Origin of the sequence: Amycolatopsis sp. EV170708-02-1, assembly GCF_022479115.1 — a bacterium.
GTDB lineage: Bacteria > Actinomycetota > Actinomycetes > Mycobacteriales > Pseudonocardiaceae > Amycolatopsis.
Map to the genome: position 1 here is coordinate 4386612 of NZ_CP092497.1, position 230686 is coordinate 4617297.

160 protein-coding genes and 7 pseudogenes (2 of these 167 only partly in view) are annotated in these 230686 nt (G+C 66.3%); 81 read left to right on the forward strand and 86 right to left on the reverse strand.

What is annotated here, in order from left to right:
• From MJQ72_RS20085 to MJQ72_RS20135, 11 genes are all read left to right on the forward strand, one after another.
• A protein-coding gene (locus MJQ72_RS20085; protein WP_240600902.1) for a hypothetical protein crosses the window boundary here: on the forward strand, positions 1-3641 show its final stretch. 5188 nt of this gene lie to the left of the window's left edge; the window shows 3641 of its 8829 coding nt (coding positions 5189-8829); the start codon falls outside the window, past its left edge; the stop codon is at positions 3639-3641.
• Between the two features lie 106 nt (positions 3642-3747).
• Positions 3748-13089, forward strand: coding sequence for a hypothetical protein (locus tag MJQ72_RS20090; RefSeq protein ID WP_240600903.1), 9342 nt, complete (start codon positions 3748-3750; stop codon positions 13087-13089).
• A 35-nt stretch (positions 13090-13124) separates the two neighbouring features.
• Positions 13125-21614, forward strand: coding sequence for a hypothetical protein (locus MJQ72_RS20095; protein ID WP_240600904.1), 8490 nt, complete (start codon positions 13125-13127; stop codon positions 21612-21614).
• Positions 21596-22111, forward strand: coding sequence for a hypothetical protein (locus MJQ72_RS20100; protein WP_240600905.1), 516 nt, complete (start codon positions 21596-21598; stop codon positions 22109-22111). The genes MJQ72_RS20095 and MJQ72_RS20100 overlap by 19 nt, the downstream gene beginning before the upstream one ends.
• 847 nt (positions 22112-22958) lie before the next feature.
• Entirely contained in the window at positions 22959-24530 is a 1572-nt protein-coding gene (locus MJQ72_RS20105; RefSeq protein WP_240600906.1) for a hypothetical protein, read from the forward strand.
• Positions 24531-25469: 939 nt separating this feature from the next.
• Positions 25470-27113, forward strand: coding sequence for a toxin glutamine deamidase domain-containing protein (locus tag MJQ72_RS20110; RefSeq protein WP_240600907.1), 1644 nt, complete (start codon positions 25470-25472; stop codon positions 27111-27113).
• A 111-nt stretch (positions 27114-27224) separates the two neighbouring features.
• Complete coding sequence (locus tag MJQ72_RS20115; protein ID WP_315860885.1) at positions 27225-27854, forward strand: type VII secretion system-associated protein; 630 nt, start codon at positions 27225-27227, stop codon at positions 27852-27854.
• Between the two features lie 269 nt (positions 27855-28123).
• The gene (locus MJQ72_RS20120; protein WP_240600908.1) at positions 28124-28723 is read left to right on the forward strand and encodes a type VII secretion system-associated protein; all 600 of its coding nucleotides are present in this window, start codon (positions 28124-28126) and stop codon (positions 28721-28723) included.
• Between the two features lie 244 nt (positions 28724-28967).
• Positions 28968-30959 (forward strand): hypothetical protein, encoded by a 1992-nt coding sequence (locus MJQ72_RS20125; RefSeq protein WP_240600909.1) that lies wholly within the window; start codon positions 28968-28970, stop codon positions 30957-30959.
• 361 nt (positions 30960-31320) lie between these two features.
• Positions 31321-32580, forward strand: a complete 1260-nt coding sequence (locus MJQ72_RS20130; protein ID WP_240600910.1) for a hypothetical protein — start codon at positions 31321-31323, stop codon at positions 32578-32580.
• A 65-nt stretch (positions 32581-32645) separates the two neighbouring features.
• The gene (locus tag MJQ72_RS20135) at positions 32646-33281 is read left to right on the forward strand and encodes a response regulator transcription factor (protein WP_240600911.1); all 636 of its coding nucleotides are present in this window, start codon (positions 32646-32648) and stop codon (positions 33279-33281) included.
• A 55-nt stretch (positions 33282-33336) separates the two neighbouring features.
• Here MJQ72_RS20135 and MJQ72_RS20140 read toward each other — a convergent pair whose 3' ends face one another.
• A complete protein-coding gene (locus MJQ72_RS20140) occupies positions 33337-33969 on the reverse strand; it encodes a response regulator transcription factor (protein WP_240600912.1) in 633 nt (210 codons plus the stop codon).
• 916 nt (positions 33970-34885) lie between these two features.
• Here MJQ72_RS20140 and MJQ72_RS20145 point away from each other — a divergent pair.
• The 5 genes from MJQ72_RS20145 (at position 34886) to MJQ72_RS20165 (ending at position 46440) form a co-directional block, all read left to right on the forward strand.
• A complete protein-coding gene (locus MJQ72_RS20145) occupies positions 34886-38515 on the forward strand; it encodes a type I polyketide synthase (protein WP_240600913.1) in 3630 nt (1209 codons plus the stop codon).
• 26 nt (positions 38516-38541) lie between these two features.
• Entirely contained in the window at positions 38542-41925 is a 3384-nt protein-coding gene (locus MJQ72_RS20150; protein WP_240600914.1) for an SDR family NAD(P)-dependent oxidoreductase, read from the forward strand.
• 35 nt (positions 41926-41960) lie between these two features.
• Positions 41961-43277 carry an NAD(P)/FAD-dependent oxidoreductase gene (locus MJQ72_RS20155; protein ID WP_240600915.1) on the forward strand — a complete coding sequence of 439 codons (1317 nt, stop codon included), beginning with the start codon at positions 41961-41963 and terminating at the stop codon, positions 43275-43277.
• A gap of 53 nt (positions 43278-43330) precedes the next feature.
• Positions 43331-44416, forward strand: coding sequence for a radical SAM protein (locus MJQ72_RS20160; protein WP_240600916.1), 1086 nt, complete (start codon positions 43331-43333; stop codon positions 44414-44416).
• 461 nt (positions 44417-44877) lie between these two features.
• Positions 44878-46440, forward strand: a complete 1563-nt coding sequence (locus MJQ72_RS20165) for a glycosyltransferase family 2 protein (RefSeq protein ID WP_240600917.1) — start codon at positions 44878-44880, stop codon at positions 46438-46440.
• Here the strand turns inward: MJQ72_RS20165 and MJQ72_RS20170 are convergent.
• The 3 genes and pseudogenes from MJQ72_RS20170 to MJQ72_RS45130 all read right to left on the reverse strand — a co-directional run.
• The gene (locus tag MJQ72_RS20170) at positions 46437-47351 is read right to left on the reverse strand and encodes a hypothetical protein (RefSeq protein WP_240600918.1); all 915 of its coding nucleotides are present in this window, start codon (positions 47349-47351) and stop codon (positions 46437-46439) included. The two genes, MJQ72_RS20165 and MJQ72_RS20170, sit on opposite strands and share 4 nt — an antisense overlap.
• Positions 47291-48673 carry a BTAD domain-containing putative transcriptional regulator gene (locus MJQ72_RS20175; protein ID WP_396426967.1) on the reverse strand — a complete coding sequence of 461 codons (1383 nt, stop codon included), beginning with the start codon at positions 48671-48673 and terminating at the stop codon, positions 47291-47293. The genes MJQ72_RS20170 and MJQ72_RS20175 overlap by 61 nt, the downstream gene beginning before the upstream one ends.
• Positions 48583-48858, reverse strand: a pseudogene (locus MJQ72_RS45130) (winged helix-turn-helix domain-containing protein); the annotation flags it as partial. The gene MJQ72_RS20175 and the pseudogene MJQ72_RS45130, both read right to left, overlap by 91 nt.
• Positions 48859-49028: 170 nt before the next feature.
• On the opposite strand from MJQ72_RS45130, the gene MJQ72_RS20180 reads away from it, so the two are divergent.
• Complete coding sequence (locus MJQ72_RS20180) at positions 49029-49634, forward strand: LuxR C-terminal-related transcriptional regulator (RefSeq protein ID WP_240600920.1); 606 nt, start codon at positions 49029-49031, stop codon at positions 49632-49634.
• 40 nt (positions 49635-49674) lie between these two features.
• Here MJQ72_RS20180 and MJQ72_RS20185 read toward each other — a convergent pair whose 3' ends face one another.
• Together MJQ72_RS20185 and MJQ72_RS20190 are read right to left on the reverse strand one after the other, a co-directional pair.
• On the reverse strand, positions 49675-49968 hold the full coding sequence (locus MJQ72_RS20185) for a hypothetical protein (RefSeq protein WP_240600921.1): 294 nt from the start codon (positions 49966-49968) through the stop codon (positions 49675-49677).
• 200 nt (positions 49969-50168) lie between these two features.
• Positions 50169-50891, reverse strand: coding sequence for a response regulator transcription factor (locus tag MJQ72_RS20190; protein WP_240600922.1), 723 nt, complete (start codon positions 50889-50891; stop codon positions 50169-50171).
• A 652-nt stretch (positions 50892-51543) separates the two neighbouring features.
• On the opposite strand from MJQ72_RS20190, the gene MJQ72_RS20195 reads away from it, so the two are divergent.
• Entirely contained in the window at positions 51544-54324 is a 2781-nt protein-coding gene (locus tag MJQ72_RS20195; RefSeq protein WP_396426994.1) for a BTAD domain-containing putative transcriptional regulator, read from the forward strand.
• On the opposite strand, the gene MJQ72_RS20200 is transcribed toward MJQ72_RS20195, so the two are convergent.
• Entirely contained in the window at positions 54302-57673 is a 3372-nt protein-coding gene (locus MJQ72_RS20200; protein WP_240600923.1) for a hypothetical protein, read from the reverse strand. The two genes, MJQ72_RS20195 and MJQ72_RS20200, sit on opposite strands and share 23 nt — an antisense overlap.
• Positions 57674-61679: 4006 nt before the next feature.
• On the opposite strand from MJQ72_RS20200, the gene MJQ72_RS20205 reads away from it, so the two are divergent.
• From MJQ72_RS20205 to MJQ72_RS20215, 3 genes and pseudogenes are all read left to right on the forward strand, one after another.
• A complete protein-coding gene (locus MJQ72_RS20205) occupies positions 61680-62105 on the forward strand; it encodes a cold-shock protein (protein WP_240600924.1) in 426 nt (141 codons plus the stop codon).
• Between the two features lie 460 nt (positions 62106-62565).
• A pseudogene (locus MJQ72_RS20210) lies at positions 62566-63126 on the forward strand (BTAD domain-containing putative transcriptional regulator); the annotation flags it as partial.
• Between the two features lie 143 nt (positions 63127-63269).
• On the forward strand, positions 63270-65264 hold the full coding sequence (locus MJQ72_RS20215; RefSeq protein ID WP_240600925.1) for an NB-ARC domain-containing protein: 1995 nt from the start codon (positions 63270-63272) through the stop codon (positions 65262-65264).
• A gap of 23 nt (positions 65265-65287) precedes the next feature.
• On the opposite strand, the gene MJQ72_RS20220 is transcribed toward MJQ72_RS20215, so the two are convergent.
• From MJQ72_RS20220 to MJQ72_RS20265, 10 genes are all read right to left on the reverse strand, one after another.
• Entirely contained in the window at positions 65288-66601 is a 1314-nt protein-coding gene (locus MJQ72_RS20220) for a cytochrome P450 (protein WP_240600926.1), read from the reverse strand.
• A gap of 35 nt (positions 66602-66636) precedes the next feature.
• A complete protein-coding gene (locus tag MJQ72_RS20225) occupies positions 66637-67833 on the reverse strand; it encodes a cytochrome P450 (RefSeq protein ID WP_240600927.1) in 1197 nt (398 codons plus the stop codon).
• Positions 67833-68114, reverse strand: a complete 282-nt coding sequence (locus MJQ72_RS20230; RefSeq protein WP_240600928.1) for an acyl carrier protein — start codon at positions 68112-68114, stop codon at positions 67833-67835. Before MJQ72_RS20230 ends, MJQ72_RS20225 begins: the two co-directional genes overlap by 1 nt.
• Positions 68111-69727 (reverse strand): AMP-binding protein, encoded by a 1617-nt coding sequence (locus MJQ72_RS20235; protein WP_240600929.1) that lies wholly within the window; start codon positions 69725-69727, stop codon positions 68111-68113. Before MJQ72_RS20235 ends, MJQ72_RS20230 begins: the two co-directional genes overlap by 4 nt.
• Positions 69720-70688: a hypothetical protein gene (locus tag MJQ72_RS20240; protein ID WP_240600930.1), complete on the reverse strand. Its 969-nt coding sequence runs from the start codon at positions 70686-70688 to the stop codon at positions 69720-69722. The genes MJQ72_RS20235 and MJQ72_RS20240 overlap by 8 nt, the downstream gene beginning before the upstream one ends.
• Positions 70689-70995: 307 nt before the next feature.
• The gene (locus tag MJQ72_RS20245) at positions 70996-73371 is read right to left on the reverse strand and encodes a PEP/pyruvate-binding domain-containing protein (protein WP_240600931.1); all 2376 of its coding nucleotides are present in this window, start codon (positions 73369-73371) and stop codon (positions 70996-70998) included.
• A 2-nt stretch (positions 73372-73373) separates the two neighbouring features.
• Positions 73374-74951: an alanine racemase gene (locus tag MJQ72_RS20250; RefSeq protein WP_240600932.1), complete on the reverse strand. Its 1578-nt coding sequence runs from the start codon at positions 74949-74951 to the stop codon at positions 73374-73376.
• A 515-nt stretch (positions 74952-75466) separates the two neighbouring features.
• The gene (locus tag MJQ72_RS20255; protein ID WP_240600933.1) at positions 75467-76192 is read right to left on the reverse strand and encodes an aspartate/glutamate racemase family protein; all 726 of its coding nucleotides are present in this window, start codon (positions 76190-76192) and stop codon (positions 75467-75469) included.
• Between the two features lie 21 nt (positions 76193-76213).
• Complete coding sequence (locus MJQ72_RS20260) at positions 76214-77218, reverse strand: aKG-HExxH-type peptide beta-hydroxylase (protein ID WP_240600934.1); 1005 nt, start codon at positions 77216-77218, stop codon at positions 76214-76216.
• 79 nt (positions 77219-77297) lie between these two features.
• Complete coding sequence (locus tag MJQ72_RS20265; protein WP_240600935.1) at positions 77298-77516, reverse strand: hypothetical protein; 219 nt, start codon at positions 77514-77516, stop codon at positions 77298-77300.
• A 636-nt stretch (positions 77517-78152) separates the two neighbouring features.
• On the opposite strand from MJQ72_RS20265, the gene MJQ72_RS20270 reads away from it, so the two are divergent.
• The 4 genes from MJQ72_RS20270 to MJQ72_RS20285 are packed head-to-tail and all read left to right on the forward strand — an operon-like array spanning position 78153 to position 81757.
• Positions 78153-79712 (forward strand): phenylacetate--CoA ligase family protein, encoded by a 1560-nt coding sequence (locus MJQ72_RS20270; RefSeq protein WP_240600936.1) that lies wholly within the window; start codon positions 78153-78155, stop codon positions 79710-79712.
• A complete protein-coding gene (locus MJQ72_RS20275; protein ID WP_240600937.1) occupies positions 79709-80176 on the forward strand; it encodes a hypothetical protein in 468 nt (155 codons plus the stop codon). The genes MJQ72_RS20270 and MJQ72_RS20275 overlap by 4 nt, the downstream gene beginning before the upstream one ends.
• A complete protein-coding gene (locus tag MJQ72_RS20280) occupies positions 80173-81384 on the forward strand; it encodes a cytochrome P450 (protein ID WP_240600938.1) in 1212 nt (403 codons plus the stop codon). Before MJQ72_RS20275 ends, MJQ72_RS20280 begins: the two co-directional genes overlap by 4 nt.
• A gap of 25 nt (positions 81385-81409) precedes the next feature.
• Complete coding sequence (locus MJQ72_RS20285) at positions 81410-81757, forward strand: hypothetical protein (protein WP_240600939.1); 348 nt, start codon at positions 81410-81412, stop codon at positions 81755-81757.
• A gap of 98 nt (positions 81758-81855) precedes the next feature.
• Here the strand turns inward: MJQ72_RS20285 and MJQ72_RS20290 are convergent, their stop codons facing one another.
• Both MJQ72_RS20290 and MJQ72_RS20295 read right to left on the reverse strand, forming a co-directional pair.
• Positions 81856-83091, reverse strand: coding sequence for a hypothetical protein (locus MJQ72_RS20290; RefSeq protein ID WP_240600940.1), 1236 nt, complete (start codon positions 83089-83091; stop codon positions 81856-81858).
• A gap of 366 nt (positions 83092-83457) precedes the next feature.
• The gene (locus tag MJQ72_RS20295; RefSeq protein WP_240600941.1) at positions 83458-84435 is read right to left on the reverse strand and encodes an FkbO/Hyg5 family chorismatase; all 978 of its coding nucleotides are present in this window, start codon (positions 84433-84435) and stop codon (positions 83458-83460) included.
• 113 nt (positions 84436-84548) lie between these two features.
• Between MJQ72_RS20295 and MJQ72_RS20300 the strand changes: the two genes are divergently transcribed.
• Complete coding sequence (locus MJQ72_RS20300; RefSeq protein WP_396426968.1) at positions 84549-92243, forward strand: SDR family NAD(P)-dependent oxidoreductase; 7695 nt, start codon at positions 84549-84551, stop codon at positions 92241-92243.
• On the opposite strand, the gene MJQ72_RS20305 is transcribed toward MJQ72_RS20300, so the two are convergent.
• The 6 genes and pseudogenes from MJQ72_RS20305 to MJQ72_RS20330 form a co-directional block, all read right to left on the reverse strand.
• Positions 92240-95119, reverse strand: coding sequence for a BTAD domain-containing putative transcriptional regulator (locus MJQ72_RS20305; protein ID WP_396426969.1), 2880 nt, complete (start codon positions 95117-95119; stop codon positions 92240-92242). The two genes, MJQ72_RS20300 and MJQ72_RS20305, sit on opposite strands and share 4 nt — an antisense overlap.
• 138 nt (positions 95120-95257) lie before the next feature.
• Positions 95258-97207, reverse strand: a complete 1950-nt coding sequence (locus tag MJQ72_RS20310) for a tetratricopeptide repeat protein (RefSeq protein ID WP_240600943.1) — start codon at positions 97205-97207, stop codon at positions 95258-95260.
• A 210-nt stretch (positions 97208-97417) separates the two neighbouring features.
• Positions 97418-97987 (reverse strand): annotated as a pseudogene (locus MJQ72_RS45135) (BTAD domain-containing putative transcriptional regulator); the annotation flags it as partial.
• Positions 97988-98359: 372 nt separating this feature from the next.
• Positions 98360-99802 (reverse strand): MFS transporter, encoded by a 1443-nt coding sequence (locus MJQ72_RS20320; RefSeq protein WP_240600945.1) that lies wholly within the window; start codon positions 99800-99802, stop codon positions 98360-98362.
• Entirely contained in the window at positions 99802-100890 is a 1089-nt protein-coding gene (locus MJQ72_RS20325; protein WP_240600946.1) for an FAD-dependent monooxygenase, read from the reverse strand. The genes MJQ72_RS20320 and MJQ72_RS20325 overlap by 1 nt, the downstream gene beginning before the upstream one ends.
• 44 nt (positions 100891-100934) lie before the next feature.
• Entirely contained in the window at positions 100935-102335 is a 1401-nt protein-coding gene (locus MJQ72_RS20330) for an FAD-binding oxidoreductase (RefSeq protein ID WP_240600947.1), read from the reverse strand.
• An 801-nt stretch (positions 102336-103136) separates the two neighbouring features.
• On the opposite strand from MJQ72_RS20330, the gene MJQ72_RS20335 reads away from it, so the two are divergent.
• Positions 103137-104006 carry an ACT domain-containing protein gene (locus MJQ72_RS20335; RefSeq protein WP_240600948.1) on the forward strand — a complete coding sequence of 290 codons (870 nt, stop codon included), beginning with the start codon at positions 103137-103139 and terminating at the stop codon, positions 104004-104006.
• A 64-nt stretch (positions 104007-104070) separates the two neighbouring features.
• Here MJQ72_RS20335 and MJQ72_RS20340 read toward each other — a convergent pair whose 3' ends face one another.
• Positions 104071-104832 (reverse strand): DeoR/GlpR family DNA-binding transcription regulator, encoded by a 762-nt coding sequence (locus MJQ72_RS20340; protein WP_240600949.1) that lies wholly within the window; start codon positions 104830-104832, stop codon positions 104071-104073.
• 654 nt (positions 104833-105486) lie between these two features.
• Here MJQ72_RS20340 and MJQ72_RS20345 point away from each other — a divergent pair.
• From MJQ72_RS20345 to MJQ72_RS20425, 17 genes are all read left to right on the forward strand, one after another.
• Positions 105487-106302 (forward strand): 1-phosphofructokinase family hexose kinase, encoded by an 816-nt coding sequence (locus tag MJQ72_RS20345; protein ID WP_240600950.1) that lies wholly within the window; start codon positions 105487-105489, stop codon positions 106300-106302.
• A gap of 160 nt (positions 106303-106462) precedes the next feature.
• Positions 106463-107617, forward strand: coding sequence for a PTS mannitol transporter subunit IICB (mtlA, locus tag MJQ72_RS20350; RefSeq protein ID WP_240600951.1), 1155 nt, complete (start codon positions 106463-106465; stop codon positions 107615-107617).
• Between the two features lie 36 nt (positions 107618-107653).
• Positions 107654-107962 (forward strand): PTS lactose transporter subunit IIB, encoded by a 309-nt coding sequence (locus MJQ72_RS20355; protein ID WP_240600952.1) that lies wholly within the window; start codon positions 107654-107656, stop codon positions 107960-107962.
• Positions 107940-108407 (forward strand): PTS sugar transporter subunit IIA, encoded by a 468-nt coding sequence (locus MJQ72_RS20360; RefSeq protein ID WP_240600953.1) that lies wholly within the window; start codon positions 107940-107942, stop codon positions 108405-108407. The genes MJQ72_RS20355 and MJQ72_RS20360 overlap by 23 nt, the downstream gene beginning before the upstream one ends.
• Entirely contained in the window at positions 108404-108571 is a 168-nt protein-coding gene (locus tag MJQ72_RS20365) for a hypothetical protein (protein WP_240600954.1), read from the forward strand. The genes MJQ72_RS20360 and MJQ72_RS20365 overlap by 4 nt, the downstream gene beginning before the upstream one ends.
• On the forward strand, positions 108568-109461 hold the full coding sequence (locus MJQ72_RS20370) for a zinc-binding dehydrogenase (RefSeq protein WP_240600955.1): 894 nt from the start codon (positions 108568-108570) through the stop codon (positions 109459-109461). Before MJQ72_RS20365 ends, MJQ72_RS20370 begins: the two co-directional genes overlap by 4 nt.
• 46 nt (positions 109462-109507) lie before the next feature.
• Positions 109508-111163, forward strand: coding sequence for a phosphoenolpyruvate--protein phosphotransferase (gene ptsP, locus MJQ72_RS20375; RefSeq protein ID WP_396426995.1), 1656 nt, complete (start codon positions 109508-109510; stop codon positions 111161-111163).
• Positions 111164-111207: 44 nt separating this feature from the next.
• Positions 111208-111480 (forward strand): HPr family phosphocarrier protein, encoded by a 273-nt coding sequence (locus tag MJQ72_RS20380; RefSeq protein ID WP_240600957.1) that lies wholly within the window; start codon positions 111208-111210, stop codon positions 111478-111480.
• A 405-nt stretch (positions 111481-111885) separates the two neighbouring features.
• On the forward strand, positions 111886-112881 hold the full coding sequence (locus MJQ72_RS20385; RefSeq protein ID WP_240600958.1) for a trans-aconitate 2-methyltransferase: 996 nt from the start codon (positions 111886-111888) through the stop codon (positions 112879-112881).
• Between the two features lie 4 nt (positions 112882-112885).
• Entirely contained in the window at positions 112886-113584 is a 699-nt protein-coding gene (locus MJQ72_RS20390; RefSeq protein WP_240600959.1) for a GntR family transcriptional regulator, read from the forward strand.
• A 254-nt stretch (positions 113585-113838) separates the two neighbouring features.
• Positions 113839-114543, forward strand: a complete 705-nt coding sequence (locus tag MJQ72_RS20395; protein WP_240600960.1) for a response regulator transcription factor — start codon at positions 113839-113841, stop codon at positions 114541-114543.
• 397 nt (positions 114544-114940) lie between these two features.
• Positions 114941-116320, forward strand: coding sequence for a hypothetical protein (locus tag MJQ72_RS20400; RefSeq protein WP_240600961.1), 1380 nt, complete (start codon positions 114941-114943; stop codon positions 116318-116320).
• Complete coding sequence (locus MJQ72_RS20405) at positions 116317-117069, forward strand: hypothetical protein (protein WP_240600962.1); 753 nt, start codon at positions 116317-116319, stop codon at positions 117067-117069. Before MJQ72_RS20400 ends, MJQ72_RS20405 begins: the two co-directional genes overlap by 4 nt.
• 96 nt (positions 117070-117165) lie before the next feature.
• On the forward strand, positions 117166-117612 hold the full coding sequence (locus MJQ72_RS20410; RefSeq protein ID WP_240600963.1) for an SsgA family sporulation/cell division regulator: 447 nt from the start codon (positions 117166-117168) through the stop codon (positions 117610-117612).
• Positions 117613-117972: 360 nt separating this feature from the next.
• Positions 117973-118563, forward strand: a complete 591-nt coding sequence (locus tag MJQ72_RS20415; protein ID WP_396426970.1) for a TIGR00730 family Rossman fold protein — start codon at positions 117973-117975, stop codon at positions 118561-118563.
• Between the two features lie 589 nt (positions 118564-119152).
• Positions 119153-119599 (forward strand): hypothetical protein, encoded by a 447-nt coding sequence (locus tag MJQ72_RS20420; protein WP_240600964.1) that lies wholly within the window; start codon positions 119153-119155, stop codon positions 119597-119599.
• On the forward strand, positions 119589-120293 hold the full coding sequence (locus tag MJQ72_RS20425) for a GNAT family N-acetyltransferase (RefSeq protein WP_240600965.1): 705 nt from the start codon (positions 119589-119591) through the stop codon (positions 120291-120293). Before MJQ72_RS20420 ends, MJQ72_RS20425 begins: the two co-directional genes overlap by 11 nt.
• Positions 120294-120442: 149 nt before the next feature.
• Here MJQ72_RS20425 and MJQ72_RS20430 read toward each other — a convergent pair whose 3' ends face one another.
• On the reverse strand, positions 120443-121024 hold the full coding sequence (locus tag MJQ72_RS20430; RefSeq protein WP_240600966.1) for an SsgA family sporulation/cell division regulator: 582 nt from the start codon (positions 121022-121024) through the stop codon (positions 120443-120445).
• A 647-nt stretch (positions 121025-121671) separates the two neighbouring features.
• On the opposite strand from MJQ72_RS20430, the gene MJQ72_RS20435 reads away from it, so the two are divergent.
• A complete protein-coding gene (locus MJQ72_RS20435) occupies positions 121672-123678 on the forward strand; it encodes an NB-ARC domain-containing protein (RefSeq protein ID WP_240600967.1) in 2007 nt (668 codons plus the stop codon).
• Here MJQ72_RS20435 and MJQ72_RS20440 read toward each other — a convergent pair.
• Positions 123635-125143, reverse strand: coding sequence for a hypothetical protein (locus MJQ72_RS20440; protein ID WP_240600968.1), 1509 nt, complete (start codon positions 125141-125143; stop codon positions 123635-123637). The genes MJQ72_RS20435 and MJQ72_RS20440 overlap by 44 nt on opposite strands.
• 485 nt (positions 125144-125628) lie before the next feature.
• Positions 125629-126183: a hypothetical protein gene (locus MJQ72_RS20445; protein ID WP_396426996.1), complete on the reverse strand. Its 555-nt coding sequence runs from the start codon at positions 126181-126183 to the stop codon at positions 125629-125631.
• Positions 126184-126212: 29 nt separating this feature from the next.
• Between MJQ72_RS20445 and MJQ72_RS20450 the strand changes: the two are divergent.
• A pseudogene (locus MJQ72_RS20450) lies at positions 126213-126668 on the forward strand (aldo/keto reductase); the annotation flags it as partial.
• A 163-nt stretch (positions 126669-126831) separates the two neighbouring features.
• Here MJQ72_RS20450 and MJQ72_RS20455 read toward each other — a convergent pair.
• The 8 genes from MJQ72_RS20455 to MJQ72_RS20490 are packed head-to-tail and all read right to left on the reverse strand — an operon-like array spanning position 126832 to position 134323.
• A complete protein-coding gene (locus tag MJQ72_RS20455) occupies positions 126832-127755 on the reverse strand; it encodes an ABC transporter substrate-binding protein (RefSeq protein ID WP_240600971.1) in 924 nt (307 codons plus the stop codon).
• A gap of 11 nt (positions 127756-127766) precedes the next feature.
• Positions 127767-128474: a class II aldolase/adducin family protein gene (locus MJQ72_RS20460; protein WP_240600972.1), complete on the reverse strand. Its 708-nt coding sequence runs from the start codon at positions 128472-128474 to the stop codon at positions 127767-127769.
• Between the two features lie 14 nt (positions 128475-128488).
• On the reverse strand, positions 128489-129655 hold the full coding sequence (locus MJQ72_RS20465) for an LLM class flavin-dependent oxidoreductase (protein ID WP_240600973.1): 1167 nt from the start codon (positions 129653-129655) through the stop codon (positions 128489-128491).
• Entirely contained in the window at positions 129652-130692 is a 1041-nt protein-coding gene (locus tag MJQ72_RS20470; RefSeq protein WP_240600974.1) for an LLM class flavin-dependent oxidoreductase, read from the reverse strand. The genes MJQ72_RS20465 and MJQ72_RS20470 overlap by 4 nt, the downstream gene beginning before the upstream one ends.
• Positions 130689-131708, reverse strand: coding sequence for an ABC transporter substrate-binding protein (locus MJQ72_RS20475; RefSeq protein ID WP_240600975.1), 1020 nt, complete (start codon positions 131706-131708; stop codon positions 130689-130691). Before MJQ72_RS20475 ends, MJQ72_RS20470 begins: the two co-directional genes overlap by 4 nt.
• The gene (locus tag MJQ72_RS20480) at positions 131692-132441 is read right to left on the reverse strand and encodes an ABC transporter ATP-binding protein (RefSeq protein ID WP_240600976.1); all 750 of its coding nucleotides are present in this window, start codon (positions 132439-132441) and stop codon (positions 131692-131694) included. Before MJQ72_RS20480 ends, MJQ72_RS20475 begins: the two co-directional genes overlap by 17 nt.
• Positions 132438-133283 carry an ABC transporter permease gene (locus MJQ72_RS20485; protein WP_240600977.1) on the reverse strand — a complete coding sequence of 282 codons (846 nt, stop codon included), beginning with the start codon at positions 133281-133283 and terminating at the stop codon, positions 132438-132440. Before MJQ72_RS20485 ends, MJQ72_RS20480 begins: the two co-directional genes overlap by 4 nt.
• Positions 133280-134323, reverse strand: a complete 1044-nt coding sequence (locus tag MJQ72_RS20490; RefSeq protein WP_240600978.1) for an NrtA/SsuA/CpmA family ABC transporter substrate-binding protein — start codon at positions 134321-134323, stop codon at positions 133280-133282. Before MJQ72_RS20490 ends, MJQ72_RS20485 begins: the two co-directional genes overlap by 4 nt.
• A 183-nt stretch (positions 134324-134506) precedes the next feature.
• Between MJQ72_RS20490 and MJQ72_RS20495 the strand changes: the two genes are divergently transcribed.
• Entirely contained in the window at positions 134507-135259 is a 753-nt protein-coding gene (locus MJQ72_RS20495; RefSeq protein ID WP_240600979.1) for an IclR family transcriptional regulator, read from the forward strand.
• 30 nt (positions 135260-135289) lie between these two features.
• On the opposite strand, the gene MJQ72_RS20500 is transcribed toward MJQ72_RS20495, so the two are convergent.
• Complete coding sequence (locus MJQ72_RS20500) at positions 135290-135859, reverse strand: TetR/AcrR family transcriptional regulator (protein ID WP_240600980.1); 570 nt, start codon at positions 135857-135859, stop codon at positions 135290-135292.
• A gap of 73 nt (positions 135860-135932) precedes the next feature.
• Here MJQ72_RS20500 and MJQ72_RS20505 point away from each other — a divergent pair, with 73 nt between their 5' ends.
• Both MJQ72_RS20505 and MJQ72_RS20510 read left to right on the forward strand, forming a co-directional pair.
• Complete coding sequence (locus MJQ72_RS20505; RefSeq protein ID WP_240600981.1) at positions 135933-136817, forward strand: SDR family oxidoreductase; 885 nt, start codon at positions 135933-135935, stop codon at positions 136815-136817.
• Positions 136818-136836: 19 nt separating this feature from the next.
• On the forward strand, positions 136837-137523 hold the full coding sequence (locus tag MJQ72_RS20510; RefSeq protein ID WP_240600982.1) for a hypothetical protein: 687 nt from the start codon (positions 136837-136839) through the stop codon (positions 137521-137523).
• Between the two features lie 60 nt (positions 137524-137583).
• Here MJQ72_RS20510 and MJQ72_RS20515 read toward each other — a convergent pair whose 3' ends face one another.
• Genes MJQ72_RS20515 through MJQ72_RS20565 form a run of 11 tightly spaced genes read right to left on the reverse strand, consistent with a single transcriptional unit; the run spans position 137584 to position 145389 of the window.
• Positions 137584-137883 (reverse strand): putative quinol monooxygenase, encoded by a 300-nt coding sequence (locus tag MJQ72_RS20515; RefSeq protein ID WP_240600983.1) that lies wholly within the window; start codon positions 137881-137883, stop codon positions 137584-137586.
• Positions 137884-137905: 22 nt separating this feature from the next.
• Positions 137906-138640 carry an uL22 family ribosomal protein gene (locus tag MJQ72_RS20520; protein ID WP_240600984.1) on the reverse strand — a complete coding sequence of 245 codons (735 nt, stop codon included), beginning with the start codon at positions 138638-138640 and terminating at the stop codon, positions 137906-137908.
• Between the two features lie 23 nt (positions 138641-138663).
• The gene (locus tag MJQ72_RS20525) at positions 138664-139878 is read right to left on the reverse strand and encodes an NAD(P)/FAD-dependent oxidoreductase (RefSeq protein ID WP_240600985.1); all 1215 of its coding nucleotides are present in this window, start codon (positions 139876-139878) and stop codon (positions 138664-138666) included.
• Positions 139875-140207 carry a Rieske 2Fe-2S domain-containing protein gene (locus MJQ72_RS20530; protein WP_240600986.1) on the reverse strand — a complete coding sequence of 111 codons (333 nt, stop codon included), beginning with the start codon at positions 140205-140207 and terminating at the stop codon, positions 139875-139877. The genes MJQ72_RS20525 and MJQ72_RS20530 overlap by 4 nt, the downstream gene beginning before the upstream one ends.
• The gene (locus tag MJQ72_RS20535) at positions 140204-141244 is read right to left on the reverse strand and encodes a toluene hydroxylase (protein ID WP_240600987.1); all 1041 of its coding nucleotides are present in this window, start codon (positions 141242-141244) and stop codon (positions 140204-140206) included. The genes MJQ72_RS20530 and MJQ72_RS20535 overlap by 4 nt, the downstream gene beginning before the upstream one ends.
• Complete coding sequence (locus MJQ72_RS20540) at positions 141241-141549, reverse strand: MmoB/DmpM family protein (RefSeq protein ID WP_240600988.1); 309 nt, start codon at positions 141547-141549, stop codon at positions 141241-141243. Before MJQ72_RS20540 ends, MJQ72_RS20535 begins: the two co-directional genes overlap by 4 nt.
• Positions 141549-141848 carry a toluene-4-monooxygenase system B family protein gene (locus MJQ72_RS20545; protein WP_240600989.1) on the reverse strand — a complete coding sequence of 100 codons (300 nt, stop codon included), beginning with the start codon at positions 141846-141848 and terminating at the stop codon, positions 141549-141551. Before MJQ72_RS20545 ends, MJQ72_RS20540 begins: the two co-directional genes overlap by 1 nt.
• A complete protein-coding gene (locus MJQ72_RS20550; protein WP_240600990.1) occupies positions 141848-143374 on the reverse strand; it encodes a toluene monooxygenase in 1527 nt (508 codons plus the stop codon). Before MJQ72_RS20550 ends, MJQ72_RS20545 begins: the two co-directional genes overlap by 1 nt.
• Positions 143375-143389: 15 nt before the next feature.
• The gene (locus tag MJQ72_RS20555) at positions 143390-143866 is read right to left on the reverse strand and encodes a nuclear transport factor 2 family protein (RefSeq protein ID WP_240600991.1); all 477 of its coding nucleotides are present in this window, start codon (positions 143864-143866) and stop codon (positions 143390-143392) included.
• 10 nt (positions 143867-143876) lie between these two features.
• Positions 143877-144353, reverse strand: a complete 477-nt coding sequence (locus tag MJQ72_RS20560; RefSeq protein WP_240600992.1) for a nuclear transport factor 2 family protein — start codon at positions 144351-144353, stop codon at positions 143877-143879.
• A 1-nt stretch (position 144354) separates the two neighbouring features.
• Entirely contained in the window at positions 144355-145389 is a 1035-nt protein-coding gene (locus MJQ72_RS20565; RefSeq protein ID WP_240600993.1) for a DJ-1/PfpI family protein, read from the reverse strand.
• A gap of 249 nt (positions 145390-145638) precedes the next feature.
• Here MJQ72_RS20565 and MJQ72_RS20570 point away from each other — a divergent pair, with 249 nt between their 5' ends.
• Positions 145639-146352, forward strand: a complete 714-nt coding sequence (locus MJQ72_RS20570; RefSeq protein ID WP_240601376.1) for a type 1 glutamine amidotransferase domain-containing protein — start codon at positions 145639-145641, stop codon at positions 146350-146352.
• 69 nt (positions 146353-146421) lie between these two features.
• Here MJQ72_RS20570 and MJQ72_RS20575 read toward each other — a convergent pair whose 3' ends face one another.
• Both MJQ72_RS20575 and MJQ72_RS45140 read right to left on the reverse strand, forming a co-directional pair.
• Positions 146422-147381, reverse strand: coding sequence for an AraC family transcriptional regulator (locus tag MJQ72_RS20575; RefSeq protein ID WP_240600994.1), 960 nt, complete (start codon positions 147379-147381; stop codon positions 146422-146424).
• 367 nt (positions 147382-147748) lie between these two features.
• A pseudogene (locus MJQ72_RS45140) lies at positions 147749-147902 on the reverse strand (IS1380 family transposase); the annotation flags it as partial.
• 1883 nt (positions 147903-149785) lie between these two features.
• On the opposite strand from MJQ72_RS45140, the gene cas3 reads away from it, so the two are divergent.
• The 7 genes from cas3 to cas6e are packed head-to-tail and all read left to right on the forward strand — an operon-like array spanning position 149786 to position 157098.
• Positions 149786-152128 (forward strand): CRISPR-associated helicase Cas3', encoded by a 2343-nt coding sequence (cas3, locus tag MJQ72_RS20580; protein ID WP_240600995.1) that lies wholly within the window; start codon positions 149786-149788, stop codon positions 152126-152128.
• Complete coding sequence (locus MJQ72_RS20585; protein ID WP_240600996.1) at positions 152125-152445, forward strand: hypothetical protein; 321 nt, start codon at positions 152125-152127, stop codon at positions 152443-152445. Before cas3 ends, MJQ72_RS20585 begins: the two co-directional genes overlap by 4 nt.
• Positions 152442-154028 (forward strand): type I-E CRISPR-associated protein Cse1/CasA, encoded by a 1587-nt coding sequence (casA, locus tag MJQ72_RS20590; RefSeq protein ID WP_240600997.1) that lies wholly within the window; start codon positions 152442-152444, stop codon positions 154026-154028. The genes MJQ72_RS20585 and casA overlap by 4 nt, the downstream gene beginning before the upstream one ends.
• Positions 154025-154615 carry a type I-E CRISPR-associated protein Cse2/CasB gene (gene casB, locus MJQ72_RS20595; protein ID WP_240600998.1) on the forward strand — a complete coding sequence of 197 codons (591 nt, stop codon included), beginning with the start codon at positions 154025-154027 and terminating at the stop codon, positions 154613-154615. The genes casA and casB overlap by 4 nt, the downstream gene beginning before the upstream one ends.
• A gap of 17 nt (positions 154616-154632) precedes the next feature.
• The gene (cas7e, locus tag MJQ72_RS20600) at positions 154633-155763 is read left to right on the forward strand and encodes a type I-E CRISPR-associated protein Cas7/Cse4/CasC (RefSeq protein ID WP_240600999.1); all 1131 of its coding nucleotides are present in this window, start codon (positions 154633-154635) and stop codon (positions 155761-155763) included.
• A gap of 16 nt (positions 155764-155779) precedes the next feature.
• Entirely contained in the window at positions 155780-156457 is a 678-nt protein-coding gene (cas5e, locus tag MJQ72_RS20605) for a type I-E CRISPR-associated protein Cas5/CasD (protein ID WP_240601000.1), read from the forward strand.
• Positions 156448-157098 (forward strand): type I-E CRISPR-associated protein Cas6/Cse3/CasE, encoded by a 651-nt coding sequence (gene cas6e, locus MJQ72_RS20610; RefSeq protein WP_240601001.1) that lies wholly within the window; start codon positions 156448-156450, stop codon positions 157096-157098. The genes cas5e and cas6e overlap by 10 nt, the downstream gene beginning before the upstream one ends.
• 1442 nt (positions 157099-158540) lie before the next feature.
• Here cas6e and MJQ72_RS20615 read toward each other — a convergent pair.
• Entirely contained in the window at positions 158541-159011 is a 471-nt protein-coding gene (locus MJQ72_RS20615; RefSeq protein ID WP_240601002.1) for a nitroreductase/quinone reductase family protein, read from the reverse strand.
• Positions 159012-159093: 82 nt separating this feature from the next.
• Between MJQ72_RS20615 and MJQ72_RS20620 the strand changes: the two genes are divergently transcribed.
• Positions 159094-159711: a TetR family transcriptional regulator gene (locus MJQ72_RS20620; RefSeq protein WP_240601003.1), complete on the forward strand. Its 618-nt coding sequence runs from the start codon at positions 159094-159096 to the stop codon at positions 159709-159711.
• A gap of 1777 nt (positions 159712-161488) precedes the next feature.
• Here the strand turns inward: MJQ72_RS20620 and MJQ72_RS20625 are convergent.
• The 7 genes from MJQ72_RS20625 to MJQ72_RS44660 form a co-directional block, all read right to left on the reverse strand.
• Positions 161489-162694 carry an IS110 family transposase gene (locus tag MJQ72_RS20625; protein WP_240601004.1) on the reverse strand — a complete coding sequence of 402 codons (1206 nt, stop codon included), beginning with the start codon at positions 162692-162694 and terminating at the stop codon, positions 161489-161491.
• Positions 162695-162969: 275 nt separating this feature from the next.
• A protein-coding gene (locus MJQ72_RS20630) for an IS5 family transposase (RefSeq protein WP_240601005.1) occupies positions 162970-163838 on the reverse strand; the annotation gives its coding sequence in 2 pieces (ribosomal slippage) (positions 162970-163464 and positions 163467-163838; 867 coding nt in all).
• A 2267-nt stretch (positions 163839-166105) separates the two neighbouring features.
• Positions 166106-166309 (reverse strand): hypothetical protein, encoded by a 204-nt coding sequence (locus tag MJQ72_RS20635; protein ID WP_240601006.1) that lies wholly within the window; start codon positions 166307-166309, stop codon positions 166106-166108.
• Positions 166251-166805, reverse strand: a complete 555-nt coding sequence (locus tag MJQ72_RS20640) for a hypothetical protein (RefSeq protein WP_240601007.1) — start codon at positions 166803-166805, stop codon at positions 166251-166253. The genes MJQ72_RS20635 and MJQ72_RS20640 overlap by 59 nt, the downstream gene beginning before the upstream one ends.
• A 202-nt stretch (positions 166806-167007) precedes the next feature.
• Entirely contained in the window at positions 167008-167742 is a 735-nt protein-coding gene (locus MJQ72_RS20645; RefSeq protein ID WP_240601008.1) for a trans-aconitate 2-methyltransferase, read from the reverse strand.
• Positions 167739-169289 (reverse strand): asparagine synthase-related protein, encoded by a 1551-nt coding sequence (locus MJQ72_RS20650; protein ID WP_240601009.1) that lies wholly within the window; start codon positions 169287-169289, stop codon positions 167739-167741. The genes MJQ72_RS20645 and MJQ72_RS20650 overlap by 4 nt, the downstream gene beginning before the upstream one ends.
• Positions 169290-169363: 74 nt before the next feature.
• The gene (locus MJQ72_RS44660; protein ID WP_256464208.1) at positions 169364-169489 is read right to left on the reverse strand and encodes a hypothetical protein; all 126 of its coding nucleotides are present in this window, start codon (positions 169487-169489) and stop codon (positions 169364-169366) included.
• A 273-nt stretch (positions 169490-169762) separates the two neighbouring features.
• Here MJQ72_RS44660 and MJQ72_RS20655 point away from each other — a divergent pair, with 273 nt between their 5' ends.
• Together MJQ72_RS20655 and MJQ72_RS20660 are read left to right on the forward strand one after the other, a co-directional pair.
• Positions 169763-171037: a helix-turn-helix domain-containing protein gene (locus tag MJQ72_RS20655; RefSeq protein ID WP_396426971.1), complete on the forward strand. Its 1275-nt coding sequence runs from the start codon at positions 169763-169765 to the stop codon at positions 171035-171037.
• A 13-nt stretch (positions 171038-171050) separates the two neighbouring features.
• A complete protein-coding gene (locus MJQ72_RS20660; protein WP_240601010.1) occupies positions 171051-171410 on the forward strand; it encodes a hypothetical protein in 360 nt (119 codons plus the stop codon).
• 70 nt (positions 171411-171480) lie between these two features.
• Here the strand turns inward: MJQ72_RS20660 and MJQ72_RS20665 are convergent, their stop codons facing one another.
• Positions 171481-171813 carry a hypothetical protein gene (locus MJQ72_RS20665; RefSeq protein WP_240601011.1) on the reverse strand — a complete coding sequence of 111 codons (333 nt, stop codon included), beginning with the start codon at positions 171811-171813 and terminating at the stop codon, positions 171481-171483.
• 1010 nt (positions 171814-172823) lie between these two features.
• Positions 172824-175943 (reverse strand): family 43 glycosylhydrolase, encoded by a 3120-nt coding sequence (locus MJQ72_RS20670; protein WP_240601012.1) that lies wholly within the window; start codon positions 175941-175943, stop codon positions 172824-172826.
• A 310-nt stretch (positions 175944-176253) separates the two neighbouring features.
• Here MJQ72_RS20670 and MJQ72_RS20675 point away from each other — a divergent pair, with 310 nt between their 5' ends.
• A complete protein-coding gene (locus tag MJQ72_RS20675; RefSeq protein WP_240601013.1) occupies positions 176254-176685 on the forward strand; it encodes a hypothetical protein in 432 nt (143 codons plus the stop codon).
• Between the two features lie 113 nt (positions 176686-176798).
• On the opposite strand, the gene MJQ72_RS20680 is transcribed toward MJQ72_RS20675, so the two are convergent.
• Positions 176799-177038, reverse strand: a complete 240-nt coding sequence (locus MJQ72_RS20680) for a hypothetical protein (RefSeq protein ID WP_240601014.1) — start codon at positions 177036-177038, stop codon at positions 176799-176801.
• Between the two features lie 12 nt (positions 177039-177050).
• On the opposite strand from MJQ72_RS20680, the gene MJQ72_RS20685 reads away from it, so the two are divergent.
• Positions 177051-177284: a hypothetical protein gene (locus tag MJQ72_RS20685; protein ID WP_240601015.1), complete on the forward strand. Its 234-nt coding sequence runs from the start codon at positions 177051-177053 to the stop codon at positions 177282-177284.
• An 18-nt stretch (positions 177285-177302) separates the two neighbouring features.
• Here MJQ72_RS20685 and MJQ72_RS20690 read toward each other — a convergent pair whose 3' ends face one another.
• Entirely contained in the window at positions 177303-177929 is a 627-nt protein-coding gene (locus tag MJQ72_RS20690; protein WP_240601016.1) for a helix-turn-helix domain-containing protein, read from the reverse strand.
• Positions 177930-178005: 76 nt separating this feature from the next.
• On the opposite strand from MJQ72_RS20690, the gene MJQ72_RS20695 reads away from it, so the two are divergent.
• Positions 178006-178803, forward strand: a complete 798-nt coding sequence (locus tag MJQ72_RS20695; protein WP_240601017.1) for an alpha/beta fold hydrolase — start codon at positions 178006-178008, stop codon at positions 178801-178803.
• 110 nt (positions 178804-178913) lie between these two features.
• On the opposite strand, the gene MJQ72_RS20700 is transcribed toward MJQ72_RS20695, so the two are convergent.
• Entirely contained in the window at positions 178914-179282 is a 369-nt protein-coding gene (locus MJQ72_RS20700; protein WP_240601018.1) for a VOC family protein, read from the reverse strand.
• 122 nt (positions 179283-179404) lie between these two features.
• Here MJQ72_RS20700 and MJQ72_RS20705 point away from each other — a divergent pair, with 122 nt between their 5' ends.
• Positions 179405-179797 carry a hypothetical protein gene (locus tag MJQ72_RS20705; protein ID WP_240601019.1) on the forward strand — a complete coding sequence of 131 codons (393 nt, stop codon included), beginning with the start codon at positions 179405-179407 and terminating at the stop codon, positions 179795-179797.
• A gap of 773 nt (positions 179798-180570) precedes the next feature.
• Here MJQ72_RS20705 and MJQ72_RS20710 read toward each other — a convergent pair.
• Positions 180571-184788, reverse strand: a complete 4218-nt coding sequence (locus tag MJQ72_RS20710; protein WP_240601020.1) for an RHS repeat-associated core domain-containing protein — start codon at positions 184786-184788, stop codon at positions 180571-180573.
• 168 nt (positions 184789-184956) lie between these two features.
• The gene (locus MJQ72_RS45145; protein WP_396426972.1) at positions 184957-185751 is read right to left on the reverse strand and encodes a helix-turn-helix domain-containing protein; all 795 of its coding nucleotides are present in this window, start codon (positions 185749-185751) and stop codon (positions 184957-184959) included.
• On the opposite strand from MJQ72_RS45145, the gene MJQ72_RS20720 reads away from it, so the two are divergent.
• Complete coding sequence (locus MJQ72_RS20720) at positions 185738-186616, forward strand: VCBS repeat-containing protein (protein WP_240601022.1); 879 nt, start codon at positions 185738-185740, stop codon at positions 186614-186616. The genes MJQ72_RS45145 and MJQ72_RS20720 overlap by 14 nt on opposite strands.
• A gap of 13 nt (positions 186617-186629) precedes the next feature.
• Here the strand turns inward: MJQ72_RS20720 and MJQ72_RS20725 are convergent, their stop codons facing one another.
• Positions 186630-189320, reverse strand: coding sequence for an AAA family ATPase (locus MJQ72_RS20725; protein ID WP_240601023.1), 2691 nt, complete (start codon positions 189318-189320; stop codon positions 186630-186632).
• Between the two features lie 76 nt (positions 189321-189396).
• Here MJQ72_RS20725 and MJQ72_RS20730 point away from each other — a divergent pair, with 76 nt between their 5' ends.
• The 4 genes from MJQ72_RS20730 (at position 189397) to MJQ72_RS20745 (ending at position 193470) form a co-directional block, all read left to right on the forward strand.
• Complete coding sequence (locus MJQ72_RS20730) at positions 189397-190761, forward strand: MFS transporter (RefSeq protein WP_240601024.1); 1365 nt, start codon at positions 189397-189399, stop codon at positions 190759-190761.
• Between the two features lie 14 nt (positions 190762-190775).
• Positions 190776-191627 (forward strand): SDR family oxidoreductase, encoded by an 852-nt coding sequence (locus MJQ72_RS20735; RefSeq protein WP_240601025.1) that lies wholly within the window; start codon positions 190776-190778, stop codon positions 191625-191627.
• On the forward strand, positions 191624-192037 hold the full coding sequence (locus MJQ72_RS20740; protein ID WP_240601026.1) for a Dabb family protein: 414 nt from the start codon (positions 191624-191626) through the stop codon (positions 192035-192037). The genes MJQ72_RS20735 and MJQ72_RS20740 overlap by 4 nt, the downstream gene beginning before the upstream one ends.
• A 179-nt stretch (positions 192038-192216) precedes the next feature.
• Positions 192217-193470 carry an HNH endonuclease signature motif containing protein gene (locus MJQ72_RS20745; protein WP_240601027.1) on the forward strand — a complete coding sequence of 418 codons (1254 nt, stop codon included), beginning with the start codon at positions 192217-192219 and terminating at the stop codon, positions 193468-193470.
• A 475-nt stretch (positions 193471-193945) separates the two neighbouring features.
• On the opposite strand, the gene MJQ72_RS20750 is transcribed toward MJQ72_RS20745, so the two are convergent.
• Together MJQ72_RS20750 and MJQ72_RS20755 are read right to left on the reverse strand one after the other, a co-directional pair.
• Positions 193946-196297 carry an NB-ARC domain-containing protein gene (locus tag MJQ72_RS20750; protein ID WP_240601028.1) on the reverse strand — a complete coding sequence of 784 codons (2352 nt, stop codon included), beginning with the start codon at positions 196295-196297 and terminating at the stop codon, positions 193946-193948.
• A 30-nt stretch (positions 196298-196327) separates the two neighbouring features.
• A complete protein-coding gene (locus MJQ72_RS20755; RefSeq protein WP_240601029.1) occupies positions 196328-197317 on the reverse strand; it encodes a YafY family protein in 990 nt (329 codons plus the stop codon).
• A 77-nt stretch (positions 197318-197394) separates the two neighbouring features.
• Here MJQ72_RS20755 and MJQ72_RS20760 point away from each other — a divergent pair, with 77 nt between their 5' ends.
• The gene (locus MJQ72_RS20760; protein ID WP_072028190.1) at positions 197395-197733 is read left to right on the forward strand and encodes a nuclear transport factor 2 family protein; all 339 of its coding nucleotides are present in this window, start codon (positions 197395-197397) and stop codon (positions 197731-197733) included.
• A gap of 51 nt (positions 197734-197784) precedes the next feature.
• Here the strand turns inward: MJQ72_RS20760 and MJQ72_RS20765 are convergent, their stop codons facing one another.
• From MJQ72_RS20765 to MJQ72_RS20780, 4 genes are all read right to left on the reverse strand, one after another.
• Positions 197785-198519 (reverse strand): hypothetical protein, encoded by a 735-nt coding sequence (locus tag MJQ72_RS20765; protein ID WP_240601030.1) that lies wholly within the window; start codon positions 198517-198519, stop codon positions 197785-197787.
• Positions 198520-198833: 314 nt separating this feature from the next.
• Positions 198834-200231, reverse strand: coding sequence for an amino acid permease (locus MJQ72_RS20770; protein WP_240601031.1), 1398 nt, complete (start codon positions 200229-200231; stop codon positions 198834-198836).
• Between the two features lie 42 nt (positions 200232-200273).
• A complete protein-coding gene (locus tag MJQ72_RS20775) occupies positions 200274-200888 on the reverse strand; it encodes a DUF2238 domain-containing protein (protein ID WP_240601032.1) in 615 nt (204 codons plus the stop codon).
• 34 nt (positions 200889-200922) lie between these two features.
• Positions 200923-201702 carry an isocitrate lyase/phosphoenolpyruvate mutase family protein gene (locus MJQ72_RS20780; RefSeq protein WP_240601033.1) on the reverse strand — a complete coding sequence of 260 codons (780 nt, stop codon included), beginning with the start codon at positions 201700-201702 and terminating at the stop codon, positions 200923-200925.
• 368 nt (positions 201703-202070) lie between these two features.
• On the opposite strand from MJQ72_RS20780, the gene MJQ72_RS20785 reads away from it, so the two are divergent.
• Complete coding sequence (locus MJQ72_RS20785) at positions 202071-202403, forward strand: effector-associated constant component EACC1 (protein ID WP_240601034.1); 333 nt, start codon at positions 202071-202073, stop codon at positions 202401-202403.
• Positions 202404-202599: 196 nt separating this feature from the next.
• On the opposite strand, the gene MJQ72_RS20790 is transcribed toward MJQ72_RS20785, so the two are convergent.
• Both MJQ72_RS20790 and MJQ72_RS20795 read right to left on the reverse strand, forming a co-directional pair.
• Complete coding sequence (locus MJQ72_RS20790; protein ID WP_240601035.1) at positions 202600-203514, reverse strand: hypothetical protein; 915 nt, start codon at positions 203512-203514, stop codon at positions 202600-202602.
• Positions 203515-203984: 470 nt separating this feature from the next.
• Entirely contained in the window at positions 203985-205229 is a 1245-nt protein-coding gene (locus MJQ72_RS20795) for a CdaR family transcriptional regulator (protein ID WP_240601036.1), read from the reverse strand.
• A gap of 89 nt (positions 205230-205318) precedes the next feature.
• Here MJQ72_RS20795 and MJQ72_RS20800 point away from each other — a divergent pair.
• The 3 genes and pseudogenes from MJQ72_RS20800 to MJQ72_RS20810 all read left to right on the forward strand — a co-directional run bounded on the left by MJQ72_RS20800 (position 205319) and on the right by MJQ72_RS20810 (position 208554).
• Positions 205319-206813: pseudogene (locus tag MJQ72_RS20800) on the forward strand (flavin-containing monooxygenase).
• Positions 206810-207709, forward strand: a complete 900-nt coding sequence (locus MJQ72_RS20805; protein WP_240601037.1) for an alpha/beta fold hydrolase — start codon at positions 206810-206812, stop codon at positions 207707-207709. Before MJQ72_RS20800 ends, MJQ72_RS20805 begins: the two are co-directional and overlap by 4 nt.
• Positions 207706-208554: an SDR family oxidoreductase gene (locus tag MJQ72_RS20810; RefSeq protein WP_240601038.1), complete on the forward strand. Its 849-nt coding sequence runs from the start codon at positions 207706-207708 to the stop codon at positions 208552-208554. The genes MJQ72_RS20805 and MJQ72_RS20810 overlap by 4 nt, the downstream gene beginning before the upstream one ends.
• Here the strand turns inward: MJQ72_RS20810 and MJQ72_RS20815 are convergent.
• The 3 genes from MJQ72_RS20815 to MJQ72_RS20825 form a co-directional block, all read right to left on the reverse strand.
• Positions 208551-209195, reverse strand: coding sequence for a TetR/AcrR family transcriptional regulator (locus tag MJQ72_RS20815; RefSeq protein ID WP_240601039.1), 645 nt, complete (start codon positions 209193-209195; stop codon positions 208551-208553). The genes MJQ72_RS20810 and MJQ72_RS20815 overlap by 4 nt on opposite strands.
• Before the next feature lie 88 nt (positions 209196-209283).
• A complete protein-coding gene (locus MJQ72_RS20820; RefSeq protein WP_240601040.1) occupies positions 209284-210594 on the reverse strand; it encodes a lipase family protein in 1311 nt (436 codons plus the stop codon).
• An 88-nt stretch (positions 210595-210682) separates the two neighbouring features.
• Positions 210683-211858, reverse strand: a complete 1176-nt coding sequence (locus MJQ72_RS20825; protein WP_240601041.1) for an MFS transporter — start codon at positions 211856-211858, stop codon at positions 210683-210685.
• A gap of 54 nt (positions 211859-211912) precedes the next feature.
• On the opposite strand from MJQ72_RS20825, the gene MJQ72_RS20830 reads away from it, so the two are divergent.
• Complete coding sequence (locus MJQ72_RS20830; RefSeq protein ID WP_240601042.1) at positions 211913-212656, forward strand: helix-turn-helix transcriptional regulator; 744 nt, start codon at positions 211913-211915, stop codon at positions 212654-212656.
• A gap of 55 nt (positions 212657-212711) precedes the next feature.
• Here MJQ72_RS20830 and MJQ72_RS20835 read toward each other — a convergent pair whose 3' ends face one another.
• A complete protein-coding gene (locus tag MJQ72_RS20835; RefSeq protein WP_240601043.1) occupies positions 212712-213866 on the reverse strand; it encodes a thioester domain-containing protein in 1155 nt (384 codons plus the stop codon).
• 735 nt (positions 213867-214601) lie between these two features.
• On the opposite strand from MJQ72_RS20835, the gene MJQ72_RS20840 reads away from it, so the two are divergent.
• Positions 214602-216692 (forward strand): tetratricopeptide repeat protein, encoded by a 2091-nt coding sequence (locus MJQ72_RS20840; RefSeq protein ID WP_240601044.1) that lies wholly within the window; start codon positions 214602-214604, stop codon positions 216690-216692.
• A 311-nt stretch (positions 216693-217003) separates the two neighbouring features.
• On the opposite strand, the gene MJQ72_RS20845 is transcribed toward MJQ72_RS20840, so the two are convergent.
• Entirely contained in the window at positions 217004-218221 is a 1218-nt protein-coding gene (locus MJQ72_RS20845; protein ID WP_240601045.1) for a hypothetical protein, read from the reverse strand.
• Between the two features lie 282 nt (positions 218222-218503).
• Between MJQ72_RS20845 and MJQ72_RS20850 the strand changes: the two genes are divergently transcribed.
• A complete protein-coding gene (locus MJQ72_RS20850) occupies positions 218504-221470 on the forward strand; it encodes a tetratricopeptide repeat protein (protein ID WP_240601046.1) in 2967 nt (988 codons plus the stop codon).
• Positions 221471-221861: 391 nt separating this feature from the next.
• On the opposite strand, the gene MJQ72_RS20855 is transcribed toward MJQ72_RS20850, so the two are convergent.
• Positions 221862-222359: a helix-turn-helix domain-containing protein gene (locus MJQ72_RS20855; RefSeq protein WP_240601047.1), complete on the reverse strand. Its 498-nt coding sequence runs from the start codon at positions 222357-222359 to the stop codon at positions 221862-221864.
• Positions 222360-222702: 343 nt separating this feature from the next.
• Between MJQ72_RS20855 and MJQ72_RS20860 the strand changes: the two are divergent.
• Both MJQ72_RS20860 and MJQ72_RS20865 read left to right on the forward strand, forming a co-directional pair.
• Positions 222703-223895: pseudogene (locus tag MJQ72_RS20860) on the forward strand (PQQ-dependent sugar dehydrogenase).
• A gap of 118 nt (positions 223896-224013) precedes the next feature.
• Positions 224014-225267 (forward strand): SON protein, encoded by a 1254-nt coding sequence (locus MJQ72_RS20865; protein WP_240601048.1) that lies wholly within the window; start codon positions 224014-224016, stop codon positions 225265-225267.
• Positions 225268-225274: 7 nt separating this feature from the next.
• Here MJQ72_RS20865 and MJQ72_RS20870 read toward each other — a convergent pair whose 3' ends face one another.
• Positions 225275-225505 (reverse strand): hypothetical protein, encoded by a 231-nt coding sequence (locus MJQ72_RS20870; protein ID WP_240601049.1) that lies wholly within the window; start codon positions 225503-225505, stop codon positions 225275-225277.
• Positions 225506-225593: 88 nt separating this feature from the next.
• Positions 225594-227042 carry an argininosuccinate synthase gene (gene argG, locus MJQ72_RS20875; RefSeq protein WP_240601050.1) on the reverse strand — a complete coding sequence of 483 codons (1449 nt, stop codon included), beginning with the start codon at positions 227040-227042 and terminating at the stop codon, positions 225594-225596.
• A gap of 232 nt (positions 227043-227274) precedes the next feature.
• On the opposite strand from argG, the gene MJQ72_RS20880 reads away from it, so the two are divergent.
• Both MJQ72_RS20880 and MJQ72_RS20885 read left to right on the forward strand, forming a co-directional pair.
• A complete protein-coding gene (locus MJQ72_RS20880; RefSeq protein ID WP_240601051.1) occupies positions 227275-228831 on the forward strand; it encodes a molybdopterin-dependent oxidoreductase in 1557 nt (518 codons plus the stop codon).
• 88 nt (positions 228832-228919) lie between these two features.
• Complete coding sequence (locus tag MJQ72_RS20885) at positions 228920-229597, forward strand: fasciclin domain-containing protein (RefSeq protein WP_240601052.1); 678 nt, start codon at positions 228920-228922, stop codon at positions 229595-229597.
• Positions 229598-229657: 60 nt separating this feature from the next.
• Here the strand turns inward: MJQ72_RS20885 and MJQ72_RS20890 are convergent, their stop codons facing one another.
• The 3 genes in view from MJQ72_RS20890 to MJQ72_RS20900 are tightly spaced (each overlapping or abutting the next) and all read right to left on the reverse strand, a layout consistent with a single transcriptional unit that may run on beyond the window.
• A complete protein-coding gene (locus MJQ72_RS20890) occupies positions 229658-229963 on the reverse strand; it encodes a hypothetical protein (protein ID WP_240601053.1) in 306 nt (101 codons plus the stop codon).
• On the reverse strand, positions 229960-230361 hold the full coding sequence (locus MJQ72_RS20895) for an Asp23/Gls24 family envelope stress response protein (protein ID WP_240601054.1): 402 nt from the start codon (positions 230359-230361) through the stop codon (positions 229960-229962). Before MJQ72_RS20895 ends, MJQ72_RS20890 begins: the two co-directional genes overlap by 4 nt.
• Positions 230351-230686: the 3' portion of an Asp23/Gls24 family envelope stress response protein gene (locus MJQ72_RS20900; protein ID WP_240601055.1), read on the reverse strand. The gene runs 231 nt beyond the window's last position; 336 of the gene's 567 nt are visible here — the last part of the coding sequence; the start codon falls outside the window, past its right edge; it ends in the stop codon at positions 230351-230353. The genes MJQ72_RS20895 and MJQ72_RS20900 overlap by 11 nt, the downstream gene beginning before the upstream one ends.

Consider the following 230686-nt stretch of genomic DNA (forward strand, 5'->3'; position numbering starts at 1 on the left):
AGCGTGTGAAGTGGGTCGAGCCGACTTTCCATGCTTACATCAAATTGGCCGAGACCGACCCGAATGCGCGGGCGTTGATAACCGAACTGCGCGGCCTGGTGTATAGAAGGATCGACGCGCGGTTGGCGCAGTTCGCGAACGTCCTGCCGGACGCGATGTTGCCGACACTTGATGAGATGTGGGCGGCGGGGGCGGTTGTGGTGGGGGGTGAACGTACCGCGGTGGGTGATCCGGGATACGGGGGGATGTCTGTGTGGGTCCAGGGGCAGCGTCCGGTGTATGGCCCGGAGTTCGGCCCGGAAACATTCACCACCGCCGAGGATCCGTTGCCGTGGCGGCAGGAGGAATACGGTCAGGCACACGCGTGGTTCAGCCAGTTGACCGACGCCGAGCAAGGGGACTGGACCCGGAATGCGGAGACGATCCTCACCAGGGATCACCGGCCGATCATGCATCTGGGCGGTGACGACCCCACCGTGATCGTGAGCCGTGATCCGGTGACCGAACGGGCCAAACAGCGGTATGACGCGGCCCTGGAGTTGGTCGCCTACACACAACACACCCAAGGCCACACCGCCGCGACCACTCTGTCCCGAAACCTCATCCCCGACGTCATGAACCCACGCCCCAACAACACCGGCACCCTCTCCGGCGGCACCCGGAGCAACATCCCTGACAAACCCCCCTGGCGAGAACAAGGCGAACCATCAACCAACCCCACTCAACGCCAACCACACGACGCACCCCCCAACGCACCACCCCACACCACCGAAACCCACCTCCCACAAATCACACAACCCAGCCAACCAACCACCGACACCGGCATCCACCTCAGCAACGACACCGACGAACAAACCGGCCGCGGGCCCTACCGGCAGTTTTTCCCTCCAGGTACGCGGGTTCAAAGCATCCGTTTCCGCGGGCGGCTGCAGCCGACGGTCGAGTCCAGGTGGAAGGGCGATCTCGGCTCGGTTGACGCACCTGGGGCTTCGTCGGGAGAGCAGCAGAGTAGAGATCAGAGGTTGTTTGACGAGTTCGCCGAGGACTACGCCAAGGATGTTGTCCGGCTTGAGGAGGCGGGCCGGGAGTTGCCTGAGACCCGGCTGCTCGGCAGGACGGCTTCCGAGGTGCAGCGTCTGGAGAACGACCTGGGCAAGGTGGTGAAGAAGCGTGCCGGCAGGACGATACCGTTGCTCTTCACTCGTGAGACCGATCCTCGGTCCCGTAATGCCAAGGTCGAGAGGTATACGACGCCGGCGCGGACTCTGGACAGCTACCGCCAGGCGGACAGCCTGAACGTATTGTTCAAGCCAAATGGACGGCATGAGTTTTGGGCCGCGGAGAAGAAGCGGGTGACGTTGATGCTGGGCGGTTTCGTCCGGGAGGCCGTGGCGAAACCGAAGGGATCGAGGCCGAAACTCACCGTTGATGTGCGCTCGATTGGGACATACATGAAGAGCCGTGCGGAGTCTACAGCCGCTCTGATCTATGAGGTGCTCGAGGAAGAGCTGGCTGTGAACGCCCCTGACATCTCGGTTGAGGATTTCATTGAGGAATTGATCGGTTTCGTCGAGACGGAATCAAGAAACATGACTGGGCTTCTTCTGGATATTACCGACCCAGTAACCGTCGCCCCCGTTCAGGTGCCGTCGTGGGTGGTGAATCGGCTTCGTACTTCGCGGGATCGGGAGTTGTTGAGATGGGATGGGCATTTCACGAGTCGGTCGCAGCCGTCTCTTGTCGAGCAGGAGACCGGGCGGCGGAAGCCTGGGCGACGTCTGGACCAGGCGGGGATGGTGGGGAGTGCGGTAGATCGGATCCTGGCGCGTGCGGGGGACGGTTCGCCGGGGTCGCCTGTTCTGCAGATGTCGGACATCCGGGTGTCGATCAGGTCCGACCTTGACGAGGGTAGTGAGGTTCTTGATGGGATGTTCGAGCATGTCGAGGACCTGTTCCGTAAGGCGATCCGGTCCAGGCACCGGGATCCGGAAGCCTTGGGTCTCCACTTCACCCGGGAGGTCACGGTTGTCAGAAGTGGTTCGTTCGGCCTCGAGGGAGATGTCGGGATTTCTCTGCATAGGACCCCTAAGCGGGCTTTGGCGGACTACCGGCGGAAGAAACATCTCACCGAGCACGTTTTGGCCGAGGCGGCGCGGGAGCGAATCATGCCGATGCTGGACGGTTTCGTGGAGTCATGGATAGACAGCGAGAATGGCAAGCCGGTTCTGGAATTCGGCATAGTCACCACCTCGCCATCCAGCTCGGTATTCAGCATTTCGGCAGACGGGAATTTTCACCTGTCTTCGGTGACTACGGTGTCTTATGTGCGACTGGTCCGAAATTTGGTGTGGGCGGGGATTTTCGAGGCACTTGCGAAGCGGGGGAAGCCCGGATTGGCTGGAAAGATCTGGGCCGATTATGTCCACTTCACCCCGTATTACAATGCCCGGTTATCCAGCCTGGTGTTCGATGTGCTCGAACCCGGCCAGACGTTGGAAACCAAGTACGCGGAGGTCGAGGGCGAGGCTGAGGAGGAAGAGGAGGAGGATGGGGCGCTGTCGGACGATGTTGATGTCTGGGAAGGAGATTTCAGAATCCTGAAGCCGGACGCTGCGGTGATTTTCGATGTTGATCTGCCTGAGCTCAAGAAGCTGGTAACGCGCGTTAAAGGTGAGATCGAAAATCAGCGTCATGGGAGCGAGGATCGGGACATTCAGGCCAGGGTGTTCGGCAAGGAGCTCGTCAACGGTAAGGGCGAGTTGACGAAGCGCGGTGAAGCCGCCGTGAATTATATTCAGGAACGGTTCAGTGAGTACCTGGGTGCTATTATAGTGCCCATCACCGTGGATGTCGTCAACGGTCCGCCTAGAAATGGGCATGCAGCGAGTGTTTCGGTCGTGGTGTATCCCGCGACAGGTCTGACCGAGAACGACTATCGGAAAGATTGGCCGCTGCCATTGTCTTTCCTGCATCAGCAGAGCAAACGTATGCCTGTTGTGGTTGAGAAGCGTTTGTTGTCGAGGGCTCAAGGTTATGTTTCCAGATATATGTCGAGTACCGCAGAGATCGATTTGTTGATCGATCTCAAGGATAACCAAACCTTTGCTCCTCGCTCGGCGTCGGTCAACGATGTGGTAGCGAAAGCCGTCGCCGCATATCAAGTGAATATGCCGGAAAGCCTGATCGAAGAAATTCTGCGGCACGTGAAATTCCGTAAGGTGCCTTCGAGACGTTTCATCGGTGTCACCGAGCTGCCTGCGCAGTCGTTCCAGATCGCCGGGCTCGCCGACGTCGCAGGGCCGGAAGTCCCTGGTGACCTGCGGCCGCCGGGTGTTGCGGGTGCTGCGGCGGTCGAGGAGGAGTTGCCGGTTCTTGAACTCGACCCGGCTCCGATCCGGCCGGCCGAACCAGACGTGCCGGAGGAGCCCGCTCGGGATGTGTCGTGGTGGGTCGATCCGGTGGGTGAGGCAGGTGTGCAAAGTCCTGCGGCTGGGGTGTCGGGGGTTTATGAGATGAGAAATGATGAGGAGTTGGCGCAGTGGCTTTTGTTCGAGGATGAGCCGGTGGGGGAGAGAACGGAGGAAGGGGGGTCGGTGGGGCCGGTGCCGGATTCGCCGGGGCGGGTTCTGCGGGCGGAATAAATGATGATTCTTGGGCGGGGTGGATGGTCGATCCGGGGGCGGGGTGGTTGTTGGATCCGGGTGTGCTGGGGATGGATGTGGTGGGGGTGGGTTGGTGGTGTCTGGGGTGGGTGGGGAGGTGGTGGCGCGGGGCCGGGTGGAGGTGGGTTCGGGTGATGGTCGTGGTCTGGTGTTGTCGTCGGTGGATCGTGGGGTGTTGGTGGAGGCTGCGGAGCTGTTGGTGGGCCGGGCGTCGCGTGAGCTCAACACCGGGTTTGAGGGGGTTGGTCTGCAGTTCCTGGTGCAGGTGTCGCTGGATGAGGTGAACGGTCGTTTCCGGGTGATGGGGAATCTGCTGATACGGGAGCTGAGGACCGCGATCGTGGGTGTCTTGCGGGGCCTGGCGGCTGACCAGGCTGGTGATCTGCCGCTTTCGTGGAAGATCACCGCGGTGCCGGTGGATGACGGGGTGCAACGCGGGGGTAGCTGGGAGCTGGTGGCGGAGCCGGGCCCGCGTCGTCTGCTTGACGATTACCGGTCGCTGGACGAGTTCGAGGCCCCGCTTCTGGGGCTGGTGCGGTTGCCGTCGGCGAGTGATGTGCGGCGTATCGAGCTGATGGCCGAAGGCTATGTACCCAAACTGCTGAGCGCCCGGGACGACGAGCCGGACCTCGTCGCCGTCGTCCAGGTCGCCGGGACCGACGGTGTCCCCGGCTCCGGAAACGGTGCCGCCACGGTGCTGGAGAACGCGATCAAGACCGGTGTCACTCATGGCCTGGCCGCCGCACAAACAGCCGGGTGGACCGGTTTGCCCACACTCGAACAAGTGATGACCGCCCGCGTCACCATCCACACCGAACAACTATCCGAACCCGCCACCACCGACGTCGGCCGGGTCCGGGTCGAGGTCCGCTATCCCGGCGGCGACGCGATGGACCTCGACGACGAGGCCCCGCCGAGGGCACCACCACCGCACCAGGATGCGTCACCAGGGGTCGTGCTGGACACTTCCGCAGCGGGTGTGCGGGACGGGGCCGGGTCGCCGGTTGATGTGTTGTTGGTGGATTTGGTGGGTCCGGGTTTCGAGTGGTCGAAGGTTCTGCATGAGCCGTTGATCGATCCGGTGTCGGGTGTGACGGCGGGGGTGTTCTTCCCGAGGCCGGGTGAGGTGGGTGTGCTGCGGGCGGTGCCGCAGCGGAGGGCGTATACGGCGGCGGTCCACGGGAACGGGCGGGGAAGGTTCTCGTATTGGCTGACATCGGGGGACGAGGTGTGGATCGACACGGCGGGGCTCTTCCGGATCTTGCTGAGTGCCGGGCTGCCCGGGCGCGAGCACTGGGAACAGGTATCGGAGGTGTGGTTGCTCAGCTGCCGGGTGGCCGACCTCAGCCTCGGCAACCGGCTCGAGGAATTCGCCGGCCTGCTGACCGACGCCGGACACCCACGGCTGGTACGTGGCCCGGACACACCCGTGGAAATGCTCCCCGACGGATCACTGCGATTCCCCGACGGCGGCACCCTGAAAACCATCACACCACAACATTCGATAGAGACCCGCCTCCCACAGATCAAACAACCCAGCCAGACATCCACCGACACCGGCATCCAACTCAACAACGACACCGACGAACAAACCACCACAACCACGAACCAGACAGAACCCACAACAACCGGAGCGGAAGCCGGTGGCGCCTCGGTCGAGGCTGTTCCCCTGTTCACTGAAGGGTTGTCAGGCACTGCCCGAGATATTCGTCCAGGGGCGGTTGTTCGAACGTGGAGCGGCGATTTTTCAGTCAAAGGCAAACCGGAGCTTTCGGAGAGTGACCTGCTGGCGCTGGTCAAGCTCGCTACGGAATATGCTCGTGAGGTTGTCCGGCTTTGGCGTTCGGGGCGTGAACTGCCTGATATCCGGTTGCATCTCATTAGTCGTGGCAGGGTTCTGACAAAGGATGATGTTCTCTTCGTCTATCTGGAGAGTTTGTTGACTCGTGCGGTGAATGCTCTTGGTGGCGTGTCGATACCACTACGATTCACTCGTGTCGTTCACCCCGAGGGCGACTCGATCAAGGTGCGCGCCGAGATCAAGATTCACGCATCGCCCGCGCGGACCGTGGCCGGCTACCGCGCGGCGGACAGGCTGGAAGCGTCGTTCCTGGAAAGTCGTCCCGAATTTGCCGCCGTGGAGGCGGAGCGTGTGAGGTTGCAGGTAGGTGGTTTCGTCCAGGAGCTCGAGAGACTCCGGAAGGACCATGCGCTTCCCCTGGATCTCAGGCCGAAGCTCGCCATTGACGTGCACGCGCATGCCACGAGTATGGCCATGAGTATGGAGGCGGTTTCAGGTTTGACCCATTCGGTGGTCAAGGACGAGTTGGGCGACGACGCGGGAATCACGGCTGCGGATCTTATCCGGGAATCAATTGTTTTTGGTCAGGTCGAAAGTAGGGGTTCGGGAGTCTTCTTGGAGGTCACGGAGCCTGCGGGGATGGCCGTGGTTCGGCTGCCGCCGTGGATGAGTGGCCGGCTGATTCGGCGGGACAAAGAGGCTTTGAAGTGGGAAGGGCATTTCGGGAAGCGGTGGCCACCTTCGCTCGTCGAGTCTGAGCCTGGGCCTGAGTCTGAGCCGGGGCAGGATTCCGGGCGGCCGAAGGTGGAAGAGGTGGTGCGGAGCGCTGTGAAGGTAGCGATGGCGTGTAAGGCCGCCTCGCCTGCTTGGCAGATGCCGGACATCCGGTTGTGGATCAGGGCAGATCTCGAGGCGGGCAATGAAGTGCTTGATCGGATGTTCGAACATCTCGAAGGGCTCTTCCGGAATGAGATCAGGGCCCAGGGCGGTGACCCGGAGACGCTGGGGCTCCGTTTTACCCGGGAGGTCGCCGATGCGAAGACGCCCTCGTTCCGTCACGAGGGGGACGTCCGTATCTCTGTTCGTGAAACTCCGGAGCGGACTCTGCTGGAGTACGAAAATGTGAAGACGCTCACCGAGTATTTCGTCCCGAGCACGTCAGTTTTGCCGGTGACCGCGCAGGAACATATCGCGGCGATGCTGCTCGGATTCGTCCGGCAATGGCTGCAGGCCGGCGACGATGAAAAACCGGTTCTGGAGTTCGGTACGGCTAAACGGCGCCCCCGGCTCCGTTCGGCTTATGCGCGGGCGGTCTGGCATTTGGTGCGGCAAGGAGTCGCGGCAGCGCTTCAAAAGCTGGGGGACTCCACGCCTGCCGGGGAGATCTTGCGCAATTCGGTCCGATATACCCCGTACTACGACGCCAAACAGGCATGTGCCGTGTTCGATGTGCGCGAGCACGGTCAGACGTTGGAAGAAGGTCATGTGGCGGCCGCGCAGGCAGTCCGGGAATTGTGGGCTGACGAGAAGTGGGTTGTCAGGCGGGATGCCAAGCGGGTTGTCAAGCGGGTTGTCAGGCGGGCTGAAGGGAAGTTGTTGGCGGTGTGGAAGGGACAGTTCAAGGGGTTGGGGCCGAAGTCGACGGCGGTGTTCAGCGAAGCGATGGCGGAGCTTGAGGAGCAGGCGGGTCGTCTTAAGCGTGAGATCGAGCAGCAGCGTCCGGGGAGTGAGGATCGGGATATCCGGATAGTGGTGACTGGTTCTGGTCTTGTTGACAAGAAGGGAAAGTGGACCGCACGCGCGAAGACCGCTTTGAGCCATCTTGAGGGTCGGCTTGTTGAGTTCTTGGGAGGGATCGTGGTGCCCGTAACCAAGGCAGCCTATGGCAGCAAGAGTAGTGCTGAGGAAGCGGATGCTTCGATCATCGTGTATCCCGAGACGGGGATGACCGAGGATGATTATCGGAGCGATAGGCCGTTGGGATTGTTCTTTCTGCACTCGCAGAGTGCGCGCCTGTCTGTCGTGGTCGAGAGGCGTTTGCGGTTGAGAGTTCAGGGGTTTGTCTCCAGGTTCCTGCAGAGCGGCGATGGTGAACTGTCGATCGTGGTCACGGGTAAGGACATGTTCCTGCCTGGCCGCTTGGCGCGGGTGCGGGAGTTGGTCGAGGCGGCGGTCAGCGCGTATCCGGCGGACATGCGGAATTCTGTGATCGAGAAGATCATGCGGCATGTGCGATTCGTGAGTGATGCTGGGCTCGTCCTCGATGGAGGCGCGCATGTATGGATTGCCGAAACCGCCGGGGTCGACGAAGCTTCGATCGAACAGCAGGCACCCGCCACGACACACCCGGCGCGGCGCCCTGAGCGAGTTGCCGCCGAACGACCGGAGATTTCCGATGAGTTCGATCTGCCGGTCCTTGATCTCGGTTTGGCCCCCCAAGTCGATCCGGATGGAGATGACGTGCTGGTTGAGCACGCCGGAGATGAAACTTGGCGGGTTGCTCCAGGGGAGGAGGTGGGTCCGGGAAGTCCGGCAGCCGAGGTCGAACCGACTCCCGAGATCGATGATGTGGCGATGGGGGAATGGATCGACTTCGGGGGCGACGCACAGAACGCGCGATCGGCCGCCGAGGCGGAGGTAAACGACATGTCGGCGTTTGAACCGTTCATGGATCAGTGGGACGAGGGGATGGCTGCGCTCGTCGCCGAGCTGGCGGCTCAACTCGGCGTGACCACGGGCAACGCCGAGTTGCCGGAGCACACAGGCGGGCCGGTCGATTCGCCGGGGCCGGGCGGAGAGGAGGCCGCCGGGACCGGTGCAGTGGTACCTGCAGTTTCGCAGACTGCCCAAGAAGTGCGAGGGCCGCCAGTGTCCGGCGCCGAGGCCGGTCAACCTGGGTCTCGTGAGTCGTCCGAAGGCCTGTACGACGATAGTCCGGATCGCGAGCCGGGGCCGGCCGGGGCCGGGCCGTCCTCCGTCATGGGGCCGGACGACGAGAGGTCGGCCCCGCCTGCGCATCCGGCGGTCCCGGCGATTCCCGATGCGGCAGCACCCTGGCCCGGCGTGCAGCCCGTTCGGCTGGCGCAGGGCAAGATCATCGACCCCCATTCGCCGATCTTGTACCGGGAGGGCCTCGAAGCACTGGTCGCAGGTGCTCGGGCACTGGTGCACGGGGCGATGACCGGGCCCAACGCCGGACGGGAAGCTCTCGACGTGCGGTTCACGGTGAATATCCCGCCGAGCCGGCAGGCGGACAGGTATTTCGCGAACGTGGTCACGATCATCAAACGAGAGCTCTCTGCCGCCATCGAGGCTGTCCTGCTCAGGGATTTCCCGGTTGATCACGATCGACCGTCCAGCTGGAATTTCACGCCAGTGCAACTCCGGGGTACAAAGGAGAGCCGTGGTGATTGGGAGCTCGTCGTGCATCCGAGCCCCCGTCATCCGATCGCTTACTACCGGTCGCTGACCGAGTGGACGGCGCAGGGAATCGGACCTGCGTCCGTGCTCACCGAGGCCGATCGAATGCGCGTCGAGTGGATCGGTGAAGGGCTTGTCGACGCGGCCTTGTCCGCGCCCGCCGACAGGCAGCCGAAGTTGCTCGGCAAGGTTCACGTCTACGCAACCGGGGCCCAGGCCATACCTGAGGACGACCCGCGGACCGCGATCGTGCGTTCGGCCATCGCGACGGGCGTCCGGCGCCGGCTGGCCGAGACGAGTCCGGCGGGTGGAGGGTCCCGGACGGCTGAGCAGATCCTGGCTCGTGTCGATGTGAGGGCGATCGAGCACCGCGACGCGAATCCCAGACTTGGCACGTACCAACTCAAGGTCGAACGTGCCCAGACTGGTTCCGTGGACCGACGTGTCCCTGCCGAGTCAGGGCCAGTCGATCGTCTTATCGAGTCCGAGGTCCTGGCGAGCGGGCAGTTCGCAGACATCATGTCTCCGCGTTTCGCACCCAGCGAGCTCGAAGCCTTGGCTGAAGCCGCTCAGCAAGTCCGGGCCCTGGTCGAAGCCGGGTTCAGGTCGATGGACGTGCTGGTCGTTCTGTTCGAGGAGGACAGGGCGACGGAGGTTTACCGGCGGGCGTCGGTTGCCATTGGGCGTGAAATGACTCGGCTTGTCGACGATGTCCTGACCGCGGCCGGATCTCCTCTCCGAGCAGAGGATTTGACATGGAACGTGACGCCTCGGCTTGCTCGGGAAGTCGGGCCGGACCAGCGCGGCCGGTGGGAGGTTCGGCTTCTCCCCACCGCCCTCTCCGAGGAACGGTCATCGCTGAATCAAGACGTGCCCAGACCTGGCCTGACCCCGCGGCTGGCCGAGGAGGCAGAGGAGTTTCGAGCGCATCGTGCTCGAAGGAGCCGCGACGGAAATGCGATCGATCGCTCGGAGTCACAGCGTCGGTTCACAAGCCGATCTCGCCGTGACGAAACGGAGCCGTCGGCGCCCGAGGTTCCCAGATTCACGCGGCGCAGTGGTACCGATGAAGTGATCGATTCGAGTCCGGAGTTGCTCGAATCCTCGGGCATTATCCTGGATTCGCCTTCGGCGGAGCCGCTGGAGGATGGTTCGATGCCGACTCCGAGCAACGACGAGCGTGAGGAGATCGCGCCCGGGCGAGCGGCCGCGGAATTCGAACCGATCGGCAATAACGCCGGCGGTATCGCGTTCTCGTCCGATCCGGCCACGATCGCCGCCTGGCGGGCGCTCTATGACAGGATGCACACCTCTGAACCGCTTGGCATTTCGAAAGTTTTCTATGTTTTCGTTGATGCTGTCCCCGGCGGAGTCGGTTTCGACGGCCAGGTGTTCACTGAGGCGGAGTTAGGTGAGCGTGTCGCGCGTTCCGCGGCGTTCCAGGTGGTGTCCCAGCGGCCGAACGTGTCGGTAGTGGTGGTGGGAGCCTCCTCGGATCGCTTGGGTGAGTTCCGGAAGTTCGCCGACGCGTTGCGTGGCGACGGCCCGTATCGCGACGTCGAAGTGGTGAACGACGACATCGGCGCGATCGAACAGGTGTCGATTCCTCGGGCCGGTGACGTGCGGTGGAAGCAACTGGGGAACGCCGATGGCGAGAACGTCGGCATGGGCTTCGTGACCGCCGGATGGGGCGGCAAGATGGACTCCTCTGTGCGGGCGTCCTCCCGCTATACGGATCCTTTCTTGGTCGAGCAAGACCCCGTGTCGAGGACCGACGCAGCGGTCGTGCAACCGTGGGCACCGACCACCGAAGCCTCCCGGACGTCCGCGGTACGGATCTACCTGCAGAGTGACGGCACCCGTTACGTCGTACCTCTCGCCGGTGGCAGGAAGGCCCGGCTGGCACCGGAGGTGTACGCGGAGTGGTTACTGAGCGTGGAGTACTTCCGGAAGGCGACCGGTGGCCCGGTCCGGCCGCCGTTGATCGTGCTGACCCACTTCACCCGAGCCGCGAAAGCAGACGGCGGTCTCAACGCGCGGTTCCTGGCAAAGCTGGGGCCATGGCAGAGCTTCCACTATTCCGGTGCGATCGGCTTCCAGACAGAAGTCGGTATGCCGGTCATCATCAAGGGCGGGCACGTCGTCGAGAGGCACCTTGAGTTCGGCGACGTCGCGTTTGTTTCGGCCGAGCCGGTTTTCGGATTCCCCACAGACGGCAGCGGGTTTGCCCGTCATCCTGGCGTGATGGGGCAGAACGGCCCCGTCGTTGCGCACGGTGACGCTGACAGGCTGGCGGCCTTCGGCACCGCATTGGCCGTGGGAACCCACCGGTTCCCCGGTCCATGGGGTGACCGGCTACCGCTGATCATCTCGGTCGAGGGACATGGCAGATACGCGAACTTCAGACTGCCCAATGGACAGCTCGTTGAAGTCGGGGGGCGCGAGGCCGCCGAACTATGGTTGGCTGCCCCCGGTATCCGTCGCGCCCTGGGTGAGAATCCAGGCCGGCCGGTGGTGATCATCGGTGACGATACGGGCATTCCAGCGGCGATCGGCGGGTTCGGATACGACTTTGCGGGAGCCATGCGGAGGGCGGGCTTCTTTAACGACGTGTTCGCACACTCAGGACCCGCAGCGGACATGGATACAGGCTTCTCCCTGGTGTCGCTACCGCGCGCGGGCGATGTCAAGACCTTGGCGCTGCGAAGTGCCGCGGGCCGGCTGCTGGCGATACTTGTGCGTTTCCCTGGCGATGACGCCATTGTGCGAGAGCTGCAGGCGTGGGCATGGAACTCCACGCCCGAGTCTCTGTGCAAGGTCACGAAACTCGACGGAGATTGGGCAGGTTCGCGGCAGGTCAAGACTCCCTGGGAAACAATCCCGGGTTTCATTTTCACCGGCGACAGGTTCATCCTCAACGACAAGGACAGTACGGACGCCCCGCTGTCACAGCGGGCGCTGGCCCGCGTGCTGGCGGACGACCCGGAGGTGAGGGAACTCCTCGGCTACACGGTGGAGAAGCCGATTGTGATCGCAGACCTGGTCGGTGACACACCCCGGTTGGAAGAGCTCTCCGAGGTGCTGCATTCCGTCGGCGGTTACGCGCGTGAGATCTATCGTCCTCTCGGTGACATGTTCTTCGAGGCCTCCGGTGGAATCTTGGTTGACGACCAGGGTTTCGACAAGGTCGCTGCCCCGGACCCTTCGTCTTACCAGGTGGTGAGCTACGAGTTGGCCAACCGGGAGCTCGGCACGTTCGGACAGTTCTTCATCAGAGACATTTTCGACGCCGGCATCATGTACGTCAGCGGATTGCTGTCCACGGCCGCTTCGTCGCGGTACTACGTGCGCGAGGTGCTGGAACCGGACGGTCGAGGCGGCTGGCGACGCCGGGCCCGGGCGGTCAAAATGCCGTATGAAAGGCAACCGTGGGTAGTTGATGGTCATGGGGAGGCCGAGGGGCTGGATTTCCGGCTCCGCACCGATGATCCCTTCCGGCATGGTGATGAGGTGTCCGCCCCGGGCGGCCCCAGCGCGAACATCATCAAGAACAGCAGAGTCTTCAGAGAAGCGGGGCCGAAGACGGGACACGCGGAACTGTTGTTCCTCAACTGCTTGATCAACAAGATCGGTGCGGATGGTGCCTCGGCTGCCTACCGGCTCCATCAAGCTTGGACGAGATCTGGTGCAACGGCCAACGTCTGGGCGGCCAATACGGTCGTCGCCGTGGGGGGGAAGGTGCGATGGGTTCAGCAGGGAGGCTTCTTTGGCAAAGCCGTCGCGCCCGGCGAGCCACAGACACAGCCGGTTCTTTCCTCCGCTCCAGAAGCGCTCCGCGCCGCCGCCTTGGTGCAGACCAAGATCCACATAGCGGAGGCGGAGAGGGCCCTCGCGGCTCTCGATGCAGCTGATGGTATTGGGGCGTCGGCAATGGTCTCGTCCGGCACCAGGTCTGGCGAACCGCCCGAGGCCGGCACCAAACGGACCTTCGTGGATCTGCTGATCGAGGAGGTGTTCGGGAATCGGTCTCGGTTCGGCGAACAGGTGCCGCCGGAGTTGGTGGATGAGGTCTATTCGGCGCACCGGGATCTGGTCGACGAGTGGTTGCGCCGGCACGCCGGCACCCCCGGGCAGGCGACGAGTTCGCACAGATTTGGGCGGGTCCGAGACTGGCGGCGTCGCGGGCAGAGCTGGAGCAAGCGCTGACCGGATCGGCGGCACGGGCGGCGTCGGCCGAGCGTGTGATCGAGTTCCGCGAGAAGTCGTCCTGGAGTGAGGAGCTGCTGGCCACGGCCGAGTGGAGTCAGAAGCCGGGGGTGTCGGGTAGCCTGCGGGACGCCGCACGCGAACTGCTTGATCTGCCGGATATGGGACTTTCCGGTGAGGCCGCCGTACGTGCCGACGTGATGGCGGAGAATCTGGAACTCCTGGTCATCAACGAAGGGTTGCGGCAGGACCCGAATCTCGGCCGCGTGACCGACGGGAGCGGCGAGTTCTTCACAGCGCCCACGATGGCCGCGTTCGCCGACGACCTCCGGCGTCGATACCAACGGGCGAACGGCGAGGAATCCGGCTCACACGAATTCCACCGGGACGATGGGCCTGCGCTGTGGCAGACGCGCGAGTGGCTGGCCGAACTGGACGCCGAACGCAACCAGGCGATGAGCGCCGCGAGGACCGCGGTGCGCTCGTTGTTCGGCCCGGATTTCGCCCGTGGTGATGTGGAACGCGGTCTGCTCGACGACCTTGTCGACCTGGTGGTGGGCAGATTCGGAGTGGCGGCTTCGGCGGACCTTTCCGCCGAAGTGCGCCGACTCGCCGTCGAGTTGCGTGCGGAGTTCGCAGCGCTGCGAAACGAGGTGGATATCCCGGCTTTCCTCGCTCAGGAACGGGTTCTGAGCCTCCGAGGTACGCGGGACCGCGCGGTGGAGCTCTTCTCCGTCCGCTCCCCGCGATGGCTTTCGGAGCTTCGGGCTGCCGTACCGGGTATCGCACGGACGTCTGGTGGTGCGGCGGAGCGGTGGCGCGCTGAAGCAAGGGAGAAGCTCGGCTTCGGTGTGGCGGGAGTGCCGCTCGCCGGCGACGTGGCACGGCGCCGGATTCGGATGCAGCGGTCGATGGTGGATCGGGTCGCGTATAACTCATACCGGCTCTCCCCGAGGTCCGGCCACCGGTTCGAGGCTGCCGACGCGGCGCGGGAATTGGACGCATTCCGTGCCCAGGCTCAGGAGCTGGAGGGGATCGCGGCGTCCGGGGCCACTCCGGAGGAGCTGAGCGACTGGTTCGACGCGTACGACACCCGGAACGAAGCCGCGTCGATATCGGCCTTCCTCGCGGTGGAACTGGTCGGCTCCGCCGATGCGGGGCGTGGTCAGGCATTGTTGGAGGAGGCGCGGACCGGCCTGGCGAAGCCGCCGTACACCCCAGCCGAAGCGAGTTTGTTCGAGGAAATGGGCAACGTCGTCACGGCGCGGATGCGCAACGGCATGCCGGAGGCTGACGCGCGCGCCCTCGCGGAGTCACTGATGAGCGAGTTCGGCGCGTTGCGTGGCGGGACGGACCCACCAGGCTTCGCTCCGTCGGCGTCGGTGGAACGACAGGTGAGTGGGCCAGCGGAGCTCAGCTCGCTGCACCGGCGGCCCAGCGCAGCGCTCGACCGGCTTTGGGTCACGGTGGGTGGGCAATCGCTGGCAGAGTTCGAAGCCGCGGATGAGCTGGCGCGTTCGGTGTTCGGGGATGTGAACGCCGTCGAAGGTCCGCTCCGGGCCTTCGCCGAAGACCTGGTACAGGCACACGGGCAAGCCCTTGCTCTCCTGATGAACTCGATCCGCGCCGAACCGGGCCGAACCGATGTATGGCTCCGGCGGTTCGCGGAGCAGTGGAGCAGTCCGGAGCTGAGAAATCTCCGGACGCTGGCCGAGCGGGTGCTACCGGAAGGGCAGGCTCCAGCTGTCCGGGTGATGATATTCCGGGCGGCCGATGACTGGCGTACCGAGTTCGAGGAGGCTGAATCGGAGTTGGCGCGGCCGTGGCGTGACGACGCGCGAACCGCGCTCCGGCTGCCGGTGCCGCATCTCGCCGGCCGGGTGGCACGGCGGGCCGCGGCTGTGCGCGCGGACATGGTGGACACAGTCGCGCTCCTGGCCTCGCGGACGCGTACTAGGGAGCAGCTGGGTAAGCCGACGAAGGACGAGAACGCCCTGGTGTGGCTGGCGGACGGGCTGCGGCGGCTGTTCGAGTCCTTGCTCGAGGACGAGGACTTGTTCGATCGCGGGCGCGATCTGGTTGATGCGTTCAAGACACAGCTGGTTGAGGGCGCGGTCAAGCTCAAGACGCTGAACGAATCGCTGTGGTCGCTACGTGAGGAACTGTCCGGGGTTCAGTTCGAATACAGCGGGGTTCCAGCCCTCGCCGCCCCGACGGCGGAGGTCGTACGCGGATTGGCTTCGCTTCGGGGGATGCCGCCGGCGTCGGCCAAGTCGTTGGAGAAGGTAGCGAGTGGCGTACGAGGGTGGGAGGAGGCGCTACCCGACCTTGTGGAACCGTCCAGGAATTTGGCTGTCCAGGCGGCCGGGTTGCGGGCAGCGGTGCTGGCGCTCGCCCAAGAGCTGGGCCGAGACGAAGCCCACGCCGAGTTGCTGGAGCTGGCCGAATCGTTGGCACGGGTCGGGCGTGGCGCGGGTGAGTTCCAAGCGATGCTGCTCTCCGTCACCCGAACCCTTGAGGCCGAGGCGGCCGAGTTCCGGGCAGCGCTGCCCGGACTCACAGCGTCCTCGAGGCAGGCCATGGTGAACCAGGGCAGGCGATGGCTGGGTATCGGTGAGGCCGTCCCGGAGTACAGCGCCGACGAGCGAGAACTGCTGGACGACCTGTCTCTGGCCGTGGGGCGTCGCTTGCACGCCACGGAGGAGTTCCGAAGCCGTGCTTCGGCGGAAGCTCAGTGGCTGCTGACGAACCCGCAAGCCGCCGGGTGGATGGCCGATGTCGCCGGCGGCAACGGGGCGACCAGCGGAGTGCGTGCGGTCCGGATGGCGGTGAGCGCGCTGGCTGGACCCGAAGCCGAGACGCCGTCGAGCAGAGCGGAGCGTCTGGAGCAGGTAGAGCGCTGGCGGCAGGAAGGACACCGGCTGCTCGCGGCGGCCGGGCACTCACCCCAGCCGGATACGGTTGCCGCTGTGGTCGGTTACAGTGCCCTGCACTACCCCTTCGAGCCTCAGTTGCACAACTTGGTGCAGGCCTCGCGGAAGGCGTTCAGCGCACTCCGAACCGGCAGGTTCCACCCGACGAGGGCGGTACTGTCGGAGATCGTGGGCACCCCGGTGCCGGGGCCAAGCCGGGAGACTGCTTCCTCGGAGGTAGTGCCGCCTCCACAGGCGGCGACGGTTGAGGAGGCACCGCCGCCGGCGCCTCCTCCCTCTCCCCAGACATCGGAGGGCGGCTCTGATCCGAGGGCCGGTCCGGAGGGGCCAGGCCTGCACAGGACGCAAGGGACCAGGCGTCTTCGGGACCTGTACATCGATGCCGGTTCCGACGCGGAACGGGGCGGGCCGGAAGGCGCAGTGGAAACGCGTGAGTTCGCGACGTCGACGGGGGCTGAGAGTGGGCTCGACCCGCTGCGGCTGAGCTACGAAACGATGGCTCGCGAGCAGGTCGCCGTCGCGACGGCACAGCTGGCGCGGATCGAGGACCCGGATGAGGTCTCGGCCTTGCGTGACGAGGCCAAGGTGCTGCTTGACGAACCGCCCGAGGTCATCCCTGGGGTCGGGGTAGCCGCAGAAGAACAGCGGGCCATGTACGACGCTCTCGTCACCGTCTTGGCTGGACAGTTGCATACCGCCCGCTCTTCGCAGCGATCGGAGCCGGACGGGGCCGAGCCGACCGCGTGGCTGGTGTCCGCGCCGATCCGCGGACTGGCCGAAAGGTTGCGGGTGTGGACGCCGAATGGGCCGGTGCCCGCTGCCAAGGGTGAAGGTTGGACCGCGGAATGGACGCTGGGGCCCGGACTGCGTTGGGAAAGCGCCGGTTTCACCGCGTGGCGCCGTCATCTCCAGGAGTCGGTGGATGAGTTCCGGCAGCACTGGCGTAATCAAGTCGCTTCAGGACAGGAAGTGCTGCGTAAACATCTGGCCGAGGACAGGGACCGCATTCTCGATCTTGCCACGAGGCGGCTGGGGCCGCGGCCGGCGCCGAGCCAGCGGCCGTTCGTGGATGTCCTGGCCGATCTCGCGCGGCAGGCCAATGACGTCGAGGAGCCGGCTACCCGGTGGGAGCACGCGCGGGCGGATGCCGTGGTGTTCCACGCCACGAAAGATGTTCCGGCGGACCTCGTGTGGCGGACCGGCATCTCTCGACAGCAGATCGGGCAGTTGTGGGAGTACATGGCACTCGCGCTGGTTCCGTTCGCTGCGCAGCTGGACGATTTGTCAGTCAAGGCGGCTGAGGCACGTGCGGAATTCGAGACCCGGGCGGCGGCTGATCGCCGTAGTTTCGAAGAGCGGATAGCGACCGACCCGACAAGTCTCGCGGATCAGACCTCGGCCGCGCGAGACAAGCTCGAGGAGCGGATCGCGGCCGATCGGACGAGTCTTGAGGAGCGCATAGCGGCCGACCGCTCGGGCCCTGCGTTACAGCTGGATACCAGGCGCGACCAACTGCTGAACGGCAGCGAGTTCGCCCCGGAGATCAGCTTCGCCGGGCTCCTGGAACACATGGCGACGGCCTGGCCAAGGGGCCGTGCCGACCGGCTGCGAGCCCTGTGGCGCGACGATTATCCGAAGTACACGCAGGAAGTGGAACGTCCGCCGTACTCAGGTCCGGTCTGGCCGAAAGCCGGGGCACCGGGTTCCACGGCCGTCTTGAACCAACTGTTCGACCGATGGTCGGCGGCGTTCGAGCAGGCCAGGGAATCCCTTGATGACCCTGACAATGTCAACGCACAGGAGTGGCGTACGCGGGCGGACGAGATGTGGGGGATCGAGCGCCGGGGGGTCCTTGATCCGGTAGCCGAGCGGGCATGGGGCTTGCTGTACGACGGGATGGTCGATCTCGTGGCGGACGCGGGCCGGGCGCGGGGGCAGCAGGCGGCGGACGCGGTAATGGCCCGCGTGTGGGTCGATCTCGTCGCGCACGGCGTGAACCGGTTCGTGAGCGGTGGCCCGGATGCTCGGACGGTGAGCGAGTATGCCTATCAATTGCCGGAGGAGGTCGCGCCGTTCTGGCGACACCGGGTGCTGGGTTGGGTAATACCGCCTGAAGGGGCGAGCCGCGCGCGGTTGCGGCGGTTGCGGGACGCACACCACGTGATACTGGACGCCTTGGCGAACCTCGCTTATGAGGACCGCGACTTGGCGGTCTCCAGGGTCGTCCGATTCGCCCCCACCGCCCTGGCCGTCGAGCCCGCCGAGCTGCTGCGGCTGATTCCCGTCGAGGATCTGGGAATGCAGGGGGACAGCGCGCACCAGACTCTGGATCGGCTGTTCGACAACGCCATCCAGCGTGCCCCCGATGAGGGCCCTGGCGAGGGCGGCCCATCCGGCCCGGCTCCCGGCCCGACCGGGCCACGGTATCCGCCGGATTCCGGTGATCGCCGCGTCGAGTCTCCGGAACCGGATCTGTACACCGCGAGTCCTTCTGGAAGGTCGAGTCCGGGCTTGGAACGGGGCGACGGGGGTCCTGTTGAGTCTTCGGAAGGCCAGGTGCCGGAGGCGCCGACGGACGAGAATTTGGGTCTGGCCGTTGGTGTGTCTGGTCCTGTTTCGGTGGAGGTGGTTGTCGGGGAGTTGGATCGGCTTGCGGGTGAGGAGTTCGCCAGAGGGCGGGGTGGTGTCGAGGGTTTGCTGGGGCGTGATCTGTTTGGTTTGCGGCGGGCTCCGCGGGCGCCGGTGAGTTTGCTGGGGTTGGATTATTCGGTGTTGGACGCGGCGCAGGGTATGACTCTTCTGGATCGGGTCGACATGCTTCGTTCGATGCCTGGTGCGGAGGAGGTGACTCCGGCGGCGTTGGCAAGTGTCGAGCAGAGGGTGTTGAGTGCGGACTGGCGGCCGGAGGAGTTGCTCCGGTGGGAGTCGCGGGGTGTCGATCCGAATACCTTGCCGGACAGGCGGGAGATTCCGAATACGTTGCACGAGATCTGGCTGGGTGGGCCGCTGGCGGGGTCGGAGGACGCTCGTGTTCGTCAGCGGAATCTCGTGGAGTCCGCCGCGAGGCTGGGGGGCCAGGGGGTGTTGTGGACCGACGTGCCGCGGGCGCAGATCAAGGCCGTGCTGGACGGTGATCCGGCGGAGTCCCTTGCCCGGGTGCGGGAGATGGTCGAGTGGGCGCGAGTGAACGGGGTCCGCCTGGTCAATGTCGACGAGGTGTTCAACGCCGACTCACCGATGCGGCTGGACCCCTATTTCCGCACCGAAATGCACAAGCTGTCCGTTCGTGGGTACGTCACGGCGTCGGATATTCTTCGGGTCGAGATCCTGCATCGGTTCGGCGGCCTCTATCTCGATGGTGACGACCTCGTGCAGGACGCGAGTGTCCTCGAACAGGTCAACAGCTCGCCGGACGGCTACGCCATAACCACGAACAAATCTGTTGTCGACGGCGTCGAAAGATGGGAGAACAACAACAACGCGATCGTCTTGGCCATGGGCCATCCGTTCGCCCGGGCCTATCTCGCCCAGATCGAGGAGAACTACGGACTGTCGCAGCACAACCTTTTGCCGCCAAAGATCATCTTCATGCGAAAGCAGATCTTTGACACGTCGGGCGGCAGGATGCGGCAGGACGAGGTCATGTGGTTGGCAGGGCCGGAGTTGTTCACGAAGCTCAGGAAGCGTATCGGCGTGGCATGGCTTCCGATAGTGCAAGGCGTTTCGATGAACAGCACTCTGAGCTGGGTGCAGCCCATGGGAGCCGAGAGGCGTTCCGCCGGTCCGCCGCTCGCCGCGTCGGAGGACTTGGCGGCGACTGTCGGGCTGACCGCGAAAGTTGTGCACACGCTGGTCCGCCAACTGTATAACCGCCCTGGCACCCTGCATCTGACCGCGGTGCGCGATGCGATCGCCCGGCATGCTGATCCCGATCTGGTCTTGACCGCCGCGGTGTCGTACCTGGCGAGCGTGCCGGAGTTGAGGTCCCGGGTCCGCACGGTCACGTTCCATCGCTTCGAGGGGGGCCGGTATGTGGCGATGCCGGTGCCCGGCGCCGTGGCGGCCCTGCTGACTCGTACGCCGGGGCCGGCCGTCGAATTCCTCGGTGAAGCCCTCTTTTCCGCGTCACTGGCTTCCGTCACGGCGAGCCAGGCGGGGCAGTCGCAGCGTTCCACCAGGCCTGTCGAGGAGCCGGGCGACATGGCCGCCGACATCGTGGCCAGGATCCCCGTCTTGCACGCGGAAACGTTGGCGAAGCGCCGACGCGAGTCCGAACCGGACCGGGAGAGTGGGGAGCGCTCGTCGAAGCGTCCGCACGGCGGACAGCCGGAAGGCCCGGTGCAGGAGGAGCCATCGCACATGCCGGAGCCCGATGCGCGTGAGGTCGTGGCCGACCTGCGGGGTCCGGTCGGGCCGGCAGAGGGAACTGATCCGGACGACGGCGGTTGGGTGCGTGTTGCGAAGGATCCGGTTCGGTGGGAGCGACCGGGCGAAAAGCAGTCCGATGCCTCGCCCAGCGGTGACCGCGCTGGGCAGGACTCGGTGCACGCGCGTGCGCTGCAGCTGGCGTTAGAATCCGATGTGGACGGTGCGGATCTGACGCCGGCGCAGGTGGAGGCGTTGGATTCGCGGGCGCGGTATCTGGTTGATCAGGCGATCGCCCGTATCGATCAGGGTCTCAAGCCGTCGTTGGTCACCGTGTTCGCGCTAGAAGGGGTCGCCCAGGCCACTGGAGTGGCTTCAGTGCTGTCCGAGCGGATCGCGGATCACGCGAGCCGGGTGCGGGGTGTGCCGACGACAGCGGCCGAGCTCGGTCTGGCGCCTCGGGTCGAGGTAGTGCCGGAGACGCCTGTTCCGTTGCCGCATCCGATTCTCGACGATCGGGGGTGGGCGCACAGCGTCGAGCGGTCGGCGGAGTGGATGGTGGACCCGGCGCCCCCGACCGCGGACCAGGTCGACGCCGCGCGGGCTGGGGTTGATCCGGCTGTTGTGTCGGCGGAGGATGTCGGGCCGACCGAAGCGCTTGTCAGGCCGGCGGTTGATGGTGGCCGCAAGGTGAAGTTACCGAGACCGTTCTGGCAGCCGATTGCTTATGATCTGCGCCGACTCGAGGTGTCGCCGGGCAAGTGGGTTCAGGAGTACACCGTGCGGCTGAACTTCGTGGCCGGCGACGGCAAGACCGATGTCACCGCGATGCTCGCCCGCACTGAGGCCGCGGTGGACCGGTTCTACAACAAGCCCGGCTATAGGTTGCCTGGCGGGGATGGATTCCGGGTGCGGGTGGAGCACGACCCGTCGGCGAGAACCATCACGGTGGACGCCGCGGGGACCAACAGCGATCAGCTCAGGTGGGCTGTCGATGCCGACGAAAGTGTGTTGGCTCATGAACTGGGTCATTTCCTGGGGTTGTACGACGAGTACGTCCGTGTGGTTCGTGACGCTGCCGGGAAGGTGGTCGGTACCTGGGTTTTCCGGGGAGCCGGTGCGAGTTGGGTTATCCGGGGCGGGAAGGTGGATGGTACGGGGGTCCTACGGGGGCTGGTGCGGGCCGGGTCGTCGATGACGGTGGAGGATTGTTCACCGCGTACCTGAACACCTATCTGCGAGATCGGAAGATGAAGGGTTCGAGTAGTGATCTTGCCGAGCCTGTGTTGATGCCACGCAACCTGTGGTTGCTGGAGAACCGGATGAGGACGTTCACCACACCGGTCGACGCTCCCGGTGGTTTCTTGTCTCGATCAGGGAACGCGCCCGTGAAGTCGACAGTCGACACCGAGCAGTTGCCGGAGCAACCGGATCAGGACGCCGAGGCGCCGGCCGACCGCGCTCCTGGCGACGGCGTGGAGTCGTCATACCCGGGTACGGAGCCAAAACTGGAATGGACGGGGAAATTTGACAATAGGGACGGACTGAAAACCAACGCTGGTCTGCTCGCACGTGTGAAGCCGCTCGCTCGAGAGTTGTTGCGGCTCGCCAACGAAGGGCGCGAGCCGCTCGATATCCGGGCGGTTCTGTTCATCGGGGGCATTACAACCGAGAAACGATCGACGGGTTCCTTCGATCGATCGACGAGCGCCTGCGTGCTCTGATCGACGAGGAACTCGACGCGCTGCAGGATGGCGTTCCGAATAGGCATACGACCGAGAGCATGCGTCTGTCTCTCACGGTCACCAGTTCCCGTGCCGGTGCCACTCGTCTCAGGCGGGTCGAGTTGTGGACGCATCCCGGTCCGGGAAGGCTGATCGCTGAGTACGGCGAACTGCGCGAGCTCGACGACTTGGAGTTCGCCGACCTGTCGGTGGTGCCGGTGGCACACGCCGAGCGCCTTCGGCGCATGGTCCGCGGTGCCGCGGCGGAGACGCTACTGTCAGGCGCCTGGCCCATGCCGACGTTGAGGATCCCGATCCGTAGCTTTGCCGACGAGTCGGAGCGTTCACTCGCCAATCGGAGAAAAGCTGTTACCGCGGTGGTCGGCTCCGCGGTCGAGGACGCACTCGCGGAGGCCAAACGGTCAGCGGGGACTCATCCGGAAGGCGAGCCAGGGCAGTTGGTCCCGGCCGATACCGTCTTGCCCAGCGCGGCGCACCTCCTGCCTCGTGTGGAGGTCATCCTCGATCGTGACAGGCCGTCGGAGCCGGGGAAGACGACGTTCAAGGCCACATTCGCGCCGGACACACCACAGACGCCGGAATCCGTCGGCGACGGAGATGCCGCTGTGCCGGACGTTCCGCCGATTCCCACAGGGATGCGCGTTCGTCCACTGAGAATGCACTGGGACGGTGAGCCGGCACGGGCCGTCACCTGGGGCGGGGACCGCCTTGATGTGTACTTCACCGCCGACAAGAGCAGCCTTCCTGATGAGGCGCCGCAGCAAGTGGACCGGATGGTGCGTGAATTCGTCAAGGAGTTACTGGCCGCCCCGAGGGACACGAGCCGATGCTCACCCTCGATGTGCGGTCCACGACCGGTCTCATGCCTGAGAGGGTGGAGACGGTCACTGATCTGGTGCGCGCTGCGATCGCGGCGGAGTTGGGTGATCGCCAAGATGTTTCCGTCGACTCCGTCATTCAGAAGTCAGTCCGTCTCGCCCAGCTCGCCGGTGAGACCGAGCAAGCCGTGCTCTATCTGGATGTCACGCGGCTCGCGGACTCGTCACGGGTGGGCCGGCTTCCGGTGTCCATGATCCGCAGGGTCACGGCACGGTATGACACCGCGACCGGACCAGGGTTGAAAAGCCACTTCGTCTCTCGTCTACCTCCCAAGCTGGACCTTACGCGGAAGGAAGACCTGCTGGCGTTTCGCGAGACCGTCGTGGACGAAGTCATGGAGCGTGCCGAGGCGGGCCGAGAGCTGGGCCAAATGATGCAGATGCCGGACATCAGGTTGGTGATCCACTCGAATCTCGAGTACGGCAGTGAAGTACTCAATGGGATGTTCAACGTTCTGGAGGACTTCATCCGACGTGCGGTCGTAGCCAGGGGCGGTGACCCGGAAGCGCTGGGAGTCCTGTTCACTCGTCGGATTGGCGGCGGATCGTACCGTTACGCGGCCAATGTCGGTATCACGCTGCACGCGACGCCTAAGCGGACCGCGGAGGACTATCGCGCGATCTCGTTCCATGAGGATGCGCAACAACGTCAGCTCGATGAATCTTTCATTCAGCACCAGCGCACGCTGTCAGAAGCGGCACGGCAGCGCATCACTTGGATGGTGGAAGGCTTCACTCGCCGGTGGCTCGACAGCGACGAGGACAACCGGCCCATGCTTGTAGCCAGTGTGTTCCAAGAGACCAGCGTCGGCTTCGACTGGGGGTACATGTATGAGGTCCTGGGTGTGGTGCGGGAGGCGATCGCCGGAGTGCTCTACAGGATGCGGGACCCCCATGCGGCGGTGACGTTCAAGACCATCCTGGCCAACTCGGTCCAGTTCACCCCCTACGCCTATAGGCATAGTGCGGCATCCGCTGTCCTCTTCGATGTGCTCGACCCTGGGCAGTCACTGGAAGATGCCCAGCCCCCGATGCGGGCACAGTGGACTGAAGCGACCAGGCAGGCCATGGCGGCGGCGCGGAAGGCGCGGGCAGCGGCCGTCAAGTCGGCACGGGCAGGGCGGGCTGAGGCCCTCGAAACCGCACGGGAGGCGCGGGCCGCGGAGCGAGCTGAGGAGGAGCAGACCGAAGCCCGTTCGCAGGAAGAGGAGGCGCGGGCTGAAGCCCGTTTGCGGGAAGAAGAGGCGCGGGCTGAAGCCCGTTTGCGGGAAGAAGAGGCACGGACTGAAGCCCGTTTGCGGGCTGAGGAGCTAGGACTCCTTGCCGAACGGGTGAATCAGCGGCCGGTTGACACTGCTTCGCCTGAGCGGATCGAAGAAGCACCGGTCAGGCAGTCCACTTCTCAGTCTGGCCCTCAGACGGAGCCGCCGGCTGAGGACGAATCGGTGCGGGGCATCGATCTGGAATTCCTGGACTTCGAATCCACAGCGCCCGAGGGGCGGGCTGGGAGGATGAGCTGAGACCGTTGGTCGCCCAGTTGATGGAGGGCGTCGGTGATCAATGGCAGTCATGGCTGGGTGACGACGGTCCCGACCTCGGCGCCCAGAGCCCAGGTGCTGTTTTCGGCGAGGCGGGCGACGCGGAGCGCGCCGGACCTTCCGGGGACCAGTGGGCGATCGATCCCCTCGGCATCGGCGAGTTACCGGAGTATCTTTGGGATCCGGGACAGCCGTCGGCTGCCGGGCCGGTGCCGGGCGAGTCGAATCCCGGCCAGGCCGGGGGGCCCGCCGGGTCGCCGGTGTCTTCGGAGGATCTGTACGAGGCGGGTACGCCCGAGCCGAGGCAGGTCGGCTCGGCCCGAGCCGAGGACGCTCAGCGGGATGCCGATGCCGGGATCTTCCGTGGAAGGTTCGCGGACGCCGAGAACCCGGGGCTTGTTCCTGGTGAGTTGTCCGGTGCCGCTTTGCAGATGGTGGAGGCGGTCGAGCGTGGTCAAACCTCGTTCGACGTGCTGGTCACCTTGCGTGGTGAGTCTTCTGAGCCGACGCCCTCCAACATGCGGATGTTGGAGGCCCTGGGGGAGGGGCTGGCCCAGGCGGTCAGTGCCTTGCTGATCGCGCGGGGGTCCCGGGTCCGTATGGGGAGTTTGGGCTTGACTGTGGCGCACGATATCGCTCTGGCGACCGAGGAGCACCCTCTCGGCGAGTGGAGCATGCAGATCATGCCCGACTCGGAGGTCCCGGAACGTGCGCCGGAGTATCTTCGGGATTCGGGTCAGCCGTCGGCTGCCCGGCCGGTGCTGGGCGAGTCGAATCTCGGCCAGGCCGGGGGCCCGCCGGGTCACCGGTGTCTTCGGAGGATCTGTACGGAGCTGGTACGCCGGAGCCGGGGCAGGTCGACTCGGCCCGAGTCGAGGACGCTCAGCGGGCCCGGGGCATCGGGCCCAACGGAGCCGGGACATGGCAGAGGAGCATTCAGAGTTTCGGCGCCGCGTTCCTGCACGGGATGCCGATGCCGGGATCTTCCGCGGAAGGTTCGCGGACACTGAGAACCCGGGGCTTGTTCCTGGTGAGTTGTCCGGTGCCGCTTTGCAGATGGTGGAGGCGGTCGAGCGTGGTCAAACCTCGTTCGACGTGCTGGTCACCTTGCGTGGTGAGTCTTCTGAGCCGACGCCCTCCAACATGCGCATGTTGGAGGCCCTGGGACAGGGACTGGCCCAGGCGGTCAGTGCCTTGCTGGCCGCGCGGCGGTCCCCGGTCCGTATGGGGAGTTTGGGCTTGACTGTGGCGCACGATATCGCTCTGGCGACCGAGGAGCACCCTCTCGGCGAGTGGAGCATGCAGATCATGCCCGACTCGGAGGCCCCGGAACGTGGCGGCGGCGATCAAGGTGCCTCTTCGGAGAACTTGGTACCCGAAGCTCCGACAGACGAGAATATGGGTCTGTCCGACGTGGACATGGTTTCGGGCCCGGGCGAAGACGGCCCGGCTGTGGTACTCGAGGTGCCCACCATCGTCACTCCTGGCGAGTCGCGGACACAACCGACTGCCTCACCGGCTCCCGAGGCGATCGGGTTGGACTACCAGGTTCAGGAACAGCTGAAAGCCGAGAAGGAAGCTTTCCTCGCGCTAGATGGGGCCGCAGGCGGATCGGTGGTGGTACTGGGCGCATTCAGAGGCAATGAGACGTTCGCAGCCGACGTGACCGCCGTCGACGACTCGAATGCCGCGACATCGCCGCGACCGCCCGATCATGCCGCTGCAGAAGCTGACTTTTTCGAGGTTGCGCCTCCCGGCGTGTCGCTTGCCGGCCCGGCGCAGCTGATCGACTCGCGCGGTGAGGGCATGGTCGATCACGACGAGGCCTGGGACTTGGAGTACGACAGTGGTGTCGATACGGAAGAGCCGGGCGCGGAGGCGTTGGGATTTGGTCAGCTCGCTCATGGTGGGCTCAATGACGACGAGGGATACCCGCCGACACTGCGAGGTGGCATGCCGCAGGGAGAGGACCTGTGGGTGTCGTCAGTCCAACAGGGTCCGGTGGTGCGGGTGGTGTCGTATAGCAGCTTCCTCACTGTCGAGGGCGCGGTTGACTTCATGCGTGCGCATTTTCCCCTGATTCTACAGGTGAATTCGGCGGCCTATCATTACTATGCATATAGGATGAACTGTGCCGCAGCGGCGATAGCGACCTACAATACCATCGTTCAAGGTCGCGTCTTCATCGCCGGACCGGAGGATTGGGGGCGAGAGCAAAGCGATTTGGAGCGAGCTTTCCGTTTACGGTTCCGCCGGTTAAGGGATTTCGACTCCGTCGCGCGCCATATGTTGTCTCTCTCGACAGAGGCGCACGGTGTGCTGCAATTTCAGGCGACAGGCGGGCGGAACTCTCACATCGTGAATGTGCATCGAAGTCATGATGGGATCGTCACATTCTTGGACGGTCAGACGGGCCTCCCCGCGAAGTTGCCCGCTGACGTAGAGCTGGTTTTCCTGATGATGGTTCCGCTGCCCGGGCCGGGCGCCAAGCCGATCTCGTTCCTGGATGATGATGCTATCGATGAGGTGAACGCAGCGGCCGAGGCAGCGGAAGACGGTGAGTAGGGGAACGCTGCCCAGGCGACCACTGCGAGCCGACGGTGCTCCGCGTCAACTGATCGGCGAACCCCGGCATCCAGGTGTCGGGAACCAAAGAAAGGCAGCATGATGGACGCCATGACCGAAGTACCGGAAGAGCAGGCCGGTGGCCCACTCGAGAGCTGGTTCCTGTTGATGGACCCGGCGTGGCGGCCGGCGGCGGAGAACGAGCCACCGCCGATCGAGGCCGTGGTGGGCTTGTGGCCGTTGGAGGACGGCGTCAGCGTCGGGAAGTTCCGGCCGAATCCGGAGTATGTACCCGCCGACGAGGACTCGCCGTCGGATCCGCTGGACGCGGTGTTGCGGCTGGTGCTGCGAGGAAGGGCGAAGATCGAACATATCCGGTTGATGCTGCGGGACACGTTGTTCGATATCGCGATGAATGGTGACGGAAGGCCGTTGGTCACCAAGTCGCCGGACGACATCGCCTGCGTGGTGGTGGCGACGGGGGAGCAGCATCGTGCGCGGGTACGGGCGCCTGATTGGCGACGGATAGATCTTGACGAGCTGGTGGAGTTGCTGGCCGACGAGATCGACGTCCTGTTCAACCCGGCCGGCCCCGCATCGGTGCGGTTGACCGGTGACTTCATCCGTGAAACGACCTTGCTGGACGAAGAAGAGGTTGCGGAGCTCTATAAAGGACTTCCCGACGCCGGCGGACTGCAGGTGATCCCTTGGACACCGGAGGCCGGAGCCGATGACAGCTGATCCGGGCGGTGCCGTGACGCTCTTGGTGGGATGACTGGTGACGGAGATGGGCGGCATCCGCCACCAGCCTCCCTCCCAGTAGACCAAGCCCGCACGGCGTTGTCAGTGCTTCAGGTGATGTCTGCCTCATCAGGCGCGCCCGGTTGGCCGAGCTTCCCTGGCCGTTTCGTGAGGGAAATTCAGCAGAATCGGCCCCAAATGTCCTTTCCACGGCCGGGCAGGCCCGGATCGGCGATGGTGGTCCGCGATCCAAAGGAAGGTGTCGCGCGATGACCGAGGACCCCGATGCGGCGGCGCCGGTGGAGGACCAGTCCACGCCAGACACCGTGATGCTCTTGATCGATCCGGCCTGGGAAGCGACCGACGAGGCACCTGAACCGCCTGTATCGGCGTTGCTCGGTGTCTGGGCGCTGACCGAAGCCGGGGACAGAGGCAGGTTCCAGTCGAACCCGGTCTATCAGCCCATCACAGCCGACTCGCCACTCGATCCGGTGGATGCCGTGCTTCGGCTGCTCGCCCGTGATGACCAGGACCAAGCTCTCCCCGCCTCGATGCTGGAGTCCGTTCTGCGTGACGTCACGCTCTCGATCGCGCTGAACGAGCAAGGTGCCGCGCTGGTCCGGCCTGCTCCTGACGGTGTCCCGTCGGTGCTGGTGACCACCGCGGCCGGGCACAGCAGACGACTGGCCGTGCCGGGATGGCGGGCGCTGACCGTGGAACAGCTGGCCGAGGCGCTACCGGCTCGCGGCGTGGACGTTCTCCTCAATCCGGGTGCGCCGGCGTCCATGCGGGTGCTGGCGGACGTGATTCGCCGTGCCGCCGAAGGCGCCGACGACAGCGCGGTGGACGACGGCGATCCGGCGAGCTGACCCGGCGCGGCCGTGGCCGGTATCACTCGTGAGGGATGTACGCCGAAGTCGGCCCCGAATCGCCGACGACGGTCCTGGGATGGCCCTGGCGGACGACCATATGCGTCCGGAGAAGCGTACTGAGGCCGATCGAAAGCGATAGCTGATGTCCCTGCTCACCAGAGGTCGAACCCGTCGCCGAGCCGGTGTGACGCTCGCCTCCGAGCAGGTGGGTAGCGCACTGGTGGTGCGTAGCGCGGACGACATGACCATCGAAGCCAAATCGCTGGCGAGTTCTCTCGCCGAGGATGACGACAACCTCCTCGTCGTCGCCGATCTGCCGATCGACTCGTCGGCGGTGATCTGGGAAGCGCTCGCCTCGGCCTTGCCCAAAGAACGGCGCGGCATCCGGCTGGTCCTCGTCCACCAACCGGTCGAAGTCGGTCCGATGGCGGCGAAATGGCTCTGCGATCGACTCGGGCGCCCGGTGGTGGTGCCCGACGGCCACGTCTTCCGTGCCGCCGAAGGCTCCCTGTTCGTCCACTCGGGATGGGCAGGTGGCTGGGTACGGTTCCGGCCGGGACACGAGCCACAGTGGGAGTCGAAGCGGTTTCCCCGCCCCGCTTGGGACTCCCAGGAGATGGCCGAGCTCCGCCGGACAGGGCCGCACAGCGTCGCCGAACCCCTTCCCGCGGGTATGTGGATTCGTACACATGGACCGGAGGCTTGGCTCGACCCGAGTCGGACGAGGCTGCGACGGACGCTGCCGTGCCGGCCCGATGGGATGACGATTGTCCTTGGCGGCCAAGGAATCCCCGAACTGCCACTCGCGGACGTGGCGCACTTCTGGGCGACCGTGCCGCCTGCGCACAGGCAAGGAGCGCGATTCGTCCACTACGGCGCGGTGACACTTCCGGCCGGTGTCCTGATCGGACAGGCTCTCGCGGACTTGCTCGAGGACGAGGTGACCTGCTACTCGGGCATCCCGGTCGGCGACGTCGAGACGCCCCAAGTGTTCACTCTGCGACCCGATGGCTCTCACGGCTGGAATACCTACGCCCAGCAGTACGTGTACCAACCGCGGAATTCCGCCGCTCCGCGGCTGAGCGCGTTCCGTCCGCCGGCCGCGGATCTGCCGGAGACCGGACCCGCGGTTTATACCTGCGCGCCGGACGCCGTTGTCGAAGTCGTCCGGACGGGACTGTGGGTCCGTCCGACACCCGAGCCCGCGCACGCTACCGCGGTCCGGGCCGAGGCGCTCGATCCCAAGGTGCACATGCTGCGCTACGAAGCGGCGGACGACGCACAGGCGGAACGCATGCGGACGATCGCGGAAACGCTCCTCGGTGAACTCGACTATTCGACCCGGTTGGTCACGCGGCTAGAACCTGTCACGGTCGCCAGCCCGGCGGAAACACAGTTGCCGTGGCTGTCGAGCTTGCTGGAAACACAGCATCTGGAGCTGGTGGAGAAAGTGAATCCGGACCTCGAGGCGGAGGCTTCAGTACCGGTCGAGGACGGCGATGACCGAAGCCTGCTGAAAGCCACCTTCGAGCGGGAATTCGCCGAGCACACCTCGACCGTCGAGGCGGTCCTTGCCAGGAACTCGAAGCTGGTCGTCAAGGCATCCGAAGACGCCAGCGCCGTCGTGACCGACGCCGTCGCGCTGCGCATGTACCTGGCAGGTCAGGGGCCCCCCGATGTCGATCGGGAGCTGCGGGCCGCCCGCCCAGGCGTGCATGCCGCACTCGGCCGGTGTGTGGCCGCCGGTCTGCACCGGCTGCCGGTCCATCGGGGCACCGCGGTGTCCTGTTTGACACCGACGCCGGTGGAGTGGGAGTTCTACGGCAGGACTCCGGTACTCACCGAGCGGGGTTTCCTCCACCTGTTGGCCGCTCCCCGGTCCGGCGGCGACACCGATCTGCTCGTCTGGTCGATGACCGGACGCCGGACCGCTCTGCTCGAACCAGATGATGATCGCCCGGCCGACCGGATCGTCTTCCTGCCCGGAACGAGCTTCAAGGTGCTTGAACTCATCGAACCGTCCGGTGACGCCCGCGGCCGGATCTTCCTCCGTGAGCTTTCGCCCACGGAGATCGACGCCGATGGCACGTTCGCCTCGAACCGCGTTTCGCTGGACAAACTGGCGTCGACCGCGATGCGACGCAGTGTCGAGCGATGGGCCGGTGACCAGCCGGCTCCACCTGTTCCCCGTGATGAAGCCGGAAGATTCCGCACCCTTCCGGGGGTCCCCTGATTCAGGTCCGATCCCCGCCCGCCCTCCGGGGCGGTGTTGCCACCAAGACAGGACGCCGACAACGAGAATGGATCGACGGATGTCACGTTTCCGCAGGCTCGGTCTTCGTGAGCGCGCCACTGACGGCCTTGTCCGGCACACCGTGGGCAATGCCTTCGTGCTGTGTTCCGAGGACGTCATGTCACCCGGCACGAAGGCCCTCGCGTTGTCACTCAGCGCTGATCCGGACCACCACCTGATGGTCGTGGACCTACCGCCCGACTCGCCGGTGAGCGCATGGGAGTCGTTGGCGGCCTCGATGCCCAAGGGGCGGCGGCCCGTGCGTCTCGTGATCGGCGGCCGGTCGCGTGAGGCGGTCGCGATGACCGGGCAGTGGCTTTCCACCCGGCTGAAGCGAACCTTCGTGGTACCCGATGGCGTCGTCTCCTTGGGCGCAGGAGGATCGCTCCTGGTGCATTCCGGCCCGAACAGCGGCTGGGTCCGCTTCCGGCCCGGTCGCGCACCGCGGCTTGAAGGTAAACGATTCCCCAAGCCGCAATGGGAGAGCGCGGAACTGAACGGGATCGAAACCGGCAATCCCGCCGTGGTGACGGAACCACTGCCTGGCGGACTGTGGATCCGGCCAGGCGGTGAGACGGAAGCGGTGGCACTGAGCCGCTCCCGGTTGATCAGCGGTATGGCTTTCCAGCCGGAGGTGTTGTCGATCGTCGTGGGTGGCCCGGACCTCCCACCGGTGGCGCCGGCCGACGTAGCCGAGGTTTGCCGGTTGTTGCCGGTGGCCTGCCGGGCGCAGGTGCGGTTCGTGGAGTACGGCCCGAGTCCGGCGACCGGTGTTGCCACGTTCGGTCACAGCCTGGCGAACCTGCTCGGCGGCGACATCGTGTGCTACGGCGGGATGCCGATCCACACGGCCGCCGGCTGCGAGGTGTTCACCGTTCGCCCCGACGGCACGCTCGGCTGGAACATGTTCGCGCAGCAGTTGGTCTACCGGCCGCAAGCCACCCCGATCCTTGCCGGCGCTCCCGAGGTGTACGGATATCGCCGCCCGGCGGGCGACGGACTGACGGAGGTCGCGCCGGCGGTCTATGCACGTGAACCCGACGTCGTGGTCGAAGTCGTGCGCTCCGGGCTGTGGGTCCGCCCCGCCAACGGTGTTGCCAACGCCGGTCGTATCCGGTCGATTCCGGCTGATCCGTTGGCGCATTTCATCACCTTCGAGGCCGCTGACGTGGAGCAAGCCGGGCGGATGCGAGCGGTGGCGGAGGACGTGTTAGCACAGATCGATCCGCCGACTCGGGACGTGACGAGGCTGGTTCCCGCAACTACGGTGCACTCGGCCAGGGTCAAGGACATCAGCCGAGAGCTGACCGAGACCGACCTCGCGGCACTGGACCTGAGCGTGCCGACGACGGTGGTCGCCTCACCGGCCCTTCCCTTGCCGGAAGCGCCTGGTGTGTCCGAGGATCCGGAGATCAGCGAGATCGATCTGGCGGAAGACAACTTCTTCGCTGAGAACGCGACCGTTGTCGACTCTCCGCTGACGTTGACCCGGATGCCGTCCGAAGACCTCGTCGCCTCGGATCAGCCTGTGATCTTGGACGGAGGAGGACGATTGAGATGAAATGAAGGCACCCGGCCCACACTTTGTCTGGTACTCGAACCATTCGAAGTCGGCAGGGGTAGGCGATGACACCGGTCAACGTTCTCGTCCAGGCTGAGGACGCCGTCAGTCGTCTCGGCACGGTAGACCTGCTGACGCAGTCTCCCTACCTGGAGATCATCGACGAGGATCGGCTCTCCGATGTCCAGGTCGTGGTATTGGTGGCGACCAAGATCAGCTGCCTCGACCTCGAGTCGCTACGTAGGATCCGTGCCGAGGGGAACCCGGCACAGTTGTCCGGATCCGTTGTCGTCTCCGACAATCTCGAGCCCGCGTTGGCCATGACCGCGGTCGATTGTGGCGTCGTGAGTGTGCTTCCCCGCGCGACGATCACCGCTGACCGACTTGGCGCCGCGGTCGTCGGCGCGACCAATGGCCTGGCCTACCTGCCCGACCGGCTGCAGCGTGCGTTTCTGGAGCAGCTGTCCGATCTGCGGCGTGGTGTACTCGAACCGAACGGGTTGTCGTTCGCCGGCCTGACACAGCGAGAAATCGACGTACTTCGACTGGTTGCCGAGGGCAGGCCGACCGACCAGATCGGTGCCGAGCTCGCGTACTCGGTGGGAACGGTGAAGAACGTCCTGAGCGGATTATGCGAGCGGTTCGGCCTGCGTAACAGGAGTGAGGCCGTGGCTTATGCGATCAAGGCCGGCGTGCTCTGATTCCTGGCTGGAACAAACAAAGGCGTCGTGCTGTTCGCGAACAATTGATCGAAATTCAGACGACACCACAGCGGATCGCGTATGCCACGGCGTGTGACCGGTTCTTCAGCTTCAGTCGCGTCATCATGCTGCGGATCACGTTCTTGATAGTGCGTTCCGAGTAATTGAGCCTGCTCGCGATCTGCGCGGTGTCGAGGCCTTCGGAGAGCAACTGCAGGACTTCGATTTCGCGTTCGTGCAGCCCGGCCGGGGTGAAGCCGTGCACGCTCGACATCTGCTGCTGCGTCGCACGGACACGCTCGAGCAAGGTGTACAGGAGGTGGTCGGGCATGTGTGAGCGCGCCTGGTGGGCGTTGATGGCCTCCTGCGCGATGGTGTCGTAAGTCGTGCTCTCACGATGAATGACGCTGGTCAGGCCGATCTCGATGGCTCGAAGCAGGTAGTAGTCAGGCAGTCTGTTCGCGACCAGAACCACCCGGGTGGGTGAACCATTGGCGTGTTCGTTGAAGTGCTCGATCCTGGACAGGAGTGCACCGTCGACATCGTTCGCCAGCGCGACCAGCACGTCCGCCTGGGACTCCGAGCCGTTGTCGACCACGCGGATTCCTGGCCTGTGGTGCAGTGCCGCAGTCGCGCCGTCTCGCATCATCGGTTCACTGGACATGACTGCTACCTGGACGAGGGGCATGGTGTCTCCAGCGTGTCGGCGCCCGTCCGGGCCGCGTGACGACGTCGCCCGGCCAGGCATTCATGGCGACGTGATGCTCGCCTGTCCGGGTAGAGTGCATTCAGTTCGGATATTCGCCCTCACTGTAAATGCCCTGGTCAACCGATGCAAGTTCTTGAAATTCAGGCAAGCGGATCTGGACCTTCGGGCAAACTGGGGAGGTTGTCACGCCGTTCAGTTGCGAGACTCAGGGCTGGCGGGCCGGCGAGATGTGCGCTAGCAGAGGATGTTGATTAGGTACATGGTTGCACGTTCGAACGTGCATCATCAACTACCCTTCCATGCTCCGTGGCGGCATCAGGGTGGACTTGCCGGTTGGCCTGGTGGTGAACTGTCTGCCGGGTAAGAGAGCTTCTGGTTGTTGGATATCGTGGAAGCTTGTTCGATTTTGAGAATGAGCATTTCGCTGCCAAGGAAGAAGTGACCTTGGTCGGCTTGGTGCGGGCTCGTAGCTCGATGGCGGCCGTTCGTCGGGCTGCTTGGCGAGGTCGAGTTCACCGTGTTCGTAATCCAAAAGGACCCGACCCCCTCAATTCAGCTTGCCGGTGCCCGGTCATGTTCCGGCATGCCCGAGGACGCTTTGTATTCTGATCGCTGATCAAGACCGGTATTCCTCACTTTCGGCTACGACGCCCTCGAAGTCGCATCTTCGCAGTCCACCTGTCGAACCATTTGTGCACTCTTATGCCCGTTTGCTGCCCGATCGGCTCGCGCTGGACACGGATCTGTTGTGTGTCAACTGCTTAATTGATCTCCTCAGGGTACTCATGCGATACAAGGCTGGGTGAAGTCTTCTTCGCCGCGGTTCGGCAGCTGGGCGTGAGTGGGGGTCTTCTGTGCGCCGGGTTCCCATAGCCGCTATGGAAGGACTATCGACTTGAAACGACGTTCCGACTATGAGGCGATCGCGATCATCGGTGTCGGCTGCCGGTTTCCCGGTGGGGTCCGAGGCTTGCGGAGCTTCTGGGAGCTGCTTACCTCTGAAGTCGACCCGATCGGCGATGTGCCATCGAACCGATGGGACGCGAACGCCCACTTCAACGCCGACTCCAGTGCCCCGAATCGGATGACGATACGCCAAGGCGGATTTCTTCCCGACTCGCCTGAAGAGTTCGACGCGGCGTTCTTCGGTATGACACCGCGAGACGCCGCAGGTCTGGACCCGCAACAGCGGGTGTTGCTCGAAGTCACCTGGGAGGCATTCGAGGACGCGGGTCTGCCGATCAGTACAACCGCGGGTACGTCCGTCGGAACATACATCGGCGGTTTCACCCTCGACGCGATGACGCTGCAACTGTCGGAGTCGAACCGTGTTCTCACCAGTGGATCGACCGCGACCAGCGTGGGGCTGGCGATGCTTTCGGCGCGGCTGTCCCACACTTTCGACTGGCGCGGGCCGTGCTTCACGGTTGATACGGCGTGCTCGTCGTCCCTGGTGGCGCTCCATCAGGCCTGCGTCGCTCTCGCTCGCGGTGAGTCCGGCATCGCCGTCGCCGGCGGCGTGAATGTCATGTTCAACCCGGTCACCACCGTGCTGATGTCGAAGGGACGGTTTCTGTCGCCGGACGCGCGGTGTAAGTCGTTCGACCATCGTGCCAACGGGTATGTCCGGAGCGAAGGTGCCGGCGTCGTCGTGTTGAAGCCGCTTTCAGCCGCGCTCCGTGACGGAAACCATGTGCACGCGGTCGTCCGCGGCAGTGCCGTCAACCAGGACGGGAGGACGCCCGGCGTCACCGTACCCAGCGGAGAAGCCCAGATCGCCGTGATCAACCGGGCTTTCCAGGAGGCGGGTGTGACGCCGGACTCGGTCGGCTACTTCGAGGCCCATGGAACCGGTACCGCGGTAGGGGATCCGATCGAGGCCGAGGCGATCGGGTCGGTTCTGCGTGATTCGGATCGAGCTCACTGGCTCGGTTCGGTGAAGTCGAACATCGGCCACACGGAGGCCGCCGCAGGCGTGGCCGGATTGATCAAGGCGGTGCTTTGTGTCCAGCATGGACAGATCCCGCCGAATCTCCACTTCGAGCGCCCCAATCCGGGAATTCGTTTCGAGGAACTGCCCTTGCGGGTGCCGACGTCGGTCGTGCCTTTCCCGGCCCTCCCTGGACCGCGCCGCGCGTCGATCAACTCCTTTGGTTTCGGGGGCACCAACGCGCATGCCGTGATCGAGCAGGCGCCGATCTCACCTGAGCCGGAGCGCGGCGCTTTCGACGGCAGCGACGTCCCGCTTCTGCTCCCGCTCTCCGCTCGCACGCCCGAGGCGCTTGCCGCCACCATCAAGTCGTACGAGGAGGTTTTCGGGCGATCGGCCGCGCCCTCGTTCCGAGAGGTTTGCCGCGCCGCCTCTCGGCAACGGGACCACCATGCGGTGCGCACGTTCGTCGTCGCGGAGAACAGCGGGGAAGCGGTCACCGGCCTTGCGAACTTGAACGGTGCGCGATCTGCCCACAGCCGTGAGCGCGGGGTCGCCTTCGTCTACCCAGGGATGGGACCGCAGTGGTGGGGGATGGGCAGAGAACTTCTGGAGGAGGAACCGCGTTTCCGCGACGTCGTGAGGGCTTGCGACGAGGTGCTCGCGCGATTCGGGATCAGCATGGCCGAGGAACTGGCCCGCCCCGAGCACGAGTCCAAACTCACCCGGACACGGTACGCGCAGGTGGCGAACTTCGTCGTGCAGGCAGGCCTGACCGCGGTGTGGCGTGGGTGGGGCATCGAACCCGTGGCGATCGTGGGGCACAGTGTCGGTGAGGTCGCCGCGGCCTACGCCGCCGGTGTGTACTCGCTCGAGGACGCGCTCACCATCAGTTTTCATCGGGCTCGCTTGCAAGCGGGACTCGCAGGCATGGGGGTGATGGCCGCGGCCGGCGCGTCCGAGGCCGAGATCCGCCCTCACCTGCTCGGTGGCGTCGAGGTCGCGGCGGTCAACAGTTCTTCCACGACGACCTTGTCCGGCGATCCACAGGTGATGGATGTTGTCGCAGAACGGCTTCGCGACGCAGGCGTGAATGTGCAGCCGTTGCGGGTGGAGGTCGCCTATCACAGCCATCAGATGGACGGCATCCGTGAGCAACTGTTGTCGGCGCTCGCCGCCATCACTCCGAGCGAGGCCGTGGTTCCGCTCTACTCCACGGTGACGGGTGGTCAGGTCGGCGGGGAGGAGTTGAACGCCGCGTATTGGTGGCGGAACGTCCGGCAGCCGGTGCGGTTCGCGGACGCGTTCCGCCGGCTGCTGGCACGTGAACCCGGCCAGGTGCTGGAGGTGGGGCCGCATCCGGTGCTGGCAACGGCGATCGACGAGGCGATCGCCGGAAGTGGTTCGAGTGCGGGCAGGTTCGCGTCGCTCGTCCGGAACCAACCGCAGCGGCGGCAGCTCGCGGAAACCCTGGGCGCACTTTACGTCGCCGGTGCGGATCCGGACTGGTCGGGCGTATATCCGGGTGCACTCGGGCGGGTGGAACTGCCTGCCTACCCTTGGCAGCGCGAACGTCATTGGCTCGAGACCGAGGAATCAGCGCGGGCACGCCTCGGATCCGGAGGTCTCGCGCTCGCCGGCCGGGTGGTGGCGGCGACCAGCCCGACCAGGGATGTCGACCTGTCCACCGGTGAGTTCCCTTACCTCGAAGACCACAAGGTCGACGGTGCCGTGGTTTTCCCGGGCACCGGTTATCTGGAGGTGGCGCTCGCGGGGTTCGCGGACGAGACCCCGTGTGTGCTGGAGGACATCAGCTTCGATCATCCACTGGTGCTGGGAAAGGGGTCCGTCACGACGCTGCGCGTCGAGCACGACCTCGAACGACGCTCGGTGCTGATGCACAGCCGCGAGTACGGAGACAACGTGCCGTGGACGTTGCACGTTCGCATGCGCAAGCCCCAGCTGGCGAAACCGAAGACCCCGTCTGTCCATACCGAGTCCTTGACGCGGCTGACCGCACGGTTGACCGAGGTCGGCCAGGAGGACATATACGCTCACTTGAAGAACCGGCGTCTGGACTATGGCCCGGCGTTTCGCGCGGTCGAGCGGCTCTGGTGCCACAACGAGGCAGGCGAGATCTATGCCTCGCTGCGTACGGACACCGTCGTTCCGGACGGTCATCGTTTGCACCCCGCGTTACTCGACGCGGCGTTGCACGCGATGATCGTCGGCGCGTCACTGCTCTCCGGCGAGCAGGATGACAAGACCTATGTGCCGGAGAGGATCGACACCCTGCGTTTCCATCGCTCGGTCGGACAAAAGCTTTGGGTGCGAGGAAGACAACGACAGAGTGGCGCCGACCGGCTGACCTGTGACATGACGCTGATCACCGACGACGGGGAAGTCGTCGCCGAACTGCTCGGCGTACACGCGCGGGCGTTGACCCGTGACAAGGGGGAGGGTGTCGCTGAAGCCACGCCGCAGCACTACGAATCTTCGTGGCACGCAGCCGACTTCGGCGACTGCGACGATCGGAAGGGAACCTGGATCGTCGTCGGCTCGGGGCTGGGGCGGACTCTCTCGAGCAAACCCTGACCGGGCGGCAGGAGAAGGTTCTGCGGGTGCCGACCAGCGAGCCGTCTTGGGTCGACCGGGTCGTCGCGAACGCAGGCGCGGGAAAATGCCGCGGCGTGGTGTTCGTCGACTCCTCGCTTCAGCCACTCGAGTCCGTCTGCGATCCAGTAGCCGCTCCGCTGCGGCTGGTGCAGGCACTTCCTCCTGACTCGGCCGGCTTGTTCTTGATCACGAGAGGCGCGCAGGGCGTCGACGACGAGGATGTGACCACCGCGCCCTGGGCGTCCGCGTCGTGGGGCTTCGGCAGGGTGGTCGCAGCCGAACGGCCGGAGCTGCGCTGCCGGCTGATCGACATCAGCGGCGAGGCCGACGGAGAGTTCGACGCGCTCGTCCGCGAGCTCGGCCAAGACTCGGCCGACGAGGTGAAGCTGCGGGGATCCAGCCGATACGTGCGGCGGCTCGAGCGAGCAGATCCCTTGTCCCCGACGCGCAATGTGCTCGTCCGGACCACCGTGACCCCGGTTGGGCTGCACAGTACCGGCAGCGGTGCCGACGGACTGCGGTTCACCTCTATTCCTCGCCGGGAACCCGGTCCCGGTGAGGTCGAGATCGAGGTGGCGTACGTCGGTGTCAACTTCAAGGACGTGCTGAAGGTATCCGGACTACTGACCCCGGAGGCACTGCGCAACAGCTTGTCGGGGAACTTCCTCGGGTTGGAGTGCTCGGGAACCGTGGTGCGAACGGGCGAGGGCGTCACCGGGCTGGCTGCCGGTGACGAAGTGTTCGCTCACGGCGCGGACATGTTCCGTTCGCACGTCACGGTGGACGCGCGACGCGTGGTGCCGAAGCCGGGCACGCTGTCCTTGGCGCAGGCCGCGTCGCTGTTGCCGGTCGTGACTGCTCATCACGCGTTGGTGAGGCTCGCGAACGTGCGTCCTGGCGAGCGGGTGCTGATCCACTCCGCAGCGGGTGGGGTGGGGCTCGCGGCCGTCCGGATCGCGCGGAGTCTGGGTGCGCAGGTGTACGCGACAGCCGGCAGCGAACAACGCCGCGAGTACCTGCAGAAGGAAGGCGTACAGACGATTTCCGACTCACGGTCGACCGCTTTCTTCGATGACGTCCTCGCCTGGACCGAGGGAGAAGGGGTCGACGTCGTCGTCAATTCGCTGTCCGGGGAACTGCTCGAGAAGAGCGTCGCGCTCCTGCGCCCGTTCGGCAGGTTCGTCGAGATCGGAAAGGCGGACATAGCGGCGGATCGGTCGTTGGGGCTGGCCGCGTTCGGCAAGGCGTTGTCCTTCCACGCCTTCGACTACGACCAGATGCTGTTGATGCGCCCCGAGGTGGCGCGCGGCTGCATGCTGGACGTCTCCGAGCTGTGCGTCCGACGATCCGTCGAACCGCTGCCCGTCTCGGAGGTATCCGCCGGTGCGGTCCGGGAAGCGATCAAAGGGATGACGGCGGCCGGGCACGTCGGCAAGATCGTGGTGCGGATGGGCGGTGAGGAGCTCACCGTGCCGGCTGACTCAATGACCGATCCGGTGGTCCGGCCCCAGGCGACTTACCTGATCACAGGCGGGTTGGGCGGGCTCGGCCTGGAGGTGGCGCGCTGGCTCGCGCTCAACGGCGCCACACACCTCGTCTTGGTCGGCCGTAGCGGGGTCTCGACCGATGACGCCCGCCGCACGGTGACCGAACTGACGAACCGCGGCGTCGAGGTCCGCGTCGAGGAGGTCGACATCGCCGACCGCGGCCAGGTCGGGAGCCTGATCGCCCGAACACGCGCCGAATCACCGCCGTTGCGCGGGATCATCCATGGCGCGGCGAATTTCGACGATGTCGTTCTCCCCGACACGACGGCGGAGCGGCTGGTGACAGCGACCCGGCCGAAGGCGGACGGGGCATGGCACCTCCACCTCGCGACTCGCGAGGACGCACTCGACTTCTTCGTCCTCTTCTCGTCGCTGGCGGCGCAGATCGGCGCTCCCGCCGCGGGCAACTACGTGACCGCGAACGAGTTCCTCAACGGCCTCGCGCGTTACCGTCGCGGGCTCGGCTTGCCCGCGACCAGCGTCGGCTGGGGCATGATCGACCAGGTCGGCGTGGCGGTCCAAAAGGACGGTGCGGTCGGCAACGCTTTGCGGCGCAACGGCCACATCGGAATGACGCCGACCCAGCTCGTCTCAGAGCTGGAGGTTCTGCTGCGCGCACGTCCCACTGAGGTTTCGGTCGCCGCCATCGACTGGCGACGGTGGGCGAAGGCGAACCCGCAGATCGCCGCCGCCCCTCGGTTTTCCCAGCTCGTTCCCGACGCCGACGCTGTGCACGACGACATGTCCTTGCCACAGCGGCTTCGTGACAGCACGCGCGCGGACCGGCTCACGCTCCTTCCGGCGCAGGTCGCACCGGTGCTGCACGCCGCGACCGGGGTTCCGCTCGACCGGCTCGGCGACGAGCAGGCCGTCGACATCGACTCGCTTGTCGCCGTCGAACTGCGGGTCCGCCTGCAGGACACGCTGGGTGTGTCCGTTCCCGCCGTCAAGCTCCAGCGCAACCTCACCGTTGGCAGGATCGTCACGCTCCTCGCCGACGAACTCGAGCGCCAACCCATCGGCGGCGCACGAGAGTCGCGGATCAGCACCCACGAGTTCGTCTCGTCGGACGGCACCGTGGTCTACGGCCATCTCAGTCTCCCCTCGGGGCCCGGGCCTCACCCCGCCGTTGTCGTATGCACCAGCGGTACCGGTGGTGCGCTGGACGACGACGGTCAGTTGACGCGGCTGAGCGAGCACGCGCCACTGACGGAAGCCGGGTTCGCGGTCTTCACCGTCGATCACCGCGGCGCACCGGGGCACGGCCCGGAGTTCAGCGGGATGGCGGAGCTGGGTGGCAGGGAGGTGGACGACGTCATCGCGGCCGCGGAATACCTGGTCGCCGATCCCGCCGTCGATGAGAAGCGGATCAGCATCCTTGGTACAAGTCGCGGCGGCTACGTGGCGCTTCTCGCGACGACTCGGGCTCCGATGTTGTGGCACCGTTGCGTACTGCTCATGGCCTTCGCCGAACCAGGTGACTTGCTGAGCCGGGCGGCCTTCACGAAACGCAACCCGGTTCCGCTGCCGCCAGGGACAACGCCGATCGAGGTCGAGGCCTACTTCGCGGAACGCTCGAGACGACCACTTCTGGACCTTGGCGTTGCGAAGTCGCCGATTCTGCTGGTACACGGCGATGCCGATGAGGTCGTTCCTCATGAGGAGGCCCACAGGATCGCGGAGCGTGCGCGCGAGGCAGGACTGGACGGACGGCTGATCAGCGTGGCGGGGATGGGGCACGACCACGACCACGCCGGTGACGAATGGACTGAATTGTGGCCGGAGATCCGTCGGTTTCTCCGGGGGAACCCACACCCGGCGGCAGAGGCCGAAGTACCTTGAGCCGGAACGGCGAACGAGCGGGAAACGAGCATGCGGTGGTGCTCGGCGCGGGCATCGGTGGTCTGGTGATCGCTGCCGCACTGAGCGACCATTTCGCGAGTGTCACCGTCGTCGAGCGCGATGTCCTGCCCGATGGGGCCCGGCAAAGACGAGGGGTGCCCCAAGGCGCCCAGGTGCACGCGTTGCTCACCAGGGGACAGCTGGCGCTCGAGGAACTGTTCCCCGGATTCACCGCCGAACTGCGGGAGAGCGGTGCGCCGTACGGGGATCCGCTGGTGGACATGCACTGGTACTTCGACGGCTATAAGCTCCGCGCCGAACCGTCTGGTCTCGTCGGATACTGTATGAGCAGGCCGGGGATCGAACACCTCGTGCGACGGCGGGTACAGGCCCTCGGCAATGTGAAGATCATTGACGGTTGCGAGGTACTGAGGCCCGAAACGACCGCTGATCGAACGCGGGTGATCGGCGTCCGGGTCTGGTCGCACAGCGAGTCCGCCGAGTCGATCGTCGAGGCCGACCTCGTCGTGGATGTGACGGGGCGTGCGACGCGCACACCACTATGGCTGGCCGACCTGGGCTACGCCGCTCCGCGACGGAAAAGCGTGCACGTCGACGTCGCCTACGTCACGCAGATGGTTCGCCGGAGGCCGGAGCACCTCGATGGCCGGCTCGGCGCGGCGTTGCTGTCGTATCCCGGCAGACCGCGGGGCGGTTTCGTTCTGGCACAGGAAGGCGACAGGTTCGCGGTCACAGCCAGTGGCCGAGGCGGGCTGGTTCCGCCGACGGACCACCGCGAGCTGGCGGACTGGATGGCGAGACTCGGCGACCCGGACATCGCGGAGATGGTGTGTACAGCCGAGCCACTCGGTGAAGCGAGGATGATGCGCTACCCGAAGAGCAGCAGATATCGGTACGAGAAGCTAAGTCGATTTCCGGACGGCTATCTCGTCGCAGGCGACGCTCTGTGCTCGTTCAACCCGCTGTACGGCCAGGGCATGACGGTGGTGGCTCTCGAAGCATTGTTGTTGTGGCGATTACTCGCTGACGACACCGCTCGACTGGCGCGGCAGTTCTTCAAGCTCGCGGCCCTGACCCTTGACGCGGCCTGGATGCTCTCCGCCGGCGGCGACCTTCGGTTCCCGCGGGCCGGGGTCCGCCAGCGGCCGAGCGAGCGGCTGATCAATGCTTATCGCACCCGGCTGTACAGGTCGGCGTCCTTTGATCCGGTGGTCGGCAAGCGCTTGTTCCGCGTCGCGAACCTCATGGAACCTCCGTCCCGTCTCATGACACCGGGTACGGCGATCCGGTTGTTGCACCCGCGATCCGCGGCCGCCCGGACTGGGCTCTGAGAGCCTCTCTATTTTCACACAGCTCAACCGACGATCGCGGAAGGTGGGCCACATTGGCCGGCGCAAAAAACGGAAACTTCAGCGAAAAGATATCACCCTACCTGCGTCAGAAGATGAGTAGCAGACGAGGTGGCGGCGCACCGAAGTTTCTGACACTGCAGTACGCCGAGGATCCCTTGGAAAAGATTTCCAATGCTCGTGAGAGTCCCAGGTACTACCAGTCCGAAGTTCATGCCACCTTCGAAGGGGAAGTACTCCGGGGTGTCGAAAAGCTTTACCGCAGAACACTTCTCGTCGAGCCCACCACAATCTGTGCGGCACATTGCCGCTGGTGTATCCGCGGTCAGTGCGACACGCTGACGTTGTCGAACGACGACCTGGAGCGGATCGCCCGCTACTGCGGCACCGCGCCCGAGAACGCGGACGTGCGGGAAATCCTGGTGACCGGCGGAGACCCGCTGATCCTGGTCGATCGCGTCGACTTCCTGCTGGATTCGATCGAACGGCACGCCACGGACGTCGAGGTCGTCCGTATCGCCACCAGGGTGCCTCTCCAGGACCCTCGTAGGGTGGACAAGCGAATGCTGCACGCTTTGCGCCCGCGCTCGACGTTCCGGATCGAGATCGCCACCCATATCAACCATCCTGGCGAACTGTTCCCCGAAGTGCGCGAAGCCTACGCGGCCCTGCAAACGGCAGGAGCGAGGATTTACGACCAGACCGTGCTTCTGCGTGGCGTGAACGATGAACCGGAAACCCTGGTCGAACTGTTCGACGAACTGCGTCACCTCGACATCGAGGCGCACTACCTCTTTCATTGCAGCCCAATTCGCGGCATGGACCACCATCGTACTTCGATCGCCCGAGGACTTGATCTTTTCCGTCAGCTCAGTTGCTCGGGAAAGACTTCCGGGCGAGTCAAGCCTCAGTTCGCCTTGATGACCGACGTCGGGAAGGTCTCCCTCTGCGAGGGGTCGATCATCGGTCGAGACAAGGACCGAGTACTGCTCAAGACGGGCTACTCGTACGGGGATCGCTTGAGGTGGGTTCCCACGTGGACGCTTCCTGCCTCTGCATCCGTCGGTGGGGACGGGTTCCTGCAGGTCTGGTACCTGGACGCCGACGAGAAGAAGGCGTGAGGTCGATGCGGCAAGGGAGGAACTGACCAGGCCATACGTTCTCGCCCACGACCGACGACATATTTCCCCTCGATCCGGGGCGCGGGTCAACCGGGAGCCTTTGGTGCAGGATGTCGAGGACATTTCGTGCACTGGTCGTCGCGGAGTCTTCAAAACGTCCGCCGAGTTCTGCAGAATCCCGGGAACGGTCGAATCGACGTGGGTGAACCGTCGCCGTGGGTGAAAGAGTCCGAAAGCCTGTTCGGGGGAATCCGGCGCGATAGATTCCTGTCCTCCTTGTCGAACGGGCATTTGACGAGAAGAGGCTGGCAATGTCAGACGATGCTCCGGTGATGTGCCCGCTCACTGGTCTCCGTATTTCACCGGATCAGATGAGGTCCTCGGCGGGAATTCCCGCCGAGGATCTCATCGTCGAGGGGTGGGTCCCGGTAGGGAAAGATGGAGACGCCCTGGTGGTGGCGGTGAGCACCGAGGCGGATCCGGACCTCGTCGCCCGACGAGTGCGGAGCCGGCTGCCAGGGCAGCTCGTCGTGCGCGTTACCGTCGGCCACGTCGAGTTCCAGGAGTACGTCCTGCGGACCCACAGAACAGAAATCGCCGACCAGATCGCCAACAAGTTCTCCCGGACCCATCCTGAGTTCAGCGCCAAGGCCGGGTTCACCCGGTGGCAGGGCGCCTTGGGCGCCCTCGCACTGTTCACCTCGGCGGTCCTGCTCGTGCTGGCACCGGGCGTGCTGCTGGTGATCATGGCCGGAATCTTCCTGGCGACCACACTCGTCAAGGTCATCCTGTCGATCGGTTCGCTCTTGCCGAGCGCGCTGCCCGGACAGCGGCCCGCGTCGGCCCGGCCCACCAAGGTCCCGGACATGGACGCGGCGTCACTTCCCTTCTACACCGTCCTTGTCCCCGTGTACGACGAGGCCGCAGTGATGTCGAGTCTGGTCGCCGGCCTGGCCAAGATCTGGTACCCGCACGACCGGCTGGAGATCCTCTTCCTCATCGAGGAGCACGACACCGTCACCAAGGAAGCCGCTCTCGCCGCGGACATGGCGCCGTATATGCGGATCGTCGAACTGCCACCGGGTGCGCCGCAAACCAAACCGCGGTCCTGCAACCTCGGGCTCCTCCTCGCCCGAGGTGACCTGGTGACGGTGTTCGACGCCGAGGACCGCCCCGAGCCCGACCAGCTACTGAAGGCCGCCGCGGCCTTCGCGGCCGACGAGGACGGAAAACTGGCCTGCGTCCAGGCCCGGCTGTTCTTCTACAACGCCAAGCGTAATTTGCTCACCCGCCAGTACGAGCTGGAGTACTCGTTGCGGTACGGCATGATCCTGCCTGGCTTGGCACGGCTGGGACTGCCCATCCCCTTGGGCGGCACCAGCAACCACCTCCGCACCGATGTCTTGCGAGCGGTCGGCGGCTGGGACGCGTGGAATGTCACCGAGGACGCCGACCTCGGCATGCGCTGCCGTGCCCTCGGCTATCGGGTGGACATGATCGACACCGTGACCTGGGAGGAGGCTACGTCGACCCCGGGCGCGTGGATCCGCCAGCGCACCAGGTGGCTCAAAGGTTTCATGATCACCGTGCTCGTCCACACGCGCTCGCCACTGCGGACACTGCGCCGGTTCAAGCCATCGGGGATGGTGACGCTGCTGGGCATCCTGGCCGCCAGTCCGCTGATGTTCCTCACGCAGCCGGTCGCGACCGTTCTCCTTTTGCTGGCTTCGCTAGGCGTCGGGTGGTCTTCGTTGGGCGACGGCGCCCATATATCGATCACCGGAACGATATTGGTGGTCGCCACCGTGTTGAACGTCGGCATCACGCTGGTGGCCGCGATGTTCCGGCGGATGGCTTACAGCCACCTGGCATGCCTTCTGCCGGGGTACTGGTTGCTGTACTGGGTCGCGGCGTGGCGAGCGTTGGGGCAGCTGATTCGTTCGCCGTTCACCTGGGAGAAGACCCCTCACGGTCGCGATACCGGCGACGACCTGCCGCACACGAGGGAGGCCGCGGTCTCCTAGGCCTCTTGCCGAGGCGCCGTCGCCACGAGTGACGCCAACGCGAGTCCGTAGGTGGCGAGTGCGTGCACGGAGCGGGCACCTGAGGCCATCGCCCACGCGCGGGCGATGGCGAAGACAGCGACAGCCTGTGCCGTGCCGCCGGTGAAAAGGTGGACGATCGCTGCTTCCACCCGCAGCCGTATCTCCGGCTCGCGGTCGCCGAGCCGCACGGCGGCCTTGATCCCGAGGTCGTAGTAGGCGATCGCCGCTTGCCAGCGTTGCTCGACAAACAGATAGTCGCCCAGTCCGATGGCGAGTTGCCACGCGCGCTTGTACTCCTCCACCTCGAAGGCGCGTTTCGCGGCATAGTCGAGGGAGGCGTACTCCGTCTGGAACCAGGTCAGGGCCGCGCTGCGTGACGTCAAGGGCTGCGGTCCAGGTGAACGTTTCACGAGCTGTGGTTCGACCGGGCGTGGTTTTCCCGGATTCAGTGTGCGCCCGGCGCTTCGGGCAGTGCGGATGTACCAGTCCAGTAGGCGTTGCCAGGCCCGGAGGCGGTCGACCAGCGGGTCGGCTATCACTGATTGCTCGGCGGCATATACGCGCAGGAGGTCGTTCAGCCGGAACCGGCCGTCGTCGAGGTGGCCGACGAGATGGCGGTTGACGAGTTCGTCGAGCTGGGCCCGGGTGTCCACCAGAGACTGCCCGGCGAGTGCGGCCGCGGCTCGGTCGCTGAAGGAGCCGGTCGGAAGTATTCCGAGCATCCGGAACAGTCGGTCTTCGGCCGGGCGCAGCGCGCGATAGGACCAGGAGAACGCGGATCGTACGGCCGCCGTTCTGTCGTCATCGGGGACTTCCAGCATGTCGAGCCTCATCCGGCTGTCGGCCAGGTCCTCGGCCAATTCGGACAGTTCGAGGGCGCGGTTCTGCACGGCTCGCGCCGCCGCGATACGCAGGGCCAGGGGAGTCCGGCACAGAGTTCGACCAGTCGGCGCGCCGCATCGGCCTCGGCCTTCACGCGCTCGGCACCGATCACTTTGGCCAGAAGCGCTTCGCCATGCTCGGTGGTCAGAACGTCGAGGGTCAACACCTTTGCGTCGATGCTCGCCGGGAGACAGGCCAGCCGGTTACGGCTGGTGACAATGACGAGGCAGGAGGCCGTACGCGGGAGCAGGGCGGCAACCTGCTCGGCGCTGTTCACGTCATCGAGGAGGATGAGGACCTTCTTGCCACGAATCCGAACCTGGTACCTCGACTCAAGGGTCGCCGGATCGGTGTCGGAGTGCTCGGCCTGGTGTTCCAGACTCTTCAGGATTCGCGTCAGCGCTTGATTCGGCGACATCGGAGTCTGGTGTCCGCTGAATCCACCCAGCTCGAGGTAGATCTGGCCATCGGGGAACTGATCCGCCAGAGCATGGGCCGCATGCACGGCGAACGCTGTCTTACCCACGCCCGGTGCGCCTTGGACGACCAGTACGCGGCTGTGGTGCGAGTCCGGCCGCGTCTCCGATTCCGCCAGCCACGAGTGCACCTCGGCGAGCTCGGAGTCACGATGAACGAAGTTACCGACCTGGTGGGGAAGCTGCGCCGGCACCAGTTGTCGTGGAGTCGTCGCCGGGACCTCGGCCGGGCGAACCGGGTCGAGACCGGGTTCGTTGACGATCATCTGCTCGTAGAGGTTCTGAAGTGACGTGCTCGGCCTGACGCCGAGCTCGTCGGCGAGCAATCGGCGCGCGTCATGGAAATGCTGCAGAGCCTCGGCTTGTCGTCCCAAGCGGTAGAGCGTGCGCATGAGCACTTCACGCAGCGGCTCACGCAGGGGATGGACCGCGACCAGCTGGGTCAACTCGTCGGCGAGGGCCGTATCCACGGTGTCGAGTCCGAGGAGAGCGCGCGCTCGTTCCTCCGCGGCCACGGTGCGGAGCTCCGCCAGGCGCATCCGTTCGACGTTGGCGAAGGGGCCTGGAATACCGTGAAAAGGTGTCCCTTGCCAGAGTTCGGTGGCCGCCGCGAACTCGGCCACTGCCTCGGCGAGCTTGCCGAGACGTGAGAGGTGCCGGCCTTCGGAGTTGAGCTCCTGGAATCGGTGGACGTCGATCCGGACACGGTCCAGATCGAGACGATAGCCCCGTCTTCCGACCGTAGCCAGTTCACCTTGCGCCGGAGTTCCGGATCGGGTTCGAGTGCCTGGCGGAGGCCCGCGACATAGGTGTGGACGCTGCCTGCGGCGGTAGCCGGAGGCTTGTCCCCCCACATCGCGTCGATCAGCTGCGACAAGGACACGACGTGGCCATGCCGCATCGCCAGCACGATGAAGAGGCAGCGTCGCAGCGGTGGCCCGAGGTCGAGCTCCCGTTCGCCGAGCCAAGCTCGCACGGGGCCCAGAACGTGTAGTCGGAGTTCCGGCCTCGTCCCGGGTGATCCGGTTGCTGCTCCCATGCCGTCCTCTGGTTGTGGACCGGGCCCACGACCCGGTCGCCGTCTCTCGAGGTCCAAGGGAAGCGACCCCGTGATTCAAGCCTGATTGAGGTTCGTTAAGACGTCGTGAAGGACGCCCTCTCATGCTTACTTCAACTCACCTGCATCCCGACGCGGAACGGAGGCGGACCGTGAACCGAGTGCGTGTGGCGGTGCGTGCGGAGGACGCTGTGGCAGGAGTCGGGCTGGCGTCCTATCTGGATTGCCAGGCTGAAATCGATGTGGTGCCGTGCACCCTGCCCCTCGAGGCCGACGCGCTGGTTTTCGCGGTTGAGACGGTGGACGATGCGGCGATCGCCTTCATGCGGCAAATGGCCAAGGAATCCCACGCCAAGATGGTACTCGTGACCAGGCGTCTTCCGGAGACAGAGGTGTTCACCGCTGTGGCCTGCAGGGTCGTTTCGGTGCTGTCCTTGGTGGAAGCGAGCGGTGAGGACTTGGTCGCCGCGGTGCTCGACGCCGCCTCGGCGGCAGAACTCCCCGCCGACCTGCTCAATGAACTCGTCGAACAGATCCAGCGTGTCGGCGCCGGAAAGCTACTGTCCGATGGTTTCGACGCGCGAGAGATCGATGTCCTCAGGCTGCTTGCGGACGGACTGGACACCATGGAGATCGCACGGCAGCTCTGTTACTCCGAACGAACGGTGAAGAACGCGCTCCACCGGCTGCTGACTCGAATGCGCCTCAAGAACCGGCAACACGCCGTCGCCTACGCGCTACGGGCCGGGGTGATCTGAGCCGAGACCGGTCTTCGCCCGGTGACGTGGACCGTACCGATCACGGATAGCCCTGGTTCCAGGCCGAGTCTTCGGGGAAGGTCATCCCGGTGGTGTCCACGCGCTGGAGATGTTCGATGGCGGCCCGGAGCTTCGAGACCGCCTCGTCGGGATGATCGGTAACGACCGCGCGCATGGCCGTCGCGGCGGTGGACAGCCCCAACATGAGGTCCACGTAGTGTTCCTGAGTCCGACGGGAGCCTTGGTGGCCGCTCATCGTGACGAGCTTGTCGACGCAGCCGTCGAACCGGGCGGCCAGTTCCAGATGAGGGAGTACGACTCGCTCATCCGGCATCCAGGTGCTGGTGGGGGCTTGATGACGCAAGTCCTCAACCGGTTCCCCGCGTTCTTCGTGATTCACGACCACCCTCCCGTGGTTGTGTCCTGCCCTCAAGTCGGGTGAGGACCTGTCCATCGTGGCACAGTCCGAGTGGCCAGGGAACGGTATGAACTCATGCCGGTGAATTTTCCTTCCTATGGCTTGCCGGTATCGCATCAGGACAGGCGGTGAACTTCGATCGGCTTCTCGCGGAAAGATTCGTCCGTCGAGGTGAGCTTCAAGCCGACTCCATGCAGGGTGTGCAAATACCGGGGCGACGTCGCAGAGTCACCGAGTTTCCGGCGGAGCGACGAAACGTGCACTCGCAGAACCTGGTACGCGGACGGGTCGGCGCGACTCCAGAGTGCCTTGATCGCGTCCTCGCGGCTTACCACGGTGTCGAGGTACCGCGCCAGCAAGGCCAGTAGGTCGAATTCGGTAGGTGTCAATCCCAGTGTCTTCCCGTCTCGCACGATGCTCCTTGCCTCGAAATTGATACGAAGATCGCCGACCTCGATGAAATTCACTCTGGGGGATGTGGCCGAGATCCGGCGCAGTACGGCGTCGATTCGGGCAAGAACGTGACTGAACGAGCAGGGCTTCACAAGGTAGTCGTCGGCACCGAGGTTGAGAGCCGCGGTAACGATGTGCTCGTCGCTGTGATTGGATGCGACAACGATGGGTACGTTGCTGAACCGTCGAAGCTGGCGCAACATCAGCTCCTCCTCCGGCACCGTTCGGCAGAGGTTCAGGAGGACCACGTCGGCCCCGGAGAGAGCGACGTCCTTGGCTTGGATCATCGCGCTCCTGTTGCGCATGGTGTGTCCATGCGCGGCAAAGAGTTCCTTCGCCGAAGCGAAGTCGACTCGTTCATCGTCAATGATCAAGATAATGGACATCGTCGCCAATGTATAGCATCACGCCCGCGCATCGGTCCCGGTCCGTGACTGTAAAGGCAGCCATCATTGCCCCCTCTGGCCAGTAATAGCGCGAAGCCTGCCGAATGCCCGGAAACGCTCGATCGGCTCGGCATTGCGGAGCCCGCATTCGTGGTATCGCCAGAGTTCCTGAAGATCATCGGTTGGACAACTGTGGAAATGATAGTAGAAAATAACATCCGGAAGTGTGAAGGTCGACGTAAAGACCGTGACTCTCGCAGGAATAGGGCAGAATTGCCTAAGGCTAATGGGTGATGGCACGGAAGAGGATCGAAAGTTTCGTGACACTCGGCGACGAAATGGTCGGGTTGCTTTGCCATTGGCGGGGATGGTGGACGTGAATTCGCGCGACCTGATGTCAGAGCGTAGTTGAGCGGGTGCTCCAGGGAGTCGCTTCCGTGGTGCGCCGTAGGCCCCCGGCTGTTCTAAGCTCGTGCGAAGGTTGGGTTCGTCCAAGGTGTCTGACCTGCTCACTCCGCCGGAGCGGGAGGCTGCGAGTGGGCAGGTGCTGCATGAGAGAACGGAGTACCGTGGCGTGACAAAGACCAGTCGCGGTGTCACACTTCGTGTGCACCTTCTTGGGCCTGTGCGTGCCCATCTCGGTTCCGAGGAAGTGGATCTCGGGTCGGCCCGGAGCCGCACGTTGTTCGCGATGCTCGCGAGCCGGGTGGGGCAGGTCGTCGCACGTGACGACATCATCGATGGGCTGTGGGCCGATCCTCTGCCCGGCAACCCCTCGGCCAGCATCTACACCTACATCAACAGTCTCCGCCGCGCACTCGACCCGCAGCGCGACTTGCGATCCTCAGCGGGCATGCTCGAGTCTGTTCCCCCCGGCTACCGGCTCAACGCGGATGAGGTCACCGTCGACGCGGCTCGCTTCACCGAGCACCTGAACGTGGGCAGCGGGCTGACGAAAGTAGACCCCGAGGCTGCGATCGTCGAGTTCGAGGCCGCGCTCGGGCTCTGGCACGACAGCCCATTGGCCGATGTCAGCGGCCCGTTCGTGCAGGCGACAAGGCTGCGGCTGTTCGAGCAGCGCTTCAGCCTGGTCGAGGACTACGCGGCGGCGATGCTCACCCTCGGTCGTCATGAGTCCGTAATCGACGACCTGCGCGAGCTCGTGCGCCGCTATCCGCTGCGCGAACATCCGCGAAGCTTGCTCATGCAGGCCCTGCATCGCGCTGGGCGCACAGACGAAGCACTGGCAGTGTTCAGCGATCTCGAGACGCTCTTGAGTACCAAACTCGGTATCGACCCCGGCGCCCAGCTTCACCAGCTGCGCGATCGAATCGCCTCGGGCGCTGCCGACTTGTTGAGCGGGACGCCCGTGCACGCCGATCCGGTCGCCCCGAAGCCGCCGGTCACGCGGAAGACTCCGGCGCAGCTGCCCCGGCAAATAGCCACATTCGTCGGCCGCGACACCGAACTCGGCAGCCTTCGAGCTGTTATGGCACCCGCCATCGGTGCGCCGAAGGTCGGGGTGCTCACCGGACCCGCCGGCGCGGGCAAGACGACACTGGCTGTGAAGATCGCCCACGAACTCGCAGCACAGTTCCCCGACGGGCAGCTGTTCCTCAATCTGCGTGGATTCGATCCGCACGAACCCGCTGTCAACCCGGCCCAAGCGCTCGTGGACCTGCTCGGCGACCTAGGGGCGCAGACGCTCGCTCCCGGCCAGGGCGAAGCCGAACTCAGCGCGCACTTCCGCAGCACGTTATCCGGTAAACGCATGCTTGTGGTACTGGACAACGCACAAAGCAGTGAACAAGTCAGGCCCCTGCTACCCGGGGACTCCTGCCTGGTGCTGGTCACCAGTCGCAACCGCCTCGATGGCCTCGTCGTTCGCGACGGCGCCCATGTCGTCGATCTGGATCCGCTGCGGCCTCACGAATCCACCGCCTTCCTCGTCGAACTGCTCGGCGAGGAAAGCATCGGCGACGCGGCCGCGCTTGACGACCTCGGTCGCATCGCCGAACTCTGCGGACATCTTCCCCTTGCCTTGAGCATGGTCGCGCGCCGCCTCGTCACGCAGCCTGCGACACGACTCAGCGACGTGGTCACCGAACTGAGCGACGAAAGTGACCGCCTCAACGCTTTGAGCGCCGACGGCGACGCGGTTCGCCCCGCGTTCTCCTGGTCCTATCAAGCTCTCAAACCCGAAGCGGCACAGTTGTTCCGACGCCTTGGTCTGCATCCCGGCGACGAGTTCAGCACCGGAGCCGCGGCAGCGTTGGCCGGGTACACGATGGCCAAGACCCGTAAGTTGCTCGGCACGCTTGCCAACGGCCACCTCATCGCCTGGGCAGGCCGTGACCGGTACCGCATCCACGACCTGCTGCACCTCTATACCAAGGAGCTCGTCCACAGCGACGAAATTCCCCAGCAACACGACTCGGCCACCCGCCGCTTGCTCGATTGGTACCTCTACACCACCGAGAACGCCTGTCGCTGGGTCGATCCGGCGCGCGAGCCCACTCGGATACCCCTGGCACCACCACCCGACGAATGCCAGCCTCTCGAGTTCACGGACAAAGCCGCCGCCAGGAACTGGATCTTCTCAGAAACCGCGTCCTTGCGTCTTGTTCTGCGCCATGCCGCCGAACAAGGCTACGACGACTACCTCTGGAAGATCGTCTGTCTCATGTGGGACGAGCAGAAGAAGGGGACACAGATCGACGAGTGGACCGGCCTGCTGCAACTCGCGGTGGCGGCTGCGGAGAGGCAGGGCAACACCGAAGCGCAGATGTGGGCGACCATCGAACTCGCTTACAACTATCTGTATTCCGGCCGCTTCGATCGGTCTCTGGAGTGCTTCACGCGCTGCAGGGAGTACTGGAGCACCGACGGCGCCGGAAAGCCGAACGCCAGGTTGCAGCTGGCGCTGGCACTCACCGGTTGCGCTCATATCATGCACTACGTCAGGGAAGAGCCGCCGCGCGCGCTGGAGTACTGTCTTGACGCATTGCCCATGATGCGCGAGGAAGACTACGCATTGGGGCAGATCTGGGCGCTGGGCGTCGCAGGAATGATCTACCGCTCGCTTGGCCGTGTCGACGACTCGGAAGCCGCATTGCAGGAAAGCTTCAAGATTTGCAAGGAGCAACAGCCGCGGCCATGGTCGCTTGAAAGCTACGTCCTTCGCGACCTCGCCTGGGTCGAGCAACGCCGGGGACGGCAGGAGGAAGCGAAGATCTACCTGACGCAGGCCTTGACAACCGCGCGGCGGATAGGCAACGTCCTTGGCGAACTCCGCATGCTGGTGCCACTGCGGCAGGTTTTGGATGACCTCGGGCAGGTCGCCGAGGCGAAGATATATCAGAAGGAGATCGAGGAGCTCATGGAGAAGTACTCGTTGTCCGAGGCCTTGGTCAAGGCCGTGACCTCGGATTGACAGAGCGTGGTACCTCCTGGCGTCGCGCTTGCCGGGACGACGGCCCGGGCTCTGGAGCCGCCGGCTCGCTGGCGCCCGGTGGCAACGGTGCGACAGAGAGGTCCTGCGGGGCTTTCGCCGTATGCGGATAGACCTCGGCTGGTAGACCAAGCGAGATCAACGATTCGGTGAGGTCGGCCTTGCGCGTGGCTCGCGGCCCCGCCCTGTCCTGGAGCGCGACCCAGCCAACCGGATCCGGCTGGAACCGTCCAGCGACTATACGCCCCGTCATCAATCGTTTGTCCGGGGTCATGAAAAGGTCGTTTGCCGGCACGATCACCCAGCGACCATCTCGCCCGATTTCCGCGACCAGCCAGCTCAGCCAGTCCGGTACGGCGAAACGGGGCCATGCACCGCGGACAGCACCGGAAATCGCCAGTACCAGGGGCTTGCCCAGCCCAATACCACGATCCACGATCCGACGGACGAACTCCCAACCGCGAATCGTGGGGCCATTCCAGAGCTGGATCTCTTCGAGGTTCTCTGTCGCGCGAGCCATGACCAGGTCCACTTCTTCGTACTGCGGCAGACGTTCCGCCACCGCCACCGCCGCCGCCATCGTCATGCCGGGCAAGGGGAAATAGACGCCGCCATACGATGTGCTCACAGATTGCGTCAGGAGAAGTCGATCGTTGGTTCCGTTGTCGGCCCACGGCTTGGTCCAGGCGAACAACTGTACGATGCGTTCCTCCACGGCAGGGCTCACCGGTAGCAACTCCAGGAAACGCAGCAACTCGGGCAGTCCCGGAATATCTTTTCCCAGCCGGGGCGGATCGGCCAGAGCGCGGTGCAGCACAGCGTCGATCGCCGGGTTCTTCGCGGCCAGGGTCATCGCCCCCGCAAGCTCAAGGTAGACCTGCAACACCGCGGAGTTATGGGTGCCAGGGAAAAGCTGGAAGATCGGCCCGCTCGGCGCCGCTTGAGGATCCTCGAGAACTATCGCGTGGCCGTCGTCGCTCAGCAGATTGGCGAAGTACTCGTTGGTCATCGTCACCTGGTCCACATGGGACAGCAACGTCGGATCCACCGGCAAGGGATTGATCCGGGCGAAAGCCAGATCGCGCTGCCTGGTGCCATTCATATTTGCGCCACGTAGATGATTCGCCAGGTGATAGACGACCGGCGAGAAGGCCGTCATCAATTCCGTCAGCCGCAGGTTCTCCTGTGGCGAAAGTTCCCCTCTTGGTGACACGAGTATACGCCAGCCGCCGTCTCCAAGTGGTACGCCGCCTTCAAACATCGCGCGCAGTACTTCGTCAATCCCCTCCCAATTGTTGAACGCATGATCAGAGAAGTTCCCCTGGAGGTATGGTGACCGAAGTTCGATCAGGCGGCCATTGCTGATCGTTTCCCTGTATGTGAAGACCCAATCGTCGCCAAATACGTCGAGAACCTGGTCATCGTCCGGGGGTAGTACTCCGTGTCTCCGATTGTAATCGGAGATATGGCCTTCGCGCCTCAGTCTTTCCAGCAAATATCCGAGTTGTGCGCGGGGGTCGAAGTTGATCGCTATGACGAATCCAACGGCGTCGTGGGAGTTCACTCCGCCGGGTACTCCGCCGGGCAGGAACGTTACCGGTGCTTGACCATGGGCCACCGATTCCATTGCCTGTTCGTATAGATTTCGCATGACAGTCGCGCGGGTCACGCGGGTGTGCTCGATCATGGAATCTATCTCGGCGAGCCGGTCTGACAGGGTTTGTGCGTCGAGGTTGTCGGCGAGACCCTGGCCCAGGTCAAGCGCCCATTCCGCGATCTGCTCACGCCATTCCGGTTGGTAGTACACCGGGAGTGCCGCGAGATGCCGTTCCATCATCCCCAGTGCCTCGGCGTATTTGGCGTCGGCGCCGGTGTAGAGCGGGATTTCGCCGATGTGCTGGGCGAGGATCGACCAGTGGTGGTACCGGAACGTCAGGTCTCCGGGGAGTTGATTGCCTGACTCGTCGTGATGGCGTCCCATTACCGTGTTCTCGAGGTCAGGTGCACCGAACTCTCCTTTCTCGTCCCGCCAGCCGAACATGTGCCCAGCCTCGTGTACCTTTTCCTTGTCGCCGATCCGCCACGAGGTCTGTTTGGAGGTCCCGGTCTCCTTCAGTGTCACCACGTGGTGCGCCTCGTTACGGTCCGTGACCCGCACGTATCGAACCCGGAACAAGTCGCCATTCGGCAACCTGTGACGAGGCCTGTTGTAGTACTTGTCAGTTCCCTCCAGCAAATCGATCCATTCGGCATTCTGGACAATGGCGCCGAACTCGTTCTCCGGATCGAGAAGAATACGAACGGTGACCTCGGTCAGCGGCCCTTCGTCCGGCGACAGCACACGACGCACGGCAAATTTCGCCCGCACCACCACCGGTCGGTCGTGAAGCAGATGCTTCGGTTTCCTGGCCCTGCTCAGGTCCTGGCCATCCGGGGTCGTCTTCACTTCAGCGGCATCCAGGGGCGCAAACCTCGGCAGCTGCAAAAGCCGGCCACGCGGATACTCCGGCGCCCTGTCCAGCAACCGCCGAGTCTCCCGCGATACCTCCGTCAAGGGCAAGCCCTCCGGATTGAAGTCCTCCACCCGGTCTGCGCCCTCCGGAGCCGATGGCTCACGCGCACCTGGAGGCAAAGAATCAGGCACTCGCCCGCCCAGCCTGGTCGCCGGGCCGCCGCGGCTCGCGCTGTGCAGGTCGTCGTCACTGCCGGCGAGGTGAAGGCGCGTCGCTTTCCGCGGCTGGTGAACGGTGTCCGTCAGTTCTCGCGCGACTGCACCCTCCGCCGCACCGGAGCTTGCCTCGAGCGCTGCGAGGTCTTGTGGGGTGAGTGTCAGCGGGTGTTGCCCAGGCGTGGGTGTTTGCCGGGTTCCGCTGATGCCGAGGAGGCCGAGTAGCGTCTCCGTGGATTTGCTCGCTGGTTCGTTGATGTCCCATCGTGGGTGTGGGATGCCGGCGGCGCTGGGGTTCCCGCCGGAGTCGTACATCTCCACCTGTACTGGACTGGATGGGTCGTGGATCCAGCCGTCTGTGCGTTTGCCGGAGGTCGCGGGTTCCAGGGTGATGTGGACTTGGTCGCCGTTGCCGAGTCGGTGTCTGGTGTTGATATGGGTGTCGATCAGTGCCTGGACCTCGCGTACCCTTTCGCGCAGGGCGGGGGTGGTGACTGATTCTGGTGAGGAGACCACGTCGATCGGTACGGTGAATTCTCGTACCCAGTTGTCGGTGCCGACCTGGAACCGGCGCAGGTCATACCGGATGTGGCTGATCGCATTGTGCCCGCCGTGTCCGCCGGTGGCTGCGTCGGGTCGTCCTGTGCTGATGCGTGTCGGCACGGCCTGGTCCCGTTGTGTTCGCCAGCTTTCGCCGGGATTGGCGAAGGAGCCTGATGCCTGTCCGCCGGCGGTATTCGCGTCGCCCGCAGTGCGGCTGGTTGCGACCGACCGGTCGGGGTCGGTGCCGAGCAGGAAGATCGCCGTTTCGGGGGAGACGGTCGGGTCCGGCTTGTCGGTGCGTGTTTTGTCCGTGTTAGGCCGGTTGTGGTCCGTGCCCGGCGGTGACACAGCCGGTGTTGAACCGGTCGAGGTTGTGGCCGGCCGGAGGGATTCCGCGCCGAGCGTGGTGTCCGTGGCCCGCGGGACGGCCTGGAACGTGCCTTCGGCGCGTGACACCGCCACGACTGGTTTGCCTTGGGCTTCTGGCCGGGAGTTCGCGATCTCCGGTGTGCGGGAGTCGGCCAACGGTGTCGCCGCGCGGGAGTCGAGGACGGGGGCACTGGGATCGCGTGGACCGGTCGCCACGGCCAGGTGCTCCGACATCGGCGGTAGAGCCTGCCCGGCCGGTTCAAGCCGCGCCGGATCTTGCTGCGGTGTGCTTTCCACCAGGGGCCGCTGTGGGGAGAGTGAAGCACTCTCGTCCCGCCGTATGACGACCTCAGGCCCGAGAGTGGTGACGGGCCGGGTGCCTGTACTGGTGTCTGGTTCCCGCTTGTGGTCGGTGTGCCGGCTCCGCCTGGTGTGGAGGACGCGGCTGTGGTGGGTGTGTTGGCTGTCGCCGGTTGGTTGTCTTGGCCTGTGTGGAGGCTTGTGTCGCCGGTTGAATTGTCGTTCGAGTCGCGGGACAAGATCGAGTCGGTGTCCGAGCCACCCCAGAGCGAGCCGGTGCTTGATCCGTTCGTGCTGTGGGACGCGGACTCCGAGGATCCGGACGCGAGTGAGATCTCGTCGGAGGCCCAGCCACCGCCACGCAGGTTCGGCACGAAGGATCCCTCCGAGCCACGGGAGACCACGGTGTCGGAGTCCGAACCAATTGACACGACCGAGTCCGTGTCGCGGGATGACACCAGGGTGTCGGTGTCGCGGGACCAGGACAGGTCGCCGGTTTTCTCCGTGAGCCCGGAGTCGGTGACCGGGAGTGCACTGTCGTTCTTGGCAAATAGGGAGCCGAGGCCGAAGTCGCCCGGGGTGGTGAACACGGTCCCGAGCGGACCGGCCCCGGTGCCCGCGACCTCACGGCCACTGTCCTTTTCGTCGCCGGTCCCGGTGTGCCCGGCAACCGGGATCTTCTCCGACACCTCCGACGCGACACCACCACTGTCACCGTTGTCGCTGGTGCCGGAGTTACGGACTTCGTGCAGCCAGGGTCCGAGTTCAAGTTCGAGTTTGCCCTGTTCGAGCGCGGCGATGGTGTCTTTGAGGAACGGGACCCGATCGGCGATGAGATCGCTGAGGTCGTAGCGGTCGTTGCCCTTGAAATCGGCGTGGTGCCTGCTCAGCGCGCCGAGCATCCCGGCATACCAGGGTCCGTGGCCGCCGGTGGCCAGGTGCACCAGCGGTGTGCTCGCCACCACCATCCAGACCTGGCCGACACCGTAGCCACCCAGCCCCAGGGCGTGCAGATAGCCCGGGATCCTCTTTTTGACCCGGTTGATCTCGGCCCGCAGTTCCGCGGCGATGGCCGCGTTGCCCGCCCCGGCGAACTTCCCGGAACTCCGCACGATGTCCTTGGCCAGGCCCTTGACCGCGCTGCCGGCCGCACCGACGGTGAGCCCGTGGAACAGGCCGAACGCCGCACCCCCGATCGCGCCACCGATCGCGGACCTCCCGATCGATTTCCAATCGAACTCTCCCCGCCCAGCGGTCTCCCCGTTCTTCTGCCCGTCGATGACCTGACCCCACTGGATACTGAAATCGAGACCGGCCATGAGCCCCGCGCCCGCGGCAGCGAACTTCGCCATGTCCGCACCGACCCGCAACGTCCCCAGCGCCGCCCGCTTGAACGTCATCCGCTGCATCTCCAGCAGCAACTGCTTCAAAATCGTGCGCAGCGTGATCTGCGTCGCGGCCTTCACCGCGGGAATCATCCACGCCGTGAAAATGCTCCACGCCAGCCAGATGATGGTGGCCAGCGCGATCGCCCCGAACACCACCAGCATGATCTTGGCCTTCTGCGCATCCGCCGCCGCCGTCCGCGCCTCACTCGACAACCCCCGCGACTGCCCCGCCATCGTCCCGAGCCGCTTGACTTCGCTCTTGACCCAGTCGATGGTTCGCTCCGCCGTCATACCCCGCATCGAACGACCCAAAGCCTCCGCCGCACCCACCACCGCCTCAGCCTCAACCTCAGCCGCCTTCGCGAAATCCAGCCACGCACCACTCAACGACCGAAGACCACCCTCATCAGCCTCCGGCCACTTAATACCGATAACCACCTCAAAAAACTTCTGCAACTCCGAAGGCAAACGAGTAACACCATACTCATCACCCATCCGCTTTCACTCTTCTCCTCACAAGAGATCTCCAACCGGGAAGTTCGACAGCTGTGTTCTTTGTGCGTGACCTCCGCGACTGGCCATAGGCGCGCGGGCACTCCAGCCGGCAGTCTGCATGCATGCGGCAGTCAGGACTTATGAGGGTCAGGTAAATGTGGCGTGGCCAGCGCTTGACCATGCCCGAAGGCTCCCTTCACCGCATTAGACGCGGCGAAGGGAGCCTTCATTCCACCACCGACTCACCCGAGAACACGCCACGTTTGCCTGTGACCAAAAGTCGCATCGAGCGCCAGAGCTGAACTCGGCAGGCGTGAGAGCGGGTCCATGCGCGGTTGCAAGTGGACGGCTTCGCCATAGAGTAGATCGAGATCGACCAAGACCGATGTCGTCGTGTGTCGCTGTGTCTGCTCGTTCATCGACGTTCAGGCCATGCCTTCCCAGATCGGAGACCGTGAACCGGCCTCAAGATAGCGGCACGCGCCGCCGGGGGATTCCCGCTCATGCTCGCCGCCACCAAATTGAGCAAGTTCACTCACGAATGAGAACCTGTGAGCACGACTCTGTTCGCCGGCGGGCGCGACGCCCCAGTTGGGTGTGAAGACGGACGCGACCGCTATGGCCTACGCAGGTAAGGCCCTTTAGGCAGACTTTCTTGCCCTTGGGCCTTCAGGGCCAAGCTGACGAAGTAAGAGCACGTACTGTCGAACAAGAACGTACTCTCGAACAGGGAAGTGGCTTGCCGGATACTCTCGTCGAGAGAGTCGAATTGAGTCGCGGGAGTCCTCATCGTCGCAAATCACAGATCAGTCTTACCCGAGACCCGCACCGCATCGTGGACGCGTCGGTGCGGAGTTCGTGGATGCGCATGGCGGGGTCCGTGTCCGGATCACGACGAGGGCGTGGGCGAGGTCGACGCCCGGATGAACGCGCTGATGCGGCTGCGTCCCTTCGGGGCGGGCCGGAAGCGGCAACGGCAACCGGCGCGATACGACGCGAAATACCTGGTCAAGTCCGAGGTGATCGTCTCCACCGTTGCCGAACGCCGGGCCAGGCCGCCGCAGCCACGTCGGCGAACCAAGATAGTCCATCCCGAATCGTTGGCCTACCGCCAGTACCATCGGGAGACACCGGTTGCCATCAAGCCGGCGTCCTCCGGTGCGGACGAACCCCCGCCACCGGCGCCTGTCGCCCCTAGTACCCACACGGACCAGCAGGACCGCCGCGATGCCGGTCCAACGCCATCGACGCTAGCGAAGCTCATCCAAGCGAAGCTGGCGAGCTCCGTTCAAGGTGGGCGCGTCCAAGGCGCGGTGGCACTTGTCCAGCGCGGGGCCGCGGGGAGTACTGACCACGGTTCGACCTTCACCCGCCGTCGTGGCCGCCGGGTGACCGAGGCATCCCGTGCGCGGGCCGTACGCCACAAGGGAAGGCGTGAGCCGGAACATGTCGAGCATGTGGAGTTCGATGGGCGTGGGCATCGACCGGTATAGTCGAATTTCCCTCGCGGTGTGAGTTGTTTATGAGCAGTACCTGGTTCTGGTTGACTATCGATTTGGTGCGGAGTTGCTGTGGTGGATACTGGTACGGTTATCAGGTTCGATGAGGTCCGAGGCTATGGTTTCGTTTCCTCCGACCTCGGCGGGGACGATTTGTTCATTCATGTGAACGATCTTGAGATCGACAAGAGGCTCATCGTGCCCGGCGTTCAGGTGGAATTTGTCACCGAGGAAGGTGACCGAGGCCTGAAGGCCTCGCGTGTACGCCTCAGTGGGAAGCCAAGCGCGGCGGCACCGCCGGTGTCGGCGACTGCGCAGGCAGAGGCAGACCCCGCCGATGGGCCGGACGATCTTTGTGACGTCCTCACCGTGGGGCAGTTGACTTCGGAGCTGACCGAAAGCCTGCTGGCGACAGTCCACTCTCTTACCGCACAACAGATCCTGGCGGTGCGAGAATGTGTGGTCGTCCTCGCCCGCGGGCACGGCTGGATCGACGAGTGAGCCGCTGGTCCCGGCTTCCTGTCTCTGCCCTTTAGGACGGCTATGTGTGCCCACCGTGCTCGGCGTGTCCGCGGATAGTGATGGTCGGCCATCAGATGCGTAGACTAGGTGCACAACGAGTCGCCCGACAAGCTGTTCCCTAGCGGACCGCATGCGGGTGGGATCCGCTTTGGATATCGGTGCCGAGTCCAGCTTCGGCACCGCAGCAGTTGCCGGAAGGAGAACCGAATCCGGGCAGCCGGGTTGGTGGTGAGAAGCGCCGTTCGTAGCCGTTGTTCTGTGCTGGTCATCTCCTTCCGGTTGTCTTTCGCGGCATCGGATGGAGGTTGAGAACGGCGTGGCCGGTGCTGATACTCAACGGTTCCGAGTCGGATTGCTGGGTGAGGTCAATGCCTGCGTTGGAGACGAGGAAATCGCCCTTGGCCCTCCTCGTCAGCGCGCGGTGTTGGTGATACTCGCGATGCGTGCGAATCAGTCGGTTTCGCGCGACGAGCTGATCGACGGAGTCTGGGGCGACACGGCTCCGGCGTCGGTCGAAGGTAGTGTGCACACCTACATTCACGGCCTCCGGCGCGCGCTTTCCGCGGTGGGCGAGGATGTCCTGGTGCGGACCGCGACGGGGTATCAACTCGTGATCAACCCCAGGGAGCTGGACCTGGGGTTGGTTGAGTCCCAGGTTCATCGCGCACGCGACATGGCGTCTGCCGGTGACAAGTCGGCGGCCGCCGACGTCATTGGAGAATGCCTCGCCCTCTGGCGGGGCATTCCGTTGTTCGGGCTTCCGGGCCCATTCGCCGATGCGGCTCGAGTGCGGTTGACGGAACTTCGCTATGAACTTGTCGAAGAGCGAGCGGACCTCATGCTCGCCAGTGGCAGGCATCGGGAGGTCATCGCGGAACTCGGCGAGGCGATCCAGCGGGAGCCCTTTCGGGAACGACTCCGCGAGCAGCTCATGCTCGCCCTGTATCGGAGCGGGCGGCGGGCAGACGCGCTCGCCGAGTTCGACACGGTCCGCCGCTTGTTCATCGAGGAACTCGGCCTGGATCCCAGCGGCGCCCTCGCCGACCTGCATTTGCGGATGCTGCGCTCCGATCCCGAACTCTTCTCGGCGGGCGAGGCGCGGTCGCGATCACACTCGCCGATCCCGCGCAACTGCCTCACGCAGTGCCCTACTTCGTCGGCCGAACCGGCGAGCTCCAGCAATTGTCGGGTTGGCGGGCCGCAGCGGAGTCGGGTGGTCAGGCGCTACTCATATCGGCGATCGATGGGGCCGGCGGCATCGGCAAAACGTCTCTCGCGCTGCGGTTCGCCCGGCAGGTGGCGGCCGACTATCCAGATGGTCAGCTCTATCTTGACCTGCGCGGTTTCGACCCGAATCGTCCGCCCCTGACACCGTCGGACGCTCTCGGGCAGCTACTTTGGGCTCTCGGAAGTCCTAGTCAACGGCAGGGTGTGGACGTACAGGCGGCCATGTACCGTAGCCTGCTGTCCGGCAAACGAACTTTGATCCTTCTGGACAACGCCATTTCCTCCGAGCAGGTACGTGATCTGCTGCCCGGCGCGTCGAACAGTCTGGTGCTCATCACCAGCCGTAACCGGCTCAGTGGTCTCGTCGCGCGCGATGGGGCACGCCGTCTTACCTTGGGGCTCTTGACGGAGGGCGAAGCGTTGGAATTGCTTCGTATGGCCGTCGGGCGTCAGCGAATCGCCGCCGAAGTCCAACAGGCGTTGACACTTGCCCGGTTGTGCGGTTATCTCCCGCTGGCCTTGAGAGTCGCCGCCGAAAAGATCTCGGCGAAGCAGGATTCGAGTCTTCGTGATCTCGTGGAGAACCTTAGTGCCGAACGGAGCCGGCTCGATGCTCTCGATGTCGATGATGACGAAATGTCATCGATCAGGGGAGTTTTCTCGTGGTCGTACAAGTCGCTCGACCCGGAACTGGCTCGGGCGTTTCGTTACCTCGGTTTGCTCCGCGGCCCCGACATCGGGCTTCTGGCCGTATCCGCGCTGATCGACAGGCCGGTTCACGATGCGGAAGATCTAGTGACGAAGTTGAGTGACCAGCATTTGCTGGAGCGAGAGGGGGATCGCTTCAGTTTTCATGACCTCGTCAAGGTCTACGCCAGCGAATTGGTGACGCGGCACGACACGCACGAGGAACGCGTGGCGGTGACCCGCCGTCTAGCGGTCTGGTACCACCAGAGCTTGATATCGGCAAATCTGTGCGTTACGCCGGACTACGAGCCCGTGCGGGCAAAAGTCAAGAAGATCCACCACGAGTTGCCGAAGTTCGATACTCGCGAATCTGCTCTCGCGTGGTGCAAAGTCGAGGCGCCGAACATCCTCATATTGACCCAGCACGCCGCGGACCTGGGTGATCATGAGACAGCCTGGCAACTGCCCTGGCTTATGGCGTTCCACTACTACTCGACAGGTTTGCTCACGGAGTGGATCAAGATATTGACCATCGGGCTGGCTTCCGCCGAGCAGTTGGCGGATCCGGAGCCACGTGTGCGCATGTTGATGGCACTCAGCATCGCGAACTCCCGAACCGGAAGGAATGAAACCGCTGTCAGCTGCCTGAAGCAGGGGCTTTCCCTGGTTCGTCGAACGGAAAATCTTGAACTCACGGCTGCGCTGTTGGCAAACCTGGGGTCAACGCTACGAGAGATGAAACAGTATCTGCAGGGGATCACGTATGCGCATGAGGCTTTTGAGCTGGCCGTGAGTGTGGGCAGCGAGTACCTCAAAGCCGGGTCGCTTGATTCTCTGTGTGAGCTGTACGTCGAGTCTGGGCAGCCGAGAAAGGCTCTGCGCTACGGCGGAATCGGTCTCGAAGCCGCGCGGGCGAGCGGCGCTACCATGAACGAGTCCAACATTCTTGTGAATCTGGCCCACGCGCATCGTGACGTTGGCGATACGGTGGCGGCGATGCGGGGCTACAAAGAGGCGTTGGACCTTTTTGAAGAGATCGGGAATCGCTATCACGAAGCTCTTGCCCTGCTGGGAATCGCCGAATTGCACCGTCGCGAAATGTGCTATGAGCAGGCTAGGGAGAACGCGCAACGCGCTCTGGACATCTTCGTTCTTCTCGATGGTGAGGAAGCTGAGGTCGCACGTGTCTTCCTCTCGGCACTCAGCGAGGAATCGGCATCCTGAATATCCGGGCAAGGCGCTGATCTTCAGTTCAGGCGGCGGTGGGTGACCTGTGCGATCAGGCGGTCCGGCCGGAGGGTCATCAGCTCCGACACCTGTAGTTCGTGGTCGTCGGGCAGCGTCAGGTCGAAACGGCGCAGCAGCAGTCCGAGCACGAGCACGATCTGGTGCAAGGCGAATTGCCGGCCGATGCAGGCACGGGCCCCGGTGCCGAACGGCTTGTAGGCATGCGCCGGCCGGGCTCGCACTCGGTCTGGAAGGAACCGGTCCGGGTCGAACACCTCCGGGTGATCTCCCCACACTCGGTCCCGGTGCAAGGCCGGCAGCAGAACGAACAGCGGCTCACCCGCGCTCACCGGATACGAGCCGCCCAGAAGGGTGCTTTCTCGTGCCTGCCGGGCGTAGCCGGGCCCGGTCGGCCACAACCGCAGGGTCTCGTCGACGACCCGGCGGAGATAGCGAAGCTTGCTCACCTGGGTGTAGTCCGGCTCCGCGGTGCCCCACATCTTGTCCACCTCGGCCCGGGCTCGGGCGAGGATCTCCGGATGGGTGAACAGGAAGTTCACCCCGAAGCCCAGCGCCCCGTAGGTGGTCTCGTGACCCGCGGCGAGAAAGGTGATCACCTGGTTACGAATATTGTCCCGATCCATTCGTCCGCTACGCAGCATCATGCCGAGCAGGTCGTCCCCTGGTTCGGCCTGCTTGGAGTCGATCACCTCGTCCACGATGTCGTTCATGGTGGCGATGTCCTCGGCGTTGTTGCGGGCCGCCCGGTCGCCCAGCAACCCGCCCATCAGCGGTGGGCGGGTGACCGATCGCAAGCCGTACAGTGTGGCGCCGGTCAGTGCCGCCATGAACGGATGCGGCCGCTCTCGTTCGAACGAGGAGAAGCTGTAGCCGAAGCCGGCGCGACCGATGATCTCCTGCGTGGTCCGGAGCAGATCCGCCATGAGGTCGATCGGTTCGCCTGCCACGGCCTGGTCCCATCTGGCCTGTAGCTGCCGGGTGACGTCGAGCATGACGTCGTGGTGGCCGTGCATCGCGGCTTTGGTGAAGCCTGGTGACAGTACGTCGTGGCCGGTCTGCCAGGCAGGCTCACCGGACTCCACGGTCAGCAGTCCGTCGCCGAGAAAAGGGCACATCGCGACCAGGTTGGCGTGGACGTGCTTGGTGAAGCGGTGCTCGTCGGACAGCTCTGCGACCAGATCGGGCCCGGTCACAAAGGTGAACTCCAGGTGGAACAGCGAATGCCGGAACAAGGGGCCTCGCACGGCCGCCAGCTTGGTCGCCTCCTGCAAGAACGTCGTGGCGAGAGCGGCCGAGGACGGTGTCTGGGGCACTGCCGTGCCACCTCCTCTGTTGTCGGCGTGTGGGTTCAGGCGCTTTGGGGGAGCACCGGCAGCGCGGTGATCGTCCGGTCGAACAGAAGCCCCGTCCACGCCACGTCCGAGTACGGGATCGCCAAGGTCAGATTCGGAAAGCGGTCGAAGAGCGTCCGCAGTGCCGTCGCGATCTCCATCCGGGCCAGGTTCGCGCCCACGCAGAAGTGCGGTCCGTACCCGAATGTGAGGTGCCCGGTGGGCAGCCGCCTGCCTGGTACCAGTTGCTCGGGGCGTTCGATGACCGCAGGGTCGCGGTTGACCGCGGCGAGCAGGATGAACACGACTGAACCCGCCGGGATGGTGATGCCGTCGATCTCGATCGCTTCGCGGGCGAACCGCCAGGGAGAAAAGGGGAACGGCGGATGATGCCGGATCAGCTCCTCGACCAGGTCCGCCGACGTCTCCTCCGACTCGAGCAGCGCCCGCAGTGTCGAAGCCGTGCCGGCGAGCGTCGCGGCGCCATGGCCGATGGCGATGGTGGTCGAGGAGGTACCCGCGGCGAGAAGCATCAGCACCGTCGAAACCAGCTCCCGCCGGGTGATCCGGCGCTCGGCGACCGCGTCGAGCAGGGTCGCGAGCACGGTTCCCGGAGGTGGGGTACCGGTCATCTCGGCCCGCACCAGGTCCACCGCGTCGTTGTAGGCGGCGCGCATCCCGGCCGATGCCGAGTCCTCGCGGGTGGCCAGCCGCCTGCTCAGCCGGGCGAGCGCCAGGATGCTCTCCTCCGGAATCCCGAGCACCCGCCCCATGACCAACTCGGGCAACGGTCTCGCGTAGGCCGCCATCAGGTCCGCGGACGACGTGGTGCCCATGTCGTCGAGGAGACGGCCGGCGATCTCCGCTACTGCAGGGCGCAAAGCCGCGACGGCCGATGCCGGCAACAGTTGCGAAGCCACCACACCCCGCAGCCGGACGTGGTCGGCGCCGTCGCTGTTGAGCATGTGTCTTCCCTCGACCACGTAGCTGTCCTCGGCGTGGCGGACTCCTTTGAAAGCGTTGACCTCGTGCGGGTTCTTCACCAATCGCTGGTCGCGGAGTGCGGCCCGGCCCTCGGCGTACCGGGTGATCACCCAGGCCCGGAGCCCTCCATCGAGCACGACAGGAACGACAGCTTCCCGCTCACGCAGGCCCCGGATGACCGCCTCGAACTCGGCGCGATCAGCGACGTCGCTGATCGGGACGGCCGTCATTAGCTCGCCCGCTTCGCCGCGATGGCTTCGGCGATGATCTCGCAGAGGTCCTCGCCGGTGCGGGCGTCGAAGAGGACTTCCTCGTCCAGTTCGATGTTCCACCGCGCTTCGCACCACACGACGACTTCGACGAGTTTCGCCGAGTCCATTCCCGGCAGCTCGGTGACTCGCGCGGTCAGGTCGACCTCGGCTACCGGATGGTTCACCACATCGGCCATTCGCGCTCGCACCAGGGTGGTGACCTCGTGCGAGATCGTGCTCGGCTCCGGGATGTCGATCATGAGGAATCCTCCTGCGGGGGCGTGTCGGTCAGGTGTCGCCGCACAAGTTCGGCGACCAGCGTGCGTTGCCACTTCCCGCTCGTGGTGCGGGGCAACGAACGGGGTGGAACGAGCACAACGTCCACGGCGGCCAGCCCGAGCGCGGACTGCACGGCTCCTTGGATGGAGCCGGCCTCGGCTCCTGTCTGCGCGGCGGTCTCGGCGACCACGACGATTCGTTCCTCGAAAGGGTGGGCGACCGCCACGCAATGCCCTCGGTGCACGACATCCAGGTCGCGCACCGAGTTCTCGACCTCGTCAGGAAAGAAGTTCCGCCCTCGGACGATGATCATTTCCTTGCGTCTGCCCACGATGAACAGTTCGCCGTTGTCGAGGAAACCCAGGTCGCCGGTGCTCAGCCAGTCGTCGTCGGCGCGTGGGGTCTCGCCCAGATAGCCACGGGTGACCGCGGCGCCGCGGATGTGGATCTCGCCGAGCCATCCCTCGGGAAGATGCTCGCCGTCCGTACCGGCGATGGCGATCTCCATGCCCGGGACGGCGACCCCGACTCCGACGAGACGTCGCCCGCGCTCATCGAACACGACCGGCCCGTTCAGTTCGGTCCGCTCACGGTCGACGGTCAGCATGCGTGGAGGTGTGCCGAGCTTCGGCAGCGTGACCGCCAGCGTCGCCTCGGCCATTCCGTAGCACGGATACATGGTGGAGGAGGGAACGCCGCACGGCCCGAATGTCCGTTGGAAGTCGGTGACCGTGTCCGGGCGGACCGTCTCCGCCCCGTTGAGCGCCAGGCGCCAACGCGACAGGTCAAGAGACCGACCTTGCGCCGCCTCGACGAACTTGTCGTAAGAGAAGTTCGGGCCGGTCACGATCGTCCCACCGGCTTCGGCGATGTGCTCGACGATCGCGCCGGGGTCGCGGATGAAACTCTGCGGCCCGAACAAGTGGGCGTCGCAGGGGGTGAGCAGCGAGCACAGCAACGAGACCAGGCCCATGTCGTGGAAAAGCGGCACCCAGCCCACGAGAAGGTCCTCGGGGACCGTCTGGATGTGGGTGTTGATGGCGGACACCCCGGTCAGCATCGCCTGATGGGTGAGTACCACCCCCTTGGGGCGGGCGGTGCTGCCCGAACTGAACTGCACCACCGCCCGGTCGTGCGGTCGCACCGGTACGTCCGGAACGTTCCCGGCAGGCACTTCGGTCACGTCGATCACCGCCAGCTCAGGACGGGCCTCGGCGAGCGCGGCGCCGACCGCACGGCCGACACCGGCCACGACGAGATGGCGCAGGTCCGCGGCCGCCACGATCGGCAATAGCCCCTGGGCGACGGCTTCGGGGTCGAGGACGACCGGCGGCAGCGGGAGTGTGGAGACGACGGCACCGATCATCGAGACGCCGAAGAAGGAAGACAGCCATTCCGGGCCGGTGGGTATGAGCAGGCCGACGACTTCGTCGCGCACGACACCTTTGGCGGTCAGAAGCGCGCCGGTCGACCTTGCCAGCGCCGGCAGTGCCCGATGCGGCAGGGTCGCCCCGGAGGTGGGGAAGAGGACCTTCCGATCGCTGTCGGCCAGTCCGGTGAGCAGTTCCGGCAAGGTGGTCGCACGGTCAGCCAACGACATCCCCTCCTACGTCGGAGGCGCGCACGACCACGCAGGTCGCGTTGAATCCGGCGCCGAAGTTGAGAACCAGGGCGAACCGGCCGGGGGTGAGCACATCGGCCAAGTGCGCGAGATTGGCGGCGAGATCTCCGGCGAACAGGTGCCCGGAGTGCTCGGCCAGGTTCTGCACCTTGCCCGCGAGCCCTGACGGCAAGTTGCCCTCGGCGAGCATCTTCACCAGTGCCGAACTGACCCGGTTGACCAGCACCAAATCGATCCGGGGATCGCCCACATCGAGGCCGGCGTCGGCGCAGGCATCACGCACGGTGCCCCGTAGACATGACCTCATCCGGAAGACCACCTGCTCGGACGGGATGTCCTCGGCAGGCAGCGGGTGATCACCCAAGCCTTCCCGCTGGAACGGATTGTCGGCCCGGAAGGTCGCCTCGTGGTCCGGCCGTCCACCGGAAACGATGGACTGGACGGTCAGCTTGCCGGGGCGCTTGGACAACACCAGCGCGGTGGCGCTGTCGCCGAGGCCGAGACCGTGCCGCCAGCGCCGCGACCAGGATTCGCCGAGCGCGTCGGCCGTCAGCACCAGGCTGTGCTCGACCCGCGGCTCGGTGAGCAGGTAGGCGGCGGCGAACTGCAGCCCGAGCGCGCCACCGTTGCACAACTGCCTGACCCCGGTGGCCACCGCGCGCCTGGAGCCGGCCAGCCGGGCGATCCTCGCCGTGATCCGCCAGTCGACTTCCGTGTCCGCGACCCAAGAGTGCACCAGCAAGCCCACATCCTCGGGCGCCACCCCGGCGACCGCGAGAGCTCTTCGGACAGCCGTGATCGCCATGGTCTCGGTATTCTCTTCGGCCGTCGCCACCGGGAGAGTGTCGAAGCTGAAGTGTGCGGCTTCGGCCGCGCTCAGGACGTTCGTGTCGATCGCGCGGGAAAGGGGGTCACCCCCGAGGGGAGTGACCACCGCGAACCCTTGCAAGGACAATTTGCCAGAGACTCTCACCGGGCCTCATTTCGTGAAAACACCCGTCGTCGGCTGCCCCGATTCAACATGGTCACTACAATGAGATCCACTGTGGACAGCGTTGCTTGCCTCAAACTTCCGACTGGTCTGCCTGTTCAACCCGTACGGATTCGCTGCAACTCGTCCGGGACAGTAAGCAGGCCGGGGGCATGGCCGCGTCCGCGCTCACGGGATCAGCCGGTGCCTCGGCCGATCCCGTGAGGTGCCGGGCGAGGTCGCCTATCGGGCTCCGCCCCGTCGCTCGCAGCTAGGCCGGCTGGCCCTGCAACGGAGCCAGGACGAGAACCTCACCCCGGTCGGCGTCCACGTGTACCCGCATTCCCTCGGTCAGGAGCTGAGTCGCGTTGTGGGCGGCGATCACGCACGGCTTGTTCAGCTCCCGTGACACGATGGCAGCGTGGCAAAGGACGCCTCCCTCATCAGTGACGATCGCTGCCGCTCGTGCCATGAGCGGGACGAAACTCGGTGTCGTCATCGGAGTCACGAGGATATCGCCGGTTTCGAACCGGGACGATTCCAGAACGGGGTCCTTGACGATGCGAACCGTTCCCGTGGCCGCGCCTCGGTTGGCGACCTGTCCCTCGATGCGATCCTCTGTCCTCTCCCGGATGACCTCAAGGCGGTCCTTTCGACGTACTCCCGTGGCCAAGAAAGGGGCCTCCTGGCGCCATTCAAGGCTGAAGCCCTTACGGCCACGGTGAACAGCGCGCGACCTCGCGTCGGCAGCGGTGCCGGCCAGTGCTCCCGCGATCTCCGACACGGACAGGTTCAGCAGGAGACGGTACGAAGTGCCGAGCCGGCAGGCGACCTCCACCAACAGCGGCTTCAAACACTGAAAATCCCGATAGTAGTGTTCCGTCGTATGATTGCGGTGGTAGGTCCAGGTGCGCAGCCAAGTGATCTCATACTGCAGCCAGGGATAGACCCGCATGGCCGCTCGGACAGCGTCGCGTTCGGCCTCTTGCCGTTCCAGCATGATGCGCCATAGCTGCGCGGCGTCCTCCGGGAACCTGCTTCGCAGCAGGTCCTCGAAATATTGCCTCGTAAAAGCCTCGCCGATGACATCGGTGCAGGCAAGGAATCGCCATCGGCGATGATATTGATCGATCAGGGCGGAGATCTCGGCGTCCTCGAGCACCTCGTCCGACCAGGCGGCATGGCCCAGCCGTTCCTGTGTGACCAACAAGATGCGCAGGAACTCCTCCTCCTGCAGGAATGCGCTGTTCGGCACGTCGCTGAACGTCAATGTCGCGAAATCGTCACTGAAATTCGCAGACTTTCCGCCCTGCATTTCCTCGCTCACCAGCTCGGCCAGTGGCGTGAGGGCGAAAATGGGGGCATTGTAGATCGAGGTCATGCGCTGATTGAGCTCGTCGAACTCGCCGAGAAGCAGGATCAGCAGTTCATCCGTTTCTTGACGGTAATCTCGACCTTCTGTTGCCTCGCAAAAATTGGTGAACTCCTCGACGGTCCGCAGGTAGCGGGTTTCCAGGCGCTCCAAATAGTTGTGGTCGCGTCGGATGAGCACCTTCATGTGCGCGATCAGACTGGCGTCGAGGGCGTTGTCGATCCAGATGTCGACGTCACCATTCGGGTGTTTGAAGCTCGGCTGGTACACATGGTATCGCGAGAGGTCGAAACTCAGCTCGAACTGGCTTCGGGCATACTTGTGAAAGCCTTGGACATTGGCTTCTTCGAAGATCGGAGACAGAATTCGGGAACTGAATCGTTTGCTGTACTTCGGCAATTCGGAAACATCATCACCCGGCTCGCGGAGCGTGGTGATCGGGCGACTTTGCACGATATGCAGACCGGTGTCGTCGATGCACCACTCGACGTCACACGCGGTTCCTGCGAAGGTTTCGATTCTTCTGGCGATCAACGAGAGACCACGTAAGTCCGCTGCGCTCAGTGGCTCGTCGATCTCGGCCACCGGTACCACTTCGTTTTGCCCGTCCACTCGGACCAACTTGACATGCTGCGTGCCGGCGCGACGCTGGAGGATCACCCCCGAACGCTTGTCCAGTACGTAGTGTGCCGGTGTTATCTCGCCCGATACCAGCAGTTCGCCGAGACCGTGGCAGCTCTCGACCACGATGACATCTTCGGTGTGGTCGACAGGATGTCTGGTGAAGAGCGCTCCGGCGTGCCGGCTGTCGACCATCTCCTGGATCACGACCGCGATCGGCTCGGGCGCGTGCAGGTAGTGTCGTGCCCGGTCTGAGAACAAGCTCGCGTAGCATCGCCGCACGTGGGACTCGACGTCGGCCGCGGGAACGTTGAGGTAGCTCTCGAAAATGCCGGCGAAGCTCCGATCCTCGGAGTCCTCGCTGACCGCACTGCTCCGGACGGCGAAGTAGCGGCCGTTCAGGCCGTTGAGCCGCTTGGTCACTTCCTCCGCAAGACCGGCAGGCGGAGGCGCGGCGCCGACACGCGTACCGGCATCCGGTGCGTGCGGGCTGATCCCGTTGTCGGCCATCAGCGTTTCGAAAGCCTGCGTGGTGACGACGAAGCCGCGTGGAACGGGAATTCCGTGACGTGTCAAGGCGGCCAGGGAGAGCCCCTTGCCGCCGACCAGCGACAAGTCTTCCTCGCCGATCTCAGTGAAGTCGCGTGTCCACATCACTAGTCCAAGTACTGAACTCGGGCGGGCCGAACGCCGCCATAGCCGATATTGAAGACAGGTGCACTGTAAGCGCCGACAAAATGTATGAACAGGAGATTTCCTTCGGCGACCCCCTTGGGTAAGATCGTGCTGTCCGAAATGACATCACGACCGTCGCAGGACAGTGAAGAAATTACATACTCTTCGGCGTCGAGGTCTACCCGGTCGGTTGTTATCGGAAAATGGAATCTATGTCTATCCATCATCTGTAACACGCCGAAAATAGATGCGTTGACGTAGAGCCAGGTTCGACCGTCCCGAACTGCCCTGGAAACAACCGGAGCCACCAGTTTGCCGGCGTCGCCTGCGATCAGCCGCCCCGGTTCGGCCAGATAGTGCAGGCCGGAGAGTTCTGCGTTGATGGTAGGAGCGATCTGCTCGAGGCGGGGGACCAGTGGGTGTACCGGGATCGGGAATCCGCCGCCGATGTCGATCATCTCGATCGGGAACCCGTGCAGCCGGCATTCCGCGGCCAGTGCGTGCGCCTGGCGGATCCCATCACGCCACGCGGTGGCCACCTCGTTCTGGCCGCCCACGTTGAAGGCGATGCCGTGGGGGACGAGTCCGGCTCGCTCCACCGCGTGCAACATCGGTATCAGTTCCGCCTGCGGGATTCCGAACTTCGTCGAAAGGTTGATGAACGCGTAGTGGTCACCTGATGTGCGAATTCGCACCAGGCACCGGGCATCAGGTGCGGCCTTGGCGATTCGGTCTATTTGGCTCACCGAGTCGACGACAAACACGGAGACGCCACTTTCATGTGCCAAGCGCAGATCTTCGAGTTCCTGGACGGGGGCAGAGAAGATCACTTTCTCGGGCGACGCGCCCGCCAGTCTTGCCAGTTCGACTTCATGCCACGATGTGGCTTCAAAACCGCATCCCTCTTCCTGTAGTGCGGAAAGTACTCGCGGGTCAGGGTTGGTTTTCACCGAGAAACGAATATCCAGAGCCGGAGCGAGATCGACGAGTTGCCGGTAGGAGTGGCGGATTGCGCCGATGTTCATCAGAAATGTCGTGCGCTGCGTCGACCGGATATCGGACAAGACTTCCTCGGGAATATTCCACGAGGAGCGAGTCTCACGTTCTGGCAGTAGGGTGTGATCCACCTTGCTGATCGATCTCGCTCGAGGTGTTTCACGAGCGTTTTCCCACAATGCCCAAAACGCGTTTCTGAGTAGTGTGGCCACGCCGGGGCCATCCAGCCGGGAAACGTGCGGTGGGTCGAGCGAGACCGCGAACGCCACGTCACCGAATGTCACTCCGACGGAGGCGCCGGCGGTGATATCCGGCAAGAAGCGGACCTCCTCCGTCTGTGGCCTCGGCATCATCCGTTTATCGGACATCAGCAGGCTGCCCCGCAGACGGTGACGTTCAACTTCTTGGCACCACTCGGTTCCATCGTCGCCGAGCCAATCGAACAGTCCGGTGATGTCGCCATGCATCGTGTACGGTTCACGGGCCTGCAGAATGCGCGCGAGGAGGTCTTTTGCCGCGTGAAGACCATTCCCTGGGATGCGGTGCTCAATCAGTGAATGCACGTTCTTCGCCTGTCGGAGTGGCATGTCACTGTCAAGTAGGTCTTCCATTGAATACCTCTGAAATTTTGAAGGACCTAGTTGTTCACTACAGGTTGACGACGAGTGGATCTCACCGCCGCGCGGCTGGAGTTCGCTGAATGGAAGCACGTGGAACCGAATCTGGCCGGGCAGCGGGTGAAAAGAGGTACTGAGGGGTGCCTGAAGAGACATTTCTCCCGCCGGCAAGCGTGGGCAGAGTGGCTTCACCTGCGATCGCAGAGCAGCGTCACGATAGCATTGTGGCATTGCGTGATCGGTTGGGCCGGATGTGTGATGGGCTGGACGGAATGAGTGCGCGGGGTCGGCGACCCAATCGTCCGTGATGAAAGCAAGATACTCATATCGACGTGACTGGAATCACGTCCGAATTCAGTGCTAGTGCCCGAACGGCACGTGAATGCTCGCCTTTCTTCCCCTTGTGGCGAAGGCGATAGTGAATGCGTGCTGATCGGTCAATGGTTGACAATCAGCGGCAATCATCGGTGAGTCGCTGACGCCGGCAACGGCTCGTAGCCACCGACTTTCGAGTGCGATACGGCTTCGAGCTTGTACAGGTCCGCCATCATCTCGGCCCACTTCCAGCTGGCCATGCCGGGGTCGACGAAGGCAACTCCGAGCTCATCTCTCAGCACTTCGGCGAAGCCGGGCGGTGCGATCTCGGCGAGGACGATGACCTCCGCGCCATCGCGCTGGACGGCGAGTCGCGCCGCGTCCCGCACATGACCGAAGAACGCGTCGGGATCTGCCTGTGCCGCAGGGATGGACATATCGACCGCGCGCACGGATGCCAGGTGCCGCTCCATGCCGCTGAGCAAGGCGCCCCGCTCGAGGTGTGGCACCCATTTCCGCCGTCCGGCGATGATGGAGAACCGGTGACCGAGGGTCGAGGCCAAGAGCATGCTCGCCTCGCCCATTCCGACGACAGGCAGTCTTACGCACTCGCGGAGCTCGGGTAGCCCGCCATCGAAGAAGCAACCGAGCACAACGGCATGCGCACCGGCGTTTTCGGCTTCACGGGCCAAGGCGATGACCGGAGCTATCACCTGATGCTCGTATTCGCGGTACTCGAGGTGCGGAGGCCCGCTGTCGAGGTGTCGGACCACGACCTCGTGATGTGGCGCTCGGACCGCTTTGATCGCGAGCATCACCTCGTCGTCGAACGCCGAAGTGCCTACGGGATTGATCCACCATATCGTGGTCATGTTTCCTCCAGGGCAAACGTCTCAGGCGTTCACCGGGGAGCTGGCACCCTCAAGGGCCGCATCCCTGCGCTGAGTGATCAGTTCGGCTAGTTCGGGTACTCGAACCAGCTCCACCGCACGGGCGAAGTCCTGTCGAGTGGCGTGTATCTGCTTCACGTGTCTTGTATGCATCATGTCCGCGACGGCCGAGATCTCCGGTGTGACATCGGCATCCAGCAACCACCGGCAGTACAGTGCGACATGGGAGAACGCCCAAGTCCCATGCAGGAACCCGAACGCGGGACGCTCCGTCTCAAGCCATGGTGCGTAGAAGGTCGCGGTGCTCTGTCGAAGGTCGTCAGCGATGCCCGATGCGGCGAAGAGATCGTTGAGCTCGGTGTGCGCTGCCTCATGGATGAGCTCGCGGCTGACATAGCGCTGTTCGGCGAAGTAGTCCAGGTGTGCTGTCGCCGGCAAGGAAGTGGTCGTCCAGCTTCGGATCTTCGCGGCGGTCGGCCGCAGCTCGGCGATCAGTGCCACGACTCGGGTGTTCCTGGCTACCGTCGAACCGAATCCGGCGGCCACGGCCGAGCCCAGAGCGCGCCGGACGAGATCACGGTCCGCCGCGGTGGCCGCTGCGTGGAGTTCGGCGGACGCGATCGCGACCGGGGCGGCGGTGCGTGCGGCGTCCTCGTCGAGGGCGGCATCATCGGTGAGCGCCGCCCATGCCGGATGGAGGACAACGATCGGACCCGCGTCCGTCTGAATCGGGTCCAAAGCCGACTCTTCCGAACGCAACATCATCGCTGCGCCGATCGCCTCGGTGTCCTGGTCCTGTACGGCTCGGCTCGCCGCTTCGAACACCTGGTGTGCCAGTGCGTAGCGCAAGGGAAGATCAGCACTGGCCGCTGCGCTCCAGGGATGGTCATCGTTGGTGTCGAGTGCGCGCAGTACGTCGTCAAGGCGCGCGATCTTGCTCGCCCGGTAGGCATCCACCTGCTGACTCAAACCGGTCGGCAACTGGTAGGTTGACACAGGCACGTTCACGGTTTCTCCTTGGCTACGTTAATTGTCCGAAATAAGTCGGGTGGTGACAGTGCCTATGGCTGTCACCACCCTTCCGTGCTCAGCTTTCGGAAATCGAGTTGCCTGTACGGGTGTCTTCCGCCAGGCGCCAGGCTTCCGCGTCACCATGCGGGGAGTGGTAGGCCGGGAGAACCTTGGATTCGTTTCGTCGGAAATCGCTGAAGACGTCCTGGAGTGCGCTGAGGTCAACATTCTTGTTCATGTGCTCTTCAACCACCTTTGTTGTCGATGGGGAGTGGTTTTTCAACAGTCGCGGCATGATGTGTTGCTCCCTGTCAAGGGCTGGCCGCGAGATTCACGCTATGTCGTGCGGAGGTCTCGACGAGGGGGCGAGCTTGAGGTTGCCCGATTTGGTCGGCGACGCTGCCCGTGTGGACACCTGTCAGACGGGTCCGCACGATCGCGGGCGGCCACGGTTCGCCAGGTCAACCTTGGTGGCTCCGGCCTCGTGGTCAGGATCCCCTGGTACCCCGTGAGTCCTCGCGTGTCACGCGTGCGCACTGCTGGGGTGACATCGTGTACTGATGGCCGAGTTCGCTCGGGTCGAGGCGCAGTCGCTTCATGTGGTCGACTCCTTACGTAATGTGTGCGGGTGCCCGATAGTGCACGTCTCTAGGGAAAATCGGGCACGGCGAGGTGTCCGCGCGATAACGGTGTACGCATCATGCTCCTCGTCGTCTACGGTCCAGATCGACGGTTCGGCAGTTGGGTGCACGGAAAGTGTCGGGTCGAGATAACAGAGGCTTCCCGGTGTTTTAGAACGTGTTTGGCTTTGTCTGCATCATTGGCGTCCGCGGTGTTCCATTGTCGCAATCTGCGGTCAGGGTTCTTGACGGAATAAATCGCATCATCGGGTTCTGGTTATTTACCGATAAGGCGATGGATGGGAGTTCGCATGCTGATTCGCGATGGAAAGGCTCGCGCCGAGTACACGGATTTCGTGGATCGTCAGATCGATATCACCCGTCGTGTGCACACCGGCGACGAGGATCTTGCGGCCTTGCATGCCGGCAAGCTGGTCCGGACGCTCGTCGCCGCCGCGGATTCCCGGCAGTTCGGGAGCGCGCTCGCGGGATGGCGTGACAAGGAGACCGCCATTCGGGCACTGGCCGACCCGCCGGAGACTTTCGTCGAGAAGATGCTGGCCGAGCTCGCTGTCCTGAGCCGCGCGGAATTTCGGTCCGGTTCCCGGGATGTGTTCACCCGTCCGATCGGGGAGTTCCTGCACTACTACGAGTCCTCGGGAACCACCGGAGACCCAGCGGCCGCGCCGAAGGCATTGGACGACCTGGCCGTGAACACGATCAACATCGGCGAAATGTGGGGTCGGTTACTCACGCCGGAGGACTCCGCTTTGGTCCTGATCAACGGTCCCTTCGCGCCGGCCGGGTATCAGTTCGAGAAGGTGATGGAGTACCTCGGCGTACTGTCGCTCCGGCTGTGGGTGGACAACGTGACTGGCGACTACACCCGGATCCTGCGCTTGGTCCGTGAGCTTTCGATCAGTACCTACGTCGGTGCCCCCTCGCGGCTGCTCGAGATGCTGCATTTCGCGTATCGGACCGGCGAGCCGGTGCCCCGGTTCCGCCAGTTGCTGCTGATGGCCGAGCAAACCGGTCCCTCATTGCTACGACACCTGGAGCGGTTGACCGGGGCGAGGGCTTTTGTCGGCACTTTCGGCTCGTCGGAGACGGGTACGACGGCTGTCACCTGTGAGGAGGGGAGCTTGCACCTCCAGGTACAGAGTTATCTGTTCGAGCTGGCCGACGCGCAGGGGATCCGGCGTGTCGGTGAGGGTCCGGACAAGGGCGAGCTGATGGTCACCTGTCTCGATCTGCCGGCGCGTCCGCTGCTGCGGTACCAGACCGGAGACCTGGTCGAGGTGAACAGCACCCCCTGCCCGTGTGGCTTGGCGCTTCCGGTGATGCGGACGCTGGGCCGCGCTCAGGACGTCATCGGTCGCGCCGGCGGGGGCGTCCGTCAAGAGGACGTGGAAGCCCTGTTGTGGTCCGAGAACAGTGCGGAGGTCGAGCACTTCACGGTACTCAACTACATGCTCGTGCTTCGTGGTCCCGATGTCGTGTGCCTCCTCACCACCGATCGCGAACCGGATGAGCCCGGTCTCGACGCGGTACGACGGCGTCTGGCACCCCTGTTCGACGGCCGCACGCTCGCGGTGCGGACGGTTCCCGTGCTGCCGCCGCTGGCCTTTCTCGGCTCATACCTCGGCTGGAAACTCTCACGGCTGGTCAATTTGGATGACGCCGCGATGATGGACAGGCTTCCCCCACCCATCGCGGAGGTGGTCAGGGATTCGCTCGCCAAAATCGAAGCCACCTTCCCGGCAGCACTCGGCCTCCCACGATTTCCACCCGGGCCACGACGTCCGGCCGATATGCGCCAGACGTCCCATCAGACAGGAGAAGTCCGATCGAATCTCCCGAGTTTGCCATGACCGAGGCGGAGAAGACCGAGTTCGTCCTCGGCGTGTACTTCAGGACACAGGCGGCGATCGAGAAATACCTTGGGGCAGAAGGATTGCCCGCATGGACCGATCAGGTGGCCACGATCAACTCCGCGGCGATGCTCAAACGCATCGAGGATCCAGCCGGGCGCGCGCGTGATCTGCTGACCGGGTTGGCCAGCATGCTCGATGTCTACGGCTCCGATACGGTCCGGACCGACGAGCCGCGGAGTACGACACTCGCTGTACGCCGGTGCGGCATCTACGACTATCGCGAGCGCGCGCAGGCGCAAGGCGTCGAGCTGACGCTGCGGCGCCCGTGTGAATACTGCGTCGACCTGCACCACCGGACGGCGGACAAGCTCGGCATCGCGGTGGAACACGAGCTGGGGGAGCGCAGCTGTCACTGGACCGTGCAAGTTCCCGAAGCCGAACCCGAGGAGGACCTTCCGTGATCCCGGCCGTCACCTTGCCGCTGCCGTACAGACGCGCCGCCGAATGTCCGTTCGATCCGGATCCCGAGTTCGCCCGGCTCCGCGAGACGCAGCCCGTGTCGCGTGTGTCGATCAATGGCGGGGACGAGGTCTGGCTGGTCACCCGGTTCGACCACGCACGCCAAGTGCTGGGGGACGCCCGGTTCAGTAGCGAGCTGACTCCGCTCGGGATCGTGCTCCCGAAGCCGGAGGACCGGACACTGGCCGACGAGGTGCGATCGCAGCAGCCCGGAACGTTCATCGAATGCGATCCACCGGAGCACACTCGGCTGCGGCGCATGATCGTGGGCGAGTTCACCGAGCAGCGGATGCGTGCTCTGCGCCCGAGGTTCACCGAGATCGTCGAGGAGAGGCTCGACGCGATGGCCGCGGCCGGGCCACCCGTCGATCTGGTGGCCATGTTCGCCCTCCCCGTGCCGTCGAGGCTCATCTGCGAACTGCTCGGCCTGGACACTGACGGGTTCGACTTCGCCGCCCTCACCAAGATCATGACCGACGTGATGTCAAGCCTCGAAACGTTGATCCCGGCGAGGGACGCGCTGCGCGCCGGGATGCGAGCCCATGTTCTCGCCGCCAGGGCTCACCCCGGAGACAACCTGCTGGGAAGGTTGGTGCGCCGGTACGGCCAGGAGGTGACCGACGAGGAACTTGTGGGGATCGGCAACCTGCTGCTTGTCGCCGGCCACGAGACCACGGCCAACATGCTCGGCATCGGTACTTTGGCCCTCCTGCGTAATCCGTCTCAGCTCGCGCGGCTCCGCGACGATCCGGCGATCGTCCAGTCCGCGGTCGACGAGCTGGTTCGGTACGTGTGCATCCCCCATCACGGTGAGATACGCACGGCCACCGCAGACGTGCAGGTCGGAGCCACCACGATTCGGCGTGGCGAGCAAGTGCTCGTATCGCTGCCGTCGGCGAATCGTGACCCGGACAGGTTCGCCTCTCCGGACGAGCTGGACTTCGACCGGCCACCACGGACTCATCTGGCCTATGGGTACGGTGTCCATCACTGCGTGGGGCTTCCGCTCGCCCGGATGGAGATGCACGTCGCCTTCCCAGCCCTGCTGCGGAGGTTCCCGTCGCTGAAGTTGGCGGTCGGATTCGACGAGGTGAGCTACCGCCGGTCCAATGTGACCTATGGCGTGCATTCGCTGCCGGTGACCTGGTAGGGACAGCACCGTGACAGGAGTTGCTGTGTCGAACATCGTGAAGATACTGGCGAGGGTTGTCGTAGACGATCTGAACGAGGCGATACCGCTCTATCAAGCGCTTTCCGGCGCCAAGGCGGCGAAGTTCAGCTACGGGAGCGTCAACTTGGCAAGCGTCGGCCCTTTTCTGCTCCTGGAGGCGGAGGGTGCCGACGGCTACACCGACCGGAACGCGACGATCCTCGTGGGTGACCTTGCCCCTGTCCTGCCCGAGATCGAAAGGGCCGGTGGCGAGATCATGGTCGCGCCGGCGGCTGGGCCCAACGGGGAGCGGATGGTGGCCAGACATCCGGACGGTTCCGTTTTCGAGTACATCGCCATCCCCGACAGCTGAGCACGATCGGGGGCCGCGACCACCGTTGAGGCAAACCAGACGACGAAGGACACCACGGGACTCCCGTGGTGTCCTTCGTCGTCTGGTTGCTGTTTTCTCTATCCGGCGAAGCGGATGGAAGCGACCTTCTTGTCGAAGCCCAGCGGTTCGAGGTCGAGTACGTTTCCGTCGACGAGCTTCACGGTGCCGGTGCAGTTGGCGCCGGTCCAGATCTTGTAGGTTCCAGTGGCCTGGATCGACGAAACCTGCGCCGGCTGCCGGACGTTGGCGCACCCGGGGCCGGAGATTCCCTGTGAGCCATCGGGCTCGGTGAGGTTCTTGCCGCTGTTGAGGATGGCGCTGGTCGCGGTCAGGGGCGCCGCCGCGTCCGGTGTGCCGGACGGAGCGCCGGCTGTGGGGGCTTCGCCGAAGAACACCGACCTGATCGCGTTGTCGAAACCGATGGTGGCGAGGTCGAGCACGTCCTCGGTGATGACCGCCGACTTACCTGTGCAGTTCGGGCCGGACCAGATCTTCAGCGACCCGTTGACGGCGATCGACGAGGCCACGGCGGCGCGGGGGACACCCTGGCAACCGACAGGAGGGCTCGAAAGGCCTTGCGAAGCGCCGTTGTCGCTGAAGTTGGCGTCGTCGAAGAGCACCGCACTGGTCGCCGGCTTGACGACTGTCGCGGGTACGGACGCCGCGGGGGCCGACGTGGGCGCCGCGCCCGCGGCACCACCGGCTTTCTGGCCGTTGGGCTTCATCCCGAACCATGTGCCGCCGACACCCTGGCCGAAGGTGTCTCCGGGCTTCTTGTCCTTGTTGAACAGGTAAGCGGGCCAGCCACCGATGGTGACCTGACGAGTGCCATCGTCGCGGGTGACGACGCCGACAGCCGATGCCTTCACACCGGCGACGAAGACGCGGCTACCGGGGCCGACAAGGAGCGGGGGCCAGGTCACCGCACAGTCGCCGTTGCAAGTCGACTTCGACGGTTTCGCCGAGTCTTTGTCGAACCTGTACACCGTGCGGCCGGCACCGTTGACGACGACGGGGTCCAGTTCGCCCGCCTTGCTCGCCTTCAGCTGAATCCACACACGCTTGGCCTGTGGTTCGGCGTCGTCCGACGTACCACTGGGGCCTTTGGCCAGGTCGCCCTTCGTCAGATCCGCCTTGTTGGACTTCGCGGTGCCGGACAACAGGTTCAGCTCGCCAAGTTGGCCGGTCGAGGTCTGCGGTGCGGCCGGCGGGGGGCTTGCGGTGGTGCCACATGCCCCCAGCAAGGCGGCGCCGGCGGTCACGAAGGCAGCTAGATACACAGCTTGCTTACGGAACATGGGTTTGTTCTCCAAGGGATCAAATGTGCAGTCGCAGGGACCAGCGGTGCCGCCCTGCTGCGTACATCGACTACACGGATTCGCGCGGGGAAGGGTTCAAAGTGATTTCTCGGCTCCTCTCCACAGCCTGCATTGAACCCGTTCGTGCTGATCCACAGTGGACACGGTGTCCGTACGGGAAGCTTCGGCTTCCCTCGGGAGCGGGGTTTCCCGCGAAAGTCGTTCTGGTGTAACGCAAAGTGCATCACTGGTCTACTTATGCGCAGGCGCTTACCCGGATGTAGAGGAGGAAGGCTCACCCGGCGGGTAGAGGATTGGCGGATTGCGGGGAAAGCGTCCTTGGCCTTTCGGGCAGTGGTGAGTCTTGTACTGAGACGCCCCCTACTCCGGGAAAACCACGCCCTCGATCTCGACCAGCAGGTCGGCGCGGCAGAGATCGAGATTGAGAAACGCGATGTCGGCGGCGGGGCTGAACGCTTTCGCGCAGATCTCCCGCACGGTGTGAAGGTCCTGTCGGCGGCGGACGTACACCTTGATGTCGCGCAGGTCTTCGAGTCGCCGGCCCGGACGAAGATCATGGACGGCGAGGTTGCCCGAGCTGAGCAAGTGTTCGATGTTGGTCAGGGTCTCGCCGCACTGGTCGGCGATGTGTCCGGGGTGAACGGTTTCGTGTCCTACCACGCTGGCGGTGCCGGACACGTAGATGAACGCGCCGCGGTTCGGCGACGCGACATACGTGGCGCGTGCGAAACTGGGAGAGGAAGGACCATAACGTTCCGGGTAGCGCCACGCCGGCATCTGGCGGCTGTTCTCGACGTTGACGCGGCGTACGGAACGACCGGCCAGCAAGCAGAAACCAATGCCGCCGCCAAGCGCGCCGACACCAGTGGCCGCGGGCAGTTGGCTGTCCGTGAACGCGAACTCGCGGAACGCCTGCGACCTGCCCTGGCAGAAGTCCTGGTAGATCTCGAGGCCCTTGCTGTTCGTACCGTTGATGTTTTCGATGAAGTTCCACATCCGGAAGATCCGCTCGTAGCCCAGTGTCCGGGTCAGGCCGAGCGCTGTCGTGTACGCGGCCCGAACCGCCTCCATGCAGTCGTTCCCGTCGTCGATTCTGGCCGCGCAGAAGAGGTTCTCGCCATCGTATGCGTGCACGACGCCGTCGAGCGTGCCGTGCTCAACCGGACCGTCGGAGTGCCAGACCTCGGTGAACCCGTCGGCGGGGTCAGTCACGGCGTGCACAGTCAGCTCGGGAAAGCCGTGGGCCAGGTGTGGATCGCGGCTGTCGAGACCGTAGGTCACCGCACCCAGCACAGTGGAAGTGGCGGCGGAGTCCGGCTGGAATGAAGAGATCAGCAAACCAGGGCACCCTCTCCCGGCTCGACACGTCCGTGGCCGCCGCGTGTCGGCTACGGGGTTATCGGCTGCAGCGCTCGACTGTGAATCTTGTTGATCAACGGTACACAACGGAGATGAGGTGGTCCGGTTCGTGCACTTGTCGGCTAATCTTCGTGCACGTTCGGACACGGCCGACGGCTCGTCCGGGCCGCACCGCGCCGCGCTCGACTACCTTGAACCGCCAAGTCGTTTCACATAACCCTCGGGGGACCGAAAACCTATTGGGGGATCACGTGGTCAACGATGCTCGGATTCGTCCTATCCCCGAGCTGTTGGTGGACAACGCTCGTGTGCAGGGGGACAAGATTGCTTACGAGGACGACTTCCGAGCGGTCACGTGGAGCGAGCTGGAGGCCAGGACCGCTCGGCTCGCGGCAGGGCTCGGAGCCGGCCGCGGCGATCGAGTAGCCCTCCTGCTCGGCAACGGTGTGGCGCTGGTGGAGGCTTTGCTGGCGGTGAGCAGGGCGGCAGCGGTAGGCGTGCTTGTCAGTCCACACAGTACGGAAGCGGAATTGGCGCGTTTGTTCGCCGACTGCGAGCCGAGCTTGGTGGTGGCTGATCGGCAGCGGTTGCCACAAGTGCTGGCGCTCGGTTACGACCGGACGAGGGTCGTCGTCATCGGGACCGAGCCAGGAGACGACCTCGCCCACGTCGAAGGGGCTGCTACCGACCCGGCGCGGCGACCACTCGACGATCTCGGACTCGATGAGCCCGCGTGGTTGATCTACACCTCTGGCACCGGTGGCGCACCGAAGGCCGCGATCTCCACACAGCGAGCGGCCCTGTGGTCACCGGTGCACTGCTACGGCCCGGTGTTGGGACTGTCCGCTCAGGACCGGTTGCTGTGGCCGCTGCCGATGTCCCACAGCTTCGCCCATTCCCTTTGTCTGCTGGGTGTCTTGGTGGCCGGCGCGACCGCACGAGTCTGCTCCCGCCGGGATCCGGTGATGGTGGCGAACTTGATCGAGACCTTCGAACCGACCGTGCTCGCCGGCGTGCCCGCGACCTATCGCCAGCTGCTCGCCACCGGCTTGGCGCAGGCCCCGTCGCTGCGGATTTGCCTGACCGCGGGCGCCCCCAGCGACGCGGCCTTGCGCACGGAGGTCGAAGCGGCGCTCGGTGCGGCGTTGCACGACTGCTACGGCAGCACCGAAACATGCGGCATGATCGCGGTCGAACCCGCGAACGCGCCGCGCGCGCCCGGAACGAGCGGTCCGCCGATCCCTGGCGTCGAGATCCGGCTGACCAGCCCCGACGATGAGGTGTGGGTGCGGAGCCCAGGCTTGTTCTCTGGCTACCACAACGCGCCCGAGCGGACCGCTGAGGTGATGTCGGACGGGTGGTATCGCACCGGAGACCAGGGGCGTGTGGACGAGCACGGCTATCTCACGGTCACCGGGCGGGTGACCGATCGCATCGCGCGAGGTGGCCACAAGATCGATCCGGTCGAGGTCGAGCGAGTACTGCTCGGTATACCCGGCGTGCATGACGTGGCGGTTGTGGGACGACCACACCCGCTCATGGGTGAGGCGCCGGTGGCGTTCGTGGTCCCCGCAGGTGACCCCGTCGATCCGGCAGCGCTGCTCAGTGCCTGCGCGGAGGTCCTTTCTCCGTACAAGGTTCCAGAGGAAATCCTGCCCATCCCCGCGATCCCGCGTACGGGATCCGGTAAGCCGAAGCGCCGGGTGCTCCGTGACGCGCTGCGTGAGGCGCGCTCGGACGTGGCCGAAGAGTTCGCCGCGCTGCCATCCGGGGAACGCCGCGCCAGAGTCCTCCAGCTCGTACTGGACGAAATCGTCGCAGTCATCGGTACTCTGCCTGATCCGCGAACCTCCTTCGCCGACTTCGGTGTCACGTCGCTGCAGGCGACAACGTTGTGGCAGCGCATCGGCACCAGGACCGGGTTACGGCTGGCAGCCACCCTGGTATGGGAGCACCCCACCCCGGAAACGCTGGCGGCACACCTCGATGGACTGCTGGACGGCGATACGGCCATCGAGGTCACAGACCGGCCGGTCCCTCGGAACGATCCCTCGGAAACGGTGGCGATCGTCGGGATCGGCTGCCGGTATCCCGGGGGAGTGAGGTCACCTGAGGAACTGTGGCGGCTGGCGCGCGACGGCCACGACGCGACCGGCGACTTTCCCGTGGATCGGGGCTGGGACCTGGCTTCGTTGTACGATCCGGACTCCGAGCGGGCCGGGACCAGTTATACCCGCCGGGGTGGGTTCTTGGCCGACGTGGCGGACTTCGATCCGTCGTTCTTCGGGATCTCACCGCGTGAAGCACTGGCGATGGACCCCCAGCAGCGACTGCTCCTGGAGGTCGCGTGGGAAGCTCTTGAGCACTCCGGTGTGGCGCCGTCGTCGCTACGCGATACTGAAACCGGAGTCTTCGTCGGTCTGATGCACGGCGGCTACGGCGCCCGGGTCGAACTGCCCGAGATGGAGTCGCATCTGGTGCTCGGCTCTGCGGGAAGCGTCGCGTCCGGCAGGATCTCCTACGCGCTCGGGCTCCGCGGTCCATCGATGACGATCGACACGGCCTGTTCGTCGTCACTGGTGGCTATGCACCTTGCCGCCAAGGCGCTGCGCGCGGGTGAGTGCTCGCTCGCGCTGGCCGGTGGCGTCACGGTGATGGCCACCCCGCTTTCCTTTACCGCGTTCAGCCAGCAGCGAGCGCTGTCCCCGGACGGCCGGTGCCGCTCGTATGCGGCGGGCGCCGACGGGACGGGGTGGGCCGAAGGCGCTGGCGTGGTCGTACTGGAACGGTTGGAGGACGCCCGCCGCAACGGCCATCCGGTGCTCGCGGTACTGCGCGGGTCGGCGGTGAACTCCGACGGCGCGTCCAACGGGCTCACCGCGCCCAGCACCGTGGCACAACAGGAGGTCATCCGCCGCGCACTGTCGGACGCTCATCTGCACGAGTCCGATGTGGACGTCGTCGAGGGACACGGCACAGCGACCAGGCTCGGTGATCCCGTCGAGGTCACCGCGCTGCTCGCCACCTATGGCCGGAACCGGGCCGAGAACCGGCCACTGCTGCTCGGGTCGGTCAAGTCGAACCTCGGGCACACCCAGGCCGCCGCGGGAGTGGCAGGACTGATCAAACTCATCTGGTCGCTGCGTCACGACGAGCTGCCGAGGTCCCTGTACGCCGAGGAACCCACGCCCTACGTCGACTGGTCGGCCGGCGCTGTACGGCTGGTGGCGGAGAACACGCCGTGGCCTAGGGGAGAGCGGCCCCGGCGTGGCGCGGTTTCCTCGTTCGGCATCGGCGGCACCAACGCTCATGTCATCGTCGAGGAACCGCCCGTACCGGCCTCAGTCCCTCGGCCGCCGGTGAGACTGGCCACGGCGCCGTGGACGATCGGAGGCGCCGATGAGACCGGCTTGCGGGCCAACGCGGCCGGCATCGCCGCCGCGTTGGCCGATGAGTCCGTTGTAGACATCGCGTATTCGCTCGCGACGACCAGGTCCGCGCTCAGCCACCGGGCGGCCGTGCTCACCGGGGACCGCACGGACATGCTCGCCGGTCTTCGTGACTTGGCTCGTGGCGCCGAGAATCCTCTGGTCCGCAAGGCCGTCGCGCGACACGATCCGAGGCCGGTCTTCCTGTTCACAGGTCAGGGCGCGCAGCGGCCGGGCATGGGGCGGGAACTGGCTGAGGCCTTCCCGGTTTTCGGTGAGGTGTTCCGGTCTGTGAGCGCGGAGTTCGGGGCGCACCTCGACGTTCCGCTGGCCGACCTGTCCGCGGACCTGCTGGACCGCACGGACTACACACAGCCCGCCCTGTTCGCGTTCGAAGTGGCGATGAGCGCGCTGCTCGACACGCAGGGTGTCCGCCCAGGGCACGTCGTCGGCCACTCGGTCGGTGAACTGGCCGCGGCGCACGTCGCGGGCGTGCTGTCCCTGCCCGACGCGGTCCGGCTGGTCGCGGCGCGAGGCCGGGCGATGGCGGCGATGCGCCCAGGTGTGATGGTCTCGGTGCAAACGACCGAGTCCCACGCGGAACAGCACCTCGACGACGCTGTGGTCATCGCGGCGGTCAACGGGCCCGGTGCTGTGGTGCTCTCCGGAACCACCGCGGCGGTGAACGCCGCGGTCAACCGGATCGGGCGACCCCACAAGGTGTTGCGCGGCGGGTACGCGTTCCACTCGCCCCTGCTGGACCCGGTCCTCGACGAGTTCCGAGCCGTCGCCGAGTCCGTCACTTACCGCCGACCGGCTGTGCCATTTGTGTCGACGCTGACCGGGCGCCCGGAATCCGACGCGCTCACCGATGCAGGTTACTGGGTGCGCCAAGCCCGTGAGGCGGCTCGCTTCGCCGACGCGATCGGCTGGCTCGCCCAAGCCGGCTCCACGGATTTCGTCGAAGTGGGGCCTGCCGCCGCCCTCACCGTGCTCGCGGACGGAGTCGTCGACCCGGCGGCGCACGCGACGTTCGTGCCCTCGTCCCGATCCGCCGGAACCGAGCCGGCCGCCCTGCTCGACGCGCTGGCCACCCTGCACGTCCACGGAGTGCCCATCGACTGGCCCGCGGTGTACGCGGGCAGCAACGCCCGTCGCTGCGACCTTCCGACCTATCCGTTCCAGCACCAGCGCTACTGGATACATCAGGCGCCCGCGTCCCAGAACCGCGCACCGTTGTTGGGTGAGCCACACCCCGACGCCGACGGCCTGGGAACGCGGCACACCAGCCTGGTGTCGACCGCCAAGCAGCCCTGGCTCGCCGACCACCGGATCGGCGACGACGTGGTCGTGCCCGCGACCGCCTTCGTGGACATGGCGTTCCAAGCGAGCGGATCGGCCCGTTTGGACGAGCTGGTCGTCCATCAGCCGCTGTTACTGCCGGAGGCGGGCGAAACGCGAGTCCAGGTCGTCGCGGGCGAGCACGACGAGGACGGTCGCCGCACGGTCGCCATCTGGTCGGCTCCGGACGGGGACGACGGTGAGTGGACACGGCACGCCACCGCGACAGTCACCTCCGCGATGTCGTGTGAGCATGAGGAAACTCCCGGCGCGTGGCCGCCCGCCGGTGCGGAACGGGTACCGATCGACTATGGCGAACTGGCTGGGCGCGGTCACCACTACGGCCCTGCTTTCCGAGCCGTCACCGCACTGTGGCGCCTGGGCGACGAGTTGTTCGCCGACGTTGACCTCCCAAGCGGCGAGGCTCAGGAAGTCGCCGCGCATTCCCTCCATCCGTGCCTGCTCGACGCCGCCCTGCACGCCTCGTTGCTGGCCACGGCCCCGGACGAACAAGCCGCGGTGCGAGTCCCCTTCGCCTTCACCGGCGTCGAACTCCACCGGACCGACGCGGTAGCGGCGCGCGTGCGGATCACTCGCAACGGCCCGGACGACGTGCGGGTCAGGCTCACCGATCCGGCGGGCAGGCCGGTTTCGACCATCGAGTCGCTGGTGACGAGACGGCTCGACGGTCGTGCCCACGCCGACGCGCTCGGCGCACGTGCGCTGCACCGTGTCGAGTGGGGTCCCGTCCCGCCTGGACTCGTTGCGCGTGAACCTGCCGCGACGCCGGGTGAGGTGTTCGACACCCGCACGATCGAGGCGACCGGGACGCCGCCGGAACGCACCAAGCGGTTGGTCGCGGCCACACTCGACCGCCTGCAGAAGCCGCACACCGGCCGGCTCGTAGTGGTCACCCACAACGCTACTGGCGCTGATCCAGACCTCGCCGCGGCCGCGGTCTGGGGAATGGTGGGCAGCGCCCAACAGGAACAACCCGGCAGCATCGTGCTCGTCGATCTGTGCGGCGACCCGGTGTCGGAGGCCGCACTGGGCAGGGCCATCGCATCGGGTGCGGCGCAGGTCTCCGTCCGCGGCGGACAGCTCCTGACCCCCAGGCTGGTGCGCGCGCCCATCCCGGACGGCGACCCCATCCCACTGAGCGGCGACGGAACACTACTGATCACCGGCGGCACTGGCGCACTGGGCAGGACACTCGCGCGCCACCTCGTGTCCGAACGCGGTGCTCGGCACCTGACCTTGGCAAGCCGCCGCGGTGAACGACCGGACTGGGCGGACGAACTGGCTGCCGAGGTCGTCGTCGTGTCTTGTGACGTGAGCGACCGAGCTGCCGTCGATCGACTCGTCGCCTCATGTCATCCGCCGCTGACCGCGGTGTTCCATCTCGCGGGTGTGCTGGACGACGGGGTGCTGAGCGCCATGGATCCCAAGCGGTTCGCGGAGGTGCTCGCCCCGAAAGCGGATGCCTCCTGGCATCTGCACGAAGCCACAGCGGACCTGGAGCTCTCGGCGTTCGTGCTCTACTCGTCCGCCGCTGGCGTGCTCGGCAGGCCGGGTCAGTCGAACTACGCGGCGGCGAACAGCTTCCTCGACGCCTTGGCCAGGCACCGGGTCGCCCACGGATTGCCTGCCCGGTCGTTGGCCTGGGGACTGTGGGCGTCGGACGGCGGCATGGACGGGCGCACTCCGCGGCAGACCGACGGCGTGCTGCCTCTCAGCGAGGCTACCGGCATGGCCGCGTTCGAGCTGGCGATGCGCACGGATGAACCCGTGCTCGTACCCATTTTGCTGGACGCGCGACCACAGGGCCCTCCACCCGCGATCGTGCGGGATCTGTTCCCGGCCGCCGCGGAGGCCGAGCCTGCTCCCTGGTCCCACACCCTCGCCGAGGCGCCACCGGAAGAGCGCGTCGCCATGCTCACCGAGCTGCTTCGCACCGAGCTCGCGGCGGTTCTCGGCTTTCCGGACACGGCTTCGATGCCATCCGACAAGAACTTCACCGACCTCGGATTCGACTCGCTGACGGCGTTGCAGCTGCGTAACCGGCTCAGCGCGTCGACCGGGCTGCGGCTGAGCCCGACGACCGTGTTCGACCATCCGACGCTGCCGCGGCTGACCGACCACGTTCACGGACTGCTGATGAATTCCGCGCCTGCCGAGCAGGAGCCTGCGCAGAACCTACGGCCGGCCGCGCTATATCACCGGATCCTGCGAGACCAAGATCCGTTCAAGGCGATGAGTCTGAAGTACTTGGCCTCGTACGCACTGCCGTCATTCTCCTCCTCGGAACGGTCGCGGCACGCGGTCGCGCCGACGCTGCTCGCCTCGGGAAAGGGCGACCCGGTGTTGTGTTACCTGCCCAGCTATCTGGCGGTCGGTGACCCCACGCCCACTCATCTGTGCAAGCAGTTCGACGGTAGGCATGACTTCTTCCTCTTGAGCTATCCGGGGTTCGGCACAGATCGGGCTGTACCGGTGGACGTGGAAACGCTCGTCCGCACGTTCGCCGACTCGGTACGCGCCATCGCGGAGGATCGGCCGATCGTCCTGGTCGGACATTGCGCGGGCGGTGTGGTGGCACACGCTTTGGCGGCCCACCTCGCCGACACCGGTGTGGCTCCGTCCGGTGTGGTGCTTCTCGAAACCGACCACGGGGTGACGAACCGCGACGACGCCCGCGCGCTCGCGTTGCTGGCCGCCGAAAGACGTCGCCCAAGCGAGCTCTATGACGATCCGGCGGCGGACGTGGTGGCGCTCGCGAGTGGTGGTTATTGCAGGATCTTCGACGGCTGGCAGCCCGAGGCGTCGCCCGTGCCGACACTGCTGGTTCGCGGTGGTCCGACGCCGGAGATGACCGAGGCCGACCCGGCGCGCGACTGGAAGCCGCGCTGGCCGTTGCCACATTCCCCGATCGACGTGCCAGGGCACCACGACACGGTGCTCACCGACCACGCCGACACCACCGCGGCGGCGATCCGGACCTGGATCGAGCAGCGCTAGTCCGAAGCCATGGCGGCGACGAGGTCCGCCGGAATCGCGTACTTCTCCATGATCCCTGCGGCCAGCCGAGCGAAGCGGTCCGCCTCTTCCAACTGGCCGAGCTCGAGAAGAACCTGCTGGAGAGAGGTGAGCACCCGTACCTCGCCCAGAGCGTTGCCCAGCTGCTGCGCGACGACCAAGGACTGGTTCAAGTAGACCGCCGCTTCTTCGAGGCTGCCTTGATCGTGCTTGATCCGGCCCAGATCACGGAGAACGTGGCTTTCGAGCAGCAGATGTGGTTGTGCCTGGCGCTGATAGACCTGGAGTCCTTCGCGCACGAGCGCCTCCGCCTCAAGCAGCTTTCCCTGCTTTCGGTAGACCGTCCCCTGCAGGCTCAGAAGCCACACATCGCTGAAGCCGTCACCTTCCTCACGCACGATGGGGAGTGCGCGGGCGCAACATTCGAGTGCTTTGGCGAATTCGTCCTTGAGGTAGTGGACGTGGGCCGAACCGGCCAGGGCGACCGCCTCGTGCAGTCGAGCGTCGGGGTGCGCGGCACCGGCGTTACGCCAGTACTCCCGGCTCGCGGTGAAGCATTCCATCGCCTTGTCGATCCGGCGAGCGTAGTTGTACGCGTGCGCGATGGAACCGATCGACCACATGCGCGCGTAGTCGTCGCCGCGCCGCTCGGCCGCGACGACGGCGAGTTCCTGCAGTTCGATCCATTCGTCGATGTCCGGGCCGAACCTGAGGTACTCCCATACCGCGGAAACGATCTTCCAGACGTGTTCGTCGTAGCCGAGTTCGGCGGCGTAACGAACGATGCTGCGCAGAGCGGAGGATTCCGCGATCACCCACTGCGCGGCGGCCGTGCTGTCGGCGAACTCGACGGGGTCGCAGTCGTCGGGCGGCGGCTCGAGTCGCATCCGCCTCTTGCCCCTGGCGGGTTCGAGCACCCGGTTCGAGTTGTCCAGGGTATACAGGTACCAGTCGAGCAGGTGACGAGTGGCCGCCGACCGTTGCTCGACCGTCTCGTCCTCTCGAACGAGCTCTTTGGCGTACAGGTGAATCAGGTCGTGGATTTGATACCTGCCGCGGCCCGACCAGGTGATGAGATGGCTGTTGGCGAGTATGTCCAGCAGCCGGCGCGCTTCCACGACCGAGGTCCCGTGCAGCGCGGCGGCTGCTCCGGCGCTGATCTCCTCGCCGGGATACAGCCCGAGCCTGCGGAACATCCTTGCCGGTTCCGGTTTGAGTGCCTGGTACGACCAGGAGAACACCGGCCGTATCCCCTCGGTGTCCGTACCCTCGGGCGCCAGGGCGCTGAGCCGGTCACCTTCTCTGCTCAGTTCGGCCACGACGTCGCGGACCCGCAGATCGGTCCGTAGCGCGAGCCGCCGCGCCACGATGCTCAGCGCGAGCGGCAGATGTCCACAGAGGGCCGCGATCCGGTCAAGGTCTTCGGAGACTCCGGAAGTACGCGTGTCACCGACACTGCGGGCGAGGAACGTCCTGGACTCAGCCGGGCGCAGCGGCCGGAGGTCGAGGACCTGTGCCCCGTCGTGCACGACCAGGCCGTCGAGTCGGTTCCGGCTCGTGATCAGGACGAGGCAAGACGATCCGGGGAGCAGCGGCCGGACCTGCTCGCTGGTCAACGCGTTGTCCAAGAGCAGAAGCATGCGTTTGCCCGAGAGCATGCTCCGGAACCGGGCACTGAGTTCGGCCAGGCCCTCACCCGGCGTGGTGGCGTAACCGCCGAGATCACCCAACAGCTTGGCGAGCGCCTGGGTCGGATTGACCGGCGGTTCGTGCGGGTCGAAACCGCGGAGGTTGACGAACAGCTGGCCGTCGGGGAACCGATCCGTGAGGTCGTGGGCCAGGTGCACGCTCATGGTGGTCTTGCCGACGCCGCCAGGCCCGCTGATGATGCCGATCGCCGGAGCGGCGGGGGAATGGCCCGGCGCTTCCTGAGTCACGAACTCCCGTAGCTGCGAAAGCTCGATGGTGCGGCCGATGAAGGAGGGGATCGCGGTGGGTAGTTGTGCTGGAACCGACTGGGTACCAGGCGACTCCGAGCCTGCGAGATCGGCTCGCTGCGGGATGCCGGTCAGCAGCTCCGGGTCACCGTCCGCGATCCTGTCCCGCAGCCGGGTAAGGAATGGACTCGGGTCGATACCGAGCTCGCGGGCCAGCATGTTCCGCACATCCGCGAAGACCGCCAAGGCGTCCGCCTGCTTGCCGCTGCGGTACAGGGCCTGCATGAGCAAGCTCTGTGGACGTTCGCGGATGGGGTAGTCGGCGGCCAGCGCGCGGAGTTCGCCGAGCGCGTCGTCGTGCCGTCCTTGGATCAGCAGCGCGGTCGCATGGTCCTCGATCAGTCCGAATCGCTGTTCCTGCAGACGCTGCCGGGCGCCATCCACGAACGGCCCGGTGGTACCGGCCAGCGGATTCTCGCGCCAGAGACTCAGCGCGCTCTCGAGTTCCCTGGCAGCGGTCCGTGGATCCGACGCCAGCAACGAATGTCCTGTCGCCAGGTGGGTGGTGAACCGGTCGACGTCGACGTCCAACTGTTCCGCGGACAGCCGATAGCCAGGTGACGCCGAACGCAGGCGGCCGGTCAGGGACCGCGAATCACGATGGGGATCCAGAGCCCGGCGGAGTCCGCTGATGTAGGTGTAGACGCTGGCGACCGGGTTGCCCGGCGGCGTCTCGCCCCACAGGCCGTCGATGATCTCCTCTAGGGAAACGATCTCTCCCGCTCGCATCGCGAGCATGGCGAACAGCGTGCGCCGGACAGCCGGCCCAAGGTCGACTTCCCGGACGCCCAGGAACGCCCGTACTGGTCCGAAGAGCTGAACGGACAGCTCATTCTCACGATCGCGACTACGTTCCGTCACGGTGCTCCTGATCCGTCGGTCGTCATGACCTCAGCCGTGCTGCACGCAGCGTTACTCGAATCTGACACTGAGCGAGGATGCTACTCGACTCATCGTGCGAGTTCAAAACGGGTCAGGGAAGAACTTCCGACGTCTTGTTCAGCTCGAACTGACAGCCTTGAGGAGGTCCTCGGAGATGGAGTTGCGTTCCATGAGGTCCCGGATCCGCCGACGGTGCGTCTCGGCCTCGGCGAGCTGCCCAAGGTCCTGAAGGACGGACTGCAGCGGCTGCAACATCCGGATTTCCGTCAGTGCGTTGCCCATGTCCTTGGCGATCTTCAGTGCCTGCTGCAAGAAGACCGCGGCTTTTTCCAGCTGTCCGCGGGATTGCTCGATCAAGCCGAGGTCGAGGAGGATGAAGCTCTCGAGCATCGGCGACCGACGCGGTTGTAGCCTGCACATGCTGAAGGCTTCCTGCAGGTGGCCTTCGGCCTCAGGGAGCATGCCCAGAACCCGGTAGACCGTTCCGGCAAGGCCCAAGGCCCAGATCTGGCCGGGTGCGTAGCCGTTCTCGCGCAGGGCAGGTAGCGCCTCGTGGCAGTGCTGCAACGCATGCTGTGGATCACCCGCGTAGAACAGGATATGAGCCGAACCTGTCAGAGCCAGCGCCTGGAGCAGGCCGGTCTTCGGATGGCCGACGCCATCGGTACTCCACAGTTTCAGGCTGAGGTCGAAGTACGCCTTGGCTTGGTCGAGACGTTGCAAGTACAGATATGTGTAGCCCAGTTCACCGGCCAGCCACAACTTCGCGTGGGAGTCGCCCCGCCGCGTGGCCGTCTCGAACGCGTCTTCCAGCAATTCGGTCCACGTGGGCTCCCTCGGTCCCTTGCGCTCGTCTTCCCATACGAGGCACAGGGTTTTCCAGACGTGGTCCTCGAAACCGTTCCCGGCGGCGTGGCGCAGTACGGCGCACAGGCTGGGGGATTCGGCGAGTATCCACTTCCTGGCGGTCGCTTCGTCCGCGAAATCCAGGGGCCGGCAGTCGCCGGGGGGCGGTTCAGGGCGGTGCCGGGTGGCGCTCCTCGCCGGATCGACCTGGTTGGTGGCCTTATCGGTGGTGTAGAGATACCAATCCAAGAGGCGTCGTGTCGCGGACGCGTTGTGCTGGGGGCTTTCGTCGCCGTGGACGAGCTCCTTGGTGTAGAGGTGCAGCAGGTCGTGGATGCGGTACCGGTCACGGCCCGCCCAGCTGATGAGGTGGCTGTTCGCGAGGGTCTCGAGCAACTTCCGCGTTTCGTGCGGGGCCCCGGAGATGAGCGCTGCGGCGGCACCGGTGCTGATCTCGTCGCTGGGATAGAGCCCCAGATGGCGGAACAGCCGTGCCGGTTCGGGTTTGAGCGCGTGATAAGACCAGGAAAACGCCGGCCTGATCGCGTCGATGTCGGAGCTCAAGGCGTTGAGGCGGGCACTTTCGTCGCTGAGTTCGGTGACCACGTCGCTCAAGCACACCGATGGCCGGTCGGCGATACGACGTGCGACGATGCTCAGCGCGAGAGGGAGATGCCCGCAGAGCGCGGCGATGCGGTCGAGGTCGTCCGAGGTCTCATCCGTCGGCCCGTCGCCGAGCAGACGCGCCAGGAATGTGCCGGATTCCTCCGGCGGGAGCGGTTCGAGGTCGATGACGTGGGCGCCGTTGCGGGCGACGAGGCCGTTGAGCTGATTACGGCTGGTGACCAGCACCAGGCACGAAGATCCTGGTAGCAATGGACGGACCTGCTCGCTGTTCAGCGCGTTGTCCAAGACGACGAGCATCCGTTTGCCTGCCAACGCGCTGCGGAAGTGAGCGCTGAGTTCGGCTTCACTTTGCCCGGGGGTGACCGGGTCCTCGGACAGGCCACCGAGCAGTGCCGCGAGCGCTTGAGCGGGGTCCATGGCCGGTTCGTGCGGGTCGAATCCACGCAGGTTGAGGAACAGTTGCCCATCAGGGAACTGTGCGGTGAGTTCGTGGGCGGCCCTCAACGCGAGGGTGGTTTTCCCGACGCCGGCCGGCCCACTGAGCACTCCGATCGTCGGCAGGTCCGGCGCGCCGGACGTGCCGAGCTCGACCACGGCCCGTAGCCGCACCCGGTCGTCCCCGCGGTCGATGAAGTCGGTGATCTCCCGGGGCAGTTGCGCCGGGATCCGCGCGACCGGCGGGGTCGAGACAGGCGGATCGGTACTCTGTGGTGGCCCGCTCAGTAGTTCGGAGGCACCGGTGGCGACGCGGGCGCGCAGGTGCTGCAGCTGGGTGCTCGGCTCGATCCCGAGTTCGGCGTCCAGAGTCGACTGGAAGTCGGCGAACACCGCCAGCGCGTCCTCGGTACGCCCGGCTCGGTACAGAGCCTGTATGAGCAGGCTTCGGGGGTGTTCCCGCAAGGGGTAGTCAGCGACGAGATCGCGCAACTCGTCCAGGACGGCGTCGTGCCGCCCGAGGGTGAGCATCGCCGCGGCACGGTCTTCGATCAGATCGAAGCGTTGTTCCAGAAGTCGGAGATGGGTCGCGAGGGCGAACGGCCCGCTCGCCCCGGCGAGCGGGTCGCCGTGCCAGAGCTCGAGGGCGGCGTCAAACTCGGTGAGAGCGGCGGCGGGGTCGGCGGAGAGAAGGGTACGTCCGGTCTCCAGATGCCTGGCGAGGCACGTCGCATCGACGGTGATCTCGTCGCCGTCGAGCCGGTAGCCTGGTGACACCGATTCGAGCAGGATGGACGACGAGTGAGGTTGGAGTCCTCGACGGAGTACGTTGATGTAGGCGTAGATGCTGCTGGAAGGGTTCCCCGGTGGCGAGTCGGCCCACAGACCGTCGATGATTTCGTCGTGAGACACCACGTTTCCGGCGCGGATCGCGAGCATGGCGAACAAGGTCCGGCTTCGGGCCGCTCCCAAAGGCACCTCGTGATCGCCGACGTGAGCACGCACCGGGCCGAGCAGTTGCACACGTAGTCCGCGTCCGCTTGTGTCATCCGGCGTGCTGCCGTCGATTCGTGGGAGCCGATCGGCGGGGGCCGTCCCCGATGGTCGCGGACTGTCCTGAGCCAAGGTGCCCTGCGGCGCGGAGTCGAGCACGGGTGCGTCCTTTTGTTCGTTGTAGCCTCATCGTGAAGTCGTTTTCGGTACCGCCACTGGTGTGAGCTACGGGAAGAAAGTACAACCCGGAGTGCACCGGACGGCGATGAAGTTGCCCTATCTGCTTGACTTTTCGGCATACTCGGGCACTCGATGGCGTCATCGAGTGTGCGGGGCGCGTGCATGTGTTATCCGAGTGGTTTCTCGTCGAGCCATGAGGAGACTGGTAATGCTCGCGAGGGTGAACACCACGACCTCGTATCCCAACAGGTAGACGAAGCCGGTCACGTGGGCTTCGCGAACCAGGTGCGGAACCCCCGCTGAAGACGATCTCCCGGCCAGGTAAAACACCGCGCCGCCCATGGCCAAGCCAAGCGAACCGGCGGCTTGTTGAGCTGTGGTCAGCAAACCCGACGAGGAACCCGTGGCGTGGGACGGAACCTGAGCCAGCACCTGGGTGAAGGCCGTGGTCGTGAACACTCCGAAACACAGTCCGCCCAGTACCATCGGTGCGGCGAGCTCCCATGGCCGCGCGGCGGCGCCACGCGCCACGACGATGACGCCGATCACGAGCATCGAGAGGGCGAGCAAGCCGGTCACCTTGGCCAGCGCCGCTCGCCCCAGCCGCTCGACGAACCGCACCGACCACCGCGCGCCCGCTCCGGTGGCCGCGGCGAACGGCAGTTGCGCCAGCCCGGCTACCACCGCGGGATGGCCGAGCCCGCTCTGCAGGTATACCGACAGAAAGAAGAAGAACGGCGGAACCCCCGCGAAGAAGGTGGTCACCACTACCAGTCCCGCCCGCAATCCGGGATCGCGCAACAGGGAGAGTTTCAGCAGTGGCTGACCGCCGGCGCGTTCCTTGGACAGCTGGTGCGACACCAACATCGCCAGGATCACCGGCGCGGCGCAGAGCATCACCACGGTCCACCAGGGCCAACTCGCCGAATGCCCCATCGTCAGCGGATAGACGAGCAGCGCCAGCCCCGTCATGGCCAAGCCCATGCCGACCGGATCCACGGCCGCTCGTTCACCACGCGCGGACGCGGGCAGAAGACGTATCCCCCAAAGGGCCGCGATGCCGACGGGCACGTTGATGGCGAACACCAGCCGCCAGTCCAACCCCGGCACTTCCAGGTGGATGAGCAGCCCGCCCAGTACCGGGCCGGTGACCGTGGCGATCCCGATCGCGGCCCCATACGCGGCGAACAACGGACCCCGCCGCCGCGGTGGAAAGGCGATCTGGATGAGCGAAAGAACCTGAGGCGCCATCAAGCCGGCACCCAGACCCTGCAGGACTCTTGCGCTGACGAGCGAACCGACATCAGGCGAGAGCGCACACGCCGCCGATGCGAACGTGAACAGCGCCATGCCGATCGCGTACAGGCGGCGGTACCCGTACTGATCGCCCAGCCGCCCGGCGGTGATCAGAACACAGGCGAAGGCGAGCGTATAGCTGGACGCCACCAGTTCCGTCGCCCCGGCCGACGCCGCGAGGTCCCTTCGGATGGACGGCGACGCGACGTTCACGATCGAGACGTCCAGGAATTGCATGAATGTCGCGCTCACCAGCACCGCCGTGGAGACCGCGGGTCTGGCCACTACAGATCTCCGCCGTGCATGACCGCGTCATGAGCGCGCAGGTAAGCGGCCTTGTCGTGAAAGGACCGAGCCAGGCTGTCGCCGTATTGGACCAGTCTCTCGTGGGCCGGACGACGTGTTTCGTAATGTCGGTCAAGCAATCGTGAAAGCTCGAGGTCGTCGCGTGCTTCGGACAGGATGGAGGTCAGGACGGCAGCGTCTTCCATGCTGTAGCTCATCCCTTGCCCGGTCATCGGATGGCAGGCGAACACGCTGCTTCCCAGCAGTATCACGTTTCCGTGGTGGTAGGGCTTGCTGGTGTACGCGGAGATGGGTGCCGGTTCGAATTCGGCCGTTTCCAAGTGTCGGAATGCCTCGTCGGCTTCGGGAACGAAGGAATACAGTACAGGCAAAGAATTGAGGTATTTGCCGGTGTGCGACCTCGCATCCTGATCACGAGGCACGCCGAGGAAGATTCTGGCCGAGTCCGCTGTGACCGGGTAGAAGTAGGCCAACCAGCCGGTCGAGCCGAAATAGAGGCGATTTCGCAGGTCGGACTCGGAGGACAAGGGGACCGTGGCCATCCGGAGGACATGGTCGTACGTCAGTGTGTCGAAGTGGGGCCTGACCAGGTCACGCAGCGGCGTGGCGGAACCACTCGAGTCCACAAAGGCACGAGCGGAGATCCGGGCGCCGTTGTGCAGGATGGCCTCGGTAGCCGTCGCACCCGCCGTGGTGACAGCCGCTATCTTGCTGTCGAAGCGGACATCCACGTTGGGTAGTTCCGCGCATGCTTCGAGAATGGTCCCGACGGTTTCGACGTAAGGGACGACGAGATAGTGCCCGAGCTCTGTATGCTCGACGAAGTCATAGGGCAGGAGTGACACACCATCGTGATAGAAGTCGATCCTGTCCCGCTGCAGCGCTCCTCGGCTCCGCAGCCGATCAAGCAGCCCGTGTTCGGCGAGAAGGCGTATTGCGCGAGGTTTGAGGATGTCCGCGCCACGATGGCCCGGGCCGGGATTCGCGTCGACCACGACCACGCGTAGGCCCTTCCTGCCCAGAAGCAGCGCCAGGAACGATCCGCCGACCCCAGCGCCGACGATCACGCAGTCAGCCTCGCACGGTGGCGGCATTTCTCGTGAGCCGGCGGTCATCGCTCGGCCACCACGTATCTGCCGGGTGCGATGATGCCGTCCGGGTCGCATAGCCGCTTCAGCTCGCTCAACGGACCGTCCTGGAAGTCGACCGAGCGGTCGGCGAGTTCCAGTGGTTCCTGATCGATGTTCGACCGGTAGGGAGGAAAGCCCGCGCGCAGGAAAGACTTTCGCGCTGCTCGGCGCAGGGCGTGCGCACGTTCGATCGACGCCGGTTCGCGGACGAAGGGTATCTGCGTCACCATGTTGGTCGAGTGCTGGGAGATCACATTGAACTCCAGCATGGCGGCTGTCCGGTGGGCTTCGGACTCGATTCGCATGAGGTCGATCGCTTCGAGCAGGCTTGCCCGGCGAAGTGGAACTGTGGGCAGGAACATCAGCCAGCCGACGGGTGAGGCGTCCACCTGCGCGCAGTCGTCGACCCGCATGCCCGCCCGCAGCGGGGCACAGCTGGGTATGCCGTGCGCGAAACGGGCTCGATCGTACAGATCATCGGTTTCCGGTGTACTCGCGGAGTCGATCGCCCGGAACGTTTTCAGTTCGGTGACCGCGTGAAAAACGGTTCGGATGTCACGCTCGGCGTTCTCGACATCGGGTTGTGACCCGAGCAGGGGCACCTGGACTGTGACCGAGCCGGGGTCGGCGCTTTCCGGTACGGCCGGTGAACCACCTTCCGGCACAACGAAGATTTCTTTGAGCCGTAACAGGCCATTGGTGGGGATACGTGATCTGCCGACCCTGATCATGGCCTCGAGCACCGGACCAAGCGCCTTGTCAGCGAAGGTCGCGTGGATCAGCTTGATCGCGTCCGGGCGTGGGATCAAGCTGATGGCCATCGCGGTGACGATGCCGAGATTCGACTGCACGAAAGCCCGGGTCAGGTCCGGCCCGGCGATGGCGCCGGAGCGCAGGCCGTGCCGATCCAGTCCACCGGTCGTCATGATCTCGCCGGTACCGAGCACGACCTCAACGCCGAGCAGATCTTCGCTGCGGGCACGGATCGTGCCGTCACCGCGCTCGAGCGTGTTGCCCACGATACTGGCGTCCGCGCAGCCCGCGGTCACGTTCAGCATCCAGGGCGTCCCTGCGAGCAGTTCACTGAGTTGCCGCTGGGTAACGCCGGGCTCGATCACGGCGTAGCCCTCGTCGAGATTGAGTGTGCGAACGATGTTCATTCCGCTCAGGTCGAGTACCGTGCAGTCGTCCACCACCGGTGAGCGGGATCCCATACCCCAGTTGCGCCCGGTACTCAGCGGGTAGAGCGGTGTCTTCTGTGATCGTGCGGCGAGCACAATCTGCCGGACCGACTCGGTGGTAGTGGGGAAGTGTGTGGTACGGACCGTTCTGGGGCGATGCTCACCCAGGTCTGGCTCGGCACGATGGGCAGGCTCGCCCACGCCGACATGCTGAACAGGCCTACTGAGAGTCTCTTTGATAGTTGCCATCTCTGATACTCGATACTCCGGTCGTATGTCAACGAAGATGTCGAAGTGTTAGAGCGATCTCGTGCTGCCGGCACGGCAGACGGGCGTATCGGCGAGGTCGTTCACCGAGAGAGAATTCGGGGCGGGGAGGGGGAAATCGATGGGCACAGAGTGGAGCATCGCGCTCCACCGCTGGAAGGGGCGGAGCGAGTGTTGCCTTCGACGCACAACGTATCTGCCCGTTTTGCTCTGGGGTGGGGAAGTAACCGGCTGATCCGGGAGACTGTTGACGGGAATGTGTCCGGGCGTGAGCCGGTTACCAGTGCCCAATTGGCCGCCGCGAGTCGGGCCAGAGGGCCTTCGAGGATCTCGCCGAGGTGGACAAGAATTCTTGGCCGGCGGTAAAGAGTGCGCTGTGAAACGTTGGAACAACAGGCTTCCTGCCCGAAAGTCGTCAGGTTCATTCGTCTTCGGGTACATGTGGCCAAACCGAGTAGCCCGCATTGGTCGCTGGAAACCCTTGAGACATAAGAAGAATAGTGGCGGTCGCTGGACCTGAGCAGCTGATCGTGTCGCCAGATGCCACGCACAGACACGGAACTCGGTGGTATAAGCCTTCGGCAGGCCCCCAGGCGAAACGCCGCTGACTCCAGAAGCCGGTGGCCAGGAAGCAGCGGCCTGAAGCGATCGCGAAGTTTCCGTACGGAACTTCGTTAACTGAATCGTGACAGGCGGAGATGTCGAAGGCAACGGCGGTGCCGGAAGCTTGCCGGCATGAGTGAATCGGAAGTGCGGTCGGAGACCGCCAAGGGCACGCGGACCTCGATGAGCCGCGAGTTGACCGAACTTGCCGCTCTGTTCATCGCCGCGGGCGCGGCTCACCTATTCATCAGTGCGATGTCACTCGACCGAGCCGGACCGGCCGTGCTGTTCGGGCTCGGGCTGCTGTTGATCGCGACCGCCGTATTACGGCGCTGGTGGGCAGACCGTCCGCATTCGCCGCGGATCCACGGCTCGGGGGACGTCCGTACATCTCGTCAGGGTGATGCCTGGCGGATCCGGGTCACGGTGCGCGACGTACCCGGGGCGCTGGCTGGGGTGACGGCAGCGCTGGCGGCGCATCGGTACGACATCGTGGCGATGCAGGTTCTCGCCGTGCCGGACGGTGCGGTCGACGAGTTCTTCCTGCGGACACCGGCGGGTGCGACGGCGGGGGACATCGCCGCGGTGATCGAGTTGGGTGGCGGCAGGGATGTGCGAGTGGTGCCCGCGGACGTTCACGAGTACGTCGACCTGCCAACCCGGGTTCTGACGATTGCGGCCCAAACGGTCGGCCGGCAGGCTAGCTCCACGCAGCTGTTGCAGGCCGTGTTGGGTGATTGTGACGTCACTCGACGCCATGTCAAGGGCAGGTTCCGGGAGCAATTGCGCGGGGACGGTGTCGTGGGAACCTCCATGAGGTTGGTTGATCCCGAGGGAGGCCTGGTGGTTGTCACTCGACCTTCGCTGCCGTTCACCCCGGTGGAGTTCGCGAGGGCCAAAGCCGTCCTCGACCTCGAGCGCTCTCTCGGCTGGCATTCAGCCCCCGCGGCGAGCATTGACGGGAGACCGTCCACATGGTGGCGGCCGGCGGGGGAATCGTGAAGGTGCCTGACCCGGGTGGGGTGCGTCGCTCGATCCACGTCCGGCGGTCTTGCCCGGCGATTCCTCAGGCTCGGACGACGCGTGTGCCCGCGGCTTTGATTTCGGCCGCCGCCTGAGCGTCGATGCCGGTATCCGTGATGAAGGTGTCCACTTCGGACAGATTGCCGAAGCGGGCGAAATAGTCGTTGCCGACCTTGGTGTGGTCAGCGAGCAAGACAGTGCGGCGTGCCGCGTTGACGGCTGCGCGTTTGACCATCGCTTCGGTGGTGTCCGGCGTGGTCAGCCCCCGCTGCACGGACACGCCGTTCGTGGCCATGAACGCGACGTCGACGAAGGTCTCCTGCAGCGCGTGCAACGCCCAACTGTCCACCATCGCCATCGTGCGGCCACGCACCCTGCCGCCGACCAGCATCAGTGTCAGGTTCGGCCGGGTGCTCAACGTCGAGGCGACGATCAGCGAATGGGTCACCACGGTCAGCTCACGGTCGGCCGGTAGCACCTCGGCCAGCCGGGCCGTAGTGGTGCCGGCGTCGATCAGGATCGCGCCTTCCGGCGGGACCTCGGCCAGTGCTGCCTTCGCGATGCGTTCCTTCTCCGCGGTCATCACACTGTCTTTGGCGGCTAACCCGGGCTCGAAATCCAGTCTCTCGACCGGGATCGCTCCGCCATGCACTCGACGCAGCAGGCCGTGCCGTTCGAGTGCGGACAGGTCGCGTCGAACCGTCTCGGTGGTGATCTGGAAGTTCGCGGCCAGTGCGGTCACATCGACCCGGCCTTCGTCCCGGGCCAGGCCAAGGATGACCTGTTGCCGCTCCTCCGCGTACATGGTTCACCGCCTGCGTTTCCATGAGGTTCTGTGAGTGCGCGTGTGTGCGGCCGGTCATGCCGACCAGCCATAGCAATATAAAGGAAGGTGAGTCGCGTGTAAAACGTTGTAAACGCAGGTCCTTGAAGGTCCGGGTTGCTAGGTCGCGAGTGCTGCTCGCCGGTCTGCCCGGGACAGTCCAGTCGGCTCGATGTGGCGTCGACCCGAGCCTGCGGCCGGATACCGGCCGGACGAACCACGCGAACGCTCGTCGTAACACAACGCGGCGCGCGTACTTCACTGCCTTCGGTCCGCGGTAAACCTCATCTTGCTTCCGATGCGGTCGCCGGGGAGTTCGAGGATGTGGCTTTGTGTTGCCTGCCGCTGCCAACGATGTTGGAGTGGGCCTGCAATCGCGCTCAGCCCGTAAGTGTGGCCGGTCGCGCCACCCAGCTTCGAGCGTGACCTCCGACTTGACGCAGTATGGTCGAAAACCCAGGTCAGTTGACCCTATGCGGGGATTCAGTCACTCGCTGGGATGCTGTGCTGGCGTCAGGTACATAAGGGCACATATTGTTGTCCGTTGCAGACATCAGGTTAACCATGGGTTGCAAGCGCAGGTGAACGAAGGCAACATCACGCAAACCCAGATTTCCTGATATGAGGTGCGTGCAAGTGATCGTGACCCTTACGGCGAACCCAAGCGTCGATCGCACGGTCGAGCTGCAACGGCTTGAGCCGGGCAGCCTGCACCGGGCCCTTGGGGTCACGGTCCAACCCGGCGGCAAGGGCATCAACGTCGCGCGGGCATTGGTGAGCAATGGGTTCAACGCGCGCGCGGTGGTCCCCGCGGGCGGAACTGAGGGCGACCACCTGATCAGCCTGCTCAGGGACCAAAAGATCGACGTGATCCGGATTCGGACCGAAAAGCCGGTCCGCAGCAACATCAGCCTGGTGGAGCCGGACGCGACGGTGACGAAGGTGAACGAGATCGGCCCGCACCTGTCAAGTGCCGAAGTGAGGGCCTTGACTGAGGTTCTCCTGGCCCAGGTTTCGGACGCCCAGTGGGCTGTACTGGCGGGTAGCCTGCCTCCGGGTATGGACGCCGAGGTCTACGCAGACCTGGTGGGGCGGCTTGCCGCGACCGGCGTCAAGGTCGCCGTCGACACGAGCGGACGGGCGCTCCTCGCGTCGGTGAAGGCAGGCCCGGCGCTGGTCAAGCCGAACCTTGACGAGCTTGAAGAGGCAGTGGATCGCCGGCTGGACACGCTCGCCGACGTCGTCGATGCCGCTCAGGAACTGCGTTCGCTCGGTGCGGGTGCCGTACTGGCGAGCCTGGGTGGCAGAGGCGCCGTACTGGTCGAAGACGCCGGGACCTGGTACGCCAACGCCTCGGCCGTGCCCGTCAGTCCGGTCGGGGCTGGTGACGCGATGCTGGCGGGCTTCCTGGCCGCTGGGGGAAGGGCTCCGCGGCGCTGGCCGAAGGAGTGACCTGGGGCGCCGCCGCGGTGTCGCTTCCAGGCAGCACGATGCCGGGCCCTGGAGACGTGGCGATCCACAAAAGTCAGGTGGATTCGGACCCAGACTGGAGCGAAAAGGCGCGCGGCTGAACGACGTCGGGCACTGTCCGCCCCCCGTCCGCCATCGGTCCATGGCACAGCCCTCCACGATAAACAGTCAGAAAAGGAAGCCAATGATGTCTACCGCAACGAACTCGGGCACCGAGAGCCCGAAGAAGACTGATCAGCTGAGAGTGACCATCCAGCGTTTCGGCGGTCAACTCGCCGCGATGGTCATGCCGAATATCGGTGCCTTCATCGCCTGGGGTTTGATCACAGCGCTTTTCATTCCGAGCGGCTGGACGCCGAACGCGCAGATCGCGGAACTCGTCGACCCGCTCATCAATTTCCTGCTGCCCGTCCTCATCGGATACACCGGCGGCCGGATGGTGCACGGACGGCGAGGAGCCGTAGTCGGTGCGGTGGCGACAGTCGGGATCGCGGTCGGTGCGGCGATCCCGATGTTCCTGGGGGCGATGATCGTCGGCCCGCTCACGGGTTACGTGCTCAAGCTGTGGGACGACAAGATCGGTAGCAAGGTCGCGGCCGGCTTCAAGATGCTCGTCGACAACTTCAGCGCGGGCATCATCGGTGGCACCATGGCCGTACTGGGCATGCTCGGTATCGGACCGGTCGTGCAGGGCATCACGAAGGCGCTCGGCAACGGTGTCCAGGGGCTCGTCGACATGCACCTGCTGCCGATCGTTTCGGTGATCGTGGAACCCGCCAAGGTGTTGTTCCTGAACAACGCGATCAACCACGGAGTACTGAGCCCGCTTGGTGTGGCCTCCGCGCAGGAGAACGGCAAGGCGATCGAGTTCCTGATCGAACCGAACCCTGGACCGGGTCTGGGCATCCTGCTGGCGCTGATGATCTTCGGCGGTCGTGCCGCGCGCTCCACCGCACCCGGCGCGATCATCATCCAGTTCCTCGGTGGAATCCACGAGATCTATTTCCCGTACATTCTGGCTGCTCCGCGACTGATCCTGGCGGCGATCGCCGGTGGTGCCGCCGGAGTGGCGGTGTTCAGCCTGACTGGAGCCGGCCTCACCGCGACCCCTTCGCCCGGCAGCATCATCGCGGTTCTCGCGGTGACACCGAAGGGCGGCTATGTGGCGGTGATCGCCGGCGTGGTGGCCGCGACGTTGGTCTCGTTCATCGTGGCCGCAGTCCTGCTCGGGTTCGGTCGCAATGCCCGCAAGGAAGAACGTGAGGCGGCAGTCGCCGCCGGCGGTCCTGTCGCGTAACCGATCACAGTCGATCGAGGAAAGGCAACTGCGGCTATGAACAGTATCGAAGGCAAAGATGTCACTAAGGTCATCATCGCGTGTGACGCGGGTATGGGCAGCAGCGTGATGGTGGCGTCTCAGCTGGCCAAACGATTGAAGCCCTATTCGGTGAAGGTCGAGCACACGCCCGTCAACGAGATCCCGCGCGACGCCGAGGTGGTCCTGTGCCAGGCCACTTTGGTCGACCGAGCTCGCAAGGCGAACTCCTCGGCCGTGGTACTCGGCTTCCAGAGCTTCCTCGGTGACCCGGTATTCGACCGCGTCGAGCAGGCCATTCGGGATGGGGGAAGTCTTGTCGACTGATACCTCGATCCTGGTCGCCGACGGGATCGTCCTCGGCTGTACCGCCGTGGATCGGCGAGACGCGATCGACCAGGTCGGGCGGCAACTGCAAGCGCTCGGCGCGGTCGAGCCGGAGTACGTGACGGCTATGCACCAACGAGAGCGTTCGGTTACGACCTTCCTCGGCGAAGGCGTGGCGATTCCACATGGGACGGACGAGTCCCGCCGGTTCGTCAAGCGGACCGCCCTGGTGGCGCTGCAGTTTCCGGACGGAGTCGATTGGGGTGGGGCCGATGTCCGTCTTTGTATCGGTATCGCGTCCAAGGGAAACGAGCACGTCGGGATCTTGGCGGGTCTCGCCGTGGTCCTGCTCGATCCTGGGCAGGCTCGGAAATTACGTGAGGCTCCCGACTCGGACACGATTCTTCGAATGTTGAACCACATGGATGAGGAGCTTTCTCGATGAAGGTGGCACGTTTCTACGCGCCAGGGGATCTGAGGGTCGAGCACGCCGAGGAGCCGTCGCCTGGCCCGGACGAGATCAAGATCAAGGTGCACAACACGTCCACCTGCGGCACGGACCTGAAGATCTTCCGGCACGGACATCATCACATCGACCCGCCCGCGTGATCGGCCACGAGATCGCGGGGGAGATCGTCGAGATCGGTGACGACATCGCCGGGTGGGAAGCCGGAGACCGGGTCCAGGTCATCGCGGCGATCCCCTGCGGCGACTGTCTGCAGTGCGGACGAGGCTTTCAGACCATTTGCCCGAACCAGTTGTCGATGGGCTACCACTTCGACGGTGGGTTCGCCGAGTACATGATCGTGCCCGAACGCGTCCTGCGGGTCGATGGTGTGAACAGGATCCCGGCCGGGGTCAGCTATGCCGAAGCATCGGTGGCGGAACCACTCGCGTGTGTCCTCAATGGTCAGAACTTCGCGCAGGTCGGTGCCGGCGACGTCGTCGTGGTCGTCGGCGCCGGGCCGATCGGGTGCCTGCATGTACGGCTGGCGAGGGCGAAGGGCGCGGCCGCGGTGTATCTGGTGGAGCTCAATCGCGGCCGCCTCGACATGGCGGCTGAACTCGTCAAGCCGGACGCGGCGATCTGTAGCGCCGAGGTCGACCCGATCGAGAAGGTTCTCGAATTGACCGGTGGCGTCGGAGCCGATGTCGTCATCACGGCCGCGGCCGCGGGCAGAGCGCAGGAAGACGCGTTGAAGATGGCCTCACGCCGCGGCCGGATCAGCTTTTTCGGTGGTCTGCCGAAGGACAACCCCATCATCGCGTGTGATTCGAACCTGGTGCACTACCGAGAACTGACCATCTATGGTGCCAACGGATCCAGCCCTGAGCACAACCGGCAAGCACTCGAACTCATCTCGTCCGGACAGGTTCGCGTGGACGACCTGATCACACACCGATTGCCGCTGTCGGAGGTGTTGCGGGCGATCGAGATCGTCAGCAGCGGCGAGGCCATCAAGGTGACCATCGAGCCGGGTAAGGCCGACCCCGCCTGAGCGGTGGTGGCTGAAGACGAGGAGATCGATAGTGCTGGTCGACGAAATGCGCGGAAACCCGGCGAGCCCGGGCGCCGTGGCCGGGCCGGTCGTACGGCTGACGCCACCGCCTGTCCTGCCAGAGCACTGGGATCCGCAGGCCGCACCGGAAGCGGAACTGATAGTGGCCGCGGAAGCCCTTGGAGCGACGGTCGAGTACTTGGAAGAGCGGGCGGCCTCCGTCAGCGGTGAGTCGAAGTCCATCCTGGAGACCCAGGCCATGATGGCGACGGACCCTTCGCTGCGGGCTGGGATCGAAACGTCCGTGGAGAACGGCCGTCCCGCCGCGTGGGCGATCAGAGACGCCTTCAGTAAGCACATCACCGAGCTCACGAACATCGGCGGCTATCTCGGAGAACGGGCAGCGGATCTGATCGACATCCGGGACAGGGCGATCGCGGCCGCACTGGGTCTCGCGCCGCCAGGTATTCCGGAGACTGATCGGCCCTTCGTGTTGGTAGGCCAGGACATCGCGCCGGCCGACACCGTTCTGCTCGACCCGGCGAAGGTGCTGGCCATCGTCACAGAAAAGGGCGGACCGACGAGCCACACCGCGATCATCGCCCGAGCCTTGGGTATCCCCGCGGTGGTCGGTTGTGCCGCTGCAGCGGGATTGGCCGACGGGCAGACGATCGCGGTCGACGGCGCGCGCGGCATTGTCGTCGTCGACCCTCCGGCGGAGTACGTCGTCCACATCGAAGCGGAAGCGGCGCAGGCGCGGGCGAGGACCGCGTCCTACAGCGGTCCGGGAGCGACCGCGGACGGTCATCCGCTCAAGCTCATGCTGAACGTCGGTGGCTCCGGTCTGGCCGCGGCGGAGGCCGCCGCCGATGCCGAGGGCATCGGGCTGTTCCGCACGGAGTTCCTGTTTCTCGACCGTACTGAAGCTCCAGGTGTCGAGGAACAGCGTGCCGCTTACGGGGAGGTTTTTCGCGACTTCGCCGGCCGACCGGTCGTCATTCGGACGCTTGACGCGGGAGCCGACAAGCCTCTCCCGTTCGTCAACTCCGACGACGAACCAAACCCGGCTCTCGGTGTCCGCGGCTTTCGTATCGACATGCGCAAGCCCGAATTGCTCTGTGCGCAGCTGGAGGCGATCAGTCTCGCCGCATCGGAACACGACGCGGACGTACGAGTGATGGCACCGATGATCTCGACGGTGCACGAGGCCATCGCGTTTCGCACGCTGGCACGGTCGTACGGTATCGACAACGTCGGTGTGATGATCGAGGTCCCGGCGGCGGCGATCAGGGCGAAGGACATCTTGGCCGAGGTCGACTTCGTCAGCATCGGTACCAACGATCTCTCGCAATACACGTATGCCGCCGACCGCCTCCTCGGTGATCTGGGCGAATTGCTCGATCCCTGGCAGCCGGCGTTGCTCGGGCTCGTGGCGACCGTGGCCAGGGCAGGCGAGGAGGCCGGCAAGCCGGTCGGAATCTGTGGCGAGGCCGCCGGGGACCCAGGCCTTGCTCCGGTGTTCGCCGGAATGGGCATCACGAGTCTCTCGATGTCGCTTTCCGCTGTTCCGGCAGTTCGCGCCGCCTTGAAGGGCTACACACGTGAGCAGTGTGAGGCCCTCGCGCGCGAGGTCCTGCTAGCGCCGGATGTGCGAACGTCGCGCAAGATCGGACGGATCGGCCCTTCAGCTCGGCTCGCCTGAATGGCGCCGGCTTCCGTTGTGTTCTCTGAAGATTGGAATCGTCAATGTCGAGCAGGAATGTGGTAATCGGTTCGTCTGTCGGCCTGCACGCCCGGCCGGCACGACTGCTGGTGGACGCGGTGGCCAAACAGAGCGTGCGGGTGAGGATCGGCCGGAGCGAGGATCACCTCGTGGACGCTTCCAGCATCCTGGCCGTGATGTCGCTCGGAGTCCGCGGTGGTGAGGAGATCGTGCTGACAGCTGAAGGAGAAGGCGCGGAGGAGGCGGTGTCAGAACTCGCCGCGTTGCTCGCCCGCGACCTCGATTCGGGCGAGTGACAGAGCCGAGCCTGCCTGACTTCGGCACCAGACCTTCGGTGGGCTGGCCGGTCACTGTCCGACCAGCCCACCGATCCAAGAGATCCGTATCCGGCCTAATTCTGAGTAAAGGAGTTCTGTGTCAGGGGAAGTCATCGCGTCGGTCCTTGCCGAGCACGCATGGGTCGGTGCGGTTCGCCGAACGACGTCGGGTGCGTACCTGGTCCGGCCTTCGGTGGACGCCGTGACCCTCGGTGCCAGGCCTTGGGGCCTGGTCGCCGAGTACTTGCAGAATTGGGCCGATCTGTACGACTGGGCTTTCCGGTCCGCTGGTCTGGACGATCTCGCCGCCGCGGATGTCGCCGGGCTGACTTCCACTGGAAGGGGCTGCCGGAGCGGGACGTTCGTGAATGGATCGAGTCCACGGTGGGCACAGTGCTGGAATCCTGGCCGCGGCGAATGCTTGAGTTCGGGTGTGGGACAGGACTTGTTCTTCGGCATTTGCATGGCCATATTGGATGCTACGTCGGTGCGGATCCGTCCAGGTACGCCGTCGACCAGATCCGTGCGGCGCGGCTACCGCACACCCAGGCGGTTATCGCCGGGGCCCATGGGATCGCTTCGCCACAGGTCAGACGAGCGATGGCCGAGACCATGGGAGACGGGCGGCCGGACTGTGTGCTGATCAACAATGTCGCGCAATGCTTCCCCGGAACCCAGTACCTCGCGGCCGTGCTCGGCGGCGCGATCGACGCCGTCGAAGCGGGTGGCCGGGTGATCCTCGGTGATCTGCGGCACCTGGGGCTTCGTGATCGGCATCACCGTTGGCTCGCGTCCGGTGTGGCACTGGAGCCCACTCGGTTCTCGGGTGAGGAGGAACTGTACGTCGACCCGCTGCTGATCGCGTACCTCGCCGCGACCTCCGGTAGGCGGGTCAACGTCTCGGTGCGTGCGAAGACCATGAGCGGCGACACCGAGATCACCCGGTACCGGTACGACGTAGTGCTGTTCGTCGATCCAGCCGACGATCAACCCATCCTCGACGAGGTGTGCTGGGAGGACCTCTCCGGCGATCGACTTGAGGCAGTGACCCTTCTGGTCAAGGCCGACCCTGTCGTGGTCACCGGAATACCCAACATGTTGCTGGACCCATCGTCTGACGGCGTCAGTGCCAACGCGTTGAGTGCCGTGCTCGAAGGAACAGGCCTGGTGGTGGCGGTCGCGCTCGACGATCCGACGAGGCTCGAGGTCCGGCCGGCAAACGGCCATGTCCCGCGAATCGAGGCTTTGCCACCACAGGATGAACCACTTGACCGGTTCGTCGCCCGGCGGCTTCCGGAAGTGCTTCGCGCCTACTTGGCCGAGAGCCTTCCCGGGGTAAGCTTGCCGGAGGTCGTCGTCGATCCAAAGCCAGTCTGGTGAGCCGATGTCCAAGGTGAGGGCAAACTGCAGGACAGATGTCGCCGATTATCTCGACGACCTGGTGCTCACGAAGTCTCCCGGCGATCAAATCCCTTCCGAGCGCGCCCTCGTTCACACCCTCGGTGTCTCACGAAACACGGTGCGGGCGGGGACCCAGCAACTCATCGCGGCAGGACGCCTCGTCCGGAGGCACGGGCACGGGGTCTTCGTCGCCGAGCCGAAGATGATCGTCTACGCGGCCGACAAAAAAGACAGGTTCTTCGGTAGCCGGGGTATCGGCTCTTTTGAGAACTTCCGATCTCCTGTTCAGGAGAAAAGGGCTGGTGACTTCCTGTCGAAGCTGATCGGCATCGCTCCCGGGGATCCGGTCGTTGAACTCGAGCGCGTTCTGTGCGTCGATGACGCCCCTATGGCCACGGACAACCTGGTCGTGCCGCGGTCTGTAGGCCGTTGCTCGGCAGGTGTCCGGGCCGCTGCCTGCGGGTGCTTGCTCTGCACTCGAGACTTCACGCTCCGTAGTACTAGTGTCGGTACCGAGTTGGCGAATAGCACCTATGCGACCCGACTGCGTGTCGGCATCGGGCACCCGATTCTTCTGGTCGAGCAGATCGGCACTCATGTGACCGAGGAAGTCTTGGTGTACCGGCGAACCAGATACCGTGCCGATCGCTTCAGAGTTGTCCTCGCGGGCGGCGAGGGATGAGGTCGAGATGGACCTTCTTGCCGCCCCTCTGATTTCGCCGGTGTCATTGTGCGCTTGGGTGCGGTCGTGCGGATATATGCGCGGAAAATGATGTTCGAAGCTGCAGCCTTGGCGGACAATTACCTTTTGTCGAGTCATAATGCGGTGGTTGAAAGGGTAAGGCTGATGTGTCGTCGGGGCATGAAAATCGATATCACGAAGATCGATTCAGTGCGCGCCGTAGGTTGCGGATAGTTCTTTGACATAATCGCAGCATGGAACTTGTTCTGGTTTTAGGTGATGGCTCCGGTGCGGAAACCAGGCTCACCAGAGCGCTTGAATCGAGCTATCGGATCGATCGCACTGGATCGTTGAGTGAGGCGAAGCTTGCTGTTCTCGGTGGCGAGCATGCCGCCGTGATCCTGGATATGGAGGCGGCTAGCCTTGCGAAGACGCTCGCGGCGACAAGGGATCTCCTCGCGTCCAGGTCTATACCGATTCTGGTGCTGACCATTCACCAGAATGAGCCCGATGTCGTGGCTATTTTTCAGGCAGGTGCGGACGAGTGCCTGCGGCCAACTGTGAGCCGTCCGGAGTTAATCGCCAGGATCGATGCGATGATTCGTCGGAACGGCGGCTTTCTTTCAGCGAGAGTGGAGGGCTCCGACGAGGTTGACGTCGTTGTCGGTTCCTTGCGGATCAGTCCGACGACAAGGAGGGCGACCTTGGACGGTCGTCTGCTCGAGCTTTCGAGACGCGAATTCGACCTCTTGCTGACCCTGGCTCGACGTCCAGGCCACGTCTTCGGGCGACTGGATCTCCAAAAAGCTTTGTGGGGTTCCCACTATTACGGGAAGTTCAGTGTCAACACCTATGCCACCCGGCTTCGCCTGAAGCTGGGCGAGATAGCGGAAAAGCCACGATTTCTGTATACCGTCTACGGCGTCGGCCTGAAGCTCCATGTCCCGAGTGGCGGCTGAAGCCGGCTTCCGGCCGGCGGCGGAATGGACCACAGCGGCGAGGGGAGGGCGGTTGCCCGAATGGCGCGTATTCGGCGGTTGGCGGGGCAGGACCCCTTGAGGATCAAGGGGTTGTGGGATGAGCCGAGGTATTCTGAGTCACCCCGGCCCGCAGGCTACCCCGCCATATGCGGATTCTTGGGCTCTGGCCCTTCAAGAGGAGTTCTGAGTGCGTCGATTGATGCTGCCTACGGTCTTCCTTCCGCTGTTTCTTGGAGCCGTGGGTGTCCAACCTGTGGCGGCGGCGGAGCCCTGGTCGGTGGCTTCGGTACCCGGCGGGTACCGAGTTACGCTCAGCTTGGCTAGCCCCCTGGATGTGCGTGACGCTCTTCCGGAGCTGGCCATCAACGGTAAGTCGGTGGGCATCGCGCGGGAGTCACCTGACGGGCGCTCGCTGACCGTCGTCACCGCCGATCCCGCCGCGGCCAAGCCTGCTTCGGTCCAGCTGGCCTGGAATGGCGAGGTGTCAGACACCAGGAAGGCAACCGCGCCGGATCGGCGCGTGCAGCCCCGATCAGGCGACCGGGTTCCTGTGGACCCATCGACGCCAGGCCGGTTCACGACCAGCCGGGCCGACTACGACTTCGGAGACAGCGCGGCTACCTTGCCCGGTCTCGGTGGCCGAGCCGTTGAAAAGCGCGCCGCTGTCTGGGTGCCCTCGGCGCCAGGTCCACGTCCAGTCGTGCTTTTCCTGCACGGACGGCACTCCGCGTGCTGGAGACCGGCGACGAATACGATCGACAACACCCAGTGGCCATGCGTCCCGGAATTCCAGCCGATCCAGAGCTTCCGCGGCTACGACCAAGCAGCACAGTCGCTCGCGAGCCACGGCTACGTCGTGGTGTCGATCAGCGCCAACGGGGTCAGTGCGCAAGACAACCCGTATAGCGAGGACGCCGGTGCGACCGCGCGTGGCCAGCTCGTGCTCGAACATCTCGACCTGTTGGCGAAGGCGAATCGCGGCAACAGGTTGGGCATGAGTCCGCTGCTCCGTGGCAAACTCGACCTGTCGGACATCGGACTGATGGGACATTCGCGGGGCGGCGAAGGCATGGTCAAGGCCGCGTTGATGAATTCTGGACGTCCGCGTCCCTACGGGATCCGGGCGGCTTTGCCACTCGCGCCCACCGATTTCGGCCGCGGGACGCTGCCGGGTGTCCCCATGGCGGTTGTCCTGCCCTATTGCGACGGCGACCTGTCCAATCTGCAGGGGCAGCATTTCTATGACGACACGCGCTACGCCGATGTCGGCGACGCGGTGATGCGGTCGTCGGTGATGGTGCTGGGCGCCAATCACAACTATTTCAACACCGAGTGGACGCCCGGTGCCACGGTGGCGCCGGCGAACGATGACTGGCAGAACCAAGACGATCCCACGTGTGGCACGAACTCGCCGACCACCACCCGGCTCTCGGCGGCGGACCAGTATCAGGTCGGCGTCGACTATATCGTCGGCTTTTTCCGCCTGACGATGGGGAGGGAGACGGCGTTCTCGCCGATGTTCGACGGCGGTACGGCGACCGTCGGTGCGGCCACTGTTCTCCAGGTAAGCCAGTCGCCGCGACGTGTGGATGTCGCACCGCTGCAAGGCGCGTCCCCGAATGTCCATTCGCCGTTCGGGAATACTGCGCGAGCATGGCCGGACGATCCCCACAGAGTGGCCTGCCTTCGTGTACCGCCTCCACCGCCACCGGGCGCTTCCCGTCGTTCACCCCGGCCAACTACGGGCGGAACGTGACGGCAACCCCGTTGCTGCATCTGAGCTGGACCTCGCCATCTTCGATGACCATCGATGTCCCCGCTAACCGGTCCAATATGGCTGGTTACGACGCGCTCACGATGCGTGCCGCGCTCGATGACGTGAGCGCGTCCGCGGATTTGACAGTGACCGTCGTCGACGGGGCGGGGCGTACCCAATCGACGACTGTATCGAGCTTGAGCGGGGCCCTTGATCCCTTGCCCGGAACCGGAACGACGTTGCTACCCAAGGTCTGGATGCAAACGGTGAAGTGGCCGGTATCGCAACTGAAGGGGGTGAACACCCGCGATATCCGTCGGATCGTGCTCTCTACCGCGAGTCCGTCGGGCGGTGTGTTTCTTTCAGACGTGGCGTTCCAGACCTTCGCGGTCGGCAGGGGCGGGCCGAGCAAGCTGCCGCAAGTCTCTCTTGCGGATGGTCGTGCCGCCGAGACGGACGGAACAGTCGCTGTGACAGTTCAGTCGTCGGAGCGCAGTCTTCGGCCGGTCGTGGTGAACGTGCAGGTGCTTGCCGGAGCCGGTGGTCAGGTCGTGGACGGCGCGTGGCAGGTGGTCATCCCGGTCGGCCGAGTGAGCGCGCAGGTGCGTATCCCGGTCATCGATGACTCGGTCGTCGCTCCTTCAGTCGAGTCCGTCTACAAGATATTCGCCGTGGCACCGGTCAACGCCGTGTTGAGTCAGAACCTGGCTCACCTTGCTATTCGCGACGACGAGTCGGCCGGCGCTTGACCGTGCGAAGCACATGGGACTTCGCGCTCTCCCGTTTAGACAAGGCACCGTGGTCAGAAGTTTGAACCGATGCCCTCATGGGCTCGTGTGTCTTGCATGTCGAACTTTCCGCCGGATCTGCCGGTCACGAATACAACACGCACTGTCAGTCGCAGCGAGACGTTCATCTTGGGCGACTGGGCCGGGGCACCGCGCGTCGAAGGCAGCCTGCATTATCGCGAGAGCGATCCCTATGCGATCACCATGCTGATCGGCATGGGAGACAGCCCTGTCGAGTGGAAGTTCGCACGGGACCTGCTCGCCGAAGGGCTTATCGAACCTGCCGGCGAAGGAGACGTTCGCATCGTCCCGCCCCAGGATGGCAGGGACGAGGTCACCGTCTTGCTCAGCAGTCCCGACGGGCGAGTCACTTTGCTCTGTCCGCCAGAGCGGTTGGCCACGTTCCTACGTGAAACGGTCGACATCGTCAGCATCGGTGACGAGTCCGGCTACCTTGCCATCGACGGTGCTTTGGGTGCGTTGCTGGACGGCGAGTCGCGATAGACGTCACCGAGTATCGGTGCGATGAGCTCTCGGGGCAGTACGCGGACAGCAGATCCAGAGGGCCGTGGAGGAACGCGATCAGGGCAGGGGCGCGGGTCGTCAGCTTCAGGGAGTAGGCGGTCAGCGCCCACCTGGGGGCAGTGGACCTGCCCATAGCAACACGCAACCTCACTGTCAAGATTCTTGCTGCACACTGCCTTGGTTTCCGCGGAACAGGTGCGGTGTGGTGCACGATTGCTCCGACACGGATGGTATCCAAGTACGTCAGGACTAGTATTAGCGCTTGGCGTCCTTGCGTACGCACACAACATATGCTGGGTCGGTGCCCCTCAGTGAGGATCTGGCTTCAGGAGGCGTTCCGTGAAAAAGCGCATAACTGTTTTTTGTGGTTCATCGATGGGTAACGATCCGGAGTACCTTCACCAGGCGGCGGCTGTAGGCAGTCAGCTCGCGCAGCGCGGTTTCGGTGTTGTCTACGGCGGCGCGAAGCACGGAATGATGGGTGCGGTGGCCGATGCGGCGCTCGCGGCCGGCGGTGAGGTCATCGGCGTGATACCTCAGCAATTCGTTGGTGGCAAGGCTACGCACTACGGAATCAGCAAACTCGAAGTCGTCGCTGATATGCAAGCGCGCAAGACGAGGATGGCCCAGCTTTCTCAGGGATTCGTCGTTCTTCCCGGTGGAGCCGTGACCTTGGAGGACCTTTTCGAGGTGTGGACCTGGGCACACCTGGGCATGCACGCCAAGCCGATCGGCCTGCTGGACGCGAATGGCTACTACCGCCTGCTGATGCAGTTCGCCGACCACATGGTGGCCGAGGGGTTTCTTCACCAGCGCAGCCGTGATCGGGTCCACGTCGACGCCGATCCCGGAGCTCTCCTGGACAAGGTGCTCATGGGTCTCGAGTCTTTCGGATGGGATGAAATGCCGGTGGCCAGCCTCGGTGGTTAGGGGGCTATGTCCCTCGGGTTTGAGTGAAGCGGTCCTGAACGGGCTGATGTACTCTCGCCTGCTCTCTAACGACGCGGCTCCCACTCGCCGAACTGCCATTGCAGTAAAGCCATGCGTCATTATCGACGGTCTGGTCGATCAAGGTGCCAGGTGATCCGGCCAGCGCACGGCATCCAATCGGGCATGCCTGCCAGGCGTCGGTCTAATCTCCTTCTTTGCCCCTGCAACATCCACTGGATCCGATTAGAGTTGAAGCCTGTCGTCGTCTTCTCTTGTCGTGCTTGTCGAGTTTTCCGAACGCCCTGTGGTCGGCCACGCGGCCATGAACGTCGCCCACTCCGGTATCCAGCCGGCAGGCGCCCCGCGTTGGCAGTCAACGCGTTGCGCCGATGAGGACGCCTCTGCTGGCGATGGGAGCGATCGCCAGCCTTCGGTGTCGATGATGAATTCTCTGAACTAAGTGCACTCGGGTTCCCCGACAGCGGCAAGTTGCTGGGAGAACGGAGACTGTCTGGCCGAGTTGTGGTTGCGGAACGTAACCGCAGTGCCGCTCAACCGTGTGGCTGCGGTGGGGCATATCGTGTCTGTCGTGCCTCATCCCGATAGGCGGGTCGCCGCGCTGATCGACGCGAACCCGCACCTGGATACCGACGAGTTGGTCGCGGCGTTCGAGCTCTGCGGCGAGGCTCGTGGCCAGGTACAACCGTACGAAGCCGCCGAGCGGCATGCGCACGACCTTGTCGGTGCCTGGCTCGCGCACACGGGCGCGCGGCACTACCGGGGCGATCGCGATCTGCCGTCGCAGAACCACAATTCGCGTGAGGCGTTCCTGCGCGCGGCTGGAATCGATCGCGGCGTGGTTGACGAGGAGGGACAACCTGAAGCCGTTCTTCCGCTCCAGGTCCTGATCGAACTGCTGGAAGACATGACACTCCATCTGGCCACCGCAGACGGCGCACCGCTGGATCGGCATCAGGGCTACGTCCGTCACCGGCTCACGATGGACGCCGCGTATCGCGCCTACCATGGTCAGTGAGGTCACGAACATGATCGGCCAGGACCACGACGCCTCCGATGCCAATGTCCCCGGCGTTAACGGTAAGCACGCCGTTCACGTTCGGCTGATTCGACCTGGCGAAGGCGCGGCGGCTGTCGCGGTCGCAGCAGCGGCCGGCGCGCCCGGCACTTTCAGTGGCAGCCCGCTCGAGGCGGCCCTCGATCAGTTCGGCGGCTACGTCCCCTTTGCCGACCTTCGCGGCGCGCACGGCTGGTGTTTCGGCGCCTTCAGCGACGATCGCCTGGTCGGCGTGGTCTACGCCTGCTCACCGGTGAACTTCATCAGGTCGTTCCGCCCGGAGCACCACGCTCACCTCATCCAGACCCTCATTGAGATCGAGATACTTGCCGTCGATGACGGATCTCGCGGTTGCGGGGCCGGAACAGCCCTGCTGAGCCATGCCGAACAACATTTCCGGGAACTCGGTCTGCAGCTCATCGTCGCCAAGATCGACGCGACGGACAAGCAGGTCATGCTCTGGTATCGCCACCGCGGCTATACGCTCGCCCGGAACGGCGAGAGCTGCTTCATCAACACGCCAGAGGGTCCTGCGGGCATCAACGCAGGGCCTGTGGACGGCGAGTGGCGGCTCGCCGCGAAGGCGCCCCACGCTTCCATCGTGCGACGCACGTCCGGTCTCTGGCTCAACCGCGTGGACGGCCAGGCGTCTTAAGTCGAGTCATCGGGTCGGGATCTGTGGCAGCAGTGTGAAATGGACGCCCTTCCGGGTAGCCGCATCGTCGGCGGACATCGAAGCGCTGAACTCCGCACATGATCGGGTCGCCTGCGGAAAGCGGTGTGGGTCGATGCAGGGACATAAGATCAGCGGTATTCGTCCACGATGAAGGCTTCGAAGGCGGCATCCAAGTCGAGGAAGTCGCCCTCACTCCCCACAGGAACAAGTCGGTTCGTCGACTCGATGAAATCGGACATCCTGTCCGAGGACATCAGACAGACAAGCCTGGGACCGGAACCTTCGATCTCGAGAGCGGTGATCTCTCCGCCGACCGGGCTGACGTGGACCACCCCCGCCTTCTCTTGACGACGCATGCCCGCGGTGAGAAATTCGCGGTCGACAGACCATGCGACCGAGCCGTGGCTAGGGACAGTGAACAGAAACTGGATCGCGAAAGGTGACTCGGCGTCGTAGCGGAGTTCGGCTTCGACGGCTTCCGGCCGCTCCTGCTCCCGGAGTACCTCCAGCGTGATCTGGCTCCGTACTCGTGTGACGTTCGTGTCCATTGCCGTCCTCATTCCTAGCGCCGTTGGGGTCTTCACCCAGCACACGTATGGAATCTCGGAGCGGTTCATTACTCTGAGTAGTAGTTGGGGCGTAGTCGTGATCTCAAGCTCGCACGACCACGACGACGTCTGCCCGTCGAAGCCGAGCGAATCGCTGACCACCAGCTCGACGTTTCCGACCGCGCCCGACGTTACGACGTCGAGGTTCGCCGCGGGTGGAATCAGGCCTTGTTCAACGGCTACACGGTGTGCACAGCCAAGATACCGCCCGCCGCGCCGAGCAGAGGCCCGGTCTCGCCGTTGGTCCGACAAGCTACGTGTCCATCGGCTCGAAAGGATCTCATGAACCGGCCTCGCCGCCACCATCCCCGATGCTGACCACACCGGATCAGCCCTCAACGGCGCGACGCAGGAAGGCCGGGGCCGATCTTCGCGTCGCTCGCCGGCGGTTTCCTCGACCCATCAATCGGATGAGCGAGGCTATGACCGTAGTGGGTGCGAGCGGGTCACTACCGTAAGCGTCGGATCGTCAACCCCCGCGAATATCGCTGCCCTCGAAAGCGGACTGCCATTGACGACGTAGACGTCTGTGTCTCTCGTGCGGCTTCCGCGCCATCCTCGCCGGTCTTGAGCTTGAGGCGAGGCTTTCGTGTCGGGAGCTGCGGAATAGGTCCGCGCGATAGCGAGATGGGGACATCATCCGAGGCGGTGTTCACCAAGCACTCGCGCGGTCGTTGATCACGATAGGGTCATGTCGTCAGTGCCTGGCTTGGGTTGTCGCTGGTCGGCTGTTGGGTGGGGAGAGCTGTATGGTCGTGCCGCAGGAGGTTCCGCTGGGGCCGCGCGATTTCGTGAACCGGGAGGCAGATCTCGCGCGGATGGAGAGCTTCTGGGCTTCGCGTTCGCCAGGGGTGGCCCAGCTCGGTGTCTGCACGGGTTTGCCAGGCGTGGGGAAGACAGCCTTCATCCGACGCTGCGTCCAGCGGTTTCGTGACGCCAAAGTGTTTTCCGGTGGCGACCTGCATGTCGAGTTCGCGTCGGTCGACGGGATCGCGCCTTCGGTCGCGGACGCCCTCGCCTCGTGCCTGCTCGCATTGGGTGTGGCGAAGGACGTGATGCCTTCCACAGCAGCCGGTCGAGCGAACCATCTGAGAAGTATCACGGCGCGGAAACCGGTGCTGATTGTCCTGGAGGACGTGACCGATGCCGCGCAGGTGCTCCCGTTTGTGCCCAACGGCGCGGACAGCGCCGTTTGGGTGACGAGCAGCGCTCAGCTGAGTGAACTGCTGGCTGAGGGGGCCGAAGCGATTCGACTCGAGCCCCTTGACGACGCCAGCGGGGCGCACCTGGTGATCTCCCTGGTCGGGGCACGGGCTGAGGCTGAACCGGAGGCGGTGGATCGGCTCGTGCAGCTGTGCTCCGGCCTGCCCGTGGCCTTGAAGGTGGCGGCATCACGGCTCCTGGCCCGGCCCGGGCTGCGGGTGGGGGATCTGGTCGAGGAGATCGAGGGCGGCCGCTCGGGTTTCGCGGTCGGAGGCAAAGACAAGGTCTCGGCCGTTTTCGCCGTGGCGTATGACGCGTTGGATTCGGTGTCCGCCCGGATCTATCGGTTGCTCGGGATGTTCGCCGCCCGTGATCTGACGCTGGATACTCTCGCGAGACTTGTCGACGTTCGCGGGGACGCGTTGAACACCGCGGTGGAGACCTTGATCGAATCCGGATTGCTGAACGAGGACTCAGGAAACCGGTTCTCTCTGCACGCCATGGTGCGACGACACGCCCGCCAGCTGGCCCTGACCGAGGACGGCGCCGAAGAATGTGAGGCGGCGGTGCGGCGAGTGGTCATTCATCTGCTGGCCACCGCGGCCTTCGCGGACCTTGCCGTGCTGGGCCCTCGCCGCTACAGGGTCGATCCGGGCACGGTGACCGGCCGGTCGAAGTCGCCGTTTCTCGGTGATGCAGCGAAGGAGGCGGCACTGGCCTGGCTTGATCGTGAACGGGCGAATCTGCTGGCGGTCCAACGTGCAGCTGCGGACCTCGAAATGCACGAAGAGTCGTGGAGGTTGGCTGAAGCCCTGTCCGCCTTGTACGTCACCCGACGCTATCTAGTCGATTGGACTGAGTCGAGCGACCTTGGTGCGACCTCTGCCCGCATCGCTGGGAACGTGCGAGCCGAGGCGCGGCTTCGCAGCTTCGTGTCTCGCGCATGGACCGACCTCGGCGACCTCGGCCGGGCGCGCGAAGAGCTCGACCGAGCAGTGACCTTGGCGGAAGAGACGACGGACACGCGGTTGATCGCCTCGGTGTGGGAGATGCTGGGCAGATACCGCGACCACACCGACCCGGATAACGCCGCGGAGGCATATCGGCGTGCGATTGCCTTGTTCTCACAAGAATCGGACAGCCGAGGTGTCGCCTTCACGTCCTTTTTCCTAGGAAGCTCCCAGCGCCAGGCCGGCCTGGACGAGCATGCCGAAGACATCCTGCGGAACGCACTGGAGCAGATCCGCGAAGTCGGTGATGCGCGCATGCTCGGAAGGTGCCTCACCGAGCTCGGGAATGTCCTGCGAGCCAGGGGACGAACAGAGGAGGCGTATCAGGTGCTGGATGAGGCGATCGAGACCCTGGGCCGCGACGGCCAGCCATACTATGAGGCGATCGCACGGGAGAGCCTACTTCCCCTTCTCGAGGCCGACGGCGATCGAAGGCGATCTTGCTTGCGGGCCTTGGTAGACGTTCACCAGCGTCTGGGCAGCGGGCGTGCCGACGAATTCAGTGAGCTGCTTCGCCGACGTCAAGACTCCACCTCAGAGTGACGGACGTCGATCGTGGACCCGCTTGGACAACCATCTGGCGTTCGCGGAGGTCACCGGAAAGCCAGCAGCAGTAGACGGCGGAGCCCGCGGAAGAGACCCATCGTCGACTGTCGGCCATGTCGAGCTGAACAACCCCGCCGCCGCGCACCGCGGCGAGACCTCCCTGTGCTGTCGCTGTAATCGCCACCCGGGCACCCGGGTTGGCTGCCAAAGCGGAGGCAGTCCACAGCCGGGCTTCGGACACGTCGAGGGGCCGGTCTGTCACGATCACGGCAGCCCGCTCGAGGATTTTCACGTCAGGTTCGGCCTCGTCGGCCACCAGGTGGGTCTCCCTGCCGGCCCTATCCGGCCGAACTGCCGCCGGATACCGGGTCAGATGCAGGACGCCGTCCTCGATCGCCACTGTGTCGACCACGTACGACATGACCGGCCTAAGACAAGGCTCCGGGAGGGGAAACCTGCGCGGCGATGATGAAGCCGAGGGTGCTGTGAGGTTGAGTTTCCGGTAGATCAGGTTGCGGAGGTTGTCATCCGCCTCTGCCGTCTGGGCGAACACACGATCGGTGATCGGGTCGAACCGGCCTGGCCGGTGATCGCGCCGACAGTGATCCAGTTGCTCTCGCAGCGGCGTGGTCCCATCGAGTTCTGTCGCTTCACGCAACAACTCGGCAGGAGGGGTACCCGCGACTATCTCCGCCGAAGAACCGGCATGGAGGATCGGCTTGTCGAGGGCGGCGGCGAACAAGCCGAGAGATCCATGATCTGCGATCACTTGATCCGCGGCTACCAGGGCGGCTTGCCATCCGGAGTCCGGCGGCAGCAAGAGCAGGCCGGCATCCAACGCGGAGGAGAACCACCACGAAATCTGGGCCCGACCGTAGTAGGACCACACATTCGGGTGAAGGGCGACGACCACTTGGTACAGGTCAGCCGGTAGTTCTGCCAGCAACCGTGACGGCAGGGATTGCCACCGGCCCAGCAGCGAATCCGGCCTCCAGGTCGAGGCCAGCACGACCAACGTACGGTCGTTGGTTCCGAACGTCTCCCGATATCTGTCTCGTAAGCCTTGGCTTGCCAGCAACCGCGCCAAGGTGGGGTCGCCCACGACCTCCGTTCGCCCTTCGCTGGCCGGACAAACCGCAGACAGCTGCCGTTGTTGTTCTGGGTGGGAGAGAACCACGGTCGCACCGCCCGCGCGCAGAACCGCATCTGGCGGGAGCCCGGCCAGCCGGGTCCCCTCGCCGTTGCTGTCGGGCACGTACTTGTTGAATCCCAGCCCATGCGGAAGCACCACGGTATGTTTCGTGACGTTCTGGAAATCGATGTTCTCACTCGCGGAGAGAACTAGATCGTAGGCGACCTGCTTATCACGGACTGCTTGCCAGGGCACCAGTCTGACTCCGGCTTGGCGAAGCACGTCCTCCACGCCGTCGCTGAACGCTGACGTGCCGTTGACCGTGAACAACAGCCTGACGCGAAAGTCGTCCCGGAACAGCGTCCATGCCTCGAGCAGGCGATACGCCGAGGTCAGAGTTCGGGCGACGGCGAGAACAGTGCGATCACAGTGAAAAGTTCTCCAGCGGCTCCCGGCTCCCGGCTCCCGGCTCCCGGCTCCCGGCTCCCGGCTCCCGGCTCCCGGCTCCCGGCTCCCGGGCCATTGTCTGATTGTAGCATTTCGATTACCCAGAGTTTCGAATGCCTGGGTGTTGCTCCGTTCTGATCGCTGTCGGCCATCGGGAGCATAGCCACAGGTGATCAGGTCTTGGGTGGGCGTGGAAGTGATTTCGGCCCCTCTGCGGCGGCGTACGTAGCTCTGGTGTGGTCGATCCTGACAGCCCAGTGGCCGTCTACCCAGGTGCGGGCAGGGCGGGCGCGGCGTGCCGAACGGGCGGAACAGCAGATAACCGATCGCACCGGGTGCTGGTCTCTTCGGTTGGCCACAGGTCTATCTCAGCCCTTCGAGGGGCGGCACAGGACCTTCTGTTCGGACGGCGCGTTCCAGCTGGCGAGGAGGCGTAGTCGGTCGGCGGTCGGGGATCCCGCGGCCGCGGTGTAGGCCACGAGGAGCCGGGCGGGGTCTCCGGGCAGGACGCAGGTTTCGTGGGCGAGGTCCAGTTCACCGACGATCGGGTGGACGATCGTCTTGCTTCCGTGGGTCTTGTCCTGCAGGGGATGCTTTGCCCAGAGCCGTGCGAAGTCCTTGCTGCGCATGGTGAGTTCGCCGATCAGGGCCGCCAGTCGTGGGTCGTTCGGGTACTGCCCGGCTTCGAGGCGGAGGAAGGCCACGGTTTCGGCGGCGACGCCCTCCCAGTCCTGGTAGAACTCGCGGACGCCCGGGTAGCCGAAGGTGTGGCGGGTGACGTTGCGGTAGACGGGATCCATGGTGCTGAATCCGTAGAGGGCGTCGGCGAGGTCGTTCCAGGCGAGGAGGTCCGTGCGGCGGCCGATGACACAGGCCGGCACGCCCTCCATCATGTCCACCAAGCGGCGCAGCCCCGGCCTGATGGTCCGGCCGGGTTCGTCCCGCGTCGGCGGCCAACGATCTGGGTCTGCTGATCTTCTCCCCGCTGAGCGGCGGCGTGCTGACCGGCAAGTACCGTCCCGACGCCACGCCGGAGTCGGGAACGCGGCTCGGGCACCCGGCCTATGGCGCGGTGTTCGGTGGCAAGACCCGCGAGGAACGGACCTGGGAGATCTTGTCGGTGGTGCGGGACATCGCGGCGCGCCGGGGGATCACTCCGGCCCAGGTCGCGCTGGCCTGGACCGCGGCCAGGCCAGGTGTGTCGTCCGTCCTGCTGGGGGCGCGCACACTGGAACAGCTGAAGGGAAACCTCGCGGCGGTCGAGGTCACGCTGACCGAGGACGAGACACGACAGCTGGACCTGATCAGCGAGCCGCGGATCGACTACCCGTATGGGCCGATGGCCCAGGCGCTGCGCAGCCGTCCGCTCGCCGAGGTACCGCTGACCATGCCGATCGCGAAGAAGTAGTCCGGCGATAGCGCTCGGCCGTCGGTGACTCGTCGTTCACCGTCGCCGATCGCCCAGCACCGTCCTTCACGGTTGGTTCGTTTTCGTGCCTTTCGGCTGGTGTCGGTGACAGCCGGCGGTGGGCGAGCATCGGATGCTTGCCCACCGCCGGCTGTGAAGAGGCTCAGGCCGGTTGTGGTGTGGTGGCGACGAGGTCGTTGAGCCACGGCAGTACGGCGGTCCTCGGGTCGACGGATTTGGGCAGCAGGCCGTTGGCGGAGAGCAGGTCGGCTGCCTTGTGTTGTTCGGCGAGGAACTTGTCGGTGACGGGGCCGAGGCCGAACGGCCGGTTGCGCAGTGCGTGCTCCCATCCGTCCACTTCGGACTCGGTGGTGGCGAAGTAGCGGGCGGCTTCGCGGGGATTGGCGGTGATCCAGGCGTCGGACTCTCGCAGGGATTGGATGATGGCGGTCAGTTCGTCGCGGTGTTGTTCGGCGAAGTCGCGGCGGGTGAACCAGAGCGACGGGTGGCTGAACAGTCCTTCGGTTTCGATCAGTGTGCGTACGTCGGTTGTGTGCTCGACCGTGCTGAGCGCGGGGTAGGCGCCGACCCAGGCGTCGAGTTCGCCGGACAGGAAGGCGGCCGGGCCGTCGTGTACGGAGGTGTTGACGGGTTCGATGTCCGACCAGGTCAGTCCGGCGCGGTGGAGGGCGAACAGGGCCAGGGTGGTCTGCCAGGAGCCGTGTGCGATGCCGACGCGGCGGCCGCGCAGGTCGGCGACCGATGAGATGGGGGAGTCGGCCTTCACGACGAGTCTGCCGTTCTCGACGCGTGGCCCGGAGATTCCGACGTAGACCAGGTCGTGGCCGTGTGCGAGCCCGGTGACGGGTGGGGTGAAGCCGGTGCCGATGAAGTCGTAGCCGCCGTCCTCGAACAGCCAGTCCGAGTGGAGGGTGGGCAGCGCGGTCTTCGGGTCGACGGGTGGTTTGGCGGGCAGGGTGCGGAGGTCCACCCATTCGATGTCGGGCAGCCGCTGTTCGAGGATGCCTCGGTGCCGGAGGACGAACAGTGAGTTGTTGTTGGGGAAGTAGCCGACGCGGACGGTCATGGTGTTTGCTTTCAGTTCGAGGGGATCAGGCCGAGGCGGCGGGCTTCGTCGGCCAGGCCGGTGCGGCTCCATTGGGCGACGAGGTTGGTCGGGTCGAATTCGACGGAACCGCCGAGTCCTTCGGCGATGGCCTGGAATTGGGCGCCTTCTTCGAGCAGCACGATGAACTTGGCGGTCTCGAGCAGGCCGTCGCGCCCGATCACGTTGACGCCGCCGTTCGCTTCGAAGATGGCAGCCAAGTGCGGGTCGGTCTTGAGCCGGTCGAGGATGAACTCGCTGGCCGGTGTGCTGCGGTCGATATGCGGCGGGATCTCCCGTGACAGGGTGAGCCGCTGTGAGGCGGCGTACCGGATGGGCAGTGTGCGGTGGGTTTGGGCCCAGCCGCCGAGCCACGGGGTGTGGATGTGCACGACGGTGGTGATTTCTGGGTGGTCGCGGAAGACCTTGCTGTAGCCGCCGATGAAGCCCGCCCGGCCGGTGCCGGACAGGACGGTGCCGTCGAAGGTGGCCACCACCGGTTCGACGGTGCGGTCGTCGGACCACGGGCCCGGTTCGTTGAGTCCGATCGCGATCTCTTCGCCCGGCACGCGCTCGACGAAGTTCACGGTCCCGTTGGCCGACGTGGTGCCGGTCTCGCGGAACACGCGAAAGGCCTTTTCCGCGTCCTGCCGGGCTTGTTCGGCGAATTCGGTGATGGTGGCGCTGAGTGTGCTGGTCATTTTATCTCCTGTCGTCAGGCGGTCAGAGCCGGGTGGACGGCGGCGGGTTTGGTGAACCGGGAACGGCCGAGCAGGGGGAGGACTTCCTCGCCGACGCGATAGGCCTCCTCCAGATGCGGATTGCCGGCGAGGATGAACGCGTCGACACCGAGGTCGAGGAGCTGGTCGAGGCGTTCGGCGACCTGCTCGTAGCTGCCGACGAGCCCGAAGGCCGGCCCGCCGCGCAGCAGGGAGAATCCGGCCCACACGTTCGGCTGTACCTCGACGTCGCGGTAACCGCGGATGGTCTCCGGCACCCAGCCCTTGATGCGGCCGGCACCGACGGAGTCGCCTTGTGCCTGGCGATTGGCGATCGCCGGGTCGACGTGGCGCCAGCCTTTCTCGATCTCTGTCCATGCCGCTTCTTCGGTGTGCCGGGCGAGGATGTCGATGCGTACCGCGAACTTCGGGGTGCGGCCGAGTTCGGCGGCGTGTTCGCGGACGCCGTCGAACTTCCGCTTGAGGTCGTCGAAGGGTTCCAGCCACGACAGGTAGTAGTCGGTGTGCAGTGCGGCGGCGTTCACCGCGGCGGCGGACGAACCGGAGAAGTAGATCTCCGGGAAGGGTTCACCGGCGAGCTGGTCCGGCAGCCGGGCGCCTTCGGTGCGGAAGAACCGGCCCTCGAAGTCGTACGGTTCGCCTCGCCACACTCCTTTGAGGACCTGGAGGAACTCCGAGGTGCGGGCGTAGCGGTCGTCGTGGGCGACCTTGTCACCCCACCACAGCTGCGCCGGCCCGCCGCCGCCGGAGATGATGTTGTAGACCAGCCTGCCGCCCGTCGCTCGTTGCAGGCTCGCCGACATCCGCGCGGCCTGCAGCGGATGCAGGAAACCGGGCTGGAACGCGACCATGAACCGGTAGGTGCTGGTCTCCCTGGCGAGCGCGGCCGACAACGCCCACGGGTCCTCGGTGCCAGGGAACGAGGGCAACAGCCCACCGAGGAACCCGGCGGCCTCCGACGCTTTCGCCACGGCCGCGGCATGGTCGATGTAGGAGTACCCGTCGGGCTCGCCGCCACGGACGGCGGGTGCGATGTTGCCGGGGCCCAGTCCGCCCCAGTCTCCGCGGTTGCGGACTTTCGGAGTGCGCAGCGAAGCGTGGTCGCCGCCCATGCCGATGCGCCAGTAGACGTCCACGGTCATGCGCTCGCTCCTGTCAGGGTGCGGCCCGCCGGATCGGCGAGGTGGAGCAGGTGCTCGCCCGCCCGGTGGATCTCTTCGATGCTCGGATGTCCACTGAGGACGAAGGTGGTGATGCCGGATCGCTCGTAGGCGGCAAGTCGTTCCGCCACTTGGTCGTAGCTGCCGACCAGCCCGACCGGGACGCGGTGTCCGATGTGGTCGAAGCCGTCGAACCGGAGATCGTCGATGAACCTGGCCAGGACCTCGGGTTCTGTCGCGGACGGGTCGGTTTCCCGCCACAGCCGCAGCAGCCGTGCTCGTGCCTCGTCTTCGTCCTCTCGCGCGATCACCGGCAGCACGAGCCCGGCCCCGACCGCGCGGTCGCGGGCCGTGGCCGCGTCGCGCAGGGCAGCGACCTGGGCAGCGAGGCTGTTTGTGGATTCGGTGAACAGATGTACGTCGCCGTGCTCGGCGGACAGAGCGATGGCCTCGGGTGATGTGCCGGTCAGGTGGACGGTGGGGAAGGGATGTCCGTCGACGGCTTCGTCGAATCCGCCCGCCACGACGTCGAAATACGTGCCGTCGTGGTGGAACTCGCCGCCGTCGAACCCACCACGGAGCGCGCCCCGGCCGGACCACACGCCTCGGGCGACAGTGAGGAATTCGGCCGCCCGCTCATAGCGAGCGGTGCCGGTCACCCGGTCGCCGCGTTGCCGCGCGTCCTGCGTGGTGGTGTCCACGTGCAGTAGCCAGTCGAGCCGGTCCGCGCCGAGGCGCTGGAGGGTCAGCGACAGCTTCGCCGCGTACACCGGTGTGCCGAACGCCGGATGGAACTCGACGATGACCCGGGAATGCCGGGTGTGCCGCAGGGCTCCGCCCGCGACGATCCAGGATTCCTCGCCGTCCGGGTCGTATGGCGCCACGACACCGTCCAGGCCGGCCAGTTCGGCCGCGTCGATCACTTGGTGGAGGTGCTCGAATCCGTTGCGCTGCCAGCGGGCCGGATCCGCCCGGCGGCCGTCGCCGCGCAGCGGTAGTTCCCAGAGAAAGCGGGTCATGACAGCTGCCTCCTCGCCTGCTCGAGCGGTTCGTGCGCCACCCACGAATCGAGGTCGAAGTCGGTGGCGAGGAAGCCGTGGCTGTAGAGGAACTGCTTCTGCACACCGAGGAGTTCGATGCGTTCGGCCGACAGTGTCGGGTGCAGGCCGAGGTGGAAATCGTCGCCGTAGGCCGAGGTCACACCCTCGGGGCCGGAGAAGGTCTCACGAGCCAGCACGGTACGTACCTCGTCCAGGTGGTCCACCGCCCAATCGGCGGCGCGCAGGCTCGCGGCGAGGAAGCCGACGACCAGATCCGGCCGGCTTTCGAGTAAGTCGGCGTGGACGGTGATCGGGCGCGGAGTGCCGTTGTTGACCCGGCCCCGCCGATCGGTTCCGGTGTCGAGGTCGACCGCCACCTGGAGTTCGTGCTGCCGCGCGGTTTCCGCGGCCCGCGCACCCTTGACGTAGATCGCGTCGACCTCACCGGCCAGCAGCTCCGTCACGCCCCAGGTAGTACGGCGTGAGACCGTGTCCCGCACTTCGGGTGTGCGGTTGACGTCGAGCTCGACCACGGTCACGTCGGCCAGGGTCAGCCCGGCCAGGCGCAGCGCGTTGGCGAAGCCGTGCAATGCCATGGCTCGCGGGAAACTGCGCGCCTGGTCGGCGGCCCACGCGGGGACGCCGATCCGCTTTCCCGCGAGCCCGGCCGGACCGGTGACAGGGGAGTCGGGGCCGACGAGGATCGCTTGGGCCTCGTCGATCCACGTCAGCCCGATCAGCCTGGTCGGCGAACCGGCCGCGCGGGCGGCGAGGGCCGGGACGTTGCCACCCTCCCGGATCAGCCCGCGCAGGCGGTGATCGAAGTGGTGGACGGCGATGTCGGGGCCGGCGTCCTGCAACACTTCGAGGGGAAGCCCGTGCGCACCGGCGTTGTCGGCGAGCCAGCCGAGGCTGTGCGCGAGGCCGCTCGCCGTCGGCACGGGGCAACGGGTGTACCAGAGGGTGTCGATGGCGGGTTCATGGGTGACGGTCATGGAGCTCCTCCTGGGATTTCGGGGCGCCGCCGACACCAAGGTCGGCGAGGAAGGTGGCGCGGTAGCCGAGTGCGGCGGGATCGGTGCGGTCGCGGGGGTGCGGAAGATCGACCGGCTCGTCGCGGCTGAACCGTCCGTTGTGGAGGACCAGCACGCGGTCGGCCAGCCGGATGGCCTCGTCGACGTCGTGGGTGACCAGCAGCACCGCGGGCCGGTGGCGTGCCACGAGATCACCGACGAGGTCTTGCATCCGCAGCCGGGTCAGCGCGTCGAGCGCGGCGAACGGCTCGTCGAGCAGCAGCAGTTCCGGCTCCCGGACCAAAGCCCTGGCCAGCGCGACCCGTTGCGCTTCACCGCCGGAGAGGGTGGCGGGCCACGCGCGGTGTTTGCCGGCGAGGCCGACCTCGGCGAGCGCGCGCCGGCCGTTGTCCGTGGTCGCCCGGCCGCGCTTCTGCCCGATGACCACATTGGACAGTACTCGTTTCGACGGGACCAGCCGTGGTTCCTGGTAGACCACGGTCCGTTGCCTCGGCACGAGGACGTTGCCGGCGTCGGGTCGTTCCAGGCCGAGCAACAGGCGCAGCAACGTGGTCTTGCCGGTACCGCTGGGGCCGAGCAGGACGACGAATTCGCCGCGGTGCACGTCGAGGTCGATCCCGTCGAGGATCACCTTGTCGCCGAAGGACTTGCGTACGCCGGACAGTGACACGGCGAGCTCGGTGGTGGTCGTCATCGGGCCGCCACCCCCGCTCGCCACGGCATGGAGAACCGTTCGAGTACCCGCACGGCGGCGTCGAACAGCAGGCCCAGCACGGCATAGAGGACCACGCACAGCACCATGTAGTCGGTGCGGTTGTACTCCTGCGCCAGGCTGACGAGATAGCCGATGCCTTCACGGGTTCCGACCTGTTCGGCGGCGATGAGGCCGGTGATGCTGATGGACAGGCAGATCCGCAGCGCCATCAGTACCGCGGGCAGCGCCGAGGGCAGGATCGCGCCGAACACCAGCCGTGGCCCGCGCAGGCCGAAGCTGCGCGCCGCCTCCAGCATCTTGCGGTCGACGTTCCGGACGCCGAGGTAGGTGTAGGCGTACATCGGCGCGACCGTCGCGGTCGCGATCAGCAGCACCTTGAACTGTTCGTCGATGCCGAACCACGAGATGAACAACGGGACCAGCGCCAGGAACGGGATCGCGCGGTTGATCTGCATGGTCGCGTCGATCAGTTCCTCGCCGAGCGCGGACAACCCGGACAAGACCCCGAACACCAACCCTGCCGCGACCCCGAGGAGAACACCCGCGGCGACCCGCTGGAACGAGGCGAGAGCGAAGTCCACGAGCTGACCGGTCTGGTACAGCTCGGCGAACGCGGTCCACACCTTCGGCGGTCCGGGCAGCACCTCGGGAGAGATCGCGCCGGTCGCCGAACCGATCCACCATGCCGTCACGAGCAGCAGGGGAACCGAGAACCGCAACGGAATCGACAGCCAACGCGACCGTTCGCGGTTGCCACGGTGATCCGGGCGGACGAGGTCGATCGGCTCCGCACGGGACGGCGTGCTCACGACCGCGGTCATTTGCCACTCGCCTTGTGCTGGGCGAGCTTGCCGGGCAGGTCGTAGAACACGTCCGCCGAGGTGATCTCGCGCAGGGTGACACGGTGCTGGAAGAACAGGCCCGCCACGGAATCGAGGTCCTCCGCGTCCTGGGGCGTCGGATAGCGCGGCACAGCGGCCTCCGCACCGAGAGCGAGCGCGCGATCCAGCCTGGCTCCCGACAGGGCACGCGGGCCCGCCTTCTCGAAGACGTTCTCGAAGGCGGCAGGATCCGTGCGCTGCTGTTTCGTCAGTTCCTGCAGGGTTTCCAGGTACTTGGCGGCGACATCGGGTCGCTCCTCGAGCACCGCTGTCCGGAACGCGACGATGGTGTTGTCGACCGACCCGATGCTTTCCTCGGTGGCGATCTCCACCGCTCCCTTGGCCTTCGCCTCCTGGTAGGGCTCGTTGAACGAGGCCCACGCGTCCACTTTCCCGGTGGCGAAGGCGGAGGTGGCGTCGGCCTGCTGCAGCGGTACCCGCTCGACCCGATCGGCCGGGATTCCGGCCTGTGCCAGTGCTTTGAGCGTGATGTACTCGCCCTTTCCGGCCGGGTTGACCGCGATCCGTTTGCCCACCAGGTCCGGCACCGATCTGATGCCGGATGCCGGAGAGGCCAGAATCCCGTTGCGGTCCTTGCCGACCGGGTCGGCGACCGCGATGATCCGCACGCCGACGTCCTTGGACAAGGCCCCGACCACGGGGCTGTAGGCGCCACCGGAGACGTCGAGCCTGCCGGTGTTGAACAACTTCAAGTTGGAGCTGAAGCCCGGTGTGCTCTCCACCCACTCGACTCGGGCGCCCAACGGGGCGAGGGCTTTGTCGAAGGTCCCGTCTCGCTTCCCTACCGCGAGCGGGCCGGCGTTACCGGGGTCGGTGACCTTGAGGACGAAGGAGGCGTCGCCGGCCACACCCGCGTCGGCACCCGTGCCGCAGCCCGCGGCGGTCAGCGCGAGGAGAGACGCCATCGCGAGCGTGAATCCGGCGAGGCCGGGTGTGCTGGACAGAGGTGTGCGGGGCATGGAGGTAACTCCTGAAGGGGGTCCGGCTCAGCGGCTCGGTCAAGACGTCCGGACCATAACCACGCGATTCCCAGCGGAGCCACCAGTTCCACGGACTGGAAAGACTTCCGCCTTATCGCGTCTTCGGTGCACCCTGGCCGAGGGAGCTTTCCGATATCCGGAAAGCGCGGTACGGTTTTGCCCGTGGCACGAAGTGGTGATGGCGGAGTCCAGACCGTGGCGAGGGCGCTGGCCGTCCTCGGCTGTTTCCGCACCGGCGAGGAGCAAGGCATCTCCGAACTGGCCCGCGGAGTCGGCCTGCCGGTGAGCACGACGCACCGGCTGGTCACGGCTCTGGTGGACGCCGGATTTCTGGAGAAGAACCCTGAATCCGGTCGCTACCGCATCGGTGGCGCGCTCGCGGAATACGGCCAGATCGCCTACCGGCAGCACAAGGTCTACCTTGTCGAGCCCCACCTGGAGCAGCTCGCGACCACCACCGGTGCCTCCGCGTCGGTCGCGATCCGCCACGGCAACGACGCGGTGCTGCTCGGCACCAGCCGCTGGCGCGAGGCCGAGGGCCACCGCCTCCAGGGCCTCCGCCTCCCGCTGCACGCGAGCGCGCTGGGCCGCGCGCTGCTGGCGTGGTCCGCCCCCTCGGACGACGAACTCGCCCGGCTCCCGTTCACCGACGCCACCGACCGGGCCCCGGCCGATCCCGCCGAACTGGCCAAGGAACTCGCGCTCACCAGGGAACGGGGATGGGCGTTCAACGACGAGGAACTGGCCGAAGGCTTCCGCACCATCGGCATCCCGGTACTCGATCGCGACGGCCGGCCCAGATTCGCGTTGGGACTGCGCGGCACCACCGAACTCATGATCCCCGAACGCGTCCCCTTCTTCGTCGACCTGGCCAAGATCACCGCCGCCGAGATCGGGGGCGTCCTGCTTCCCTGACCGCTCGGGTGCGGCTGCTCGCGTCGTCGATCACCTCGAACCCGTGGCGAGCATCCCGTCGATGGTGTACGAGACCAAACGTGCGGCCTGTTCGTCCGACGAGTGCTCTCGTGTCCAAGCCCCGGCGTTCATCAAGGCGAACAGGTCCGCCCCCGTCACGCCCTGTCGGACCACTTGCGCGGCGACCGCGCGATCGACCAGTCGCTCGCCGATATCCGACATACGCTCACACGACGCGTGCAGTTCCGAGGCGTCGTCGTCGACGCCGTCCGCCAACATGCCCGCGAGCCCGCGATACGTGGCCGCGTGCTCGACGACCAAAGCCGCCCAGTGGCGCAAAGCCGCCTCCGGCGGCTGATCGCACAAGGCGTTCCCGGCGGCGAACAGCGCCTCGTTCCGGTCACGCAGCACCGCGCCGACCAGGGCGCGGCGGGTCGGGAAATGACCGTACAGCGTGCCGATCGCGACTCCGGCACGCCTTGCGACGCTCTCCAGTGGTGCGCCCGTGCCCTGCTCGCGGAACACGGTGTCCGCCTCCGCGAGCAGACGATCGCGGTTACGGAGCGCGTCGGCCCGCGGACGCCTTCCCGTAGAACTCACTCTTGCCTCCCCGTTATGTCGAGGTACCCTCGACTTAATTACTCGAGGAACCCTCAGTTTAATGGAGATCGTGATGATCCTGATCACCGGCGCCTCCGGGAGTATCGGCCGCCACCTCGTCCAACGTCTGCGCGGACGGGAGATCACCGCTTTCGTGCGCGATCCGGCAACCGGTGCCGAGCTCGGCTGCCCCTACGTCGTCGGCGATTTCGACGATCCGGAGTCGGTCGCGGCGGCGGTGAGGGGAGTGGATCGGGTGTTCCTGAACGCGGGTGGCGCTCAGCCCGTCGAGGGGGAACAGCCGATGATCCGTCAGCAGTGTGGGCTGATCGACGCCGCGGCCGAGGCCGGGGTCGCGCACATCGTGAAGGTGTCGGTCTGGCACGCGCGCGCGGGCGCCAGGTTGGCCGAGGGCGCGCATTGGGTCATCGAGGAGCACCTGAAGGCGTCCGGGCTCGGCTGGAATATCCTGCAGCCGAGCGGATTCATGCAGAACTTCCGCACCGGTGCCGGGGTCTTCACCGAAGACGGCCACATTCTGGGCGCGTACGGCGAGAGTCGAGTGTCCTATGTGGATTGCGTGGATATCGCCGCATGCGCCGCCGCTTTGCTGACGGAGGGCGCGCGGCCCGGCGAGACCTACGTCCTCACCGGCCCGGAAGCCCTCACACACGCGGAGATCGCGGCGAAGCTGTCCGCCGTGGCTGGCCGGAATATCCGCTACGTCGATCTGTCTCCGCGCGCCTTCGCGGCCAAGCTCGACGCCGCCGGTTTGCCCGCACGGTTCGCTCAGGATGTCGCGGAGTTGTTCGCGGAGGTCGCCGGCGGCAGACTTGCCGAGACCACGACCGCGGTCACCGACCTCACCGGCCGTCCAGCCCGGACATTCGACGCCTTCCTTCGCGACAACGCCGGGACGATCCGCGACTCCTGGTCCAGCGGGACTGGTCCCCGATGACGCTGTCTAGAGTCTCTGGGTGCTGCGCCTCAGTCGCCTGTTTCCGGCCGTTGCCGTTGTGCTGATGCTGGCCGCCTGTGGCTCGCAGAGGGAGCTGCCGTCCGTTCCCGTCGTGATGGATGAGTACATCGGCTCGACGTCGGTGAAGAACGACCGGTTCACCGGAGGCACGAGCGAGGAGCGGCTGACGTTTCTCCGGGCGAACTACAGGCTCGAGCTCCTCGATACCCTCCTGCTGAGCGCGTACCGGTGCGGCGACGGCAAACCTCGTGGTCCGCTGCCGTCGGACAGGTGCGACCTGAACGACGCTGTCCGGCGGGCGCTCGGGGCCGATGGTGGCGCGCCGTACGCGCGATCTCTGCTCGTCAAACGCGGACGCGGCACTCTCGAGCTCCTCACGCTCTACCTCGCACCCGGTTCCGGGAAAGCCGTCGACCGGACGGGACGCGGTTACGCCAATCTGGAGGACTTCCGCGCCAACAACGACCTGCTCGAACCCGAGGACCTGGTACTGATTTCCGCTGATCTCACCGGCGTCCCCGGCGGCCCCTCGGTCGTCGTCACCGGGCACACCCCACCCACCTTTCCGTGGTGGCTGCTCGGCTCATTCGCTGCGGCGGCTGTCGCGATCACCATGGTGGCCGTTCTGATCCGGCGGCGAGTAAAAGCACGCTACGACCGCATACTCGGGCCTGGGGCCGTCTGATCAGCCGGCTCCTGGTCGGACGTCATCGCCCCGCGACCGGTGCGAGGTTGTTGACGACGCTCACTGGTCCGGATCGATGGTGGTGAATGTCTCCAGTTTGCGGTCCGCCAGCAGCTCGATTGCTTCGCCCAGGACCCGGGTCCGGAATGCCTCCGTTGCTCGGTGGTCTTCGTATCCCGAGGGGTCGGTGTAGTGCTCGTAGAGGACGATCGTGTCGGGGTCGCTGGTGCTGACCTGGGCCTGGAAGTGGAGCGTTTTCGGCTCGCCGCGGTTGCCCGGGGTCATTTCCTCCAGGACGCGTATCACCTTGTCCCGCGCTCCTGGTTTGGCCTTCCAGGTCGCGATCACGACATGTCCCATGGGTGTTCCCTTTCGCGAGTGTTCAGATGGTGAAGCCGATGGCGCGCAATTGCTCGCGGCCTTCGGGCGTGATCTCCGCCGGCGTCCATGACGGCGTCCATTCCCAGTCGATGCGGAAGTCGTCGACGGGCGGTGTGGGGCCTTCCAGGAGTTCTTTGCGGATCTGGTCTTCCATGACACCGGTCAGCGGGCAGGCCGCGGAGGTGAGCGTCATGGTGAGGACCGCGGTGGTGTTCTCCACGGACACGCCGCGGACGAATCCGAGGTCGACGATGTTGATCCCCAGGTCCGGATCGATGACGTCCATGAGCCTGTCGCGCAGCTCGGGGACCAGGGGGTGCGCCGGGTCTCCAGCCTGTGCTGGTGGCGCCGCGGGCGCATGGGGGGCGGGGGTCGATCGCGCGATCTCGTAAAGGCCGGAGGGAGTGAGCTCGATCGAGACGTTGCTGGTGACGCTCGTGATCCAGTCGGCCTTGCCGTGTGCCTTGCGGCGCACGCGGACGATGTTCTCGCCTTCCTCGATCCTGCCTGAGGTGACCCGCAGCGTGCCCGGGTCGAGCCCGGCGGCGGAGGCGTCGGCGACCGCCCGGTCCAGTACTCGTGCCAGTGGTTCGCAGGTACGGCCAGGTCCGTGGCGCAGCTTGGCGACCGCGTTCACGAGGTCGTGGCCGAGGATCTTGTCGAGTGCTTCGCGTGCGTTGTCGTGGTCGACGCGGACTTGGTTCTCGTGCACGTCGAGTGTCGTCAAGGTGGACATCATGCCTCCACGCGGGCTGGTGGCTATCGCCGCGCCAGCCGGTTCAAGGGGGTGGCTTCGTCCTGCAACTGTTCCGCGCTCACGGTGTGGTCCGTGAACAGCATCCGGCGGACAGCGAGAACGTCCTTGGGGCGGTTCAGGGAGATGACGCGGGTGATGCGTCCGTCCCGGAGAGAGAAGGCGGAGAACGACAGATCATCGAGGGAGCCCCGGAGGACCATGTCGTCGTCGGGCTTGGCCCGGCCCACTTGCTGGATGCTGTGGTCGTATTGGTCGGACCAGAACCAGTGCGCCTCGGCGAAGGGCGCGTCCAATCCGAGCATGTTCTTCGCGGCCGACGCGCCGTGCCGGATCGCCGAGTCGTGGTGTTCGACGCGCAGGTGCTCTTTGTAGAAGGGATGGAACGTGGATGCCACGTCGCCCGCGGCGAAAACATCGCGGGCGCTGGTCCGGGAGAATTGATCGGTGACGATGCCGCCCTTGACCTCGATGCCCGCGGAGTGGGCCAGCTCGACATTGGGCTGGGAACCCGCGCCGACCAGGACGAGGTCCGCTTCGATCCGGCCGTGGTCCGTTCGGGCGACCACGGTCGTGGGAGTCTCGTCGATTCTCTGCACGACGACACCGGCCACGACGTGCACGCCCGCGGCCCGGTGCACGTCGGTCATCACACCACCGATCACCGGGCCCAGCGCGGCCTGCATCAGCGTCTCGGTGCGCTCGAGCACTGTGACCCGTTTGCCCATCGACACCGCGGTCGAGGCCGCCTCGCAGCCGATGAATCCGCCACCCAGGATCGCGACCCGGTCGGCGGCGGCGATCCGGGTCCGCGCCTCCTGTGCGTCGGCGATGGAGCGCAACGTCTGGATGCGGTCGCTGTCGACGTGGGGCAGTGTCCGTGCCCGGACGCCGGTGGCGATCAGCAGCTTGTCGTAGGACAGCTGTTCGGCAGTGGAAAGGTCGATCGTCTTCGCCGTGGTGTCCAGGGATTCGGCGCGAGTCCGGAGCAGGACCGTGACGTCGTGCTCGGCGTACCAGTCGGCCGATTTGACCAGGGTCGCGGTTCCGTCCGTCTCCGGGGAGAGGAACCGCTTCGACAGCGGGGGGCGCTCATACGGCAGCGCCACGTCGTCGCTGACGATGCAGACTTCGCCCTCGAAGCCGTTGGCGCGGAGGGTGGCCGCTGCCGAAGCGGCGGCCACCCCTCCGCCGACGATGACGTGGCGCTGCCTGCTCATGAGCCGACGTCCACTCGGATCACGCCGTCGTCGCCGACCTCGCACGGGTAGCCGTTGAGGCAGGAGTCGTCCGGATTGATGCCCTTGCCGCTCGCCGCGTCGAACGTCCACATGTGCCGCAGGCAGGTGAGCGTTTCGCCGTCGAAGTCGCCCTCGTCGAGCACCCACGCCTGGTGGGGGCACCGGTTCTGATAGGCCTTGACGTCGCCGTCGACGTTGATGAGCAGAACTTTCACCCCGTCGACCTCGACGGGAACCATGTCGCCTTCCCAGAGCTCATCGAGGTGAATCGTCTTTCGCCATTGCGTGGTCGCGCTCGCGGAGGTCATGCCGATGCCCTGTTCGTGTCCCGCAGGATCGAGTCGGTGAACGCCTCCCGGGCGGCACGAGCGCCGGCGGCCACCTCCACGCTCGGGCGACCGGACTCGGGAAGCGTCTCGAGGATCCGGCCGAGCCCGGCGGCGGCATCGTCGGCGATGGGTGCCCATTTGCCGATCCATTTGTCGATCGCGGCGGCCGATTCGGCTCGCCGGCCGATCGCGAAGGTGGCGACCGCCTTGCTCCACCGGTTGCGACGCTGGTTGTCGGCGTCCAGGAAGCTCTGCAGCAGCCAGCCGAGATTGTCGCCGTTGGTGAGGGCGATCTCGCCGAACTGCCGGGTGAGCACGTCGTCCAGGGTCGGCAGCAGGACCAGGTTCAGCGCGGTGAACGCCTCGCCCCAGTCGTAGGTGATCAGCGCGGACTCCACTGCCTTGCGGGTCGCCTGCCACGCCGGGTGCTGCTCCCAGTGCCGGCGCTCCTGGGCGGTGCCGATGCCGGCGTCCGGGTGCGCGACCTGGAGCTCGCGGGTCCGGTAGGCCACCGTGGTCACTCGCCGCAGGAAGTCTGCGGTGGCCAGGCCGGCGGGGTTGGTGATGTAGGAGGTCGGTGCCAGGTAGCCGAGGTAGGCCTCGATCTGCTGGAACCCGTGGATCGCGTACCGCGACGGGGTGTACAGCGTGGCGAGTGTCTCGATCCAGCCGCGGCTGAATTTCGTGTCGGCGCCGAGTTGTGCGTATTCCTCGAGCACGCCGTGGATCTTCGACTCGGACTCGGCTTGTGCGTTCACGTACATCCGGTAGGTCAGGCTGTCGGGCTCGCGGAATTGCTCCCAGTCGTCGGCCTGCAGCGGGGACTGGTCACGGTAGGTCAGGAACCACAGATTCGCCGCCGAGGAAGGGTTTTGCTCGAAGGGGGCGTTGCGGTTCTCGCGGGTGGTCCAGTTCTGGCCGTGTGTGACGATCTCGTATTCGCTGGGCATCTTGCGCACGTCGCCGAAGGCGCTGAACGTGCGGCGTGCCCGAGGGCGGTTGGTGTGGTCGCTCATCGGACGAGCTCTCCTTCCGGAGCGTCGCGCTTGATCTTTTCCCAGACGATGTCGTCGCTGGTGGTGATGACGCGTCCGACGAAGGACGACATCATCGTCTGGAAGGAGCGGATCTCGTAGTCGGCTCCCAAATAGGCCCGGAGCGTGTCCTGGGTGACCCGCACCCTGGCTTCGCCTTGGACCCGCACGTAGGAGCCGCGGTCGACGACGACGATCTCCTGCTCGGGGTTGTCCTCGCGGATGGCCGCGATGACGTCTTCGATGTGGTCGCCCATCCTCAGGACGGGTCCGACGGGGTTCTTCATCACGAGCCTTCCGGGATGTCGTATTCGACGGCGATGTGATCCATCGGCGCGATGCCGGCTTCGGCGACCGTCATGTCTCCGGGAAGCGCCCGCCCGTTGTGGAGGACGACCTTGCGGTACGGGAGCGCACGCACCCGCTTGCCCTCGACGTGGTGGGCGGCCGCGGCCGCCACCTCGTCCATCGTGTTCGCGGTCGTGACCGGGACGAGGATCTGGACGAAGTCGGTCGCGAAGATCGCGTTGAGGGGCACCAGTTCGGGCGCACGGTCCTCGACGCCGAGTTCGGTCTGCTGTGTCATCAGCTCGCCTTTCCCGCCGGGGTGGCCAGACCGGGGGCCGCTCGGCCGACGTAGTCGCGGGTCCAGGCGGCGTAGTCGGGGTCGTCGCCCATGACTTCGGGAGTCATGCCCATGTAGGCCAGCACGCCACCCACGTCCATCGGCTGGATCTGGCCTGCCAGGAACCGGTCGATGAGCGTCTCGTGATTGACGTTGTCGCGGTCCTTCCAGAAGATCTGGCGGCACGTGTTGGTGCAGAAGTGGTATTTCTTGCCGTCGTAGTCCAGCTGCCAGGTGCGTACGCGCCATTTGCCGTCACGCGACTGCGTGGCGTTGCAGGCGGGCAGGTGGCAGGTGCTGCACAGCCACGGCAGCGTTTCGGGCAGTGTCGCCTCGACGTTGTCGGCGTTGACCTGGTCGATCATCACGTCCCATTTGTCGCCGTAGACGGTCTCCCAGTTGGGGTACTTCTCCCGCAGCCATTCGCGCTCGTCCTTGGAGACGCCGGCCTTCGGGCGCCACCAGAGAGTCGGCCGCCAGAACCACAGTCCCATGTGGAGCCCGTGGTGCCAGGTGTCGAGTCCCTGCATGAACTCGTCCCAGAACCACGGTTTCTTCAGCCCGTAGTCCTCGATGGTGTGGATGAACTGGTCGATCACCCACTCCTCCATGAACTCCCGGTAGGACTGCTTGCGGTGCTCGAGCGGGGTGTAGTAGTCCATGGCCGGTCCGGTGAGGGCCGCGAAGATGCGTGCGGAGCCCCAGAAGGACTTGTCGATGATCCACTGGGCGCGGACCGGGTCATGCTCGACAAGGATCTCCATGGTCGGGCCGCCCTGCTGGGAATGGCGGGCCTCGTCGGTCTGGATCGAGGAGATCATGTTGGCGAAATTGACGTCACCGGATTCCAGCGCGTCGGCGGAGAGCGCGACGAACTGCAGATTGGTGAAGCCGGTTTCGAAGGTGAACGGCAGTTCGATGGCCAGGTCGACCACGTTCGGCGCGGTCATCATGCCGTCGAACAGGTTGCGTGCCGAGATCGGCACCCAGTCGTTGGTATGGAAGGTCCGCTGGGTCCAGTCGTACTGCGGGTCCTTGGCGATGAACTCGTGTCCGAAGAAGGTCGTGATCTGCGCGTGGCGCATCTCGTCGAGCTGACCGAAGGTGGCCATGTTGCGCCACGCGCCGTTGAGACCGAAGCGGGCCATCTTGAGCTCGCCGAGCACGGCGGCGTACTCGACCAGCGCCACGCCTCCGAAGTGCATCTTCGTGGCCGACTTCCAGCCCTCGTCGAGGGCTTCGAAGTTGTTCGAGCGTTGCAGGGCCGCCTTGACCGCGTACGCGGACGACTCCTTTTCCCGCTGCGTGGCCACGTACTCGGGATAGGTGACCTTGTAGGACTCCTCCCAGTTCAGCCACGCTTCACGCGGGACCTTGCCGGTGCCCGAGTGCCATTCGGGGTAGATGGCCTCGTCGTCGACGTAGGTGGGCGTCCAATCCACGTCGCGGACGAATCCCTGCCATTCTTCTCGCTTGAGCAGTGCCATGGTGGGTTTCTTCTCCTAGTCCACTTCGTTGTGGCCGAGCTGCTGACTGATACCGGCGTTGTTCCAGTAGCCGGTGATGGAGGTGATGAGGCCGTCGGGGCCCACCGTGAAGATGAAGAGATGCGGCTCGCTGTAGGTCTTGCCGGCCGGGGTGATCAACCCCCATGCCTGCTGCTGGGTGCCGCCGATGTCGACCTGGGCGATCACGTCACCCTCGTCGTTGGCCTCCACGGAGTTCACGACGTTGGACAGGTTCGGGAACGCCTGGATCAGACCGGCCCAGATCGCCTTGCCGACCGTGCCGACCTTGCCGTCCGCTCGCAGCACCCGCTGCTTTCCCCAGACCTCGAACGGCGGGTAGGAGAAGTCGGCGTTGATCGCGCAGCGCTCGGCCATCCCGTGCACGTCGTGGGCGCGGTACCGGTCGAAGAACTCCGAGACGATGGCGGCGTAGTCCGCCGCGGTCTTGGTGTCGTTGGCTGTGATGGTCATGGCGTGGTCCTCACACGATCGCGATCTGGTCGAACCGCTTCACACCGAGGCGGCGGTACAGCTGCTGCTGGCACCAGTAGGCGTCGACGGCGACGATCCGGCCGTCGGCCACCGCGAAGCGCCACGCCTCGTCGAGGTCGAGGTGCTTCTCCTGATTGATCGCGCCGGCGTAGTCGGCGCCTTGGGTGCCTTCGACCTTCAGTTCGGCGGTCACGACCTTCCCGGTGCGCAGGACGCGCTTGGTGGTGATGAGCAGATCGGGGAACGCGCGCACGAGGTCATCGAGGACCTCACGAAGGACGTCGGCGGAGCCGCCACTCTTGCCGAGTCCGTAGACGGTCACCCGGACATCGGTGTCGACGAGGCTCATCGCGGCCTCGACGTTCCCGCGGCCGAGCGTGTCGAGAAACCCGACAACTGGATCTGAGCCGAGGCTGGTCACTGGATCGCTGCCTTTCCTGGTGAAGATCTTGCGGAGGAGGGACATGTCAGGCCGCCCTGACCGCGGTGCCCCGGAGCGCCTTGATGACGGCGTCGGCAGCGGCCTCGGTGGATCCGGGGTTCTGGCCGGTGATCAGGTGCCGGTCCACCACCACGTGGCTGACCCAGGCCGACGGTCCGTCGTCGAACACGGCCCCGGCGTTCTTCAGGGCGGTGTCGACGTACCAGGGCAGTCCCAGGCGGCCCGGCTCGGTCTGGTCCTCCTCCTCGTCGGTGAAGCAGGTCATGCGGTAGCCGTCGAAGAGCCATTGACCGTCCGCGCGTTCGGGGGCCGAGAGCAGGAGCGCCGGACCGTGGCACAGCGACGCGATCGGTGCCGCCTTCTCGTGGAGGGCGACCAGCAGCCGGCTGATGTCGGCGTTGTCGGCGAGATCGACCATCGGGCCATGGCCACCTGGGGCGAAGACCGCGTCGAAGCCGGCCAGATCCTCGTCGCTCAGCGATCGCAGGTCGACCGGCCGCTGGAAACCCGGGATCGCGTCGAGTTCCGCCTTGCGCTCGGCGGCCAGCCGCTCGCTGTCGCGACGCTGGGCGGCGACCGCTTCCTTGACCTCGGCGTCGGTGAGCCGGCCGGCGAACTCGTCGCCGGAGAAGACCTCGGCGATGGTGCGGTCCTGGCGCCAGGCCAGCTTGGCCGCCTTGCTCACCAGCCCGCGTGCCTCGTGGCGTGACAGGCCCTTGGACTGCAGGACCTCGGCGACCCGCCGGGCGGCCGCCAGGCCGAGCTCGGTGGCGTGGTGGAGGGTGAACCGAATGTCGTCGGGGTCGACGGCGAAGGTCCGGACCACGGCGTTCAGATAGTCCTGGTCCGCGTCGGGGTAATGGAAGAACCAGCTGAGGCCGTACGGGTCGGCCGTGGGGGCAGCGCCGTCGGGAGTCACGACGACGACGTCGAAGCCCGCGGCGACGAACCGCTCGTAGGGCTTCAGCGCCTCCTCGGCGAAGTACCCGGTCGGATGCTTCGTGCCGTCGGCCAGCGTGATCTCAGAAGCGCTCGATACCAGGTAGGCAATTCGAGTCATCAGGGTTTCCTTCGGTCGTTTCTCGCAGTCCGTGACTGCCATCACGCCCCGTAGACAACTCCAGAAGAGAGCTCCGCAGTGCTTCATTCCTGTTCGATGTGTGCCCATTTCAAGCGTTTTCCGAAGCCGGTATCGCACTACGACGAACTTGTGTCGCAAACCTGCTTCGACCTGCTCGCCTGGGAAGGAATCGCCCTAACGTGGTGGCTTCTCCAGCCGGAGGACCGCCCCAATGAGAGAGGGAACAATATGGCTCGCGTTTTGTTCGCAGTCACCGGATCGCACTCGTGGACACTCAAGGACGGCACCCAGCACCCGTGCGGCTACTGGCCCGAGGAGCTCGCTGTGCCTCACGAGGTCTTTGCCGACGCCGGCCTGGACCTCACCATCGCCACCCCCGGCGCGGTCAAGCCCATTCCGGACGAGGCCGGCTTCAGCGCGGCGATGAACGGCGGCTCCGACGAGCCGGGCAACCGGTTCCGCGCCTACCTCGACTCCATCGACGGCCAGCTGAGCAAGCCGACAGACCTGGACAAGGTCAGCGCCGACGACTTCGACCTGGTGTTCGTCCCCGGGGGGCACGGTCCGATGGAGGACTTGGCCGTCTCGGCGACTTTCGGCAGGCTCCTGGTCGACTTCACCGAGCAGAACAAGCCGGTCGCCGCGGTCTGCCACGGCCCTGCGGCGTTGCTGCCCGCCGTCGACGAGGACGGCTGGCTCTTCCGGGACCGCCGCGTCACGGGATTCACGAACGTCGAGGAGGGCCAGGTCGGTTTCGACGAGAAGGCGCGCTGGCTGCTCGAGGATCGGCTGATCGCGGCCGGCGGCGCGTTCAAGTCCAGCGCTGCCCCGTGGCAGGCCCACGTCGTCGTCGACGGCAACCTGTACACGGGTCAGAACCCGGCATCGTCGCTGCCCCTCGCGCAGACGCTGCTGGCGTCGGTCGCCTCGACCACCGCCTGATACCAAGCTACTTGGTGGGAGCCGCCGGCACTGGCCGTGCTGGCGGCTCGTCGCCGCCGGCCGTTCGGGTCATTCAGGCTGAGTCCGCGCGCTCTGCAATTGCTCACCGAGCGACTGCGCGTCCACATAGGCCCTGGGCGTCGTGCCGAACCGGCTCCGGAACTCCTTGATGAAGTGCGACGCGCTCGAGTAGCCGACGGCGCGCGACACGTCCGTGACGCTGAGCCGGCCCTCGATCAGCAGCTCACGGGCCCGGTCGAGGCGGATCTCCTTGAGGAACTGGTACGGCGGGCGCCCGGTGACTTCGCGGAACAGATGAGAAAACGACGAGGGACTCAACGAAACCTGCTCGGCCATGTCGTTGACGGTGATCGGCTCGGAGAAGTGCTCGCGCACGAAGGTGAGGGCAGCCGAAATCGGGTTCGCCCCTGACTGCTTGGCGGCGATATAGAGCAACCTGGAGAACTGTTCGCGCTGCAGCACCCGGTACACGATCTCCTGAAGGTGCATGGGTGACAGCACCCGCCGATCGGCGCCGGTGCTCAGACTCTGCAGGAACCGGATGACCGCGCACATCAAGTCCGCGTCCAGGGCGGACACCAAGCCCTTCTCCGGGTTGTTCGGCATGCGAACCGGAGGGAAGCCCGCGGCGGTGCGCCGATCGAGCATGTCGGTCGACACCTTCTTGACGAGCGCGGGGTCGACCTGCAGCACGAACGACAGAAACGGCTTGCGCGGACTGGCCTCGAGGATCTGGGCCTGGAAATGCAGATGACTGCTCAGCACGAGGTAATGGAACGGGTCATACACATACCTGCTGCCTTCGACCATGACCGCCTTGCGACCCTGCGCCACGATCCCGATCGACAGGGATTGGATCTCTTCCCACGTCGGTTCGGTCGGCTCGTGGAAACGGTAGATCGTCAAACCGGGCCAACCACCGTCATTGCCGCCGACCTTGGGTGCCCGGGCGGCCAGCTCCGAGATCAAGTCACCCGTCGTGAGCAGGTGTTCCATCTGCGTTGACATTGGTACTCCCAGCTGCCGGGGCTGCGCGAGTGCCGCACCCGGCAGTCTATGTGTCGTGGGTCACCATGAGCTACCCAGAACCGGGCTTGGTCAACCGGGCTCCATCAGGCGAGTCGAGGACTGGCTGAACGTTCGCGGGGCCGAGACCGCTGTCAAGATCAGGTGAAGCGAGCGCTCGCGTTCGGAAGGAGATGCTGGGTTCGGTACTCCCGGGACCCTAGGGTTTCGCTTCTGGGGAGGGAAGTAGCCGCACGCAGACTCAAGCGGAACCCGCACACATCTCCGAGGAACGCTGCATCATCGACAAGATGGCGTTCGTCTGAGGTGCCGGTTCGGCGCCAGGCAAGCCGAGTTGGCGGTGAACACCTGCCGCGGCGGAGCACTTCAGGTCGGCATGCACCTGCTCGATGACCGCGTGCCCCAGGTGGGTCTTGTCCGCGGTGACGATGTTGAGGGCCTTGGTCAGCCGTGGTGAAGAACGCTTGGTGCCACCATGCGTCGAGCAGCGTGGCCTGGTCGGACGGCTTGCTCTTTCAGTCTTGAAGTCGGGGATTTAGCGGACCGCGAACCGACCGGCACGTGGTCGGCCTCGCGGCCGCACCTTCCTCGAGATGTACCGCGACAGCGTCAAGAATCCGAAGCCGTGACCTCTGACGACCTTAATGCCTCGTGCGGAATGGAGCGTCACCGTGGCTGAAAGCGACATCGCGCCCCGAGGGACTTGACGTCGGATGGACCTGGCACTGATTTGTCCTGCTGGCGGCCGGACTCCGGGGCGCGCCGGCGCCAGAGGCATCGCTCGGTCGCCGCCCTCGCGGAGCCGGATGCGAACATGTGTTCTATTGTCGTGCTTGTTGTGTGATCGATCGCGGCGTGACGTGAAGGTCAGGGAGGTGGACGGGCTGGGTTGGCTGGTGAGGGAGCGTGTCACTGGGCGTGAGTGGCGCGTGGAAACAAGTGACATGGCGTGGGAAGCCGGAGGCTACGACCTCGGGCGCTTTGAAGTCCACGTGCTTGGTGAACAAGTGGTGGGCGCTCCGGACGGCTTTCCCGACCCGACGTCATTCGAGAGTGTCGCTGATAGGTGTTGAGAGCGGCTGGCGGGGTTGTGATGAGACTTGTGGTGTTCGGTGATGGTGGCACAGGGGGTGCGGCTGCTGCGTCGTTGGCTGACTGGGCGGTGGCATCTGGCTGGTGCAGCTTCGGGATGTCGCTGAGACGAGCTGGGTTCGCGCCAATCGGTTCGCGGAGACCACCCGATATGCAGCGGCCCTGTTGCGCAGTCCGGTGCTGGGACAGGCTGATGCCGAATCACAGGCCGATGGAAGCCGCCCGCGCGAACACGCTGATCTACGTTTAGGCTCGCCAGGACCAGCCCGGCTGGCGCGGGAGAACGAACGCCCCATCAAAGAGGTGCGGCTGTTCGGGGGATCGATCATTCCCACTCGTGCGGGGGAGAACGTCGTGCAGGCGGTGAAGGCCGTGCACGAGGCCGGACCATTCCCGCTCGCGCGGGGAGAACAACCTCGGGCTGGCCACCGATGACCACGGCAGCGGACCAGCCCCGCTTGCGCGGGGAGAACCTGTCCACCTGGCCGACCGAAGTTACTGGGCGGGGACCAGCCCCGCTCGCGCGGGGAGAACCAGTTCCCGTTGTCGCGGTCGGGAGTAGCCCGGTCGTACGGGGAAGACGTCAATGGTGTGCAGGTGGTGCCGTCGCAGTGGGAACCAGCCCTGCTAGTGCGGGGAAGGCCCGGTCATTTAGCTTCCTTCACGACCAACGCTGGGACCAGCCCCGCCTACACGGGAAGACACTACTTGACCTGGTTGTCTGAAAATCGTAGTGGCGAATTTTATTCAGTCTGGTTTCAGTCACGTCGGATCATAATCCTTAATCAGGCGGTCCGGCTTGCCTGTCGGAGGCGGAGCCAGCCCTGCTCGCGCGGGGAAGACAGTGCCACGACAAGGCGGGCTATCCGGGGTCACGGATTAGCCCCTCCTGTGCGGGGACGACCCGGCATCCGGAGTGGACGGAAACGATCGCCGGGCACCCCCGCTCGCGCGGGGACGACGCCATGTGGTTCTTGTCATCGCCCCAACCCTTGGGTTGGAGCCTGTCAAGCGTGGCCGCTGTTCTCCCTGGTGTCCAGTCAACCCCAACCATATATGTGAACTTTCCTCAGGTTGTCCAAGAATGGTGCCGGCGGAGCATTGGGAGAGATCGATTTGTCCTTAATCTGAAGTGCGACTTAGCCGAGCGTATTGAAAACGTAGCTTATGGGCGTGATTTACGCGTATTTCTCTTGAGGGAGGGGTGGATTCGCGGAGGGTTCGACGGTGGCTAAAGTGGCCAGCCTCGTCAGGGGAGCAACGCAAAGTTTGGTGTGAGGTGGGGGAGTTGGGCGTGGCGTTGCCTGGGACGGTTGTGCCATGGGGCAAGTCTTCGGAGCTTGGTGGTTGCCATCCGTTGATTTGTCATTCGTTGGATACTGCCGCGGTTGCCCAGCGGTTGGTGGACGTCATGCTGGGCGGGGTCGTGCGAGCACATCTCGCCGAAATTTTCCCCGACCCTGCGCTGTCGCGTTCGTGGGTGCCGCTTTTGTGCGGGCTGCACGACATCGGGAAGTACGCGCCTGACTTCCAGGCGTTGGTCTACGAGCTTGCGGTGAAGCGTTTCGAGGGGCTGGCGATCGAAGATCTCGACATGGTCCGTAAGCCTGCTGGGATGGGGCGACGGGTAGATGCGCCACACGGGATCCTGACCGCCCTGCATGTCAGGGGCATGCTGGAGTCTTGGGGCGCGGCCAAGGGCCCGGCGTTGCGTGTCTCGGAGGTCTTGGGCGGGCATCACGGTCATTTCCCTGCCGGTGAAGCAGTTCGCCAGGCGCGTGGTGAGCGCAACGCGCATGGCGGAGAGAAGTGGGCGGCGTGGCGTACGGCGCTGGTTCTTGACGTGATCAGGCTCCGAGGCGTGCCGGAGCCCGGCCTTGTTGAGTGGCGGGATTTGAGAATGTCGCTGCCTGCGGCGGTCGGGTTGGCGGCGCTGACCGCCGTGAGCGACTGGGTGGCCTCGGATAGCAGCAACTTCCCGGCCCTGGAGCCTGGCGCCGACTTAAGCGTGTACGCGGAGACGTGTGACACGAAGGCTGACGAGGCGGTCGCACGGTCGGGGATGTCGCCGTGGTCGCCTCCGGCTCAGGCGGACTTCGAGACGTTGTTCCGGCGTGCACCTCGTCCTGTTCAACAGGTTGTCGAGCGGGTGACGTCGGAGTTGGCGGAGCCTGTTCTGCTGGTGGTCGAGGCGCCGACGGGGGAGGGGAAGTCGAAGGCGGCTCTGCAGGCTGCGACGTCGATGGTGAGACAGCTCGGGGTGTCGGGCTTCTACGTCGCGATGCCGACTCAGGCGACCAGCAATCAGATGCTGCTGGAGATCCAGTCCATGCTGCACGAGCTGGGCGATGAAACCCCGGTGAATCTGGTGCACGCCGGTGTCAAACCGGCGGACGTCGGTCGGGACGCGGGCGACGACGATGTTGCGGCGCGATCGTGGTTTACGCGGAAGAGGAGTCTGTTGGCGCGGCTTGGTTGTGGGACAACCGATCAGGTGTTGAAGGGCGCGATCCGTTCCGGGCATGTGTTCGTTCGTCTTGCCGCGTTGTCGAACAAGGTGGTCGTGTTCGACGAGGTGCACGCTTATGACGTCTATATGTCGACGTTGCTGGAGCGGCTGCTGATGTGGCTGGGCGCGCTCGGCACTCCTGTCATCCTGCTGTCGGCGACGCTCCCGGCCGGGCGAAGGCACGCGCTGATCGCGGCCTGGCAGGCTGGCCGCCGCGGATGGCCACCGCAGCAGATTCCCGCGGCGCTCTCGACGGTGTCCTACCCGCGCGTCACGGTCGCCACGGAAACCGGTGTCACCGAACACTCTGCGGGGGTCTCGAAGTTGAACAAGGACCGCCGGATTCACCTGAGCCGTGTCGACGACGACAAGATCGTGAACTGGCTTCTCGATGAGGCGAGCCAGGACCGTTGTGTCGCGGTGGTCCACAATCTCGTGCGGCGGGCGATCAAAACCTACGACTCCTTGAAGAAGCGGATCGATGAGCTTCCGGAAGTCGAGAGGCAGCTGCTTATCGCGATCAATGGCACGCTCCCCGCAGGGCAGCGCCGTGACGTCGAGCAGCAGCTAAGGGACCTTTTCGGCGAGGACGGTGTCCGGCCGCAGCGGGCGATCGTGATCGGTACGCAGGTGCTGGAGCAGAGTCTCGACCTCGATTTCGACACCATGCTCACGGATCTTGCTCCGATCGATGCGCTGATTCAGCGGGCCGGCCGGATCCACCGGCATCGACGTGACCAGTCACGCGGACCGCTCCGCCTGGTCATCACCGGGGTCACCGACCGTCAGGAGGGGCCGCAGTTTCCGCCTTATCTACGGAACGTGTACGCGCCGATCGCGTTGATGCGCACGTGGGCTCTGCTTCGTGACCGGCCGCACATCGACTCACCCGCCGAGGTGTCACACCTCGTCGATCAGGTCTACGGAGGTGAGGTCGAGTGCCCCCAGGGGTGGACCGATGCCTGGCGAAAGGAAGAGGAGCATCTCCGAGCCCTGCGCAAGCGAGACAGCGCGGCCGCCAGAACGCTGTATCTGCCTATGCCGCACGCGGTCGAGGACCTCGCCGAGCTCACTGAACGGCCGAAAAGTACCAAGCAGACACGAAAGCAGTCGGGGAGCCGGAGATGACGGACGACGAAGGTGACGTCGAACGGTCGGTCCGCGTGGTGCTGTTCCGCCGCGACTCCGCAGGTGTGCCACGTCCGATATGGAGTGACGGATCGGAGGAGCTGTTGGATTCAGCTGCTGTCCTTGTCGCTCCGGAGAACGTTCCCCGGCAGGTGGTGCACGCCTTACTGGAGTGTGAGGTGCTGTCCGAATTCGCGGCTGATCCGTGGCTGAACCAGCACCGCGCACTGGTCTTCGATGACAACAGGTGCGAGGTCGGCGGCTACACGCTGGCCTACCACGACCAGTTCGGCGTCTATGCGATCGAGGAGACATGACGACCCCCTTCGACCTCAGCGTCGAACCTTGGATCCCTGTCGTTCGCCTCGATGGCACGCGCGAGGACGTGAGCTTGCATGATGTGCTGCTGCAGGCACACGAGATCCGCAGGATCGTGGGAGAGACCCCACCGATGACCGCCGCGCTATATAGGCTGCTCCTGGCACTGCTACACAGGGTTTACGGGCCGGCTCGCCGCGGCGACTGGGGTGAGTTGTGGTCGGCCAAGGCGTTCAGCGTGGCCCCGCTTGATCGTCATCTCGAGGCCCATGAGTTCGATCTGTTCCATCCTGAGGTGCCGTTCCTGCAATGCCCGGCACTTCCGGAGGAAAAGGGCAGTACCGTCGCGAAGCTGATCCCGCACAAATCTGTGGGGAACAACGCGACGTTGTTCGACCACACCGTCGTGTCGGATCGTGTGGAGGTGTCACCGACTGCGGCGGCGCGGTGGCTGGTGACTGCTCAGGCGTTCGACCCGGGTGGTATGAAGACCCCTTACGAGAAGGACAAGTCTTCGGAACGCGCACCGTGCAGCAGCCTTGGGGTCGTCCTCCTTGAGGGACGGACGCTGAAGGAAACCCTTTTGCTGAACGCGGTCTCCTACGATCCGCAGGCCGAGAAGCCGCCGATGACAACCATGGAAGATGCTCCTGCTTGGGAGCGCGGCGCGCCTCTCCCCACACCGGGCAGCCGTGATCCGCTGGGGTGGACCGATTTGCTGACGTGGCCGTCCCGGCGTATCAGGCTGATTCCAGAAGTCGTTGATGGCGAGCAGATCGTCACCAGGGTGGTCCTCACGCCTGGCGTGCGCCTGAAGGGCAGCCTGCCCGACCTGGAGATCATGGCGGCGTTCCGTACGCCCCGCGCGGTGAACGGGAAGATCAAGCCGGGTACTCCGATGCTGCCGATCCGGCTACATCCGGTTCGCGGGGTCTGGCGGCACAGTGTCGAACTGCTGCTGCACGATCCACGGGAGGAGGAACGGACACGACAGCGACCCCGTGCCCTGAAACAGATCGCCGATCTCACCGAAGCCGGATACATCCCGGACGACACCGTCTACACGTTGCGCGTGTTCGGGCAGAAGCTCGATAAGAACGCGTCCGTTGTGGAGGGGTATCTCGAGGAGGAGGTGCCCGCGCCGGTCGCGTTGATCCGAGCGACCGACAAAGAACTGGCCGGGCTGATCGGGACCGCCATCGAACTCGCCGACGAAGCCGGAGCCGCGCTGCGCGGGATGCAACGCGAGTACCACAAAGACATGCGCGCCGAGCCGGACGTCACTCTCGACCTCGCCTACTGGCCGGCGCTGGCCCGGCCGTTCGAGGTGTTCCTGCGTGCGGTCAACACCGCCCGGCTACAAGGCGCGTCGGAACGGAGCGCCGTCACGGCCTGGCGGCGAGCGGTTCTGCGGATCGCCGAGGGCGCCGCGGAGACGTGGACAGCTGGTGTCGCGGCGTCTGATCGCAACCTCAGCATGCTCGGCAAGCAGCACGCGGTGTTCCGGAACCGGCTGTCCAAGATTGCCCGCGTCTTCGACGCCCGAGCCGCCAAGTACCTCACGAGAGATGAGACCGAGTGACCACCTCCGTCGCTGAACGAAGAGACACCTTCGTCAAAGCCCTCTACTCGCTGCATGCCGGAGCCAGGTCCGGTATCCCGAAACGGCAATCCGAGTGCCGCCAGGCGCTCGCCCGGCTGCGCCGCAGCCTGACGGGTCCGCGGCAGCAGACCGCTGCCTACGAGATCGTGTTCCGGCACGATCCACCCGAGTCCGAGCAGGAAGTCTGGCTTCTGGTCGCGGGCCTGTTCGCTACCCATCCGCAGCCATCGAGGCGCGGTCACCGCTCGCTGGGCTCCTCGATGCGGGCACTGCGGGAGAAGCGCGGGCCCGCCGCGGCCCGCCGCTTCGAGCAATTGCTAGGCCGGGAGCGCGACGTCTTGCCGCATCATCTGCGCCAGGTCATCCGACTGCTGGGCAGTGACGACATCCCTGTCAACTACTCCTCGCTCCTCGACGATCTCGTCGTCCTGATGGGAGACGGCTACCGCGACAATCCGGCCCACCGGGTCCGGCTGCGCTGGGCCCGCGACTTCCACAGCCCTGACTACACAGCCACTACCGCTTCGACCGACGACACAACAACCTCTTCGCCTGCCTCGGCCTGACCCTTTCGGAGACCTTCGTGATCATCGAGCTTCACCTGCTGCAGTCCTTCCCAGTGAGCAACCTCAACCGCGACGACGTCGGCCAGCCCAAGACCGCGACCTTCGGCGGAAGCACCCGCGGCCGTATTTCCAGCCAGTGCCTGAAGCGGTCCGCACGCCAGCTGTTCACTAAGCACGGTCTCGACGAAGCAGAGACCGGTGTCCGCACCAAACGCCTCCGCAACGATGCAGCCGCTGTTCTCGTGGACCGTGGCCGAGACGCGGAGACCGCGCCCGGTGTCGTCACCGCCGGACTCGAACGACTCGGCTTCGGCGTGGACCAGGCCAAGGGACTGACCGAGTACCTGCTGTTCGTCGGCCGGATCGCGATCACCCACCTTGCCGACTACTGCGACGCGAACTGGGACACGCTCCTGGCCACATCCGCAGGGAAGAACGGGAAGAAGCCGGCGAAGGCCAAGCCCAGCAAGGAAGCCGCGGCCGAGGCCAAGCGCATGCTCGACGCCACCCGGGTCGCCGATGTGGCGTTGTTCGGGCGGATGATCGCCGACAACAAGGACTTCAACGTCGACGCTGCCTCCCAGGTCGCGCACGCTCTCTCTACCCACTCGGTGGCTACGGAGTTCGACTTCTACACCGCTGTCGACGACCTCAAGCCGGAAGCGGAATCCGGCGCCGACATGATCGGCACCGTCGACTTCAACTCCGCCTGCTACTACCGCTACGCCAACCTCGACCTCGACCGGCTCCGCACCAACCTCGCCGGCGACGACCAGCTGGCCATCCGCGCCGCGGCCGCATGGCTGGGCGCGTTCATCCACGCCGTCCCCAGCGGCAAACAGAACTCGACGGCCGCGCGCACCATGCCCAGCACCCTCCTCGGTGTCGTGCGGGAGACCGGCGCCTGGAACCTCGCCAACGCCTTCCTCAAGCCGGTCACCGACGCCGACCTCATAGCCGGGTCCACCACCCGGCTCACCACACACTTCCAGCAGCTGCGCGGCTTCTACGGCAACAGCGGCATCCGCGCCGCGATCGCCGCCTCCGTGACCGGCGATATCCCCCACGCCGAACACATCGACACCGCCGTCAGCATCGACCAGTTCACCAGCGGTCTCCTGACCGCGGCCGGTGCGGCGACCGCATGACCGCCACCCTGGCGTTGTGCTTCGACGCCCCCATGCAGTCCTGGGGGACCCGCTCCCGGGCATCATTCGCGACACCGCCCGTGAACCCACGAAATCCGGCGTCGTCGGGCTCCTGGCCGCCGCCAGCGGAGCGGAGCGCGACGACAAGAAGAGGATCGCGGAACTGGCCGCCTTGCGCCTCGGTGTCCGCGTCGACCGCGAAGGACTCCTCGAACGGGACTATCAGACCGCGCAGAACGTCCCCACCACCCTCGGATCCGGACATCGCACCGTCGTCAGCGAGCGCTACTACCTCGCTGACGCGCTCTTCCTGGTGCTTCTGGAGGGGCCCGAGACTCGGCTCGCGCCGCTGCGGGATGCCATCAACACACCGAGGTGGCCGTTGTGCTTCGGCCGGCGTGCCTTCGTCCCTGCTCGGCCGCTCGTCTGCTGCCTCCGCAACGAGCCCCTCGATCACGTCATCCGGACTCACCCGTGGCTCGAGCACCCCGAACGCGTGCACGAGCCGGCCTTCGACGTAGGCCTGCGGACCATCCTCGACGGCCCGGCAGACGCCGTCGGAGCCGAGCTTCGGCACGACGTCCCGATCTCCTTCGCCCAGGACGACCGCCGCTTCGCCGCACGCACTGTCGTCACCGGCGACACACCACTCACCCCCCACATGATCACCACAGGAGTGCCCTCGTGTTCCTGAGCAAACTGACCGTCGACATCGGCTCACGCACCTTCCGCCGCGACTACGCCAACGTCCACGACATGCACCGCACTCTCATGTCCGTCTACCCCGACATCCCCTCCAGCAACGACAAACGCCAAGGCCACGGCGTCCTCTGGCGACTCGACAGCAACCACGACGGGTTCACCCAGTACGTCCAAAGCCACACCGAACCCGACTGGACCAAACTCCCCGCCGGACACCTCACCGCCCAACCCGAGGTCCGCCCGCTCAAACCAGTCCTCGACGCCCTCACGCCAGGCCGCACACTCGCCTTCCGGCTCGTCGCCAACCCCACCAGGTTCGAGGGCAAAACCCGCAAACGGCTCCCACTGCGCCAACCCGCCGACCAGCTCAACTGGCTCATCCGAAAAGGCACGCAACACGGCTTCGTCATCCCCGCCGCGGCCGACGGCCATCCAGACCTCGCCACGACACCGATGGCCACCATCGCCGGACGAAAGGCAGAGACTGGGAAGATCACAGTCGAACCCGTCCGGTACGACGGCCACCTCGTCATCACCGACCCCGCCGCCTTCAGCGACGCCCTTGTCACCGGAATTGGGCGCGCCAAGGCCTACGGATGCGGACTCCTCAGCCTCGCGCCCGCGCGGAGGTAGAGCAGACGCGGTTTCGGTGATGGCTCCTGGACTGCGTCCTGTTTGGTCGCGGCGTGGGAACAACTACAAGTCGACAGGCAAGGCGCCGCTGGGCGGGGCAAAGTTGCCTGCATAACTGCCCGTCCGTCGACGGCTTGCAGATTCGTTGGGACCGAACCCTTCGGTGCGGGGAAGTTTCGTGTGCCAATGACCACCACGACACGATGATCACCCTGTCTGCGCCAGGATGCCCCTCGTACTGGCCAAAGCCGCCGTGAGCAAGCCTTTGTTGGCATAGCCGCGCTGCGCGCTGGCCACGGTCGGCCGGTTGTGTCTGGCCAGCCCCATCGGTCCGGCTTGATTCCATTGCGGGGGCGGGGCGCCAACGGGCCCGGGACTTGCCCCGTTCGTGCGGGGAGGACGTCACCGCGACATCATGCCTCGATGAACGGCGGACCAGCCCCGCCTGCGGGACAGTGCCCCTACCCGCATGGCCGGCGGTTGACGGCGGGCCCACCCCGCTTGCTCGGGGACGACGAAGGTCTGCGCACAGACGGGCCCTGAATCGGGACGAACCCAGGTTCCGCATGGACGGGCGTCGGCCTCATAGCCGCGGACATCTGGTGGCAGGGATCAACCCTGCTCGCGTGGGGAGAACACGTGGACGACGTCGCCCGCCTGATCGACGCTGAACCAGCCAAGCTCGCGCGGGAAACCGTTTGAGAGCGACCTGGATTCCAAGACGGCCCAAAGAACAGCCCCGCTTGCGCGGGGACAACGGCGGCTACGGGGCCGACTGAGCTGATGAGCTCGGACCCGCTCCGCCTGCTTGGCTCGACCTGCTCGCCCTTCTCGTTGAGGAGGCACATCGCGGACCAGTCCCGCCTGCGCGGCACGACCATGGCTTTGCCGCGCTTCAGCCGCTGGGATCGGCACCAGCCCCGCTCGGGCGGGTACGACCCCGCCGGGGCAGGGCCTTTGAATGGATCAGTCCCGCCGCATCGGGACGGCACCTCTTTCAGTACCACTCACGCGCTTCGGTTCGGGCTAGCCCTCTTGCACGGGTACGACATCACGCAATCGATGGTGTATACCGAGGCGCTGGGACCAGTCCCGCTTGTGGAGAGAGAGACCGTGGGTCGGTGTTCGCTGGACCGGCCCGCTTCGGACCAGCCCGTGGCTATGTCCTCGAGTTCTGACCGGCACTTGTTCGTGGATTCTGACCGCACATGTTGATCACCTGCCATGATCAATGGCGTTGAGTTTCGACCGCACCAGGGGTTCCTCGCGATCAAGTCTGGCCGCTACTCGGCGCACACTCTCCAGGTCGTTCGTCCTCAGATTCGCGCTGGGCGCCCCACCTGTCGCTTGCCCCTTTTGCGAGGACCACCGCGTCGCCAGTGGTGGGATCACCGACAGTGGCGTAGAAATGGAACAGGTTGTCGCGCTGTCGGTTGGCGTGCCTATTCGGTCGGTGTGGCCTCGGCAGGTTCGAGTATCACTACAGGAATCGTCCGCTCGGTGTAGGTCGCATAGGTCGCGTAAGGCTTGTAGATCGCCACCGCTCGTTCCCACAAGCGGGCCCGCTCCGCGCCCTCGGCGACACGCGGACGGACTCGCCGACGTTCGCCGCCGGGCAGCTCCACCTCGGTGGTCGCCATCCCTATCAGATTGTGGAACCACGCCGGATGTGCGTCCACGCCGCCTTTCGATGCGACGACGATCAGTCGTGGTGAGTCGTCGAGGTAGATCAAGGGGCTGATCCGGGCCTCGCCGGACTTGCGGCCGACATGGTGGAGCAGCAGCACGGGGGCGGCGCCGAAGAACGTGCCACCCACTTTGCCGCCGGTTTTGTGGAACAGGAACGTGTTGAGCCGGGCCAGCTGTCGCTGCAGCTTCCAGTAACGAGACGTCGGCGGGGGAGGCTTTGACATGATCGAAATCGTGTCACACAGTGCCAACTGTCGTCAACTGACAAATGCTTGCCGATGACGCGATTGCCGTATGCTGGCCGGCATGGAGAAGCTTGGCCTGCGGGAACGAAAGAAGCAGCGGACGCGGGAGGCGCTGATCGACGCGGCCCAGGCGCTGTTCTGCACCAACGGCTTCGAGGCCACGACCATCGACCAGATCGCCGAATCGGTCGAAGTCTCATCGCGAACGTTCTTCCGGTACTTCGCCTCGAAGGAGGACGTCGCTCTGGCACTCGCGGACGAACAGATCACGGTGGTACTCAAGGCGTTCGCCGCGCAACCGGCTCACCTGCCGGTGCTGACCGCGATGCGGACGGCCGCGGTCGAAATCATGCGGACCTACGAGACCGACACCCGCTTCCACCGCCTGCAGAACGTGATCTCGGTCAACCCCGCGCTGACGGCCGCGCGTATCGACCGGGCGACCGCCCGGTTCGACGAGGCGGCACGCCTGATCGGCGGCCGAATGGGAGTCGACCCAGCCGCGGATCCCCGGCCCTACCTGGTGGCCTCGGTAGCGCTTTGCGCGGTACAGACGGCAGTCGTCGCTTGGCGAGCTGCCGGCCAACAAGCACCGGAATCCGAGCTGACCAGGCAAGCGTTCGACCTGCTGTCCACCGGGCTCGACTACCCCGCGGGGCCGACGGCAACCGGTCACTAGTCAGCGGCGGCACCACGCTGTCGCCAGCCGCTCAGTTCCAGCTCCGTCCAGCATCGTCCGCTCATCGACATTGCAGGACATTCGGTCGCCAACGCCATGATCGGTTCGCACGGCAGAACTGGAACACGTTCTCTCGGTGGACCACCTGCCGTTGGTGGCACCGAGTGGCAACGTGGTGATGCCGCAACAGGGTGGCACACTGCACCATTTGGATCTGCGACTTCGCTCCTGCCAACGGTGGCAGTGGGGATCGAGGAAGGGCGGAGTGTGCTGGCGTCGCGAGCTCACGGGGATCGGGTGCGGTCGGTAGTCGCGGAGAAACGCGGTCGCACCCAACCGACAAAACCAAGCCCGGCTTGGGCGGGGGTGACACCAGCCCGCAACGGGCTGAGAGCCAAGCGACAAGACCAGCCCTGCTCGTGCCGGGACGACATGCGTCACATAATGCGCCCGAGGTCGGGCGGGGACGACGACGGGTCCGTCACGCCCGACACGCTCACCACGGGACCAACCCCCACCTGCGCGGGGATGACGACGCGATCGAGGAACGGGTGGATGTCCAGGAGGACCAACCCCGCTTGCGCGGGGACGAAATCGGCGGTGCGTTTGAGCTGGTGATGGTGTCGGGATCAGCCCCACCTCCGCGGAGACAACAGCCAGCATGCTGGTGAGCGGAACGCGAACTTAGGACCAGCCTCGCTCGCGCGGGGAGAACGCGACGTCGTTCAGAAAGAGGTCCCAAGCGACGGGTCAGCCCTGCTCGCGTAGGGACGAAGGGATCCTTACGGTCGAGATGATCGGCGATCCGGGACCACCCTTGCTTGCGCGGGGACGACGTCGCCCAGCTCGTCGGCGAGCGCTATGTGCCGGGACCAGCCCCGCTCGCGCGGGGACGACTGCACCTCGTTGGTCGCGCCCTCGGCGACGATGGGGCCAGCCCCGCCTACGCGGGGAAGATCTGTCGATCCTGTCCATCGCCATCTACGTGGGACCAGCCCGCCTGGGCGGAGACGGCGAGCATAGTTCCCCGGTCGACGTTAACCGCAGGGAACAACCCCGCTTGCGAGGGGCTGGGGCGACGGAGGCGCCGATCGGTAATGACTGGACTAGCCCGCTCGCGCTGGGAGGACCAGACGAACCCGGTCCGGTTCACGCTGACCGACGGACCAGCCCCGTGCACGCGGAGAGGACCTCACTGACGCCGGAGTGGCCGACGGCCTGGAGGGACAAGCTTCCGCTCGTGCTGGGAGGACATTGTTGTCGCTGGCAGGGCTGCCTGGTTGCTTGGTGCCCCGAACGCGAGGGATCAACCTCGCGCGCGAGGACGACGGCCGCCGCCCCGATGTCCAGGACCTCAATGCCGTGGGGATCAGCCCCGCTCGCGCGGGGAGAACTGCAACACCCAAGTGTCTTGGTGGCGAGGTCGGGACCAAGCCCCGCCTGCCCCTCGAAGATTGGCGGTCGATATGGGCAGCTGATCAACCAGATGGGACCACCCCCGCATGCGCGGGGAAGACGTAGCGATGACCGCCGAGCCGCTCACCCAAAACGGACCAGCCCCGCTTGTGCGGGGACGACTCGTGGTCGTTGAGCGGGCCGACGATCGGCTTGGGACCAGCCCTGCTCGCGCGGTGAGAATTTCGGGGTAGATGTGGGTGCAGGGTTCCAGGACCGCGAACCCCGCCTGTGCGGGAACGGCGGCCTAGGAACACCGTCGACGGGCAACCCGGACGGACCCAGCACCGCCTGCGGGGGGGGGGGTGTCCCTATGTTGTTGTCAAGCCGCAGCGGGGGTGTTGGTCGGTTCGGGGTGCTGGTAGTAGGTGCGGCTGCGGAGCATGGCGAACAGGACGTCGCAGCGGCGGCGGGCGAGGCAGATCAGCGCGGCGTTGTGCTTCTTGCCTTCGGCCCTCTTCCGGTCGTAGTAGGTCCGGCTGGTGGGGTCGGACAGGGCTGCGAAGGCGGCGAGGAAGAAGGCGCGTTTGAGTCTGCGGTTGCCGGTTCTGGCGGGGTGTTCGCCCTTGATCGAGGTGCCGGAGCGGTGTGTGACCGGGGCGATGCCGGCGTAGGCGGCGAGGTGTCCGGAGGACTTGAAGCCCGACGCGTCGCCGATTTCGAGGAGGATGCGGGCGGCGGTCCTGACGCCGATGCCGGGCATCGATGTCAGGACCTGGGCAAGAGGGTGCGCATCAAGGATCTCCTCGACCTCGCTGGCAACGGTTTTCCGTTGCTGCAGAACGGTTTTCAAGTTGTCGGCGAGTCGGGGCAGGATCTTGTCCGCGGCGGCGGTGCCCGCGACGGTGACGGTTTGCTCGTGCAGTGCGGCGAGGATGTTCTCGACCAGTTTCGCGCCCATGCGCGGGGCGTGTGTGGTGGCGATCGCTGCGAGTTTGCGGCGCCCGGCTTTGCGGATCCCGATGGGTCCGCCGCAGCGGGACAGGATTTCCAGCACGGCGGGATGGCTGATTTTGGGGCCGAGGACGCGTTCGAGGGCGGGGTGGATGCCGGTGAGCAGGCCGCGGATGCGGTTGCTGACCCGGGTGGCTTCGGCGGCCAGGTCGTCGTCGAACCCGACGAGCACGTCCAGCTCGGCCAGGGCTTCGTCGTCGACGTTGAGCTGGCGCAGCGTGTGCGGCAGGGTGCGGGCGGCGTCGGCGATGACGTAGGCGTCGCGGGCGTCGGTCTTGGCGTTGCCCGGGTAGAGATCAGCGATGCGGCGCATCGCCAGCCCCGGCAGGTAGGCCACGTCATGTCCGCAAGCGCGGGCGACGGCGACTGGCAGCGCGCCGATCGTGGCCGGCTGATCCACGACCACCAGAACCGGACCGTGAGCGGCGAGTTTGTCGAACATCGCCCGCAGCTTGGGCTCGGTGTTAGGCAACGGCGCGTCGTGCAACCGCTTCCCGGCCGGATCCAGGCCGACCGCGTGATGTTCGCCCTTGCCGACGTCCAAGCCAAGGAACACGGCGTATTCGCTGGTCATCGAAGGTATCTTCCGTCTTGACCGGGTTGTTTGAAGATCATACTGGCGAATTTCCTTCAGTCTGGTTGCCGTCACGTCGGATCACAATCCCTGGTCAGGTGGTGCGCCTTGTCTCGGCTAACTGGTCGGCAAAGGACCAGTCCCACTTGCGCGAACGACGTCAGGGCCAGGGTTGCGGTGATGACGGCCACGGGACCAGCCCCGCTTGAATGGGAGAACCGAGACGGCCGAGATGGCCGCTTACCTGCGCGGGGGACTAGGGCGTGTCCTGTAAGTCATTGGAGCCAGAGCACGATCGCGGCGATGGTGAGTTCGGCCTGGTAGTAGGCGGCGCGTTTGGCGTAGCGGGTGGCCAGGTCGCGGAACTGTTTGAGCCGGTTGAAGCACCGTTCGACCACGTTGCGCTGCTTATAGACCTCGGCGTCGAACGCTGGTGGTCGCCCGCCGCTGCGGCCTTTGGCTGCGCGGCGGGCGATCTGGTCATCCCGTTCCGGACTGACGAACCTGATCCGCCGGTCTCGCATCGCCCGGCGGGTTGACGGATGCGAATACGCCTTGTCCGCGATCACCGTCTCCGGTCGGCAGCGTGGCCGGCCGGGACCGATCCGGGCGACGGTGATGCCGTCCAGCAGCGGAACCAGCTGCGGGTTGTCCCCAGCCTGGCCTGGGGTGAGCAGGAACCGCATCGGCAGGCCCCGCCCGTCCACAACCAAGTGGATCTTGGTGCTCACCCCGCCACGGGACCGCCCGAGCCCTTCCCCATCGAGGGCAAGGGCTTCGATTCCGTCGCTGCATCCCCCTTTTTCCGGGCACCGGCAGCATGCTGGTGCGCCCGGACCACACTCGAATCGACGGAAACGATCCACTCGAGGTCGCCGACGGCGTCGTCTTTGACGATCACCCGGTCGAGAATCCGGTCCCAGGTGCCGTCTTTGGTCCACAACCGCAGCCGTTCATGCGCCGTCTTCCAGGGCCCGTAACGATCAGGCAGGTCACGCCAGGGCGCACCGGTGCGCAACTTCCACAGGATCGCGTTGATGACCTGGCGATGATCCCGCCACCGCCGACCACCACCTTGCCGCGGTGGCAGCAACGGCTCGATCACCACCCAGGCCTTATCCGTCAACTCACCACGACCAACCACACCCGCAATCCAACCGAACCCCAGCTAGATCACTTACAGGACACGCCCTAGCCCGCTCGCGTGGGGACAGCCAAACAAGTGCCTCACCAGGAGCTGCGCCGACGGGATCAGCCCGCCTGTGTGGCACGGCGGGATCGGTGCCGCCGCAGGCGATGCTGGGTGAGAACCAGACCTGCCTGCGCGGGGACGGGCTGGGTCGGCGAGCCGGCGGAGAACATCATGTTCGGATCAGCCCCGCCTTCGCGAGGGACGGCATGCTGACCGCGATCAAGAGCGTGGAACCGGTAGGACCAACCCCGCCTGCGCGGGACGACGAAGGCGCGAAGCCACCGTGCCCGCCGTGGATGGGACCAGCCCCGCTGGCGCGGGGAGGACGGGGGCTCAGCTTCGATGCCCAAGAACTCGTCCGAACCAGCCCCGTTCGCGCGGAGACGACTGCTCGGTCAGCTTGTCCATGGTAGTTATGCCTGGCTCAAAACCGCCCCGCACGGGGACGAGACGACCAGCCGAGAGTGGTCGAGCTCGTGGGGACCAACCCGTTCGCGCGGAGCGACAGCCACGCCCGGACAAGGCGTTCGCGGGTTGCTTCGCGAGCGGTCGGCGGGATGTCGACGTTTCGTAAGTTGGCGAGTTGCCGGCGCCGTTTGTGCCGGGCGTTCTGCCCGCTGAGGTTGAGCGGCCAGGCCCAGACGCTCGGCCAATGCCCGGTCTCCAGGACGGCGATGACGTGCTCGGACCAACCCCACCTGCGCGGGGACGATGCCCCGCACGCAATTGCTCTGAGGGTCAGCCCGCTCGCGTGGGGACGGCTGGATGTGGATGTCGTTGTCGATGTGCCAAAACGGCTCAACCCTGCTCGCGCAGGAACGATCTGCCGCAGTTGGGCGGCGCGATCAACCAGGTGGAGCCAACCCCGATCGCGCAGGGAGCGCATCCAGTCGCGCTCGTTCACAATCCCACCGACGGACCAGCCCCGGCTGCGCGGGGACGTCCAGCTGCGCGTCGTCTGGCGCATCACCGAGGGACCAATCCTGCTTGCGCGGGGACGACTGAAGCGTGCTCATTGCGGCCGCACCGACAGCTGGACCATCCTCGCTTGCACAAGGACAACAAGGGAAGTGGTCGCGCGCTTCACCCGGCCAGGCAAACAGGCCCGGCGTGTGGGACAGGTGAGCGTAGGCGATGACCCAACCCCAGGTGCCTGGGCCAACCCCAGTTTCGCGGGGACGATCGAGGCGTTGCAAATTCGAAGTCGGTGATGTCGGAACTAACCCCGCCTGCACGGAGATGCGTTGTTGGTGGACGCGACGATGTTGCCGTACCCGGGATCACGCCTGGGCGGGGACGACACCACGTGGGGACTGAGGTGACGGTGGCCTGCGGACCAACCCCGGCGCGAGGACGACAGCATATCGAACATGGCGAGCTTCAGCGGTGAGGGACCAGCCCCGCTCACGCTGGGTGACCGCAGCGCGGATCCGAACACTTCGCCGCCTGTGGATCAGTCGCATTCGCGCGCGGGATAGCCACCATGTTGATCACGAGGTTGGGGCGGACCTCGGGGCGCCGACTTAGCACGTTCTCGCTCTGGTGTGTGGGCGTCGAATCGATGAGGTCGTCATCTGAGGGCTGGTCGTCCCGGCGCGGACCGCCCGAATGTGCTCAGGGCCTGCAGTCTGTGCCCTCCGGTCGCCGCTGGAGGCGGGGCTGGCCTGCGTTCCTGATCCGTCCTAACCGCGCAGGCGGCGTCGTTCCTGCGCAGGCGGAGCTGGTCCCAGCGACGAGCAGGTCACCCGCAGAGGCACACCCTGTCCTCGTCGCGTGAGCGGGTCGGTCCCCGGCGAGGGCGGTAGCCGCCGTCCACCTTGATCATCGCGGCGCATGGCAAGTCGGCTCCTGAGTTCATGCCGAACTCGGAGCCTGGCAAACGTTGTTCCACACAGGGGGCGAGGGCTTTCGTGAAGTGATAGTTAGGATTCGCGCTCGCATGTCTTATGCACACGCTCGCATTCGAGCTGGTCCTCCGCAACTCGCCGGCGTTCGCCGATGATGTCCGACCAGCCGCGGAGTGCGTAGGCAGCCCCGAAGAGCGTGCCGAGAGCTGCGGCCACGGTGGCCAGGAGTTCGATTTTGAGCGCCGCCGAGACGGTGTAGATCAGGCGGACGACACACGTGACTGGATGGACGCCACCCGGCGACGGTCGGCTTCCGCCGCGTGTCGTCCGTCTGATCACGTGTGTCGCCCACTCCGTCACGTGTGCCGACCTTCACTCAGCCATTCGGCGGGCGAAGGTCGCGCACAGCGAGTCGATGTACCGCAACGCTTCCGGAGTCAGATCCTCATCGCCGAGCACCACCTCTAGCCGCGCCTCGGCCCGCTCGATGATCTCGACCAACCCGAAGGAGTTGTAGTTAGGCAGGCCGCGCAAGGCGGTGGCGGCACGGACGGTGGACTCGTCGATCCGCAGCACCTCCTGGATCGCGGCGAGCACCGCCGCCCGGCGGCGAGCCGGGTGGCGATGGCGACGTCCTCGTGGAGCAGGCGGCCGAGGTCCGCCAGCACGGCCGCGGTCGGTGCGCCGTCAGGGACCGGCGAGCGGCGACATAGCGTTTCGAGGCGAGCGTCAGCCAGGCTTGGACGTGCGCGTCGACCTCGGGGGTCGGCCGGTCGTGCCTGGCGGCGTACAGCAGCCGGGAGCGGCCGAGCAACCAGATGTCGAGCGCCGGGACGGCACCGGTCATCGCCCGCGCGTTGGCGGTGAGCACGTCCGGCGGTTCGGCGACCGGCTCGATGGTGAACCACAGCGCGGTGGCCGTGGCCGGCAGGGCGTCCAGTTCGGCGGAGGAGAGCCGCCAGACGCCGGGACGGCACGGACCCCACGGGGTCTCGTCGTGGTAGGCGTCGACGACGGTGTCCGATGTGGACAGAAGAAACGTGTGCTCGGTGTGACTGCGGCCGGCGTCCACGCCAGGTCGTAAGCGTTGGCGATCACATACAGCGGATCGGCCTCGTCGGCGAGCTCCCGCAGCCGGGCGCCGTCGACGCGATCTGGGCGCGCGAGCGCTGGCCCGCAATCACACTGCGAACCGCCGCGAGATCACGCAGGCCTGAAGGAATTCGAGCCGAGCCAGCGGAACCCGCGCGGCTTCTGGCGATTCTCATCGCGCGCTAGGCCGGATCATACTTAGCAACAAAGTGCGCGGTAGAGCCGGTCAGTGGCCCGGTGCGGTCCTGCGCGTTGGTGAACAGTGCCTGCGGTGTGAATCCGGCGAGGGTGGCGTAGAGCTCGAGTTCGCGGGGGAACAACACACGGCGGTGGAGAAGGTCGTGTTCGGTGGTGCCGTTGTCGAGCTGCCAGGTGCGGTGGACGGTGGAGATCTGGGTGCGGGCGTCCCAGCTGTGTTCGGTGGTGACGTCGGCGTGGAGTCCTGCCGCGTCGACGCGGCTGCGGGTTGGCGTGGTCGTGGTGGTGGGGGCGATTTGGGTGACGATGATCAGCAGGGTGCCTGGGTGGGCGTGGGCGGCGAAGGTGGTGAACGCGGCCTGGATGTCGTTGTTGCGGTGCAGGTAGGCGAGGGTGTTGCCGAGGCAGGTGATGACGTCGAACGTGCGGTTCAGTCGCACGGTGCGAATGTCTCCGACGTGGAGTTCGAGGTCGGGGTACCGCTGTCGTGCGTGGTCGATGAGCGCGGGTTGAAGGTCGACGCCTACGCAGTGGTGGCTGGTGGCAAGCTGGGCGAGGTCGCGGGCAGTGCCGCAGCCGAGATCCAGAATGCTTGCAGAGGGAGCGGTGCCGTGCTGGTCGATGAGATGCTGGCAGGTCGTGGCGGTGGTGCTGTCGCGGGTGAGGGCGTCGTAGAGGTCGGGGCGCCGGTAGGCGGTGTTGTGGGCGGCCAGGTTCATACGACCAGCGTGTTGGTCGGGGCCTGCAAGGATCGGAGGCCGACTTCGAGGACGAGGGTGTCGCACAGCACGGACGGCACGGTAGCGCTCTGGTGGGCGTGCTGCACGGTTCGTCGGAGTGCGTCGGGGTCGATGAAGCCTTGGTCGACGAGGAGCATCCCGTCGGCGAGCAGGCGTTCGGCGAGCCGGAGTCCGTTGTGCCGCAGGCCGTGTTGCATCAGGTCCCGGAAGTGCTCGGTTCGCCGCGGGTGGGTGACCAGGGGCGGCAGGCCAGCGTGGGCGAGGAAGTCGCGGTAGAGCTTCTTGTGTCGACGGAGCGCAAGGGGGAGTTGCTCGGCGAACCGGATCAGGGGTCGGTGGGTGAACGGGGCGACTGGCCAGATTCCGGACCTGAGGTAGGCGGGGTGGTGGATGGCGAACCCCATGAGGGTCGGTGTCGGCAGCACGGCGGAGGGTGCGAGGTTGTCATCGAGGTGGGCGACAGCATCCCGGGCGCGGGGCCCGAGCCAGGGGATATCCGTCAGGGGTTGGGGAGGCGGTGGCGGCAGTTCGTCGACTCGGGGTGCCATGATCTCGTCGCCGCCGTTACCGGTCAGCATGATCTCCACGCCGCTGCGGGCGGCTTGGTCGGCAAGGGCTTCGAACGCCTCGCGGTAGAACTCGCCGCGCGGATCGTGTGCTGTGCCGCTGGCACGGATGCCGTTCTCGCAGAACGGTGCGTGGTCGTGTGCTGCGAGGATGTAGTCCATCGCGCCGACCTGTCTGGCGATCGTCACACGGCGGCGGTGCTGCTCTGCGCCGAGGGCTCCGTCGACGATGAGGCCGAAGGTGCGCAGCGGAGCCGGTGAAGCCGTGCGGGCGGCGACCGCGATGGTGGCGGAGTCCAGGCCGCCGGACAGTTCGAGGCCCAGCGTGGCGTTGCGGTCCTGCCAGGGGCGCACCGCGTCGGTGAGCAGATGCGTGAGTGCGGCAGTGGCGTCCACCCCGGAGCGTAGGTGCCGTGCTTGAGTGATGTGGCTGGCTGGGGCCGGGTATGCGACCTTCAGGCCGGATGCGGTGAAGGTCGCGGTCGCTCGTTCGGTCAGCATCGTCGTGTCGGTGAACAGGGTGTCGCTGCTGTAGCGGTGCCGCCTGGTCAGGGCACGTACCACGGCGCGATCGAGCAGGCCGGACCGACGTGTGAGCCGGCGGAGCGCTGGGAGATCCCAGGTGCCGTGCAGGGTGTCTCCGTCGACGGCCAGGTAGAGCGGAACGGTTCCGCCGATTCCGGCCGTAAGGGTGATGCGCCCTGGTTGTATGCGGAGCAGCAGTGCGTCTCCCGTCATGCCCGCATCGACATCGGTGTACTGCGTCGTCCCCGACAAGGACAGGGGGCTTGCGGCGTCACGGACCAGGACGGTGGTGGCACCTGGGCGGTCGTCGATGTCGTGACGCAGCGCCGGATGGGCGACCGGTTGTATCCAGCTTTCTCCGCGCCGCCAGCGATCGGTGTCCCAGTGCCACGTCGCGTCGGTGCTGGTGTTCAGTGTCAGGTGAAACGAGAGCATGGCGAAGTGGTCCCTTCCGCGGTGCGGCTCGGGCAGTGCACGCTGCCCGAGCCGCGGGTGAGGGGTGTGGTCGGTCAGCTGGCGCAGTGGTCGCCCTTGTCGCCGCCGTCGGCGTCACCGGGCATCTTCGGGGCGTAGAGACCCTCCATCGAGGGCACACCGAGTACCAGTTCTCCGGTGAACATCGTGTCCACGTCCATCTCGTCTTCTCCTTGTCGGTTCGTGCCCGTGGCGGCATTCCCATGTCGGAACGGACAGTTGGCTGTTGCGAGCTCAGTCAACGGCTCGCCGGGCCGCGGCAGCCAGAGCAAGAACCCGGCATCGACTGGACATCAATCAGGCATATGGCCTCTGACCTGCGTGAATGCTTCAGTCGTGGTGGTAGTCCGAACGGGTGCAGCTGGCTGAGGGGTGATCAGCCTTGCCGAAGCGGTGGTTATCGTGATCGGTGACCAACGGGGCGGGTGGTGTCGATGGGCGGCCGGCGAGTCGCTTTCGCCGCACGGCGGAAGGCGATGGGCTACACACAGGAATCCCTCGCGGCCGAGCTGAAGGTCGAGGCCTCCACTGTGAGCCGCTGGGAACGAGGCGAGGTGACCCCGCAGCCGGGCTACAAGGCTCGGATCGCGAAGGCGCTCGGCGTCACCCTGCACGAACTCGGTACGTTGCTCGAGCGGGCGCCGGCTCCGAAGCGGTGCCCCGCGACCGCTGCCGTAGTCCCACACGATCTTGCGGAGGCCGACGACATGAACCGTCGCGACCTGCTGCGCCTGTTCAGCGCGACAGGGGCACTGCTGGCGCTGCCCGCGGTCACGGATGCCGGTCAGGCTGCCGCTGCGGCGCGCAGTGGTGTACTTGACGTGGAGGAATTCGCCGTCTTCACCAGTGATTTGTGGCGGGTGTACGGGATGGCGCCGGCCAAGAGCCAGGTTCTGCCGCTGGTTCGGACTCAGCTCGACGTGCTCACAGACGCCCTTCGCCAGTCTCAGACACCGGCGACCCGGCAACGACTGTGCCGGCTGGCCGCTGATCTGTTCCAGCTGGCCGGCGAGATCTATTTCGATGGTGATCGCTACACCGACGCGGCGCACTGCTACAGCCTGGCCGCGGCCGCGAGCAAGGAAGCCGGGGCGCCGGACTTGTGGGCCTGTGCGCTGACCCGGCATGCGTTCATCGCCGTCTACGAACGCCAGTTCTCCGACGCCGCCCCGCTGCTCGACCTCGCCGCCGCTCTCGCGTCCCGGGGTGACACCGGGCTTTCGACCCGGCACTGGGTCGCCGCCGTCCAGGCGGAAACCTTCGCGGGACTCGGTGATCTTGACGCGTGCCAGCGCTCGCTCGACCATGCGGCCGAGGTCCAGCATCTGACCGGACAGGTGCACAACGGCGGCTGGCTCCGCTTCGACGGCTCGCGTCTGGCGGAGGAACGCGGTACCTGCTTCGTGACACTCGGCCGGCTCGATCTGGCCGAAGCGGCCCTGACCGATGCTCTGAACGGCGCCCTCACTGGTCGGCGCAAAGCCGGCGTCCTGACCGACCTGGCCATGATCGGCGTCCACCGCGCCGACCCCGACCAGGTCATCACCTACGCCGAGGCCGTCGTCGCCACCGCACGGAGGACCGGATCCGGAGTGGTCGCTCGCAAACTGCGTGACCTCCAGCCACACCTGGCCCCCATGCTCGCCGACCAGAACATCCAAGGACTCGATGCCGAGATCACCGACCTCGTCAGTGGCCATGCCGCATAGTGGAGGAGACCGAATGCCCAACGACCGTGGCCGCGATTTCCGCGAAGCCTGGATCGCCGGAGTCACCAAGCATTACCCCGGCGAACCGAAACCCGGCTACATCACCCCTTGGGATGAGACGCCTGACTGGGAACGCGACGCCGCCACAGCCGTCTACGACCAGGTCTTCGCCTTCATCACCGCCACCAACGGCGCCACGGCGAAGCTCACCGCAGAGCAGAAGGGCCGCTTCGTCGCCCTCTGCTGGATCGGGCAGATCTTCAAACACTTCCCCGACCCGAAACCGTCCTACGTCGCAGACTGGGACGACCTGCCCGACTGGCAGAAAGCCACCGACATCGACATCTTCGAACGCATCGAACAAGACGCCTAGATCCCGGTCCCCCGAGGGGGCGACCACAGGCCGCGGTTCCTCGCTGTTGCCCGGCTATCGCGTCGCGGCGCTAGGCGTTCTCGTCTGAGCGGGCCGTTGGCTCCTGGTCCACCACTAACCCGTTCTCTGCCACGGTGCCGTGTGGCAAGAGATCGAGCCGGACCCACAGCATTCTGTCCGCGATCGTCTCCTCGCGGTCGCCATTACGAATGGCGTGACGGTGGTCGGCCACGGCCCGCGCGAGCGTCCGCAACATGGTCTGGATCTCGTTGAATGCGTGGTTCTGCTTGAGAAGGCGCACTCGGTGCTCGAGGTCGGCCCGGCGTTCACGTACGCGGTTCGCGAAGTGGACGGTTCGTGACTTCCAGCCCTCGTACTCGGCTACTGCTTGCCGATTGTCCATGCGAGTACCTTCGAAGGCCCCAATGGGTGCCAGCGGCCTGCACGGATACGACTGCTGGACATGCACAGCACTGTGACGGATCCGGGACTACCCCGCCTGTGCGGGGGACGGCAATCGGGCAGCTATGACGAATTCGGAGATCGGACGGACCAGGTCCGGTGGTGCAGGGACGACGCTCTGGACCGCCATAATGCCCCGGTCGTTCGTTGGACCGGCCCCGCTCGCGCGGGGAGCACGCGCACACGATCGGCGTGTCCGCGCCGTCCTCAGGACCAGCCCCGCTTGCGCGGCGAGAACTTTGCCAGGAAGTTCGTATGGGCGGTGATCACCGGACCAGCCCGCTCACGCAGGGAGAACCGGCACGAGCAGGACGGTCGCACTTGGGAGGATGGGCCAGCCCCGCTCGCGCGGGGAGAACGGGCTGAGAACGCCGGGCAGATCGACTCCGCTGCGACCAGCCCCGCCTGCGCGGGGACGACAGCATGGCCTCGACGTCGGGCACCCGCGTGCCGGGGCCATCCCCCCGCCTATGCGGGGATGGCCGCGCTGAAAATGCGCGCGTTGAACAGCACGAAGAACCAGCCCCCTGCACGGGGTGACTCTGCAACGCGGTCGTTATCGAATCGTAGGCCGGGACCAGCCCCGCCTGCGCGGGGATGACACTACTTGGCCTGGGTGTTTGAAGATCATGCTGGCGAATTTCATTCAGTCTGGTTGTCGTCGCGCCTGATCGCAATCCTTGATCAAGACCGAGTTGTCTGGGTTGCCTGCTTCGACAGGAACTAGGGGGTGATTTAAGGATGAAATTGCAGGTCGAACGAGATCGACTGACATCGACTGGCAGCATGAGCGAACGCAAATGTCGCAGCTAGATCGACTGAGAACGACTCGAAGGCGCTCGAACCTGTTAACCGGAGGGTTCTTGGTTCGAGTCCAAGCGGGGGAGCTTAAGCCCAGGCCTGGTGGCCTGGGCTTCTTCGTTTTCCGGGCTCGTGCCGGACCGGGGGAGCTCACACGGCGCGCGCCGTCCCGCAGGCCTGCCGGATCGGCCGTGGTGCGACACCTTCGAGGGTCGGGACGACCGGAGCGATCCGGCCGTCGCGGGTGAAGGTCAGCTTGTCGATGGCCGTCTCGCGGTGCATGCCGTCGCCGCCGGGGATGGCGAAGCGGTGGTAGGCGAGGTACCACTCGTCGGTTCCGGGCACCCGCAGCATCGAGCTGTGCCCGGTGCCCTTGATCCCGCGCGCGGCGTCCTTGCTCAAGATCAGCCCGCGATTCGTGAACGGGCCGGTCGGGCCGCTCGCGGTGGCGTAGGCGACCCGGTAGTTCTCGCTGCGGGTGTCGTCGATCGACCAGCTCAGGTAGTAGGTGCCGTTCCGCTCGACCATGAACAGGCCCTCGCGGAAGTCGTCGAGCCCGGTGATCCGCTGGATGGCGGCGGGGTCGAAGGAGATCATGTCGTCGTTCAGCGGCACGACGTACGCCTCGCCGTTTCCCCAGTACAGATACGGCTTGCCGGAACGGTCGATGAACACCGCCGGATCGATCGCCTGGCCGCCACCGGGGTTCTTCGCGATCAATGGCTTGCCGGTGTCGGTGAAGGGGCCGGTCGGTGAGTCGCCGACCGCGACCCCGATCCTGGCCTCCGCGCAGAAATAGAAGTAGTACTTGCCGTTCCGCTCGGCGATCGTCGGTGCCCAGGCGTTCTTGTCGGCCCAGTCGACGCCGGGGCCGAGATCGAGCGCGACGCCGTGGTTCGTCCAGTCGACGAGATTCTTGGACGACCATGCCGAGAAGGTGGTGCTGCCCCAGCCGTCGAAGCCGTCGGTGGTGGGGTAGAGGTAGTAGGTGTCGCCGAACGCGACGATGTTCGGGTCGGCGTTCAATCCCGGCAGGGCCGGACCGCGGAATTCGCGGGCTTCGACGGTCCAGACGCGGGTGTGGCCGTCCGGCGCGACGACGGTGTACTTCTTGGGCCGTCGCAGATCGGCCGGGCGGTCGTCGCCGGGAGCGATCCGCGCGCCTGGGGCCAGGGTGAACTTCGGGCTCAGGCGCCTCAGGTCGGTGCCCGGCCGGACGGGGAGCACGACGGTGCCCCCGTTCGTGTCGATGATCGCCGGTGCTTCGAGGGAGTCGAGGGCGACCGAGCGGATCACCGTGCTGTTCGACGGCAGGCCGGCGACCTCCGTGCCGGACAACGCCCGGTTGTAGAGCCGGACGTCCTTCATCCTGCCCTTGAAGGTCTTGTCGGCCGAGTAGACCGAGCGGCCGAGGTAGTTTGCCGCCGTGACGCCACCGCCGAGATCCGCCGGTCTGATGGTGACCTTGTCGTTGCGTCCGGCTTCGACGCCGTCCAGGTACAGCACCGCGCTGCCGCCGCCCACGGTGAGCGTGACGTTCTTCCAGACTCCCCGCGGCAGCCCGCCTTTCGACGCCGCGCCTTGTTCGGTGGTCCAGTTCCCGGACGCGATCGCACCCCGGAAGCCGTCGCCGTCCGTCCCGCCGGTGCTGAACAGATAGCCGTCGCCGGCGCCGGACGGGCCGGTGTTGCCGAAGCCGTAGAGGAAGTACGGGGTCTGCTGGCCGGGGTCGACGAACACGTCGGCGGACACCGTGGCGGCGGCCGCGCCGGTCAGGAGATTGTTCGGCAGTTGCACGTGCCCGTTGACGCCGCCGAAGTCCAGCGAGCCCCCGGACCACCTGACGTCACCCGCGGGAGCACCGTCGTAACCGTGACCGGTGGCGTCTTTCGTGTCCTCCTTGAGCGGCCAGTGCGCGACGAGGCCGTTCGCGTCCGCTTTGGCCGGGGCCGGCGGCGTGGTCAGCCGGTCGAGTTCGGCCTGGGTCACCGGCAGGACCGTGCCGTGCCGCGGTGACGCGGGCAGCTTCGCCCCCGCGGACATGGTCCACTTGCCGGACGCGAGATCGGTGGTCTCGAACGGGACGTAGCCGCGCCCGCCGTATTCGTCGATGAACAGGTACCACTTGTTCTCGGTGTTGGATTTGAAGCCGGTCGGGCCCTCGCCGCGGTCGAGCCCGGGATTCCCTTTGCCGATGCAGTCGGCGACGAAGCCGTAGGACAGGTCGAGGAGATCGGTGGACTTCTCCTCGGTGATGTACTTGCTGCACGGCGAGGACGAGGTGGGATTCCGCTCGTCCTTGGTGAAGCGGTAGTAGGTCCCCTTGTCCTGGATGATCGTCGAGTCGATCACCGAGTAACCCGGGTCGATCCACACCCGCGGCGCGCTGAAGGTGTGGAAGTCGCGAGTGGTGGCGTAGAGCATCCGGTTGTAGCTGTCGCCGGTGTGCGCGGGATCGTTTTCGGCGTAGAGCTTCGATGCCCAGTACACGACGTAGGTCCCGCGCTTGGCGTCCCAGAACGCCTCCGGCGCCCAGGTGTTCCCCGCTGTCGGCGGCGAGACCTGCACGCTGCGCTGGCGTGACCAGGTGACCAGGTCGGTGGATTCCCACACCATGATCGACCGGCTGCCGGTGCGCTGCGCGGCGTCCCAGCCTCGGCCGTTGTGGATCTTGAGATCGGTGGCGAGCAGGTAGAACTTGTCGCCGTCGGGGGAGCGGAGGATGAACGGGTCGCGGACGCCGAGCTCGCCGAGGCTCGACCTCAGCACCGGCCTGCCGTTGTTGAGTTCGGTCCAGTTCAGCGGGTCGTTGCCCTTGCTCGCGGCGGTGTGGATCTGCTCGCCGTCCGGCGTTCCCTCGCCGGTGAAGTAGAAGAAGCTGTAGCCCGCCAGCGGCTGCTGGACCGGTTTCGGCGGCACCGTCGCGGTGAAGCGGCGGGTCGCCCGGTCGCGGCCGCCGGCGATGTTCGCGGTCAGGGTCACCCGGGTCGCCGGCCCGCCGGCGGCGGGCCTGTTGACCTCGCCGGTCGGCGTGATGACACCGGGATCCGAGGACTGCCAACGGATCTCGGTGCCATTCGGCCCGGCGGCGGGCAGCACCAAGTTGCCTCGGACGTCGTCGATGCCGGGGATGGTGAGCGCGTCGGCGGTGGTCCGAGCCCAGTTCCGCCCCGGCGTGGACGCCGTTGCCGGAACGGGGATCGCCGCCGTGGCCAGCACCGCCATGGAGACGAACAGGACGCCGAGACGGCGTGGACGCAAGGGGATCATCGTCGAGTGCTCCCTTGACCGGAGTAGTGTTAACGTTAACACCCGCTGGTGTATCCAGACGTTAGAGCCGGCACCTCCTCGAGGTCAAGGGCCGCGGCGGTTTCTCTCGCCGCCGCTTCCTGGGGAATACGTGGCGGACGGCGGTTCGGTTCACTGATTCCCGACTTTTCTTTTTCGGGGCTCCGGCACTGGACAAAGCGGCGCGGGGAAGGTCACGATGAGTCGGCGGCACAGGATGCCGCGCCGTGACCGAAGAACGCAATTCTTCGTCTTGTTCCCCTTTCTTGTTTCTTTCAAAAATGGAGCCGTCATGTCTCGAAGAACAGGTGCTCATCGGCTTTCCCGGCGGACGAAAGTCGCGACCGTGGCCTTGGGTTTGGTGGCCGCCGCGGGAGTGTCGGTCGTTTCGACCGTCACCGGTAATTCCGGCAGCGCGGACGCGGCGCCGGGAGCGTCGCGGATCGTCTGCCCGGATGTCGCGAGCAGGCTGCCCGAGATTCCTGCCCGGGCGGAGGCCGAAGTCGATCGGAATCTCGCGCAGCTGGACACGCAGATCGCCGAGGCGGAGCGCCGGCTGGTTGCTTCGCAGGGGCAGGGTGGGCCGAACTTCGTGCAGAACGCGATTCTCGGGCCGTTGTCCGACAAACGGAGGGCGGCGATCGATCGGATCGCGATCGCCATAGGCCGCGCCGCGGAGAAGCCCGCCGGTCTCGGTGACCTCGCCAGCTGCTCGCTGAGGTGATCTCCAGGTCGCCGGTACGGGCCGGAGCCACCGGAGTCGGGCTCCGCCGCGTGTTCGAACCGGCGACCGGCCCGGCGGTGCGCATCGTCGCGCCGCGTGGGTGGCCGATCACGTTATCCTGAACCGATGTGGATCCCGTTCGTCACGGCCGCAGTCGGGTCCTTCTTCGGTTCTGTCGGCGGTTTTCTCTCCGCGTTGGCGATGGCGAGAAGGGGCGAGCGATACAAGACCACGACCAGACCGGGCGTCGGGTTTCCGTCGGTGACGTCGATATCGACGAAATCGCTCTCGGCTTCTGGTTTCCCGGAGGCCTCTGCTACATCGGCGAAACGTACGCCGCTCTGACGGAACATCAACATCTGACCGTGTACATCGGATATATCGTGCGCCTCGCCGATTCGGTCAGCCGTCGGCGAGTGGACTTGAGGACTCTGCGAAACGGTCTTGGCACCGAACTGCTCTGGGAGCACGAGCTGATCAGCGGGATTGCCCGTGCGGCGGTGAGGCAAGCGGGTGAGGCCGACGCGCCGACCCCTGGCTGGCCGGATTCGGTCAAGGTGGTCTACGAATCCCTCGTGGCGCCAAGGATCGCGAAGTAGGGCCGGCCGCGATTCCGCTCAGGCGGCGAAGACGGTGCGGACGGCGGATTCGTCCCCGTCGATCTCGGCCAGGCCGAGGGCGCGGGCGTCTTCGAGGGTGAGTGCGCCGGCGGCGAGGCCGAGGACGCAGGCGGGGACGGCGCGAACGGTGGCGTCGAGTTCGCGGCCGTCGTGCTGGTCGACCTCGAAGCCGGAGCGCGTCGCGCGGAGCTGGTAGGGCGGGCCGCCGATCTCGAGGCCGATCGTCATCGCGGAGCGGACCTTCACCCGGGCGCCGAGCAAGGCGGGGACGGCGAGGGCGAGCCACTCTGGCCGGAACGAGTCGTCGCCGGGCCCGCGGGTCATCAACGGCGTGGACCAGCGGATCAGGCTTTCGATCGGCTCACGGAGCTCGGCGCCCCACGGCGTGAGGGCGTACTCGACGACGCTGCCCGAGCCGGCCAGCCGCCGCTCGACCACCCCCGACGCCTCCAGGTCGCGGAGCCGGTCGGCGAGCAGGTTGGTCGCGATGCCGGGCAGGCCGTCGATCAGCTCCCGGTAGCGGGCCGGGCCGATGAGGAGCTGGCGGACGATGAGCAGATTCCATCGATCGCCCACGACCTCGAGGGACCGGGCGAGCCCGCAGTACTGGCCATAGCTCCGCATCGTGTCCCTCAGCTTGTTTTTCTCAAGTGTGCGTGACAAGCTCAAGTCTACCGGAACCCAGTGGAGAGGGGTCGCCATGTCGGGCGTCGCCGCGAACGTGAGGCCCTCCTGGGTCGACGACGGCCTGTTCCCGTTCGAGAGCCGGTTCGCCGACATCGACGGGCACACCGTCCACTACGTCGACGAGGGGTCCGGCCCGACACTCCTGTTCCTCCACGGCAATCCGACCTGGTCGTTCCTCTGGCGCGACGTGATCCGCGCGCTGCGCGAAGACTTCCGGTGCGTCGCCCTCGACTACCCGGGCTTCGGGCTGTCGACGCCGAAGCCCGGATACCGCTACTGGCCCGAGGAACACGCCGATGTGGTCACCGCCTTCGTCGACGCGCTCGGCCTCGGCGAGGTCACTCTGGTCGGGCAGGACTGGGGCGGCCTGATCGGCCTGGCCGTCGTGCAGCGGCGGCCGGACGTCTTCACCCGGCTGGTGCTCGCCAACACCTGGGCCTGGCCGGTCAACGGCGTCTTCCACTTCGAGTACTTTTCGCGCATTTTCGGCGGCCCGCCTGGCCGGTTCCTGGCCAGGCGGCTGAACTTCGTCGTCAACATGTTCGTCCCCTTGGGGCACCGGCGCCGCAAGCCGGACGCCCTGGAGATGGCCCATTACCGGCGGCCCATGGACGACCCCGGGCGACGCCGGGCCTCCGCCGAGTTCCCTCGCCGGGTCCTCGCCAGCCGCGCCTTCTTCGCCGAGATCGAGGGCGGGCTTCCGGGCATCGCCCACTTCCCGACGCTGATCGTGTGGGGCGACAAGGACATCGCTTTCCGTCCCAGGAACGCGAACGCCTGGAAGCCACCTTCACCGACCACACGACCGTGATCGTCGAAGGCGCCGGAACCTACGTGGAATCCGACGCGCCCGAGGAGTTCGTCGCCGCGTTCCGCGACTGGGTGGCGGCGGACCGGTAGAAGGATCCAGGGTGGGTCGCCTCAGCCGCGGTCGTGGAGGGTGATCCGGTAGCCGTCGGGGTCGGCGAAGGTGAACGTCCGGCCGAAGGGGCCGTCGATCGGCGCGGAGACGATGGTGTGCCCGTCGGCGACGAGGGCGTCGTGAATGGCTTGGACGTCCGTGGCGTGGAGCCAGATCGCGGCGCCGATACCGGGCTGCGCGACGGATCCCAGGTCGGTGCCGGGGATGACCTCGCGAAGCGCGAATGCGATCGGCTTCGTCTCGAAGACGACGGCGTGCGGAGGTCCGGCCGGTGAACGGACGAGACCGAGGTACTGCTCGTAGAACGCCTGCGAAGCGGCGAGGTCGCGTGCTTGCAGTGAGAGGAAGTCCGGGCCGGTGGCGGGCAAGTTCGTGCTCCTTTTCGTCGTGTCAGCATCCTGACATAGACGAGGGTATGTCAGGATGCTGACACAAGTCAAGGCGGTCGCTCTCTTGACCTCTAGCTTGGTCGAGGTCGAAGGATGGCGACATGACTCTCGAAGCGGACGAAATGCTCCTGTTCCGGAACACCATGCGGATCACCGACGGCCACCTGGAGGAGTTCACCGCCGCGGTCCGCGAAGCCATCGACTTCGTCGAGCGCAACGCGCCGCAGGTGATGGTGCAGACTTTCGTGGACGCCGACCGCATGCTGGCCTACAGCTATCAGCTGTACGCGGACTCGGCCGCCGTCCTCGAACACTGGCGGATTTCCGAGGAGCGGATCAACGCCGTGTCGGCGCATTGCACGGTGGTGGACTTCCAGGTGCACGGCTCGCCGGACGAGCGGGTGCTGGCGGGAATGCGGGGCATGATCGACGACGGCACCGCCGTCGTCACGCCCCGCATCGCCGGCTTCGTGCGCGCCGCGGTCAGCCCTTGAACAGGATCCCGGTGGTGTTCGTCGACGCGTGCCGCCCGGGCGAAGCCGGAGGGCCACCGCGACACCTCACAGCGGCGGGTCGAACTTGCCGCTGATCGTGTCCATCTTCGTGCCCACCGGCGGGAACTGCGTCAGGAAGCCGGGCTTCATCCGGAAATCGAGGAAAGACTGCACGTCGGGCGTCAGGTTCTTGTATTCGGCGTTGAGGACGAGGTGGTCCCGGATGCCGCGCTCTTCCGGGTTGACGGCGTCCTTCCATTTGACCTTGTCGCTGGCGGTGACCGAGTAGTCCACCTCCAGTCCCTTGACCTCCTGCCGGAACTCCTCCGGCGTCTTGTTGATTTTGAGGTCGCCCAGCTTTCGCCGCAGCTCGTTGTCGCTCATCCCGCCGACGGCTTCCTTCACCTGGCCGATCTTGATGTCGGCCTCCTTGAGCTTCCCCTCGAAGTTGCCCGACATCTGGGCGTTCGCCTTGCGGGACAGGGTGGTCATGTTGTCCGCGGTGCCGGAGCCGCCGAGCACCTGGTTCTGCAGGTGCCCCTTGATGAAGTAGCCGTTGGGGTGGTCGGGTTTGTACCCGATCTTGTCGTTGGGATCGGCCGAACGCAGCTTGTCGAGCTCGGCCCGCAGACGCGGATCGTAGTTCGAGTGGCCCTTGCCGTTCAGCCCGTCGACGTCGGTGAGATGGTTGCCCGCGGGCTCGGTCCCGCCCGGGTACTGGCCCTTTCCGGAGCCGTCGAGCGTCCCCTTGCCCTCCTTGCCGCCGCCCTCCATCACCGTGCGGCCGGAATCACCGTGCGACTTGTTGGCGTCGCCGGTGATCGGGGGTTCGTGCCTGCCGGTCTTGGCCTTCTTGGCGAAACCGGCGCCGTTGCCCGCGTTGCCCGCCCCGGGTTCTGGTTCACCGCGGGCCTCTTGGCCTTCTTGCACGGGGCGGGGGCGTTGAAGGTGTCGTCGTCGTCGAGGTAGGCGTACGGGTCGTCGGCGTAGTTGGTCTGCTTGCCCGAGTTCCTGGTCAGACCGAGCGGGTCGGCTTCGAGGAACGGGTCGTCGACGTAGGTCTCCGGATTCGGCCCGGGGGTCAGGCCGAGCGGGTCCGGCGAGATGTAGCGGGCGTTGACCGGGTCGTAGTAGCGGAAGAGGTTGAAGTACAGCCCGGTTTCCGCGTCGTGGAACTGGCCGGGGAACCGGAGCGGCGTTTCCGGGCGGGTGCCGGGAACGACGAGACCCCAGACGCTCGTCCGGACCGTGCTGACCCGGCCGTCCACCGGGCCGACCAGCTCCGTCGGGGTGCCGATCTCGTCGGTGATCACCGCGGCGACCTCGGTCCGCCCGTCGGGCAGGGTGCGCGCCTGCGCCAGCACCCGGTCCCCGTAGGGATGGCGGATCCAGGTCAGGGTCTCCACCGGGACACCGCCGAAGGTGTGCCGGGCTTCGACGAGATCGTTGCCGTCCCAGGTGAAGTCGACCCGTTCGGCGACCGCGCCCGCGACGTCCAGCCGCTCCTTGGCCACGCGCCGGTCCAGCGCGTCGTAGCGGTATCGCCAGTGGGTGCCGTCCGGCGTGCGCACGGTGACCAGGTGGTCGTGCGCGTCCCAGCCGAACAGCCAGGTCAGCTCGGTCCCGTCCGGCGCGGGCAGGGTCCGGCGGATCAGCCTGCCCTGCCCGTCGTGGACGTAGCGCGCCGCGCCCGCCGCCGCGAGCACACCACCTTCGGTGTATTGGCGTGGCCCGGTCTCGGGTCCCGGCCCCGGCGAGGAGGTGAGCAGATTGCCGAGCACGTCGTAGGCGTAACGCTCGGCCCCGCCGTGATGGAGCGCCGCGGTGACCCGGCCCGCGTGGTCGTACTCGTAGCGCACACCGCCCGCCGGGTCCTCCCGCGCGGCGACGCTGCCGTCCGGCCGCCGGTGGTAGCGCTTGGTGCCGGCCGGGGTGTGCTGTGCGACGAGCCTGCCTGCCGCGTCGAATTCCTGCCGCAGCAAGGGATTCGCTCCGGCGGACAGGGCGACCGTGCGCCCGGCGGAATCCTCGCGCAGGGTCAGTTCGGTGCCCGCGATCCGCAGCAGCTCCGCCCCGTCCCCGGTCTGTCCCCAAAGGACGTCCACTCCGGACGGAGTGCGCATGGTCTTGGTACCGCCGGAATAGCCGACGGCGGTGTCCCCGGCCGGGCCCGTCTGGCGGACGACCCGGCCCGCGTCGTCGTGGTCCAGCTCCAGGACCCCGTCCGGGCCGGTGGCGCGCACGAGGCGCCCCACCGGGTCGTAACGGTAGGTCTCGGTGCCCGACGGGCTGATCCGCTCGATCGGGTTGCCGAGCAGGTCGTAACGCCACTCCACGGTCTCGCCGGCGGCACTGACGCGCCGCACCCGCTGCCCCGCGGCGTCGTAATCGCAGCGGGTGATCCGGCCCGCGAAATCCTGCTGGGTGAGCAGCCGGCCTTCGGCGTCGTAGGTGAACTGCCAGGTCTGCCCGGCGGGATTGGTCACCGCGACGAGCCGCAATTCCGTGTCGTAGCGCCAGGTCGTGCGTGCGCCGGCGGGATCGATCGTGGCGGTGATCGTGTCCATCGGGCCGTTCTCGGTGCGGAACGTCCTGCCGAGTTCGTCGGTGCGGGCCGTTTCCCGGCTTTCGCCGTCGAAGGCCCACTGACGGCGGGTCCCGTTCGCGGCGACGACCTCCCGTAGGGAACCTTCCACCGTCCACGCGTACACGGTCCGGCCGCCGGCGTCCTCGACCGCGCGTGGCCGCCCGAACAGATCGACCTCGAGCCGGGGCACCACGCCACCCTGGCCGGGATCGTCGCCGTAGGTGTCTTCGAGGTGCTGGTCTTCGGTGACACCGAGCGGGTCCGTGTACGGATCCGGCACGTTCGGGGCCGTGTACCGCCGCCGGAACACCCGGTCGCCGTCGGTCACCTCGATCGCGAGCTCGGTGGTGGTCCATTCCGTGAGCACCACGCGGGAGCCGTCGGCGCGGACCACCGAGCGGAGCCGCCCGGCCGCGTCGTGCTCGAACTCCGTCCGCCTGCCGAGCTGGTCGGTGCGGTTGAGCAGCACGTCGCGCGGGCCGTACTCGCTCCGGGTCACGCCGCCGAGCCGGTCGGTCACCCCCGCGGTGTTGCCGTCCTCGTCGAACTCGTACACCGTGCGGAAGCCGAAGGAGTCGGTGACCGTGGTGGTCCGCTCGCCGAAGACGAGCGAGGTGTCGAGGTAGCCCTGGTCTCCGACGCCCCGGACACAGCGGCCGTACGCGTCGTAGACGTAGCGGTACCAGGCGCCGCTGTGGTCGGTCCAGCCGGTGATCCGGCCCTCGGCGTCGTGGCTGTAGCGGGCCGGATGGGGCGAGGAATTCGCGCGGACGCTGAGATGTCCTCGCGTGTCGTAGTCGTAGCGGGCGACGGGGACTTCGGTCGCTTCGGCCAGCGCGCGGATCGCGCGGATCCGGCCGTCTGAGACGTCGAAGGCGATCCAGGCGCCGCCTGAGTGCCTGAGCGTCGCGGGGGCGCCGTGGTCATCGTGTTCGAGCTCGACGTAAGCGTGATCCTCGGTGCGGATCTCCTTGAGCAGGAACAGATCCGGGTCGCCGTCGGCCGGGGCGAACCGGCGTTCGGTGCCGCGCCCCGGGTCCGTCAGGAAGTACTCGGCGCCCTCACCACGCAGCCGTCGCGGCGGACCGTGCAGGGCGGTGGCCTCCGTTCCCGGCGCGGGCACCGGGAATCGCAGGATCATCGCGTCGGCGGTGTGGTAGGTGACGGTCCCGTTCGCGACGGTCAGCCGCTCGTCCACCAGGGACGCCCACGACGGGCCGAACCAGCGGCCGCCCCGGTACGACGAGACGTGGTTGCGGACCACGAGCTGGCCGAGCGGTCCCGGCACGACCAAGTCGCTTTCGGTGACCAGCACGTCCCCGCTCTGGACGTCGATCGGGTCGCCGCTGCCCTCCTTGCAGCCCGGTTCCTTGGTCTCGGACGGATTCCGTTTGCCGTCACCGCCTTTCGCGCCGGAGGTGGTGGTCGAGCCGTTTCCGTGCGAACCGTCGAGACCACGCGAGTTGTCCGAGGTGTCGTTCTTCGGTGGATCGTTCTTGGGCGGCGGGTCGGTCTTCGGCGGGTCGTTCTTCGGGGACGAGTGGTCGCCCGACGACGTGGTGGACTCGTCGCCGCCCTTGTCCTTGTCCTTGGGCGGTCCCTTGGGCGTCGTGTCCAGATCCTTCGGCTTCCCCGAAGGAGTGACCTTGCCGCCCTTGAGGTTCTTCAACGCCTTCGCCGCGTCGTCGAACAGATCCCCGGCCTTCTTCAACAGCGGGACCAGCGCCTTGAGCGCCTTCACCAGTTTGGTCGTCAGATCGGTGATCTTCGCCGCCGTCTTCGCCACGGCCGCCACCACCTGCGGCACCACCCAGGTCAGCCCGATGCCGAGGGTGAACACCACCTGCAGCGCCCACGAGATCAGATGCCCGATCAGCTCGGCGATGATGTCGCGCACCAGGGTCCGCACCGCGGCGACGACCTCACCCGCGGTCTTCACCCCGGACGACGCGCCTTCGGATCCCTTTTGCGCGGATTGGATCACGGTGGCCGTGTCGGCCGCCTGCTTGCGGTAGGCGTCCGCCGCCTCGCCCTTCCATGACTCGAGGTCCTTCTTGACCAGGCCGGTCAGTTCCTCGCTGACCTCGCCCAGTTCCTTGGCCACGTTCGCCCATGTCTGCGCCTGCGCCTGGACCTCGTCGGCGTTGCCCGCCAACGCGTCCAGCGCGTCCTTGAGCGGACCGACGTGCTCCATCAGCCACGACACCCCGGCCGCCAGGATCGCCCCGAACGGGTCCAGCGCCATCGACAGCGCGTCCAGCGCGGTCCCGACCGCGCCCATCGCGACGCTCGCCCAGTCCCCGGACTCGATCGCCGTCTTCAGCCCGTCCGCGGTCTCCAGCAACGAGACGCCGGTGAACCACTTCGTCGAATCCTGAGTGGGCGCGATCAACGGATTGGACACGTGACTTGCCTCGCTTCAAGGTGATCAGGACGCCGGGGTGACAACCTTGTCATTCAATCATCACGGGCGCGGCGGGATCCGTCGGCCTGTGCCGGGATCACCGGTGAGGCGGGACAAGTCTGCCCGAACGGGCAAGGGTCTCGAACGTTCGAAAACCGCGTTGTGTGCTCAAAGGGACATCGGCGACACGGGGTCGGCCTTCCGCACGAGTGCCGCGCCGAGGGTGCGCGCGGTGCGGGCGACGGTGTCGGACAGGGCGGCGAGTGGTTGCGGCGGCGCGAGCACGGCCGCGATCGAACCGACCGCCCGGCCGTTCGGCAACCGGATGGCCGCTTCGACGGCGACGAGTTCGTGTTCCGCCTGCCAGACCGGGCAGAAGCGGCCGATGCGTTGCGGCACGGTCGATCCGGGGCGGAAAAGGAGGTGGTCTTCCGGCCGGGCGAGGCTGGCGGCGGCGATCAGGATGTTCCCGTCGCAGGGCACTGCGAGCACCGAACTGGCCCGCGTGGCCGCGGTCAGGCGCCGGAGCTCGCCGCGGGCCAGCTCCAGCAGGCGCGGATACGGTTGCCACGATTGGCCGAGCCGGAATGCCTGCGCGCCGACGCGATAGCGGTTTTCGTTGCGCTGGACAACCTCCAGTGCGGTCAATTGCTCGAGTAATCGATGTGCCGTCGCTTTCGGTATCGAGCACGAATTCGCCAGCTGGGTCAATCCCGCTTCACCTTGATGCCGTACCAAAGCATCCAATAGGGTGAAAGCGCCTTCGAGGACGCTTCTCGGTCTTCTCTTGGTCTCCATTGGAATCCCCTCGCGCGGTCCACTGGACGGAATCCTTGCTGACAAGGCCAGCCCGTCGGTGTCAGGGTGGAACGGTCCCGGTGCGTATCTTCGGTCAAAAAGCGCGAACTGGGAAGAGTGCATCCACCGAACGGAAAGAGGTTCGAGCACAATGCGAAGATCCATTCGGCTGGGAACGGCGCTGGCGGGTCTGCTCGCCGGTCTGCTCGTGGCGCCCGCGGCGGCCGCGGACGAGGGCGACGTCCGTATCGCGGCCTCGCCCCCGTCGCAGAAGACCGCCGCGGACTTCGACGGCGACGGGTTCGCGGACAAGGCGGTTTGGCGCCCTGGCAACGGTGTCTGGTATGTGATCCGCAGCGGCAACGGCAGCGTGGTGACCCAGCAGTGGGGTGTCTCGGGCGACGTGCCGGTCGCCGCCGACTACGACGGTGACAATCGGGCCGACTTCGCCGTGTGGCGGCCGAGCAACGGTATTTGGTACATCATCCAGAGCAGCAACGGCGCGGTGGTGACCCAGCAGTGGGGCGTGGCCGGTGACGTTCCGTTGACCGGCGATTTCAATGGTGACGGCCGCTCCGATTTCGTCGTCTGGCGGCCGAGTAATGGGACCTGGTACGTGCTGGGTATCGCCACCGTGCAATGGGGTGTGGCCGGTGACGTTCCGGTCGCGGGCGATTTCAACGCGGATGGGCGAGCCGACTTCACCGTTTGGCGGCCGAGCGACGGCGTCTGGTACGTGCGGGGAATCGCGAACCAGCAATGGGGTATCTCGGGCGACATTCCGGTGGCGGGCGATTTCAACGCGGACGGCCGCTCCGATTTCGCCGTCTGGCGGCCGGGTAACGGCGTCTGGTACGTGCTGGGTATCGCGACCCAGCAATGGGGTGTGGCCGGTGACGTGCCCATGGCGGGCGATTTCGGCGGCGACCCGCGGGCCGACTTCGTGGTGTGGCGCCCGTCGAACGGGACCTGGTACGGCCTGAACCTGTTCACCACCCAGTGGGGGATAGCGGGCGACATCCCGGTCTGAGCGGGTGTGAACGTCAGGAAGTGACTCCCGCGTCGACGAGGTCGGGTATATCCCTCAGCTGCCTGCGCGAGGTGATGCCGAGCTTGCGGAAGATGTTGCGGAGGTGGGCATCCACCGTGCGGGGACTGAGGAACAGGCGCGTGGCCACCTCCTTCGACGTCGCGCCCCCGGCGACCTGGCGCGCGATATGCGTCTCCTGCATGGTCAGGTGGTCGTAGGAACGCCCGGTGCGGCTGCGGGCGACCTCCCCGGTCGCCCGCAGCTCGCCGACGGCCCGCCGGGTGAACGCCTCCAGCCCGATGTCCGACAGCCGTTCGTGCGCGGTGCGCAGGTGCTCGCGTGCCTCACGGCGGCGGCCCTCGCGGCGCAGCCACTCGCCGTACCGCAGATGCGCCCGGGCGAGGTGCACCGCGAGCGGGCCGTTCGCCAGCTGCCCGAGCGCTTCCAGGTGGTCGGCCTCCGCGTCGGTGACCAGGGCCCGCGCGGCCGCCGCGATCCCGAGGGCGAATGCGGTTCCGGCGGGTTCCGTGCGTTCGGTCAAGGAATCCAGCGCCGACCGGGCGGCGGCGTGCTCCCCGCACCGGACCGCGGCTTCCACCAGCTCGGGCAGCGCGATGCCGGTGAGGAAGAGATCACCGCTCGCCACGGCACGGGTGGCCGCGTCGAGCGCGGCCGGGTACTCGGCGAGACCGTTGTACAGCACGGCCGTCGCCCAGTGGGCGTTCGCGGTCAGCTGGCCGTTGCCCCGCGTCGTCGCCTCGGCGAACAGGTCGAGCACTTCCTCGCGGCGGCCGCGCAGGGCCGCCAGATGCACTCGGGGGTAGAGCTGTGGCGCGTCGCCGACGGCGTCGGCGATCGCCTCCTCTTCCGCGATCGCGGCCATCGCCCGGCCGAAGTTCCCGGTGAGCACCGCGTGCAGCGCCACCTGGGACAGGCCGAGCCGGATGGTCATCGGCGATCCGGTGTCCCGCCCGGTCCGCACGAGCCAGTCGACGATCGTCGCGTGCAGGTCGATGTCCCACAGTTCGCCCGCGAGCACGGTGGCCAAGGCCGGCGTCCTGGTCCAGCCGGCGTCGTCGCCGGTGAGAACCCGGCGAAGCGCGGGCACTCCGGCATGGTGTCCTTCGGTGGTCAACCGCACGAGCGCGTCGAGGAGGTCCGGCGGCCCCGGAGGCGCCGAGCGGGCCGCGTCGAGGACGCGGTCCAGCACTCCCGCGGCCCTGCCGACGACGAGCCCCATTTCCAGTGCCGCGACGAAGAACTCGCGCGAGCGCTCCGGATCGACGGCGGCGAGCCGTTGTGCCGCCCGCAGAATGAGTTCCGGCCCCCGGACGGCCCCCTCCGCGCCTTGGACGAAGGCGATCCGGCCGCGCAGCAGTTCGACGGAAGCGTGCTGAGGGACGTCCAGTGTCTCCGTGCCGACGCTGGCCAGCAGATCCGCCGCCGCGTCCGTCCCGCCCGCTTCGAGTGTCGTCCGGGCGGCCGCGAGGGTGCGCTCGGTCTGCTTGGCGGGATCGAGCGAAAGCGCCGCAGCCCGCGCGAGGAACGCGGCGGCGGCCGCCACGCCACCGCGCGCCTGCGCCCGCGACGCCGACAACTCCAGCTCCGCCGCGACCTCTTCGTCCGGTCCGGTGGTGGCCTGGGCACGGTGCCAGGCCCGCCGGTCACCGGCGGTTTCCGGGTCGGTGACCTCGGCCAGCGCCCGATGCGCGGCATGGCGCTGCTCCGCCTCGGCCGCGCGGTACGCGGCGGACCGCGCCAGCGGATGGCAGAAGCGCGCCCGTGTGTCGAACCGGATCAGCCCGGACGCCTCGGCGGCGGCGCTCGCGGCGGGCACTTCGATGTCCAGCAGCCGCGCGGCCGCCCACAGCAGACCGGGGTCGCCGGTGGGATCGGCGCTCGCGAGGATCAGCAGCCGCCGCGCGTCCACGGGCAGTTCCGCCATCCTGGCCAGGAAACTGCGCTCGATCCGGCTCGCGACCGGCGACGGTTCCGGCAGCGCGAAGCCGCCCGCTTTCGGCAGTTCGATCAGGGCGAGCGGGTTGCCGCGGGCCTCGGCGAGCAGGCGGTCACGCACCCGCTCGTCCAGCGTCACGGTCTTCTCCCCGGCCAGCAAGGCGCGCGCGTGCGCGTCGGTCAGCCCGCCGACCGTCAGCCCGGGCAGTTCGTCCAGCCCGGGTACCGGATCGCGGTCGCGGGCGGCGAACACCATCGCGATCGGCTCGGCCGCGATCCGCCTCGCCAGGAACGTCAACGCCCTCGCCGACGCGGTGTCCAGCCAATGCGCGTCGTCGACCAGACACAGCATCGGACGCGTCCCGGCAGCGGTCGCCAGCAGTTCGAGCGCGGCGAGGCCGACCCGGAACGGGTCCGGCGCGCCGTCGGCCAGCCCGAAGGCGACGAGGAGGGACTCGCGGTACGGAGCCGACAGCGTGTCGAGGTGCGCCAACGCCGGAACGCACAGCTGATGCAGCGCCGCGAACGGCAGCTCGCCCTCGAACTCCGACCCGGACGCGCGGATGAGCTGGAATTCCCCCGCGCTCGCCTGTCCGACGTGGTCCAGCAGCGCGCTCTTGCCGATCCCCGGTTCACCACGGAGGACGAGCACCCCGCCCTCGCCCCGGCCGGCCGCGCGGACCAGGGCGAGGAGTCGATCGATCTCGTCTCGCCTGCCGACGAGCGGACGGGAAGACGTCGTGGGCATGGTCTGAACCCTAGCGAGGCGAACTAGGCGACTGTCACCGACGCGAACGGAGCAGGCCCCGCGCGATCGTTGCGGCATGACAGTACGAGAGACGAAACGGATCTCGCGCGGCGTGGCGATGGCCGGCCTGGCGAGTGCCATGTTCCTGGTCATCCTCGACGCCGCGATGGTCAACCTCGCCGGATCCACGATCCGGCAGGGTCTGGGGCTCACCGCCGCCGAGCTCACGGTGGTCGTGGACAGCTATCTGGTGACCTTCGCCGGTCTGCTGCTGCTCGGCGGCCGTCTCGCCGACGTGCTCGGGGCCAGGAAGGTGTTCCTGGCCGGAATGGCGGGCTATCTCGCGGCCACGGCCTTCTGCGCGCTGGCCACCGGCGGCGGGATGCTGATCGCCGGGCGGATCGGGCAGGGGATCGGGGCCGCCGTCCTGATGCCCGCCGCGCTCTCGCTCGTGCTCGGCCTCTACCCGTCGCCCGCGGAACGCACCCGGGCGATGGGGATCTGGGGCGCGGTCGCGGGGGCGGGCAGCCTCGCCGGCGTCTTCCTCGGCGGCACGCTGACCGAACTGCTCGGCTGGCAGGCGGTGTTCGTGACCCCGGTGCCGTTCGGCGCCGTCGGCGCGTTCGTCGTGTGGCGCGCCGTGCGGCCGGTGCCCGGGAGGCCGGGCCGGTTCGACGCGCTGGGCGCCGTCACGATCACCATCGGGATCTCCGGGCTCGCGCTGGGCATGGTCTCCGCCTCGGACGCCGGCTGGACCGCGCCCGGCACGGTCGCCGGGCTCGCCGCGGGCCTCGTTTCGCTGGCGGCGTTCGTGGTCGTCGAGCGCCGCTCCGCGCGGCCTCTGGTCCCGCTGGGGGTGTTCCGCCGGAAACCGGTGGTCACCGCGAACCTGGTGATGGTGCTGATCGGCGGCACCCTGACGAGCCTGTTCTTCTTCCTGCCCCAGTACCAGCAGGACGTGCTCGGGATGAGCCCGCTGGCGACCGGAATGACCCAGCTCCCGCTCGCCGTCATGATCATCGTCGGCAGTGTCCTCGCACCGATGCTGGCGAAACGCGTCGGGCCCGGCCGCGCGCTGCCGGCCGCCCTCACCGTTCTGCTCGCCGGTTTCCTTTGGCTGGCTTGGGATCCGACGACCAGCGGCTTCTCGGTGAGTTTGCTGGGCGCGTTCCTGCTGATCGGCACCGGGCTCGGGCTGGGCGCCGTCAACGCCACCGCGATGGCGGTCCGCGACAGCGCGGACGGCGAGGCGGGTCTGCTCAGCGGACTGGTCAACGCCGCGCAGCAACTGGGCGGTGCGGTCGGGCTCGCCGCGCTCGCCGGAATCGCCATCGGCGCCGCCGGAACACACGGCGACATCTCGTTCACGACCGCTTTCCTCGGCGAAGCCGCCTTCGTCGTCATCGCCCTCGCGGTGTCGCTCACCTCAGCCAAACGTTGAAAGGACACTCCACAATGGACACAGTATTGGTGACCGGCGCGACCGGAACCGTCGGATCCGCGTTGATCCCCGCCCTTCGAGCCCGCGGAGTCGCCGTCCGCGCCATGACCCGGGACCCCGGGCGCTCCGTTCCCGGCGCCGAGACCGTCGTCGCCGATCTGCGTGATCCGGAATCCGTCGCCACGGCGCTGAAAGGCGTCGACGCGGCCTTCCTCAACAGCCCGTCCGCGGCCGACGCCGCCGCGCACCAGATCCGGTTCGCCGACCTGGCCCGGGACGCCGGCGTGAACCGGCTCGTGCTGCTCTCGCAGTACGCGGCGAACGCCGACTCGCCGGTACGATTCCTGCGCTGGCACGCCGAAGTCGAGGAATACGTCCGAAAACTCGGGATCGACCACACCGTGCTGCGCCCCAACCTGTACCTGCAGGCGCTGCTCGCCTTCTCCCGCACCATCGCGCAGGGCTTCATCGCCGCGCCCATCGGCGACGCCGCCGTCAGCGCGATCGACACGAGGGACATCGCGGACGCCGCCGCGGTCGTGCTGACCGATTCGGGACACACTGGCCGGACCTACACCTTGACCGGCCCGCGCGCCGTGACCCACACCGAGATCGCCCACGCACTTTCCGTCGTTGCGGGACGGAGCGTCGTCTTTCACGACACGTCCGCCGATCAGTTTTCCGCCGCACTGAGCGGTTTGCTCCCGCCATGGCAGCTCGACGGTCTCATCGAGGACTACGCCCACTACGCCCGCGGCGAAGCCGCCGAAGTGCACCCGTCCGTCGCCGAGCTGACCGGGAAACCCGCGCGTGACGTCACCGACTTCGCCCGCGACCACGCCGACGCCTTCAAGGCCGTCCGATGATCTACCACTGCATCCGGTTCACTCTCAAGCCCGGAGTCTCCGAAACGGAGAAAGCGGCGGGCCTGGCGCAGATGGGTGAGCACATCAACGCGATTCCCGCGATCAAAGCACGCGTCGTCGGCCCCGATTTCGGCGGTGAATTCGACTACGGCGCCGTCACCGTCCTCGAAGACATCGAGGGATACGAGCAGTACATGAATCATCCGGCGCATCTCGCGATGGACCGGGCCGGATTGCCACTCATCGACAGATTCGTCTCGTGCGACGTCACCGACGACCCGGATCCGGAGATCGGCGCGAAGATCGCCGACGTGCACCGGCGACGGTTCGAGAACGTGCCGGACGTGGCCGAGTTGGTCGCGGGGCTTGGGGAATACACCGGGAGTGCGGCGCCCGACCCTATGCGGTGAGGGTGTTCGCGGCCGGAGTTTCGCCCGCCCGGGTCCGGTTTCTGTTTTCGGCCTGTCAGGGGCTTCGCCTAGGGTGAATATCCTTCAAGGCCGATTCACTCTTCAGTGTTGTTAGCGCGTTTCGCTGATTGCTTAAAAGTACGAACACCTGTTCGATGAATATGCGGTATTATGGAGGCGTGTCCGAGACCTTCCTCCCCGAGTTGCCGCAGGAGTTGTGGCGCGCTGGCAAGCTGGAGCTTGCTCATGGCGTGCAACAGTCCTTGCAGGTGATCCGGATGGCGACTGCCGCGCTGGGGCAGTTCTTGGCGGAGATCGAGTCTCGGGGCGTCAAGGACTTGTATGGCCATGGCAGTACGGCCAGCTGGCTCGCGGAGATGGCGGGATTGTCGCGCGGTGAAGCCGGGGCGGTGGTGAAGCGGGCCATCGCCCTGAACCCCACCCGCTCTCTGGACGGCACCGAAGTCCCCGCCGTTGCGCCCGCCACTGCCGCGGTCGCCGCCGAAGGACTGATCGGGGACGAACGGATCGACCAGATCCTGGAGATCTTGAAACGACTCCCGGCCGATACCTCTGCGGAGGATCGGGCGAAGGCGGAGAAGATCCTCGCCGACCTCGCTCCGAACGCCGGACCCGCACAGCTCACCAAGGCCGAAGCAAACCTGCTGGGCTGGCTGGATCCCGACGGCAAAGAGCCGAAAGATCCCGAGCCTAAAGAACCGCGCCGGGAAATCACCTTGGAACGCCGGAAAGACGGGTTCTGGAAGCTGACCGGCCTCCTGGACGATGAGACCGGGGCTCGGACCGCCGCCGCGTTGGAGGCGCATGCCCAGCCACGGCCGGTGGACGAGTTCGGCCAAGCCGACCTGCGGATGAAATGCGAACGCATGGGAGACGCCTGGGCCGACCTGCTCGACCTGGCCATCGCCTGCCCCGACCAACCCGGCACCAGCGGCTACCGCACCCTCGTGCACGTCACCATCGGACTCGAAGAACTCAAATCCGGCCTCGGCACCGCCTGCCTCGACTTCGTCGGCACGATGACCGCCCGCGAAGCCAGACTCGCCGCCTGCGACTGCCTCATGCTCCCAGTCGTCATGAGCGCCTCAGGCGAACCACTCGACATGGGACGCCTCCGAAGATTCGTCACACCCGGCCAGAGACGCGCGTTGAACATCCGTGACGGTGGCTGCGCCTTTCCGGGCTGTCATCGGAAACCCAAGAACTGTCACGCCCACCACATTGAGCACTGGGCAGACGGAGGCCCCACGGATCTCCGAAATCTGGTGCTGCTCTGCGGCTTCCACCACCGGCTAATCCACCACGGCGACTGGGAAGTACGCATGGCGGCCGACGGGCTACCGGAGTTCATTCCACCCCAATACCGGGATCCGCTTCGAATACCCCGGCGCAACACCCTGCATCACGTCTGAACCCCGAGGAGCCCGTCGGGCACACCGACGACGGGCTCCTCGGCATGCCCACAGTCGCGTCGGGCACCTTGAGAAGCTCTGGAACCCTGCTCTCTGCTCGGCGCCTTCGACCACCGCCTACGGATGGCCGTCGATGGGTTACCGGGGAGATCCCGGCGCAACATCCTCCACCGCCCAAGGAACCCGCCGGCGACGAACACCTTGAGAAGCGAACTCGCCGGAGCAAACACCCCGCACCTTCGAGAAACTGGCAACAAGACGAAGGAACCGGCAGAAACCCCCCGCCCCGTTCTGCCACAAAACCTGCCTGGACCCCCGCATCACACCGGCTTAGGTTTGTGCCAGTCGTCCAGCGGCGACTCCGGAGCCCGATGGCCACTCGGACACGGCCATCGGGCTCCGGAACCACCGGTCACGAACGACGAGGCCGACGGGATACGGCCGATCGGCCCTTATCCCCATCCAGCCACACCGTTCACGGGAGCCCGCCGAGCCGATCACGGAGGCCCCGCGCGCGTTTCCGGTCCGCGCGTGCCGACGCCGGATCGCCCATCTCGTCGGCCAGAGCCGCGCGTTCGCCGAGCGTGTCGATCCGAGCTTGGGTCAGCCCGATGCGTTCGTAGAGTTCCTCGGCCTCGGACAGGCGGCGGCGCGCGTTCGCGTGGTCGCCCTGGCGGCGCAGGAAACGCCCGGTCTCCTGGAGCGCGCGGGCCTGGCCCATGGCCGATCCGTGCCGTCGGAACAGGCCGAGCGCCTTTTCGCAGTGGGTGAGCGCCCGATCGGGCGCGTCGAGCGCGGCCAGGTTCTGTGCCGAACGCAGCAGCACGAACGCGTAGTTGGTGTCGTCCACCGGGGTTCGCGTGCCGCCGTGCGCTTGCGCGAAGTACCGGACACAGACGTCGAACTCCTCGGCCGCGTCGGCGAACCGGCCGGTCCGGTACCAGTACGAAGCCCGCATCGTCCGTGCCACATGGACTCCGAGCGGGTAGCCGGCCTCTTCGAACAGGCGCGCGGCCTCGTCGAAGAGCTTCGGTGACGTGTCGCGGGCATGGGCGCTCGTCAGATAGACCTGTGCCCAGCCCTGTTCGCGAGGGTCACCCGCCTCCACCGCGGCGTCCCACGCCAGCCAGGCCATCCGGATCGCCTCTTCCGCCCGGTCGCGCAGCGAAGCCTGCACCCAGGACAGATAGTTCCGGTGCACCGCCTCGTCCCGTTTGCTGCCGAGCGCGATGGCCGAGTTCACGGCGAGTTCGAACACGTCGTACCAGACGCTCGCGGTCCCGCCGATCTCCGAATACCAGTGCATCGACTCGGCGAGGTCGAGGACCGGCCGGTGGTCGCCGCGCGCGGCGGCGCTCTTGACCGCGGCGAGCCAGTTCTTCAGTTCCACTTCGAGCCATCTGCCCGCGCCGGTGTGGTCTCCGAACGACGGCGTGGCGACCGGGAGCGGGCTGACCCCGTCGGTCGGGTGGAAGTAGCGGCCCGCCGCGGTGGCGGTGCGCACCAGCCAGTCGGTCAGCCGTTTCTCCGCCGCGGCGACCACTTCGGGGGATTCCTCCAGGGCGAGCCGTTCGGTCGCGAAGACCCGCAGGAGGTCGTGGAACTGGTATCGCCCGTTCTCCTGAGACGTCTGCAGCAGGCTCGCGTCGGCCAGTTCCTCCAGGAAGACGGCGGCGTCGTCCTCGTCGGAGGCTTCGACCAGTGTCATCGCGGCGCCCACCGAGAAGTCCGCCGCCGGGACGAGCGACAGGCGCCGGAACACCGTGGCGGCGTTCGGGCTGAGCTGGCGGTACGACAGTTCAAAAACGCTGCGCACGTCGAGATCGCCCGCGGTCAGCGTGGTCAGCCGCCGGCCGCGGTCGCGGAGCTGGTCCACCAGACGCGACAGCGGCCATGCCGGACGGCTCGCCAGCCGGTTGCCCGCGATCCGCAGCGCCAGCGGCAGCCTGCCGCACAGTTCGACCAGTTCGTGCGCCGCTCGCCGTTCGCGCTCGACCCGGCCCGCCCCGATGATGGCCGACAACAGGGCGAGCGCGTCGTGCTCGCCGAACACGTCGAGGGGGTGCCTGCTCGCGCATTCCAGCCCCACCAGCATCTGACGCCCGGTGACCAGGGTGAGACATCGCGGCCCGCCGACCAGCAGCGGGCGGACCTGGGCTTCGTCGGCCGCGTCGTCCAAGACGATCAGGAGGGCCCGATCCCGCAGCAGAGACCGGCACAGACCCGCCCGGTCCTCCGGATCGGCGGGGATGCGGACGGCGTCGACGCCCAGCGCGCGCAGGATCAGGTGCAGCACGTCTGCCGGGTTCGCGGGCTCGGCGGACATGCCGCGCAGTTTCAGGAAAAGCCTCCCGTCGGGGAAGTCCCCGCCGAGGTCATGCGCCGCGCGGACCGCGAGGGTGGTCTTGCCGGTCCCCGGCGGCCCGCTCAGGATCGCGACCCGCCCTGACCGGCGCCTGCCGTCGCACAGATCCGCGGAAAGGGCGCGCAACGCGTCGAGATCGCCCTCGCGTCCGGTGAGGTCGTCGACGTCCGCCGGGAGAACACCGATGAGATGTGTCTTATGGATCCCGGGCGAGGGGGCACGGCCCTGCCTCGCGGCTTTCTGCAATCCGGTCAGCTCTTCGTCGGTCAGCGACAGTGGCGCGGCGAGCGCTTCGATCGTCCGGCGTTGCGGGCTTTTGGCGATCCCTCGCTCCATGTCGCTGATGGCCCGGACACTCACCCCGGATCCCTCGGCGAGCTCCTCCTGCGTGAGATCGGCGCGGACGCGGTAACCCTTCAGCAGCACTCTGAAACTCGCCCTTTCCAGGGCGGCGTTCGTCATGACCGGATTATCCCGTCCCGGCCGGCGGGCTCAACTTGACTTTGGTCTCAGCGGCGCGAGGTAGCGATCGGTGATCGCCGCCGCCCGGTCCCGCAGGGAAGCGCGTAACCAAGGCGGGGCAAGGGCTTCCGCGTCCGCGGCGAGCTGCCACAACGCCCATTCGGCGTGCCGCGCGTCCTGGAAGGTCACCTCCAGCCTCAGCCTGCCGTCCTCGCCGGTTTCCTCCGAGAGCACGGCGAGCGCGGTGCCCACCAGCTCGTCCCGCCGAGCGGGATCCACCCGCACCTCGACCGCGACCTGGTCCCCGCCGCTCCGGAACCGCGTGCCGCGTTCCTGCCAGATCCGGTCCAGATCGGCGCGCTCCGCTCGTTCCGCCTGTTCGGGGAGTTCCTCGGCGGCCCGCAGCCGGGACAGCCGGTACGTACGGTCTTCGCCGGACCTCGTGGCCAGCAGGTAACCCTGATCCCGGACGGTGACCAGGCCGATCGGGTCCACCGTGCGCCACCGCGCCGCCTGGCCCGAGGCCGCGTAATGGATGCGCAGCTTGTGCCCGGAGAACACGGCCCGCCGGACCTCGGCGACGATGGCGTCGGGCACCTCCTCGGCGACCACGCGGCGCGAAAGGAGATCGGTCTCCGGGTCGATGAGCAGACGCCGGGCCGCGCCCGCCGCGGTGTCCCGCTGCCCTTCCGGCAGCGCGTCGATCACCTTGAGCATGGCCGAGGCGAGCGCCGAACCGAGGCCGAACGCCTGCGCGCCACGCCGCGATCCCGCGATCAACAGCGCGAGCGCCTCGTCGTGGTTCAGACCGGTGAGCTCAGTCTGGAAACCGGGCAGCAGCGCGAAACCGCCGTGCCTGCCGCGTTCGGCGTACACCGGGACGCCCGCCGCGGACAACGCTTCGATGTCGCGCAGCACGGTGCGGGTGGAGACCTCCAGCTCGCGGGCGAGCGTGGTCGCGGACAGCCGTCCCCGGTGCCGCAACAGCAACACCAGTGAGACCAGCCGGTCGGCGCGCATGGGAAAACTCTAGCGGAATACACGACACAGGATGTCGTGTATTCGCTGCGAAGCTCATCCCCATGACAAGCAGGACTGTGGCCACTGAGCCGAACGATCTGGGCAAGTTCTTCATCGAACGAGGCAACGCGGGCGATGTCGACGGGCTGGTGGCGTTGTACGAACCGGACGCGGTGCTGGCGTTCCCGCCGGGCAACGTCGCGACCGGGCACGCGGAGATCCGCAAGGTGTACGAGGAGTTCGTCGCGGCCGCGCCGGAACTCCTGCCGGGCAGGCAGCATCCGGCGCTGGTGAGCGGGGACCTCGCGCTCACGGCGTCCACGCTGACCACCGGTGAGATGACCGTCGAGGTCGCCCGCCGTCAGCCGGACGGATCCTGGCTCTGGGCGCTCGACCAGCCGGTGTTCGTGCCGTGACGGGACGGCTCGCCGGTGACGGGGCCCGTCACCGGCGAGCCGGGCATCAGGTCAGGCCGTGCAGTTCCTGGCCGTACCCGTGTTCACCTTGGCGCCGGTGAACTCCTCGATGATCGCGATGTTCTCCGGGGCGTAGTTCTTGGCGACGATCTTGGCCACGTCCGCACTGCCGAGTTTGGCGGCATGGGGCGCGGATTGATCCAGCCAGTAGGCCGTCCGAAGGAACTCGATGAGCACGAATTGGCGCAATTCGGGCTGGGCCTTGATCTTGGCCCAGTAATCGGGATGCTTCGTCTTGGCGACGCGCAGGTACAGCTGGAGGTAGCGGAGGTTCGTGGCCGCGATGTCGCGGGAATTGCTCGCGCCCACTCCTTGGATGTACTCGGCGACGACGGTCGCCGCGGGCAATCCCATGAGCCCGGCGTTGAGCTCCGCGATGACGCCTTGGATCCGGTACGAACCCTGCTGCTGGTCGCGCAGGTAGATGTCGTCCATCGACCGCGTGAGATCGTCCGTGATCAGCGGCAGTATTTCGCGGCGGGGGAATCCGCCGTGGATCGGGACCTTCATCGCCTTGCGGGAAGCGTCGATCCAGGCGGAGACATAGACGTCCCACGAGGTTCGCGAGGGATCCAGATCCCACATGTGGGTCTCTTCGTGGATCGCCACCATCAGGGACTCGGCGAGCGCGTTGAAGCTGGTCTTGTTCACGAACTGGCTGAAGTACTTGTCCTTGGCCTGGGCGATCGCGAGGGCTTCGCCGCTGGGCCAGCGCCGCTTGTACACGGCCTGGATCGTCTGAAGCCACTTCGTGGACTGGAAACCGGCCTTTATGTCACTTACATCGGCTTTCGGCTGGACGGGTTCTTCATAACAGAAGGGGGCCGCCGTCTCTTGGGCGGCGACGGTGACGGGGAATGGGGAGAGGGACAGGACGAGGCACGCGGTCAGCACGGTAATGCGATTTCGGCGCATGAATTCCTCGGTTCACGGTAGGGTTTTCCGTGGTCGGACGGAAGTGTCCCCTATCGATCACCGTCACTTCAATGATCCCGCCCGTACTGCGGCTGGACAGGCTAGGAATTATGGCGGCGAACGGGCTATTCCGCGGCCAGCCGGGATCGGCGCATGCTGTAACCGAAGTAGATCAGCAGGCCGAGCGCCATCCAGCCGGCGAAGACGATCCAGGTGGCGCCGTCGAGGCTGAGCATCATGTAGCCGCAGCACAGCACCCCGAGGATCGGCGTGACGGGGGAGAACGGCACCCGGAACGAGCGCGGTGCCTCCGGCTGCCGCCGTCGCAGCAACAGGACGGCGACGTTCACCAGCCCGAAGGCGAAGAGCGTGCCGATGCTGGTGGCGTCGGCCAGCTTCCCGAGCGGGATGAACGCGGCCAGCGCCGCGACGAAACCGGACACCACCAGGGTGTTGATCCGGGGCGTACCGCTCTTGGGATCCACTTTGGACAGCGAAGCGGGCACCAGGCCGTCGCGGGACATCGAGAACAGGATGCGTGTCTGTCCGTAGAGGACGGTCAGCACGACACTGGAGATCGCCACGATCGCGCCGACGGCGAGCAGCCCGGCCCACACCGGATTGCCCGCCACGACGCCGAGTACATGCGAGAGCGCGGCTTCCTGGCCGTCGAACTCCTGCCACGGCAACGCGCCGACCGCGGCCACGGCGACCAGGCAGTACAGCACGGTGACGATGGCGAGCGAGAGCAGGATCGCGCGCGGCAGGTCGCGCTGCGGGTTCTTCGCCTCCTCGCCCGCGGTGGACGCGGCGTCGAAACCGATGTAGGAGAAGAACAATTTCGCGGCGCCGGCGCTCAATCCCGCCAGGCCGAGCGGCAGGAACGGGGTGAAGTTCGCCGCCCGCACCGCCGAGAACGCGATCGCGCAGAACAGCACCAGCGTGCCGACCTTGATCACGACCATGACCGCGTTGGCCCGTGCGCTCTCCTTCGCGCCGGACAGCAGCAGGAACATGGCGAGCAGCACGACGACGATGGCCGGGACGTTGACGATCCCGCCCGATCCCGGCGGCTGGCTCAACGCGTCGGGGATGGCGAAGCCGAACGTCAGCCGCAGCAGTTCGTTGAGGTATTGCCCCCAGCCGACGGCGACCGACGCCACCGAGACGCCGTATTCGAGCACCAGGCACCAGCCGCAGACCCAGGCGACCAGCTCGCCGAGCGTGGCGTACGCGTAGGAGTAGGACGAACCGGACACCGGGATCATGCCGGCCAGCTCGGCGTAGGAGAGCGCCGAGAACAGCGCGGTGACACCGGCCAGCACGAACGACAGCACGACCGCGGGGCCCGCGACGGGCACCGCCTCACCGAGTACGACGAAGATCCCGCTGCCCAGCGTCGCGCCGATGCTGAGCATGGTCAGCTGGCCGAGGCCGAGGGAGCGCTTCAGCGTGCCGTGATCACTTTCGGTGATCAGGTCGGCGACCGGTTTACGCCGCACCGCCGCGGCTCGCAAATTCATGACGACGACCGTATCTGCCGCCTCGGCGGCCCCCGGGCCCGGCTATCGCCCGGTGAGTTGCCGGTCATGCGTCCGGCGCCAGACCAGCAAGGACAGCACCGCGCCGCACAGGCAGAGGAACATGTCCCACTGGGTGTCCCAGACGTCTCCTTGGGTGCCCAGGAAGTCGTCCGCGCCGGAACCGGCGACGAGTGCGCTGGACCACTCCACGAATTCGAAGCCGGCGGCGATCGACAGGCAGACACAGACGGTCAGGAACGCGACCCAGCCGCCGGGGCGCAGCGGCGTCCTCCGCAGCAGCACCTCGCGTACGGCGATCGCGGGGACGAAACCCTGGACGAAATGGGCGAACCGGTCGTAGTTGTTCCGCTGGGTGCCCATCCAGTCCTGCATCCACTCGCCGGCCGGGGTCTCGGCGTAGGTGTATTGCCCGCCGTAACAGAGCACGAACGCGTGCAGCACCAACAGCCAGCAGAGCAGGCGGGTCAAGGGAAAGCGTTTGCGCAGCGCCACCACCAGCGGCAGCCCGACGAGCACCCAGACGACTTCCAGCAGCCACGTGCCGGGGGATTTCGCCTGGACCCCGGTCGCCACGAGGACCGCGAGCACCGCGCCGGCCAGCAGGGTCCCTTCCGTCCGGCCGACACCGCGCACCATGGGAGGGACCCTACTTCGGCGGGCTCCGGCTCGCTCAGTTCAGCTTGCGCATGTCGGCGGGCAGGCCGCCGCCGGCGTAGACGTCCTCGGCGAGCTTCGCCAGCGCGGTGAGCGCGACGTTCTGGCTGAACGGCCCGTAGGACACGCGGGAGACACCGAGCTTCTGCGCGGTCGCCAGCGGGATCGAACCCGGGACGCCGATCAGGTTCACCTTGCGCTCGCCCAGCGCCTCGACCAGCCTGCCGACCTGGCTCTCGTCGAGCTTGCCGGGCACGAAGAAGTTCGACGCGCCCGCGTCCAGGTACGCGCGGCCACGGGTGATCGCCTCGGCCAGCACCTCCTCGGGGTCGCGGTCGCCCGCCCTGAGGAAGGCGTCGGTGCGGGCGTTGAGCACGAAGTCGATACCCGCGGACTGGGCGGCGGCGACCGCGGCCTCGACGGCCTTGACGGACTCGGCCAGCGGTTTCATCTGGTCTTCGAGGTTGCAGCCGACCGCGCCGGCCTCGATCGCGCGGGCGACCGTGCCGCCCGGGTCGCCGTAGCCCGCTTCCAGATCGGCGGTGACCGGCAGATCGCCAGCCACCCGGACGATCAAGGCGACCTCGGCGATCATCTCGTCGCGGGGGATCACCTCACCGTCGGGATAGCCGCGGGCGGCGGCGATGCCGTGGCTCGGCGTGGCGAGCGCCTGGGTGCCGGGGGTTTCGGCGACGACCTTCGCGGTGATCGCGTCCCAGACGTTGACGACGAGAAGCAGTTCGGGGGCGGCGTGCAACTCCTGCAGCCGCTTGGCCTTGTCGGCGGTGGAAACCATGTCTCCAATCTAGAGGGCGCCGCAAGGCGCGGGCACTCACGACACCGCGTGAGCGGATAGAGCCCGCTCGCCCTGGTCCGCCGGTCGGTCCGGGATCGTTGCGGCCAAACGGACTCACCCGGCGTCCGGACCGCGAAGCCGAGGTACAGACCCGCGAAGAGTCCAAAGTGACCACCGCGGCCGCGGTCACCGGTTTCCCCGTGAGTACGGGAATCACCGTCAGGATTCACCGGAGGCGGATCTCGTTCACGATCCGGGCTTCGTCACCGGCCGGTCAACGGCAACCACCGGTCAGATCTCAGGCTGGGATTTCTGATACGCGTCGGGCCAAGACCGCGACTGGTAGGGAAATCACCCGAGGAGGTCCCGTGGAACTTACGATCAACGCGGCCGGCGACGAACAAGCGCTGACCGAGTTCTACAGCTGGCTCCGCGACGACGCCGACGTGGCCCGGTCCGCGACGATCAGGCTCGCGGGGTCCCGGACCACGGAGGAGATGGAGGTCTTCGAGGTCATCCGCATGTCCATCGGCTCCCTGACGGGGCTGGCGAACGTGGGGATCGCGTGGGGCAACTTTTTGCGCTCCCGCAAGGAAGCACCGCCGTTCACCATCACGATCGAGGGTGAGCTGACCACCGAGCAGCGCGCCATGCTGCGGAACCTGGACCTGCCGTTCAGGCGGTCGGAGGATGTCGAATGACCTCACGCGGGCCTTGCCGCCAGTGATGACCGACCTGGTGCCCTGGGGACTGCCCGAGGGAGAGCGCTGCACCGCGTTCACCGGCGCACTCGTCGACATGCTGACGCGTGGTCTGAGGATCAAGCGATGTGGCTCGCCGCCGGGTCTTCGATGACGGCGGCGAGCACGCACAGCCGCCGTCATCGAAGCGTCGTCGCTACCGGCCGGGCGGTGAGAAATGGTCGACCCGCACGGTGTCATTTTCCCGCACGGGGATGACCATCGCTTTCCCCTTCTCCCAGCTTTGGGATATCAGAAAGAAGTGATTGTTGTTGTAGGTGAGGAGGCGCAGGCCGTCATAGCGATAGTGGAAGTACTGCTCGGGCGAGGGGTCGTAGCTCAGCTGGACGCCCTTGCCGCCGATGTCCAGCCTTCTCGTGCTGTGAAGCCGGATCGCCGGGCGCTCCTGCAGCATCCGCGCGTCATTGACGGCGATCGTACGACCGACATATTCGGCATATTTCTGGCCGACGAGCAAAAGGCTGCAGAAACAAAGGAAGACCAGAGCGAAGACACGGATTCGGTGCCCGGGTTCGCGCTCGGTGCGAGATCTGTCGAGGTGTGCGCCATAGCCCAGGATCCCCGCGCCGAGGAAGATCAGGAGCGGGGGGAGCCCGTTCTGCGGCCAGCCGGGAGTGATGTTCACCAGGACACCGATGGCACCGAGGACGAGCAGGATGCCTCCGGTCGGCCCGGCCGCCGAAAGGACCCGTTCGATCGTTCTCCGGCCGCGGTCGTGCCGCGGACGATCCAACGCACGGACGAGACGCCGGTTGAGAGCGAGGAAGGCGGTCGTGCAGACGGCGAACACCAAAGCAGGCCCGGTGACCGAATTCAGGCTCCGCAGAAGATAGTCCACGGGTGTGGCACTCAGCCGGCTGATGTCCACTCCGAAGTAGTCTGTCGTGGCGCGGGCGCGATTCCACCCGATCAAGTACAGGAGCGCGACCAGGACCGCACCCTGGGTCACGAACGTCACGACGGCCGGCCAGGTCTTTTGCCTCGTTTCCTCGCGCGCTGGGACAGAGGGCTGAATTTTCCGGAACCGGACTACGCGGTGGTAGGTGCCCATCAGTAGCAGACCCACCATTGTTCGGTGATGTAGTACTCACATGGAGCATTCTGGGGCCGGGTAGGCGAAGTCGTCGTCGGTGGCTCGTCACTCTCGACAGGGACCGGGACGAACCGATCCGGCTTCACCTCGGTCGCGCGGTGCGGTCCCGTACCGGTCGGCGTAGCGGGTTGTTCTCGGTTCCTGCCGAATCGGGTATCCGGGGGAGAGGGCGGCGTCGTAATGGCCGACGGGGAGACGCTGGACGAGGGGACGGGGACGTGTGGCGTTTCCGGCACGATCGTGGCGGGGACGCTCGGCCGAGGGTCTGTCTGTCGTGGCTGTTCAGGTGGTGTTGGGGTGCTGCAGGCGGACGAAAGAGCCGCTACGGCGAACCCGAGAATCGAGAGCAGTCGGTTTGTCACCTGCGTCAGGTGCGGACGGTGATCGCCTGAGTACATCGATCGATCTCATTCACCGGAAAGAGTGAGTCAAGCCCCGCTTCCCAGCCACCGCAGCGTTTCCAGTGCCACGGCCACGTCCACCGCGTTCTCCGCCAACGGCCGGGGAAGCAGTTCGTCGGCCCGCGCCAGCCGCCGGACGACGGTGTTCCGGTGGGTGTAGAGCCGTTCCGCGGTCCGTGTCGTGTTGCCCAGCTCGTGCACGTAGGTCCGCACGGTCTCCCGGGTTTCGGCGTCGGCGTGCCGGAGTTCGCCGAGGGTGTCGGCGATGAACTCGTCCGCCTGCGCCGGATCGCCGGTGAGCAGCACGAGCAGCTGGATGTCCTGGTACCGCGCGATCTGCTGCGGCGAGGTGAGCCGGGCGAGCATCCGCTGGGTCGCGGCGGCGTCCAGGTGGCTGCGGCGGAAACCGTCGATCCCGCTGCCGGGCCGCCCGAGCGCGACCCGGACGTCCGCGTGCGGCGCGAGGTCTTCGGCGAGCCGGTCCGTGCGCGGCGGCGTCCGGCCGGGCAGCCAGACCCACAGCGCGGCGGCGCTGGCGACGACGGTCAGCCGGTGTGAGGCGCCGCTGGCCCGCATCAGCGTTTCCGCGGCGGTTTCGAGCTGCTGGGACGACGGGGTGGCCGAGCCGCTCCAGACGATCGCGGCCGTATGCGGGCCCGCGAGCGGGTAGCCGAGCTGGGCTTCGGCCCGCGACCGGCTGATGGGCGCGCCTTCCAGCAGCAGCGTGACCGTCGCCCGCCGTTCGGCGTGGGCGCCGCGGGTCAGCTCCGTGCGTTCGGCGGCCATCCGTTCCGACACCGCGGCGACGGTGTCCTCGATGAACGTGGTGATGGACAGCGACGACACGTCGAGCAGTTCGCGCAGCAGGACCGGATCCGACGTGAGGTCGAAACAGATCTCGATCCACCGCCGCCAGGCCACCCCCTGCGCCCGCCGATACGCGTCGAGGCCGCCGGAGTCGAAGCCGCGGCGCACCATGTCGCGGGCGCCGTCGAGCACTTCCTGGTTCAGGTTGGCGGCGACGCGTTCGCCGGGACGCTGCACGTTGGCGGCCGCCCAGTGCAGCAGATTCGCCAGATTCGCGCGTTTGGTCCCCTCGGTGAGCACGGGGTCCTCGGCGACCGCGCGCATGCTGTCGCCGCCGAGGGAGGCCTCGTGCAGCTCCTCGATCCATTCGGCGCGAGGATGCAGCACGATTTCCGCGCCTTGCCGGAAGAGGTCACGAGCCTCGGGGGACAGGGTCGGCCACGGTGATGTGGCACTTTGCACCATGAGGGCATCATGAGGGTGCAGATAGGGCTAGCGCAACTCCCCGGTCGACCCGCATCGTGGAGGGAACCGAGACGAGGCTGGAGTACCGCATGACGACGAGCACACCCGTCGAGCACCTCGACGTGGGTCATCATCGGTGCCGGGATTTCCGGGATCGGGGCCGCGCGCTACCTGAAGACCGAGAACCCGGGCAAGACCTTCGCCATCCTGGAGGCCCGCGGCACGTCCGGCGGCACCTGGGACCTGTTCCGCTACCCGGGCATCCGCTCCGACTCCGACCTCCACACCTTCGGCTACGAGTTCAAGCCGTGGCGGGACAAGCAGTCCATCGCCGACGCGCCCCGGATCCTGTCATACCTGCGCGAGACGATCACCGAGAACGGGATCGAGCCCAGCATCCGCTACCACCACAAGCTGCTCTCCGCCGCCTGGTCGAGTGACGAGGCGCGCTGGCTGCTCGAGATCGAGCGGACCGACACCGGCGAGCGCACCCGGCTCAGCGCGGGCTGGCTGTTCAACGCGGGCGGCTACTACCGCTACGACGAGGGCTTCACGCCGCGTTTCGAGGGCCGGGACCGCTTCGCCGGGACGATCGTGCACCCGCAGCACTGGCCGGAAGACCTCGACTACGCGGGCAAGCGCGTCGTCGTGATCGGCAGCGGCGCCACCGCGGTCACCCTGATCCCGGCGATGGCGGGCACCGCGGCGCACGTGACGATGCTGCAGCGCACCCCGACCTACGTCATGCCGGTGCCGCGCGAGGACAAGATCGCGAACGGCCTGCGCAAGATCCTCGGCGACGAGCGGGCGTACGCGCTCACCCGCCGCAAGAACATCCGCAAGGGACTGGCGGTCTGGCAGTTCTGCCAGAAGTTTCCGAAGACCGCCCGCGGGCTCATCCGGTACGTCAACAAGAAACAGCTTCCGAAGGACTATCCGGTCGACGAGCACTTCAACCCGCCGTACGACCCGTGGGACCAGCGGTTGTGCGCCGTGCCCGGCGGCGACCTGTTCGCCGCCATCCGCAAGGGGCAGGCGGACGTCGTCACCGACAGGATCAAGACCTTCACCGAGAAGGGCATCCTGCTCGAATCCGGGCGCGAGCTGGAGGCGGACATCATCGTCACCGCCACCGGCCTGAACCTCCAGGTGTTCGGCGGCGCCACGCTCAGCGTCGACGGGAAACCGGTGATCCTGCCGGAAACCGTCGCGTACAAGGGAATGATGCTCTCCGGCGTGCCGAACGCCGCGTTCGCGATCGGCTACACGAACTCGTCGTGGACGCTGAAGATCGGCCTGCTGTGCGAGCACTTCTGCCGCCTGCTGACGCATATGGACACTCACGGCTACGACGTCTGCCGCCCCGTCCTCGCCGATCCGGACATGCCGACGAAACCGTTCCTGGACTTCGCCGCCGGATACGTCCAGCGCGCTCTCGACCAGCTCCCGCGTCAGGGCGACCGCATGCCGTGGCTGACGTCGATGAGCTACCACTCGGACATCAAACTGCTGCGCGCGGACGACATCACCGATCCCGAGCTGCACTTCACCCGTGCCGAGGTCCGGGAAGCGGTGAGCTCGTGACCGACGGCTTCGCCGACCTGCCCCGCGGCCCGAAGATCTGTTACCGCGACGACGGCCCGGCCGACGGGGTGCCGCTGCTGCTGATCGCCGGCCTCGGCCTGGATCTCACGTCGTGGCCGCGGCCGATGATCGAGGGGTTCACCGGCCGCGGCTTCCGCGTCGTCCGGTTCGACAACCGCGACGCGGGCTGTTCGGATCGCATCAAGGCGCCGAACCCGGGCAAGCTCCGGCAGCTGCTGGCCAAACCGCTGCCCGGCGCGTACGACCTCGGCGACATGGCGGCGGACACCGTCGGCCTGCTGGACCATCTGGGCATCGAGAAGACGCATTTGGTCGGCATGTCGATGGGCGGCATGATCGCCCAGACCGTCGCCGCCCGGAACCCCGGGCGCGTCCTGTCGCTGACGTCGATCTTCTCCACCACCGGCCATCGCCGGGTCGGGCAGCCGGCGAAGTCGACGTTGGTGCGCATGGCGAGGCGGCCCGCCCAGACGGTCGAGGAATCCGTCGCCGGGCACCTGTCGCTGATGGGCCACCTCGGTTCGGCCTCGTTCCCGCTGGACAAGGACGTCGAAACGGCCTGGGCCGAGGGACTGTGGGAACGCGCCGGGGGACGGCGCGCCCGCAGCGGCATCGCCCGCCAGATCGGCGCGATCCAGGCCAGCGGCGACCGCACCGCCGAACTCACGCGCATCACCTGCCCGACGGTCGTGGTCCACGGCGACACCGACCGGATGGTCCACCACAGCGGCGGTCGCGCGACCGCCAAAGCCATCAAGGGTTCCCGCTACGTCGAGATCCCGGGGATGGGCCACCACATCGCCCCGGACCTCGTCGACCGGCTCGTCGAGCTCACCGCCGAAGTGGCCCTCGACCCGGCAGGAGAAACCCGATGAGCAGTGTTCGCGGCAAGGTCGCCGTCGTCACCGGCGCCGGTTCCGGCATCGGCCGTCAGCTGGCCCTCGAACTCGCGCGGCGCGGAGCCCGGCTCGCGGTGTCCGATGTGGACGAAAGCGGGCTGGCCGAGACCGTCTCCCAGGTCAAGGCCCTCGCTGCGGAAGTGCAGGGCGCCACGCTGGACGTCAGCGACCGCGCGGCCGTGCGGGAGTACGCGGCCACTGTCGCCGAACAGTTCGGTGTGGTGCACCAGATCTACAACAACGCGGGGATCGCGGGCGGCGGGCAGACCGTGCTCGATGCCGAATGGGAACTGTACGACCGCACGCTCGCGGTCAACCTCTTCGGCGTCATCAACGGCACCAAGGCCTTCTTGCCGCATCTGATCGATTCCGGCGACGGACAGGTCGTGAACATCTCCAGCCTCAACGGCTTCATGGCCCAGCCCACGCTCAGCGCCTACTGCGCCAGCAAGTTCGGCGTCCGCGGCTTCACCGAAGCGTTGCGCACGGAGATGATCGCGGGCAGGCATCCGGTGCGGGTCACGGTCGTCCACCCGGGCGGGGTCAAGACCGGCATCGCCTCGGCGGCGTTGAAGGAAGCCGAGGCCCGCGGCATCGAGCCGACCGCCGAACAGCGGGAACGCGTCCGCGTGTACAACGAAAAGCTGCTGAAGATGCCGGCGGATCAGGCCGCCCGCATCATCGTCGACGGGGTCGAGGCGGGGAAACCGCGGGTGCTCGTCGGAAACGACGCGAAACTGGTCGACCGGCTCGTCCGCCTGCTTCCGCGCCGGTATCCGAAGCTGATCGTCGATTTCGAACGGCGGCGCCTCGCCCGCTAGGCCTCGACGCTCCGATGCCCGAACAGGCCGAGGAGCCACGTGTAGCGGACGGCTTCCCGTGCCTGGTCGTAGGCGTCCGGAGTGCCGATCCAAATGGCCTGCGTGATCAACTCGATGGTGGCGGCGACGACCGTCCGCGCGGTGAACGGCGGCGGTGACGGCAGCGCGGGATCGGTGGCGCGCAGCCATTCCGCCGTCCGGTCGAAGACGGCCTCCCCGGCGCGCAAGGTTTTCTCCCGCGCTTCGAGCCCCGCGTCGCCGAGCGCGTAGATCTCCAGCAGCGCGGCGCGGACGGCGGTCGGCCGCCGATGCACGTAGTCGACGAGGAAATCGCAGCAGACGGCGACGGCGTCCAGCGGAGTCGCGGCCTCGGCGCCCACGGCGACGCCCTGAGTGATGAACTCGGTGGTGATCTCGCGATAGGCGGCGAGGAACGCGTCCTGTTTGCCGGTGAACTGCTCGTAGAACGAGGTCCGTGACACGCCCGCCGTGGCGGTGATGTGGCCGACCGTGGTGGCGACGTAGCCGCGTTTGCCGGTGTTCTCCAGTACCGCGTCGATCAGCCGGGCGCGCTGTGTTCCGGCGACCTCGTCGCGGCTGAGGTTGTGCGGCCCCTTCGGCAGCTTGCGGTGCTCGGTCACGTGCGGCACCGTACCCGGTCCCGGAAATCCGTGAAGGCCTCCTTAAGGGACCCAGAGTCCCTCAAGGAGGCCTTCACGGACCGAGCGGTCAGCTGACCGGCACCTCCGGGGCAAGGGAGTTGCCGGGCGCGATCTTCCCGCAGCTGGACGGCGCGGCCTTGCCCGCGAACCGGTCGTTGAGCCAGCCGATGGCCTGCGGCGCCCAGGCGACGGCTGCCCCGACGTGGCTCAGCAGGTTGTACTGGTCGTACTTGATCGACTTGTTGCCGGTGTCGCAGTACTGCCGGGCGAGCGAGCGCACGTCACCGGCGACCATCACGCCGTCACCGGTGCCGATCCCCGGCGGGTTGCCGAAAGTGCCTTCCACGACACCGTTGTTGCCCTGCGCGATGTAGCCGGGCACGGTGGGCGTCGGCGCGGAGCCGAGGTTGATCTTGTTCACGGCCTCGACGTACGGCAGCACCTTGTTCGGGTTCGTGTACTCGGGTTTGACGAATTTCTCCCACGTCAGCCCGGGATAACGGCCGAGCGCGTCGACGATCGACGCCTTCTCCATGTCCTTGAGCACCTGCAGGCCGTAAGAATTCGCGTACGGCTTGAGATCGATGCCGAAGGAACGCGAGACGCCGATGAGCGCCATCGGAATGACCCCGGTCCACGCGACGCTTCCGTTGACGTACTTGAGATTGTGCGACGGCTTGACGAGCACTCCGCCTTCGGTGAAGCCGACGAGATTCCGGTTGACCTCGGGCGCGTAATCCGGCGCGAGCGCCGCCGCCCAGCCCGTCGCGATGGCGCCGCCCGAATAGCCGATGAGCCCGAAGCGGGTTTTGTCGTTCATCCCCGTCCCCGGCGACCTCGTCGCGGCACGGATGGAATCGAGGGTGTTCGTCCCGTATTCCGGCCCGGCGGCGAAGTTCGCCTTCTGGCCTTCGGTGTCGGGGATGACGACGTTGTAGCCCAGCAACAGGGCGGGCGCGATGAACAGCGACTCCGCGTTCGCGATCAGGCCGCCGAGCGAGACGTCGCCGGCGATCGCCCTCGACGGGCCGTGTTCGGGATTCAGCGAATCGTAGAACGATTGGTACGAAACGGCTTTGGTGCTGTCGCCGGTGAGACTGCGCAGCACCGAGGTGACGTTGGCGGACGGCTTCCCCTGCGCGTCGGTGGACCGGTAGAGCAACTGGGTCACCTTGAGCGGCGTGGCAATGCCGATGACGTGGTAATTGAGCGTCCGGGTCTTCAAAACGGTCCCGGGGCTGTACGACGACAACGGTTCGCTGCCGTCGTAGCTGTAGAACGGGTCGGTGGCGGGGGCGGCGGAAGCGGCGGGCGCGGCGGCGAAACCGACGATGAGGGCGATCGCGACGGCCAGCAGGCGAGCGGGCTTTCGGGTCATGACTCCCCTTTGAATCATGAAGTGGATCACGTTTGGATTCCCGGAACCTACCAGCCGGTAACCGATGATGTACAGGGCGGTACATCATTTATTCGCGCGACATTGACACTTCTTTCGCTCGCGTTTGGACGGAGCACGGCTCGGACAGGGTGCGGGTTGTGATCCAGCACAAAACCGGCAGCGCGATCAACGGGATCAAGGCCGTCTGCAGGGAAGTGCGGTCGGCGACCGTGCCGATGACGGGACTCGCGAGACCGCCGATGCTGACCGTCAGGCCGAGGGTGACGCCGCTGGCGGTGCCGACCCGCGTGGGGAGGTAGTCCTGGGAAAGGGTGATCTGCAGCGAGAACGGGATGTACAGGCTCACCGCGGCCAGCAGGACGAAGGCGAAGAACGCCGGGCCCGGCACGAACACGACTCCCGCGACCGCGCCGATGGTGGCCAGGTACGACCAGCGGACCACGGTGACGCGGTCCCGGCGGCCGGCCAGCCTGCTCCCCAGCAGCGTGCCCGCCGCGCCACCGAGATAGAGCAGGAACAGCGCGGCACTGCCCGTCGTCGTGCCGCCGCCGACTCGTTGCTGGGCGTAGAGAGAGACGAACGTGCTGAGCCCGATGAACACGATCGAACGGAAGACGACGGCCATCGACAGCTTCGCGAACGAGCGCCAGTCGTCGACGCCGGCGACCTTCGGCGACGAGCCGCTCGTGCGGGCATTCCGCGTGAGAGCGCGCAATACGGGCAGGCAGAGCACGGCTCCGGTCAGCGCGGGAACGACGAGCAGCGGCGACATCCGGAGGCCGCCGACGGCCATGACCGCGGCGACGAGCACGGGCGCGGCGGCGAATCCGATGTTCCCGCCGAGGGAGAACCAGCCCATGGCCGTATGGCTGCCACCGCTCGCGATCCTCGCGACCCGTGCGGCTTCGGGGTGGTAGGCGGCCACGCCGATGCCCGACACGGCCACGAAGGCGAGCGTCAGGGGATAGGAGCCGACCAGTCCGCCGAGGCCGATCCCGAGGCCACCGAGGAGTGTTGCCGACGGCAGCAGCCACGGCATCGCCCAGCGGTCGGTCAGCGCGCCGAACAACGGTTGCGCCACCGACGACAGCAGCGACGCGGCGAGCACGATGCCCGACACCGCCGCGTATCCGTAGGCGCGTTCGGCCGCGAAGAACGGCACCAGCGCGGCGACCGAACCTTGATACACATCCACACACGCGTGCCCGGCCGAGAGCAGGGCGATCGCTTTGATCTTCGGCATCCCGCCATGCTCGTCGCGGGCCAGGGTGTCGCGCTTCCGATAAAATGACAAACGATGACGGAAATCCGCCACCTGCCCGAAGCGCCGACACAGGTCAGGTCCCTGGCCTCCGGCACGATCGTCGACGCGCACCGCCACGACGAGCACCAAGTCGTGTACGCGGCCCGGGGCGTACTGGCCATCACGACCGACAGGGGCTCCTGGGTCGCGCCCGCCACGAGGGCCATCTGGGTGCCGGCCGGAACCGTGCACGCCCACCAGGCGCACGGCGACCTCGAACTCCGGCTCGTCGGCCTGCCCGCCACGGTGAACCCGTTGCGGCTGAACGAACCGAGCGTGCTGGCCGTCGGCCCGCTCCTGCGCGAGCTCATCCGCGCGTACACCGATCCGCCACGCGAAGACACCCCGGAACGCCGTCGGCTGCGCGCGGTCCTGCTAGATCAGCTCCGCGCTTCGCCGCAGCAACCCCTGCACCTGCCGACGCCGGACGACCCGCGGCTGCGCGCACTGTGCGAGATCCTCAGCGCCGATCCGGCCGACAACCGGACACTGGCCGCGCTCGGTGCCCGGGTCGGGGCGAGCGACCGCACCCTGGCCCGGCTCTTCAAAGCCGATCTCGGCATGACGTTCCCGCAGTGGCGCACGCAGCTGCGGCTCTACCGCGCTTTGGTCCTCCTGGCCGAGGACAATTCCGTGACCGCTGTGGCGCATGCCTGCGGCTGGTCGTCCACCAGCGCGTTCATCGACGTCTTCCGCCGCGCCTTCGGGCATACGCCGGGCACGCACTACGACCGGTGAAACGCGAAAGCGGGGCCGGTCCACAATGGACCGGCCCCGCTTCGTCGTTCGGCTCTTACGCCTCGCTACGGCGACGGCGCACCAGCAGCACCATCAGCACACCCGCGCCGAGCAGCGCGCCGCCGATCACCAGCGGCATGGTCGCGGAGGCACCGGTGTTGGCCAGCTCGTCGCCGCCACCCGACTCGGCGCCACCGGGGGTGGTGGGCGCCGGGGTGTCGGTGGCGGGCGCGCCACCCTGCTTCCAGCTCGCGGTCGCGTTCGCGACGACCGAGGTCTTCTCGGACTCCGCCACGATCAGGGACTGCGCGGGCACCTTGGCGTAGTTCTCGCCCACGAACAGGCGACCGGTGTCGAGGTGGCCGCTCACCTTCAGCGAGAACGAGCCGTTGCCGTCCTTGGCGTCCTTGGGAACGTCGACGTAGACCTTGGTGCCGTCCTTGATGGCGCCGGCCTTGATCTCCTTGCCGTCGGCGTCGGTGACCTTGACGCCCTCGGGCAGCTTGCTCGTCAGCTCGGTGATGTCACCGTTGGTGGCGATGCTGAACGGGCCGATCTTGGAGCCGGTCGCGCCCGAGGCCTTGGCCGGGCCGATGTCGAGGGTCGGCTTCGGCTGCGCGCCGATGCCGACGTTGTCCTTGCCGGTGAGGTAGTCGTAGACGGCCAGCACGTCGGCGGACTCTTCGGCGCTCTCGAACGGCAGCGGCTTCTTGCGGTCGAGGTTCTTGCCGTCACTGAAGTGCCAGACGGCGGCCTGTGTCGCGGTCACGGCCTCCTCGACGGACAGGCCGCCGGTCAGCTTGACGTCCTTGCCGAGCGCGCCCTCGAGCGCCTTCACGGCGACGGCCGGGTAACCGTGGTGCAGCACCCAGTTGATCTTCGAGTTGTTCTTGTTGAACGGCGAAGCGGCGTCCGGGTACTTGTTCCACGGGCGTTCGATCATGTCCTGATCGGTGCGCATGCCGACCTCGACCTGCACGCAGTACATCTTGAGCTTGCTGCCGTCGGACAGCTTCAGCCCGAACAGCTTCGTGACGTAGTGCTGCCCGCCCTCGAAGTTGACGCTGAAACCATCGGTACCGGAACCTTCGACCACCCGGCCCCGCGCCGCGCCGTCGTCGGCGAGGGCGGCCGGAGCGGCCATCGTCAGCGCGACGGCCGCGGTGGCGACCGCGATCCCGCCACGAACCAGAACTGACCTGCCGTGCATGTGTCTCCCATCCGAATACGGACCACGAATGCCAGTGCCGCATGCGACCACAGGCCCCGACCGCAACGGCTCGCCCGGATGGGGGATGAATAATCCCATCGAGCGAGAGCGGAGCATACAGAGGTCATACATGCGGCTACTCAGGGGTATGGCTCATGTCCGAATTGCCCCGAAAGAAGGGTGAACGGCGGGAAAACGATCTTGGGCGAGTAGAAGACCTCGCCGTCGGCCGGGCACGGGGGTGGACACGCTCCGTGGGAGGGGCCGCCGCGAGATCGTCCGGCCGGAGAATCGCGTGAACACGGAATCGGCCAGGGTATTTCCGATCGTTTCCGATAGCATTCTTTCCGGTCGGCCGATTTTCGCCGGTATCGAATATTCGCGGCCGTGGAAGTGTCGGGGATCACTGTATGTGGCGATGTCGTCGGTGCCTCCTGTGTCGAGGCGTATCCGGGGCTCGGCGGCCGGCACCTTGGTTCTTTCGGGTAGATGTACCGGGCTCGCCGGGAGGAGAACCCGCTCGGCGAGGTAGACAGGGAGGTTCGGGCATTGCCGGGAGTGCTCGGGTGGTCCGGGAATTGCGCGAACAAAAGAAAACGGCCGTGCGGGGAGACACGAGCATGCGATCTTTGACGCGTGACCCACGATTCTGTTCGTCGTGGGAGTCTGATCTCGAACGTGGAAAACCGCGGCCGTGCAATTCGCGCTCGAATCGCCGCCGGTCGGGGTGCGGTCATGGGAGATGACCTCGGCTCGGTGGCCGTCGCGCGGTCAGCCTCGGGCACCCAGGTTCCCCGGCAGTTGCCTCCGGTCCCCGCGCATTTCACCAGCAGGACCGCGGAGCTCGAAGCGCTCGACTCGGCCGCCGCCCGGCAGGAGGACGACTCGATCGACCGATCGCCCGCGGTCACCGTGGTGGTCGGACCCGGTGGCGTCGGCAAGACCGCGCTCGCGGTCACCTGGGCGGTCCGGAACGCCGGACGCTTCCCGTCGGGCCAGCTGTACGCGGATCTGCGCGGGTTCTCACCGGAGACGGCCGTGCCGCCCGAAGACGCGCTCGGAGCGTTCTTGCGCGCGCTCGGCGTCCCTCCGGAACGGGTGCCGGTCGGGCTGGCCGAGCAAGCGGCCCTGTTCCGGACCACCACCGCGGGGATGCGACTGCTGCTCGTGGTGGACAACGCGATCTCGGCCGCCCAGGTGCGGCCGTTGATCCCGGCCTCGTCGGGATGCGTCGTGGTGGTCACCAGCAGGCTGAGGCTGGACGGCCTGCACGCGGAGGGCGCGCGGTTCGTCGACATGGCGCCTCTGCCGGAGGAGCACGCCGTCGAGCTGCTGACGCGTTCGGTCGGCGAATCGCGGGTGGCCGGGGAACTTCCGGACGTGACGACACTGGCGGAACTGTGTGGACGGCTGCCGATCGCGCTCCGGGTGGCGGGCGCGAGGCTGGCGTCGCGGCCGAAATGGCCGGTGGCCAGGATGGTGGCGGAGCTCCGTGACGAGCGGGTGCGGTTGTCGAAGCTGTCGCCGGTGGGCGAAGCGTCGTTGACGGCGACTTTCGACTCGTCCTATTCGGCGTTGTCGCCGCACGCGGCCAGGCTGTACCGGCTGGCCGGGGAATACCCGGGGCTGACGATCGAGGTGGGAGCGGCGGCCGCGGCGGCGCGGGTCTCCGAAAACGAGGCCGCGGACGGGCTCCAAGAGCTGGCGGACGCCAGCCTCCTCGAGGAGGTCGGCGAGCGTGGTTACCGCTTCCACGATCTGGTGCGGTTGCACGCACGCGCGCTGCCGGACGACGAACGGTTCGAAGTCGTCGCCCGTATCGCGGACTGGTACCTGCACCGGATGACGCGGGCGAACATGGTGGTGATCCCGATGCGGTGGAGGATCAGTACCGTGCGCGCCCGGTACGAGGACGCGCCGGCGCTGTTCGCCACTGGTGTCGAAGCACTGCACTGGCTGGACGAGCGGTTGCCGGACATCATCGGGCTGCTCGAAGAGGCGGCCGCGCTAGGCCAGGACGAACTCGCCTGGCAACTGTGCGAAGCCCTCTGGGAACTCTTCCTCTACCGCAAGCACTATCAGCTTTGGATCCGGACGCACGAGGTCGGCATCGCCGCGGCACACCGGTGCGCCCACGCGATCGCCGAAGCACGGTTGCGCTGCCAGCTGGGCCGTGCGTACCTGGATCTGGGACGGTTCGAAGCCGCCGAAACCGAATGCCTGAAGGCCGTGGACCTGGCGAAGGGAGCCGGAAGCCGCCACAACGAGTCCGTGGCCTTGGACCAGCTGGGCATGGCGGCGCAAGGTCGTGGCGACTTCGAGCGGGCGGTCGAGTTCTTCGGCCAGAGCCTCGTGATCGAAGGGGAACTCGGGATCGACCGCGGCGTCGCGCAGCGGCACCGCCGGATCGGCGAGGCGTTGCTGCAGGCGGGCCGGACCGCCGACGCCGACCGGCATCTGCGTCTCGCGCAAGAGCTGTTCAGGGAGATAGGCGATGCGAAGGGCGAGGCCGAGGCCACCCTGTCGCTGGCGCGGATCGAAGCCCGAGCGGGCGAGATCACCGCGGCGAAACGTGAACTCGAACGTGCCGCCGCGGTGCTCGACGAGTCAGGTTCGGCCGTCTATCAGTCCGATGTGCTCGTGGCGTTCGCCGAGGTCGCTGAGCTCGAGGGCGATTTCGGCGCGGCTCGTGGCCATCTGACCAAGGCGCTGGACCTGTGCGGCCCGATCGGCGGGCTGCGGGTGGAGCGGGCCCGTGCCCGGCTGGACGCCTTGGCCGCACGGTGCGACCACCCGCAGCAGCCGGAGCCGTCGGCCGGCGAGTGACCACAGATAGGCGCCCGCGCCCGCCAGTGCGGCGGACTCGCACGGAAGGACGACCACGTCTCCCGTGCGGTCGCCGACGAGACAGCGTCCGGGGGAGTATGCGACGGCGACGATGGTGAGACCGGGCAGCCGGTCGAAGTCGCTCGCGATCGCGGCGCGGGCGTCCGCGACCGGATGCGGTCCTGAGTGGACGAGCACATCGGCGAGCGACGCGCGGGTCCCGCCGTTCGCGACGGACAGGAGGAACGAGCTTCCCGCGGCTTCCACGCGACAGCTTCCGGAGTGAGACGGGCGGCTGAGGCGCAACCGCGTTACAGAGGTCGCCATGGCAGCACCTCCGCCATCGGCACCGGAGACACGGGGACCGCCCTGACGGGTTCGGGCAAGCCGAGAAGCCGGTACATCTCGGTGCGCAGGATCGCACCGGCCCGGCCCGGCCGGGACGAGAGCAACTCGCGGACCTGCTCGGCCACGCCGGCGGACTCCGCTTCGCGAAGCAGGGGGAGAAGTGAACTGCCGGGCGTCCAGCGGGGCGCGTGTTCGGCGACGATGGCGCTGGGCGTGCCCGGCAGCAACGGTTCGGTCCCGTCCGCGGCCAGGAGCACCGGTTTGCCGATGCCCGCCGCATAGCCGGTCACGGAGCCGTAGTCGCCGATGACGTGGTCCGCGGCGATCAAGGCGGCCCGCCAGCTCCCTTCGGGCCGCAGAAGCTCGAGCCCGGACCGCAGACAGTCGGCCAGCCAGGTGCGGATCTGCCAAAGGCTGTGGTGCGACCAGATCTGGGGGTGAAGGACACCGAGCACCCGGAAGTCCTCGGGCGGAAGCTCGCCGAGCACCCGCTCGAACAGGTCGTGGTGACGCCCGAAGGCCGACCGATCGGACCAGGTCGAGGTGACGACCACCAGACGCCGGTCGTCGGTCACGCCGAGCCCTCGCCGGTAGTGATCGCGAAACGGCAGACTGGCGGTGAGCCGATCGAGTGCGATGTCGCCCGCGACGACGGCGGCCGGCACCGCGCGAGGGCAGGTCTCGGCGAGGACGTCCCTTTCACGGTCGTGGACGAGCACGATCGAGTCGGCGCGTACCCGTCCTTCCCGCATCAACTGGCCCGCGTCGAGTCCGACCTGCGGACTCCAGCCGGAGCCGGCGCCCGGAGGCCGCCACGGCCGGTACTGCCCGAATCCGCCGCCGTGCGGGACCAGCAGTACCGGCCCCGCGACTTCGTCGATGCCGCGCTGGCTGGCGGCGAGGACGAGGTCGTACTCGCCGCGCCGGGCCTGTGCCCAAGGGAGGACTATTCCGCCCTGCGCCTCCACGAAGTCGTGAGTGGCACGCCAGGATTCCCATTCCGGGACGGTGAAGGTCGCCTGGACGCGATGGTCGGCCTCGAAGAGCGGGAGCAGATCGAGGAGCCGGTTTCCGGCGACGATGTGCGGGATCATCACCAGCACGGATTTGATGCCCTTGCGTGTCGCCCAGTGCTGATCGTTACCACCCACCGGACTGCGGACCCACGATAACTCGGTCATGACATTCCCCTCGTTCGAACTCCGGTATCCGCAGTCAGCATGGGAGCGAGCGTGGAGAAAACGGCTTCGGCCGGTTGTCAGTTCATTGACAGATGATCAACGGTGATCGCCGAAGTTTGACAATTAAGCCGATGACCTGGCCTTATGCGCGGGCGGATGGAAAAATGATCCGGCGGGACAGGGGTGGCGAACCCGGGTTCGCCATGGGGAAGGGGCGCACTCGTGGAAATCGCTTTCGGAATTCTCGGGCAGACGGCCATGCTAATGCACGGGAATGTGGATGTGAACTGGGCTGGTCCTCGGCCGAGGCAGGTGCTGACCGCGTTGCTGACGGTGCCGAACCGTCGATTACCGCTGGACGTCGTCGTGGACTGGGTGTGGGAAGAGCACGAGAAGGCGCCGCAGGACGCTCACTCGACGCTTCACCAGAACGCGACCAAGCTGCGCCGGGCCTTCGACGAAAAATCCGTTCCCGCGAAGGTGAGTGTGGGCAAAGCCGGTTGCCTGCTGGAGATCGAGCCCGCACTGATCGATCACTTCGGCTTCCAGGCCACGATGGACAAGGCCCGCCGGTTCCGCGGACTCGAGCAGCACGACCGCGCGCTCGTCGAAGCGCTTTCGGCTGTCCGGCTGTGCCGGGACGAACCCTTGGCCGATCTGCGGACAGAGCGTGCCGACGCCTGGCGCGCCTTATGGGAGCGCAGTGTGTGGATACCCGCCAACGCGTTCGTCGTGGCGGAGCAATTGGCGACCGGACAAGCCGATGCCGCGGTGCGAAAACTGGCGGAGCTCGAACAGACGCATCCGAGGGAACTGAGCTTCGAGAAATTGAGAATTCGAGCGCTGGCCGAAGCCGATCAGCCCGCCGAAGCCGCGGACTTCTTCCGGGTGACGTATGCCCGTTACCGCGAGGCGGGGGAGACAAGGGCGGCGGAAGAACTGCGGGCGGTCAACGACAAGGTACTGATCCGGCCGGAACGGGTGATTCCCCGGCGTAAACCGGCCCCGCTCGATTCCACTGGCCAGAGCGAGCACGTGATAAGGCATTTGCCGCCGGACGTCGACGATGTCGAGGGAAGGGTCGACCTGATCGCGCTGCTCGACGCCTACACGACCGATTCGGCGGGCGCGCCGAAACGGGCGGCGGTGGTGGTGACCGGAGGACCCGGGGTCGGGAAGACGACCTTGGCGGCCAAATGGGCCCATCGTGCGGAACGACGGTACCGGCACGGCGTGGTCATGCTGGATCTTCGCGGTGACAGTCAGGTCGCGAAGGCCGACGCCGGCGAAATAGTCGACACCCTCTTGTCGTTGCTGGATTTTCCGGTCGACCATGTGGTCAATCCGGTCGCCCGTGCCGCGAAGCTGTCGTCCCTGCTCGCCCGGCGCTCGATGCTCGTGATCCTCGACAACGTGCGCAGTTCCGATCAGGTCACGCCACTGCTGGGCGTCCTGTCTTCGTGCACGGTACTGATCGTTTCGCGGTGGCGGCTGAAATCGTTGTCGGCGAAGCTGACTCCGCCGGTGATCACGGTGTTCCCCCTCGCCGACCGGTATTCCTCCGCCCTGTTGACCCGGCGAATCGGTCACCGCGCGCGAGACGACGCGGAAGGAGTCGAAGAGCTGGTGCGGCTGTGCCGGGGCAACCCCTTGGCACTGACCCTGGTGGCCGAACGTGCCATCTCCCGGGCAGGCACGCGGATGCGGACCCTGGCGAGCCACTTGCGCGACGCTGACCTGTTGCTGGACCTCGGTGACGAGGGCGACTGGCCGGGGATGAGCCTGAGGTCCGCCTTCGCCCTTTCGTATCAGGACCTCGAGCCCGCCGAACAGCGCGTGTTCGCCCTGATCGGCCTGCACCCGAGCACCGAGATGACCCCCGCGGTGATCGCCGCCGCGGACGGGCGTCCGGCGTCGGAGGTGCGGCGCTCGCTCGACATACTGGTCGCCGCGCATCTGATCGAGCACCCCGCCGACCTCGACCGCTATCGCGTGCACGACCTTCTCCATCTGTACGCAGCGTCCCTGGCGACCCAATTGTCCGATGTGGACCTCGCGCGGAGGAAGATGTTCGAGTTCTATCTGCGCGTGGTCATCGACGCGTATCGCTTGCAGTTCCCGCACAAAGAGCTGCTGAACCTGCCTCCGATGGTCCGGGCGGCGCCCACGCCCGGCTTCCGGAACGCCACCGAAGCACGGCAGTGGGTGCTGCGGGAACGATCGTCGATCATGGCGATCAGCGCGGCGTCGGAAGGTGTTCTCAACGGTATTTCGTATCTCCTGCCCGCGATGGCATCGGAGTTCTTCATATTGCAGGGGATATACCCCGACGCGGTCGAGGGGCTGACCATCGCCGTCCGTGCGGCGACGGCGCAAGGCGACATGGGCTCACTGGCTTCGTGCCTCAACGATCTCGGGGTCGTGCATATGCTCAGCGGCGCCGATGACGCGGCCGAGCGGTGTCTGTCGCGCGCGCTCGAACTGGCCGATGCTCACGGGATCGCGATCGGCGGCGTGACGGTCAGGCTGAATCTGGCCCGAGTGCATTTCCATGCCGGTCGCGCGGCCGAAGCGGTCGAACGGTACCGGAAGGTGCTTCCGTCCGTTCGCGCATTGGGCGAGCCGGTGTTGTGCGCCAGAGCGGAGCACCGCTTCGCCGACGCGCTGGTCGACATGGGCGGTCACGACGAGGAAGCGCTCGCTCTGTATCGGGAGGCCTTGAGGCATCGGCGTGAAGCCGGTGACGCCACTGATCTGATGCGGGCACACGCGGCCCTGGGGGCGTTGCTGGTCCGCCTCGGCAGGCTCGCCGAAGCGTCGGTGGAATGCCGCGCGGGAGAGGCGTTGATCGAAGCGAGTCAGGATCTCCCGACGATCATGAAGCTCAACACGGTGCTCGCACAGCTGCGGCACGCGGAAGGTGACGACGCGGCGGCGTTGCGGCACGCGCACCGGGCGGTCGCCCTGGCGGATCGAACCCAGCACGCGACCGGACAAGCGAGAGCTCTTGGCGTCCTGGCCGCCATCGTCTGCGAGCACGGCAATCCCGAAGCCGCGCGGGAACTGTGGCAGGAGGCCGCAGAGCTCTATCGCGGGCGGGCGCGGACGGCGAAGGCGGACGCGATCGAGGTGCTGCTGGCCGAACTGGACGCGCGTGGACCACTTGTCCCGAGCACTCGCGACGGTGACCGGGACACGGTGGCGATGCCTTCACCGCATCTGCGGATACTCCGTGGACGTCGCTCCTGAAAGCTTCATTCGGCGTTGGTGGGTGGTCGCCGAAAGAGTGGCCGGTCTCGTCGTGCCGTCCACTCAGGGTTGTTTTGACGATTGGTCTGGACACGCGTTCGTGATGAATATTTTTCACGAATTTCGGGGATCGGGCGTCGGGCGCCCGAGTCGTGGGCCCTCATGGCCCGCCTTGGCGGCGCTCAACGACGGCGGTTTGCGTGGACGCAGGGGAAAGCCGCACTTCAGGCCTTCGTGTGACGTGTCGCTACCACCTGTGGAGCATGAAGTGTGGTGGGGTGCCGAAAGGTGCTCTGTGGGGAGCTTGTAGGCTGCCGCCGTAACTCACAAGAACACCGGTCATACCCTGCTCGATACCTGAACGAGTGCTTCGTAACCGCAAAGATTCGACCTAATCTTGCTGAGTCGACACACGATATACGACGTGAAAGGACGCAGTCGACCGTGAACGGACCCGGCATTTGGATTGTGTACGCAGCGTGACGGTGATCGTCGTGCGGTGCACATAGGATCCTGGTTCTCCGGATGTGGCGCCCATCCGGAGAACCGGACCTCTAGTCGGATCGGGGCGGCTATTGCCGTCCGCGGGACGGAGGACGATGCCTTCCGCGAGCAGGATCCGGCGAGTCTGGTTGTAGCTCATGCCGTGGATGGCCGCCAGCTGTCGAATGCTCCTGCCGGCCAGGTACGCGTTGACGAGCCCCGGCGGAGTAGGAGGGAGCTGGATCTTCGGTGGTCGCAGTGTGACTCCTGCGGCCAGCAAGGTGGTTCGAACCTTTTGATAGCTCAGCGCGTAGCGCTTGGCCAGGCTTTCGATCGTCGCGCCGTCGTTGTAGAGGCGGGCGAGCTCGGCAGGTTCGCCCTGGGGGTCGTCGTCGTTCTCGGTCACCGGATCATCGCCGCCCCGCCGCCGATCGATCGTCGTCCGATACGTGGATCCTGGTCGTCCAGGCTCCATTTCGATCCTCCAGACAAGTGCACGGAGGACTCAGTCTCACACCGCCGACCGGGTATTTCACTCGAATGTGTCACCCTTCACCGGCGTGTTGTCGACGAACTGGCGGGCGCATGGCCCCTATTCGGGGAGATTCCGGACCGCAACTCCATCCCCCGGAGGCGTTCGACCCGTCCGGCGGAAAGAAACCAACGGGATTCTCGCGTATGGAGGTACCGCCGCTCCCCTGATCGCTGTTGAATTGGACCAGACCATTCACTGGCGATTGGAGTCCCTCATGACGCGACGGCACCTCCGCCGGGGGTTGTCCCTGGTGGCCGGGCTCGCCCTGGCGGGCGCGCTGCTCCCGGCCGCGAGCGCCGCGAGCAGCGCGGAAACCCTGGAAGCGCGGGGTGTTCCGCTCGGTGAGCTGACCGCCACGGCGACCAAGGTCGCGTCCGGGCTGGTGAACCCGACCGCGATCACGGCGCTGAACGACGGGAGCGGCCGGATCCTCGTCGTGGAGAAACGAGGGGTCGTCCGGGCCTACCACCCCAGGACGGGGCTCGCCACCAAGCCGGTACTGGACATCAGCGACAAGGTGAACGGCGCGGACGTCGAACGCGGGCTGCTCGGGCTCGCGATCGCGAAGGACAGGCGGGCTTACGTCGCGTACACCCGTAAGTCCGACAGCGCGGTGACGTTGTCCCGGGTCCGGCTCGACACCGGTGAGCTCACCGAGCTGATCACCCAGCCGCATGCCGAGTTCCCCAACCACAACGGCGGCCAGCTGGCGTTCGGCCAGGACGGATTCCTCTACTGGGGATCGGCGACGGCGGCGGAGGCGGCGATCCGCTGGCCAGCGGGCAGCGGCTGGACACGCTGCTGGGCAAGATCCTGCGCGTCGACGTCGGCCGCGAGTGCCGTCCGCTGCGGTACTGCGTGCCGCCGGGCAACCCGTTCGCCGGTGTCGCGGGGGCGCGGCCGGAGATCTGGGCGTACGGGCTTCGCAATCCCTGGCGGTTCTCCTTCGACCCGGCCGACGGTTCGTTGTGGATCGGCGACGTCGGCCAGGGCCGTTTCGAGGAGGTCGACCACCTCGCCAAGGGCAAGGGCGGCGCGAACTTCGGCTGGTCCTGCAAGGAGGGGCCGGTCGTGTTCGACGAGACGCGCTGCAAGGACGGGGTGACCTACACCGAACCGGTCTTCCACTACATCTCCGGCGCGGAGGGCTGCGCGGTGATCGGCGGGCACGTCTACCGCGGCCGGAAGTACGCCTCGCTGGCGGGCGGTACCTACCTCGCCACCGACTTCTGCCAGGGAACGGCCTGGGCCGTCCGCAAGAAACCCGACGGTGGCTACGAAAGCGCCCGGATCGGCCAGTTCCCGCTCGACGCCACCACGCTCGGCACCGATCAGAACGGCGAGCTGTACCTCGCCGACAAGCAGCCCGGCGGGCTGCACCGGATCTCGTTCGCGCGCAAGGGCTGACCCGGCTTCCCCTGCCGCGTCCGCCCGGCGCGGCAGGGGACCCGATCGCGTTTCATCAAGTTTTCATCCTCCCTCCATAGCTTGGGTTCGTTCGGTGAATTCAGTGATGGAGGGCGACGTGGAGCAATCATTCCCACCCGGAGGCGCGCAGTGGCCGCCGCCGCAGGGCTGGGTCCCGCAACCGGTACCGGCGCCGCCCGTCCGGAAACCCCGGTGGCCGCTGTTCGCCGGGATCGCGGGGCTGGTGCTGGTGCTCCTCGCGGGTCTGACGACCTGGTTGTTGTGGCCCTCGAAGGCGGGCCGCGAACCCTTCGAGCAGGCACTGGCGGGCCTTTCCTCGGCGCCCGCCGTCCGGAACAGCACTTCCGCGGTCGGCGGGATGATCGAGACGGACGTCAAGACCACGGCGTACGGCGAGACCTCCGGCACGATGTCCTTCCAGGGCAAGAAGATCGAGATCCTCGTCGTCGGCGGCAAGGTCTTCTTCAAGGCGCCCGACGGCCTGCTGCCGGGGGCGCGGGCGGAGTCCGCCGAGGCCGAGGATCTCAAGGATCGGTGGATCACCGGTGAGGACGCGCTGTTCGGCCCGGTCCTGCAGCAGTTCGAGTCCCCGGAGAAGCTCGCCGCCCGGCTGCGCGAGGCGCTGGAGCGGGCGGACGGGATCACCGAGGACCAGAGCATTCGGGACGTCCCGGCAATCAAGGCGAGCACGCCCGCCGGCGACCTGTACGTCTCGAAGGAGGCGCCGCACCGGCTTCTCCGCTATTCGGTGAAGATGCCCTCCATGCCCGGCGTGGAATCACAGCCGCAGATGCCCGCCGGCGCCGGTCTCGGAGAGTCCGATGTGGACGCTTTGTCGCCGGCGGAGACCGTGGCCGTCTACGAGAATCTGATGGCGAACACCCAGAAGCTGTCCGGCGCGGTCGACACCGGCGTGCGGTTCGACATGGACGGCGCGGCCACGGTCGCGTGCGGCGGCTCGGGCTGCACGGTGACCGCGAACGTGTCCAACTCCGCGTCGGCCAACAGTGGCGGGAAGGTCACCGGCCAGGTCAACGCCACCATGACCGCGAACGTCACCATCGGCGGCCGGTCGGCGGGCAGTTGCCGCAACACGGCGACCCTGCCGCTGAACGGCTCGGCTTCGATCAGCTGCGTCAACGGCGGGGCGGGCAGTGTCTTCTCGGCCGTCGAGGCGGAGAAGAAGGCGGACGCGGAAGCCCGGTCGCGAGCGTCGGGAGGGGTGCCGGTGCAGTACCGGATCGAGAGCATCGCGTCGGTTTCCGTGCTGGCCGAAGCGATCGGGCAGGTCGAGATCACCCGGCTGATGGACGAACTGGGGCAGCGGCGGTCCAAGCTGGGCGGCAACTGACACCCGGTCACCAGGGGACGTCGAAGTAGCCGCCGGTCGGGCCGAATCGGTGCTCGTCGCGGATCTGCGTTCGGCGGCCGCCCGCTACCCGGCCGATCAGCGGCCGGCCCGGCTGATCGCCGAGCTGTGGTGCCGTCGGACGGCACGAATCCGCCCGCAAGATCATCGACCACCCGTCGGCCGGACCGGTCGAACTGGACTGCGACGTCCTGACCGTCGAGGGCTGCGACCTGCACATCACACAGACCCTGACCGGATAGAGAACAGCGCCGGGCGAACGGCTTCGATGCCGCGCGCCCGGCGCTTTCGCGTCCCGTTCGTCCGGGTCAGTCCGTGCCGGATTCGATCGCGGCGTGGTCGAGCAGTTCGTCGTCGCCCGAGGCCTTTCCGCGCGAGGCGATCGCTTGCGCGCCGCCCGCGTCCATCGCCCCGATCAGGCCGGTCGACGCGGCCTGCGCGGCGCCGATCAGCGTCGGGTGCCCGCCGCCGACCATGCCGAGCCCGGCGTACTGCTCGAGCTTGGCGCGCGAGTCGGCGATGTCGAGGTTCCGCATGGTGAGCTGGCCGATCCGGTCCACCGGGCCGAACGCCGAGTCCTCGGTGCGCTCCATGGACAGCTTGTCCGGGTGGTAGCTGAAGAACGGGCCGGTGGTGTCGAGGATCGAGTAGTCCTCGCCGCGCCGCAGCCGCAGGGTGACCTCGCCGGTGACGGCCGCGCCGACCCACCGCTGCAGCGACTCGCGCAGCATCATCGCCTGCGGGTCCAGCCAGCGGCCCTCGTACATCAGCCTGCCGAGGCGGCGGCCCTCGTTGTGGTAGCTGGCGAGGGTGTCCTCGTTGTGGATCGCGTTGACGAGCCGCTCGTACGCCGCGTGCAGCAGCGCCATACCCGGCGCCTCGTAGATACCGCGGCTCTTGGCCTCGATGATCCGGTTCTCGATCTGGTCGGACATGCCGAGCCCGTGCCGCCCGCCGATCGCGTTGGCCTCCAGGACCAGGTCGACCGCGGTGGCGAACTCCTTGCCGTTGATCGTCACCGGCCGGCCCTGCTCGAAGCCGATCGTGACGTCCTCGGGCGCGATCTCGACCTCGGGGTCCCAGAACCGGACGCCCATGATCGGGTTCACGATCTCGATACCGGTGTCGAGGTGTTCCAGCGACTTGGCCTCGTGCGTCGCGCCCCAGATGTTCGCGTCGGTGGAGTAGGCCTTCTCGGTGCTGTCCCGGTACGGCAGGTCGTGGGCCTGCAGCCACTCGGACATCTCCTTGCGGCCGCCGAGCTCGCTGACGAACGCGGCGTCCAGCCACGGCTTGTAGATCCGCAGGGACGGGTTCGCGAGCAGGCCGTAGCGGTAGAACCGCTCGATGTCGTTGCCCTTGAAGGTGGAGCCGTCGCCCCAGATCTGGACGTCGTCCTCGAGCATCGCGCGCACCAGCAGGGTGCCGGTGACCGCGCGGCCGAGCGGGGTCGTGTTGAAGTAGGTGCGCCCGCCGTTGCGGATGTGGAAGGCACCGCAGGACAGCGCGGCGAGACCTTCCTCGACCAGCGCGGCCTTGCAGTCGACGGCGCGCGCGATCTCGGCGCCGTAGGCCTTCGCCCGGCCCGGGACCGACGCGATGTCGGGTTCGTCGTACTGGCCGATGTCAGCGGTGTAGGTGCACGGCACTGCACCCTTCTCGCGCATCCACGCGACCGCTACCGAGGTGTCGAGGCCGCCGGAGAAGGCGATCCCGACGCGTTCGCCGACAGGCAGAGAGGTGAGTACCTTGGACATGATGGAAGTATATGCATAGGAGTGTATGACCATGCAAGCCGGGGTGAGCGGGGCAACTCGGGCGGGTGGCCGGGCGTAGACGTGACTCGCGTGCTTGAAGGCGTAACTCGCGTGCTTGAAGGCGTATTTCTCGTGTGCGGCCTTCAAGCACGCGAGTTACGTCCTTAAGCACGCGAGTTACGTCTTCGGGGTCTTGACCTGTCCGCGGCGGCGGCCGCCGCGAATACCTGGCATGAAGACTTCGCGGGCCGTTCGGGAACCACGCCTCCCCTTCTTCGGGGCGGCGCTGATCGGTGTCGTGGCCCTGGCCGCGGCGCTGGCGGCCGGCCATCTGGTGGCCGGGTTCATCAGCGCCAACGCCTCGCCGTACCTCGCGGTCGGCAACGGGGCGATCGATCTGACGCCGGTCGGGCTGAAGGACTTCGCGGTCCGCACGTTCGGCGTCTACGACAAGCTCGTGCTGCTCGCCGGGATGGCCGTGGTGATGGTGCTCGCCGCCGCCGCGGCCGGGATCGTCTCGCGCCGGTCACCCGTTCCGGGAATCGTGCTGATCGCCGCGTTCGGGCTGCTGGGCGGACTCGCCGTGTCGCAGCGCCCCGACCTTACGATCGTCGCGCTGCTCGCCCCGCTGGCCAGCCTGATCAGCGGGGTCGTCGTGTTCCTCTGGTTGCATCGCCTGGCCTCGGTCAAGCCCCAGGTCGAGGCCTCGGGCACCGCGCCGTCACGCAGGTCGGTGCTGCTGGCCGGAGCCGGTGCCGTCGTCGCCGCGGGGGTGGCCGGTGCCGGAGGGCAGCTCCTCGCCGGCACACGTGACGCGGAGTCCTCGCGGGCGGCCGTCGGGCGGCTCGTTCCCGCCGAGCCGGCGCCGCCCATCCCGGCCGACGCGGACTTCGCGAAGCTCGGCACGCCGACGTTCCTCACCTCGAACCGCGACTTCTACCGCGTCGACACCGCGCTGTCCGTGCCGCAGGTCCGGGCCGAGGACTGGAGTCTGCGCCTGCACGGCATGGTGCGCGACGAAAAGCGGTACAGCTACGACGACATCCGCAGCCGTCCGCTGATCGAGCGCACCATCACCATGACCTGCGTGTCCAACGAAGTCGGCGGCACCTACGTGTCCACGGCGAACTTCATCGGCGTGGACCTCGGGGAGCTGTTGCGGGAGGCCGGGGTCCAGCCCGGGGCCGAGCAGATCTTCTCCACCAGCGTCGACGGCTGGACAGCGGGCAGCCCGGTCGTCGCCGCGCTCGACCCGGAGCGGGGCGCGATGCTGGCGATCGGGATGAACGGGGAACCGCTGCCGGTCGAGCACGGTTTTCCCGCGCGCATGGTCATCCCCGGTCTCTATGGCTATGTTTCGGCGACGAAATGGGTCAAGGATCTGGAGATCACCACCTGGAAAGCGCGCCGCGCGTACTGGCTGGATCGCGGCTGGGGCGAACAGGCCCCGATCAAAACGCAGTCCAGGATCGACAGTCCGAAAGGATTCGAAACGGTACCCGCCGGCAAAGTCCGGATCTCGGGTGTCGCGTGGGCGCAGCACACCGGGATCGAACGGGTCGAAGTTCGGCTCGGCGCGAACGGAAGCTGGCTGCCCGCAACGCTTTCCCGCGAGGTGGGGGTGAACACCTGGCGGATGTGGTGGACCGAATTCGACGTTCCGGCGGGCAGCCATCAGGTCACCGTCCGGGCTGTCGACAAATCCGGCTACACCCAGACCGACGCCCGCGCGGGAACCGTTCCCGACGGGGCGACCGGCTGGCACGTCATCAGTTTCACCGCGCGGTGATCGGCGTCACTCGAAAGGGTGGCAATCCGATTTCGCGGTGGTTCCGAATACCCGGTAAGAGTCCGAAAAACAAATGGAGTGATTTTCCGTGAACAAGCTTCGCGTCGCAGGAATCGGTTTCACCGCGGTCACCGCGCTGGCCCTGGCCGCCTGCAGCAGCAACGACAGCGCTTCGTCCGGCAGCTCCAGCAGCGCCCCCGCGCCCGCCCCGTCCTCGTCGATGTCGGCCCCGATGTCCAGTGCCGCTTCCGGTGACGGGGTCACCACCAACGCCGATGTGTTCGGCCCGGCCTGTTCGCAGCTCCCGCAGGGCAGTGCGCCGGGTTCGCTGGACTCGATGGGCCCGCAGCCGGTCGCCAGCGCAGCCTCGACCAACCCGCTGCTGACCAAGCTGGTCGCCGCGGTGAAGGCCACCAACCTGGTGGACACGCTCAACAGCCAGCAGGCCATCACCGTGTTCGCCCCGGCGGACCCGGCCTTCCAGGCGCTGGGCGACGCCAAGTTCACCGAGCTGGCGGGCAAGCCGGATCAGCTGGCCCCGATCCTGCAGTACCACGTCGTCGGCAAGCGGTACGACGCCAAGGGTCTGGAGTCCGCCAAGTCGGTGGAGAGCCTGAACACCGCCGGCGGCCCGGTCAAGATCGAGGGCTCCGGCGAGAACATGACCGTCAACGGCGCGAAGGTCCTGTGCGGCAACATCCCCACCAAGAACGCCACCGTGTTCGTCATCGACAAGGTGCTGACCCCGGGCACCAACAAGAACTAGGTCCCCGCCCCCAGGATCGCGGTGGTCACGCCTTCGGGCGCGGCCACCGCGATCCTCATGTCAGGGTACGAGCGCGGCGGCGTCCACATCGGTCACCACGAGCCGCAGACTCGCGTTCTCCCAAGGGGTTCCGGCCAGCACGGGGCGCAAAGCGGCCCCGGCGGCCTCCGTGAGCGGCGGGATCGGCACCTCCAGCGCGACCACGCGGATCTCGACGACGTGCTCGGAGACGTCGACGGCCATCACGTCGAGATCCCACGGCACCGCCGCCGCGGCGGCCGTGGTGGACGGCGTGGCCGCGCGCAGCCCCGGTATCCCGCGGAGGGTGCTGAGCAGTGAGGCGGTCAGTTCGGAACGTGCGGTCACAACAGTCCTCCACGGATTTCGATGTCCAAAATGGACACCGAGACGGCCGACGGGGTGAGCCCGGTCGCCTCGGTGACCGCTTTGCCCACGGCCCGCTGCACCGCCTGCGCGGTCGCGGCGGCCTGGTCCAGGCCGGAGAGCGAAAGGTCGATCTCCACCCGCACGTCCGGCGGGTCGTGCTCGACGAACGCGCGGACGCCTTCCGTGGGCGCCGGTTCGAGGCCCTTGATCCGCTGCCGCGCGATCCGCGTCAGCGAGCCGGCCAGCCCGCGCAGCCCGGGTTCCAGGCGGACCACGCCGGGGACCCGGGCCGCGGCGTGCGCGGCGACCGCCGCGACCACCGGCGGGGCGATCACCGTCTCGACCAGGTGCCGGGCCGGTGCCTGCTCACGCGTCATAGAGGTCCTCCACCACCAGGTCGAGCCGGGCCAGGCGGAGACCGATCCTGGCCCCCGCCGCCGCCGTGACCCGCTCGCGGACGACGTCCAGCGAGTCACCGTCGAAATCATGCGCGATCGCCAGGTTCAGCTCCACGTTCACGGCCAGCGGGTCGGCGACGTCCGGTGCGGGCAGCACCCGGCAGCGCCGCGCGCGGACACCGTCGACGGAGTCCGCGGCGAACCGCAGCACGGCCGCGACCGCCTGATCGCTCACCTGGACCTCGCCCGGCTCCGGGCTCGCCAGCGGCACCAGATCGCGACGCCGCACCTCGGCGCGGATCGC

Excerpts from the sequence above, each read along its gene's own strand:
- MJQ72_RS20105 (WP_240600906.1), top strand. The coding sequence starts at position 22,959 with ATGCTCACCCTCGATGTGCGGTCCACGACCGGTCTCATGCCTGAGAGG.
- MJQ72_RS20110 (WP_240600907.1), top strand. The coding sequence starts at position 25,470 with ATGGCAGAGGAGCATTCAGAGTTTCGGCGCCGCGTTCCTGCACGGGAT.
- MJQ72_RS20115 (WP_315860885.1), top strand. The coding sequence starts at position 27,225 with ATGACCGAAGTACCGGAAGAGCAGGCCGGTGGCCCACTCGAGAGCTGG.
- MJQ72_RS20120 (WP_240600908.1), top strand. The coding sequence starts at position 28,124 with ATGACCGAGGACCCCGATGCGGCGGCGCCGGTGGAGGACCAGTCCACG.
- MJQ72_RS20125 (WP_240600909.1), top strand. The coding sequence starts at position 28,968 with ATGACCATCGAAGCCAAATCGCTGGCGAGTTCTCTCGCCGAGGATGAC.
- MJQ72_RS20130 (WP_240600910.1), top strand. The coding sequence starts at position 31,321 with ATGACCGGGCAGTGGCTTTCCACCCGGCTGAAGCGAACCTTCGTGGTA.
- MJQ72_RS20135 (WP_240600911.1), top strand. The coding sequence starts at position 32,646 with ATGACACCGGTCAACGTTCTCGTCCAGGCTGAGGACGCCGTCAGTCGT.
- MJQ72_RS20140 (WP_240600912.1), bottom strand. The coding sequence starts at position 33,969 with ATGCCCCTCGTCCAGGTAGCAGTCATGTCCAGTGAACCGATGATGCGA.
- MJQ72_RS20185 (WP_240600921.1), bottom strand. The coding sequence starts at position 49,968 with ATGCCGGATGAGCGAGTCGTACTCCCTCATCTGGAACTGGCCGCCCGG.
- MJQ72_RS20190 (WP_240600922.1), bottom strand. The coding sequence starts at position 50,891 with ATGTCCATTATCTTGATCATTGACGATGAACGAGTCGACTTCGCTTCG.
- MJQ72_RS20225 (WP_240600927.1), bottom strand. The coding sequence starts at position 67,833 with ATGACGGCCGTCCCGATCAGCGACGTCGCTGATCGCGCCGAGTTCGAG.
- MJQ72_RS20230 (WP_240600928.1), bottom strand. The coding sequence starts at position 68,114 with ATGATCGACATCCCGGAGCCGAGCACGATCTCGCACGAGGTCACCACC.
- MJQ72_RS20245 (WP_240600931.1), bottom strand. The coding sequence starts at position 73,371 with ATGTGGACACGCGACTTCACTGAGATCGGCGAGGAAGACTTGTCGCTG.
- MJQ72_RS20255 (WP_240600933.1), bottom strand. The coding sequence starts at position 76,192 with ATGACCACGATATGGTGGATCAATCCCGTAGGCACTTCGGCGTTCGAC.
- MJQ72_RS20265 (WP_240600935.1), bottom strand. The coding sequence starts at position 77,516 with ATGCCGCGACTGTTGAAAAACCACTCCCCATCGACAACAAAGGTGGTT.
- MJQ72_RS20270 (WP_240600936.1), top strand. The coding sequence starts at position 78,153 with ATGCTGATTCGCGATGGAAAGGCTCGCGCCGAGTACACGGATTTCGTG.
- MJQ72_RS20275 (WP_240600937.1), top strand. The coding sequence starts at position 79,709 with ATGACCGAGGCGGAGAAGACCGAGTTCGTCCTCGGCGTGTACTTCAGG.
- MJQ72_RS20300 (WP_396426968.1), top strand. The coding sequence starts at position 84,549 with ATGAGGTGGTCCGGTTCGTGCACTTGTCGGCTAATCTTCGTGCACGTT.
- MJQ72_RS20335 (WP_240600948.1), top strand. The coding sequence starts at position 103,137 with ATGAGTGAATCGGAAGTGCGGTCGGAGACCGCCAAGGGCACGCGGACC.
- MJQ72_RS20340 (WP_240600949.1), bottom strand. The coding sequence starts at position 104,832 with ATGTACGCGGAGGAGCGGCAACAGGTCATCCTTGGCCTGGCCCGGGAC.
- mtlA (WP_240600951.1), top strand. The coding sequence starts at position 106,463 with ATGGCACAGCCCTCCACGATAAACAGTCAGAAAAGGAAGCCAATGATG.
- MJQ72_RS20355 (WP_240600952.1), top strand. The coding sequence starts at position 107,654 with ATGAACAGTATCGAAGGCAAAGATGTCACTAAGGTCATCATCGCGTGT.
- MJQ72_RS20360 (WP_240600953.1), top strand. The coding sequence starts at position 107,940 with ATGGGGGAAGTCTTGTCGACTGATACCTCGATCCTGGTCGCCGACGGG.
- MJQ72_RS20365 (WP_240600954.1), top strand. The coding sequence starts at position 108,404 with ATGAAGGTGGCACGTTTCTACGCGCCAGGGGATCTGAGGGTCGAGCAC.
- ptsP (WP_396426995.1), top strand. The coding sequence starts at position 109,508 with ATGCGCGGAAACCCGGCGAGCCCGGGCGCCGTGGCCGGGCCGGTCGTA.
- MJQ72_RS20380 (WP_240600957.1), top strand. The coding sequence starts at position 111,208 with ATGTCGAGCAGGAATGTGGTAATCGGTTCGTCTGTCGGCCTGCACGCC.
- MJQ72_RS20390 (WP_240600959.1), top strand. The coding sequence starts at position 112,886 with ATGTCCAAGGTGAGGGCAAACTGCAGGACAGATGTCGCCGATTATCTC.
- MJQ72_RS20395 (WP_240600960.1), top strand. The coding sequence starts at position 113,839 with ATGGAACTTGTTCTGGTTTTAGGTGATGGCTCCGGTGCGGAAACCAGG.
- MJQ72_RS20410 (WP_240600963.1), top strand. The coding sequence starts at position 117,166 with ATGTCGAACTTTCCGCCGGATCTGCCGGTCACGAATACAACACGCACT.
- MJQ72_RS20425 (WP_240600965.1), top strand. The coding sequence starts at position 119,589 with ATGGTCAGTGAGGTCACGAACATGATCGGCCAGGACCACGACGCCTCC.
- MJQ72_RS20435 (WP_240600967.1), top strand. The coding sequence starts at position 121,672 with ATGGTCGTGCCGCAGGAGGTTCCGCTGGGGCCGCGCGATTTCGTGAAC.
- MJQ72_RS20455 (WP_240600971.1), bottom strand. The coding sequence starts at position 127,755 with ATGACCGTCCGCGTCGGCTACTTCCCCAACAACAACTCACTGTTCGTC.
- MJQ72_RS20460 (WP_240600972.1), bottom strand. The coding sequence starts at position 128,474 with ATGACCAGCACACTCAGCGCCACCATCACCGAATTCGCCGAACAAGCC.
- MJQ72_RS20465 (WP_240600973.1), bottom strand. The coding sequence starts at position 129,655 with ATGACCGTGGACGTCTACTGGCGCATCGGCATGGGCGGCGACCACGCT.
- MJQ72_RS20470 (WP_240600974.1), bottom strand. The coding sequence starts at position 130,692 with ATGACCCGCTTTCTCTGGGAACTACCGCTGCGCGGCGACGGCCGCCGG.
- MJQ72_RS20475 (WP_240600975.1), bottom strand. The coding sequence starts at position 131,708 with ATGACCGTCACCCATGAACCCGCCATCGACACCCTCTGGTACACCCGT.
- MJQ72_RS20480 (WP_240600976.1), bottom strand. The coding sequence starts at position 132,441 with ATGACGACCACCACCGAGCTCGCCGTGTCACTGTCCGGCGTACGCAAG.
- MJQ72_RS20485 (WP_240600977.1), bottom strand. The coding sequence starts at position 133,283 with ATGACCGCGGTCGTGAGCACGCCGTCCCGTGCGGAGCCGATCGACCTC.
- MJQ72_RS20490 (WP_240600978.1), bottom strand. The coding sequence starts at position 134,323 with ATGCCCCGCACACCTCTGTCCAGCACACCCGGCCTCGCCGGATTCACG.
- MJQ72_RS20505 (WP_240600981.1), top strand. The coding sequence starts at position 135,933 with ATGATCCTGATCACCGGCGCCTCCGGGAGTATCGGCCGCCACCTCGTC.
- MJQ72_RS20515 (WP_240600983.1), bottom strand. The coding sequence starts at position 137,883 with ATGGGACATGTCGTGATCGCGACCTGGAAGGCCAAACCAGGAGCGCGG.
- MJQ72_RS20520 (WP_240600984.1), bottom strand. The coding sequence starts at position 138,640 with ATGTCCACCTTGACGACACTCGACGTGCACGAGAACCAAGTCCGCGTC.
- MJQ72_RS20525 (WP_240600985.1), bottom strand. The coding sequence starts at position 139,878 with ATGAGCAGGCAGCGCCACGTCATCGTCGGCGGAGGGGTGGCCGCCGCT.
- MJQ72_RS20530 (WP_240600986.1), bottom strand. The coding sequence starts at position 140,207 with ATGACCTCCGCGAGCGCGACCACGCAATGGCGAAAGACGATTCACCTC.
- MJQ72_RS20535 (WP_240600987.1), bottom strand. The coding sequence starts at position 141,244 with ATGAGCGACCACACCAACCGCCCTCGGGCACGCCGCACGTTCAGCGCC.
- MJQ72_RS20540 (WP_240600988.1), bottom strand. The coding sequence starts at position 141,549 with ATGAAGAACCCCGTCGGACCCGTCCTGAGGATGGGCGACCACATCGAA.
- MJQ72_RS20545 (WP_240600989.1), bottom strand. The coding sequence starts at position 141,848 with ATGACACAGCAGACCGAACTCGGCGTCGAGGACCGTGCGCCCGAACTG.
- MJQ72_RS20550 (WP_240600990.1), bottom strand. The coding sequence starts at position 143,374 with ATGGCACTGCTCAAGCGAGAAGAATGGCAGGGATTCGTCCGCGACGTG.
- MJQ72_RS20555 (WP_240600991.1), bottom strand. The coding sequence starts at position 143,866 with ATGACCATCACAGCCAACGACACCAAGACCGCGGCGGACTACGCCGCC.
- MJQ72_RS20560 (WP_240600992.1), bottom strand. The coding sequence starts at position 144,353 with ATGTCCCTCCTCCGCAAGATCTTCACCAGGAAAGGCAGCGATCCAGTG.
- MJQ72_RS20565 (WP_240600993.1), bottom strand. The coding sequence starts at position 145,389 with ATGACTCGAATTGCCTACCTGGTATCGAGCGCTTCTGAGATCACGCTG.
- MJQ72_RS20570 (WP_240601376.1), top strand. The coding sequence starts at position 145,639 with ATGGCTCGCGTTTTGTTCGCAGTCACCGGATCGCACTCGTGGACACTC.
- MJQ72_RS20575 (WP_240600994.1), bottom strand. The coding sequence starts at position 147,381 with ATGTCAACGCAGATGGAACACCTGCTCACGACGGGTGACTTGATCTCG.
- MJQ72_RS20585 (WP_240600996.1), top strand. The coding sequence starts at position 152,125 with ATGACGGACGACGAAGGTGACGTCGAACGGTCGGTCCGCGTGGTGCTG.
- casA (WP_240600997.1), top strand. The coding sequence starts at position 152,442 with ATGACGACCCCCTTCGACCTCAGCGTCGAACCTTGGATCCCTGTCGTT.
- MJQ72_RS20615 (WP_240601002.1), bottom strand. The coding sequence starts at position 159,011 with ATGTCAAAGCCTCCCCCGCCGACGTCTCGTTACTGGAAGCTGCAGCGA.
- MJQ72_RS20620 (WP_240601003.1), top strand. The coding sequence starts at position 159,094 with ATGGAGAAGCTTGGCCTGCGGGAACGAAAGAAGCAGCGGACGCGGGAG.
- MJQ72_RS20625 (WP_240601004.1), bottom strand. The coding sequence starts at position 162,694 with ATGACCAGCGAATACGCCGTGTTCCTTGGCTTGGACGTCGGCAAGGGC.
- MJQ72_RS20645 (WP_240601008.1), bottom strand. The coding sequence starts at position 167,742 with ATGAACCTGGCCGCCCACAACACCGCCTACCGGCGCCCCGACCTCTAC.
- MJQ72_RS20650 (WP_240601009.1), bottom strand. The coding sequence starts at position 169,289 with ATGCTCTCGTTTCACCTGACACTGAACACCAGCACCGACGCGACGTGG.
- MJQ72_RS44660 (WP_256464208.1), bottom strand. The coding sequence starts at position 169,489 with ATGGACGTGGACACGATGTTCACCGGAGAACTGGTACTCGGTGTGCCC.
- MJQ72_RS20655 (WP_396426971.1), top strand. The coding sequence starts at position 169,763 with ATGGGCGGCCGGCGAGTCGCTTTCGCCGCACGGCGGAAGGCGATGGGC.
- MJQ72_RS20660 (WP_240601010.1), top strand. The coding sequence starts at position 171,051 with ATGCCCAACGACCGTGGCCGCGATTTCCGCGAAGCCTGGATCGCCGGA.
- MJQ72_RS20665 (WP_240601011.1), bottom strand. The coding sequence starts at position 171,813 with ATGGACAATCGGCAAGCAGTAGCCGAGTACGAGGGCTGGAAGTCACGA.
- MJQ72_RS20670 (WP_240601012.1), bottom strand. The coding sequence starts at position 175,943 with ATGATCCCCTTGCGTCCACGCCGTCTCGGCGTCCTGTTCGTCTCCATG.
- MJQ72_RS20675 (WP_240601013.1), top strand. The coding sequence starts at position 176,254 with ATGTCTCGAAGAACAGGTGCTCATCGGCTTTCCCGGCGGACGAAAGTC.
- MJQ72_RS20680 (WP_240601014.1), bottom strand. The coding sequence starts at position 177,038 with ATGTTCCGTCAGAGCGGCGTACGTTTCGCCGATGTAGCAGAGGCCTCC.
- MJQ72_RS20690 (WP_240601016.1), bottom strand. The coding sequence starts at position 177,929 with ATGCGGAGCTATGGCCAGTACTGCGGGCTCGCCCGGTCCCTCGAGGTC.
- MJQ72_RS20695 (WP_240601017.1), top strand. The coding sequence starts at position 178,006 with ATGTCGGGCGTCGCCGCGAACGTGAGGCCCTCCTGGGTCGACGACGGC.
- MJQ72_RS20705 (WP_240601019.1), top strand. The coding sequence starts at position 179,405 with ATGACTCTCGAAGCGGACGAAATGCTCCTGTTCCGGAACACCATGCGG.
- MJQ72_RS20720 (WP_240601022.1), top strand. The coding sequence starts at position 185,738 with ATGCGAAGATCCATTCGGCTGGGAACGGCGCTGGCGGGTCTGCTCGCC.
- MJQ72_RS45145 (WP_396426972.1), bottom strand. The coding sequence starts at position 185,751 with ATGGATCTTCGCATTGTGCTCGAACCTCTTTCCGTTCGGTGGATGCAC.
- MJQ72_RS20725 (WP_240601023.1), bottom strand. The coding sequence starts at position 189,320 with ATGCCCACGACGTCTTCCCGTCCGCTCGTCGGCAGGCGAGACGAGATC.
- MJQ72_RS20730 (WP_240601024.1), top strand. The coding sequence starts at position 189,397 with ATGACAGTACGAGAGACGAAACGGATCTCGCGCGGCGTGGCGATGGCC.
- MJQ72_RS20735 (WP_240601025.1), top strand. The coding sequence starts at position 190,776 with ATGGACACAGTATTGGTGACCGGCGCGACCGGAACCGTCGGATCCGCG.
- MJQ72_RS20740 (WP_240601026.1), top strand. The coding sequence starts at position 191,624 with ATGATCTACCACTGCATCCGGTTCACTCTCAAGCCCGGAGTCTCCGAA.
- MJQ72_RS20750 (WP_240601028.1), bottom strand. The coding sequence starts at position 196,297 with ATGACGAACGCCGCCCTGGAAAGGGCGAGTTTCAGAGTGCTGCTGAAG.
- MJQ72_RS20755 (WP_240601029.1), bottom strand. The coding sequence starts at position 197,317 with ATGCGCGCCGACCGGCTGGTCTCACTGGTGTTGCTGTTGCGGCACCGG.
- MJQ72_RS20770 (WP_240601031.1), bottom strand. The coding sequence starts at position 200,231 with ATGAATTTGCGAGCCGCGGCGGTGCGGCGTAAACCGGTCGCCGACCTG.
- MJQ72_RS20775 (WP_240601032.1), bottom strand. The coding sequence starts at position 200,888 with ATGGTGCGCGGTGTCGGCCGGACGGAAGGGACCCTGCTGGCCGGCGCG.
- MJQ72_RS20780 (WP_240601033.1), bottom strand. The coding sequence starts at position 201,702 with ATGGTTTCCACCGCCGACAAGGCCAAGCGGCTGCAGGAGTTGCACGCC.
- MJQ72_RS20790 (WP_240601035.1), bottom strand. The coding sequence starts at position 203,514 with ATGGGCACCTACCACCGCGTAGTCCGGTTCCGGAAAATTCAGCCCTCT.
- MJQ72_RS20795 (WP_240601036.1), bottom strand. The coding sequence starts at position 205,229 with ATGGTGCAAAGTGCCACATCACCGTGGCCGACCCTGTCCCCCGAGGCT.
- MJQ72_RS20810 (WP_240601038.1), top strand. The coding sequence starts at position 207,706 with ATGAGCAGTGTTCGCGGCAAGGTCGCCGTCGTCACCGGCGCCGGTTCC.
- MJQ72_RS20820 (WP_240601040.1), bottom strand. The coding sequence starts at position 210,594 with ATGACCCGAAAGCCCGCTCGCCTGCTGGCCGTCGCGATCGCCCTCATC.
- MJQ72_RS20825 (WP_240601041.1), bottom strand. The coding sequence starts at position 211,858 with ATGCCGAAGATCAAAGCGATCGCCCTGCTCTCGGCCGGGCACGCGTGT.
- MJQ72_RS20830 (WP_240601042.1), top strand. The coding sequence starts at position 211,913 with ATGACGGAAATCCGCCACCTGCCCGAAGCGCCGACACAGGTCAGGTCC.
- MJQ72_RS20835 (WP_240601043.1), bottom strand. The coding sequence starts at position 213,866 with ATGCACGGCAGGTCAGTTCTGGTTCGTGGCGGGATCGCGGTCGCCACC.
- MJQ72_RS20840 (WP_240601044.1), top strand. The coding sequence starts at position 214,602 with ATGGGAGATGACCTCGGCTCGGTGGCCGTCGCGCGGTCAGCCTCGGGC.
- MJQ72_RS20845 (WP_240601045.1), bottom strand. The coding sequence starts at position 218,221 with ATGACCGAGTTATCGTGGGTCCGCAGTCCGGTGGGTGGTAACGATCAG.
- MJQ72_RS20870 (WP_240601049.1), bottom strand. The coding sequence starts at position 225,505 with ATGTGCAGGTCGCAGCCCTCGACGGTCAGGACGTCGCAGTCCAGTTCG.
- argG (WP_240601050.1), bottom strand. The coding sequence starts at position 227,042 with ATGTCCAAGGTACTCACCTCTCTGCCTGTCGGCGAACGCGTCGGGATC.
- MJQ72_RS20880 (WP_240601051.1), top strand. The coding sequence starts at position 227,275 with ATGAAGACTTCGCGGGCCGTTCGGGAACCACGCCTCCCCTTCTTCGGG.
- MJQ72_RS20895 (WP_240601054.1), bottom strand. The coding sequence starts at position 230,361 with ATGACGCGTGAGCAGGCACCGGCCCGGCACCTGGTCGAGACGGTGATC.